The organism is Streptomyces sp. NPDC054783 (genome assembly GCF_053611725.1).
In genome coordinates this window covers 336,938-561,820 of record NZ_JBSHAY010000001.1, presented here as the reverse complement: position 1 = coordinate 561,820, position 224,883 = coordinate 336,938, and the positions used below count along the sequence as shown (strand labels likewise).

The window sequence follows — 224,883 nt, the reverse complement described above, 5'->3', positions numbered from 1 at the left end:
ACCACAACTACGACCTGACCGACTTCTCCGCCGCGCTCAAGGCGGGCAAGCTGCCGGCCGTCAGCTACGTCAAGGCCGGTGAGTACCAGGACGGCCACGCCGGCTACTCGGACCCGACCGACGAGCAGCACTTCCTGGTGGACCAGATCAACGCGATCCAGAGCTCGCCGCAGTGGAAGTCCACCGCGATCGTGGTCGCCTACGACGACTCCGACGGCTGGTACGACCACGCCTACGTCGCCCCGAAGAACGGCTCGACGGACACCTCGCTCGGCTCCAACGGCAAGGCCACCGACAGCCCGGCCTGCCAGAACGGCCCGAAGGCGTCCGGCGGTTACGCCGACCGCTGCGGCCCCGGCACCCGCCAGCCGCTGCTCGTCGTCTCGCCGTACAGCAAGGTCAACAAGGTCGACCACGCCCTGACGAACCAGGCGTCCATCACCCGGTTCATCGAGGACAACTGGTGCACCGGCCGTATCGGCGACCACTCCTTCGACGCCACGGCCGGCTCCCTCGCGGGCATGTTCGACTTCCGGCACCCGAACAACAGGCAGGTGCTGCTGAACTCCGACGGCTCGGTCAAGCGCGTCGGCCCGATCCAGCACGTCGCCCCGGTGTCCACGAGCATCACCCCGGGCCCGGCCATGCAGAACACGGCCGCCACGACGGACGCCTCCGGCTTCCCGACCCTCCCGGTCGGCCTCGGCGTGGGCGCCCTGCTGGCCGCGGGTGCGACCGGCACGTACCTGACGCTGCGCCGCAGGCAGCAGGCCTGATCCCGCAGCACCGCACACAGCGACGCGCCCCCGGTCGGTGACCGGGGGCGCGTTCGCGTCCGATGGAGCCGTGCGGCGCGCCACGGAAGGAAACGGGTGGCCGGCTCCCCGGCCGTGATGTTGGGATGGCGCGGTGCAGGGTGAGTTTTCGATCGTCGTGGACCGCAGCAAATACCAGTACGCGCCGACTCCGTGGGAGCAGGAGTCGTGGCGGGACTCGGCCCTCGCCTGGGTGGCGGAGCAGCTCGCCTCCCACGGCCTGCGGGCGGGCGGTGAGTTGCGTGTCCGGCTGCGGCCGTGGTCCGTGCTGGTGCGGGTGCCCGTCGAGGGGCGGGAGGCGGTCTGGTTCAAGGCGAATCCGCCGGCCAGCGCCTTCGAGGGCCCGTTGACCGCCGCGCTGGCCCACTGGGTGCCGGAGCATGTGCTCCGGCCGCTGGCCGTCGACGCCGAGCGTGCGTGGGTGTTGCTGCCCGACGGAGGAGAGCTGTTCCGCGACGTGCTCGCCCGGGAACCGGTCGAGCCGCGGACCTGGGAGGAGCTGCTGCGCCAGTACGCGAGCCTGCAGCGGACCCTCGCTCCGCACACGCGCGAGATCGAGCGGCTCGGGGTGCCCGCCACCCGGACCCCCGATCTGCCGGGGGTGTTCGACCAGCTGCTCACAACGAGCACCGCGCTGCTCCCGGAGGCACGCGGACGGCTGGATAGGCTGCGGCCCCGGCTCACGGACTGGTGCGCGGAACTAGCCTCCTTCGGCGTCGAGGACACCCTCGACCACGCGGATCTGCACGACGGCCAGCTGTTCCGTCCGGCGCCGGGCCGGTTCACCTTCTTCGACTGGGGCGACGCGGTGGTTTCCCACCCGTTCTGCAGCCTGCGGATCCCCGTCGAGAGGGCGCGCGCACGGTACGGGCCGCAGGTCCTGACCCGGCTGCTCGACGCCTACCTGGAGCCCTGGACGGGCGCCGGCCGCACGCCCGTGGACCTGCGCCGCGCGGCACACCTCGCCTGGCGCCTGAGCGTCCTGAGCCGCGCCGCGTCCTGGGGCCGCACGTTTCCCGGCTCGTCGGGCACCGGCCCGGGCGCCGAGCAGAGCTCCGCGTCCCTGCTGGAGATCCTCAACGACCCGCCGTTCTAGGCCGGTTGGGCCGCCGGCGTGGTTCCGGAGGCGTCGGTCACCACGGCCCGGCGGTGGCAACCGGTCGTTCCAGGTGCCGTGGCGGGGCGGCCGGCTGCTTGTCGGTGGGCCGACGCGTCGCAGCCGCATCGCGCGCCCCATCCGGTCCGCGCCCGTACCCGGCGGCACTCGCCGCCCCCTCACCGCACGGCGGACACTGGTCCGTATGACCCGCACTCGTACGCCCGCCGCTCCCCCGCCCGGCCGCCGTACCGTGCTGGCGGCCCTCGCCGGTGTCGCGCTCGGCGCGGCGGGCTGTTCCGGCCGTACGACCCCGGCTGCGCACCCGTCCCGGAAGGCCACGGCCGGCATCGGGTCGCCGTCTCCCTCTCCCGTGCTGCCGCGCACCACCCCCTGGCGGCCCACGTCGGCCGAAGTCCAGCCGGCCGCGAAGCTGCGCGCCGTGCGGCTGGTGGAGGCGATCGGCGCCTGGGCCGACGGTCACGGCGGCGCGGCGGCGGCACGGGCGAGGGTCGCGGCGCTCGGGCTGCCGGCGTCCCTCGTCGGCCAGGCCGGGCCGCTGCTGCCGACGGCCGACCAGGCGGCGCTGCAGGTCGTGGACGCGCAGTACGGCGGGATCCTGTCCCGGTCGGCCAGCGTGCTGGTGGTGTGCCGGCAGTGGACCCGGCGTGCCGGCACGGTGAGCGCCGGCGGGACGACGGTCGATGTCCGCCTCGCCCGGTCGGGTTCCGGCTGGACGGTCGACGCCCTGCATCCGGCACACCCGGGACCGGCTGCCCGGTCCTTGGCGCCGGACGTCCGGAGCGTGCTGTCCGACGAGCGGATCGTGCTGCCGCCCGCCGCCGTGGCGGACCTGCGCAGCGGTCAGGTGCACACCAGCGTGGCGAAGGCGATGCTCGCGCTGGCGCGTACGTACCGGCTGGAGGTGAGCGTCGTCCGCTCCGGGCATCCGCTGGACGTGTTCGGCACCAGCCGGCCCAGCGACCATCCGCGGGGCCGGGCCTTCGACGTGTGGCGGATCGACGGCCACGCGGTCGTCGATCCGGCGACCTCACGCGGTCTGGTCGAGCGGTTCATGCGGGACGCGGCGGCCGCCGGGTCGTACAACGTGGGCGGCCCCGTGCCGCTGTCCGGCGGCGGTGCCGGTCAGTTCTTCAGCGACGCCACCCATCACGACCACGTGCACATCGGCTTCCGCACCTGACCGCAGCCCACGGCGTCACCCGTTCGGCCGTATCGCCGCCGGCCCGGCCAGGCGCGCTCGCGCGGCCCGCCGACCGGTGTTCCCGTGACTCCCGCGGGTTGCGCGGGCCGGGCGGGCGTCGGAACGCTGGAGCCGACACACATCCGGGAGGTGCAGTGGCTCCGGCACACGACACCACGCCGTCGGACGGCCTCGGCCGCCGGCGCTTCCTCACCCTGTCCGCGGGCCTCGGCCTCGGCACGGCCGCCGCGTGCACGGCGGCACCGCCGCGCCCGCATGCCACCGCGGCCCCCGACGGGCGGCTGCGGCCCGAGGCGGAGCGGGACGCCCCTGGCACCGCCGACTGGCGCCTGGCCTCCACCGGCCCACCGGACGCGGTGGCCGGTTACCCGGACCGGGTGAGCGTGACCCCGGGCGAGCAGTTCGGGCTGCACGTGTCCACCACGGCCGCCGCGTTCCGGGTGTCCGCGTTCCGGGTCGGCTGGTACGGCGGCCGGCAGGCCCGCCGGATATGGACGTCCGGGCGCATACCCGGCCGCGCCCGGCCCGCGCCGCGCGTGCTGACCGCCACCCGCACGGTGCGCGCCGACTGGCCGGTGACGCTGCCGGTGGACACCTCGGGCTGGCCGGAGGGCGCCTATCTGCTGCGGCTGGAGGCGGACACCGGTCACCAGCGTTACGTTCCGCTGATCGTCCGGTCCACCGACGGCACGGGCCGTACGGTCCTGTTGCACGCCCCGGCCACCTGGCAGGCGTACAACCGCTGGGGCGGGAGCAGTCTCTACAACGGCGCGTCCGGGGCGTACGCCACCCGCTCGCTCGCGGTGAGCTTCGACCGCCCCTACGACGGCGACGGCGCCGAGAAGTTCCGGGTGTACGAGTGGGCGCTGGTGGTGCTGGCCGAGCGCCTCGGCATACCGCTCGCCTACACCACCGGGGTCGACGTCCACCGCGACCCCGGGGTCTTGCACGGCGCGCACGCCGTCGTCTGCCTGGGGCACGACGAGTACTGGACGCCGGAGCAGCGGGCCCATGTGACCGCCGCCCGGGACGCCGGTGCGAACATCGCCTTCCTCGGCGCGAACACCTGCTTCCGCCGGGTCCGGCTGGAGGCCGGGGAGGGCGCGGACGCCCGTACGGTGGTCTGCTACAAGACCGCCTACCGCGCCGACCCGTGCTACGACTCCCACCCCGCGCTGGTCACCACCGACTACCGTCTCCCGCCCGCCGCGGATCCCGAGTCCTCCCTGACCGGCGTGCTCTACGAGGGCTATCCGGTCGACGCACCCTATGTCGTCCGGGCCGCCGACCACTGGCTGTACGACGGCACCGGCGCACGCTCGGGCGACGCCTTCGCCCATCTCGTCGGCGTGGAGTACGACCGGATCACGCCCGGCGCTCCCACCCCCGGCCGGCTGGAGATCATCGCGCACTCCCCGCTGGTGTGCGGCGGGCGGGCCAGCCACAGCGACTCGGCGTACTACACGGCTCCCGGTGGCGCCGGCGTGTTCGCGACCGGCACCATGCGCTGGGTCGAGGGCCTGGTGGCCGGGACCGGCATGTTCGGGCGCGACCACGGCATGGACGCCCGCACCCGCTCCTTCGTCACGCGCACCACGGAGAACCTCCTGCGCACGTTCGCGAAGGGCCCCGCGGCCCGGCACGCCCCGCTGCCGCGCGCCAACGTCCGCACGGTGTACGGCGCCTGACCTCGGGGCAGCGCGGTGTTGCCGGTCGCGTTGAGGATCCGGCGGTGATGCAACCCACCTGAGGGGACGCCAAGTACACGTGGGCCGGGGCGAGTTCGGCGGGCGGGGCCGGGCGCGACCGCGTTGACCCGGATGCCGCAGCGCGAACTTGGTTCAGCCAGAACATGCCGTACAGACTGGTCCGCATGACCCGGTCGAACTGCTCGGTGCAGATCGCCTCGATGGACGGGCGGGACGGCGACCGGGTTGCCGGACCACGCGGGCCGCAAAGCCCGGTCAGTCCGTCGCGGCGGGCCGGCCGCCCGACCGCATGTGATCCCTGCGGGCGTTGTTGTAGATCCGCAGGAGATGCTTGGCCACGGCACAGGCCGCACCGTCCGCATGACACTGACGGCACGTCCGCACGTGCTGCTCATAGGTGAGGCGCGCGTTTTCCAACGCGTCGTTGAGAGAAGACATGGACATCTCCGGGCAGGGCGCGTCCTGGGACCGCACCAAGTTGACTGACTGGTAACCCGGAACCAAGGTGATCATATTACTGGCGGTAGTGGGAAGCCCGCGTCATCACCCTTGCGCCGAGGCGTGGTTGCCCCTCTCACCGGACGACTGCCCCCGCGTGACCGTCACCGTGCGTGACATCCACGCGGAGCCGGAGGCCGCCCGGCCGGCGGTGCTCGAACTGGCCGACCCCGGACCGTGCCTGGACCGGCACGCTCAGGGTTCGCGGGCCGAGTGGTGGCCGCCAATCCCACCTCGAAGGCGCGGTCGGCCCGGCCGTCGAGGGCGGAGCCCAGCACAGGTTCCGATCCTGCCCTCTCCGCTCGGCTGCTCGGCACCGCGGACCCGGAGGCCCACCCCGTCGGCCGCGAACGACACGGTCGGCCGAGCCCGGCGCGATGCCGCCGTCGGGCGTGACGTCGTCGACGCGCCGTGGCGTGCCCGGGCTAGGATCGTCGGCAGCATCGCGTGTCGGTCACCGGCCGGGTGAGGCATGGAGGTGCCAGGACATGCCCTGGAGGCATTCCTTGTCGGTCCAGTTCAACCACACCATCGTCCATGCCCGGGACAACCGGGAGTCCGCCGAGTTCTTCGCCGGACTGCTCGGTCTCGAGATCACCGGGGAGTGGGGCCCGTTCGTCGCGGTCGCCCTCGCGGGCGGAGTCACCCTGGACTTCGCCACCGTCCCCCAAGAACACATCACGCCCCAGCACTACGCCTTCCTGGTCTCGGAGGAGGAGTTCGACGCCGCGTACGCGCGGATCGTCGAGCGCGGCGTCGAGCACTACGCGGACCCGCACCGGCGACAGCCCGGCACGATCAACCACAACGACGGCGGCCGCGGCGTGTACTTCATGGATCCGGTGGGCCACGCCATGGAGCTGATCACCGTCCCCTACGGCGGTTGGCCTTCGTGACCGACGCGCTTCACCTGCCGAAGCCCTCCTTCTTGACGAGGTCGAGGAAGCGCGGGGTGCCCTCGGTGGTGCGCACGTCGAGAAAGGTGCGCACATGCCCCTCGGTGACGGCCTCGCGCACGAGCGCGTGCGCGAGGTCGGCCCGGGAGGTGAACCGCCCGGGCAGCCGGCCGGGGACCAGCCGGTAGTCGCTGACCTCGGTCGTGTCGAAGAGGCCGGCGGGCCGCAGCACCGTCCAGTCGTGGCCGCTCGCGCACACGATCTCCTCCATGCGGCGCATGTCGTCGTAGACCGTGCGCCCGACGACCCGCACGAAGAACGGCTCCAGCACCTTCCGGAAGAAGACGCCCTCGCCGGGGGCCGGCACGTCGAACAGGACGGTGGAGGTGACGCACACCAGGCGCCGGACGCCGTACCGGGTCATGGCCCGGGTGATGTGGGTGAGGCCGGCCGAGTACACCGTGACCGGAGCGCGGCCGTAGGGGACGCCGAGCGCGGAGATCACCGCGTCGTGGCCGGGAACGACGCGGTCGACCGCCGCCCCGTCCAGGACGTCGGCCTCCGCGACCCGCAGACGGGGGTGGTCGAGCGGGAAGTCGTCGGGGTGACGGGTCACGGCGGTGACGGTGTGTCCGGCGGCGGTCGCCTGCTCGGTGACCTGCCGTCCGGTCGGCCCGTTCGCGCCGAAGACGACGAGTCGCATGGGCTGCTCCTTCGCTGCGTGATGCTGCTGCCGTGGACCGAGATGGCCGGACGGGCGGCCGGTGTGACAGCGCGGGAGCAGGATGAGACCTACGGCACATATCCGGCCCCGATGTCACACTCCGGGGACCCGGCCCCTCTGGGTGGGCAGACGTCGTGAGGAGATGCCATGCCCGACAACCGGACGCCCGCGGGAGCGGACACCGCCACACAGGCGTTCCTCGACCACCGCGAGCTGCTGTTCGCGGTGGCGTACAACATGCTGGGCACTGTCACCGACGCCGAGGACGTGCTGCAGGAGACCTGGCTGTCCTGGGCGGGCCGTGCGGGTGCCGGGAACACGGGGCAGGCGGCGCAGATCGAGCATCCACGGGCCTATCTGGTGCGGATCGCCGTGCGGCACGCGCTCGCGCGGCGGGCACGGATCGCCCGGCGGCGCGAGACCTACGTCGGGCCGTGGCTGCCGGAACCCCTGCCCACGGACGGCGCTCCCGGTCCGGCGGCCGGCGAGGACGCGTCCGAGGGCGCGGTGCGCGCCGAATCGGTGTCGCTGGCCATGCTGGTCGTGCTGGAGACCCTGACCCCGCTGGAGCGGGCGGTGTTCGTCCTGCACGAGGTGTTCGGCTACGCACACACCGAGATCGCGGACGTCCTCGGCCGCAGCCCCGCGGCCGTGCGACAGCTCGCGCACCGTGCCCGGTCCCATGTGCGCGCCCGGCGCCCCCGCTACCGGGCCCATCCCCGCGTCCGGCGGCAGGCGACGGAACGGTTCGTGGCCGCCGCGCTCGGCGGGGATCTCGCGGCGCTGCTGGAGATCCTGGCGCCGGAGGCCACGCTGTGGACGGACGGCGGCGGCAAGGCGCAGGCGGCACCGCGGCCGATCCGCGGCCGGGACAAGGTGGCACGGGCGCTGACCGGCTATGCCGCGCGTACGGCGGCGGGACTGGAGTTCCAGCACCGGGACGTCAACGGCGACGCGGCCGTGGTGGTGTTCGAGGACGGCTCCCCGCACGCGGTGATGGTCATGGACCTCGACCCGGACGGCGAGCGGGTCCGCGAGGTGTACCTGGTCACGAACCCGGACAAGCTCTCGGCGCTGGAGTCGGACGAGCCGCGTCCGAAGGCCTGACGGCGCGCGTGAGCGGGACGCCGCAAGGCAGCGGCGTCCCGCCGGAAGACCGTCGTGCGCCGGGCCGCGGCTATGGCGTCACGACGGTGCCGCCGAAGGTCACCGCGAGGTGCCCGTCCGAGGCGAAGGACCAGCCGAGGGCTCCCGAGTACGAGGAGCAGCGGGAGCCGTTCGTACCGGTCCAGAACTGGTTGGAGCTGTCGGAGTTGCCGACGGTCCTGTCGTTCGAGCCGCTGACGGCGAAGCGGCACGAGGTGTCGGACCGGAACACCGAAGTACCCGCGTCGAAGGCGAAGTTGCGTTCGGCGTTGTCGATGCTCGCGTTGTCGGAGATGGTCATCGTGCCCGGGTTGCTGTTGTAGGTGAACCCGTGGTGGCCGTTCTTGTAGGCGATGTCGTGCCGCACGATGTGGTTGACCGCGATGTCGTCGCCGCCGAGCTTGTAGCCGTTGCGGTCGCCGTTGGCGTTCTGGGTGCCGTCCGTCAGCGTGCCGTTGCCGTACGACAGGGAGTACTCGATGGTCACGGGGCCGATGGCGCCCGTGTCGGTCTTGGTGTAGAGGTCCCAGCCGTCGTCGATGTTGTTGTGGGAGACGTCGTAGCGGAACACGTTCCCCGTGCCGGTGGTGAGCTTGGCGGCGAAGCCGTCGGCGTTCTCGCCTGTGGAGTCCTTGTTGTCGTGCGACTCCGAGCTGACGACGAGGTTGTTCGACGGCCACTGGCCGCTCGGCGTGCTGGAGGAGATCCGGCCCAGCTGCAGCCCCGTGTCACGGTTGTAGGCCGTCACCACACGCTCGATCACGTTGTTGCTGCCGCCGACGTAGATGCCGTTGTCCCCGGCGTGCTCGACGGTCAGACCGTACAGGTGCCAGTAGTTGGCGTTGAGCTGGATCCCGCGGTGTGCCGAACTCTCGCTCTGCCCCGAGTAGTTCAGGACGGGCTTCTCACCCGGGTAGGCCGAGAGGGTGGTGCGGGCACTGGACGTGCCGTTGCTGCCGGCCGGGATGGTGACCGTGGAGGAGTAGCTGTACGTCCCGCCGCGCAGGTAGATCGTCCCGCCCGGGGCGATACGGCTGATGGCCGAGGTGAGTGTGGTCGGCGCCGACTGTGTGCCGGCCGCGCTGTCGGTGCCGTTCGGCGACACGTACTGCACGGTGGCCGTCGCGGCCTGTGCCGTGGCGCCGGACAGCGCGACGAGCGTGCCGGCGAACAGACCGGCGCACGCGATGGCTGATCTCAGTTGCATCGGCTTGTCTCCAGTCGTGGCATGGTGAAGGAGGGAAGGGGGAAAGCGCTTTCCCCCTACGCGCTCCCCGACCGTATGGATATGCCATGCTCACGTCAATGGTCGTGTACATGATTCATGTTCAGATGAATGAACGCCGCGAGGGCTACTCCCCCGGCGCGAGGACTCGGACCACGATCCGTGCCGCCTCCGCGACCAGTGCGTCGTCCGCCGGCGCGTCCGGGGCGCTCTTGGTCGACAGCACGGTCAGCAGGAGCGGCGTCTTCCGGGTCGTCCAGGCCACGCCGATGTCATTGGCGCTCCCGTAGTCACCGGTGCCGGTTTTGTCCGCGAGAACCCAGTCGTCCGGAAGTCCGGCGCGGAACCGCGCGGCACTGGTGGTGTTGCCCTTCAACCACGTGACGAGCCGTTCCCGGTCGGCGCCGGCCAGGGCCCGGCCCAGGGTCAGCCGCTCGAAGCTGCGGCCGAGGGCCTCGGGGGTCGTGGTGTCGCGCAGGTCGCCGGGGATCGCGGTGTTCAGGTCCGTCTCCCAGCGGTCGAGCCGGCTCACCCGGTCGCCCAGCGACCGGAAGAAACGGGTGAGTCCGGTGGGGCCCCCGATCTGGCGCAGCAGCAGATTGCCCGCCGCGTTGTCGCTGTACTGGATCGCCGCCTCGCACAGGTCCGCCACCGTCATGCCGGTGTCCACGTGCTCCGCGGTGCGCGGCGAGTTCGACAGGATGTCGTGCGGCGGGTAGTGGATCACCTTGTCCAGCGGGGCGCAGCCGCCGTGGTCGCGCAGGACCGCCGCCGCGGCGAACGCCTTGAACGTCGAGCACATCGCGAACCGCTCGCCCGCCCGGTGGACCACGGTCCGTCCGGTGCGGGCGTTGCGCGCGTACACACCGAGCCGGGCGCCGTGCCGTCGCTCCAGTTCGGCCAACTCGGCTTCCGCACCGGACGGTTCCCCGTCCGGGGCCGCAGACGCGGCGGGCGCGGAGGCCGTGGCGGCCACGGCCGCGGTGGTGAGGGCGAGGCCCGCCTTGAACAGGCGGCGCCGGCCGAGCGAGTTGGCGTGGTCGGGGCTGGTCATGAGCACAGTCCTCCTGGTCGTCCGTCCGTGATCGGCTTCCCCGATCTTCGACGGGGACAGCGAAACAGCCGGACACCACTCATGTCCAAGAGTGAACTTTGAACACTTCATACCTTATTGATATGACTGCAGGATGGATCTCCTCGCGCATCTCGAGGCGTATGTCGCGACGGCCGACGAAGCGAGCTTCTCGCGGGCGGCGGACCGGCTCGGCATCGCCCAGCCGCTGCTCAGCCGCCGTATCAAGACACTGGAGGAGCACTTCGGCGGCCTGCTGTTCGACCGTTCCCGGCGGCAGATCACGATCACCGAGCTGGGCACGCTGCTCCTGCCGTACGCGCGTGACGTGCTGGACCGGGCCCAGCGGCTGCGGCAGGCCGCCGGTACGGCCGGGCGGGCACGGATGCGAGCCGTCGGCGTGCCCGCGCACTGCGCCCCGGCGGCGCTGGCACGTGCGATCCGCGCCGGCGCCGAGCACGGGATCACCCTCGGCGTGCGCGAACTGCCGCCCGCAGAAAGGGCTTCCGGGCTGGCCGACGGCTCGCTCTCCTACGCACTCGTGCGGGTTCCGCCGGAGAGGGGCGCGTTCCAGGTCCCGCTGGGCCTGGCGTCGGCGCCGGAGGCGTCCGGCGGAGGGTGGGGCCCGGAGTACGACGGGGTGCGGCGCGCCGTCCATCTGGAGGACCTGCGGCCGCGCCGCGGGCGTGACGCCGAACGCGCCGCTCTGCCACCGGTGTTGACCCTGCCGGAGGATCAGGTGCCGTTCTGCGAGGACCGGCTGGAGCGCGCGGTCGCCCGGGCCGGGCTGCCACCGGGCCGGTTCCGGCCGGCCGGGCCCGCGGCCACCGCACTCGCCGAGACGCTGGCCGGGCGGGCTCTGCTGCTGTGCGCCGAGCCCTTGGCCCGGCAGCACGGGGCCCGCTGGGCGCCGCTGGGCGACCGGTCACTGCACCGGGGGTACGACGTGAGCGGCGCCCCGGACCGGTCCGGCTCCGCGGAGGTGCCGCACTGGCTGGTCCCGCTGCTGGCGTCGGCCGCGGGAGCCGCTGCCCGAGGGCCCGGTGGACCACGTTCCGGGACCGGCGCCGAGGACGTACCCGCACGGCTGGCGGCACGCGGATGAGCACGGCACCGGTGTACGTCGCGGACGACGGCGCCCTCCTGGACGTCGCCGAGGCGATCGCCGCGGACTGGGCCGCCCTCGGCGTGCGCGGTTCCTTCCTCGCCCGGCACCTGGGCACCGGCGAACAACTGGGCTTCGATGCCGACGAGTTGATGCCGCTCGCGTCGGTGGTGAAGGTCCCGCTCGCCCTCGTCGTACTGGACCGGATCGCGTCCGGGGAGCTCGATCCGGCGCACCCGGTGACGGTCGATCCGGCGCAGAGCAGCGTGGGTCCCACCGGGCTCGCGGCGTTCCGGCACCCGGCGAGCGTGGCCGTCGGTGATCTCCTGCTGATGACGCTGTCCGTGAGCGACAACGCCGCGGCGGACACCCTGCTCGACCTGGTGCCGGTGGCGGACGTGGACGAGCGGCTGCGCGCCTGGGGGTGCGGGGAGATCCGGATGCGGCACCGTCTGAATCACATGTACGAGTGCGCCGCCGGTGCCGCCGGCAACGACTTCTCCCTCGCACTGGAACTGGCCCTCCGGGACGAGCGGGCCGGCCGGCACGCCATCAAGACGCTGGACCCGGCGTACGCCAACGCCGGGTCGGCCGCGACGCTGGTCGAACTGCTGCGGCGGGTGTGGTGCGACGAGGTCTCCACGCCGACGGCCACGGCGGAGCTGCGGCGGCTGATGGGCCTGCAGGTCTTCACGCACCGGCTGGCGAGCGAACTGCGGGCGGACTCACTGCGGTGGAGCGGCAAGACGGGGACGTTTCTGCACCTGCGGCACGAGATCGGGGTGGTCGAGGCGGAGTCGGGGGACCGGGTGGCCATGGCGGCGCTCACCCGCGCGGACCGCTGCGCGGGGCTTGCGCCGGATGTCGACCTGGCGATCGGGGTGGCCGGGCGGGCGGCGTTCGAGGCGCTGCGGAGGTGAAGTCGGCGCTCGCGTGAACGCCGTTGGGGCTGTTGTCGTCGGGCGTCCGCGGGTGCGATGTGGGCTGGTCGCGCAGTTCCCCGCGCCCCTTCGGGGCGCTCATGACAACAGGCGTTGTTCTCCCTCGGTCATTGAATCACCGGGGCCCTCTCGCGATGCCGTACCGGGCTTCCGCGCCTCGCCGCTGCTCGGCCGGGGGACGTGCGAGCCGCGCGGCAGGCGGGCGACCGCACCGGAGCTTGCCCGGAGCCGGCCGCCCGCCGGTCACGTGCCGGTTCAGGCCGGCTTCGCCGCCGAGACCGCGGTCGCGGTGACGGTGTTGTCGCACTCGGCGAACTCGCCGTCCGACAGGGCGACCTGGTGCGCGCCCGAGCGGGAGAGGCCGACCACGAGCGTCGGGTAGACGGCGGGCTTGGCGCCGGAGACGCAGTAGCCGTCGCCCTCGCCCTCGACCTGGACGAAGGTCAGCTTCACCCATGCCTTGCCGCCCGGCGCGAGGCGCACGGGCGAGGCGATGCCGGTGGGGGTCACCTTCAGAGGGCTGTTGTGTTCGGGGGAACCGTTGCCCGCACCGGCCACCGTGGGGTGGCCCTGCAGGACGCAGGTACGTCCCGAGACGTTGGTGAACTGGATGAGCGCCGTGCCGGTGCCGGTGCCGACCCGGTGGTCGGGTCCCTGCTGGGCCGTCGCCTGCACGGCCGAGACCGGGCATGCCGACGCCGTGCCCGCCGAGGTGTGGGACGCCGGGGAGACCGCGGCACTCGGGGCCGTCGAGGTGCCGCCGGAGGATCCCGAGGTCGACGGCGGCGTGGCGGCGGGGCTCGCGGGGGTGGAGGCGGTGCCGGAGGGAGTGGCGGCAGCCGGGGTCGGGGAGGACGACTTGCCGGCCCCGTCGCCGTCTCCCGGCCCGCACGCGGTCAGCGACAGCGCGGCGGCGATCACGGCCGTCGCCGATGCGGCGAGGCGGATGGTGTTGCGGTGGTGCATGAGGTCCCCCGATTCCGGTGGTTCGACCGGCTCCCTGCCGGTGTTCGCGGAGGGAGACAGAGCCGGGCGACCCGGGGTTTCCGCTGTAGATCGTCTGTGACAGTTGTGGATCTCCTGTGACGTTTCAGTGACGGAGGTCCGGTCCCCGTTCGGACGACGAGGGCGTCCGGCCCGGCCCCTGCGGGTCGGCCCGGACGCCCTCCAAGCCGTGCTCAGACCAGGTCGAACCGGTCCAGGTTCATGACCTTGTCCCACGCGGCGACGAAGTCCTCGACGAACTTCTCCTTCGCGTCGTCGCTGCCGTACACCTCGGCGACGGCGCGCAGCTCGGAGTTGGAACCGAAGACCAGGTCGGCACGGCTGCCGGCCCACTTCAGCTCGCCCGTGACGGCGTCACGGCCCTCGAACGTCGTCTGGTCCCCCGAGGTCGACTTCCAGGTCGTGCCCATGTCGAGCAGGTTGACGAAGAAGTCGTTGGTGAGGACGCCGGGCGTCTTGGTGAGGACGCCGAGCTGCGACTGCTGGTGGTTGGCGCCGAGGACCCGCAGACCACCGACGAGCACCGTCATCTCGGGGGCGCTCAGGTTCAGCAGGTTCGCCTTGTCGACCAGCAGGTACTCGGCCGGCAGACGGTTGCCCTTGCCGATGTAGTTGCGGAAGCCGTCCGCGGTCGGCTCCAGCGCCTCGAAGGACTCGGCGTCGGTGTGCTCCTCGGCCGCGTCCACGCGGCCCGGGGTGAAGGGCACCTGCACCTCGAAGCCGCCCTCCTTGGCGGCCTTCTCGACCGCGGCGACACCACCGAGGACGATGAGGTCGGCCAGGGAGACCCTCTTGGCGCCGGCGGAGGCGTTGAACTCCTGCTGGATGTTCTCGAGGGTGCGCAGCACCTGGGCCAGCTCGTCGGGCTCGTTGACCTCCCAGCCGCGCTGCGGCTGCAGGCGGATCCGGGCGCCGTTGGCACCGCCGCGCTTGTCGCTGCCGCGGAAGGTGGAGGCGGAGGCCCAGGCGGTACCGACCAACTGGGACACCGAAAGACCGGAGTCGAGCAGCTTGGTCTTCAGGGCCGTGACGTCGGCGTCGTCGATCAGCTCGCCCTCGCGCTGCGGCAGCGGGTCCTGCCAGATCAGGGTCTCCTCCGGGACCTCCGGGCCGAGGTACAGCGACTTCGGGCCCAGGTCACGGTGGGTGAGCTTGTACCAGGCGCGGGCGAAGGCGTCCGCGAACTCCTCCGGGTTCTCGTGGAACCGGCGGGAGATCGGCTCGTAGATCGGGTCGAAGCGCAGCGACAGGTCGGTCGTGAGCATCGTCGGCAGGCGCTTCTTCGACGGGTCCTGCGGGTCGGGGACGATCGCCTCGGCGTCCTTGGCCACCCACTGCTTGGCGCCGGCCGGGGACTCGGTCAGCTCCCACTCGTAGCCGAAGAGGATGTCGAAGAAGCCGTTGTCCCACTGGGTCGGGGTGGCGGTCCAGGTCACCTCCAGGCCGGAGGTGATGGCGTCCGCGCCCTTGCCGGTGCCGTAGGTGCTCCTCCAGCCGAGTCCCTGCTCCTCGAAGCCGGCGGCCTCGGGGTCGGCACCGACCGCGTCGGCGGGGCCGGCGCCGTGGGTCTTGCCGAAGGTGTGGCCACCCGCGATGAGGGCGACGGTCTCCTCGTCGTTCATGGCCATGCGGAGGAAGGTCTCACGGATGTCGCGGGCCGCGGCCAGCGGGTCCGGGGTGCCGTTCGGGCCCTCGGGGTTGACGTAGATGAGGCCCATCTGGACGGCGCCGAGCGGGTTCTCCAGCTCGCGGTCGCCGGTGTAGCGCCTGTCGTCCAGCCAGCTGGTCTCGGGACCCCAGTAGACGTCCTCCTCCGCCTCCCAGACGTCCTCGCGGCCGCCGCCGAAGCCGAAGGTCGTGAAACCCATGGACTCCAGGGCCACGTTGCCGGCGAGGATCATCAGGTCGGCCCAGGAGATCTTCTGGCCGTACTTCTTCTTCACGGGCCACAGCAGGCGGCGGGCCTTGTCCAGGTTGGCGTTGTCCGGCCAGCTGTTCAGCGGGGCGAAGCGCTGCTGGCCGGCGCCGGCGCCGCCGCGGCCGTCGCTGATGCGGTAGGTGCCGGCGCTGTGCCAAGCCATACGGATGATCAGCGGGCCGTAGTGGTCGAAGTCGGCGGGCCACCAGTCCTGCGAGGCGGACAGCACCTCGGCGATGTCCCGCTTCAGGGCCGGCAGGTCGAGGCTCTCGAAGGCCTCGCCGTAGTCGAAGTCCTCACCGAGCGGGTTCGTCACGGGCGGGTTCTTGGCAAGGATCTTCAGGTTGAGCCGCTCCGGCCACCACTGGCGGTTGCCACCGCCCTGGGTCGGGTGCAGGGCCCGGTCATGGGCGACGGGGCAGCCGCCGCTGGTCCCCTCCGCCTTCGCGTCTGTGACGATCGCATCGTGGTTCTCAGTCATGGCAATCCTTCCGAACTGTGCGGAACTCGGTGCTCAGGAACTGCGGCCGGTGGAACAGTCGGGGCACTTACCCCAATAGACGACTTCGGCCTCGTCGATGGCGAAGCCCCGGTCGTCGGAGGCGGTCAGACAGGGCGCGTCGCCGACCGCGCAGTCGACGTCGACGACGGCACCGCACGACCGGCACACGATGTGGTGGTGGTTGTCCCCCACGCGCCCCTCGTACCGGGCCGGGTGACCGGCCGGCTCGATACGGCGGACGAGACCCGCCGCGGTGAGGGCGTGAAGGGCCTCGTAGACGGCTTGCAGGGAGATGTGGCCGACGCGGTCGCGTACCCCGGAGGCGATCGCCTCGACGCCGAGGTGGTCGCCCGCCCGGACGGTCTCCAGCAGCGCGACGCGGGCTGCCGTCACGCGCAGGCCGGCACCGCGGAGCTCCTCGGCGGTGGTCGGGGGCGGGGAGGCGGTCATGAGGCCGAACCTACCGGCATAAACACGAGCGATTCAAGAAAACGAACGATGCAATTTTGGTTGCGCCCGGCCGGCCCCCGTCCGCCCGCGTGTCCGCCTCGACACCGCCTGAGCGTTTGCGTTCATGTTTGCCTGCGCATGGCTCCGCCCCAGGCGCCCGCGCGCACGGGTGGGCAGGCCCCGACGGGTCCGGCGGTACGGCGACCGGTCGCGGCGCGGGTCGGGGGACGGATCGGGGGCATGCCCGCATCATGTGGCCCCGGACCGGCGACGGCGGCGCGGCAAGCCGGACGGTCCTCCGAACGGGTGAGCCGGGCACCGGCGCCGGCCTGACCCGGCCGGCGGCCCGTTTGGTCGTGCCCGTGGCGGCGGGCCAGAGCATGGAAGGCCTGCTGGGGCTCCCAGCGCCAGCCGGCCGGAGTCGGGGGGCCTTGACGGTCCCCTGTGATGGCGTCTCCACCCGACCCACCGAAATCCGTCCCACCCCACCAGGACGAGTCGTCGCATAAAGCACATGAACGCCACAGAGTGAGAAACTCGGACCCCGTCAACCCAGGTGGCCTTCGAGAGGGGCGCTGGTGGACCTGGACGCCGTCGCCGACGAGCTGTACGGGTTGCGGCCGGAGGAGTTCGTCGCCGCCCGTGACCGCCGCGCCCGGGACGCCCGCAAGGCCGGTGATCAGGCTCTCGCCAAGGAGATCGGTGCGTTGCGGCGACCCGGCCTGGCCGCATGGGTCGGCAATCTGCTCGTCCGCCGGCAGCGGGAGGAGGTCCGGCCGCTGCTGGAACTCGGCGAGGAGCTGCGCCGGGCACACCGCGAACTGGACGGTCCGCAGCTGCGCAAGCTCGCCCGTCGGCAGAGCGAGATGATCGGCGCGCTCGGCCGGCAGGCGCGGCGGCTGGCGGCGGAGGCCGGTCGGCCGGTGGGTGAGGGGGTACAGCGAGAGGTCGAGGAGACCCTGCACGCCGTGCTCGCCGATCCGGAGGCCGCCCGGGAGTGGGCGGCGGGGCGACTCGTCAAGCCGCTCAGCTCCACGTTCGGGTTTCCCGAGGCGGGCGAGGGCGTCCTCGCCTCCCGTCCTGCTCTCCCCGCGGCGGCCAGGGCGAAAAAGCCCGCCGAGGGCGAGGAGCCCGGCGGACGTGGCGCGGAGAGGAAGAGGAAGCGGGGTGCGACGGAGACGCGCGAGGACGAACTGGCACACCGGCGCCGTCTCAACGAGGCCCGCAGAGCCGCCCGGGACGCGGAGCAGGACCTGGATGCCCGCGAGGCGGAGGCCGAGGCCGCCGGGCGGAAGGCGGAGGAGGCCCGTGACCGGGTGGCCGAGGCGGCGGAGCGCGTGCACGAGCTGCGCGCGCGGCTGCGTGAAGCGGAGGAGGAGCAACGGCGGTGCCGTACCGGCGAGCAGGACGCGCGGGAGCGGGCCCGGCGGGCGGACCGCGCCGTGCGGGAGGCCCGGCGCCACGCCGAGGCGGCCTCGGCCGAGGCCGAGCGGCTGGCCGGCGCCCGGGCCGAGCGCGCGTCCCCGGCACGAACGCGCCGGCGATGACCGGACAGCACCACGACGGACCACTGGGACACAACAGGCGCTGACCCACGCCGGACGACGCACCCACAACGCGCGGCTGACCGCACTACGGACGCCGCACGCACAACGCACGGCTGACCCCCCACGGACGACAGACCCCATGACGGAGGCGAGGAGCCATGGCGAGACCCATCTGGACCGGTGTCCTGACCTTCGGGCTGGTCACCCTGCCCGTGGGGCTGTACACCGCCACCGAGGACCACACGGTGCACTTCCACCAGCTTCAGCGCGGCACCTCGGACCGGATCCGCAACAAGCGGGTCAACGAGCGCACCGGCAAGGAGGTCGACACCGACAAGATCGTCAAGGGCTACGAGATGGACGAGGGCGAGTACGTCGTCGTGGAGCCGGAGGAACTGGAGGAGATCGCGCCAGGGCGGTCGAAGGTGATCGACCTGGCCGGGTTCGTCGACCTGCACCAGGTCGAGCCCGTGTACTTCGCCCGCACGTACTACGTCGGCCCGCGCGGCAAGGAGTACGTCAAGGTGTACGAGCTGATGCGGTCGGCGCTGGACCGCTCGGACAAGGCCGGGATCGCCACGTTCACCATGCGCGGCAAGGAGTATCTGACCGCATTGCGGGCGCAGCCGGGCGTTCTCGTCCTGCACACCCTGCACTGGGCCGACGAGGTGCGCGACCCCGCCGATGTGGTGCCCGAGTTGCCGGAGCGGCGCACGAAGAGCGACGGCAAGGAGCTGCGGACGGCCGAGCAGCTGATCGACGCCCTCACCGTCGACTGGGACCCCGCCGACTATCACGACACCTACGAGGAGCGCGTCAAGAAGCTCGTCGCCGCGAAGCGGAAGGGCGAGGAGGTCGTCGGCGAACCGGAGCCGCCGGAGGCGACCAATGTCATCGACCTGATGGACGTGCTCAGCCGGAGTGTCGAGCAGGGCCGGTCCAGGGGGCGCAAGGGCGGCGGAAAACCGGCAACGGGCAAGAAGCAAGCCGCCGGCAAGAAGGAGGACCTGGGGGCCCTGTCCAAGGCGGAACTGTACGAGCGGGCGAGCGCCGCGGGAGTACCGGGCCGGTCCAGGATGACGCGGGAACAGCTCGCCAAGGCCCTTGCCGAGAAGGCGGCTTGACCGTCGGGCCATCGGATTCAGGCCGGCGGCGAGCCACTTGTCCCTCGCACGACCGGCTTCGGATCCAACTCGGCCTCCCTGGGCTCCAGCTCCGGGTCCTCGAGGCGCTCGACGGCGAAGCGGACCGCGTGTTCGGCCATCAGCCGGGCGTCCTGGCGTACGGTCGTCAGGCCGATCGGCATCGGATGGGAGCCATGGCGCTGCGGTCGTTGCCGGCGAGGACGGCCGTCGGCAGTGGCGTTCCGGTGGCCCGTTCGGTGAGCAGGAGGCGGCGGCGAGGAGGGCCTGGTGCGGCTGCCGGATCCCGTCTCGGTCGCCGTGCGCACCGGCGGCCGGCACAGCACCGAGGTGCTGACGGACTGGGTGGGCCGCTTCGCGGACGCCTTCGACACCGAGTTCCGCGAGTGGATCGCGAACCTGGCCGCCGGCCAGGAGCCCACCGGGCCGTCGGCCTGGGACGGTTACGCCGCCACCGTCATCACCAGCGCGACGGTCGAGGCCCTGGAGTCGGGCCGGGTCGTCGCCCCGAACCTCGAGCCCCGGCCCGCGTTCTACGGAGGTGCCGCGTGAAGATCGCCCTCGACTCGTACATGTTCCGTACCCTGCCGATCGACGACATGGTGCGCACGGTGGCCGAACTCGACCATGAGTACATCGAGTTGTCGCCACGTGCCTGCTTTATGCCGTTCTTCCTGCACCCGCGGGCGGACGACGCGCGCATCGCGCAGCCGAAGAAGTCCCTGCGCACGCACGGAGTGCGACTCTCCTCGGTGCTGCCGCTGTACAAGTGGTCCTCGCCGGACGAGACCGAGCGGCAGGCGGCCGTCCGTTACTGGAAGCGGGTGACCGAGATCACCGCGGACCTTGAATGCCCGCTGATGAACTCGGAGTTCAACGGCCGTACCGAGCGGACGGAGCAGAGCGAGGCCGCGTTCTGGCGCTCGATCGAAGAACTGCTGCCGCTGTTCGAGCGGGAGGCATCGCGCTGAACCTGGAGGCGCATCCGGACGACTTCTGCGAGGAGAACACGCCCGCGGTCGACCTGGTCCGCGCGATCAACAAGCCGTGGGTGAACGACCTGTACTGCGCCCCGCGCTCCTTCCACCTGTCGGGCTCGGACCCGACGGCGGACATCGCGGCGATGATGCGCTACGCGGGCGACAAGCTGCGGCACGTGCACATCGCGGACTCCTTCAACCACAGGGGTTCCTCCGGCCCACGGTACATCCTCAACCCGCCCGCCACCACGGCCCGCGTTCACCAGCACATGGACATCGGGCAGGGCGAGATCGACTGGGGCGCGTTCTTCGGTAGGCTGCGGGAGTTGAAGTTCGACGGCGTGGCCACGGCTTGTGTGTTCGCCTGGGAGGAGCGGGCCCGCGAGTCCTCGGCGTTCATGCTGGAGCGGATCACGAAGGAACTGGCCGCGCGCTGATCAAGGCGGTGCGTGGGGCGTCACTCGTACGGGTGCACCCGGTCCGGCCTTCCGTGGCATACGGAGGGGTCTGTCGTTCGGCAGCGAGTGTGATGTTTGCCATGTGACGTGATGGACCAGGGGTGAACGGGCAAGGTACCCCTTCATGCCCCACGCCAACCCTCTGCGGCAGGTGATTCGATGACAACGGCGACGACCCGGACGTTCCGGACGACGCCGCCCACCCGTTCCGGCGACACGACCGCCAGGGACTCCCCAGCAGCCGCCATGTCCTCGCTGCCATCCCTGACGGGACTGCGGTGGATGGCGGCACTGCTGGTGTTCGGACTGCACGTGAACAACTTCGGCTATTTCGGAGGCACCGGTGGCCGCCTCGTGTCCTGGGCATTCGGGGCCGGCGCCACCGGTGTGTCGTTCTTCTTCGTGCTGTCCGGCTTCGTGCTGACCTGGTCGGCGCGACCCGATGACCGCGCGCTCGCCTTCTGGAGACGGCGCATCGCGCGCATCTACCCGGTGCACCTCGTCACCGCGGTCCTCGCCCTGGTCATGACGTACACGCTGGCGAACCAGCCGAGACCGACGCCGAAGCAGGCGCTGTCCAATGCGCTGCTGCTCCACTCCTGGTGGCGCCCCTGGTGGCAGACGCTGAACCCGGTCAGCTGGTCCCTCGCCTGCGAGGCGTTCTTCTACGCCTCCTTCCCCCTGCTGCTCCTGCTGCTGCGCCGGCTCGGTCCACGCTGTTCGGCCGCGCTGGGCGCCCTGTCGGTGGTGGCGGTCTTCGTGCTGGCCCGGGCGGACGCCCATCACTGGTGGACGTACGCGCTGTACTCGTTCCCGGCGGCGCGGCTGCCCGAGTTCGTCCTCGGCGCGGTCACCGCGCGGCTGGTGCTGCTCGGCCGGTGGCGGGGTCCCGGTCTGGAGGCCTCGCTCGCGCTGGCGGTCATCGGCTACTTCCTCGTCCCGCAGGTCGCGCCCGGCTACTCCGCCACCATGTGCACCATCGTCGGGTTCACGCTGCTCATCCCGGCCGCGGCCGTCGCGGACATCCAGAGCCTGCCCTCGCTGTGGCGGCGCCGGCGGCTGGTGCGGCTCGGCGAGCTGTCGTTCGCCTTCTACATGATCCATCTGCTGGTGCTGCGGTCCGCCACGCAGTTGCTCGGGACGAAGCCGCACTTCGGTCTGCTGGCGGGGATCGCCGTCACCACGACAGCGTTCGCGGTGTCGCTTGGGCTGTCCTGGCTCCTGTACGAGGCGGTGGAGCGCCCGGCGAGACGCCTGCTGCTGCGTCGGCGCCGCCCGGCCGCACAGCCGGATGCGACCGAGGCCCGCCGCGAGGAACCGGCTGCGGCACGCGACTGAGCCGCTGCCCGGCCGTGGGAGGCGGGCGCTCGGGTACGCGGCCGGAAATCTGCCCTCGGCTCGGTCGTGGAGGGCCGCGTGCCGGTGCGCCGTGGGGGTCCTGGAGGCCTGTCGGCCGACCTCCGGGGGAGGTGCCCCGCCTCTCCTCCCCCGTCCGCCCCGAAGCCCGCCGGTGCCTTCCGGCCGAGCCCTGCCGTCTGGCGTTCGGCCGCTCCCGTCCCTAGGTTCTGCACATCGGGAGCATCGGGCGTATCGGGGATGGGGGGCCGGATGGACCGGGACATCCGCACCGTGGAAGACGTGCTGCGACTCCTGGACGGGTTGTTCGCGCCGGAGGCCGATCGGTGGACGGAGGGCGCGGCCGCGTGGTGGGACGGCTTCTATACGGAGCGGGACAAACCGGTGCCGTTCTTCGCGGCGAAGCCGGACGAGAACCTGGCGTCCTACCTCGAGCGCGGTCTGATCGCGCCGGGGCGCGCCCTCGACCTGGGCTGCGGCCCCGGCCGTAACGCGCTGTACCTCGCCGCGCGCGGCTTCGACGTGGACGCCGTCGATCTCTCACCCGCCGCGATCGCCTGGGCCGAGGAGCGCGCGCGGGAGGCCGGGGACACCGGGGGCGCCGTGCGGTTCCACTGCGGTGACGCGTTCGCTCTGACCACCGGCACCGAGCCGGCGCTGGCGGGCCCGTACGACCTCGTCCACGACTCCGGCTGCTTCCACCACCTGCCACCGCACCGCCGCGTCAGCCACCTCGCGCTGCTGGACCGCGTCCTGGCGCCGGGCGGGCACTTCGCACTCACCTGCTTCGCCGCCGGCCGGATGGGCTCCGAACTCCCCGACGCGGCCTTCTACCGCGAGCCCGGCCTGCACGGCGGCCTCGCCTACACCCCCGAGTCACTGCGCCGGATCTTCTCCGGCCTGGAGGAGATCGAGCTGCGCGCCATGCGGCAGGAACCGGCGGACTCCGCGCTGTTCGGGGAGGACTTCCTGTGGACGGCCCTGTTCCGCCGGACGCGTTGACCCGGGTCGAGCGGGCTGCCGGCGAAGTGCCTTTCGCCGAGGCCTGCTCGGGCGTGGGCCGTCAGGCGGTGGCCGGGAAACGGTCCCGGACCCGGTGCGAGCCGAGCAGTCGGGTGAGCTGCTGCAGCACCGTCGTGGCGCCGTCACAGTTCTCGTACCGAGGTCCCCGGGCCGGGGCGTCCGAAACCGGGAATCGCGGCGGATTTCCGGTCGGGGTGAAGTCGGGCCGTCTCCCATCGAGTTGCCGGGGCGGCAGGCCCGTCGGACGTGTCGTCCGGACCCGGGGACCGTCGAGCAGGGCCAAGTGCCCTCTGCCGAGGATGTCTTCGTCAGGAGGGCCGCCTTCTTGACCCGGCAGGCAGGCACCCGTGCCGCCCGCACACGCCACCTTAGGCGCTGCCCCGGGCCCCCGCAGTGCGAACGGCCCGGTCACGGGCGCTTGGGCGGCCGGTCAGGCGACCGTGGAGCGGCCGGTCGGGGTACGGCGTGGCCGGCCCCCGGCGCACGGGCCGGACCGGTCACGGCCGGCCGTGACGCGCAGGCTGTCCAGCGACGGGTCGGCCGCGTCGGCGATGAGGAAGCCGTGCGCCGCTCCGCCGCGCAGGTAGTCCAGCACCTCCTTGGTGATCACCTCGCCGGGCGACGACGGGCGCCCGGGCGGACAGGGGCTGATCATCTCGGCGGAGATCCGGCCCGCGGCCCGCTCGGCGGGCACCTGTTCGGTGGGGCCGGAGAACGCCTCGCGCGGCAGGACCGCCTGTTCGAGTCGAGCGCCCGGGGCTCGGGCAGCCGGACGGCGGGCCGCCGGTGCGCCCGCAGCCATTCGACCGCCTGCATGCCGCTGATGCCGAGGTCCCGGACGTCCATGACGATCTCCATCGGGTCGAACTCGGCCGCCAGGCCCTCTTCGATCACCTCGCCCCGATCATCCGCAGCCCCGGCAGTTCCCGCAGCTCCGCCCGGATGCGCTCGGCCCGGTGGACGGCCGCCTCCAGCAGCTCGCGGCCCCGCTCGACCATCTGCCGCCGCCAGCCGTCCAGGGCGCCGTACACCAGGCAGGAGGCGCTGGTCGTGCCGAGCAGGTCCTCGCACTGCTTGAGCACCTCGGGCGCCACCCTCTTCAGAACCGCAGACCGTGTCCGCGTGCCAGGACGCGATGCGGGTCGAAGCGCCGTTTGGCGGCGGCGAAGGCCGGGTGCCGGCTGCCGTAGTGGTCCCGCCAGTCGGCATCCGACATGGGCAGGGCGTTCACGGGATAGGCGACCGCGCCCCTGGAGCGGGCCAGTTCGTACGCGGCGCGGTTGGCGGCCACCATCGCCGCGACCGTTTCGGGGCTGCCGGGCGGCGCCGTGCGCAACAGGGCGAACAGATAAAGGACTTCGCCGGCGGGGCGGCTGAGGAGGGGAGCCCGCAGTCGGCCGGAGAGCAGCGGGTACAGCAGGACCAGACCGGTGTCGCGCAGGTCCCGGAAAGCGGGGTCGGCGAGCACGGCACGGACGACCGGCTCGGCGCTGTCGTGCGGAAGCAGCAGATTGAGCCACGGGTGCGGACACAGCCACTGTCCCGTCTCCCGCAGGACTTCCTCATCGGTGTCCACGCGGTGGGCGAACTCGCCGTATCCCAGGTCCTCGGTCTCCAGTGCGCCGGGATCGTGCCCGAGACCGTCGAGAAGGGCGGCGGCGTCGGGTGGGCAGGGGCCGTCGTACGGGGCCACGGCCTCGATCATGTACTGCCAGCCCTCCTGGCCGACCGGCCGGGCCTGGCCCTCCAGATAGGTGAAGCGCTGCTCTTCGGCGAGCCGTCGCTGGTCGGAGAGGTAGCGGGTGAGGCCTGCGTAGTACAGGCAGTAGCGGCGGACCCGGGCGGGGGCGGGGACCAGGCGCAGCGTGGCGGTCACGATGACGGCGCACTGGCCGAGTCCGGCGAGCACGGCGTGGTACAGCTCGGGGTCCCGGTCGGGCGAGCAGACCCGGTGCTCCCCGGTTCCGGTCACCACCTCCAGTTCCAGCACCTGGTCCGCGACCAGGCCGTGCCGGTGGCCCGCTCCGCCGAGTCCGCCGGCCGACAGGACTCCGCCGACACCCGCGCCCAGGTAGTCGGTGAGGACGGGCGGGGTGCGGCCGTGCGGCAGGGTGGCAGCCAGCACCTCCCGCCACGACGCGCCCGCCTGGACGGTCACCCGGTCGTCCGCGACGGCACCGACCCGGTGCATCGCCCGCAGGTCCAGCACGATCCCGCCGCCCGCCTGCCCCTGGCCGTACATCGAGTGACCACCACCGCGCACGCTCACCGGGACGCCCCGGGGTCCGGCGAACTCCAGCAGGTCCTGGATCTCGGCGGCGGACCGTGGGCGCAGGACACCGAGCGGAGGCTCCTGCACGATGTGCCCGAAGTCCTGCGCGGCCTCGCGCAGGGTCTCCGGGCGGGTGTCCAGGGCCTGTTCGAAGCGGGTGGCGAGGTCGGCGGCCAAGGTCATACGGGCATCACACCAGACGCGCGGCACCTCCGTCGAGGAGGCGGGTCCACCACGTGACGCCGAAACACCCCAAGGCGTCTCGGCTAACTCCCCTCGCTCCTCTGGTTCTTGACGAGCTGCACCAGTGCGGCATGGGTCTGCGCGTCGGCCGCCGCGACGAGACCGCCCGCGCCGCCGAGCACGGGCTCGCCGTTCAGGCCGGTGACCGTGCAGCCGGCCGCCCGGCACAGCGCGATCCCCGCCGCGAAGTGCACGCTGTCGCGCAGATCGCCGTCGGTGACATAGGCGGCCCGGCGTCCTGCGGCCACCCATGCCACCGCGAGGGTGCTGGAGACTACCCGGGGCCGGAACCGCTCGGCGAAGCCCGGGTCGGCGAGGAGGTGGACCGCCCGGAAACCGGGGGCGTTGGGGAACGGCGGATCGAGGTTGACGTCCACCAGCGCGGACCCGGCCCAGGGCGTCAGCCGTTCGTCCGCGCCGTCCCTGCGGACCCAGGCCGCCGCGCCGTCGGTCCAGAAGACCTCGTCGCTGAACGGGTCGGCGGTCGCGGCGGCCGTGACCTCGGGCCCCTGGCGCAGGGCGACGTTCACGCCGACGAGCATGTTCCGCACCGCGTAGTTGAGGGTGCCGCACAGCGGGTCGACGAGCCAGCGGCGGTGGGCGTCGGCGGCGCCGGAGCGTCCGCTCTCCTCGCCGGTCACGGCGTCGTCCGGGCGGGCGGCGCGCAGCACGTCCAGGATGGCCCGCTCGGCGGCGAGGTCCGCCTCGGTCGCGAAGTCTCCGGCGGACTTGTCGTAGCGTTCGAGCCGGCTGCCGTAGAGGTCACGGACCACGGCGGCGCCCGCCTGGGCCGCGTCCACGGCCAGGCGGGCGTCGGAATCCCCGTTGATGATCGACATGGGCGCAGGATAGCCGGAGGTTCCCGACGTCCGAAGGGAGTTGAGCGCCCCCGACGGCCTGTCGCGGCACTCCCTCGGAGCGCTCAGGTCGCGGTGAGGGACAGGGTCTGTTCGGCGGCGCAGCGCCCCGCACCGACGGAGCTCCCGCTGCGGTCCGTCCAGGTGCGCACCGGTGTGGTCTCGGCACGCCGGCCGGAGGTGCCCGAGAGACCGAGCACGAGTCCGCTGTAGCGGTTGACCAGACGGTAGGTGCCGCCGGAGGCGTTCGGGATCACGAACCACTGCTGACCGACGGTGGGCCCGCTGCTCCGTGCGGCGGTGACGGTCGGCCTGGCGCCCCAGGCCCGGCCGGCGGCCGAGGACGAGTCGACGCCGAGCAGCCGGCCGCTCGCGGCGTTGGTGAGGGTGAAGGCGCCGTCGCCGGTCGGTGTGAAGACCCAGGTGTCGCGGCCGGACCCGGTGGGCCGCGCCAGCGAGGTGGTGGCGCTGCCGCCGGCCGCCTGGGCGAGGATCCGGCCCGCGCCGCTCGCGATGCGGTAGCCGCGGGTCGTGTCCATCGGCGCGGCCTCGGGAGCGGTGGAGTCGACGGTGGTGTCGACGTACTCGCCCGAGGCGTCGTGCGAGCAGCCGAAGGCGCAGTAGGAGCGGAAGGACCTGCCGACGATCGTGGAGCTGGTGCGGTTGGCGCTGTCGAGGAACCAGCGGTACCAGGAGGCATTGGTGTAGCTGCCGGTGTCACCGATCAGGTGCCACTTCTGGGTCGTCAGGTCGTCGGTGGCGTAGAGGTACTGCGGTGAGTTCCCGCTCTGGTCGACGGCCTGCGGTTCGCCGACGTACAGCCCGAGGTGGGCGTCGTAGGCGATGTTCATCACGAACAGCGGCGAGGTCGGCGGCATCTTTCCGGCCGCGATCTGCTGGGCGGCGGTGCCGGTGTTGGCCGGGTCGTACTCGGCGGAGGCGGGGGTGTAGCCGGTGGGGTGGTCGGCGTCGACGGGGACGATGTCGCTCTCCCTGCCGCCGGTGCCGGGCTGCGACCAGGCGCCGTCGTACCACTTGCGCCAGGATCCGGGGGCCATCTTGGCGGAGATCGGGGCGCGGGCCACGTGTTCGTAGAACGCCTTCCAGCCGCCGCTCTTGTCGATGATCCGGGAGCCGTAATACACGTAGAAGTAGCCGGAGGCGGTGTCGACGAAGAGGCGCTGGTCGCCGTCGCCGTAGGAGTACGTCTGGTTCGGGAAGGCCGTGGTGTCCCCGCGCTCGGTGCTGTACGGGGACGTGATCACGTGGTCCTCGACGGTCCAGGTGCGGCCCCGGTCGGTGGAGACGGCGTAGTCGATGGCGTCGTAGTGCAGTCCGTCGCCGAAGGGCTGCGGGGTGAACTCGTTGTGCACCAGGCCGTACCAGTCGCCGGTGTCGGGGTCGACCCACACCCCGGACAGGTCGCAGTAGTTCTTCTGGGCGTAGCCGGAGCCGCTCGGCGCGTACGTCGCCTCCCGGCCGGTGGGGCTGTTGTTGCAGCGCCAGGTGGTGTCGTCGTTGCGGTCGGCGGGGTTTGCCGGGTTCACGGCCCTGCTCAGGGTCTTGTCGAAGGTCGCGGTGTCGAAGTCCTTGCCGGTGTAGAAGTCCCAGGTGCGCGGGTCCTTGGCCCCGTACAGCGCGGCGGACTGCTGGTAGTGGAAGGTGCCGTCCCGGTCGAGGTAGGGGCTGGCGGGGGTGTCCGTGGGGTGGGTGAAGGGCACCGGGGTCCCGACGGTCACGGTGTAGCTGGCGTCGGCGGGTGTGGCGGCCGGTGCCGGGGACGCGATGCCACCGCCCAGGACCAGGGCGGCGGTCGCGGCCGCCGCGGCGCCCGCTCTGCTCAAGAGTCGCAACTGTGCTCCTTGTTGCCGAAGGGCCGGTTGCACGGAACGATCCGGCCCCGGCGTATCCCCGGCAATGGACTCCAGTGCTGCGCCTCTTGCACTTTCGCGAGCCCGCGCAGGGTCGGTGCTCCCGGTCAGTCCTCCTCGGGCTTGGGCGCGGACAGCGGGCTTTCCCAGGCCAGTTGGCGGACGAGCGCCTCGTCCGGCTCGGCGGGACGGACCACGACGGGACCCGGTCGGGAGGTGTTCCGGCTGCCGCGGGAGATACCGCCGCTGACGGTGATGTTGTGTTCCACCCGTGGGCGCCGGTGCCGTTCGTAGGCGGCGAAGGCGGCCGGTGCGCCGGGCAGGTCGCGCAGCGCCTTGGCGAGGACGACGGCGTCCTCCAGGGCCATCGAGGCTCCCTGGCCGGTCGCCGGGGAGGCCGCGTGGGCCGCGTCGCCGATGAGCACGGTCCGTCCCCGGTGCCATACGGCGCCGAGCGGCATCTCGGTGGCGTTGGTGACCATGACGGGCCCCTGGGAGGCGGCGACGATGTCCGCGGCGGGTGGGCAGTCCTTGCGCAGCAGCGGCAGCAGGTCCTCGCGCCACGGGGCGCGGCGCGCGGCGCCGCCGGCGGGCAGCGGCTGGGTGCTCACGCGGGCGAACCAGTACGTCTGCCCGGCCGGCGACACCGCGTATCCGAACGTGGTCCCGCCGCCCCGGACGAAGGTGATGACGCCGGTGCCGTCCGCGCCGGGAGCGGTGCCCGTGTAGCCGTAGAAGATCCGCTGGCCCGCGTACAGGGGCCGCACACCGGGGGTGAGGAGCCGGCGCACGGTGGAGTTCAGCCCGTCGGCGCCGACGAGGAGGCCCGCGTGGGCGGTGCCGCCGGCGGCGAACCGGGCGGTGACGCCGTGCGGGCCGTCCGTGACGGCGACCAGCCGGGCGCCGTGGCGTACGCGGATGCCGCGCCGGGCCGCCTCGCCCTGCAGGGCCGCGTTCAGCTCGCCGCGGCGCAGACAGCGGTACTGCAGCCCGGGTTCGGTGACCTCGCCGAGCGGGGCGTGCGTCAGCTCGGTGCCGTCACTGTCGAGCAGCCGCAGGGAAGTCAGCGGAAAACCGACGGCCGTGACGGCGTCCGTGGCGTCGAGCTGGGCGAGGGCGCGCATTCCGTTGCTCGCCAGGGTCAGGAACGCCCCGATGTCCTCGGCCGTGTCGGGGTGTGCCTCGTACACGGTGACGTCGTAGCCGGCCTTGTGCAGCCCGAGCGCGGCCGCGGTCCCCGCGATGCCGCCGCCGATCACCAGTACCCTCGTCGCGTCCGTCCCGCTCAAGTGCCGCTCCTCGCACCGACAGTGGTGGTGACCATCTAAGGGCAGGGACGGGCCGGTGCGGGGGCCGAGGGGCCGAGATCCGGACAGGACCAGGGCGGGGTGCCGAGCCGGACGCCGGTCCGTGCGCGGCTCGCGCCCGGTTCGCCTCCGACTGCCCCGCGAGCCGTGCCGGAGAGACCTGCCGATCGGTGCTGTGCACACGCGCGCCCCCTGAATGACGGGTTCCTGACGGGAAAGTGGGTACTCCCCGGCCATGCGGGTGAGCGTGCTGGATGCGGGGTCGAACACTGTTCGGTTGGTGGTCGCGGATGTGGCGGACGGTGTTCCGCTGCCGGTGCACACCGTCAAGTGGAAGCTGCGCCTGTCCGAACACGTCGGTCCGGACGGCTCCATCGGCGACGAGGCGGTGGAGGAGCTGGTGAAGGCGGTGGCCGCGGCGGGGGCCACCGCCCGGAGATGGCAGGCGTCGGTGCCGCTGGCGTTCGCGACCGCGGTGGTGCGCGCCGCCCCGAACCAGCTGGAGGTGCTGCACCGGGTGGCGGCCGGGACCGGGATCCGTATGTGCACCCTGCCGGGTGAGACCGAGGCCGAGCTGACCTTCCTGGCGGCCCGGCGCTGGCTGGGCTGGCACGCCGGCCCGCTCGCGGTGCTCGACATCGGCGGCGGCTCCCTGGAGGTGGCCTTCGGCCGGGGCCGGCTGCCCGACTTCTCCGCGTCCCTGCCGCTCGGCGCGCGGCGCCTCACACAGGAGTACTTCGCGGTCCAGGACCCCCCGGGGCCGGAGGAGCTGAAGGAGCTGCGCCGCCGGATCCGCCATGAGCTGCGGGACGTGGCCTCGCGGATCCGGTGGGAGCGGCCGCGCACCGCCGCGGTCAGCTCCCGTACCTTCCAGCAGCTCGGCCGGCTGTGCGGGGCGGCACCCGGACGCCACGGCCCGTTCGTGCTCCGGGAGATGCGCTGCCGGGACCTCCGCGAGGCGATCCGCACCCTCGCCGCGCTGCCCGCCGCCGAGCGGGCCCAGCTGCCCGGGATCTCCGCGCCGCGCGCCGAGCAGAGCCTGGCCGGAGCGGTCGTCGGGCACACGGCGCTCAAGCTCATGGGGCTGCACGGGGCCGTCGTCTGCCCCTGGGCGATCCGCGAGGGCGTGCTGCTGCGCTACATCGAGGACGGCGCCGACTGGTGGACGGACGCCACCGGCGCCACCGACAGCGCGGCGCCCCCCGCCGCGACACCCCTGCGCGTCGCCGGCCCACGGGCCTGAACCGGGCAGGGGCGCGGCGGGATCCGGCCCGGACAGGAAGTCCCGGCCTCTGCTGTATGCGGAGCCGTACCTGAGGTGGCAGGATCTGTGGGGTGTCCGTCATCAGCAAGCTGCAGATCAAGCCCGGTCAGAGTGTCGCGGTACTGGGCAGGCCCGTCGACGTCCAGCTGGAGGCCGGGACCGCGGGTGACGCGGCCTCGGCCGATGCGGTCATCGCCTTCGTGACCACCTCCGCCGACCTTCTCGGGGCGGGTGCGCAGGCGGCGCTCGCCGCGGCGCGGCGCGATGCCCTCGCCTGGGTGGCCTACCCGAAGGGCGGGAAGCTCGGGACGGATCTGAACCGCGACACCCTGGCCGCCGCGCTGTCCGAGCACGGGGTGCGGCCCGTGCGGCAGATCGCCGTCGACGACACCTGGTCGGCGCTCCGGTTCCGGCCCGCCGGCTGATCTCCGGCAGCACTTCCGCAGAGGGGCTGCCGCTTCGGCGGGCCGCCCTGCTCGGTTCGTAATTCTCCAAAGGCCCCGAAACCCGCCCCCTGATCTGTAGCGATCATGACAATCGCTGGGTAGGCATGCCGGTATGCCTTTACGTCGATCACGTTCGGGAACGAAACGCCTCGCCGCACTCGTCGCCGCGGCGGCGCTGGTCCTGGTGGGCTGTGACAGCGGCGGCAGCTCGCACTCCGGTGACGGGCGGCAGCAGCTGACCGTGGCGGCGCTCCCGCTCACCGACTCCGCCGCGCTCTATCTGGCCCGGGACCGCGGACTGTTCGCCAAGGAGGGCCTGGACGTGCGCATCCAGCCCGTGCAGCAGAGCATCCAGGCGCTGCCCGCGCTGCTCAAGGGACAGGTGGACGTGATCGCGAGCGCGAACTACGTCACCTACTTCCAGGCGTACGACAAGGGCACCCTGGACCTGCGCATCCTCGCCGAGGGGGTCAGGATCGCCCCGCACATGATGGACGTCCTCGTGCCCGAGCACTCGGCACTGAGGAAACCCGCCGACCTCGCGGGCAGGAAGGTCGCCGTCGCCGTCCTCAACAACATCCAGTCCCTGACCCTGAACGCGATCCTGGACGCCCAGGGCGCCGGACGGCCCGTCTACCGGCAGATCCTGTTCCCGCAGATGGGCCCCGCCCTGCAGCGCGGCCAGGTGGACGCCGCCCACGCGGTCGAGCCCTTCGACACCGCCATCCAGGACGAGTTGGGCGCGCGGGTGCTGCTGGACGCCGGGTCGGGTCCGGCGCGCGGCCTGCCCGCCAGCGGGTACGTCACCACCGCCGGCTTCGTGAAGAAGTACCCGAAGGCCGCGGCGGGTTTCCGGCGTGCCGTCGAGGCGGCCTCGAAGCTCGCCGCCGAGGATCCGGGAGCGGTGCGCACCGAGCTGCCCAAGTACGCCAAGGTGACCGCGGACCAGGCCAAGTCGATCCACCTGCCCGCCTACCCGGCGACCGCCGACCCGGCCCCCCTGCGCCGGCTCATCAGGCTCATGCGCGCCCAGGGGCTGTTGAAGAAGGACGTCGATCCGGCACCGCTGCTGGTGAAATGACGCAGCGCCAGGAACTGCTGCTCGGTCTGCTCGGCGCGGCGGGAGCATTCGGGATCTGCGAGGCGGTCGCCCGCGCCGGGATCGTACGGCGCAGCTACTTGCCGCCCGCCTCCGAAGTCCTCGCCCGTGCCGTCCGGTTGGCGGGTGACCCGGCCTTCCTCGACGGGATCGGGGTGACGCTGCGGGCGTGGGCGCTGGGCCTCGGGCTCGCCTGTGCGATCGCGGTGCCACTGGGGCTGCTGCTGGGCGCGGTGCCGGTGGCGGAGGCCGCCGTACGCGCGGTGATCGAGTTCCTGCGGCCGCTGCCGTCCGTCGCACTGATCCCGCTGGTGTCGCTGCTGCTCGGGTCGGGCACGCAGACAGAGGTCACGCTGATCGCGTACGCCTCGCTCTGGCCGGTGCTGTTCAACACCGTCTACGGCCTCGGCGAGACCGACCCGCTGGCCAAGGACACCCTGCGCGCCTTCGGGTTCGGTCGGCTCGCGGTGCTGCTGCGGGTGGAGTTGCCGGCCACCGCCCCGTTCATCGCCGCCGGCGTGCGGATCTCGGCCGCGGTCGCGCTGATCCTGGCCGTCGCGACGGAGATCCTCTCCGGCTTCGGCCAGGGCCTCGGCATCTTCATCGCCCAGGCCCAGACCGAGACGGACGGCACGCGGGACGTGCTGGCGGGGGTGGTGTGGGCGGGCGGTCTCGGGCTGGTGATCAACGGCGTACTGGTCGGCGCGGAGCGGCGGTTGTTCGCCTGGGCACAGGAACCCCGCCCGGAGGCGGAGAAGTTGCAGCGGAGCCGGCCATGACACAGACGCAGGACAGCGCACCGCCCGCATCCGCTCCCGGCCCGCCCCGGGCCACCGCCGTACCCTTCCTGCTGCGCTGGTCGGTGCTCCTCGTCGCCGTCGCCTGCTGGGAGCTGGCCGCCCGTGCCCAGGGCAGCGTGTACTTCCCGCCGCCCCTGCGGATCGCCCGGCACGCCCGCGACCTGTGGTTCTCCGGGCCGCCCGGCCATCTGTTCCTCACCCCCGCCGCCGTCGGCACCATCCTGCCGAGCCTGGGCCGGATGGCGGCCGGATTCGCACTCGCCGCCGTCGCCGGGATCACCCTGGGCATCGCGGTGGGCCGCTCGCGGCGGGCGTACGCGCTGTGCAACCCGGTGCTGCAGTTCGCACGGGCCGTGCCGCCGCCCGCGCTGGTGCCGGTGTTCGTCGTCGTCTTCGACTTCGGTACGCCCATGCAGGTGGCGTCGATCGTGTTCAGCGCCGTATGGCCGGTGCTGATCAACTCGGCCGAGGGTGCCCGGGCCACCGACCCGCTGCGGCTCCAGGTGGCGGCCGTGCTGCGGCTGACGACGCCCGAGCGGCTGTGGTTCCTGATCCTGCCCTCGGCGCTGCCCCGGATCTTCGCCGGGCTGAGGCTCAGCCTGTCGCTCTGTCTGATCCTGATGGTGTTCTCGGAGTTGCTGCCGGGCAGTGACAACGGTATCGGCTTCACGCTCACCGACGCCCAGACGCGCTCCGACCTGCTCACTGTGTGGTCGGCACTGCTGCTGCTCGGCGCGCTCGGGTATCTCCTCAACACCGGTCTGCTGGCGGTCGAGAAGCGGCTCGTCGGCCCCGGATCGTCCGCAGGGAGGACGGCATGACGACGGCCACGGTGCGTGAGGCGGTCGTACGGTTTCTGCGCGACACCGGCATGACCACCGTCTTCGGCAATCCGGGCTCCACGGAACTGCGGATGTTCCGCGACTGGCCGGACGACTTCACCTATGTGCTGGGCCTGCAGGAGTCCGTCGCCGTCGGCATGGCGGCCGGGCACGCGCTCGGCACCCGGCGGGCCGCGTTCGTCAGCCTGCACTCGGCCGGCGGGGTGGGGCACGCGCTCGGCGCGGTGTTCAACGCCTTCCGCGACCGGGTGCCGCTGGTGATCGTGGCGGGACAGCAGGCGCGCTCGCTGATCCAGCTGCGGCCGTTCCTCGGCGCCGACGAACCGGCCCTGTTCCCGCGCCCGTACGTGAAGTCGGCCCGCCAGCCGGAACGCGCGGAGGACGTACCGGCCGTGCTCGCCGAGGCGTACCGGATCGCGATGACGCATCCGCGCGGACCGGTGTTCGTGTCCGTGCCGGAGGACGACTGGGACCGGCCCGCCGAACCCGTCACACCCCGCACGGTGCACTCGGCGTTCACGGCCGCCCCGGACGCACTCGACGCACTCGCCGCCCGGCTGGCGGCCTGCGCGCGCCCCGCGCTCGTGGTGGGGCCGGGCGTGGACGACGAGGACGCGCTGGACGAGGTACGGACGCTGGCCGAGCGGATCCGGGCCGGGGTGTGGATCAGCCCGCTCTCCGGCCGCTCCGGCTTCCCGGAGTCGCATCCGCTGTTCCAGGGCTTCCTGCCGCCGATCGCCCGTCAACTGGCCGCGCACCTCGCGCCGTACGACGTGGTGGTCGCGCTCGGCACGCCGGTGTTCACCTATCACGTGGCGGACGACGGCCCGCTGCTCGCGCCCGGCACCGAGCTGTTCCACCTGGACTGCGACGCCGGCCAGGCCGCCTGGCTGCCCACCGGCACCAGCATCGTCACCACGCTGCGGCCCGCCCTGGAACGGCTGTCCGGCCTGCTGCGAAAGAAGCCCGACCGCGACCCGCCGCCACCGCGGCCGGCCCCCGCCCCGGCCCGCGCCGAAGGGCACATCACCCCGGAGGTGTTCTTCGCTCTGCTGCACGCCCGGCTGCCGCGCGACCGGGTCCTGGTCGAGGAGGCGCCGAGCCACCGCGACACGCTCCACGCGCGCGTGCCCGTCGAGTCGGGCGGAGGCTTCCTCACCACGGGCAGCGGGGCGCTCGGCTGGGGCCTGCCCCTCGCGGTGGGCCGGGCGCTCGCCGACCGGCGCCGGGTGGTGTGCGTGGTCGGCGACGGCTCGGCGCTGTACTCGGTGCAGGCCCTGTGGAGCGCGGCCCGGCATGCGGCTCCGGTCACCTACGTCCTGCTGGACAACGGCGGTTACGCGGCCGTCCGCGCGCTCGGCCGCCGGATCGGCATCGTGCCCGTCCCCGGCACGGACATCACCGGTATCGACTTCGCGGCCCTCGCCGAGTCCTTCGGCTGCCCCGCGGCCCGCGCCGAACACCCCGACGAGCTGCCGGCCGCGCTGGACCACGCCCTGGGCCGGGGCGACGGCTCGGGCCCCTTCCTGCTGCACCTGCGGGTCACCGGCAGCGCGGGCACCCTGTACGAGCCCTGGGCCGGGTGAGGGATGCTGCGCCTCGACTGCGTCGGCCGGCACTTCGGCGACACCAGCGTCCTGGACGGCATCAGCCTCACCGTGCCGGACGGCCAGCTCCTCAGCGTGGTCGGGCCCTCCGGGTGCGGCAAGTCCACGCTGCTGCGCACCATCGCCGGGCTGCTGCCCGCGCAGGAGGGCACGGTCACGATCGACGGGACAGCGGTGAGCGGCGTACCGGAGCGGCTCGCGGTCGTCTTCCAGGAGTACGGCCGCTCACTGCTGCCCTGGCTCACCGTCCGCGACAACGTGGCCCTGCCGCTGCGCCGCCGTGGCCTCACCCGTGCCGCCCGCCGGGCCGAGGCCGAGACGATCCTCGAACGGGTCGGCCTGCACGGGGCCGCCCGGCGCCGTCCCCGGGAGCTGTCCGGCGGCATGCAGCAGCGCGTCGCCATCGCCCGCGCCCTCGTCTGCCGGCCCGCCCTGCTGCTCATGGACGAGCCGTTCGGCTCGCTGGACGCGGGCACCCGCGAGGACCTGGAGGACCTGCTGCTGGAAGTCCACCGGACGAACGACACGACCATCGTGTTCGTCACCCACGACATCGACGAGAGCGTGTACGTCGGCGACCGCGTCGTCGTCCTCTCCCCCGGCCCCGGCTCCCGCGTCGTCCACGACCTGCCGGTGGATCTGCCACGCGAACGGGACCAGCTCAGCACCCGGAGCCTGCCGGAGTTCGTGAAGCTGCGCACGGAGGTCGGGCGGGCCGTGCGAGGCGCTCCGCCGGACGGGCCGGTATAGGAGGTGGCGCGCTGTGCAGTCCGTCGTCCGCGGCTGCGTCGTGGCCGGTCGAGCAGTTCCTCGCGCCCCTTCGGGGCGCGTGCCGTACGTGCAGGAGGGGTGACTCCCGGATGTTCGGGAGCCGCCCCTCCTGGTGGTGGTTGCGCGGTCGGTCAGCGCAGGTCGCAGAGCTTGACCGTGTAGATCCCGCGGCCGTGCGTGGCGGCGTACAGCGTGCCGCCGTCCGGGCTCGTCTTGAGCTGGAGCACGGCGACGGCCGGCAGGCTGCCGATCCGCTGCCAGGTGGTGCGGCCCGGCGCGCGGTAGAGGACGCCGAGGTCGGTGGCGACGGCGAGGCCGCCGTCCGCCGTCACCAGCGCGGAGTTGGTGGGCACGTCGGGCAGGTTGGCCGAGATGTCCTTCCAGGTCGTCCCGCCGTCGGTGGACTCGAAGACGTGGCCGACGCCCGCGCCGGGTCCCTCGGTCCAGTGCCGGGAGAAGCCGTTGACGGCGAGGAAGACGTGGTCGGCGTTCTTCGGGTCGACGGCGAAGCCGCTGAGGTAGCGGTTGGGCACGGTGCCGTCGACCGGCAGGTTGATGTCGTGCCAGCCGGTGCCGTCCGCGTTGCCGACGGCGATGCCGCGGGCGAAGCCCTGGTTGTTGCAGGGGCCGCACCAGGCGGCGTAGATCTTCCCGCCGGAGGCGGCGACGGCGGTCGCGGTGCGGCCGGCGCCGAAGTCGTGGACGCTGGTCCACTCCTTGCCGCTGCGGATGGCGTAACCGTGGGTCTGGACCCAGATGTGGCGGCCGCCGGCGACCCAGGTGTTGCCGTCCTTCATGTCCGCCGCGAGCGGGGCGATGAAGCGGGCCTCGCTGGTGGCGTTGTCGGGCGGGGCGACGGAGTACGAGGTGGCCTTGCTCGGGTCGGTGGCCCAGCTGCCGTCGTTCACGGCGCAGTTCTGGGTGACCTGGACGGCGAGGTAGACGTACTCCTGGGCGATGTCGCAGCCGTTGGCGGGGTCGGTGAGGGTGTCGCCGCCGTCGCCGCCGAAGTTGGAGCCCATGACCTTGTCGTTGCCGCGCAGGATGGACTGGCCGTTGTCCTGCAGGCCGCCGGTGACGGACAGGCCGCCGTGGTCGAGGTCCTTGCCTATGCCGACGGAGTAGTACTGCAGGGTGTCGATGGTGCCGTCGTTGAGGGACGTCCAGTCGGTGGCGTGGCCGGAGGCGTCCTGGCGGCCGTTCACCGGGCGCTTGTAGATGCCGCCGTCGTTGCCGACGTAGACGAAGCTCTTGCCGTGGTAGCGGCCGATCGCGACGCCGTGCTGGTCGGAGTGGGTGGTCGGGTTGCAGTCACCGGTCTGCTTGGTGGGGTCGAGGCTCCAGCAGGAGAAGGTGAAGTTCCAGTACGGGCCCACCGTCGACCAGTCGGCGCCGCCGTCCTTGGTCTCGTAGACCTCTTCGAGGCCGGCGTACACGTGCTGCGGGTCACTCGGGTCGACGGCGAGGAACTGGTTGTACCAGGCCTGGACGCCGGGCATGTAACCGGCTGTGGTGAGCGCCGAGTTGTCGGCCGCCAGCCCCTTGTAGTCGGCGATCTTCGTCCAGGGGCCTGCCGGTGAGCCCGACTTGGAGACGTAGATGCCTTCCAGGCCGCTGTCCGGGTTGGTGTTCAGCTGCTCCGGGGACTGGTCGATGGCGTAGTAGCGGGAACCGTCGGCGGAGCGGGCGAAGGTGACGTTGCCGACGTTGTCGGCGTCGGCCGGGAGGTCACCGAGGCCGCTGGTGATGCGGGTCCAGGTGCCGTTCACCTTCGTGTAGAAGCCGTTGTAGTCGTCACCGCTGCGCCAGCCGACGGCGAGGACCACCTTGGACGGGTCCTTGGGGTCGATGGCGATGTCGTTGGCGATGTTCTTGTACGGCGCGCTCGGGTCGTCGGCCTTCGAACCGCCGGGCAGGAAGTCGGGGTTGGGTGCGTACTCCAGTTTCCAGGGGCCGCCGAGGTTCTTCGTGGAGTGGCTCCACACCCCCTTGCTGGTGGCCGCCCACACCTTGCCGCCGCCGAAGCGCAGCTCGTGGATGGTGGTGCTCTCCAGCTCGTCGCCGCCGACCCGGCTGCGCGCGGAGAAGGTGCCGTGGTGCGGGTGCGTGAGGACGTAGACACCGCTGCCGAGGTAGGCGTCGGCGTTGGTGGTGGCCTCACCCGTGCCCAGCCACAGCCGGCCGGCGCCGTCGAGGGCGAGGGCGCCGGTGGACTGGGCGGACAGCCGGTCGCTGATGGGCTGCCAGTGGCCGCCCCCGCTGTGCGAGCGCCACACCCCGCCGCCGGCGCTGCCCGCGTAGACGTAGCCGTCGTCGTCGGCGGCGACCGCCGCCATCCGGCCGGTGACGTTCCCGCCGCCACCGCTGGAGTTGGAGTCGATGTCGCGGTAGCGCGGGTCGTCGGAGTCGTACGGCAGATCGGTGATGTTGCGCCAGCGGCCGCTCGTGGAGCTCAGGTTGCCGAGATCGCGCCAGGCGGCGCCGTACGCGCCCGGCGCGACGACACCGGGCGAGGTGCGGGCCTCGGCGTACTGGTCCGCGCCCTCGGCGATCTCGTCCGCCTCGTTGCCGCCGTCGTCGTCCGCCGCCACGTGCGGCGACATCGCTCCCACCGACTGCTCGCGTTCGTCGGCCAGCTGGGCCAGGGCCCGGACGCCGAAGGGCCTCACCGAGCGCCCGGAGGCGGCGGACGAGGGTATCGCGACGAGTGCGGCGGACGCGGTGAGCGCGCAGACGGTGAACCACCGTCTTCTGTGGGTTGGTACGGACACCTAGGGCCTCCCAGGGGGCAGCGACACTGCTGACCCAGGAGACCTGATCACGTTGGCGCGAAGACGTCCGCCGCTTGGCCAAATTTTGACGAGAACCTGCCAGTGCTACCGCTCCGGAAGGCGATTCTTCCCGGCGGCCGCCGTAGCCGCCACGCCCTGACTGCGCACCCTGCCCACCGTCTTCAGCAGACGGTCGGCCGGCTCGCGCAGCTGCGGATGGGCGTTGACCGTGTTCCGCAGCCCGCGCACCGGTCTGCGCCACAGCCGCAGGGCCAGCGCGACCGGGTGCGGACGGGCCGCGAAGCCCTCGGCCACCCGCAGTTCGCGGGTCTTGAGCCAGTCCTTGTACTCCTTGTCGCCACGCCCGAGGTCCACCAGGGTCACCCCGTGCCGGGCCGCCGCCTCGGCGGTCCGCAGATGCATCATCAACCCCGGTGAGTAGTAGTGCAGTTCGGGATCGTAGGCGGTGAACCAGGCCGCCAGTACGGTGCTCGACCGGGGGCCGAAGTGGGCGGCGACCGGCCGGTCGCCCGCGTACAGCACGGACAGCACTCCGGTGAAGTGCTCCTCGCGGACGCGGAAGAGATGGTCGACCAGGCCGACGATCCACGGCCGGGAGAACCGGTCCATGCGGCCGGTCCTGCGGTACTGCGCGGACTTCCAGCGCATGAGGGTGCGCAGCACCTCCGGGTCACGCTCGTCGAACTCGAACCGCACCTCGCCGATGTCCCGGCCGAGCCGGCGCTCCTTCTTCAGCGTGGTCTTGGCCAGGCCCGGGTAGGTGGCGCGCAGCCACTCCGGGTAGCCGCCGTCGCCGGGCTTCACATCGATCACCGGTGAGGAGAAGGTACCCGTGATGTGCGGCGCGAACGGCCGCTGCTCCTGGACGAGATGGTCGAACTCGAAGATGCTGAGCCCGCAGGCCCGCAGCAGTTCCCCGGCGTTCCAGGTGACCCCCGGCCGGTGCACGAGGGCCTGGCAGTCGGACAGTCCGAGCCCGATGGCCCGTCCTGCGCCGAACGGCCCCCGCTCGTACGGGAAGAACCCGGCGGGTTCCCCGTCCTCGCGCAGGACCGCCACCCGGGCCCCGCGCCGGTACCGGCCGACGCCGATCGCGAACTCCGGTGCGAGGAAGGGATTGGAGTACTCGGGCGACTCGTCCATCGCGCGGTGCCAGGCCCCGCGCAGCTCGGGCGTCAGCTCGCCGGGTCTGTGGATGGTGATCTCCACCTCAGTTCGACCGCCCTTCCGCAGGCTCCGCGAACGGTGTGCCCGAGGCGGCACAGGCCGGTGAGGCGTGTGAATCATGGCTCATGGATCGCATGGGCGACCGCTCCCCCCAAGACGCGCCGGGCGCGTCCTCCCACTGGTTCCGATGTGCGCCGCATCCCCTCCGCACGCGACTGCTCAAACGTCGCGAAACAGTACGCACACTGTCAAGGGTGCCTCAGGCGACGGACGATCCGCCACGGGTCCGGCGACATCGTGACAAGTCTGGTGCGCTCCCACGCCGGCCGGCTCGGCGGAGCCGACCCCGGCCCCTCCGACCTGGCGCTCAGGTCCTGGTTGCCGATCGCCGAGAGCAGCTCCAGCCGTGGCCCCCTCGGTACCGGGCGGGGCGCTGAACCGCAGCAGCCGCTGACGGCCGTCCTGGCTGAAGAGGCTGTGGCAGTCCAGCTCGATGACACCGAGCGAGGGGGGACGATCCGCTCGTGGCCGGTGCGGTGCAGGGCCACCTCCCACTCCTCCCGCAGCTCGGCGACCTCCGTGCTGCGCCGGCGCGGCGTGGCCACCTGGACCCCGTCGGTGACGGCAGCGAGGTCGTCTGCGCGGTCGCCGACCGCACCCGCGCCGACTTCTTCCGCCGCGCCGACTTCTTCCGCCGCGCCGGCCTCGACGTCCTGCTCACCACGGGCAGTTCGCTCTGACGTCCCCTTCGGTCAAGGAGACCGTGGTACGAGGAGGTGGCGGACGCCGGCTGCGGCGGCGCCGGTGTCCGGAAACCCGCCATGCTCCAGGAGCCTTCCGGGAACGGACTGGCACACTGCCTGATCACCGTTGCTCTCGCGAAAGGCGGTACACCATGTCGTCCCGTCCCCAGCCCGCCGAGTTGTTGGCCGCGATGCCGTTCGCGGCCGGCCTGGGCATCGAGCTGAAGGAGGCCACCGCCGAGCGCACCGTCGGCTCGCTGGCCTGGTCACCGGAGGCGTGTACGGCGGGCGGCGCGCTGCACGGCGGCGCCCTGATGGCGCTGGCGGACAGCGTCGGGGCGGTGTGCGCCTTCCTCAACCTGCCCGAGGGGGCGACGGGTACGTCGACGGTGGAGTCCAAGACCAACTTCCTGCGGGCGGTCACCGCCGGACACGTCGATGCCGTCGCCCGGCCGCTGCATCTCGGCGGCACGCTCATCGTCGTGCAGACGGATCTGCGCGACGGCCGGGGCCGGTTGGTCGGCCAGACCACGCAGACCCAGATCGTGCTCCGGAAGAACGCGGGCTGAACGACCCGCGTGCGAAGGCCGGCCCCGCTGTCGAGGGGGCCGGCCTTCGGCGTGCCAGGCCGGTTCGGGGCCCGTGTCCGGCCGGGTTCCGGGCTCTGCGGTCTTGACATGAACCTGCATCAGCCCCGAGTCTTCCTGCTTGAAGTTGCTCGATTGCAGCCTATTTCGAGCGCTTGTGAGCATCAGGAGCAAGAACAGTCAGTCCGCAGTGCTGCGAGGGGAGCTGTTCCGCCGTGCAAAGACCGCGAAGACTGCGCCACCGTGTGCCGTGGCCGGCCTGGGTACCACTGGGGCTCGCGACCGCCCTGGCGGGAACCCTGCTCGCCGCCCCGGTGCCCGCCCATGCCGCCGCCACCACTTCCGGCGCCCTGCTCGACCCCGCCCACAGCAGCGTCAGCTGGCAGAGCCCGCTCTACGCCAAGGGCACCGGCGGCGGCACCGAGAGCTGCCCGGATCCCGCCGCCGACCCGGACAACAAGGTCTGCGACCGCTTCGACCTGACCGTCTCGGTGCCGGCCGGCTACTGGGACGACAACCCCGAAGGCGGCGTCCCGCTGGCGGTGAAGTGGGAGAAGCCCTCCGACGACTTCGACCTGTACGTCTACGACGACCACGGCAAGCAGGTGGCGTCCAGCGCGGGCACCGCCGACCCGGAGGCCACGGTGATCCCGCGGGCGTCGGGGACGTACCACGTGGTGGTCGTGCCGTACGACGTGCACGACAACTCCTTCACGGGCACCGCGTACCTGCCCGCCACGACCGATGCCGGCGATCTCACGTCCTTCTCGGGCGGCGACGGCACCTACACCGTCAGGGCCGGGCGGCTCACCGCACGGGCGGACTTCCTGACGGGAGGCCAACTGCGGCTGCAGGCCGACCCGTCCGGCTCGCTCAGCGATCCGGCGGGCACCGCGATCGTGCGCAAGGAGCCCGCCGCCGAGCGGCACACCTCCTCCTTCGACGCCGGTGACTACTACGGCATCCGCTCCCCGCAGGCCGTGCTGCGCGTGTACAAGAAGCCGCTGCGCTTCGGGTTGTACAAGCCCGACAACCGGACCCGGATCTGGCAGGAGGACAAGCCGCTGCGCTGGTCGACCGGCGGGATGCGGCAGAGTCTGGTGCGGGGCGCGGACGAGCAGTTCTTCGGTGGCGGGGAGCAGAACGGCAGCTTCTCGCACCGCGGGCAGACGATGTACGTGGCCAACAGCTTCGACTGGAACGAGGGCGGCTACAACAACTCCCAGCCGTTCTACCTCTCCAGCGCGGGCTACGGCGTCTTCCGCAACACCTTCGCGCCGGGCGTGTACACCTTCGGCTCGCCCGTGACCACCGGTCAGCAGGAACGGCGCCTGGACGCCTACTACTTCCTCGGGGACGCCAGGCAAGTCATCGGAGGGTACACGGCGTTGGTGGGCAGACCCTTCATGCCCCCGGTGTACGGCCTCGAACCCGGCGACTCCGACTGCTACCTGCACAACGCCAACCGCGGTGAGCGGCACACCCTGGACGCGCTGAAGATCGCCGACGGGTACACCGAGCACCAGATGCCGCTCGGCTGGATGCTGGTCAACGACGGCTACGGCTGCGGCTACGAGAACCTGGCGCAGACCGCCCAGGGCCTGCAGGACCACCATGCCCAGCTCGGCCTGTGGACCCAGGACGGCATCGACAAGCTCGCCGACCAGGTCAAGGCGGGCCAGCGGGTGGCCAAGCTGGACGTGGCCTGGGTCGGCAACGGCTACAAGTTCGCACTGGACGCGTGCGACGCCGCCAAGAAGGGGATCGAGGACAACAGCGACGCGCGCGGCTTCGTGTGGCTGCCGGTGTCCTGGGCGGGCGCCCAGCGCTGCGGGGTGCTGTGGAGCGGCGACCAGAAACTGTCCTGGGACTACATCCGCTGGCAGATCCCGGCCTACGCCGGGGCGACCATGTCCGGCATCGCCTACAACACCGGTGACGTGGGCAGCATCTACCGCCACGACGCCAAGATGTACGCCCGGGACCTGCAGTGGAAGGCGTTCCTGCCGGCCATCATGACCATGGACGGCTGGGCGAGCGACCTCACCACCGGCAAGCCCGCCGACCAGCAGCCCTGGCTCGACGGCGAGCCGTACACCTCCGTCAACAGGAAGTACCTGCAACTGAAGGAGCGGCTGCTGCCGTACATGTACACACTCTCCGCCGAGGCCGCGAAGACCGGTGTCGGCGCGGTGCGCCCGCTGTGGCTGGAGTTCCCGGACGACCCCAATACCCTTTCGGATCAGGCGAAGTACGAGTTCCTGTCCGGCCCCGACTTCCTCGTCGCGCCGGTCTACCAGGACTCCGACACCCGCGACGGCATCTATCTGCCGAAGGGCACCTGGACCGACTACTGGACCGGCCGTACCTACCAGGGTCCGACCACGGTCAACGGCTACCACGCCCCGATCGACACGCTCCCGCTGTTCGTGCGTGAGGGCGCGGTCGTGCCGATGTGGCCGAAGGGGACGACGAGTTGGCAGAGCCGGGACCGGCATGAGCTGGACTGGGACCTGTATCCGGCGGCCCGCGGCACGAGCCACTACACGCTGTACGAGGACGACGGGGTGACCCGCGACTTCGCCCGGGGCGCCGCCGCCACCCAGCGGGTGTTCCTGCACTCCGACGGCGGCGGGACGACCGTCTCGGTGGGCGCGAGCAGGGGCGACTACGCCGGCAAGGTGGACGCCCGCACGTACCGGTTCACCGTGCACGGCGACTCGGCACCCGCCCGGGTCCTGCTGGACGGCCGCCAACTGCCCGCCTCCGCCTGGTCGTACGACACCGGCACACACGTCACGACCATCACCACGGCGGGCCTGTCGCTGGACCGGGGCTTCACGGTGCGACTGGTCGACGGGAGGCAAAGGCAAGCAAAGAGAGCGTATGGTCTAGTCCAAAGAGCGGGTTGGTCTAGTCCAACTTCTTGACGTGACCGCAACAGCTCCCGGAGGGTGGGGCTCCCCGCCCGGGGGACCTCCCCACCCCCACCCTCTGGAGGCACGCAGTGACACGTCTTCGGGCATGTCTGGGCGCGGCGGCGGCCGTCACCCTCGCCGCCGCCGGCACGACCGCGCTCGTCGCGAGCAACGCCTCGGGCGCGACCGACGCGCTGAGCAATCGCTGGTATGCCGCCGCCCCGTATCTGATGCCGCTGGACAACGACCCGCCGGACCCGGCCGCCATCATGGACGCCACCGGCCTGAAGGCGTTCCAGCTGGCCTTCGTCCTCGCCCCCAACGGCGGCGGCTGCTCGCCCACCTGGGGCGGGACGGCGCCCGTCTCCTCGGACACGGCCGTGCAGTCGGTGATCAACACGATCCGCGCCAAGGGCGGTGACGTGTCGGTCTCCATCGGCGGCTACGGCGGCACCAAGCTCGGCCAGACCTGCGCGGACGCCGCGTCCACGGCGGCGGCCTACCAGCAGGTCATCACCAAGTACGGCCTGCACGCCATCGACTTCGACCTGGAGGAGCCGGAGTACGAGAACACCGCGGCCATCAGGAACGAGATCGGCGCGGCGAAGATCCTCCAGCAGAACAACCCCGGACTCTACGTCTCCGTGACGACGGCCGGCACCGCGGACGGCACCGGCTGGTTCGGCAAGCAGATGCTGCTGGAGGCCAAGTCCCAGGGGTTCACCCCGAACAACTTCTCCATCATGCCGTTCGACGGAGGCTTCAACGGGGCGGCGAGCCAGACCGGCGCGCTGACCAACTTCAACTCGATCCTGCAGTCGACGTTCGGCTGGGACCAGGCGACCGCGTACGCCCACGAGGGCTTCTCCGGTATGAACGGCCGCAGCGACTCGGGCGAGTACTTCACCCAGGCCGACTTCCAGACCGTGCTGGACTACGCGACGAGCCACAACATGGACCGCTTCACCTTCTGGTCCCTGAACCGGGACCGGCAGTGCAGCCCGCCGGACAACGGCGGTCGTACGTCGGGCACTTGCTCCAGCGTGGCGCAGAACGACTGGGACTTCGCCAAGTACTCGGTGAAGTTCGCGGGCGCCACCCCGCCGAGCAGCACACCGACACCCACCCCCACCCCGACTCCGACCTCCTGCAAGAACGCGTGGAGTTCGTCGGCGGTGTACACGGCCGGGGACGAGGCCTCGTACAAGAACCACAACTGGAAGGCCAAGTGGTGGACCCAGAACGAGGTGCCGGGCGCCTCGGAATGGGGGCCGTGGCAGGACGAGGGCGCCTGCTGAGTCACTTGACGTGTCTGGTTCAGACCTCTAGCTTCTCGGGTCATCGCTGCGACCAAGGATGCGTTCAGCGTTCACCATGCTGAACGCATCCACCGGTCCGGCCTTCGGTTCGCCAGAAGGGACCCCCACATGACCCGATCCCGGCTCCTCGCGGTGTCGACCACCGCGGGCCTCGCCCTGGCCCTCGCCCTCCTCGGCAGCCCCAGCGCGATTGCCGCCGACCCGCGCGTCGCACCCGGCGGCAACTTCGACCTGTCGGTCTGGGAGCTGCAGGAGCCCGTCGGCTCCCCCGGCAGCCCCATCACCATCCCGTCGTCCCGGCTCCAGGGCGCGAACGGCTACCAGGACACGTACTTCTACACCGACACGCGCGACGGGGCGATGACCTTCTGGGCGCCCGAGAAGGGCGTGACGACCCCGAACTCCAACTACGCCCGCTCCGAACTGCGCGAGATGAACCGGGACGGCAGCGCCGCCGACTGGGCGCTGTCCGGCTCGCACCGGATGAGCGCGACGCTGCGGGTGGTGTCCGTGACGAAGAACGTGTGCGTCGGGCAGATCCACCTCGGCAGCGGCGGCTCCTCCACCAAGCCGCTGCTGGAGCTGTACTACCACGCCGACGGCGACATCGTCCTCGGCACGGAGAACTCGCCGTCCGGCGGGCAGACCTCGCACGCCGTGGGGCACGTGTCGGTCGGCAAGACGTGGAGCTACACCATCGCCGTGTCCGGCGGGAACACCATCGACCTGACCGTCAACGGCACCACCACCCGCTACGGGATCCCGTCGTCGTTCCAGCAGTACAAGCAGTACTTCAAGGCCGGCTCCTACAACCAGTCCTCCTCGGACAGCACCACCAACGGCGCCCGCGTCGCGTTCTACGGCCTGACCGTCGCCCACGGGTGACACGCCGCCCGACCTGCGCGACTGGTGCAATCGGCCGTACGGTCGTAGCGTCGAGTGAACGCGGTCGGACACAGCACGACGGGTGGGAGCGACCATGCGCGGATCAGTGTGGGCAACGGCGGTCACCCTCGCAGCGGGCGCCCTTCTGCCGGCGGCCATGACCCCGGCTTCGGCGAGTCCGCCGACAGCGGCCGTCAAGGCCGACACCTCACGCCCCGTCCTCGTCGACTGCATGTGGCAGCAGAACGTCCGTCCCACCGACTTCATCCTGGCCTGCGGCGACGGCAACAGCCGGCTCGTGGGGCTCCGCTGGTCGCAGTGGAGCCCGGACGGGGCGTCGGCCAGGGGTGTGAACATGGTCAACGACTGCAAGCCGTACTGCGCGGCCGGCCGCTTCCACGGCTACCGGGTGACCGTCCGGCTCGACGAACCCAAGCCCTGGCAGAAGCATCCGAGCGTGCAGCACTACACGCGGATGACCCTCACCTACGCCGATGAGCGGCCCGAAGGGTTCAAGCAGGTCATGACCTACCCGCTCTGGGACTGAGCGTCGTCGAGCGGGTAGGTGCCGAGCGCCGTGTCAGGCGAGCTCCACCAGTAGGTCGCCGCCCTCCACCTGCTGGATGCGGTTGATGGCCAGGCGGGACACCCGGCCCGCCTTGGGCGCGGTGATGGTGGCCTCCATCTTCATCGCCTCGATGGTGGCGACCGTGGCACCGGCGGCGACCTCGTCGCCCTCGGTCACCGCCAGGGTCACCACACCGGCGAACGGCGCTGCCACATGGCCGGGGTTGGCGCGGTCGGCCTTCTCCGTCACCGGCACGTCCGAGGCCGCGGCGCGGTCGCGGACCTGGATGGGCCGCAGCTGGCCGTTGAGCGTGGACATCACCGTGCGCATGCCCCGCTCGTCGGCCTCACCGATCGCCTGCAGCTCGATCAGCAGCCGGACGCCGGGCTCCAGGTCGACGGCGTACTCCTTGGCGGGCCGCAGTCCGTAGAAGAACGCCTTGCTGTCCAGCACGCTGGTGTCGCCGAAGCTCTGCCGGTGGGTGTCGAACTCCCGCGTCGGGGCGGGGAACAGCAGCCGGTTGAGGGTGGCGCGGCAGTCCTTGGCCAGGCCCTCGCGATCCTCGGCGGACAGCTCGGGCGCCTCCTTGGGCGCGGCCCGGCCCTGCAGGGCCTTGGTGCGGAACGGCTCGGGCCAGCCGCCGGGCGGGGTGCCCAGCTCGCCGCGCAGGAAGCCGATCACCGAGTCCGGGATGTCGAACCTGTCGGGCGTTTCCTCGAAGTCCTTCGGCGAGACACCGGCGCCGACCAGGTGCAGGGCGAGGTCGCCGACCACCTTGGAGGACGGGGTGACCTTGACCAGGCGGCCGAGGATGCGGTCGGCGGCGGCGTACATGGCCTCGATGTCCTCGAAGCGGTCACCGAGGCCGAGGGCGACGGCCTGGGTGCGCAGGTTGGACAGCTGGCCGCCGGGGATCTCGTGGTGGTAGACCCGGCCGGTCGGGGAGGCGAGGCCCGCCTCGAACGGCGCGTAGATCTTGCGGACACCCTCCCAGTACGGCTCCAGGTCGCCGACGGCCTGCAGGTCGAGCCCGGTGGGGCGGTCGGAGTGGTCGGTGGCGGCGACCAGCGCCGACAGCGAGGGCTGCGAGGTCGTACCGGCCATGGAGGCCACCGCGCCGTCCACGGCGTCGGCGCCCGCCTGGATCGCGGCGAGGTACGTGGCGAGCTGGCCGCCGGCCGTGTCGTGCGTGTGCAGATGCACGGGCAGGTCGAACTCGCGGCGCAGCGCCGAGACCAGCTTGGCGGCGGCCGGGGCGCGCAGCAGTCCGGCCATGTCCTTGACCGCGAGGACGTGAGCGCCCGCGTCGACGATCTGCTCGGCCAGCCGCAGGTAGTAGTCGAGGGTGTAGAGCCGCTCGCCCGGGTCGTTGAGGTCGGCGGTGTAGCAGAGGGCGACCTCGGCGATCGCCGTGCCGGTCTCGCGTACGGCGTCGATGGCGGGGCGCATCTGGCCGACGTCGTTGAGGGCGTCGAAGATGCGGAAGATGTCGATGCCGGTGGCGGCGGCCTCCTGCACGAAGGCGTCGGTCACCTCGGTCGGGTACGGCGTGTAGCCGACGGTGTTGCGGCCGCGCAGCAGCATCTGGAGGCAGATGTTGGGTACCGCCTCGCGCAGGGCGGCCAGCCGCTCCCAGGGGTCCTCGGCGAGGAAGCGCAGCGCGACGTCGTAGGTGGCGCCGCCCCAGCACTCCAGGGAGAGCAGCTGCGGCAGGGTGCGGGCGACGACCGGGGCGACGGCGAGGAGGTCCTTGGTGCGCACGCGGGTGGCGAGCAGGGACTGGTGGGCGTCGCGGAAGGTGGTGTCGGTGACGCCGATCGTCGGCGACTCGCGCAGCCGGCGGGCGAAGCCCTCGGGGCCGAGGTCGACCAGCAGCTGGCGGGAGCCGGCGGGCGGCTCGCCGGCCGGCAGCGGCGGGAGCTTGGTGACGGGGTCGAGCAGGTCGGGGCGTTCGCCGTGCGGCTTGTTGACCGTGACGTCGGCGAGGTAGGTGAGCAGCTTGGTGCCGCGGTCCGCGGAGGAGCGGGCCGTCAGCAGATGCGGGCGCTGCTCGATGAAGGAGGTGGTGACCCGGCCCGCCTGGAAGTCGGGGTCGTCCAGGACGGCCTGCAGGAACGGGATGTTGGTGGCCACGCCGCGGATGCGGAACTCGGCCACGGCACGCCGCGCGCGGCCGACGGCCGCCTTGAAGTCCCGGCCGCGGCAGGTGAGTTTGACCAGCATCGAGTCGAAGTGCGCGCTGATCTCCGTACCGGCGTGGGTGGTTCCGCCGTCGAGGCGGATGCCGGAGCCCCCCGGGGAGCGGTAGGCGCTGATCCGGCCGGTGTCCGGGCGGAAGCCGTTGGCGGGGTCCTCGGTGGTGATACGGCACTGCAGGGCGGCGCCGCGCAGGGTGATGGTGTCCTGGGCGAGGCCGAGGTCGGCGAGGGTCTCGCCGGAGGCGATCCGCAGCTGGGCCTGGACCAGGTCCACGTCCGTGACTTCCTCCGTCACGGTGTGCTCGACCTGGATGCGCGGGTTCATCTCGATGAAGACGTGGTTGCCCGCGGGGTCGAGGAGGAACTCGACGGTGCCCGCGTTGCGGTAGCCGATCTCCCGCGCGAAGCGCACCGCGTCGTCGCAGATCCGCGCCCGCACCTCGGGGTCGAGGTTGGGGGCGGGGGCCAGCTCGATGACCTTCTGGTGGCGGCGTTGGAGCGAGCAGTCGCGCTCGTAGAGGTGGATGACGTTGCCCTCGCCGTCGGCGAGGATCTGCACCTCGATGTGGCGCGGGTCGACGACGGCCTTCTCCAGGAAGACGGTCGGGTCGCCGAACGCGGCGTCGGCCTCGCGGGAGGCGGCCTCGATGGACTCGCGCAGCTGGGCGGGGTCCTCCACCCGGCGCATGCCGCGCCCGCCGCCGCCCGCGACGGCCTTGACGAAGACGGGGAAGCCGATCTCGTCGGCGGCGCGCACCAGTTCGTCCACGTCGGTGGAGGGCTGGGAGGAGCCGAGCACGGGCACGCCGGCGGCGCGGGCGGCGGCGACCGCGCGGGCCTTGTTGCCGGTCAGCTCCAGGGTGGCCGTGCTCGGGCCGACGAAGGTGATGCCGGCGTCCTCGCAGGCACGCGCGAGTTCGGGGTTCTCGGACAGGAAGCCGTAGCCCGGGTAGACGGCGTCGGCGCCGGCCCGGCGGGCGGCGCCCACGATCTCCTCGACGGAGAGGTAGGCCCGCACGGGGTGTCCCGGCTCCCCGATTTCGTACGCCTCGTCGGCCTTCAACCGGTGCAGCGAGTTGCGGTCCTCGTGCGGGAACACGGCGACGGTGCGCGCGCCGAGTTCGTAGCCCGCCCGGAACGCGCGGATCGCGATCTCTCCACGGTTGGCGACCAGCACCTTGCGGAACATCCTGGATTCCCTTCAGCTGCCTGTCGGCGACGAACACCATGGTGTCAGCCACGCCCTGCCGTACCTCGCGGGCCACCTTAGGGGGTGGCCGCGCGTGTCGACGTGCGAAAACCATCACATTGACGGGGTGGGCCGCGCCACAGGCACGCACCGGGGGGATCAGCACTCCAGGGAGGTCATTGCCGTGTCCTGGGACCGCTCCTGCGCCCCTGCCCGCGACCGTTCGGCGCTCGCCGGTACGGGCACGGTCCGGGACGGTGCGGAGGCGGGGGCCGGGAGGGGGACGGCGGGTGGTTCCGTGGGCGCGGGCCCGCGGTCGCGGACGGGCAGCAGGGACCGCGGAACGGCCCGCAGAAGGCCCCGCAGTCGGGCGCGACGGCCGTGCAGCAGGCCGAGGACGATCGCCGAGGCCACCGCGATCAGGTGCTCGCGGCCGGCCAGGTTGGGCACGGCGATGGACTCCCACACCATCGAGCCGCCGGTCAGGGTGAACACCACGGGGGCGCGCTTGACCACCGAGAGATAGGTGAACAGGCCGACGACGGCCGCGGACGGCCCGGTGTCGAGCACCTCGGCGTACTGGTGCGACAGCCCGAAGCCCCACCAGCCGGGACCCAGCGCGATCATGACGCGGGCGGTGAGCGTGCCGGCCAGGGTGGTGGCGTAGGAGATCGCCAGCGTCCGAGCCCGGCCCAGGGCCAGTTCGGCCCAGGCGAAGGCGAGGAACAGCTGGGTGATGCCCGCCCACACCGGCAGATCGAGCGCCGGGACGTACAGCGACACGGGCGTGCGCAGCAGCGACAGCCACAGCGGCAGGTCGGCCCTGACGCCGCCGAGCCGCGTCACCCACAGCGCGCCGAGCGGGTGCTGGGCGATCGCGTGGAAGAAGATGACGCCGAACGCGGCGACGCACGCCAGCAGCAGGCCGGACAGTCCGCGCCGCGTGAACCGCCGTACCGGTTCGACGACGATGGCGTGCCACTCGCCCCGCAGCGTGCGCCCGGTGAACCGGACCAGGCGTGCGAGCAGTGCGCGGGACCACTCGATGCGCGCTTCAGTCGTCATGAGGCACGGCAGCCCATCACCTTCGGCTCCCCCGTCATGTACATCGCCCCCTTCACCCCGATCCCGGCATTCCGGCCTCGGGGTGTTTTTTCGGTCATCCACCCATATCGGCCGCCATCGTATAGATGTACGGATCTCTCCCGGCGGGCCCACCCCCGCGTGCGGGCCGCGGCGCCCGCGCGTTCAGCCGCCGGTGCCTTCTTCGGTTCTGGTGAGTGCGATCACGGAATACGCCAACATCGCCTGCTGGTTGCGCTGCTGTCGTTCCGACATGCGCCCGGTCCCTCCCCCGGTGTGGGCCTCTGTGGTGGTGAGACCCGATCGGTGACAGTTCAGCGAGCCGGGAGGCCGTCGTCAAGATCCTTTGCGGATGCGTAGGGGTGTGGGAAGACCCACAGGTCCGCGGCGGCGGAATCCGGGCCTCAGAGGCAACCTCCACCCCCTCGCATCCGTCCTCCCAAGCAGGCCCCTCGAACGGCTCGGCGGGGTGTGCGGGTCCGCGGTGTCCGAGTCGTCCTCACGAACTCCTGTGTTGTGGCCGCCAGTTCACCACCGCTCGGCGAACACCTGACCACCGGCCGACGACAGCGGCTTCAGTGACGAGGAGATCGCCCAGGGCCTGATGGTGATGACGCGCGCTTCTCCTTCACGCCCGTACCAGCCTTCCGATCCCGCCGTACCCGCCCTCTGATCTCGCGTCACCTCGGCCGAAGGAGATCGCCTCCACCCTGCAGTTGATGGTCGCGGCCGTCGTGAACCTCTGCACCCGTCCGGAGCAGCGCGCCCTCGCTTCGGGCGGCCGGTGCGGCTGGTTTCCTGGCCGGGCTCGGAGCGTTGCTTGACTTGGAGAGCGCTCCAACTCGTAGCGTCGCAGACGTACGGCGCACAACGGCACCGGCCCGTGCGCCGTACGGAACGACCGTCGCATGTGCAGGAAAGGCTGGGACATCACATGCAGAAGCGCAGTCTGCGGGACCTCCAGGTATCGGCCATCGGCCTCGGATGCATGGGCATGTCCGCCTTCTACGGCTCCGCCGACCAGGAGGAGGGCGTCGCGACCATCCGGCGGGCCCTCGAACTGGGCATCAACTTCCTCGACACCGCGCAGGTGTACGGCCCACTCACCAACGAGTCGCTGGTCGGAGAGGCGATCCGGGGACACCGCGACGAGTATGTGATCGCGACCAAGTTCAACTACCGGATGGACGACGCCGTACCGGGCGACATGAGCACGATCGGCCGGCAGGACGGCTCCGCCGAGCACGTACGCAGCTCCGTCCACGGCTCGCTGACGCGGTTGGGCACCGACCACATCGACCTGTACTACCAGCACCGCGTCGACCCGAACGTGCCCATCGAGGAGACGGTCGGCGCGCTCGGCGAGCTGGTCGCCGAGGGCAAGGTGCGGCACATCGGGCTGAGCGAGGCGAGCGCGGAGACCATCCGGCGGGCGCACGCCGTACACCCGATCACCGCCGTGCAGAGCGAGTACTCGCTGTGGACGCGGGACGTGGAGGCCGAGGTGCTGCCCGCCTGCCGGGAGCTCGGCATCGGCTTCGTGCCGTACTCCCCGCTCGGCCGCGGCTTCCTCGCGGGCCGCTTCACCTCGCCGGACGAGCTGGACGCGAACGACTTCCGGCGCAACAACCCGCGCTTCACGGACGCCAACCTGGAGGCGAACCTGCGGCTGGCGGAGAAGGTGAAGGAGATCGCCGCCGAGAAGGACGTGACGCCGGCCCAGCTGGCCATCGCCTGGGTGCTGGCCCAGGGCGAGAACCTCGTGCCGATCCCCGGCACCAAGCGCCGCAGCTACCTGGAGCAGAACGCCGGTGCGGTCGGTATCGAGCTGGCCAAGGAGGATCTGGCCCGCATCGACGCGGAGCTGCCCGCGGTGGCCGGTGAGCGGTACGACGAGGCCGGGATGAGGGCCGTCAATCGCTGAGCACCGCCCCTCACGGGGCGCTGCACTTGCGGCGTCTGGCGTAGGCGACCGTCAGCGCGCCCAGCAACGGGCCCCACAGGAGCAGGGGCGTGTAGCAGACGTACAGGGACAGGGCCTGCCGGCCGCCCACCCGGGTCGGGAAGTCGGCGGGCAGGCGCTCGCCCGTGATCGTCCGGTCCATGACCTCGGTCATGAAGGTCAGCGCCGTCCACAGCACGGTCAGGGCGGTGGCCCCGAGCCCGGCCGGGACCACCGCCGCGCTCACCGGGACGCGTCGGCCGCGCAGATACGGCACCCACCTCGGGAACACCTCGCCCCAGCGGGCGATCAGACCGAACGCGGTGAACGCGAGGGCCTCGGAGAGACCCGACAGCCCGAGGATGTAGGCGCGTTCGCCGATGCCGATGCCGGGGCGGAGGGCGACCGGAAGCCGCCAGAGACTGGACGGCAGGACGGTCAGCGGTATGGCGCAGGCGATGAGGCGGGCCCTGCGGGAGACGCCCTCGACGGGTTCGTGTGCCGCCCGCCACGCGGCCGTCGGACGGCCGCCTGGGAGAAGCGCGGTGCGGGGCGGCATCGGGTCCATGCGCGGTCCTCGGTCTCGGTGGGCCCGGCGGGCCCGTCCGGTACCGAAGATCGCAGGGCCGACCGGTCCGGTGGATCGTCCCGCGGGCCGAACCGGCTCCGCCGGACGGCGGAGGAGCCGGTCGGACCGTGGGAGGAGCGCTCCGGACCGGGACTTCAGGCCTTAGGCTCCCGGGTCGTGCGGGCCGCCGTCGCGAGGTCCAGGTCGGTGGTCCCGGGGGCCAGGAGCCGGGAGACCAGAGCCCGTGCGGTAAGGACGGCGGCGCCGACGAGCAGTACGAACCGGGCGCCGAAGCGGTCGAGGCCCATCGGGAGCAGGAAGGTGCCGACGGCCGCGCCGACCCGGCTCATCGCGGTGGCGAAACCGACGCCGGTGGCGCGCAGCGAGGTCGGGAACACCTCCAGCGGGTAGACGGCGGTCAGTACGCTGAACGCGGCGTTGAGGAAGATGAATACGGGAGCTGTCCGGGGCGCTGGACGTCAAGCGGCCCCTGCGCGAGCTGGGCGCCGGCCGCGGCCTGCTCCCGGCGATGGCGGCGGGCACGGTCGCGGACGCGGTGACGAAGAACGCGCCCCGGCTGCCGGAGGGGCGGAGGTGCTGGAACTGCTGACGCGGGTGTATTGAGCGGGCGCGTCGGTGGAGTCCGGTCCGGCGGGGTGTCTGCGGGGGCTCGCTCAGCGTGGGTGCCGGAACTGCCCGACCGGGATGTACGGGGAATCGTCCGGGTCGCGCTCGACGGCGGTGGCCGGGCTCTGCGCGGCTGGCCGACCGGGGGGCGCACCGCTCGGCTGTCTTGTCGGCCGGGCGGCCCTCGCCATCGCCCTGGGCCGCCGGAAGACGCGACACATCAACCCCGGTCCACAGGGACACCCGCCGTCCGGCCGCCTCACCAACCCCGGGCTCACCCCTGTGTGTGTTCCTCGTGAGCCGGCAGGTTGTACACGTGGAAGGCCTGTCCTATGACCGGCTGGGCCACGTTTCGTACGCGGACGCCGCCGCTGGTCATGCCGTGCTCGGTGCCGGCGTGGGCGTGGCCGTGCACGGCGAGGTCGGCACCGGCGGTGTCGATGGCCTCCGCCAGCAGATAGCTGCCGAGGAAGGGGTAGATCTCCGGCGGCTCCCCGGCCAGGGTGTCCGGCACGGGCGAGAAATGCGTCAGGGCGATCCGCACGTCGCAGTTCCAGTCGGCCAGGTCCTTCAGGGCGCTGTGCAGTTCGTCGGCGCACCGGCGGCTGTACCGTACGAACTCCTTCATGAGGGGTTCGCCGAACTCCCCCGCGCAGCGCCCGACGAATCCTCCGCCGAAGCCCTTCGTCCCGGCGACCCCGATCCGGGCCTCGCCGGCGCTGACGACGGCGGCCTGGCCCTCCAGCACGTGGGCGCCGGCGTCCCGCAGGATCGCGGTGACCTCCTCGGGCCGCTCGTCGTGGTGGTCGTGGTTGCCCAGGACGGCGACGACCGGCACCCCGAGATCCTTGATCTCCCGTGCGACGACCGCGGCCTCCTCGGTCGTGCCGTGCCGGGTGAGGTCGCCGGCGAGCAGCAGGACGTCGGCGCACCCGGGCAGCGTCTCGAAGGAGGGACGCAGCGTGCCCTGGCTCTCGGGGGCCATGTGGATGTCCCCGACTGCCGCGACGCGGATCATGTCAGGTCCTCTCCGTGGTCGGGCGAGGAGGTCCCGGCGATGAGGATGTCGCAGTGGACGGGATGCCCGGCCAGTTCCTCTCGGGCCATGTTGCAGATGTCGTCCCGGCACTGGCCGGACGGCACGGTACCGGTCAGCAGGATGGCGTCACCGCGCAGCTCCAGCCGTACGCCGAGTTCTCCGAGGTCCCCGGTGGCCAGGCGCTCGGCAAGGTGGGCGACGCGGTAGTCCAGGTTGCCGGCCGCCGGCGGGGGCGGCGGGCTCGTGTCGGTCATGGCTGCCCCTCCTGGGGGTCGATCACGTTCAGCCGCTCGAGGAGGAAGAGAAAGGCGGCCGGCATGGGCTGGTCGCCGCAGGCCGCCCGGAGCTCGTCCCAGTCGACCTTCTCGCGGACGGCGCGAGCCACCGGCAGGACGGCGCCGAAATCGCAGTAGTGCTCAGAGAAGGCACTGATCAGGCTGTGGATCAGATCGGTCGGACAGAGAACGGGCATCAGTACCGAGTCGACCGGCAGGACATGGGCGCGTTCCAGCATCTTCTTGGTGACGGGCTGGTGCGCGAGGGAGAAGATGATGTCGACGTTCTGCCCGCGGCAGGTGGTCTTCAGCAGCCAGTCCTCCGGCGGGGTCCGGATGGGAAGGCCCGCCTCGCGCAGGGTGGTGACCACCGGCTCTGCGTCGTCGGCGAGCACGCAGAAGTCGGCGTCGTGCTGGAGGTACCGGCTGCCGCCGTGGGCGTAGACGGCCACGCTCCCGGCGAGCGCGAAGGGATGGCCGGCGCGTTTGAGCAGGGCGCCGATCTCCTTGGTGGCCTCGAGGATCGCCTGGCTGCGGTCCTGCGGCAGGTCCGGCTGTCCCGGCGGTCCCGGTGCCGGCGCGACGGGCTGGTCCGGTCCGCCCCCGGCGAGGCGGAGCTCGGTGACCTCCGGTCGCCGGAGTGGGGCGGTGCCCTCCCCGTTGTGCGTCATGGCATCTCCGTTCGCGGCTCCGGCACCGCCGGGTCGGCCGGTTCGGACCTGAGGCTCGTACGGGTACCCGGCGCGATCGCACCGACACGGCGTACGGCCCGGCGGATCGCGGCGGCCCGGTCCGCCCGACCTGCGACGCAGTGCCCAGGCCGGAACCTCACCGCGGCGGCAGGCGGTGCTGGGTGCCTGGGGCGGCGCGGCGCCGGCCTGATCGGCACTCCACGGGGCCCGTCCCCGTACCCCGGATGCCCCGTGCCGCTCGCCACCCGGATGCCGGTGTCGTCGGTCCCGCGGCCGTACTCACGTGCATCGCGTCCCGCACAGGCGCACCCTGTAGGAATGAGGCCTCGGCTCAGTTCGGGTCCGCGGCAGCCGTTGCAGTCGGCACACGCTCTGCTGCTGCTCCCGATCCTGCTCATCGTGGTGATCACGATGGTGGACATGCGTGCCCCCACCAACGTCCACCTCGGTCCGGCCCTGGTGATCGCGCCCGCGATCACCCCTTCCTTCGCCGGGCCCCGGACCACGGCGGCCATCGGGGGGCTGGCGCTGGCCGCGCAGGTCCTCATCGGCTTCACCCACGGCGGGATCGGCACCATGAACCACGTCGTGCAGATCATCACCCTCGCCCTGCTGACGGTGACGCTGGTGGTCTACAGCGCCCTGCGGGAGCGCCGGCAGGCCCAGCTGGCCCAGGTCCGCACGGTCGCCGAGGCCGCGCAGCACGTGCTGATGTGGCCGCTGCCCGAGCAGATCGGCCCGCTGCGGATAGCCTCGCTGTACCTGGCGGCGGAGGACGAGGCTCAGATCGGCGGCGACTTGTACGCGGCGACCCGGTGCGACGACTCGGTACGGGTCCTGATCGGCGATGTGCGCGGCAAGGGCCTGTCCGCGATCGGCGAGGCGGCGCTGCTGCTCGGCGCATTCCGGGAGAGCGCGCACCGGCACATGCCGCTCCCCGAGCTGGCCGCCCTGCTGGAGCAGAGTGTCACCCGATACGCGGAGGAACTGGATCCGCCGGAGGAGGCGGGCGAGCGGTTCGCCACCGCACTGCTCGTGGAGATTCCGGACCGGGATCCGGTGACCCGGATGACCAGCTGCGGCCATCCGCCGCCGCTGCTGCTGAGCCCCGGCCACGCGGTCACGGTCCCGAGCCTGCACCCGTCCCCGCCGCTCGGGGTGCACAACGACTCGGAGCGCACGCTGGACGTGTTCTCCTTCGAGCCCGGTGACACCCTGCTCCTGTACACCGACGGCGTGGTGGAGGCCCGGGACACCCGCGGCCGGTTCTATCCGCTCACCGAGCGGGTCGTGCGCTGGACCGACGACAGCCCCGAGGCGCTGATGCACCATGTGCGGCGCGATCTGCTCGCCCATGTGGGCGGCCGACTGGGCGACGACGCCGCACTCATCGCACTGCACCGCACGGCCGTCGACCGCCGCCGCCACCACCACGGCCGGGCCGCCGACACGGACAGCCTCCGGCCCCGGTGAGGTCGGGGCCATCGTGCACGGGCTGCGCCGGGTGTCACGGCAGGCGTGGGCCCCGCCCCGAGTGGGGCGGGGCGGGGCCGCACGCCCGCGGTCAGCGGACCGACTTGAGGTCGGTGATCTTCAGGGTCTTCAGGTCGGACTGGACGTCGATCCGGCTGACCTCGGCGTGCGGCCCGTCGCCCCAGGTCAGCGTGACCCTGCTGGTGGCGTGGCCGGCGCCGGAACCTGTGTAGGTCACCTTCCACCTCACCGGCACGTTCTGCGCGAAGAGGATGCCGTCGGCGTGCTCCTTCTTCTCGAAGGCGGCGACTTTCCTCTGCTCGGCGGCGGAGAGGTAGAAAGTACGCAGCGCCTTGGCGGCGGTGCCGGCGGAGTTGTCGTCGGTGGACCGGACGGCGTCGATGTAGGCACCGTAGAAGTCGGCCACGTGCTGGGTGACGTTGCGCGGGTCGCCCTGGGCGGAGGACACGGCGGCGGCACGGGTGGTGCGGCTCGCGCCGGCGCCTGCGAGGGCGGGCGTCACGGCGGCCAGGGAGAGGCCGCCGGTGAGGGCGACCGCGGTGATCAGCGTGTTGCGGCTACGGATGGACATAGGTCTCATTCCCCCGGTTTCGTTACGACCGGTCCGATCCCGGCCGTCGACGGCCTTTAAGACCTCATTTCCCTCGCGCCGGTTCCGCTTTCTCTCGGCTTTTTCCCACTCCGATCCCGGAACATGAGGCAGCCGGACGGTTGTGCCGAATTCCGGTCGCTTTTCCGCGCCCTTTCGGTCATTCCGCCTCGGGCGGCCGGCCGGCGTGCGGTCCTTCGACGAGCCGGGCGAGGTTGTCGAGGGCCATGCGGGTGCCCCGTTCGTTGTCCTCGCGGGGGATGTCGTCGGGGATGCCCTCGTGCAGGATCTCCACGTCCGTGCCTCCGTCGGCCGCGGTGAGCGTGGTGGTCATGGTCATCGTGCCGCGCACGGCGTCGTCCTCGGTCTCGAAGTCGAACACCTCCACCACCAGCGCGTCGGGCACGAGCCTGGCGAAACGGCCGTGGTAAGTGTCCGTGTGCCCGCCCGACTTGCCCGTGCCGGACGCGTCGTCGTAGGTCAGGGAGACCCGGAAGGTACCGCCCACGCGGGCCTCGAAGGTGTGGACGCGGGCGGTCATGCCGGCCGGGACCCGCCAGGCCGCGATCGCATCGGCGTCGGTCAGGGCCCGGTAGACGGCGTGTGGGGGCGCCTGCACGCGCCGGGAGACTCGGGTGGCGTACATGGGCCCACGCTATCGGGTGGGGAGCCGCCCGGCCCCCGTACGGAAGAGGGCGGGGCCGGGGTCCGGGAGGTGGGTGCGGACCCCGGCCCCTGGTCTGTCGGGGCCCGGCGGTGGCCGACCGGGCTCGCCGGCCGTGCTGTCAGGGCTTGCGGGCGACCGCGCCGTACATCGCGATGTCCTCGTCGCGGATGTTCCGCTCGCCGGTGCCGTCGGGATGCCACTTGTGGACCTGCACGATGCCCGGCTCGACCAACTCAAGGCCGTCGAAGAACTCATGGGCCTCGTCGAGGGTGCGCAGCCGCATCGGCATGTTGCGGGCCGCGTACTCGCGGGCGACCCGGCCCACCTCCTCGGGCGCGAACTCGGCGGTGCCGATGGACATCGCCAGATGGCTGCCGGACGGCAGCGGCTCCAACAGCCGGCGTACGACTCCGACCGCGTCGTCCTCGTCGAGCATGAAGTGGACGATGGCGATGACGGTGAGCGCGACCGGCTTGTCCAGGTCCAGGGTCTCGCGCAGTTCCGGGGCGTCCAGGATGGCCGCCGGGTCGCGGAAGTCGGCCTCGATGTACGAGGTACGGCCCTCGGGCGCGCTGGCCAGCAGACCCTGGGAGAGGGTGAGGACGATCGGGTCGTTGTCGACGTAGACCACCCGGGATCCGGGCGCCACGGCCTGGGCGATCTCGTGCAGGTTGGGCGAGGTGGGGATGCCGGTGCCGATGTCCAGGAACTGGCGCATGCCCGCCTCCTCGGCGAGCCACCGCACGGCGCGGTTCATCCAGTCGCGGTTGGCGCGCATGTGGACCGGGAGCGCGGGCCACTCCCGGGACATGGCGTCACCGGCCTCCTTGTCGGCGGGGTAGTAGTCCTTGCCGCCGAGGATGTAGTCGTAGATACGGGCGGAGTGGGCGTTCTCGGTGTCGATGCGGTCTGCCGGCCATCCGTTGTCGGGCAACGCCGTGTCTCCCATTCGGGTCGGGGGCGGGGGCTTGCGTACGGGCGGTTCGTCACAGCTCCTTGCGGATCGCGCCGAGCACGGATTCGGTCTTCTTCGCGGGCGCGGCCTGGGCACCGAGCCGGTCCAGGGCCTCCCGGTACACCACGACGTCGTCCGCCTTGTCCAGGTAGACGGCCCCGACCAGGCCGTTGAGGTACACGATGTCGGGCAGTTCGCGGGCCCGGAACCGGAAGAGGTGGTAGGCGCCGGCCCGCATCGCCGGGTGCGGGCCGTGGGCGAACGGCATGAGCTGCAGGGTCACATGGGCCAGCCGGTTCACCTCGACGAGGTGGTCGATCTGCGCCCGCATCACCTTGGGCCCGCCGACCGGCCAACGCAGCACCGTCTCGTCCATCACCACCCACACCCGCGGCGGCGCCTCGCGGGCCAGCAGCTCCTGGCGGCGCATGCGCAGGGCGACCCGGCGTTCGGTGGCCTCGGCGGAGGCGTGCGGGTTCTCGGCGCCGAGCAGCGCCCGGGCGTAGTCCTCCGTCTGCAGCAGGCCGTGCACGAACTGGTTCTCGTAGGCGCGGATCTGCAACGCGGCCTGTTCCAGGCTGAGATACGCGGCGAACCAGTCGGGCATCACATCGCGGTAGGTGTGCCACCAGCCGCGCTTGTTGGCCTCGCGCACGGACTTCAGGAAGGTGTCGATCTCGTCCTGGTCGGTGACGCCGTAGACCTGGAGCAGCTTCTCGGCGTCCGCGAGGCGCAGCCGGGCCACCTTGGCGGCCTCCATTCGGCGGATGGTGGAGTGGCTGACCCCGATGGCGGCGCCCGCCTCGGCGTAGCCGAGGCCGGCCCGGGTGCGCAGCTCCTCCAGTTGCCGGCCGAGGATCATGCGCAGGACGGAGGGGGCGCCTCCCCAGTCGGTCTCCGCGGTCACGCCCCACACCCCCCTCACCAGGTCACTCGGACACCCTCGCGCACGATCGCTCCCCGGGCCCATTCGATCACGTTCCGACCGAAGCAGCATGCACTTCGCCACTTGCAAATTTCAACTTGCCGGTTGCGAGGTGTCATTGGCGGGTGCCACAGTGGAACCACTGCTCCGGCCGACCCAAGGAGCAGGCGCCGCGGCCGGGTTGGGGGAGACCGGGCACCACGGCCTCGTGGGAGGCGTGTCGTCTGCTGCGCGCGGTCGGCCGGTACCCCCCACGCGAGGCCGGACGAAAGGCGCACGGCGATGGCTCCGCCCTCCCTCCCCCAGCCGCTCCACCACCCACCCGAGCGCCGGAGCCCCGCCCGACCACCCCTGCCTCCCACCCCGTCGCGTCTGCCGGCCGTGCCCCGCCGGCCCCGGTTCGAGAACTGCCCGGACCGGTCCCCCTCTTCCGTACAGCACCCGCACCGCTCCCCCACCGACACGGACCGCCCACACCCGACACCGGACAACGCGAGCCGGTCGCACCGGGCTCCGGGTAGCGCGGACCGCCCGCGCCCGGCGCCGGACAGCTCTGACCACCCGCACCCACCCCTGGACGGCGCAAATCAGCCAAACCGGAGCCTGAACGGCGCGGACCAGGCACGCCGGACCCCGGAGCGTACGAGCTGGTCAGACCGGGCTCAGAACTGGGCGGACCACCCGCACCACGCTTCGGAACGACGAGACGGGCCGGCGGACGCCGCGGAGGGACCGGGCCCCCGCACGGACACGGCGGACACCCCGCACCCAGCCTCGGCCGCCGCCGCGGAGCACCCACGCCCGGCCCAGGACGACACCGGGGACCACCCCCGCCCCGCACCGGACGCCCTGACTCCTGCACACCGACCGCCGGTCCCCGCCGGCGGCCCGAGACCACCCGGAGGCGGGCGTCTCGGTCGACTCCCTGGGCCCCTCGGCCCCGACCGGCTCGCCTCCGGGGACCCGCTCCCCCGCTCCGCCGCCGCGTTCGAGCTCGCCGCCCAGCCGGAGGCCGTCGGCACGGCCCGGCGTGTCGTACAGGACCTGCTGACCTCCGGGGGCGTGCCCGACGGCCCCCGGGACGAGGCGATCCTGGTGACCTCGGAGCTGGTCACGAACGCCCTCGTGCACGCGGCCGGTGAACGGATCGCCTGCCGGGTGCACGGTACTGCGGACCGAATACGGATCGAGGTCGAGGACCAGGACGGCGGCCCCGCGCTGCCGGCGGCGCGCCGCCCGGGACCCGACGACCAGCACGGACGCGGGCTCTTCCTGGTCGACGCGCTGAGCCGCGACTGGGGCGTGACGCCGGTGTCCGGCGGGGCCGCCCGGGTCGTCTGGGCGGAGCTGCCGTACGACGACGGCTGACGCCACGCCCGCCGCTCCCCACTCGACCACCAACGGATGATCCCCACTGGTCCGAAGGATGCCCATGCACCTCATCGCCACCGCTCCCGCCCCGGCCCCGGCCGCCGACCCGTCCTGGACCCGCACCCGCCCCAAGCCGGGCTCCCAGGAACAAGCCCACTGACCACGGCACCGGCACCGGCACTGGCACTGGCACTGGCACTGGCACTGGCACTGGCACTGGCACCAAGCCGACCCCACCACCCCGCCGCTCCACTCCCCACGACTCCCCGTCCGCACGTCCCGAAACCACCCCCACGCACACCCCACCCGCCCCCGAACCCCGGTACATTCGCCGCCGGTGCGGGTGTTCCGCATCCGCCGGGGCCCGGCGACCGTACGGTCCCGGGGTCGACGTGCGAGCCGTTCCCTCGGGGGTGTGCATGGTCTGGTCGGTGATCCGCCGGAGGCGGGCCGCCACGGCCGGGCTTCCGGTGCCCGGGCGGTGCGGGCCCGCGGCGGGTCGGCATGTCCTGGCCACCGAGCGGCTGTTGCTGTTCACGCCCCGCACCCGGCTGGACGTGGCGGCGGCCCTCGCCGCCTGCGCCGATGCCGAGGCGCAGCGCTGGCTCGGCACCCAGGCGGACCAGGTGCTGCCCGACCTCGGCACCCGCAGAGCCCTGCTCGCCTGGCGGCCGGCCGGCGACGACGGCCGCCGGGTGCCTCGGAAGCTGGCCCAGCCGTACGCACCCGGCCCGGACGATCCCTTGCTGCTCGTGTGTGTGCGCAGGTCGGACCTCGGCTATGCCGGCGCCCTCGAACTGGAGCACCGCACGGGCGAGATGGGCGGCTGGCTGGCACCGGCCTGCCGGGGCCAGGGCCTGGGCGCGGAGCTGTTCCGCGCGGGCGCCGCTCTCGCGCACACCCATGCCGGGCTGAGCACGGTCCGGGCGGGTGCGGAGCCCGGGAACACCGCGAGCCGGCGGGCCCTGGCCCGGGCCGGCTTCGTACCGGACGAGGGGCCGCCCCGGCACACCCTGCCCGACGGCCGCGTGGTCGAGGCCGTCTGGCACCGCCACGACAGCGCGGCGGCCTCCCGCTGCCGCTGACGACCACCCGATCACCCCCCACCCTTCACGGAGAGCCGACCGACGTGACAGACACCGGATTCAGCCCGGAGCGGATCGACACCGGCAAGCCGCACTCGGCGCGGATGTACGACTGGTTCCTGGACGGCAAGGACCACTACGCCGTCGACGCCGAGGCCGCGAGCAAGGTGCTGGAGCTCTTCCCGGGCGCCAAGGACGCGGCCTGGGCCAACCGCGAGTTCATGCACCGGGCCGCCCGGTTCGTCGCCCGCCAGGGAGTGGACCAGTTCCTGGACGTTGGCACCGGGATACCCACTGAGCCGAACCTGCACCAGGTCGTCCAGGAGGTCACCCCGAGCGCCCGGGTGGTGTACGTCGACAACGACCCGATCGTGCTGCGGCACGCCGAAGCCCTGCTCCAGGGCAGGCCCGAGGGCCGTACCGCCTATCTGCACGCCGATGTCCGCGATCCGGAACGGATCGTGGCGTACGCCCGGGAACATCTGGACCTCGGCCGGCCCGTGGGCCTGTCGCTGATCGCGCTGCTGCCGTTCGTCACCGACGAGCAGGATCCCCACGGTGTCGTCCGCACCCTGCTGGAGCCGCTGGCGTCCGGCAGTTTTCTGACGCTCTCCCACGCCGGCGCGGAGTTCGACCCGGAGGTCTGGGAGCGGATCGCGGCCGTCTACCGCGCCGGTGGCACACAGGTCCGGGCGCGCTCGCACGCCGAGGTGAGCCGGTTCTTCGACGGCCTGGACCTGTGCGAGCCGGGCGTCGTACCGGCCACGCGCTGGCACGCCGAGCCGGGGATGCGGGTCCTTCAGGAGCAGCCGGTGTATGCCGGGGTGGCACGCAAACCCTGAGGCCGCTCGCCGAGCGCCCCCGGTGGCGGCACCTCACCCGGACTGCGGGCACGCGGGTGGTTCCGCACTGAGGCGGACGCCGGGACCGGCCCCCCTGTGCGAGGTTCAGTCCCAGTCACCGGCTCGCGTATGCGTCTCCAACGCCCCGGCGGCGGAGCGCAGTTGCTCCGCCGCCGTGGTGCAGGCGGCGGCCTGCTGCTCCAGGGTGGACCGGCTCCAGCCTGGCGCCGCCGGGCAGCCGCTCAGGGTGGCCGCGGTGGCGAGCAGCTGACGGGCGTAGCCGTCCATGAGGTCGGCGTCGGCCCGCAAGCCGGCGACGTGCGCGAGGAGTTCGTCGGCCGAGGCCGCGGTCGCTCGGGGGGACTCGGTCACCATGGCGGCTCCCACTCGACTGGGGCAGGGACAGGGGGCTTCAGCGCGGGAGGACGGCGCCGGCGCTGCGGTGGAGCATGAACTGGGGGCAGGCCAGGACGAACAGGGGACGGGCCCGGTCGATGCCGAACCGGCGCAGCTGTCCGGCGAGGGGTTCGGCCGCCGCGGTGTCCAGCCGCAGCCGCACGCCGGTGCCGGGGTGCAGCCGCAGCCTGCCGTGGGCCCGGACCAGGGTGCGTAGGGTGCTGTCGGCCCGGCGGCCGTAGAGGGTCCAGTCGGCTTCCGGGCAGCGGAGGCCCGGTCCGAGCCGGCCCTCGACGGTGAGCCCGAGGTCCCCCGACCGGACGTCGATCTCCCGGCCCATCAGGTCGGCCTCGGCGGTCGTCCGCATCGCGGGCTGGCCCCAGATCTCCCTGGCGACCACGCGGGCCTCGTCGCTGGTGACGGCGAGGGAGAGGACGTAACGGCCGGTGCGGCGCAGGTCGGCCCGGCGCAGCAGGTCCGCGGCGATGTCGTACGGCCGGGGCCGCCACAGGTCGTCGACCAGGACGGACAGGGCGATCTCGGTGTAGGGACCGATCGTGGAGCAGCGGTGCTCGTAGAGCGACAGCACGGCGAGGGCCCGTCGGCCCAGCCGGCTCGGGGTCGGCCGGGTGCCGCCGGGCAGCAGGCGGCGCGCCGCGTCGGCGGGGACGGGGAAGCAGAGGTGGGCGGCGGAGGTGTCGTAGTAGCGGACCGGCACGTCGACCGGGCCGGCCGTCGTCGGGATCGAGGTGGTCGGCAGGGTGAGGAACGGGTAGCCCTCGGGCGGGTGGGCGCGGTCCTTGAGCTGGTAGGCCTGGGTGCGCACGATCGGCCCGCGGTACGGCGTGAGCGCCCCGTCGACGTGCTCGCGGGCGACGGGAATGACGGTGCGCAGATGCTCGATGTACTCGCGGAGCATGTGGCACAGCGGGAACTCGTGGGTGGGCCCGGTGTAGTCGACCGCGTGCCAGTGCGGGTGCGGGTGCGGGTCGAACGCGGAGCCCGCGTCCCGGCCGTCCAGGACGGCCACGATGTCGTGCTGGTTGGTGACGGCGGCGACCCAGGTGCGCGGGTCGGCGGGCTTCTTGCCGTCGACCGGCGAGCCGACGGCGACGACGTGCGTGACCCGGTAGGTGCGGCAGAACTCCTCGTCCTGGGCGAGGTTCATCAGTGCGAGCCCGCCCTCGCCGTGCCCGATCAGCGCGAGGTCGGCACCGCGCGGGATGCCGTAGTCCGCCAGGGCGAGCAGGACCGAGCGGATGTAGGGCGAGTCGGTCATGAACAGGTTGCGCCAGGCGCGGACGAAGTCCTGCGGGGCGTCGCTGCGCGGCCGGCCCGGCGCCATGCCGGGCACCTGGACGACATAGCGGACGACACCGTCGGGACCGCGCACGTTCTGCACGAGGATCCGCCCGCCGGCGGACAGCACCTCGATGTTGCGCAGAAACCCGAGGAAGGAGCCCTCGGTGGCGATGAACTGCCTCTCCTGGTCCGTGAGGTCGACCGCCTCGGCCGCGCCCTGCCCCTGGCCCGTGTCCCTCGACGGATCGTGCGGCGGGCCGGCGGACGGCTCGCGGCCCGCCGCGAGCGCCCAGCCGGTCGCGTCGTGCTTCGGGTTCTCGTCCAGCAGGGCGCGGATGGCGACCAGTTCGGCCATCAGCGGGGCCAGTCCGGACAGGGCCCGCTGGGCGCCCCGGTCCCGGAACAGCGCGCGCAGCGCCCGTACCGCCTCCAGGTCGCGGTCGGCGGTCACGGCCGCCATCAGCCGGCGCATGCCGGGATCGCGTTCGAACTCGGGGTGGTCGACCAGCACGGCGGCGATCCTCAGGCGCAGCGAGGTGACGGCGACCAGCGCGGCGAGGCCCTCCCGGCCCAGGACCGCACCGGCCGCGCCGAGCACCTGGCCCATGCCCTTCGGTGCGGTCGTCGCCGAACCGCCGAGGCCCCGTTTGTTCGTCAGGGCCCGCAGCAGCACCCACTGGGCGGCCAGGCCGGTACGGGGACGGCGGCGCGCGGAGGCGGTCAGGGGCGGCGCCGACAGCGCGGTGCCGGTGCGCGCGGACACCGCGCGGATGCCCTCGGCGACGTCCATCACGTCCCGTGCGCACCGGCGCAGCAGCTCTCCGGCATCCTGACCGTCCGGCGTGGGCGGTCCGGGTGCGTGGCCGTCCGCTCGCATCCGACGCTCCCTCGTTCTACGACGTACGACGACACATGGCAGGGTTCAGCCGCACCGGAGGGGCGCGATCCCGGTCCCATCGTCGGCCAGGGTCACCGGGCCCGCACCTTCATCCGTCCAGGCAGCGCAACCCACGCCGGTGACCGTGCGTGACCGCACGAAGATCGCTCCAGTGGCCGCGCCCACAGGCCTCCCGTACTGCCCCGGCGCTCACGCTCCGGGCATCAGCCCCGCCGCCACGGTGGCCCCGAGCTCCCAGCACGCCTCCGTGTCGGCCTTGCCGAGTTCGCCGGTGACCGTCACCGCGTCGGCCGCGCGGCGCCAGCCGAGGCCGGTGGTGACGGCCTCGATGGCACGGACGGCGCCGGTGACGTCGTTGCCGCCGTGGACGTAGTAGCCGAACGGCCGGCCCCGGGTCTCGTCCAGGCAGGGGTAGTAGATCTGGTCGAAGAAATGTTTCAGCGCGCCGGACATGTACCCGAGGTTCGCCGGTGTGCCGAGCAGATAGCCGTCGGCCTCGAGAACGTCGGAGGCGGTCGCCGACAGGGCGGCCCGGCGCACGACGCGGACGCCCTCGATCTCCGGTGTCGTGGCGCCGGAGACGACGGCCTCGAACAGCGCTTGGCAGTTGGGCGACGGGGTGTGATGGACGATCAGCAAGGTAGGCACACCCCGCACCCTGCCGTGCCCCCGTGGCGCCTCGCAAACGGCGGGCGTGGCGGGCGGCGCGGCGGGGTAGAGGCTGTGCACGGGGAGGACGGAGAGGCTGCCGTGACGAGCGCGGATGCACCAGATGCCGGCCCCCGCCCGGAGCGGCTGCCGGCCGGCTACCGGTGGCGGCCGGCGACCACCGCCGATGTGGACGCGATCCACGGCCTGGTCGCCGCGTACGAACACGCGCTCCACGGACATGCCGTGACCGGCGCCGACCGGATCACCGCCGAGCTCACCCTGCCCGGTCTGCGGGCGGAGGACGACACGTTGCTCGTGTGCGACGGCACGGGCGCGCCGGCCGGCTACGGCTGGGTGAACGGGCGGCGGGCCAGGGTGCATGTGCACCCTGGTCACCGGGGCCGGGGTCTCGGCGGCGCGCTGCTCGCCTGGACCGAGACCAGGGCCCGGCGAGCGGGCAGCGACCGGCTCGCGCAGACGGTCGCCGACGGCGACGGCGCCGCGACCGCGCTCCTGCGGGCCGGCGGGTACTCCCGGCTGGTCACGGAGTGGCTGCTGGAGATCGCGCTGCCGGGCGGACCCGAGGTGCCCGGTCCGCCGGCGGGCATCACCGTACGACCGTTCCGGCACGGTGACGAACAGGCCGCGTACCGGCTCACCGAGGACGCGTTCGACGAGTGGCAGCCGCGGCGGAAGAGCTACGCGGAATGGGCGCGGCACACCGTCGAGCGCGCCACGTTCCTGCCGGCGGCGTCACCGCTCGCCTTCGCCGGCGGCGAACTGGTCGGGGCCGTGCTGTCGCTGGACGTTCCGGGCCACGACGAGGGATACGTCGAGCGGGTCGCGGTACGGCGCGACCACCGCGACCGGGGCATCGCCCGCACGCTGCTGCGCGAGGCGTTCCACACCTTCCACCGCCGCGGCAGGCCGGTCTGCACCCTGTGGACGCACTCAGGTACCGGAGCGCTCTCGCTCTACGAGCGCCTGGGGATGACGGTCCGGCACAGCTCCACGGTCTACGGCAAGCCGCTCGTCACGGGCTGACCGGGGCCGGGGCCGGGCGCGGGGGAAAACGCGTTCGGTGTGTCAGTGCCCTCGGTTACAGTTGCGCCCCTGAACAGGGGGGAGCAGCACGTGCAGGTCAGGGTGGGGTCCGCGCGGGGTGCGGTGGTCGTGGCGGTGGCGCTCGCGACGATGCTCGGCGGGTGCGCGCAGTCGGCGGACGGTGGCGGGAAGAACGCGTCGAGCGCGTCACCGACCGCCGGGGGCGAAGGGGCCGAAGGGATGGCGGCGGCGAGCGGCGGTTCGATCGGCGCGGCCGGTTCGGACTGTGAACTGCCCGTCCGTTTCGACATCGCCAAGGACTGGAAGGCCAAGGCGACAAACGCCCAGGCGGAGCTGTCGAAGGCGTCGAAGGGTTCCGACGGCGACCTGAGCGGGTCGCTCGCCGACGCCTTGCTGCGCCAGGGGCCGGTCGCCGCGGCCTGCGAGATCGACGCCAAGCCGGCGGGCCACATCGGCTTCCTGCGCGTGTGGACCGGCAAGGCGGGGAAGACAGACGCGGGCAGCGTGCTGCGGGAGTTCGTCGCCGCGGAGGACAACGTCAGCAAGGAGAAGTACCACTCCTTCAGGACCGGCGGCGGCCTGACCGGCGTGGAGGTGGAGTACCTCTGCACCAGCAAGCTCCTGGACGAGACAAAGAAGGAGACCGCGCTCGCGGTCGGCACGCCCCACGGCCCGGTCGTCCTGCATCTCGGGGGGATGGACACCGAGGAGCACGAGGCGATGCGGCCCGCCTACGAACTCGCCAAGCGGACGCTCAAGTTGACCTGAGCGCCACCGCCCGGCAGCGCTCGGTTCGCAGAAGGCGCGGGCGGTGCTCATGGTGACCATGCCGAGATGGACGGCCTGGACGCCGTGTCCGCGCGGGGCGGTGCACGGCGCAGGGCGGTCTCCTCCATGGAGGGGACCGCCCTGCGGAAGACGGCCGGTTGTCGTCGGCCGGCCGCCGTCAGTAGCGGAGGCGCCTGGCCCTGAGCAGCATGACCAGGCCCGACATGGCGAGCAGGGTGCCGAGCGCCGCGGGCCACAGGTGCGCCCCGGTCTCCGCGAGTGCGCCCTGTGTGCCCTGCGGTTGGGGCTGTGCGGTGACGGGCGGGACGGACCCGGCGGGAGTAGCCTGCGCGGACGCGGACCGGCTGGGCTCGGGCCGGGCCGCCCCGGGTTGGGTGGGCGAGGACGTGAGCCCGGGGGCGGAGGTGGCCGTGGACGGCGTCGGTGCGGTGGACCCGTCCGGCTTGGCGGTGTGGTTCCGCTTGGTGCGGCGCTGCTGCTTGGCCGTGCCGTTGTCCGGTGTGGTCGTGTGGCGGTCCGGTGCGGTCGTGCGGGCAGGTGCGGTCGTGCGGTCCGGTGTGGTCGTGCGGTCCGGTGTGGTGGTCGCGTCGGTCCTCGGTTCCGTGCCGGGCTGTGTGGCCGGGGGCGCCGGGGCGGAGGTGGCGGGCGCGGTGGCGCCGGGCTGGTCCGTCGTGCCGGAGCCCGGGGCGGCCGTCGTACCCGAGCCGGAACTCGCCGTGGGCGACGCCGTCGTACCCGAGTTGTCGCCGCCGGGGCCACAGGTGCGGCCGGAGTTGATGCAGTCGACCATCTGGTGCATCAGGTCCTCGTCGAAGACGTTGATGAAGTCGCCGTGGTCGGTGACGGGCTTGTGCAGCTGCTCGGGGAAGGAGTCGACCGCGAAGAGCGGGACCGCACGGCCGCCGTCCTGGAGGCTCGGCGCCTTGACGTCGTAGACGATGCGCTCCACCAGCTGCGGGATGGGGCGGAAGCCGGCCGGGCAGGAGCCGTCCGGGGCGGTGAAGGCCACGTGGGTGCGGTGGTTGGCGCTGTCGATGTTGCGGCCGTCCCAGCAGCTCTGGAACCGGAAGCTGCGCACCACGTCGCTGCCCGGCGGACACAGCGGGTACTTGTCCTTCAGCTGCCGGTTCTCGTAACCGGTGCAGCTCCAGGACGCGTTGGCGTTGCCGGGCCCGTTGACGAAGGCCTTGGCGTCGCCGGTGATGATGCGCAGCAGACGGGGCATGGGGGTGACCTGGCCGAGCGGGTTGCCGGTGAAGGTCAGGGTGACCTGCTTGGGCGTGACGATCTGGCCCGCGTTGCCCTCCGTGCCGCCGCCCGGGGATCCGGCGTCCCGCTCCTGGGTGCCGTTCTGCAGGCGCAGCACCGGCCAGTAGTAAGAGGACTTGTCACCCTTGTCCACGCAGCTCGTGCCGGCGTTCGCCAGGTCGTCGTCGCTCGCGAAGGCGTTGTTGCCCTGGTTGCCGACGTAGTCGTGGAAGTGGTGGGCTCCGTTGGAGACACCGGGGGCGACGATGACGTTGTCGGAGTTGAAGAGGCCGTTCGCGTTGACCCCGCAGTCCGAGGTGAAGCTGCCGCGCGAGGCGTCGGCCTGCTGTGGCGGGTTCGGCGCGTCCGGCGGTACGGAGGTGATGTCCGCGTAGTCGGAGACGACGGGTCCGTTGCCGCCCTGCCCGGCGCCGCCCGGCTGGGCGGACGAAGTCGGGGTGGCGGTGGACTGGGGGGCGGTGGACTGGGTGCCGTCGCTCGCGCCGTCGGCGCCGGGGCGCAGGGTGCAGGCGGCCAGGGCGTCCAGGCCTTGCGGGCGCTCCCCCGCCTGGTCGATGGCGTCGGTGATCCGGCCGATCGCCGCGGCCCGCTGGTCCTTCAGCGGGTTCATGATGGTGCCGTCGACCGAGCCGGAGTCCTGCCCGCCGGCCTGCCCCGACTGCTGGAGCTGCCGGTACGCCTCGGCCGTCTGCCGGTCCAGCAGGGCGAGTTCGCGGTCCACCGCGGGACGGGCCGCGTCGGGCACGGCGGTCAGCCGGCTGCCGACGTCGGGGCAGTCGATGGTCGTCATACCCGCGGACAGCACGTGTCCGGTTCCGGTCGTGCCGGATCCGCCGCCCCAGCTCTCGGTCGCCGAGGCGTAGACGTTGGCCGCGACGAGGCCGCCTCCGCCCAGCATCAGGGCGACCGCTGCGAAGGTCGCGCGTCGTACGCGGGTCGGGCGTCTGCGCTTGTTGCGTGCCAAGGTCGTCCCCTGTGTGGTGTGTGCGCCGGTCGGGCATGGAGCTCCCCGGCCCCATACGGAGGGCGGCACCGATGTGTTCAACCGAATCGTGGATTCACCGGGACCTCACAGGAAAACGCGGAACTCGCCCCTTCCCCTTCGAACAACACCACGAACATCACAAATACGTATCGGACATTTCACGCCTCAACCTTCACACGAGGTACACACGTTGGCTAGGTTGACGCGAGGCCGCCCGGCCCTCGACCGGCCGGACGCAACGGCCAACTGCCCTGCGGGGCAAGGAAGGAGCGTGTCTTCCATGGCGCCGGAGAGCCGCGACGAGGTGGCGCAGGACGAGGTTCGGCAGCGGGTCGACTCCCTCTACGACCAGGCCGAGAACGTGACCGGGAACTACAACGCGACCCGGGCCATGGCCTCGGTGACGCGCTCTCGGGGCGTCCCGCCGGCCAAGCGCTCGGGGCGGCGACCGGATCCCGCTCTCGACGCGATCGCCCGGCAGTGGTTCGACGGGGCACGCGCCAAGCTCGGCCCGATCGTCCCCGCGGCGCTGCCCGCCGACCGGCTGCCCGACCGCCCGGCAGCGGCTCCTGGCCGAGCCTGGGACCGGATGGGCGGCGGCCTTCCGGGCGGATCGCCGGACGCCCTGGGCGTAGGCCCGTCCGCTCGACGGCCCGCCCTGGAGCGCGCCATCGAACGTACGGTGGCCGAGCTGACGGCCGGCCGGGCGACGGACCCGGAGAGTCTCGCCCTGGCGGCGCGCGAAAGCGGACGCGCCGCATTGCCCGGGCCGCGCCGTCCCGAACTGCCGAGTGGGGGCGTGGAGTTGCCGGCCCTCGACGGAACAGGTGCGCCCGGCGCGAGCGCGGCGGGCCTGACACTCCCCGGCGCGGCAGCCCTGGTGGGTCCGGATACGCGGGGGATACCGGCCGGCCTCGATCCGGTGGAACCGACCGGCCTCGGACCGGTGGAACCGACCGGCCTCGGTGCTGTGTCACCCGCCGGCCCCGGTCCCGTCGAGACCGCCGTCCTCCCGGTGACCGCGCTGTCCGCCGCGCAGGACACCCCGGTCCAGGAACCGTGGGCACTGCCCGGCCCCACCGCGCCGGGCCGCCCCTCCCCCGCCGCGTCCAAGTCGAACAACCAGCGCAAGCTGGCCGCGGCGAGCGATGTGATCACCCGGTACACCGCCCGACTCACCACGGCCGCCGCGGCCGCTCAAGCCGTGCCCATGACGGCGACACCACCGGAAGCCGTTGCGGCCGCGCCGTCGGGGTCCTTTGCGGCCATCCCGCCGGAATCCCTTACGGCCATGGCGCAGGCGTCGGTCACGGCCACGCCACCCACGCCTACGACGGCCGCACCAGCCGCGCCCGTCACGACCGCACCACCCATGCCGGTCACGACCGCACCACCCATGCCGATGACAGCCGCACCCTCGGCTCCCGCACCTTCGGCTCACGCACCCTTGGCTCACGCACCCTCGGCTCCCGTCACACCCCCCGCCCCCGTCACAGCCGTACCGCCCGCGACGCCCGTGCAGGCCCCCTCCCCGGACCCCGCGGCCGCCCAGTGGCAGCAGCCGTACGGGGCGTCACCCGGTGCGACGGCCACCGCGATGCCGACCTGGGACACCTCGCCCACCACCCTGGCGCCCGTGACCGACACCGCTTCCCTCGCTGCCGGCCCTGAGTCACCCCGCGCCGTGCGGGCCGCCAAGGCCATCGCGTTCGCGCGGGCGCAGATCGGGAAGCCGTGTGTGTGGGGTGCGACCGGGCCGGACTCGTACGACTGCTCCAGCCTCACCCAGGCCGCCTGGAAGGCCGCCGGCGTTCAGTTGCCGCGGGCCGCGTACGAGCAGGCGCTCGCCGGTGCGCCGGTCACCCTCGCCGGGGTCGAGCCCGGCGACCTCGTCCTCTTCTTCGACGACGACCGGCACGTGGGACTCCATGTCGGCGGCGGCATGATGGTGCACGCGCCGGGCCCGGGCTCGTCCATACGCGAGGAGTCGATCTACGGCGCCGGGGAGTCGGCGATCCACCGGATCGTGCGGCCCGCCTGAGCGGTCGGCGGACCGGGACGAACGGCACCACCGGGACGAACTGCACGACCAGGACGACCCGGACCGGGATCAGCCGCGGCGCCGGCGTGCGCGCCGGCTCTCGTAGTGGTCGCGCAGGGTCTCCTCCAACGGGCGGTAGGTCAGGCCCAGTTCGTGGACGCTGCGGCTGTTGTCGACGCGGAAGCGGATGCCGAGGTGCCTGCGGATGTAGTCCTGGGTGAGGCCGAAGGCGGGACCCAGGACGCGGACCGGCCAGTGCGGGAGCCTGGTGCGCGGGAGCCGGAGGTCGCGGGGGTGGTGGGCGAGGAGGATGCGGGCCATCTCGTGGAAGGACGCCATGGTCTCGGCGGCCACGATGTACCGCCCTTTCGCCGCCGGGTTCTCGGCGGCGGCGATGTGCGCGTCGGCCACGTCCCGGACGTCCGCCGTGGTGAAGCTGAAGTCCGGTGCTCCGTACCAGAAGGAGCCCTGGAACAGCTCGTCCAGCAGGAAGAGGCTGCCGGAGTCGGACGCGGGCGTGAAGGACGGCCCCAGGATCAGGCCCGGGTTGACCGACACCATGCGCCAGCGGTCCTGCGTCGCCTCGGCCTCCCACGCGGCACGTTCCGCCAGCGTCTTGGCGTAGTGGTAGGGGTTGTTCTCGGCGGTGCTGGTGGTGTTGAAGTACCGCTCGGAGAGGATCCGCCCGTCCATCGCGAGTACGTCGGCGTAGTCGCCGAAGATCGCTCCCACGGTGGACGTGAACACGAGCGTCCGCACGTCGGGGGTCCGCTGGATCGCCGCCAGTACGTTGCGGGTGCCCAGCAGCGCCGGGTCCACGACGTCCCGTCGGCCGTCCTTGATCTGCTCCGGCATCAGGAACGGTGAGGCCACATGGAAGACGACCGCGCACCGGCCGAACGCCGCGTCGAAGGTGCCACCGTTCAGCAAGTCGGCCTCGTAGAGCTCCAGTTGACCGGGAAACGTCTCCTGCATCTGCCACAGCGGCCGGACCTTCGCCGCGTCGGACCTGTCGCGTACGGTGGCGTGGACCCGGTAGCCCCGCTGCAGCAGGCGTCGCACCAGATGACTGCCGACGAAGCCACTGCCGCCCGTCACCGCCACGGTCGTCCCACGTCCGGCCACGCCCGCCCCCCTTCCTCCCGTCCCGTTCCTCCCGTCCGAGGACAGGGTCGGGCACCGGCCGCTCAAGGGGAACACCTCGGACCATAAGACGACGCTGGGTAAGTCATAAGATCCACTTATGGGGTCATAGACCGGACCCGCGTACCAACTTAGGGATGCCTTAGTTTAGGCTTCCTGATCAAGTCGCCCACTCAACCGCGAAGGGAACCTGATCATGCCGCGCCCCCTGCGGGTAGCCATCGTCGGAGCCGGCCCCGCCGGGATCTACGCCGCCGACGCCCTGCTCAAGTCCGAGGTGGCCGCCGACCCCGGCGTCTCCATCGACCTCTTCGAGCGGATGCCCGCCCCGTTCGGCCTGATCCGGTACGGCGTCGCCCCCGACCACCCGCGCATCAAGGGGATCGTCACCGCCCTGCACCAGGTGCTCGACAAGCCGCAGATCCGGCTGTTCGGCAACGTCGGCTACCCGACCGACATCAGCCTGGACGACCTGCGCGCCTTCTACGACGCGGTGATCTTCTCCACCGGCGCGACAGCCGACCGCGACCTGTCGATCCCCGGCATCGACCTGGACGGCTCCCACGGCGCCGCCGACTTCGTCTCCTGGTACGACGGCCACCCGGACGTGCCGCGCACCTGGCCGCTTCAGGCCGAGAAGGTCGCCGTCCTCGGCGTCGGCAACGTGGCCCTCGACGTCGCCCGCGTCCTCGCCAAGACGGCGGACGAGCTGCTGCCGACCGAGATCCCCCCGAACGTCCACGACGGCCTGAAGGCCAACAAGGCCGTGGAGATCCACGTCTTCGGCCGCCGCGGCCCGGCGCAGGCCAAGTTCAGCCCGATGGAGCTGCGCGAGCTGGACCACTCGCCGAACATCGAGGTCATCGTCGACCCCGAGGACATCGACTACGACGAGGGCTCGATCGAGACCCGGCGCGGCAACAAGCAGGCCGACATGGTCGCCAAGACCCTGGAGAACTGGGCGATCCGCGATGTCGGCGACCGCCCGCACAAGTTGTTCCTGCACTTCTTCGAGTCCCCCGCGGAGATCCTCGGCGAGGACGGCCGCGTCGTCGGCCTGCGCACCGAGCGCACCGCCCTCGACGGCACCGGAAACGTCAAGGGCACCGGTGAGTTCAAGGACTGGGACGTCACCGCGGTCTACCGCGCGGTCGGCTACCTCTCCGAGAAGCTGCCCAAGCTGCCCTGGGACATCGACTCGGGCACGATCCCGGACAAGGGCGGCCGGGTCGTCGAGGAGGGCGGCGCCCCTCTGCAGTCCACCTACGTCACCGGCTGGATCCGGCGCGGCCCCGTCGGCCTGATCGGCCACACCAAGGGCGACGCCAACGAGACCGTCGCCAACCTGCTGGACGACTACGCGAACGGCCGGCTGCACACCCCGGCCTCGCCCGACCCGGAGGCCGTGGACGCCTTCCTCGCCGAGCGCGAGGTCCGCTTCACCACCTGGGAGGGCTGGTACAAGCTGGACGCCGCCGAACGCGCCCTGGGCGAGCCGCAGGGCCGTGAGCGAGTGAAGATCGTCGAGCGCGAGGACATGCTGCGGGAGAGCGGGGCGTAAGTCCCGGACGCGAGGAGCGACGAGCGGGGCCGGCACGGATGTGCCGGCCCCTGTGCGCGCCCCGGGGAAAATCCCCGACTGCGGCCCGCTGAAACCCGGGTGAGGCCCCGGAAAGGCCCTGTTAGGGTCCTGCGGTGTTCTCCCTCCGTGAGCCCCTCTTCTTCACCCGTCTGCGCGAGGCCCGACGTGTGCTCGTCGCCGGTGCGGGCGGCGGCTTCGACGTCTACGCCGGGCTTCCCCTGGCGCTCGCGCTGCGGTCGGCCGGCAGCGAGGTCCACCTGGCGAGCCTGTCCTTCGCCGACCTGTACGGCCTCGGACTCGACCACTGGGTGGCACCGGATGTCGCCGCCGTACGCCCGGACACCCCGTTGCGCGGCGACTACTTCCCCGAGCGGTCGCTCGCCCAGTGGCTCCGGACTCAAGGCCTGCCGGACACCGTGTACGCCTTTCCCCGCACCGGTGTCGAGCCGCTCCGCGCCGCCTACCGGGCGCTGGCCGGGCACCTGGGCGGGGTGGACGCGGTGGTGCTCGTGGACGGCGGGACGGACATCCTGATGCGGGGGGACGAGCACGGGCTGGGCACGCCCGAGGAGGACATGGCCAGCCTGGCCGCCGTCGCGGGGCTCGACGAGGTTCCGCACCGGCTGGTGGCCTGCCTGGGTTTCGGGGTGGACGCCCATCACGGCGTCAACCACTCGCTGGTACTGGAGAATCTGGCCGCGCTGGACCGCGCGGGCGGCTACCTGGGCGCGTTCTCGCTGCCCAGGGAAAGCGCCGAGGGCGCCGCCTATCTCGACGCGGTCGCCCACGCCCAGCGCTGCCACACCAGTCACCCGAGCATCGTGAACGGGTCCGTCGCCGCCGCGGTGCGCGGTGACTTCGGCGATGTGCGGTTCACCGAACGCACCCGCAACAGCGAACTGTTCGTCAACCCGCTCATGAGCCTGTACTTCTGTGTGGACCTGCCCGCCCTGGCCCGCGCCAACCACTACCTCGACCGGCTGGCGGAGACCGTCCTGATGCGCCAGATCAGCTCGGTCATCGCCGGCTTCCGCGAGGAGCTGCCCCGCCAGCGGCCGCCCCGGGCGTTCCCGCACTAGCCGGGCTACGGGGCACCCCTCGGGGAACTCCCTTCAGCGGCGGGCGAGTTCCCGCACTCCGACGACTCCGAGGAGCACGGTCAGCAGCGCCAGTGCCGCCGTCTGAGCAAGGCCGCCGGCGATGTACGCGGCGGCGCCCGGGACGTGGAGCCACGGGTACACGGCGGCGACGCGCACCACCAGGAGCAGCAGACCGAGCGCGGCGAGGGCGAGCGCGCCGCCCGGTGCGCCGCTCGCCGCGCGACGGGCGCTCCACAGCAGCCGGCCGAGGGCAGCGGCGAGGAAGCAGTTGGCGGGCCCCCACACCAGGTCGTCGGCGATGGGCACGAGCACCAGGGACGCGCCCGTCACCACGCACGCCGCCATGAAAGCCGGACCGGGAGTGCCGGCGGGCAGCCGCGCCGGGGGTGCGTCGCGGTGGTGGGCGGCGCACAGCGCGAGGGCCGGCAGCCAGGCGAGCAGTGCCAGCGTCACGACGAACGCCGGCTCCGTGACGACCGTCGCCCCCGTCAGCTGGCGGAACAGCGGCCACAGGCTGGGCACCGCGGCGAGCAGGGCACCGATCCGGGCGAGGCGACGGCGGTCGTGCAGGAGGGCGAAATAGGCGACGGTCCAGCCGAGCGGCAGGATCCACTGGGCGACGGCGACCGCCCCGGCGAGGAGCCCGTGGCCGGTGAAGTCGGCGAGGAAGAGCCGCCGTTCCGCGTCGCCCCGGGTGAAGGACCAGGTCAGCCGCAGCACCGGCTCGACGACCGCGGAGGCCGCCAGGAGCAGGACGGCGGCCAGCGCGAAGAGCCGTGCGCCCGAGCCGAGCAGGACATAGCGCCGGGGCGCCCCGGCGGCGCCGAGGCGGCTGCGCACCGCCAGGGCGGCGATGCTCGTCACCTCGCCGAGCGTGGGCCGGCTCTGGTCCTGGGTGTCGCGGTCGAGGTCCTCCAGGTACGTCTCGACCATCTCCTCCTCCCGTTCCCGCCGGTAGTAGGCGGGGAGCAGGCGCAGGACGGTGCGGTAGCGGGTCTCCAGCAGCGTGGTCATGCGAAGCCTCCCGCGAGTCCGGGTGCGGTGGGGGGTTCGAGCCCGGCCGGGCCGGCGGCGGGGCGGGCGGGGGCGCCGGCGCGACGGCCCTCGGCGATGCGCCGCTTGGCCGCCCCGGCACCGGCGGCCATCCGCTCGGCCTCCGCGTCCAGGGCGGCCACTCCGTCGTCGGTGAGCCGGTAGTAGCGCCGCAGCCGGCCCTGCTGGACCTCTTCGCGGTCCAGCACGATCAGGCCGTCCGCGGTGAGCCGGTCCAGCACGCCGTACAGCGTGCCGACCCGCAGCTGCACCTCTCCGTCGGACAGTTCCGCCACCTCCCGCAGGATGCCGTAGCCGTGCCGGGGCTGGTCGGCGAGCGCGGTGAGGACGAAGAACGCCGCCCGGGTCATGCTCTTCGCTGTCATGCGGCCAGGATATATCGGCTGCCGATATATATCGAGCAGTTCCGCCGATCGCCGCGAGAACGGGGTCCGCCCCTGAGCGGATGGGCGGGCGGACCCCGTTCGCCGGACCATTGTGGGGACCGCACGGGTACGCGACCACGTGTGAACGACGGCCGCCCGACGCGTGCCGCGCGCGCCCCGGGTGCACGGCGCGCGTCCCGTGCGCGTGGGCGCACCCGTCGCCACACGCCGCCACCCGGCCCCTGACGACGTGGGCCCCGCCGAGCGGTGATACTGGGAGGCGCATCCGCCCCCATCAGCAGATTGGCTCATGTCGAACTCCAGCACCGACCGCGCCACCGTCCCGCAGACCCTCTGGGCGGCCCGTGGCCGCCACACCGGTCCCGCCCCCGAGGAGGTCGTCCGCAGCACCCTGCGCCGGCACAAGGAGAGCGGTGACATCGATGACTTCACCGAACCCCCCGTGCCCGAGGACTCGGCCCGGCGCGTGTTCGAGGCCCGCTGGCGGGTAGCCGGCACGGTGACCGTGCGGGCCCGGCTCACCCTCGTCGCGCAGGACGGCCGGCGGCCGGGCCGGGAGTGGCGGCTCGTCGCGGAGGCGGAGCGCCCGTGGGACGAGGCATGGCCCTCGCCTGCGACGCTGTTCTGGCCCGAGGGCGCGGCGGGAGAGGACGGCTCCTGGGACCACCACGCCACGGTGACCGGGCTGCGCCTCCGGCAGGTCAACGCGCTGCCCGCGGACGACAAGGAGATGCGGCGCAGGCTGCGCGAGGCGGCGCGCGAGGCGTGGTGCCTCAATGTCGTCGTGCACGAGGCGATGACCCCGGACGAGCAGGGCAGGCTGCCGCTGACCCGGCTGCTGCCGGCGGGCCTCAGGCACCGGGTGGTGGAGCACCGGGCCGCGCCGCACCAGTTCCGTGCCGTCAACTGGGCGCTGAAGGACCTCGGCGTCGAGGTGCCGCGCGGCGGCGCGGTGCTGCTTCCCCCGGACCCCGCTCCGCAGGGCTACGACAGCCGCGAGCACACCGTCCGCAGCGTCTTCCTGGACGGCTCCGAACCCGCCGAACTCTTCGCTGCCCTGCGGCACTTCGCCGCCCTGCCCCGGCCGCTGCCCGGGGAGGGCGAGGAGGCGCTGACCGACCTGCGGGAGAAGTGGACCCTGATGACCGTCCATGAGGAGCTGGAGCGGGAACGGCAGCGGGTCGCCCGCTACGCCGAGGCGCTGGAGGCGATGACCAAGTCCCGTGATCTGTACAAGGAGGCCGCCGAGCAGGCCCTGGAGGCCCTCGCCGCCTACCGTGACGTCCCGGCGCCCGGCCTGCCGCAGCAGCGGCCCGCGTCCCGGACGCCGGGTGCGCTGCAGCAGCTGACCCGGACGTTCGAGCGGCTGAGGTTCACCGCCAAGGCCCAGCGCCGGTCGACGCCCGCCTCGCAGGAACCGGCGGCGGGACCGGCGAACGGCGCACCGGAGGCAGCGGCGGCGGGCGGGCCCACGGCGGAGAACGGCGGCGCGGAGGCAGCCGACGGCACGGACCGGACGCCGTAGCCGTCCTGCCGGAACCCGGAGGGAAGCCGGATGGACGCCACCACCCTGGTGGTGATCGGCGCCGTCGTCGCGGCGGCGCTGCTCGCCGTCGCCCTCGGTGTGCTGGTACGGCTGGTGCGCGCCCGGCGCGCGCTGCGCCGGGCCGGGCTGCCGACGGGCCCGCGCTGGGTGTTCTGGGGCGCGGTCGCCTATCTGCTGCTGCCCACCGATCTGCTGCCCGACCCCGTCTACCTGGACGACATCGCCGTCCTGCTGCTCGCCCTGCGCAGCCTGCGCGCTGCCCGGCCGCTGCCGCCCGGCCCGGACGGGCCCTGAACGGCCGGTGCGTGCCTGATCATGGGGTGATGCAGACCGAGTTCACCGGTATACCCGGTACGCCGAAGGCCCCGGACGTGGCCGTGGTCGTCGATGTCATGCGGGCGTTCACCGTGGCGGCCTGGGCGTTCCGGCGCGGTGCCGAGCGGATCGTCTTCGCCGGTACGCAGCGCGAGGCCCTGGAGCTGAAGGCCCGTCACCCGGGCTGGCTCGCCTTCCAGGACGGCGAGCCGGTGCCGGGATTCGACCTGGCCAACTCGCCCGCGCGGTTGCGTTCGCTGGACGTGCGGGGCCGTACGGTCGTGCAGAAGACCACCGCCGGGACGGCCGGGGCGCTGGCCGTGGCGGACGCCGGGCTGCTGCTGTGCGCGAGCTTCGTGGTGGCCGGTGCGACCGCCGAGGTGCTGCGCCGCGCCCGGCCGGGGATGGTGACCTTCGTCGTCACCGGGGACGGCGGCCGGGCCGAGGAGGACCTCGCCTGCGCCGAGTACATCGCGGACCGCGTACGGGCCGCCGACGCGGACCCCGGCCCGTACCTGGAACGGGCGCGGCGCTCCGACGCCGCCGTGCGGCTCGCCGACGGCGTGCGGCGCGGCTGGACCGGTGTCCATCCCGAGGACGTGGCGATGTGCCTGGAGGCGGACACCTTCCCGTTCGCCATGGCGGCCACCCGGGTGGACGGTCATCTGGTGCTGCGTCCGCTGGACGCCGGGAGCCCGGAATCCCGCCCCGCGGGCCGTCCGGGACCGGCAGGACCGGTCGACTGAGAGGGGCCGCGCCCTCGTGGCGGGCGTTGCCCCCGGCCGGGGTGACGTCGGCCGAGGGCCGGTGCTCGGCGGCGGCGCGGATCGCCGCGCAGTGACTGGCGCCGCCCCGGGCCGGCCCGTTCGGCCGGACTCGCACACGGCCGCAGCATCACGCGCCGGAACACCGCCCTGCCCGCGCCGTCCCCGGCACTCTCCCTGTTTCCGGTTTCCCGCCCCTCCCAGGTGCGTCGCACGGTCTTCCTGACGCATTCTTGCTGTGTCATCCACCCGAAGGCGCACGGGACGAGGTAGGGGCGATGACTGTGAGCGGTGGCGAGCAGCCGGTCCGTACGCGGGCCCGGCTGGCCGCGCTGCTGGCCGAGACCTCGACCGGCGCGCTCGGTGCGGCCGGCGGCCGGGTGGCGGCCGTGTATCTGCGCTCCGGCACCCCGGGCCTGCTGCGCCTCGCGGTGCTCGCGGGGCTGCCCGGCCCGCTGTTCCGGCCCTGGTGGCGGGTGCACGTCGACCGGCCCTTCCCCGTCGCCGACGCCTACCGCCTCGGCGTACCCGTGATGCTGGCGAACGCCGCCGAGACGGTGCGCCGGTATCCGCAGTTCGCGGCGAGTCTGCCCTTCCCGTTCGGATCGGTGCACGTGCCGGTGCCGGGCGGCAGCGAGCCGCTGGGCGTGCTCATGGTGCTGCGCCCGGCGACGGCGGACACCGCGGACGAACTGCTGGACCGGGACCTGCTCGACAGGCTCGCCGAAGGCCTGGGCGCCGAACTGCTCGGGCTCGCCGACGGCGACCCGCGCGCGGTGGTCTGGGACGGTGAGCCGCTGTGCGTACGGCCGCCCGCGCGCCGGCCCGCGCAGCCCGTCGTGGCGCGGTTCCGCTGGGATCCCGTGACCCGCGCGGTGTACGCGGACGACCGGCTGCATGCCCTTCTCGGCCTGCCCCCCGACGACTGCGGGGGAACGGACACGGCGCTCGCGGACGCGCTGGCCCCGGACGACGCGCACCTGGTCCTTGCCGCGCTGCACGCCACCGCGGCCGGCAGACCGCCCGCCGCGCCGCTGAGGCTGCTGGCGCGGGACGGCACGCCGCGACTGCTGGACCTGTGGCCGGCCGCCGAGGGCGGGGCCGCGGAGCAGGTCGGCGGGGTGGTGGTCGCTCCGGGGCCCGCCGCCTGCGCGGACGGCGCGGCCGACCCGCTGCCGCAGGGCGTGTTCTGCCTGGACCGGCTGGGTCTGATCGTGTACGTCAACGAGGCCGCGGCCCGGCTCGTCGGCCGGGACCGGGAGTGGCTGCTCGGGCGCCCGCTGTGGGAGGGGATGCCGTGGCTGGTCGGTGCGCCGTACGACGACCATCTGCGCGGTGCGCTTCTGTCCCCGGGTCCGGTGCACTTCCATGTGCGCCGACCGGCCGGGAGACCTGGCGAGCCCGGTGCCGGCGAGTGGCTCGCCGTGTCGGTGCACTGCGGCGAGGACCTGCTGAGCTGCACGCTCGTCCCGGCCAGCCGCATGGACCCACCGGTCGGGCCGGCCGTGGAGGCGCAGGTCCCGGAGGACACGGTGGCGGCCGGCGGCTCGATGGCGCCGTTGTACCGGCCGATCACCCTGGCCATCGCGCTGACGGACGCCGTGACCGCCCGTCAGGTGTCGGCCGTGGTCGTACGGGAGCTGCTGCCCGCGTTCGGCGGCGGGTGCCTCGCCATCTATCTGCTCCAGGAACGGCATTTCTATCTCGCCTGGGAGACCGGCTTCCCACAGGGGTTCCTCGACCCGTTCGAGGGGGTCGGCCTCGACGCGCGGCTGCCGGGCGTGGAGTGCCTGACCACGGGCCGGCCGTTGTTCTTCGAGTCGATGCAGCAGCTGGCGGCCGCCTATCCGGGCATCCCGCTGGACGCGCCCGAGGGCGCCCGGGCCTTCCTGCCGCTGATCGCCTCCGGCCGGCCGGTCGGCTCGTGCATCCTCGGCTTCGACCGCACCCGCAGCTTCAGCACCGAGGAGCGCACGGTCCTCACCGCGCTCGCCGGGCTGATCGCACACGCCATGGAACGGGCCCAGCGCTACGACAGCGAGGCGGCCCTCGCCCGCGGCCTGCAGCAGGCGCTGCTGCCCCGCCGGCTGTCGGCGCACCCGCAGGTGGAGACGGCGGGCCGGTATCTGCCGGGCACGCAGGGCATGGACGTGGGCGGTGACTGGTACGACGTGGTCGAGGCGGGCGACGGGCTCGCCCTGGTGATCGGTGATGTACAGGGGCACGGGGTGCAGGCGGCGGCCACCATGGGGCAGCTGCGCAGTGCGGTGCGCGCGTTCGCGCTGGGCGACCGGCCACCGGACGAGGTGCTGAGCGGCACCAACCACCTGCTGATCGACCTCGACCCCGGCCAGTTCGCCAGCTGCTGCTATCTGCGGCTGGACCCCGCCACCGGCCGCGCCCGGATCGCCCGGGCGGGACATCCGCCGCCGCTGCTGCGCTCTCCCGACGGCCGGACCCGGCTGCTGGACGTTCCCGGCGGTGTGGTCCTCGGGGTGGATCCGCGGGCCCGGTACCCGGTGGCCGAGCTGCTGCTGGAGCCGGACGCGATCTTCGCCTTCTACACGGACGGTCTGGTGGAGCGGCCGGGCGCGGACATCGACGACGGCATCGAGGCGCTGCGGCTGGCGCTGGCGAGGGCGGGGGCCGCCGCCGGGCGCCGGGGCGGACGGTCGCTGGCCGGAGTCGCCGACCGGCTCACGGCCACCGCCCGGCACGCCACGGACCGCCCCGACGACGTGGCGCTGCTGCTCGCCGCCCGCCGTTCGCCCCCCGTACGCCACCGGTGAGTGAATCGCGCCACTCCGATCGGCTGCGGTCACCTCGGGTGACAGTCTCGCCGGACGGGGCCGGGCAGTGTAGACATGGGCACATGGTGCGACTGTCCGGCCGGAGCGCGACTCGGCCGCCCCGTCCTTCCGCGTCCCCGCGCGTCTCGGAGGGCCTGCAGCAGCAGGGCTCGGGCGGGAACGGCGGCGCGCCCGGGGCGCTGCGGTCGGCGGTGACCGGGCGCAGTGTCGCCGGACAGGTGTTCGTGCTCCAAGTGGTGATCGTGCTGCTGCTGATCGTCGCTGCGGTGGTGGCGCAGGTGCTCCAGGTGCGGCGCGACACCGACGTGGAGGCACAGAACCGTTCCCTCTCCGTCGCCCAGTCGTTCGCGAACGCGCCGGGCACGGCGGCCGCGCTGCGTTCCGCGCACCCGACGGCCATCCTCCAGCCGAGGGCCGAGGCCACGCGCAAGGCGACCGGCGTGGACTTCGTCGTCGTGATGAACACCGACGGCATCCGCTACACGCACCCCAAACCCGACCGCATCGGCAAGAAGTTCGTCGGCACCATCGCCCCGGCGGTGGCGGGCGGCACGGTCGTCGAGCACGTCAACGGCACCATAGGCCCACTGGTGCAGGTCGTGGTGCCGGTGAAGGACGTCTCCGGCAAGGTGGTGGGCCTGGTGTCGGCCGGGATCACCACCGCGCACGTGGGCGGGGCCGCCAACCAGCAGCTGCCCCTGCTGCTCGCGGCGGCAGCGGCGGCGCTCGCGCTGGCCACCGCGGGAACGGCCCTGGTCAGCAGACGGCTGCTGCGCCAGACCCACGGCCTGGGCCCGTACGAGATGACGCGGATGTACGAGCACCACGACGCGGTGCTGCACGCGGTCCGGGAGGGCGTGCTGATCGTCGGCGGCGGCGGCCGGCTGCTGCTCGCCAACGACGAGGCGCACCGGTTGCTGGACCTGCCCGAGGACGCCGAGCGGCGCAGCGTGCTGGAGCTGGGCCTGGACGACGAGACGGCGGCGCTGCTGGCCTCGGGCCGGGTGGCCACGGACGAGGTGCACCTGGTCAAGGACCGGCTGCTGGCCATCAACCAGCGCCCCACCGACGTCCGCGGCGGCCCGGCCGGCAGTGTCACCACGCTGCGCGACTCCACCGAGCTGCGCGCCCTGTCCGGCCGGGCCGAGGTGGCGCGCGAGCGGCTGAACATGCTCTACGACGCCGGAGTGGGGATCGGCACCAGCCTGGACGTGAGCCGAACCGCCGAGGAGCTGGCCGGGCTGGCGGTGCCCCGGTTCGCGGACTTCGCGACGGTCGATCTGTTCGACGCGGTCCTGCACGGCGAGGAGCCGAGGCCGGGCACGGCGTTGCGCCGCGCCGCCTGCGCCGGCATCCGCAAGGACGCACCCCTGTACCCGGTCGGTGAGCGGATCCGGTTCGTGGCCACCTCGCCGCAGGCGCGCAGCCTGACCTCGGGGCAGTCGGTCCTGGAGCCCGTGCTGCACGAGGCGCCCGGCTGGCGCGCGCAGAACCCGGAGCGCACCGGCCAGGTCCTGGCGTACGGCATCCACTCGCTGATCACCGTGCCGCTCAGGGCGGGCAGCCTGGTGCTGGGCGTGGCGAACTTCTGGCGTTCGGAGAAGCCGCAGCCGTTCGACTCCGAGGAGCTGGCGCTCGCCGAGGAGCTGGTGGCGCGGGCGGCGGTGTCCATCGACAACGCCCGCCGGTACACGCGCGAGCACAGCATGGCGGTGACGCTGCAGCGCAGTCTGCTGCCGCGTTCGCTGCCGGAGCAGGGCGCGCTGGAGATCGCCTACCGCTATCTGCCGGCGCAGTCCGGGGTGGGCGGCGACTGGTTCGACGTGCTGCCGTTGTCCGGTGCCCGGGTGGCACTGGTGGTGGGGGACGTGGTGGGGCACGGGCTGCACGCGGCGGCCACCATGGGCCGGCTGCGCACGGCGGTGCACAACTTCTCCGCGCTGGATCTGCCGCCCGACGAACTCCTCAGTCTGCTGGACGAGTTGGTGGGTCGGATCGACCAGGACGAGACCGCCGCGGACGGCTCCGCGGCGATCGCCGGGGCGACCTGTCTGTACGCGGTGTACGACCCGGTGTCGCGGCGCTGCAGCGTGGCCCGGGCCGGTCATCCGCCGCCCGCGCTGGTGGACGCCGACGGCCGGGTGGAGTTCCCGGAGGTGCCGGCCGGGCCGCCGCTGGGTCTGGGCGGGCTGCCGTTCGAGACGGCCGAGCTGGAGCTGACGGAAGGGAGCCGGCTGGTGCTGTACACGGACGGTCTCGTGGAGGACCGGGAACGGGACATCGACGTCGGTCTCGCCCTGCTGAGCGACGCGCTGCGCGGCACGCCGGGCGGCTCGCCGGAGGAGACCTGCCGTGCGGTGCTGGACCGGCTGCCGGCCCGGCCGAACGACGACGTGGCGCTGATCATCGCCCGGACCCGGGTGCTGGGCCCCGACCGGGTCGCCGAGTGGCAGGTGCCGTCCGACCCGGCGGCGGTGTCCGAGGTGCGCTCCGCGGTGACCCGGAAGCTCACCGACTGGGCCCTGGAGGACCTGGACTTCGCGACGGAGCTGATCCTGAGCGAACTGGTCACCAACGCCATCCGCTACGGACGCGGCCCGATCGGGGTACGGCTGCTGCGGGATCGCACACTGATCTGCGAGGTGTCCGACCGCAGCACGACCTCGCCGCATCTGCGGTACGCGGCGACCACCGACGAGGGCGGCCGGGGTCTGTTCCTCGTCGCGCAGCTCGCCGAGCGCTGGGGCACCCGGTACACCCACAACGGCAAGATCATCTGGGCGGAGCAGCCGCTGCCGTAGACCCCTGCGGCATTGCGCGGGAATTGTGTTGAGGACACGTCATCCGGCGGGTGATGATCTCCGGCATGTTCTCGCGCAGAAATCGCCGCCCGAAGTCCCCCGAGCTCCTCGAGGCCTGGGGGTGCCTGGATTCCGGGGATGTGCCCGGTGCGCTGCGGCAGTTGCGGGCGGCCGGCGACACCCAGCCGCTCGCAGAGGTGGCCCTGGTGGTACGGCGGGCCGCCGCGGCGGCGGGCTTCGACGACCTCACGCAGGCCGCCACGGCCCTGGCCGCCGACCCCGAACGCGCCAAGGTCCTCTACGACTTCGGGTACGCCTGCATCGAACGAGGCGTGTCCTACCTGGCGATTCCCGCGCTCCGCGAGGCGCTGCGGCGCAGCGACGGTTCACTGCACGCGCTGCGGGAGCTGGTGTCGGCGTACGAGGACGAGGGCCGGCACCGCGAGGCCGTAACCGAACTCGCCCGGCACGAGGGGTCGTTCAAGGACTGGCCGGACCGCTATCTGCTGGTGTTCAACGCCGTCCTGGCGGGCGACCTGGAACTGGCCCGGCGCCAGCACGCGCTGCTGTCCGACCCCGAGGACGCGCAGTGGCAGCCGGCGCGGGACCGGCAGAACCGGGCACTGGAGCGGGCGGCCGACGCCGAGCGGGTGTCCTCGCTCGACCTGACCGATCTGCGCGGCTGGCAGTACGTGATCGCCGGCACGGTCCTCGGCACCCTGTCGCCGTACGGCTTCGACGCGGGGATGCACGGCCGCTACGCCTGGCTGCAGGACACCCCCGGCGGCTGTCTGCGCGGGCTGCTGCGGCTGCGCGCCCTGCTGGAGGCCGCCGGGCTGCGGCCCGGGTCGGTGTCGCTGCTGCCCGACCGGGACTCGCGGATCCTCGGCCTCGCCGCGGCCGAAGTGCTGGACCTGCCCGCCGAGCCGTTCGCGCCCGGCCGCACGGACACGGTCGTCGTCGCCTACGATCTCGACGGCCTGGCGGCGCACGACGGCGGCCCGGAGATCGTCGGGCAGCTCTTCGAGCGCGTGCCCGGGCAGGTGCTGCACGCGCACGCGAGCTGCTGGACGGACCCGCCCGCGATCACCGCGGACAGCGTGGGGCTGCTGCACCAGTCGGTGGTGCCGCCCTGGGGCGAGCGACTGCGCCAGGGCGCGGACGGCAGTATCGGACGGGACCCGGCGGACGACCGCCCGGAGGCGGAGATCGCCGCCGAGGTGACCGCAGCGGACCCGGCCGCCGATCCTGGGGACGGCGAGGGCCCGGCGGACGACGACACCCGGTTCGCCGCGTTCGCCGGCGCCGTGCAGGGCACCTGGCTGCGCGGCGACCGGGCGCGCGTACGCTCCGCCGGGCCCGTCCCGAGTTCCCGGTTCGCCTGAGCGGAGGAGGCGATCAGGCGCTCAGCCGATCGCGCAGCAGCTGCTTGCCCATCTCGGCGCCCTTGCGGCTGTCGGACTGAGCCTTGTGGAACAGGTCCATGAGCTCGCGGTCGTTGTCGCGTTCGGCGTCCTGGATGTACGTCTCCAGGCGCAGGGCGTTGTCCAGGCACGCCTCGACGTACCAGATGAGGTCGTAGTTCTTGTCGCGGGTACCGGTGATGCCACCTGTCTCACTGGAGCTGGTCATACGGGGTCTCCTCCTTCTGTCGCCCCTGCGTCGTTCTCCTTTCGGAAACTCCCGGGTACCCGTACGACCTGGGGACACACCGCCCCGGTGGTCAGCCGAGGGCGCGGTCGAGGTTGAACGCGGCGCTGATCAGGGACAGGTGTGTGAACGCCTGCGGGAAGTTCCCCTGTTGCTCCCCGGTACGGCCGATCTCCTCCGCGTACAGGCCGAGGTGGTTGGCGTAGGTGAGCATCTTCTCGAAGGCCAGCCGGGCCTCGTCGAGCCGGCCGGCCCGCACCAGCGCCTCGACGTACCAGAAGGAGCAGATGGAGAAGGTGCCCTCGTCGCCGCGCAGTCCGTCGGGGCTGGCCTGCGGGTCGTAGCGGTAGACGAGGGAGTCGGACACCAGGTCCTCGGTGAGGGCGTCCAGGGTGGACAGCCACTTGGGATCGGTGGGGGCGACGAACTTGGCGAGCGGCATCATCAGCAGCGAGGCGTCCAGCACGTCGCCGCCCTCGTACTGCACGAAGGCGCCGCGCCGCTCGGACCAGCCGCGGTCCATGATCCGCCGGTAGATCGTGTCGCGGGCCTGCCGCCAGCGGGGCAGTTCGGCGGGCAGTCCACGGTGGTTGGCGAGGCGGATGGCCCGCTCGATCGCGACCCAGCACATCAGCCGCGAGTACAGGAAGTTCTTGCGGCCGCCACGGGTCTCCCACACGCCCTCGTCCGGCTGGTCCCAGTGGGCACACACCCAGTCGACCAGATGGCACACGTCGTCCCACTGGCGGCTGGAGATCGGCTGCGCCCACTTGTCGTACAGGTAGATCGAGTCGATCAGGGCGCCGTAGATGTCCAGCTGGAGCTGGCCGGCGGCGGCGTTGCCGACCCGGACCGGGGCGGAGCCCTGATGGCCCTCCAGGTGGAGCAGCTCGCGCTCGGGCAGGTCGGGGCGGCCGTCGATGCCGTACATGATCTGCAGCGGCGGTGCGGAGCCGCCCGTGTCGCAGGGGCTGACGTGCGTGGTCAGGAAGCGCATGAACGCCTCCGCCTCCCCGGCGAAGCCGAGCCGCAGCAGCGCGTACACGGCGAAGGCGGCGTCGCGCACCCACACGTACCGGTAGTCCCAGTTGCGCTCGCCGCCGAGCTGCTCGGGCAGGCTGGTCGTGGGGGCGGCGACGATGGCGCCGGTGGGCGCGTAGGTGAGCAGCTTCAGGGTCAGTGCGGAGCGGTGCACCATCTCGCGCCAGCGGCCTCGGTAGCGGGACTGGTGCAGCCAGCGCCGCCAGTAGGCGACCGTGGCGTTGAACTGGTGCTCGGCCTCGGCGTGGGCGCAGCCGCGGGGGATCACCTCGTCGCCGACCTGGTCGAGGGCGAACACCGCCGACTCGCCCTCGCCGAGTTTGAAGTCGGCGCGCGCGTCCCGGTCGTCGCACTCCAGGTCGACCGTGGAGATCAGCGCCAGGGACCGCTCTGCGGACTCGAAGACGACGGTGCCGCCCATGGTGCTCAGGGTGTGCGGGGCCGCGCCGTAGTCGAACCGGGGGGCCACCAGCACCCGGAAGGGGACGGTGCCGCGGACGCAGACCACGCGCCGGATCAGCCGGTGCCGGCCCGCCTCGCCCGTGCCGGCCGCGCTGTCCGAGGTGACCGGCATGAAGTCCTGCACCTCGCCGACGCCGTCGTCGGTGAAGAACCGGGTGATCAGTACGTTGGTGTCGGGGAAGTAGAACTGCTTGGCACGCGCGGGTACGGCGGCGGCCAGCTCGAAACGGCCGCCGCGCTCGGCGTCGAGGAGGGCCGCGAAGACACTGGGGGCGTCGAAGGACGGCGTGCAGTACCAGTCGATCGTGCCGTTCGTGCCGACCAGGGCCACGCTGCGCAGGTCGCCGATGAGTCCGTGATCGGCGATGGGCAGATAGCGCGGGCGGGGGTGGACGTCCTCGGGAAACGGGGTCTCGGCCATCTGCGGCCTCCCGGTGAGCGGTGCGAGATGTTTTCCAGCTTAGGAGCGAGTGCTCTCCGGTGGCGTGGGAAGGCGCTGCGAGGAATGGTGAGAGTGTGCCCCGTTCGGCGGCACCGGCACGGATGCGGTCATCCGGACCGAGGAGGAGGCATCATGTCGACGATCACACCCGACGAATCCCGGTCGTCCGACGACCACTGCACCCCGGACGCCCTGCTCCACTCCGCACCCTCCAGGGACGTCACCCCGGAGGACCTGGTGATGGCGGCGGGCAGGGACGTCACACCGAAGAACCTCGAGTGGGCACGCCGCAAGATGGAGAAGGAGGGCCCGACAGCCATCGAGAGGCTGATGCCGTAGGGCAGTCCGGGGAAACAGCAGGCTCATTGTCAACGGGGGCACGTCAGCCGACCTCAAGGGGCGCGGGGCCGTGTCCGGCATGCGGCTCCGCCGCGGGCGCGAGCAACCACGCACGACTCGCGCCCGCAGGAACCCCTACGGCGCAGAGGCGTCGTCGGCCACACACACCACCCGCACCCAGCGCACGGCGTTGTTGGCAAGGCCGGCTCGGTTCCAGTACTGCTCAAGGGGCTGGGTGAAACCGTCGGCGTCGGTCGCACGCGCACCCACCGCATGCTCCCCAGGCGTGGCGGACCAGGCGTGATGCCAGGACCGCCAGGCCCACCGGTGCCCGTCCACGACCGGGTCGAGAACAGCCGGCTCCCAGCTCGCACCGCGGTCGGCGCTGACCTCCACCGAGGAGACGGGCGCCCGCCCGGACCAGGCACGGCCGAAGAGCCTCACCGGGCCCGGCCGCACCACCCGGGTCCGGGACATGAAGTCGGGAAACCCCGGCGGGACCAGCAGCGCCCGCGGCGCGATCCGCGTGACCGGCTCGCCCGGTTCGTCGGCGCTGTGCCGGATCCGATAGGCGACCGACTGCTGGAAGCCTGTGAACGGCACGTCGCTCACCGTGACCGAGCGCAGCCACTTCACCTGGGCCATGCCGTACCAGCCGGGCACGATCAGCCGCAGCGGCCGGCCGTGCTGCGGCGGCAGCGGCGCGCCGTTCATGGCGGTGGCGACCAGCACCTCGGGGTCGTCGCCGGTGGCCACGGCCAGGGGCAGGGCGCGCTGGTAGTCCTGCTCGACACCGCGCTCGACCCCGTGATCGGCGCCGGTGAAGACGACGTCGGCGGCCGCCGGGTCCGCGCCCGCCTCCGCGAGCAGCAGCCTGAGCGGCGCTCCGGTCCAGTCGGCGGTGCCGACCGCCTCCACCAGCCAGGGCTGGCTGACCGGCCGGGGCGTGAGCAGGGCCCGGCCGTTGCCCGCGCACTCCAGGGTCACCCGGGTGGTGACCTGCGCGAACGACAGCAGATCGGCGAGCGACAGGTCGAGCGGGGTACGCACCCGACCGTCGACGGTCAGCCTCCAGGCACCGACGTCCGGCACGTACGGAATGTCGTAGTGCGTGAGGACGTAGTGCAGTCCGGGCGGGGTGACGTCGTGCCGCAGTGCCTCCAGGGGCAGACCGTGGTTGCGGGTGGCGAGCGCGAGTTCGTCGGCGCCGATGCCCTCGCCGGGACCGGCCAGCCGGGCGGGGGCGCTGACGTCGCCGGGTCGCTGGCCCATGGCGTCATTGTCCTCCAGGGAGTCCGGCACGGCGACAAAAGCGGGCACTGGCGGTAACTCCCGCGCCGTTCCGGGGATTTCGGAGCCGACGCGCCCCGGTCCAGGCGTACGCGTTCACCCATGCCGCTGCGTGCGGCCGCGGCGAACGGATCGGGCCATCGCCTCAGGTCTTCGGCCGTCCGAGGAAAATGCGCTCATCGGATTGGGTGACTACCTGCGACGCCTCCGTCCCTCGCGCATATGCCCCGTCTGAAATGAGTCCCGTCACGACGAGGCGGGCAGGCGGCCGTCCAGGCCGGCGGCACGCCGCTCACACGGCGCCCGGTTGGCGCCAGAAGAGAAGGGACCTCGAATGCGCGTACCGCGCGCCTTCGTGAGGAGCGCCCTCGCATCGCTCCTCCTGCTGATCGGCACCTCCCCGGCCACGGCGCACGCCGACAACCCCCGTGCGGGGAACAAGGCTCCCTGCCCGACCACGCACCGCACCCGCGTGCCCGGCTTCGAACCGCCGACGCAGTTCACGCCCTACTACCGCAACGACTGGCGGCTGGGGCCCAAGTACCTGCCCCAGTCAGGGCCTCTCGGCAAGATGCTGAAGGGCTATCACCGCACGGACCACACCTCCGCCGGCCAGTTCCTCGCGTGCTACTGGCAAACTGACCCCACCACGAAGAAGCAGGGCTGGTGGTTCCCCGACAACGACGGCTTCGTGCTGAAGAACGGCAAGCCGGTCGAGCGCCCTGTGACGCTCCGCAAGGGCCAGCTGGTCGACCTCTTCGGCAGCGGTCTCGGCAGCTTCCTCGCCCCCGCGGGCACGCCCTACGCCAAGCGCGCGATCCCGCCGAGCAATCTCGACCAGTACGTCGAGTACTGTCCGTTCAGCTACCACCTGTACCGGGTCGTCATGCCGTTCACCGTCGATGCCGGCCCGATCCGTCCCTGGTTCGGCCAGCCCGGCCTGGGCCTCCAGTACATGACGCGCGAGAAGATCCCCCAGCTCGCCACCGAACACAAGCTGGAGGAAATCCCCACCTGACGAGACGACGCCCGGGGTGGCCCCGGCCCCATCCGGCCGGGCCACCTCTGCGGCAGGCGGAAGGACGGATCTCATGGACAGCGCGGAACTCGTCGAAAGACTCCGCGAGGCGGGCGTTCCCGAGGCGTTCTACGAGATCGCCGGTGTCCACGATGTGCCCGTCCAACTGGACGCCTACTACTTCCTGCGCCGCGCGGCGGATACCTGGACCGTCGGCCTGCGCCAACGCTCCAAGGACAGCGACATACGGCGTTTCGACACAGAGGCCGAAGCCTGTGAGTACCTCTACGACACGCTCGTGCGGGTGTCCTCCCGGCCTTCGGGGGCCGCAGAACCCCTGGCGGAGCTCCTGGCGGACGCCGACGAGATCCAGCGGCAGGCATGGGCGGACTTCCATCGGCACCGTGGAACGGCTGACGATGCCTGACCTGGCGCAACCCGGTCAGCGGCATGGTGATCCCTCGAAGACGGCGCAACGGCCCCGCCGTGCCCTCAGACCGGGTCGACCGCAGTCGCGTCGCTCACCGTGTCGTGCACCTTGAGGTCATGGGTGGGGTTTGCGATGCGCAGGACTCTGCGCACGCGCCCCGGCGGGACGACCAGACGCACCGTGCCGCCGCGCCGGGCGGCCGTGTGGTGGGCGCCGATGAGCGCACTCAGCCCCCGTGCGTCACAGAAGGTGACGCCGCCGAGGTCGATGATCACTTGGGGCAGCCCACCGTGGTCTGCCACGAGGTCTTCGAGATGCGCGCGCAGTCGCGGCGCGGTCAGGATGTCGATCGGGCCTGCCAGGCTGGCGACCGTCCAGCCGTCGCGGAGCCCCAGCGACACCCTCAGCTCCGCCTCTCCCTGCCCCCAACGGTCCTCGCTGCCCATGGCGCACCTCCAATCACGCCTTTACGGGCAGCGTCATCCGCCCGTAAGGGCATGGATAGGGGCACTCGGCCCCCATGGGGACGCCACATGTCCCTTCACGGCCTGGGCCGGTCGGCCCACGTCCGCCATACCGCTCGACGCCGCCGTTTCCTTCAGGAGGACAGCGGCACCGACGATGCCTGTCGGCCGGCAGACTCAGGTCTCCTCCTCCACCACGTGCACCGCTGCCTCCTCCGCGCCCGCCGCTCCCCCGTCCACGCCCACGTCCCGCGCGACCTCCTCCTTGGTGGTGACCGTGTGCGCGCCCTCGTCCGGAGCGACCAGGCGGCCGGCTCGGGGCCCGCCCGCCTCGGGGTCGAGGGGCTCGCCCTCGCCGCCGGGCAGGTCGCCGACGTCGTCGCCCGGTGGTGCGGTCACGTCCGCCGCCTCCTGGCCGAGCCGCTCGTCCAGGGTCTCCCCGGCGTGCTGCTCGGCGGCGGTGGTGCCCTGCCTGGTGACGGCGAGGGGGCGTTCGGGCGGGGAGTAGCCCTCGTCGAGGACGTCGTCGTAGGTACGCTCGTCGACCGCGTCCTGGAGGTCCAGGGGGCCGGCGTCCGCTTGTTCCTCGTTGGTTCCGGTGGGCTGGTAGGCGTCGTCCGCCATCGGGGTCTGCTCGGACTGCGGGTCGCTCATGGTCGCCTCCCTCTGGGCTCGCGGGCGGTCCCGGTCCGCGTTTCCCGCCGAGGGGTCGGCTAACCCCGGTCAGGACCCCGACTGCTCCGCCGGGGCGAGGCTCTGCGTCCACTTCTCCTCGATGCGGCCCGCCTTCCACACCAGCAGGGCGATCGCCCAGGTGGCGAAGAACAGGCCGACGATCACGAAGCCGACGGTGTTCAGGTCGAGGCCGGAGATCCAGTCCCAGAAGGCGCCGTGCAGACCGAGCTTGTCGGCCAGGAGACCGAGGAGTTCGACGGTGCCGATGATGAGGGCGACGGCGACGGACAGGCCGGTGATGGTGAGGTTGTAGTAGACCTTGCGGACCGGCTTGGAGAACGCCCACTCGTAGGCGAAGTTCATGAACGAGCCGTCGATGGTGTCCAGCAGGGACATGCCGGCCGCGAAGAGGACGGGCAGGCAGAGGATCGCGTACCAGGGCAGGCCGGAGGCGGCGCCGGAGCCGGCGAGGACCAGCAGGGCGATCTCCGTCGCGGTGTCGAAGCCGAGGCCGAACAGCAGGCCCAGCGGGTACATCTGCCACGGCTTGCTGATCGAGCCGGTGACCCGGCCCAGCAGGCGGTTCATGAAGCCGCGGTTGTTCAGCTGCGTCTCCAGCGCGGCCTCGTCGTAGGCGCCGGAGCGCATCTGCCGGAAGACCTTCCAGATGCCGGCGAGGATGACGAGGTTGATGCCGGCGATGAGGTAGAGGAAGGTGCCGGAGACCGTCGTACCGATCAGGCCGGTCACCTCGTGAAGGTGTGAGTTGTCGTCGCGGACCGGTCCGGCGAGGGTCTTCATGCCGAGCGAGAGCAGCAGGGAGAGGCCGAAGACGATGCTGGAGTGGCCGAGGGAGAACCAGAAGCCCACTGACAGCGGGCGCTGTCCCTGCCCCATGAGCTTGCGGGTGGTGCTGTCGATCGCCGCGATGTGGTCGGCGTCGAAGGCGTGCCGCATGCCGAGGGTGTAGGCGGTGACGCCGATGCCGATGCCGAAGGACTGAGTGCCGACGCTGAAGTGCTGCGGCGCGATGATCCCGACCAGGGTGCCCCAGCCGATGATGTGCAGGGCGAGCACGAAGGCGGCCATCGAACCGACCCTGATCCACTCCTGCCGCGTCATGGAGCGGCGGACACGCTGCCAGGCCGAGCGCTTGGCGTCGGCCTGGACGGGGAGGGACGGAGCGGAACCAGGGGCGGCCGTCATCGGGAGGGTCTTTCCTATCGCTGTGCGGGAATGGCTGCGCTGCGCAACCGTGCGCCATCATTCCGCACCTGCAACTGATGTGCAATAGAGATCGCAGGGCCTGCTACGCCGACAGCATGCCCCGGCCCAGCCAGTCCGTGGCGTCCCGTACGCCGGGCAGGGCGAAGAAGTAGCCGCCGCCCGTCGGGGAGATGTAGTCCACCAGGGGCTCGTCGATCAGCCGGGTCTGCACGGCCTCGAACTGGCGCTTGACGTCCTGGTTGTAGCAGCAGAAGACCAGGCCCATGTCGAGGTTGCCGACGTTGTCCACACCCCGGTCGTAGTTGTAGCCGCGGCGCAGGATGCGGGAGCTGTCGGTCGAGGCCTTGCGCGGGTTGGCGAGGCGGATGTGGGCGTCGAGCGGGATCGCGGTGCCGTGCGGGTCCTTGGCGTACTGGGGGATGTCGGTCTCCTTCGCGCCGTCGAGCGGGGCGCCGGTGTCCTTGCGCCGGCCGAACATCTTCTCCTGCTCGGTGAGCGAGACCCGGTCCCAGAACTCGACCAGCATCCGGATGATCCGGACGACCTGGTAGCTGCCGCCCGTGGTCCAGGCGGGCTCGCCCTGGCCGTCGCCGACCCAGATCAGCTTGTTCGTCTCGCGCGCGGAGGTGACGTCCGGGTTGGCGATGCCGTCCTTGAAGCCGAGCAGGTTGCGCTGGGCGCCGGTGGGTCGCGGGGCGCTCTGGAAGCCGTCGATGCGCCACTTGATCTGCATGGCGCCGCGGGTGTGCCGGGCTATGTCGCGCAGGGCGTGGAGCACGGTGTCCGTGCTCTGGGCGCAGATCTGCAGGGACAGGTCGCCGTGGCACTCGGCCGCGTTCAGGTTGTCGTTGGGGAAGGTCCGCATCGGGGTGAGCCTGGCGGGCCTGGCCTTGGCGAGGCCGTAGCGCTCGTCGAAGAGGGAGGCGCCGACGCCGACGGTGACGGTGAGGCCGTCGGAGGGGACCTCGGGGCCGAGGATGCCGTTGTCCGAGGGCGGGGCGCCGACGCCCAGGTCGGTGGGGGTGCCGCCGGAGGTGAGGAAGCGGGCCCGCTCGGTGATGGTCTTCAGCAGGTCGGTCAGGCCCTTGCGGTCGTCCGCGATGACGTCCAGGGAGACGAAGGTGGCGGCGGCCGGTGCCGGGGTGACGATGCCTGCCTGGTGGGCGCCGTGGAAGGGGACCTCGGCGGTGCCGTCGGCGTTCGCCGACCGGGCCTGTGCGGTGCCGCCGCTCTCGCCGAGGGCGAAGCCGCCGCCGGCCAGGACCGCTCCGGCGGCACCGGCGCCCAGCGCGGTCCGCACGAAGGAGCGGCGGGCGGGGCCGACCGGGCAGGCCGACGGTTCGGCAGTGGACATCGCAGGGTTCCCTTCGGGGTGCGGGTGCGCGGACATCATCGGGCAGGCTTCGGTCATCAGGCGGACTTCCGGATCTCGAGCAGGTCCGGGATCGGGGCGAGGTCTTCCAGCAGCTGCCCTGTGGCGCCGTTCAGCCGCTGCCGGTCGGTCGCCGCGAGCTGGTCGACGGGGGTCCAGTGGGTGCCGTCGTGGGCCGCGTCCAGGAGTTTCTGCACGCGGGCGATGTCGGCGTCGACCGTCGGCAGCAGCTTCGGGGCGCGGCTGGTGAGCAGCGGCCTGAGGACGGTGAGCAGCTCGCGGGTGCCGGCGAGGTTGGCGTCGGCGGTGGCGAGGCATGTGCCGCTGCCCTCGTCGGTGTCGCCGGTCAGCTCGAACTGGAGGGTGTTCTCCAGGATCTCGTGGGCGCGCAGCGGCAGGTCGCCGGGGTCGAAGTCCTGGCTCGGGAAGGCCGTCCGCAGCCCGGCGGCGTCGGCGGCGAGCTGTCGGGCGGGGCCGGTCAGGTCCTTGGCGGACCGACCGTGCCACAGGCCGTACTCGAGGCGGAGGAAGCCGGTGAAGCCCTTGTCCCGCTCGCCGTCCGGAAGTCCGTCGGCGCGGCCGTCGATCTTCTTGTCGTAGTCCTCGAAGGTGCCGTAGGCGGCGCCGAGGGAGGCGTAGGTGCGGTGGGCGGTGAGCCAGTCGGTGCGGGCCTTGTCGAGGTGGCCGTGCTCGATGTCGTCGTCCACGGTGCGGGTCTGGGTGACGAGGGTGTCCAGCCCCTGCTCGACGTACGTCTTGTACGCCTTCAGGGGCGCGGCGAGGTCCTGTTCGGAGACGGGGACGACCGGCTTCGCCGCGCCGCCGCCGCTGACGGTGACCGGCTTGGAGGTGACGGCCTTGCCGCCGGTGGGGACGCAGCGCCAGGCGTAGGTGCCGCCGGCGACGGTGGCGACGAGGTCGCGGGTGGTGCCGGGGGCCAGGCCCTCGATCTCGCCGTAGACCGCGCTGGTCGACGGGTCGATGAGGTACACCTCGGAGGTCTTGCCGCCGGTGTTCTGCATCTGGAAGGTCTGCCGGCCCGGCTTGGGCGCGGTGAAGCCCTTGCCGCACTCGGTCTCGGAGACGGCGACGGTCTGGTCACCGGCGGGCTTGGGCCGGGAGAGGGCGACGACGAGTCCGGCGATCACGGCGGGTACGGCGACGACGGCGGCGGGCACCACCCAGACCGGCCGGCGCCGCTCGGGCCGGCCGGCCTTCGGCTCGTGCTCGGGGCGTTCCTTCGCCGGCTTGGGGCCCGTGGTCCGCACGCCGCGCACGAACAGGGTCATCACGACGGCCAGGTAGCCGACGTAGGCCACCGCCTGGAGCCAGGTCATGGTCGGGGTGAGGTTGAGGACGCCCTGGATCAGGGTGCTGTACCAGGAACCGGCGTCGACGCTGCTCGCCAGGTCGACCGCGTAGGCCGTCTTCCCGGGCAGCACTCCGCCCTCCTGGAGGTCGCGCAGGCCGTAGCCGAGGACACCGGCCGCGATGACGATCAGGACGGCGCCGGTGGCGGTGAAGAACTTCGTCAGGTTGATCTTCAGCACGCGCCGGTACAGGCCCCAGCACAGGCCCGCCGCGAGGACGAGACCGATGGCGGCGCCGGTCAGCGGTCCGGCCGACTCGCCGGCCGCCTGCGCGGTGGTCCACAGGAACAGGGCCGTCTCCAGGCCCTCCCGACCGACCGCGAGGAAGGAGGTGAGGACCAGCACGCCGGAACCCATGGCGAGGGCGCCGGTCACCTTCTCCTTCAGCTCACCGGAGAGGCTGCGGGCCGACCGGCGCATCCAGAAGACCATGGCGGTGACGAAGGCGACGGCGATCACGCTGAGGGTGCCGCCGAACGCCTCCTGGGCGGTCTGCGGCATGGACGCGGCGGTGAAGGTGAGCACCGCGCCGAAGCTCATCGCCACGGCGACGGCGGCCAGGACGCCGGTCCACACCTGGGGCAGCCGCGAGCGCGCCTCGGCCCGCACCAGGGTGGCCACCAGGATGGAGACGATGAGTCCGGCTTCGAGTCCTTCCCTGAGTCCGATCAGGAAACTCGGAAACGCGTCGTCCCACATGCCCTGCTGCCCTCCCTGTTAGTTAGTGAAGGCATGCCTTACCTTCGCGGACCATCATGACCATGTCCAAGTATTCGACCGGTCACGAAGCAGTAATAGGCAGGCAAAGTCCGGGAACGATCGCCACTCTCCGTTCGTCTTCCGTCCGCTGGACCGTCTACAAATGTGTAGTCGGATCTTTGTCGCAGTCGAAGACGAGCCGAAGTCCAAGTCGAAGTCGTAGTCGAAGGAAAGGGCGTACGGCGATGGCCACTCCCCCACACCTGGCGTCGCAGCTCGCGGTCAACGTGCTCGACGCCCATTCGCTGCTCGCCACCTTCGGCGTGCTCGGCGTCGGCGTGGTGCTCTTCGCGGAGACGGGCCTGCTGATCGGATTCTTCCTGCCCGGAGACTCCCTGCTGTTCACGGCGGGGCTGCTGTGCACGGGCAGGTCCGACAGCGGGGTACACCTCTCGCTCGGGCCGCTGCTCGTCGCGGCGGCCGTCGGCGCGCTGGCCGGTTCGCAGTGCGGGTTCCTGATCGGCCGGAAGGCGGGCGGCGCGCTGCTGGCCCGCAGCCGCTCGGCCAAGCTGCGCGAGGGCGCCCAGCGTGCCGAGGAACTCCTGGATCGGTACGGACACGCGAAGGCGATCGTGCTGGCCCGCTTCATTCCCGTGGTGCGCACGGTGCTTAACCCGCTGGCAGGCGCCCTCGAGGTCCCGCCCCGGACCTTCACCCTCTGGCAGGTGGCCGGCGGGCTCGTGTGGAGCCTCGGTCTCACGCTCGGCGGATACGCGCTGGGCTCCTCGATCCCGAACGTCGACAAGTACCTGCTGCCGGTGATCGCGCTGATCGTCGCCGTGTCCCTCCTCCCGCTCGCGGCCGAGGTGCTGCGCTCCCGCAAAGCGGCCAAGGAAGCCCGCTGATGCCGTCCCCCCTGCCGGGCTCGTCGGCGGACGGTCCGCCCCACCCCGACTTGGTGTACCTCGCCCGCCGCTCACCGGGCCGGGCGGACGACGCCGTCGCCGCGTGGACGGCGTACGACGCGGGGGTGTGCCCGCCGATCAGGGGGGTGGGCCGGTGGCGGGGCCGCCGGGACGGAGCGACCGGGGCGACCGTGCCGGTGGCGGTGCCGGCGCTGTTCACGGTGAACAGCGCTGTGCAGCCGCTGGTCGTAGAGGGCCGGCCCGGCGGGGGCCTGGTCTTCCGCACTCCGGCGGCGTGTCCCGCAGGGGACGGTGAGGACGATCCGCACGGCATCGGCGCGCTCGTCGGCCTCCTGACCCGGGTCGCCCCGCCCCGCCGGCCGGCCCGGCTCCCGGGGCGGCTGTCGGGGACCCGGCCGCGCCCACTGCCGGTGGCGGGAACCGCATGAAGCCCAAGAACGTCGCGGAGCGGGCGGGCACGGTGGCCCTGGGCGCCTGGATGGCGTTCGCTGCGCTGGCCGCCGTGCTGGTGAGCGACCAGGGCAGCCCGCTCGACCTGGACCAGGGCCTGCTGTCCTGGTCCGTCGGGCACCGACCGCCGGTCGCGGTGGCGGTGGCCCGCGGCCTGACCGCCACGGGCACGGGGGTCGTGCCGTACGTCCTGGTGGTCCTGGCCGGGCTGATCGCCGGACGCACCGGGCGGCAGCGGCTGGAGGCCGTGCTGCTCTGCGCGGTCTGCCTGGGCACGGGCCAGGCGGTGCGGTACGGCGTGATGGAGCTGGTCGCCAGGGCCCGGCCGTCGCCGTACGACTGGCAGACCCAGGCCTCCGGCTGGTCCTTCCCCTCCGGGCACACCACCACCGCCGCGCTGACGGCGGGCCTGCTGACGGTGGCCCTGTGCCTGCGTGCCCCGCGCGGCAGGACCGTGCTGTGTCTGCTGGTCGCGTGCTGGGGGGCCGGGGTCGGGCTGACCCGTGTGTTCCTGGGCGTGCACTGGTTCACCGACGTGGTCGGCGGCTGGCTGCTCGCCGTCGGCTGGCTCGGTGTCTTCGTCTGCGCTGTGGCCCGGTGGCTGCCCGGGCGATACGTCCCCCGTGCCCCCGAGCCGGGCACACCCCACCCGAACGACGCGGCCGACGGGCCGGTGGAGAGACATGCACCCCAGGATCCTCATCGTCGAAGACGATCACGCCCTGCGTGACGTGCTGCGGCGTGGTCTGCAGGACGAGGAGTTCGACACGGTGTGCGCCGGCGACGGCGCCACCGCCCTGCGGCTGGCGACACCGGACGTGTCCGCCGTCGTACTGGACGTCGGCCTGCCCGATGCCGACGGCCGCGACGTCTGCCAGGCGATGCGGGCCAACGGCTTCCTCGCCCCGGTCCTGTTCCTGACCGCCCGGCAGGGGCTCACGGACCGCCTGTCCGGCTTCTCGGCCGGCGGGGACGACTACCTGCCCAAGCCGTTCCACCTCGCCGAGCTGGCCGCCCGGCTGCGCGCCGCCCTGCGCCGGACCGCGCCTGCGGCCCCGGCCGCCGCCGCGGGCGGACTCGTGCTGGACGCCGTCCGGCACAGCGCCACCGTGCACGGCAGGCGCGTCGACCTCACGCCGACGGAGTTCCGGCTGCTGGCGGCGCTCACCGCGGCCGGCGGGGAGCTGGTGCGCCGCCGCGATCTGGTCCGCGCGGGCTGGCCGGAGGGGGCGCAGGTCAGCGACAACACGCTGGACCAGTACCTGACGCGGCTGCGCCGCAAGCTGCGCGCGGCGGGCAGCGAGCGGACCATCGCCACCGCGCGCGGTATCGGCCACCGCCTGACCTGAGGCCGCACCACCACGCCCTCGCCTCTCGGCCGCATGACGGCATTCCCCGCCCCGGCGCCGTCGGGCCCGGTCCGGCTCGCGCCCCGCTCCACAGCCGTCAGGGCGCGGCGTGTGGGCCGTCCGGGCGGGCCGTGCGCTGGCGTACCGTCTCGCGGCTGAGCTCCTCGGTCTCCGGCTCCGGCAGCCGCTCGAAGCCGTCCGCCGTGATCACGCAGACGACGGGGAAGATACGGCGGTGCACATCGGGACCGCCGGTCGCCGAGTCCTCGTCCGCCGCGTCGTACAGCGCCTGGAGGGCGGCGAGGACGGCCTCGCGCCGGCCGAGGCCAGGCCGGTACAGCTTCTTCAGGGCGCCCCGGGCGTACGGCGAGCCGGAGCCCTCGGCGTGGAAGTCGCACTTCTCGTAGAGGCCGCCGGCCGCGTCGAAGGCGAAGATGCGGCCGCGCCCGCCGTCGGGCGCGGTGAGGTCGTACCCGGCGAGCAGTGGGACGACGGCGAGGCCCTGCATGGCCTGGGCGAGGTTCTGCCGGATCATGGCCGCGAGCCGGGTCGACTTGCCGGCCAGGGTCATGGGGGTGCCCTCGATCTTCTCGAAGTGCGTGAGCTCGACCTGGTAGAGCCGCACCATGTCGACGGCGAGGCCGACGGTGCCGGCGAAGGCGACGGCCGTGTAGTCGTCGGCGGGGTGCACCTTCTCCAGGTCGCGCTGGGCGATCAGGTTGCCCATGGTGGCCCGGCGGTCGCCGGCTATCAGCACGCCCTCGCGGTAGGTGAGGGCGAGCACGGTGGTGCCGTGCGGGAACCGGTCGGCGGGCGTCCGCGCCGCGGCGGGCAGCACGGGCGCCGTGGGCAGCAGCCCGGGGCGGTGCGCGGCCAGGAACTCGGTGAAGGACGAGGTCCCCGGTGTGAAGAACGCCTCGCTCGGCAGCCCCGCCGTGTCGCTCCCCGCCATGACGCTCCCCCTCGTGTGACGGCACCCGGACATCCGACACCTACCTGCGGCGGGCGCTCGGGAAACTCCCGGTCCGTCACAGGGCTTTGCGCCGCACCAGCACCCCGAGCACCAGCAGCCCCGGAAGCAGGGGCAGCCACACGGTCAGCAGCCGGTACCCGAGCACGGCCGAGGCGGCGGCCGCGCCGGGGGCACCGGAGACGGTGAGGGCGAGGACGAGCGCCGCGTCCAGGGAACCGAGGCCGCCCGGGGTGGGCAGCAGGGCGGCGGCGCTGCTGGCAGCGAGGTAGAGCAGGGCCACCTGGAGCGGGGGCAGCGGCAGTTCCACCGCCTGGGTGACGGCGATGAGGACGAGCGAGTGCAGCGCGGCGAAGGCGAGGGAGCCGCCCCACAGGGCCACCGCTCGCGCGGGACAGGCGTGCAGGGCACGGATGTCGGCCAGGACGGCCGACAGACCCCGGCGGCAGCGCGCCCACCAGGGGGTGACCGGCAGGGCCGTGAGCAGCACGAGTACGCCGAGGGCGACGGCGAGGGCCGTCGGGGTGGGGTGCGGCGGGCGCAGCAGTCCGGGGCAGGCCGGGGCGAGCAGCGCGATCAGTGCCAGGCGGACCGTCGCACCGGCGGTGGCCTTGACGGCGAGCGCACTGGCCGAGCGGCCGGCGGGTAGTCCGCAGCGCATCAGGAACCTGAGGTTCACCGCGCCCGCGCCGAGTCCGGCGGGCAGCAGATGGTTGGCTGCGGAGGCGGCGAACTGGGCGGCGACCAGCCGGGATCCTGGCAGTCGTCGTAGCACCGCGCCCTGCTGGGCGAGCGCCGAGGCCGCCCAGGTGCCGAGGGCCGCCGTCGCGCCGACCAGCAGCCAGCCCTGGTCGGCGCCGGCCAGCCGCCCGGCGCCGCTCTCGAGGGCGGGCCAGTGCCGGCGGGCCAGGTAGAGCCCGCCGAGCAGGACGGCGAGCAGGACGCCGGCGTGCCAGCAGGCGTGCCGGCGGCCCAGGGACGGGGCGGGTTCCGGCGGGGACTGAAGTGGCCGTCCCTGGGTTCGGGGCGGGGACGTCATCGGCCGCCCCCGGGCACGGAGTAGTACAACCGCTGTCCGTCGAGCGGTTCGGACGGCCAGTCGCGGGCGTATCCGGGCGGCCGGGTGCCGTCGGGAACCAGCGCGGCGACCGGGATCCGCCGGGCGGTCCCGATGATGGCCTCCTCGGTGCTGTTGGCGTTGTGCCCGGTCGTCTCGGCCGAGGAGCATCCGGTGTAGAAGGCGACGGGGATGGCCCCGTCCCCGGTGAGCAGGCAGGGCGGGCGGACGCCGACCCGGTGCAGGGCGCCGGCCGTGCGGGACCAGCCGCGGTGGGCCTCGACGGCGCCGTCTACGGTGTTCACGAGCACGGCCAGTTGCACCGCGAGGTGGCCGGCCAGCCCGAGGCAGAGCAGGGTGGCGACGATCGGGCGCCAGGGCCGGCGCCCCGCCGTGACCAGGTACGTCAGTGCGTCGGCGACCGGGAGGGCGAGCAGGGCGTAGGCCGGCAGCAGGAAGCGCGGGGCGGCGTAGCCGATCATGAACAGGTACGGGAAGGCGGCGGTGGCCGCGCAGGCCAGCGGCAGCAGCGTGGCCGTCGTACGCCGGGCGCGGACGGCGACGACGAGCCCGAGCACGGCGAGCAGCGGCAGGACGAACCACCAGACGGTGACCAGCGGGTTGGGGAGGGCGCCGGTGCACGGTCGGCACAGCGCCCGGCCGCTGAGACTGCGCAGCTGGTCGACGACGGCGAGGTGCCAGCCGAGGCCGCCCTGGATCGCCGAGCCCTCGGACAGCCGGCGCACCGGGCCGCCGTAGTCGGCGTACGCCTCGACCACCCAGTCGGCGGCACCGGCCGCGAGCCCGGCGAGCAGCACCGCGAGTGCCCGCCGGTGGCGGCGCGCGAGGCCGAGGGCGAGAAGCGGCAGCACCGCCCAGACGGCGTCCATGGGCCGCATCAGGGCCATGAGCGCGGCACTCGCCGCCAGGCCCCACAGGGCACTCCGGTCGGCTCGGCCGGCGCGGACGCGCAGGAAACATCCGACGGCGGCCAGGGCGCCGACGGCGACCCAGTAATTGGGCATGGCCTGTGGGCCGTAGAACAGGGTGACCCACAGGGAGGCGAGGAGGGCGCCGGAGAGGGCGAGGACGCGTACCGGGAACAGGCCGCGCCAGGCGCGCAGGGCCAGGTACAGGGCGAGGCCGGACAGGACGGCGAGGTATGTCCGCAGCAGGGCCGTGGAGGTGGACCAGGAAGCGACGGGCGCGACGAGCAGGGAGACACCCCGGGCCCGGGGTGCGCTGAAGAAGGCGGCGGGGGCCTGGGGGCTGACCTGGCTGACGTACACCGCCTCGTCCCAGCCGAGGCCCATGCCGGGCCGGACCAGGAGCAGTTGGGCCAGGGTGAAGGCGGCGGCGACGGCCGCGAGCGGGGCGGTGGCGGGGACCGGCCGGGTGCCGTCGGACGTGCGCGGTGAGCGTGAGCGCCGGAGTCCGGCGAGTGTGGCGTGCGCGCTGCCGGCCATCATCACCCCTCTGTCCCCGCGGCGTGTGGAGACCCTCGCCACCCTACAACCCGTAGGGTCCAGGACGGGAGTCGGGGAAAACACCGTCAAACTACCGCGAACACCTGCCTGATGCCGGGCGGACGGGGCCATCCGGCCGACGGCACTACGCGCTGTAAGGTTGGGGCATGGCTGGCACAGGGTCCCGCGGCAGGACGGAGCGGCGCAGCGCCGGTGAGCTGGAGAGCGAGGTGCTGGCCACGCTCTGGGCCACCGAGCGGCCACTGACCCCGGCGGAGATCCAGGCCGAGATCGACGGGGCGCTCGCCTACAACACGGTGCACACCATCCTCAAACGCCTGTACGACAAAGGGCTGGTACTCCGGGACGCCGCCGGGCGGCGCGGCGCGTACCGGCCGGCCAAGAACGCGGCCGAGCTGACCGCCGAGGCGATGCACGAGGCCCTGGACCGCGGCCCGGACCCGATCGCCGCGCTCCAGCAGTTCGTGACCGGGCTGAGCCCCGAGGAGGAGCGGGCGCTGCGCGAGCTGCTCGCCGGAGGCGGCGCATGAGGTTCGACGTCTACACCCCTCTGGTGCTGTCCCTGCTGCTGTCGGTGGTCGGCCCGCTGCTCGCCCGCCGGGTCGCTCCGGCACTCGCCGCCCGCGTGCTCACCTCGGCGGCCGTACTGACGGCCGCGGCCACCACCTGGTCACTGGTCCTGCTGGCCGCCGCGCTCCTCGGCCACGCGCCACCGCTGATCCGCGAGGCCCGCGAGGACGGGCATCCGGTGACGAATCCGGTGCCCGAGACGATCGGCCTCGCAGCCTGCCTGGCCCTGGTGGCGATCGCCGTTCGGGTGTACCGGGCCGTACGCGCCGAACGCCGCACCCGCCGCGCCCTGCGCCGGCTGTGCGCGGGGCACCCGGCGGACACCGAGCTGATCGTCGCGGCCTCCGAGGTGCCGCAGGCGTTCGCGATCCCGGGACGGCCGGGCCGGATCCTGGTCACCTCGGCGATGCTGCGCGCGCTGGAGCCCGCCGAGCGGCGGGTGCTCCTCGCGCACGAGCGCGCCCATCTCGCCCACCGGCACGGGCCGCTGGTCACGGCGGCGACGCTCGCGGCGGCGGCCGACCCGCTGCTCGGGCCGGTGCGCAAGGCCGTCGGCTTCCTCGTGGAACGGTGGGCCGACGAGCAGGCCGCGGCCACGGTCGGCGACCGGCGGACCACCGCCCGGGCGCTGGCCCGGGCCGCGCTCACCGCCGGCCGGGCCCGCACCGCCTGCGCCCTGCACTTCACCGACCGGGCCGTCACCCGCCGGATCGCGGCCCTGCAGACCAGCCCGCCCCCACGACTGTGGTCCGCCGCGGCGGCCGTCCTCCTCCTGGGCACCGTGTCCGCGCTGCTCGCGGCCGACGCCACGGGCGATCTGCTGCGGCAACTGTCCGGCGTGCTGAACTGAAAGCGCCCGCAAGGGGCGCGGGGCCGTATCGATACGCGGCTCCGCCGTGTGGGCGCGACCAGCCACAGCGGTGCGGCAGACGCCCCACGACAGATCCCGGCACGCGCAGCGGCGCGCCTGTCTCAGCTGCCGTTCGGGGCGCGATGCAGCGGCTGCTCCGGGGTAGGTCGGCGGAATACAGCCGGCACCGCCCGCACCGCCGGCTCGTCGGTGCTCACGATGAGCCGCTCACCATGGTGCCGCACGGTCAGCGGCGGCCCGTCCAGCAGCGTGTACGTCGCCTTGTCCGCGCCGATGTCCACGCGCAGCCGCCGGCCGCGGAACTCCACGTTGAAGGCGAGCCGGCTCAACCGCTCGGGCAGGCGCGGCGCGAACCGCAGGCGCTCGCCGTCGCGGCGCATCCCGCCGAAGCCCGCCACCAGCGCCATCCAGGTACCGGCCAGCGAGGCGATGTGCAGCCCGTCGCGGGTGTTGTGCTCCAGGTCCTGCAGGTCCATCAGGGCCGCCTCGGTGGTGTAGGCCCAGGCGAGGTCCAGATGGCCCGCCTGGGCGGCGATCACGGCCTGGCAGCACGCCGACAGGGAGGAGTCCCGCACGGTCAGCGGCTCGTAGTAGGCGAAGTTCCGGGCGATCTGCTCCGCGCCGTCCGCGCCCTCGTCGTCGTACCCCTTTTCGAAGAAGTCACCGCAGGTGTACATGGCCAGCACCAGGTCGGCCTGTTTGACGACCTGCTTGCGGTAGAGGTCGAAGTAGGGGAAGTGCAGCAGCAGCGGGTACTGGTCGGGACGGGTGCCGGTGAAGTCCCAGCGCTGGTAGCGGGTGAACCCGGCGTGCTGCTCGTGGACGCGGAGTTCGTGGTTGTAGGGGAAGTGCATGGCCTCGGCGGCGTCCCGCCAGGCCGCGCTCTCCTCCTCGTCCACGCCCAGTCGTGCCGCCTCGCGCGGATGGCGTTCGGCGGCGTCGGCCGCGCGCAGCAGGTTCTGCCGGGCCATGAGGTTGGTGTAGGTGTTGTCGTCGGCGACCGCGCTGTACTCGTCGGGGCCGGTGACTCCGTCGATGTGAAAGACGCCGTGGGCGTCGTGGTGGCCCAGCGAGCGCCACAACCGGGCCGTCTCCACCAGCAGTTCCACGCCGATCTCGCGCTCGAACGCGGTGTCGCCGGTGGCCTCGACGTACCGGACCACCGCGTCGGCTATGCCGGCGTTCACGTGGAAGGCGGCGGTGCCGGCCGGCCAGTACGCCGAGCCCTCCGGTCCCGCGATGGTCCGCCAGGGGAACGCGGCGCCGCCGAGCCCGAGTTGGGCCGCGCGTTCGCGGGCCTCGTCCAGGGTGTTGTACCGCCAGCGCAGCGCCTCCGCGACCGCCGCGGGGGCGGTGTGGGTGAGCACGGGCAGCACGAACATCTCGGTGTCCCAGAAGGCGTGCCCGTCGTAGCCGGAGCCGGTCAGGCCCTTCGCGGGGATGGCGCGCTGCTCGGCGCGGGCCCCGGCCTGCAGGACGTGGAACAGGGCGAAGCGGACGGCCTGCTGGACCTGCTCGTCGCCGTCCGTCTCGACGTCGGCGCGGGCCCAGAAGTCGTCCAGGCAGGCCCGCTGGTCCGCCAGCAGGCCCTGCCAGCTGTCGTGCGCGGCGGCGGCGAGCGCGGCGTCGACCTGGTCGGCCATCGCGGGCAGTGAGCGGGTGCCGGACCAGCCGTGGGCGACCAGCTTCTCCACCCGCAGGGTCTGTCCGGGCTCCAGAACGGAGGTGACCGTGAGCCGGGCCACGTCGGTGCCGCTCTCGCTGCGGGTGGTGGTGCGCTCGGGGCCGCTGACGGTGTGGTCGGCGGCGACGGCCACCCTGAGGCCGCTGCGCCGGGTGCGGTGCACCAGCCGCAGCCGGCCGCCGGAGGCGAAGTGGTCCTCCTGCTCCAGCGGCGACTGCAGTGCCATGGCCGCGCGCGGGTCGCCGTTCGCCTCGGGCAGGGTCTCGTTGGCGACCAGCTCGGACTGGATCACCACCCGGCTGCGGCCGCCGACGGCCTCCACCTCGTACGCCACCGCTGCCACCGCCCGCTGGGTCAGCGACACCAGCCGGGTCGAGCGCACCCGGACCGTGGAGCCCGCCGGGGAGGTCCACTCGCAGGTCCGCTCCAGCACACCGCGGCGCAGGTCCAGAACCCGCTCGTGGGCCACGAGCCGCCCGTACCGCAGGTCGAACGGCTCGTCGTCGACCAGCAGCCTGAGGATCTTGCCGTTGGTGACGTTGATGACCGTCTGGCCCGACTCCGGGTAGCCGTACCCGGCCTCCGCGTACGGCAGCGGGTGCACCTCGTGCACGCCGTTGAGGTAGCTGCCGGGCAGGCCGTGCGGTTCGCCCTCGTCGAGGTTGCCGCGCCAGCCGACGTGCCCGTTGGACAGCGCGAACACCGACTCGCTCTGGGCGAGCACGTCGAGGTCGAGGGCGGTCTCCCGTACGGCCCACGGTTCCACGCCGTACGACCGGTCGGTGATCACTGCTTGCCTCCCAGTTCGGCGAGATCCTGCACCACGACGGTCGCGCCGTGCGCGTACAGGGCGTCGGCCTGGCCCACGCGGTCCACGCCGACGACGTACCCGAAGCCGCCCGCGCGGCCCGCGTCCATGCCGGCCAGCGCGTCCTCGAACACGGCGGCCCGGGACGGTTCGACGCCCAGGTCGTGGGCGGCGGCAAGGAAGGTGTCGGGGTGCGGCTTGCCCGGCAGGTGCCGTTCGGCGGCGACCACACCGTCGATCCGTACGTCGAAGAAGTGCTCGGCGCCGACGGAGCGCAGCACGTCTCGGCAGTTGGCGCTGGAGGAGACGATCGCCGTGCGCAGCCCCTCGGCGCGGACCGCCTCCAGATAGCGCAGGGTGCCCTCGTAGGCCTCCACGCCGCCGGTGCGGATCCGCTCCAGCAGCAGGACGTTCTTGCGGTTGCCCAGGCCGTGCACGGTACGGGCGTCCGGCGGATCCTCCGGGGCGCCCTCGGGCAGGTGGATGCCGCGCGAGTCGAGGAAGGCGCGGACCCCGTCGGCGCGGGGACGGCCGTCGACGTACTCGTCGTAGTCGGCGACCGCGTCGAACGGCCGCCCCTGCTCCCCCGCGTAGTCCCGCAGGAACGCGTCGAACGTCTCCTTCCAGGCGGCCGCGTGCACGACGGCCGTCCTGGTGACGACCCCGTCGAGATCGAAGAGACAGGCCTGGATGGTGTCGGGCAGACCGAGCTGAGTCATACCCAGCACTGTTCCCCATGGGGCGCCGTCCAGTGAGTGGCACACGCCACACACCGCGCGAACTCCTGGTGACACACTCTGCAGTGTGCCGCTGACCTTCGACGACCTCCTCGACCGTGCCCGTGGCCTCGTCCGGGACGGCCGGCGTGCCGTGCTCGGCATCGCGGGCGGCCCCGGGGCGGGCAAGACCACGCTCGCCGAGCACCTCGTGCGCGCCCTGAACGCCGACGGGCCGCCCTGGGCCGCGCACGTGCCCATGGACGGCTTCCACCTCGCCGACGTGGAGCTGGACCGGCTGGGCCGCCGGGACCGCAAGGGGGCACCGGACACCTTCGACGCGGCCGGGTACGCGGCGCTGCTGCGGCGGCTGCGCGAGGACACCGAGGACGTGGTGTACGCGCCCGGGTTCGAACGGGTGCTGGAGCAGCCGATCGCGGGCGCGATCCCGGTGCCGCCGACTGCCCGGCTGGTGGTGACCGAGGGCAACTACCTGCTGGTGGCGGAGGGTTCGTGGGCGCGGGTGCGGCCGTGCCTGGACGAGGTGTGGTTCTGCGAGACGGACGAGGACGAGCGGATCCGCCGGCTGGTCGCCCGGCACGAGGAGTTCGGCAAGGACCACGAGGCGGCCGTGACCTGGGTGCTGGGCACCGACCAGCGCAACGCCGACCTGGTGGCGGCGACGCGGGGGCGGGCGGACCTGGTGGTGCCGGTCGGCGCGCTGCCGGCACCGGTGCTCCCCGAGCGCTGACGATGCTCAGCGGTGGAGGGTCAGGGACGGCTCCCCGCGGCTGTCACCCGCCACCGCGCCCACGACCGCCGTGAACGCCTCCGTGCGTACGACGAACCCGTCCGCGCCCTCCTTCGACTCCGGCTCGGTCACCGGCGCGAACGCCTCTCCCGGGCCGTACCGCACGGCGAACACGTGCAGGCCCTCCGGGGCGCCCGGCGCCGGCTCGGCCTCCAGGGCGCTGGAGGAGACCAGGTGGTGCCAGCCCTCGTCGGGGTTGCCGTAGCCGCGCGGGTCGGCGGCGAGCGCGAACGCGGCCTGCTCCTGGGTGAGTTCGCTTCGGGCGTCGAAGTGGTCGGGGCCGGGGTCCGTGGGGTGCGTGAGGCGCAGGCCGCCCGCCGAGGTGACCTGGCCCGCGGCTGTGCGGCGCACCCGGTCGCCGTCGTCGGCGGCGTACGGCATCCCGGACAGCAGGTACGGCGCCCCGTCGAGCCGCTCCACGGCGACCGTCACCCACAGGCTGGTGCCGTCGGTGACGTACAGCGAGCGCACATGGCGCAGGACGTGGTCGCGGCCGACGACCGGCTTGGTGACCAGCTTGGCCGCGAGCCCGTCGGCGCGGACGTCCGCGACCCGGACCGCGCCCATGGGGCGGCACAGCAGGAAGCCGTCCGTGACCGGCCCGAACCCGTGCCGGCGGCGCACGGCCGCGGGCAGGTAGTAGGCGCCGCCCGCCTCGATGAGCGAGGGGGTCATCCGGCTGTCGAAGGCCACGGACACGGTACCGGAGCGCAGTTGGTGACGGGCGGCTGCGGTGGACGGGGTGCGGTGCCAGCGGGTGGGGTCCTGGATCTGCCAGACCAGCATGAAGGCGAAGTGCCCGTCGATCCGGCCGTCCCGCTGGACCGCGTGGCGGCCCCAGCGGGTGTCGCCCCGGTAGCGGCCGAGGTCGGCGCCGATGCGGGAGCCGAAGTACCGCAGCCCGAGGACGGATTCGAAGCCGGAGTGCTGTTCGCTGTAGCGGGGGCCGCCGTTGTCGTAACCGCCGGACGTCAGCCGGGCGTCGATGTACCGGGCGAGGGTGTCGCCGTCCTCGGCGAAGATCCGCTCCGCGCTGACCCGGTGGGCCTGGGCCAGGAAGGACAGGGAGATCGGGCCGTAGTTGTTGTCGTAGGCGCCGCCGTGCTCGGGGGGCAGGAGGGCGCCCCGGTCGCGGACGCGGTGGGCGCGGATCTCGTCGGCGTACAGGCTCAGGGCGTGTGCCCGGACCGACGCGCCCTGTCCGCCCGGGAGATGGCGGGCGAGCATCAGGCCGCCGACCACGCAGCCGATGGCCTGGTTGCCGGCGTCCTGCGGGTTGAAGAAGGTGGCCTCGGTGAGCCGGCGCCAGTAGCCGTGCGCCATGTCGCGCAGTTCCCCGCGCTGTTCGTCGTCCAGCAGGCCGTCGGCCGCGTCGAGGACGTTGACCGCCTGGAGCAGCGCCCAGACCGTGCTGGGCCAGTCGCCGATGGGGTGGTCGCCCGCTTGGAGTACGTAACGGGCGTACGGCAGACCGGAGTCGGTGACCCTGAGGTTCGGGTATCCGGGGTTGTCCTCGCTGTACACGCGCTCCCGCAGATGGAACGCGAGGCTGCGGCGGACCGCCTCCGGCAGCCGGGGGTCCTTGCCGCGCTGCCAGGCGAGGGCGAGCAGCGAGGTGATGCCGAGTGAGGTGTCGCCGATGTCGTGGTGGGCGTCGGGGTGTTCGAGGCTGCCCTCGGGGGTCATCCGGGCGAGGGCCTGCTCGGTGACGTCGGCGAGGACGGCGTCGTAGGCGCCGGGGGTGTCCGGCAGGTCGTGCAGCGGTCCGCGCTGGTAGGGCAGATGCACGCTGTTCAGCCCTTCATTCCGGTGGTGGCCAGGCCTTGCACCAGTGTCGCCCTGAAGGCGACGAAGCAGATGAGCGTCGAGGCCAGGGCGAGTGTCGGCATGGCGAACATCGCGCCGTGAAAGGCGTCGGCGGCGAGGCGACCGACGCACCGACGCACCGACGCACCGACGCACCGACGCACCGACGCACCGACGCACCGACGCACCGACGGCAGCACTCCCAGACGTGCGCTCCTGTGCGGCCAAGGGCGTTTCTGTGCGTCGTGCGCCCCGCGTTCACCCGTCGACCACGCGGAGATCACCGGGGGCTCTCCGACCAGACACACCACACCCCTAGATATTCACCCGTTCAACTTCTTCCCCCTGCTTCTCCACGGGATCGCACAAGTCGGCACATCCGGACGGGCGCCCCGTGGACGACTCCTGAGAGGCACAGGCATGCCGTCACCTGCCGGGCACCCCTCCTCCGTGCCGAACCGGCGCGGGTTCCTCAAGACCTCGCTGGCCGCGTCGGCGGGCGTGCTCGCCGTCCCGGCCGTCGCCGCCTGGCTGCCGGCGGCCGACGCCAAGGCCGCCACCGCACCGGCCGCGTTCGTGGACGACTACAAGACGAACGTCATCGCCAACCTCACGCCCGAGACCAACGCGGTCGTCCGGATCCTCGGCGGCTTCGCCCAGGTGTGGAAGACCGGATCCGCCTGGAACACCGGCACCCCCATGCGCCCCGAGGTGCTCCGCGCCGACCTGGACCACTGCGCGCGCGTCACGCAGACGCGCACCGACGCGCAGGCGAAGGAGGCGTTCGTCTACGACCGCCAGCACCAGAGCTACGCGATGATCGCCGGTCTCGGCCCGCTCGCCGGCTTCTACGAGGCGGGCGCGAAGGCGGTCACGTCGATCACGAGAGCGCCCGACTCCACACCCGCGACCACCGTCAGCGACTCCGTGCCCGCCGACGCCCCGGCCGGCTCGGCACTCGGCGCCGGCGCCCACGACTCGGCCCTCGGCAAGGTCGCCGAACTCGTCGACACCGTGCGCGGCCCCTACGCCTCCGGCAACCCCGCCAAGTACGCCTACCAGTACCCGCGTCCGTGGCGCCTGACCGACGACAGCGAGGTCGTCGACACCGGGAGGACGGACACGTTCGGCTTCCCGGTGTACGACTCGCCGGTGGTCGTGGCCCCACAGCTGCTGCGCCAGCGCGGCACCTCCCCGGCCGACGACGGCGGCTTCCCGAGCGGCCACACCAACGCCTTCCACCTGGCCGCGCTCGCCTACGCCTACGCCGTACCCGAGCGCTTCCAGGAGCTGGTGGCCCGCGCGTTCGAGCTGAGCCACACCCGGATCGTGGCCGGTATGCACCACCCCGTGGACGTCATCGGCGGCCGGATCATGGCCACCGCTCTCGCCGCGGCCACTCTCGCCGACCCGGCCAACGCGGGACTGAAGGCCGCCGCCCGTGCCCAGGCCCTCGCCTACTTCACCGCGCAGACCGGCACCACCGCCGACACGCTGTACGCCTACGCCCACACCGGCGCCGACCCGTACGCCGACCGGGATGCCAACTCCCGCGCGGTCCGGCCCCGGCTGACGTACGTCCTGACCCGGCAGGGCCGCGATCTGCCGCTGACCGTGCCGAAGGGTGCGGAGGTGCTGCTGGAGACCCGGCTGCCGTATCTGACGGCCGATCAGCGCCGCGAGGTGCTGCGCACCACCGGCCTGCCCTCCGGGTACGTCCTCCTCGACGGCTTCGAGCAGTGGGGGCGGCTGAACCTGTTCGCCGCGGCGGACGGTTACGGCGCCTTCGACTCGGACGTCTCGGTCACGATGGACGCGGCGGCGGGCGGTTTCTCGGCGGCCGACGCCTGGCACAACGACATCGACGGGCGCGGCGGGCTGACCAAGCGCGGCACCGGCTCGTTGGCGCTGACCGGCCGCAACCGCTACACCGGCGGGACGGTGCTGGCCGAGGGCACGCTGGCCGCCGGCTCCGAGGACGCCCTCGGCCACGGGGACGTGCGGATCGCGGGCGGCGTGCTGCGGGTGGCCGGGCGACTGCGGGTGCGCGGCGCGTACGCGCAGGACGCGGGCACGCTGGAGGTCACCCTGCGCGCCGGCCGCAAAACGCCCCTGACGGTCAAGCACCTCGCCGTGCTGGGCGGCTCGGCGGTGCTGTCGCTGCGACTGGACACCGAGCGGCCGCCGGCCGAGGGCAGCACCCTGCCGGTCGTCGACGTTCCCCGGCTGCGCGGACGGTTCATCCGGATCGAGGTGAACTCCGACCGGCTGCGGGCCGTACCCGTGTACACGGCAGAAGGTCTGTCGGTACGACTCGTGAAGCGGTGACGCCTCCGGCGGCGGGAGCGGTGCGACAGTAGGGCCATGATCCGGCCCACGATCGTTCCCGCCGCCCCCCGGCCGGTGCCACCGCGGGGCGGATGATGGCGCGCGAACAGCACCTGCTCCTCACCCGTGCGGCTGCCACCGAGGGGTCGCCGCGGCCGGCCCCCGGCCGTCCGTACGCCTGGCTGCGCCGCCACCGGCGGTGGCTGGTGCCGCTGCTCGCCGCGCTGTTGCTCGCCCAGATGGCCACGGTGATGGTCACCACGGCCGTCCAGCAGACCCCGACCATCGACGAGCCGGTGTACGTCGCGACCGCCACCGACTATCTGCACGAGCACCGGATCCGCTACAACCCCGAGCATCCGCCGCTCGGCAAGCTGCTCATCGCGCTGGGTGTGGCGGTGACCGACCCGCACTACGACCCCTCGTACACCGGCACGCAAGGGGATGTCGGCCGGCATCTGCTGTACGAGTCGGGCAACGACCCCTGGCGGGTGATGCTGTGGGCGCGGCTTCCGGTGATCGTGCTGACGCTGCTCTTCGGGCTGGTCGCCTTCGCGTTCGCCCGTGAGCTGACGGGCACGGCGGGCGGTCTGGTGGCGCTCGCGCTGTACGCCTTCTCCCCCGATCTGATCGCCCACGGCTCGCTGGCCACCCTGGACGTGCCGGCGGCCGGGTTCGTGCTGACGTCGGCCTGGCTGCTGTGGCGGGCGCGGCGTCGGCCCGGACTGCACCTGCCGCTCGCCGGAGCGGCTCTCGGCGCGGCCGTGGCGACCAAGATGAGCGCGTTGCCGGCGGTGCCGGTGCTGACGGTGCTGGCAGCGGTGTCCGTCCTGGCGGCGCGCCGGGGACCGGGGCTGCCACGGGGGGACCGGCCGGACGCGGGCCCGGGCCGGGCACGGGGGGCACATCCAAGGGGCGGACAGCACACGGACATCGGCCCGGAACGGGACATGCGCCCGACCGGCCCGCGCCGAGACACGAGCCTCCGCCGGGAGCGGGAGGCGCCGGGATCCGGCGGGCCGGACACAGGCGACGGCCGAAAACGGCAGACGCCGCACACCGACGGCCCGGGCACCAGCGACGACGGCCGGGAACGGGACACCCTTCCGACCGGCGGGCCGCTCACGCGCACGGGCCGGGCCCGGCGGGTCCTGTCCGCCCTCGCGTCCCCGGCGGGTCCTCACCGGCGTACGGCCCGCTCCGCCCTCGCGGGCCCCGCCGGCGCTCGCCCGCACGAGGCCCCGCCCCTGTCCACGCCGTCCGGCGCGGCCGGCACGCGCCTGCGCACGGCTCTGTCCGTCCTCGCGGGCGTCCCCGGTGACCGGCGGCGGGAGGCGCTGTCGGCGCTGGCCGGTGCGGTCGTCGTGGGGCTGGTGGCGCTCGCCGTCGTCTGGGCCGCGTATCTCGCCGTCGACCCCGCGCTGCGGTTCTCCCCCGCCGAACCGGTGCCGCCCCTGCACGGGCTGCGTGGCCGGCTGGTGGACCTGCTGCCGGTGCCCGGCGCCTACCGCGCGGGCATGCGGGTGCAGTTCGGGATGGAGGACTACCCATGGCAGGGCTATCTGTTCGGGCACCTGTACACCGGCTCGCTCTGGTACTACCTGCCGGCCGCGCTGCTGGTGAAGACGCCGATCGGGCTGCTGGCGCTGGGCGCGGCCGGTGCGGTGGCGGTCGTGGCGGTACGGCGGCTGCGGCCCGCGGCGCCGTATGTGCTGCTGCCGCCCGGGGTGCTGCTCGCGGCGGCCATGACGGGGTCGCGGGACTTCGGGACGCGGTACGCGCTGTTCGTGCCGATGTCCCTCGCGGTGGCAGCGGCCTGTGTGCCCCGGCCCGGCCGCCGGTGGACGCGCGCCACGGCGGCCGCACTCGTGCTGTTCACGGCCGTGAGCTCGCTGCGGACCTTCCCCTGCTACCTGCCGTACTCCAACGAGGCCTTCGGCGGCCCCGCCCGCACCCACCTGCTGCTGCACGACTCCAACGTGGACTGGGGACAGGACCTGGGCCGGCTCGCCGACCGGCTCCGGCGGCGGTATCCGGGCGAGCGGGTGTGGCTGGTGTACAAGGGCAGCGGTGTGCCGTCGTACTACGGCATCCACGCCGCCGATCCGCGCACGGTGCCGCCGCAGCGGGTGCGCGGGCTGCTGGTGGTCTCGGACTCCGTGCTCGCCAAGGCGCGCGGACGGCTCGCCGAGCTGGTCGGCAGCAGCCGGCCGGCCGGTGACGTGGGCCATTCCATCAGCCTCTTCCAGCGCTGAAACCTGCTGCTCAACCCGCTGTTCCTGACGGTGGGTGAGCTATGTTGAGTGCTTGTGGCAGACAATGGAGGCGGACCGGTGCCCTCGCCGCAGCAGGCACGCGCACAGGCATCAGCGATCACGTCCGGCAAGACCGTGCCCGCGGCCGAGGCCGCCCCGACCTCCCGGCTCAGGGAACTCTTCGACGGCCCCCGTCTGTCGCCGGGGCAGCGGCGCATCGCCCAGTACCTGATCGAGCACATCACCGAGGCCGCGTTCCTGTCCATCACCGAGCTGGCCGACCGGGTCGGGGTCAGCCAGCCCTCGGTCACCCGTTTCGCCGCCGCCGTCGGCTTCAGCGGCTACCCCGCGCTGCGCGAGAGGCTGCAGTCGATCGCGCTGAGCACGCTGGCCGGCGGACCGGGCGAGGAGAACCGGGCCAACGAGCTGCAGGCGGCCGTCGACGCCGAGATCGAGAACCTGGAGAACCTGCGGCGCGACTTCGCCGACCCGGACCAGATCATCCGCGTCGGCCGCGAGCTGTCCCGCTCCACCCCGCTGACGGTGCTGGGCCTGCGCATCTCGGAGTCGCTCGCCGAGTACTTCGGCTACGCCGCCCGCCGCATCCACCCCGACGTGCGGCTGGTCACCCGGGGCGGCAGCGTGGCCTACGACGCGCTGCTGCAGTGCCGTGAGGCCGGTGGCACCTGGGTGCTGGCCTTCGCCATGCCCAGGCACTCCCAGGAAACGCTGCAGGCCGTCCGGGTGGCCCGCGGCGCCGGCCTGAAGGTCGCCCTGGTGACCGACCTGGCGCTCGGGCCGGTGGCCGACGAGGCCGACGTCACCTTCGCCACCGGCACCGGCTCACGGCTGGTGTTCGACTCCTACGCCGCGCCGGGCGTGATGGCCGCCGCGCTGCTGCAGGCCATGACCGACGCCGATCCGGAGCGCACCCAGGCCCGGCTGGAGAAGTACGAACAGCTCTCCGACCAGCACCAGTTCTTCATGAAGGACTGAATCCCGCACGTTCCTGCGCCCGCGGCGCCGGTTGCGGTGAAGATCTTGCGGTCTCCCATGCCGTGGACGGGGATCATCCACGACAAATCACGCATGAATGTTTTCATACGTCTTGCAAACCGGACGGCATATATAAATACTGCTCACGGATCGCCCCGGCCCACTCCGGGCACGATCCGCACCTGCGGACTCACCGCTCGCACACCGCCCCGAGAAAGCCGACGGACCGCCCATGCGTATGCAAGTCACCGCGCAGCGCCGGTTGCCGACGCCCGGGGCCCCCGCACGGACACCCCAAGCCGCCGTCCCCTACCCACGTCGGCGCCCGGGGTGTACCGGGGCGCGCCGTCTGCGCGACGCGCCCGTGGCGGCCCCGGCCATCCCCTAGGCCGGGGCCGCCCCGCACCCGTCGGACCACCCTCACGACGCCGTACACCGGAAGCGATGACCATGCCCCTGACCAGCACGCGTATCAGCCCCGACTGGCCCTGCCAGGTCAAGACGCCGGGCTCGTACGACTGGGAGCGCTCGGCGGCCAAGTGGCTGCGCGAGCTGATCCCCGCGCGCTACGCCAGCTATCCGGCCCTGATCCGCCATCCCGTCCTGCTCGCCCGGCACGCCCAGTTGCAGGTCCAGCAGGAGATACGGGTGGCCAGGACGGCGCTGCAGACCGCACGGGCCGAGCTGCCGATGCTCGGCCTGCCCGAGTCGGTCATCGAACACACGATCAAGCTGTACGCCGCCGAGGTCCTGCAGCTGCAGCACATCGCCCGCAGCGTCCGCGCGGTCAGCGAGGCCCTGGCCGGACGCGGCACGGTCCGCTGATCCACCGGCCCCAGCCCACCGGCCGCCACCTGCCACCACTGGCCCACCGGCCGCCACCAGCGAACTTGCGGCGACCGGCGCCACCTGCCGCCACCGGCTCCGCCGGTCAGGCGCGCCCGCTGTTCGCCCCTGCCGCGCGAGGCTCGTGCGGACTTCCCGCGCCCACCTTCGGGCGTTTGTACGAAGGTCGCGTGAAGCTCCTATGAAACCGGATCCGGCACAGGAGTGATCGAACGGACCCGGATGTGCCATGCTCGTCGCGTGACGAGCGAGCCCGTGCACCCGGTGGATCCCACCGGTGCCGATCTGGCGGCGTTGGCCAAGGTCGTGGCCCGTCAGCGCGCGGAGATGGAACGGCTTCGGGACCTGGCCGCCTCCTCGGCGGTCCTGGAGCGGGCCAAGGGCGTGCTCATGGCCGTCACCGGATGCGCCCCGGAAGCCGCGCACGAGCAGTTGGTGCAGCGCGCCGCGGACGGCAACCGCACGCTCCTCGAACAGTGCTGGCTGACCCTGGGCACCCTGCCGCCGCGGGAGCAGCCCGCCGGCACACCGCCGTCCCCCGCGGGACGGCCGGCCGCCGGCTCCTGGCAGGTCGCGCCCACCGGCACGGTGGAGCTCGCGAAGATACTCGGGCACATCGGCCGGGACCTGGTCCGGGTCGGTACCCCGCACGAGCTGGCCCACTGCCTGCTGAACCACCTCGCGCCCGAGACGGACGCCGACGCCGTGATGCTGTACGAGCGGCTGCCCGAGGGCGGGCTCGAACTGATCGGGCACGCCGGAGTGGAGGCGACCCTTGCCGCACAATGGCGGTACGTGCCCCCGGTGACCGGCGTGGGCGCGCTCGAGGCCCTGCGGTCCGGCGAACCGCAGTGGCTGGAGGACCCCGTCGGCAGCCGCGACCGGTATCTGCTGATCGGGGATTCGAACGAATGCTGGCCCAGCCGGGCCTGGCTGCCCATGCCGGCCGGGGACACCGCGTATGTCACCCTCGGCGTGCTGCGCCGGCGGGGCGGGACGTTCCAGCCGCGCGAGCGGGAGCTGCTGCGGGCCGTGGCCCGGCTGTGCGCGGGCCGGCTGCGCGCCTTCGACCCCACCCAGGAACGCACCGGCGACGGCGGTGCCCAGGCCGTACAGGCGGTGTTCGACGCGCTGCCGGGCGCGGCGATCCTGCTGACTCCACTGCGCTCCGCCTCCGGCGCCGTGGAGGACTACCGCATCGAGGCCGCCACCTCGCAAGCGGTCGACATCTTCGGCCGGACCGGCCGGGAGATGGTGGGCAGGCAGGTCCTGGAGAGCTATCCGTCCGTCGCGGGCGAGCCGCTGTGGCACGGCTATCTGGAAGCCCTGGAGACGGGGGTGCCGTTCGAGAGCGAGCCGTTCGTCTACCCGGACGTGGTCGGCGAGGTGCCCGTGACCGCCACCTACTCGGTGCGGGCCGCCCCACTGGGCGCGGGCCTGCTGGTCACCTGGCTGCGGCACGACGCCGCGGAGCTGCAGGAGCAGCGCCTGGCCGATGTGCAGCGGCTCGGCAACCTCGGCTGGGCCAACTGGAACCTGATCACCCGCGAGACCGCCTGGTCCGAGCAGACGTACGCCGTGCTCGGGCGGACCCCCGCGCAGCCGCCGCTCGCCCTGGAACGGCTCACGGACCTCGCCCTGCCGGAGGACGCGGGCCCGCTCACCCACGCGATCGCCGAACTGGTCCGCCACGCCCGGCCGTTCGACGTGCCGTTCCGCATCGGCACGACCGAGGGAGTGCGGCATCTGCGGCTGGTCGCGGAGGCCGTCACGGCGCCGGACGGCACCACCGTGGAGGTGCACGGCTTCGTCCAGGACCTCACCCGGCAGCGGAGCGCGGAACTGGCGCTGGTGGAGAGCGAGCGGGCGATACTGCTGCAGCGCGGGATCCTCCAGGCCGAACGGGCCCTGGCCGCCCGGCTGCAGCAGGCCCTGCTGCCGCTGCCGAGCAAGCCGGTCCGGCTGGCCGGGCTGCGCGTCGAGGTCGCGTATCTGCCCGCCCAGTCCGGCATCCATGTGGGCGGCGACTGGTTCAGCGCCATCGAACTGCCCGACGGGGACGCGCTGTTCGTGGTCGGTGACGTGGGGGGCCACGGCATCGACGCCGTGGCCACGATGGCCCAGCTCAGGTTCACCGCCAAGGGCATGGTCACCACCGGCTCCTCGCTGACCGGGGCGCTGGCGCGGCTCAACTACCTGCTGCTGCACTCCCGCGACACCCAGACCACCGCCACCATGGTGATCGCCCGCTACGACCCCCGCCGGCGTGTCCTCTCCTGGGCGCAGGCCGGGCATCTGCCGCCGCTGCTCGTGCGCGACGGCGAGGTGCGCTGTCTCGACCGGCCCGGCGGCATGCTGCTCGGCGCGAGCCTGGCCCCCGTCTTCGAGGCGGCGGAACTCCGTCTGGAGCCCGGGGACCGGCTGCTGCTGTACACCGACGGCCTGGTCGAACGCCCGGGCGAGAGCCTCGACGCGGGCCTGGACCGGCTGGCCGACGCGGTGCGCGCCCATGGCTGCGGCGTGTCCGGCTCCCTGGAGACGTTGCTCGCCACGATGCTCGCGGACGAGGGGCGGGACGATGTCTGCGTGCTCGACATCAGGCTGCCGCTTGGGGACGTGATGAACGGGGAGGACGTGCCGGGCACGGACGACTAGGGTCCGGCGGCGCCGGGACTCGGTGACGGTCCGCCGGGGGCGAGGCCGGGATCGGTCGTCGTAGGCCGGGATCAGTCGTCGTCCCGGTGCCGCCAGTACCAGAACACCCCGACGATCAGGGCCAGCAGGAAGACGGCGGGCACAAGCAGGCCCGGGATGCGGGAGCCGGTCATCGGGCTGGCCTTCGGTCGTGGTGCGGTGGAACGCGCGGCCGTCGGCCGCGGGCTGCCCATGATGAGGCCGGGCCACCGCTGTGGCAATGCCCTCGCCGGGATGTCGCCCGGTGTTCGAAATCCGCTCATTCCAACGGGTGACCCGCCTCGATGCCGGCCGCGTGGGACAAGCGCAGCAGCGGCCCGGCGCGCCCCTCGCCCCACTGCACCGGGTCCAGGACGAAACCGACGTGGTCGCCGCCGTCGGTGCGGTGGACGATGGCGCCGACGAACCAGGCCGCCGTGTTCCGCAGCACCACCGCGCCGCCGTACGCCTCCGTCCACTCCAGGCGCGCGAACTTGTCGATCTTGTCGCCGGTCTCGCCGCCGAGCAGTTCCGCGAGGTCCCGTTGGTCGCGGGTGAGCAGGTGCACGGCGAGGTGCTGTGCGGCCCGGGCGACGCGATAGGTGTGGTTGGCCTTGGACAACCAGACGGTGAACCGGGGCGGCCGGATGGAGCACTGCGAGGCGAAGCCGACCAGACACCCGGCCCGCTCACCGTCGGCCGCTGCCGTGACCACGCACATGTCGGGGTCCAGCCGGCCGAAGAAACCGCCCATGAAACCATGCGCGAGGCCGTGCACGGACCCGCCCACGCCACCCGCCGCACCGCCCACGCGAGCCGCGCCACTCGCGCCCGCGGCACCGCCCACGCCCGCCGTCCCAGCCGCACCGCCCGGGCCCGCTGCACCCCCCACGCCCGCCGTCCTGGCCGCGCCACCCATGTCCGCCATCCCGGCCGCGCCACCCACGCCCGCCGCACCGCCCACGCCCGCCGTGCCGCGCACACCCGCCATCCCGGCCGCGCCACCCCCGGCCGCCGCGCCCACCGCACCACCCGGGCCCGCCGCACCGCCCACGCCCGCCGTCCCAGCAGCTCCGCCCGCGCCCGGCGTGCTGCGCGTTCCTTCCGCGTCCGTCATGGCACCGCGCTCCCGTCCGCCGCTACGGCCCGGTCTCGGTGTGCGCAGGGAGGCCCGGGCGCGGCCCGCGCCGCTCTCCCGGGGTTCCCCGCGGGCCTCTCATGAATCGTCGCCCAGGCTGGTCCGCGACTCCAGCGCGCGCCGCGTGTCGTCGCCGTAGACACCCGTCTCGTCGCCGCTGATGCCGTACCACAGCTGGAACCGGGCCACGGCCGCCGTGAGGACGGAGTCGTAGGTGCCGCTGGTGGAGCCGTCGCGGTAGACGTCCGGGATGCGCAGCAGCCGTTTCTGCAGGTCGGTGACCTCGGGGCCGGAGTCGCCCTGCCGGAGGGTGCCGGGGCCGTCGGGGTCGGTGGCGGCGGTGGGCGCGGCGGATGCGGTGGCGGGCGGTACGGCCGTCGCGGGCCGGTGGGCGGGCGCGGTCGCCGCGGCCTGCTGGTGGCCGGTGAGGAGCAGGGCACAGCCGAAACCGAGGAGCGCGGCGGCGGCCACGGCCCCGGCGACGGCGACGGCGACGGCGCCGGCCCAGCGCAGCACGGGAGTGGTGCGGGGCGGCGCCGGTACGCGCGGCAGTTCCTGTGTCTGCGCCTCGTCGGTCTCCGCTGCCTGCGCCGCCGCGCTGTCCATCTCGCGCATCAGCTCCGCGAGGCCGTCGAGACGGCGGGGCCGCAGGACCCGGACGGGTTCCAGGACCGGTCGGGGTTGCGGTCGTTCGGAATCGGGCGGTGTCGGCACCTGACTCTCCTTCCGTCGTCCCCGTGCTGAGATACGACGACAGGGATGCCGCCGTTCAGCCGTGTCCGGCCTCCCCTCAAACGCTCAGACACTCAACTCGGCAAGAAGTGTTGAGCATTTCAGAAAGCGCATGCTAGAAAGCGCCGTCATGACGACTCCTTGGTCACGCCGTGGTTTTCTGACCGTCTGTTCGGGAACCGCTGTCACCCTGGGTCTCGGGCCCCGGGCGTTCGCGGCGTCGGACGAGTTCGCGACGCTCCGGGCGAGGTGGCGCACCCTGATCCTCGGCGAGGGGTTCGACCCCACCGCCGAACCGTTCAAGAGCCGGCTCGCCGATCTGGGCACGACGGCGGGCCAGTACCGGGCCACGATGACCCCCGCCGCGGGCTCCCTGTGGCCCGACCTGGTCTACGCCGACCCGGATCCGGACACCGACCAGGAGTCGTACGGCTACTCGGGCAACATGAACACCAGCTGCACCCGGCTGAGCACACTCGCGCAGGCCTACTGCCAGGCCGGCACCGGCCTGACCGGCGACGCGGACCTGCGGGACGCGATCATCACGGGCCTGGACCACCTCCACGACGACGTCTACAACGCGAACCAGACCCGCTACGGCAACTGGTACAGCTGGCAGATCGGCGCCCCGCAGGCGCTGTTGGACGTGTGCGTGCTGATGTACGACGCCCTGTCGGCCGACCGGTTGTCCGGCTACCTCGCCGCCGTCGACCACTTCGTGCCCGATTCGGCGGTGGCGAGCTACAGCGGGACGAGCACGGGCGCGAACCGGGTCGACCTGTGCCGGGTGCTGGCACTGCGCGGCGTCGTCGGGGCGAGCGCGGCCAAGGTGGCGCTGGCCCGCGCCGCCCTCTCCCCCGTGTTCCCGTACGTCACCTCCGGCGACGGCCTGTACGCCGACGGCTCGTTCGTCCAGCACACCACCGTGCCGTACACCGGCTCGTACGGCTCGGTCCTGCTCGGCGGTCTCGGGCTGCTGTTCGCGCTGCTGGCGGGCTCGAGCTGGGAGGTGACGGATGCGAACCGGCAGATCGTGTTCGACGCGGTGGAGCACGCCTGGGCGCCGTTCCTCCACAACGGCCTGGTGATGGACGGCGTCGCGGGCCGGGCGATCAGCCGGGGGCTCTCGGCGACGGACCCCAAACGGATCCAGCAGGACGACCATCTGCGCGGCCATCCGGTCCTGGCGTCGATCGTGCTGCTCGGACAGGGTGCGAGCGCGGCGGAGAACGCCCGCTGGCGTGCTCTGGTGAAGGGCTGGATGCAGCGCGACTACTACAGCCCGCCGCTCGCCGACCCGGTGCTGAGCCTGCCGCATCTGGCCCGGCTCAAGGGAGTTCAGGACGACGGCTCGGTGACGGCGGCCGCCGAGCCGGCCGGGCACCGGCTGTTCCCGTCCATGGCGCGGGCCACACACCGCAGCGCCGGCTGGGCGGCATCGCTGAGCATGGCGAACAAGAGGATCACGTACTACGAGACCGGCAACGGTGAGAACCTGCGTGGCTGGCACACCGGGTCCGGGATGCTCTACTGGTGGGGCGACTCCTTCGCCAACGGCCAGTACAGCGACGCCTTCTGGCCCACCGTCGACCCCTACCGCCTGCCCGGTACGACCGTCTCGCGCAAGGTGCTGGCGGACGGGGCCGGCGGGGACTGGGGCGCGCCGATGCCGGACGTGAACTGGGTGGGCGGGGCGACGGACGGACGGCGGGCGGCCGTCGGGCAGTACCTCAAGGGCCTGCAGTCGACGCTCGTGGCGAAGAAGTCGTGGTTCTTCCTGGACGACACGGTCGTCTGTCTCGGCGCGGGCATCACCTGCACCGACGGCACGGCCGTGGAGACCACGGTGGAGAACCGCAACCTCGGCCCCGCCGGCGGCGCCCCCTTCACCGTCGACGGCACGGTCGAGCCCGCCTCCTCTCCCTGGTCGGCGACGCTCACCGGGGCGAAGTGGGCTCACATCGGCGGGCACGGCGGCTATGTGTTCCCCGGCGGGACGACCGTGCAGGCCCTGCGCGCCGCCCGCGACGGCAGCTGGAGCGCGATCAACAGGGGCGGCTCGACGACGGTCCTGAACCGCAAGTACCTGACGATGTACGTCGACCACGGCACCGACCCGGCGAACGCGTCGTACGCCTACCTCCTGCTGCCGGGCGCCACCGCCGCCCGCACGCAGGCGCGGGCCGCGGACGCCGGCTGGCTGACCGTGCTCGCCAACACCGACAGCCGGCAGGGCGTTTCGGTGCGCTCGCTCGGCTTCACCGGGGTGAACTTCTGGTTCGGCGGAACGGTCGGAGCGCTCACCGCGAGCGATCCGTGCTCCGTGATGATCAGCGAGAACGACGACGGCACCGCCGTGATCGCGGTGAGCGATCCGATGCTCATGCGCTCGAGCCTCACCCTGACGTGGCGGCGGGCGGTCGCCGCGGTGACGTCCGCGCCGGGCACGCTCGCCTCGGCGGCCACCGGCTCCGCGCTCACGCTGACCTTCGGCGACCTCACGGGCACGGCCGGGGCCACCCAGCGGGTCACCGTCAGGCTCGGCTGAGCACCCCCTGCACGTACCGGCCCAGGGACGCCGTGAACGCGGCGACGAAGGCGTCCCTGGCCTCCTCCGGCAGGGCGTGGAGGGAGAGGTAGGGGTTCAGGTCCTCCAGTTCGACCAGCAGCAGGCCGCCGTCGCGGGTGCGGCAGGCGTCGACGCGCTGGATGCCGTGGCCGAGGTCGTTCCAGTCGATGAAACGCCGGGCGAACTCCAGGTCGGCGGCGGTGGCCGCATAGGGCTTCAGCTCCCAGCGGCTCTCCGGGTCGGGGGCGTGGAGGGCGTACTGGAAGTCGTCGTCGACGAAGTAGAAGGACACCTCGTGGACGAAGTCGACACAGGGCTGTATCAGGACCTGGCCGGTGGCGAGCGCGGCGACCTGGCCTGCGGGCACGATCCTGAGGCCGAGGGAGTCGGCGCCGAGCACGGGTTTGACGACGTACCGCTCGGCGGGCGGCAGCAGGTGCAGTTCCTCGGCGCGGCCGACCGTCGGTATGACGGGGAAACCCGCGGCGCTCAGGTCGAGCAGGTACTGCTTGCCGGCCATGTCCGCCTTGCCGGTGAGCGGGTTGTACACGCGGGCGCCGGTGGCGAGGGCATGTGCACGGAAGGCCTCGTACGCGCGCTGGTAGCCGAGGACGGGCCCGCTGTTGCGGACGACCACGGCGTCGAAGCCGTCCATCAGTGCGGCAGCGTCCAGCGGATGGCACAGGGCGATGTCGAAGCGGGCGCGCAGCCGGGAGGTGAGGAAGACGTCCTCGTCGCAGTAGCGTCGCCCGCGGGCCTCGTACGCCAGGTCGGTGACGTAGAGCAGGCGGGGGCGGGCGGCGGGCATACGGGGTCTCCTCGGGCGGGTCCGGCCGTGCCGACTGCGGGCGCGGCAACGTGCCGTGTCGGCGGTGGATGCAGAAAGGTTACGTCGGGGTGCGGCCGCTGCCGTCCCCCGGCCCGGTGACGACGGTCGCCCAGCAGGTCCGGACAGGGGGAGGCGGCCTCGTCCACCTCGGATCCTCACAGCACTCGGTTCCCCCACTCGGCCACTCGCACTGCACTGAGTGTCACGAGACTCGTCCGGGTGCTACGTTCCCCTCCATGAGCTCCAGCAGCGCGGCGCCGGCCGCGAAGCCGCCGATGCGCGACGCCCTCGTCGCGGCGGCCTTCCAGCTCTTCCTGGAACGCGGGTACGAGCAGACCACGGTGGACGACATCGTGGCCCTGGCCGGGGTCGGCCGGCGTTCGTTCTTCCGCTACTTCCCTTCCAAGGAGGACGTGGTCTTCCCCGACCACGAGCGCTGCCTGGCCGACATGACCGCTTTCCTCGCCGCGAGCGACGCGGAACACGAACCGGTGCGCAGGGTGTGCGACGCGGCCCGGCTGGTGCTGGGGATGTACGCGGAGAACCCGACGTTCTCCGTGCAGCGCTACCGCCTCACGAAGCAGGTGCCGGGCCTTCGGGCGTACGAGCTGTCGGTGGTGTGGCGCTACGAGCGTGCGCTCGCCGAGTACCTGCGCGGGCGGTTCGCGGGCCGGCCCGACGGGACGCTGCAGGCGGATGTCATCGCGGCCGCGGTGGTCGCCGCGCACAACAACGCCCTGCGCTCCTGGCTGCGTTCGGACGGTCTCGGCGACGCGGGCGCGGCCGTGGACCACGCGCTCGGGTATGTGCTGCGGACGTTCGGGCACGCGACCGAGCGAGCCGCGACACCGGCTCCGATCGGTCCGCTGCCGGCCGGCGAGCCGGCGGGCGGTCCCGACGACGTGGTGGTGCTGGTCTCGCGCCGGGACGCCCCCCTGTGGCGGGTGGTGCAGGAGCTGGAGGCCGCGCTCGGACGCGCCTGACAGACCGCCTCCGCCACATTGGGGGTACGCAGTGCCTTTACGGGTGACACTGAGTGCCATACTCTGTCGGCGTGCACGGCGGCACGGCCACCGCGCACGCGTGTGCCCGGTGCGCGCCGGACACGCGGGATTCCGGCCGAGCGCAGGGAGTTGACCAGCGTGTACCACCACTCAGCAAGCGCCTCGCATCCGGCGGCCGGTTCCGCGGCGGGTGTTCTCGACCCCGTCTCCGCGGACCCCAGGGACGCCATCCTCTTCCAGCGCTGCACCTGGTGCGGCACCGCCATGTACCACCGGCTGCTGTGTCCGGTGTGCCAGGGCAGCGAGCTGCGCACCGAGCGCAGCGAGGGTGTCGGGACGGTCCGGCACTCCACCGTCGTGCACCGCAACACGCCCGCCGCGCGCAATGTCTCGCTGATCGAGATGGCCGAGGGGTTCGTCGTGCGGGGCCGGGTCATGGGCCCGCCGGTCGGCATTCACAGCGGCGACCGGGTCCGGCTGTCCACCGCCAAGGACCCGGTGCGGGGCGAGCCGGTCTTCCAGCTCCTGGACGAGCCGTACCGGGGCGCCTGGACCTGACGGCGCGCGCAGGGTGATCCGTACGCCGCCCGCGTACCGGGCCGGGGCAGGGCTCGTTCCGGTCGGCCCTCACTCCGTGAGGGTGACCCGGATCCCGACCGTTCCGTCCAGCCCGCGCCGCAGCCGGCTGCCCAGCAGGGTGAGGCGGCCGACGACGCCGTACTTGCGGGCGATGAGGTCGCGGTAGCGGGCGGTGGTGGCGGCGTCGGTGATCTCCGCGGTGGCCGGCAACTGGTCGCCGGTGGGGTTGCCGCGCAGGTCGCAGGGGCCGACGAGGACATCGGCGCGACGGCGGATCCGCTTGACCTTGAAGCTGTCGGCGGCCGTCCAGACACCGAGGGTGTCGCCGTCCCGTACCACCCACACCGGCGTGGCGACCGGCGTTCCGTTCCTGCGGTGACTGGTCACCAGCAGGTACTTGCCGGAGCCGAGCCGGTCCAGCCTCGTTTCGTCCATGCACGGCAGTGTAGGAGGCCGCCGGTTCCTGCGACCCGCGCGGTCATGCCAGGGCGGCGGCCATGCGCCGTACTCCCTCGGTGAGGATGTCGGGGGAGGTCGCCAGGTTCAGCCGTACGTGTCCCGCGCCGCCGGTGCCGAAGGGCAGACCCGAGCTGAGGGCGACCCGGCCGCGGTCGAGGAAGACCTGTGCGGGGTCGTCGCCGAGGCCGAGGGCGCGGCCGTCGAGCCAGGCGAGACAGGTGGCCTCGGCGGGGTGCAGGCGGATCGCGGGCAGGTGCTCGGCGAGCAGGCCGGCGAGCAGGCTCCGGTTGGCCTCCAGCCCGGCCAGCAGGGCGTCCAGCCAGCCGGTGGCAGCGCGCAGGGCGGCCGTGTGGGCGATGACGCCGAGGTGGCTCGGGCCGTGGCTGACCTCCTCGGGCAGCCGGTCGAGGTCGGTGCCGGCCTTGGGTCCGGCGAGGGCGAGGGCGGCTTTGAGGCCGGCCAGGTTCCAGCCCTTGGAGGCCGACATCAGGGACAGGCCGCGTTCGGCGCCGGGCACGCTCAGGTACGGCACGAAGGTGGCGCCGGGGGCGACGAGCGGGGCGTGGATCTCGTCCGCGACGACCCGGACGCCGTACCGCTCGGCGAGGGCGGCGACGGTGGCCAGTTCGTCGGCGGTGTGCACGGTGCCGGTGGGGTTGTGCGGGCTGCACAGCAGGAAGGCGGCGCGGCCGGTCCCGGCGGTCGCCGCCCGGAACGCCTCCTCCAGGCCGGCCGGGTCGATGCGCAGGCCGGCCCCGAGCGGGGCCTCGACCACCCGGCGGTCCATGTGCGTGACGAACTGGAAGAACGGCGGATACACCGGCGGGTTGACGATCACCGGGTCGCCGGGCCCGGTGACCAGTTTGATCATCTCGACCACGCCGAGCATCACGTCCGGAACGATCGCGGTGCGCTCGACGGCGATCCCGTCCCAGTTCCAGCGTTCGGCGGCGAACGCGGCCAGCGCCTCGGCGTAGGCGGTGCCGGCGGGGTAGCCGGTGTCGCCGAGGGCGAGCGCGTCGGTCACGGCGCGGACGACGGGTCCGGCGAGGGGTACGTCCATCTCGGCCACCCACAGGGGCAGCACGTCCTCGGGGTAGGTGCGCCACTTCATGCTCGTACGGCGGCGCAGCTGCTCCAGGCCGAGGGCCTGCAGTGGGTCGGGTTCGCCGGGAGTGGCGTGCGGGATGCTGGTCATGGCGCTCACGATAGGAGCCCGTGCGGGGCGCGGGAACGACCGGAACACCCGGGACGCGAGCGGAGATCAACTCGGGCGTCTAGATTGCGTCTTGAACGGTGTACCCCTCGTCCGGCAACTCACCCGTACCCAGGAGCTGACCCACGTGACCGACAACCCGGCAGCCACCGACGACGTGGCCGTGTCGCTGCGTGCCCGCATCAACACCAGCCAGCCGCACACCGCCCGGATCTGGAACTACTGGCTCGGCGGCAAGGACAACTACGAGGTCGACCGTGCGGCCGGCGACCAGATACGCCAACTGCACCCCGGCATCGGGGAGTACGCGCGCGCCGACCGGCTGTTCCTCGGCCGTGCGGTGCGGCACCTGGTCGGCGAGGTGGGCATCCGGCAGTTCCTGGACATCGGCACCGGGCTGCCCACCGCGGACAACACGCACGAGGTCGCCCAGCGGATCGCGCCGGAGTCGCGGATCGTGTACGTCGACAACGACCCGCTGGTCCTCGCGCACGCGCGTGCCCTGCTCACGAGTACCCCCGAGGGCCGTACCGACTATCTGGACGAGGACCTGCGCAATGTCGACGCGATCCTCGAACACGCGGCGAAGACACTGGACTTCAGCGAGCCGGTGGCGCTGATGCTGCTCGGCGTGGTCATCTTCATCGGCGAGGACGAGGACCCGTACGGCCTGGTGCGGCGGTTGACGGACCGGTTGCCGGCCGGCAGCCACCTGGTGCTCTCGCACACCGTCACCCACCCGGCGATGCCGGACGTGGACGAGGCGGTGAAGTTCTGGAACGAGCACGGCACCCCGAAGCTGACCCAGCGCACTCCCGAGGACGTGACCCGGTTCTTCGACGGCCTGGATCTGCTGGAGCCCGGGGTGGTGTCCTGCTCGCGCTGGCGCCCGGAGGACGATCACGGCGGCGAGCCGGAGGATGTCGCGATGTTCGGCGGGGTGGCCCGCAAGGGCTGAGCCCGGGTGGGGGCTCTGCAAGATCCCTGCGGCCTCTGCGTGGCTTTGGTGGGATCGCTCTGACCTGTGGGACTTTCGGGGGGGCGTTCCTGCCCGTGCTCGGCTCTCGCCGGGTCCCTTCCGCCATGATCCGCTCTCGCGGAACCCCGCCCACCACGCTCCGCTCTCGCGGGACCCCTCCCGCGGCGCCCGGCTCACGCGGGCCTGGTGGCGGGGATCCCGCTGCCGCTGAACGCCGGGGCCGTGGGCCGCGTATGGAGGTGCGGGCCCTCGACGACCCGAGGGCTCCGCGCCGCCGGCACGGCGGCGCGCGTCCGGTTCGGTTTCGGGAGCCCTGCATGCGGCACGCACGACGACGGATCGTCAGGCGGGTGACACGCCTGGCGGCGGTCGGCGGACTCCTCCTGGGCGGCGCGATGGTCGCCCAGGCGGCCATGGCGAGCGAGACACCCCCCGCCGCCAGACCGCTCGCCTCCCCATCCGGCGCGTCCGGTGCCGGGGACACCGGAGCGGCACTGGTGGCGCGGCTCGGCACGGCACGGACGGCGGGCGACTGGATCGGCGCCGACGGGCGGCCGGTCGTGGCGGTGACCGACGAGGCGGCGGCGCGGCAGGTGCGGCGCGCGGGCGCCGAGGCGAAGGTCGTGTCGCACAGCATGAACGAGCTCAAGTCGGCGACGGCCACGCTGCGTTCGGCGCCGCGTGTGGCGGGCACCGCGTGGGCGGTGGACTACCGGACCAACCGGGTCGTGGTCAGCGCGGACAGCACGGTGTCCGCGGGCGACTGGTCCAGGATGAGCCAAGTGGCCGCGAAGGCGGGGAGCTTCGTGCGGATGGAGCGCGCGAAGGGCACGTTCACCACGCGGCTGAACGGCGCCCAGCCGATCCTGTCGACCGGCGGCCGCTGCTCGGCCGGGTTCAACGTGACCAACGGGCAGAGCGACTTCATTCTCACGGCCGGTCACTGCGGTCCTGCGGGATCCACCTGGTTCGCCGACAACCAGGGGAATCAGCAGCTCGGCCGGACGGTGGCCAGTACCTTCCCCGGCAACGACTTCTCGCTCGTGCAGTACGCCTCCGGCAGGGCCGGGGACGGCGCCGACGTCGTCGCGATCGGCGGTGGCAACGGGGTGCGGATCACGGGGCTCGCGGATGCGGCGGTGGGTCAGCGGGTGTTCCGCAGCGGCAGCACCAGCGGACTGCACGACGGAACCGTCACCGCGCTCAACGCGACCGTCAACTACCCCGAGGGGACGGTCACCGGGCTGATTCAGACCAATGTGTGTGCCGAACCGGGGGACAGTGGCGGGCCGCTGTTCTCCGACGGGATCGCGCTCGGGGTGACCTCGGGCGGCAGCGGTGACTGCACGACGGGCGGGACGACGTTCTTCCAACCGTTGACGCGGGCGCTGGCGGCGCTGAACGTGAAGCTGATCGTGTCGGCGCAGAACGCCGGTGGTACGGCCCGGAGCGCGGCCCCCTCCCCCGCGCCGTCCGCCTCGGCGGCGCAGGGCGCGGTGGCGCCGAGCGCGGCCTCGCCGGGTTCCGCGGCGCCGGTGACGGGTACGCAGGGCCAGACGCTGCTGGCACGGCTGACGGACACCCGGAACGTCGGTCCCGGGCTGCTGGTCATCGCGGGCAGCCTGATCGCGCTGGTCGCGACCCGCTACATCCGGGCCGAACAGGACCGCAAGGCCTATCAGCGGTACTACTCGGCGACCTGGGGCTGACGCGGTCGACCCGCTGACGGCAGTCGACGAGCTGACGCGGGCGACGAGCCGGCGCCGGCGAAATTCTAAGGGCACCCGTGCGCTCACGGGTGCCCTGGAGGTTCGGCGCGGTCCGCGCGAGGTGGGTCAGGCCGCTCGCCGCAAGCGCGGGGTCGCGGCGGCCCACTCCATCACGAGGCGCTGGTACTCCGCGCGCTGCTCGGTGGTCAGTGTCCCGCCCGATCGGCGCCACAGGGCCCTGATCTCCTCGTTGACCTCCGCGGCCGAGCGCTCGGGGGCGGCTTCAACAGTGGTGGACATGTTGTGAAGCATATGCCGATCGAGGTGAAGGCGCTGTGAGTAAGTACACTCGATACGGACATTACGGACGTGGTACTCATCACGTCGATGTGTCAAGCGTGGGGCGGGAGTTCACACCGGGCCCTCACCCAGTACCAGCACCTGGATCGCCAGTACCGCGGCACCCCGCGCCCAGTCGTGGAAGTCGGACACCTTCGTCTCCACATCGACCGGGTCGGCCTGCGGATGCCGGTGGGCGTCGATCGCCTCGCGGACCGTGTTCCCGGCCACATCCATCAGGCCGACGCCCTCTCCGGCGAGCAGGATCTTCTGCGGCATCGCGAAGTTGGAGATCTGCGCGAGCAGGGCGCCGAGGGCCCGGGCGGCCTCGTCGATCACCCGGGAGGCCATGGGCTCGCCCGCTCCGGCGCCGGCGAGGATCTCCTCGTAGGTGGTGTCACGGCCCGTGGCGGCGCGGATCTGGTACTCGATGCTGGGGATGGTGAGCAGCGACACGGCACTGCCGCGTGCGCCGTCCGGGGTGAGCGGGCCGTTCGGGCCGATGATCCAGTGACGCCCGAAGCCGCGGCCGTCCTCCGCGAACGGCACGCGCCTGCCGCCGAGCACCAGCCCGTAGCCGATGCCGGCGCCGATGGTGAGAACGGCGAAGCGGTCGAGTCCGCGGCCCGCACCGAACCAGGTCTCGGCCTCGACCAGGGCGGCCACGTCGTTCTCCACGACCACCGGCAGCCCGGTGCGCTCCCGGACCAGCGCGGCGAGCGGCACGTCCCGCCAGCCGAGGAACGGCGACTCGGCGACCACCGCGCGCTCGCGCACCAGACCGCCGGCGCCGATGCCGATGCCCGCGGGGGCGGGGCACCCCTCGGCCAGGGCGGCCGCCATCTCCGAGACCAGTGCGGCGACGGCGTCCGGGTCGCGCGTGGTGAGCGGCCGGTCGAGTCTTCCGGTCACCTCGCTGCGCAGGGTGGTCACGACGCCGTAGACCATGTCCCCGGTGATCTTGAAGCCGAGGAAGGAGCGGGCGTCGGCCACGACGTCGAGCGGCCGTGACGGACGGCCCTGACGCGCCTGGGCCGGGCCGGCCGCCTCGGGGGCCTCGGCCAGCAGCCCGGACTCCAGCAGCGGCTTGGTCAGCCGGGTGAGACTGCCCTGGGAGAGCCCGAGGCGTCGGGCCAGCTCGGTGCGGGACAGCGGCCCGTGCACAAGCACCTCGATCGCCACGGAGCGCTCCGCGGGGCTCAGCGGCAGCCAGCCGGTCATGCGACCCGACCCTTCATTTTCTTCCGACACAGAAGCAAGCAGCCTCACCTTACTGCGTGCACAGCACCCAGGAGAAGCGACGGACCGCCTCTTGACGGCCATATTCTTCCGTGTCAAAAGTAATCGACATGACTTTCTCCCTCGGTATCGTCGGCGCAGGACAGTTCTCCGGTCAGTTCGCCACCCTGTTCCAGGCCCACCCCGGCGTCCGTGACGTCTACGTCACCGACCTGCTGCCCGAACGGGCGGAGCGGCTCGTGGCCGCCCAGGGTCTCGCCGGCACCTTCCCGTCGTACGCGGCCATGCTGGAATCGCGGGAGGTCGACGCGGTCGCGATCTTCACCCAGCGCTGGACGCACGGCCCGCTGGTCCTGGAGGGCCTCGGTGCGGGCAAGCACGTCTACTCCGCGGTCCCCATGGCGGTCACCACGGCCGAGATATCCGCGATCATCGATGCGGTACGGGCGACCGGGCTGACGTACATGATGGGTGAGACCAGCCAGTACAACCCGGCGACCGTGCACGCCCGCAACCAGATCGCCCAGGGCGCGTTCGGCCGGCTGTTCTACGCCGAGGGCGACTACGTCCACGACATGGACCTCGGCTTCTACGAGGCCTACCAGTACAGCGGCGGCGAGGGCTGGAAGGCGACGGCCAGCTATCCACCGCTGCTGTACCCGACGCACTCGGTGGGCGGGGTGCTCGGGGCCTGGCGGACGCATGCGGTGAGCGTGTCGGCGATCGGGGTGCGGGACGAGCGCGGCGACGGCGTTTTCGATCGTTCGGTGAGCCAGTTCGACAACGACGTGTCCAACGCGACCGCGTTGTTCGAGGTGGCGGGCGGCGGATCGTTCCGTACGAACGAGTTCCGGCGGGTCGGCTACCCCTCGCACATCCGCGAGTCGCGGTTCCGGTTCTTCGGCACGGAGGCCAGCATGGAGCAGCTGGCGACGGTGGCGCTGTGGCAGGACAAGAACGGGGTGAAGGACATCAGCGAGCTGCTGGAGCCCAAGCCGACCCTGGCCCCCGACGATCCGTCCCTGGCGCACATCGCGCCGGAGCTGCGGGCCGCCTTCACCTCGGGTTCGGCGCCGGTGCACGACCGGTCCAGGCTGCCGCGCCAGTTCGACCGGCTGCACAACGGCCACGAGGGCAGCCACCACTTCCTCGTGGACGACTTCGTCACCGCCGTCAACACCCGTTCGCTTCCGTCCGTGAACGCATGGGTGGCCGCCCGCTACACCCTGCCGGGCGTCATCGCGCACGAGTCCGCGCGGCAGGGCGGCGTCCGGCTGGCCATCCCCGACCTCGGGGACGCGCCGGAGGTGTGACGGTACGGGCGGCGACGGCTCAGGGCCGGTCACGTCCCGGTCAAGTGCCGGTCATGTGCCCGGCTTGCGGCCGTAGACGAAGACGTCGTCGCCCGTCTTCAGCAGGGACCAGTACGCCTTGGCGTCCTTGGTCGTCATGTTGACGCAGCCGTGCGAGCCCGGCGGGTTCCACATGCTCAGGTTGACCGAGTGGAAGGCCTGGCCGCCGTCGAAGAACTGGCTGTAGGGCATGGGCACGTTGTAGACGGTCGAGACGTGGTGGAGGTCCCGCCAGTAGATCTTCTTCAGGCCGGTGCGGGTGGCGTAGCCCTTGCGCCCGGTGCGCACGGGGACCGGTCCGTGGACGAGCTTCCTGCCGTCCTGGATCCAGCTCAGCTGGAGTGTGAGGTTCACGCAGGCGATCCGGCCCTTGTTCACCGGGCACGCGCCGTCCTTGTTCGGGTTGTTCCCGACGGCCCTCTGCTTGTTCATCAGGTCCATCACACCCCAGGTGACGGGTCCGGCGTAGCCGATGGCGGGCGTGATGCCGTGCTTGTTCTGGAAGGCCTGGATGGCCTGGCAGTCGGCGGCGGACTGCTTGCCGTCGACCGGCCGGCCGAGGAACTTCTCGACCTGTTTCTGGTACGGCCCGGTCTGCGTGGTGCAGCTCGCGGCCTGGGCCGGTGCCGCGGTGAAGGCGAGCGTGAGCGGCGCCACGAGTCCCGTGACGCCCAGCGCGACGATGCCCCGTCTGCGTGTGTCCCCCATGTGCAACCCTCTTCTCCCCTGTTCACCCGGGGTCTGCCCCGGGTTCTCCCCTGGCGATTCCCGCGATCTCGGACTGCTAGACCTGTGCGGGGGTCAAAGGGTTGTGGTTCCGGTCAGGCTGTGACGAAACGGTGAACCTCCTCACCGCGCAGCCGGCCGGCGGGGAGCCTGCGGCCGTACGCGACCAGCAGGAGGTCCTGGCCGCGGCCGTACAGGGCGGCGCCGGAGCCGAAGGACCAGTCGAGGTCGTCCGCGCACAGCCGCACACCGGTCAGGTCGGTGCCGAACACCCGGAAGGCGCGCGGGTCGACGGCGTCCAGCAGGATCCGCAGCCGGCCCTCGGGCACCTCGCGGTCCAGTCCGAGGGCGACGGTGACGTCCAGACCGTGCACGACGTCGTGGCCGAGGGCCGCGGCGAGCCCGCCGACGGGTGGCTTCCAGGGGTGGTGGGCATGGGTGCGCAGGAACCCGGCGAGCACGGCGTCCGGGTGGGCTGCCGCGTCGCGTCGGGCGAGCCGGTCGGTCATGCGGTGCAGGCTGCCGCGCGCCTTGACGAGTTCCACCAGCACCTGCGCGGTCGGGTGGCGGAACCCCATCGACATGTGTGCCACGACCTCCCGTACCCGCCACCCCGCGCACAGGCTGGGCGCGCTCCACTGCGCGGGCGTCAACACCTCGAAGAGATCGGCCAGTTCCCGACGTTCGGCGGCGATGGCGGCGGCCGTGGCGGCCCTGTCTGCTGCGGTTCGTGCTGTTTTCCCCATGCCTCCAGGGTTGTCGACGTCGTTGCCGGAAGTCCAAGACATGATCCGTCTGACATCTAGCATGATCCGTTATGGAGTTGAGGCAGCTGCGGTACTTCGTGACGGTGGTGGAGGAGGCCGGATTCACCCGGGCCGCCGAACGGCTGCATCTGGCCCAGCCCGGGCTGAGCGCGCAAGTCCGACAGCTGGAGCGCGAGTTGGGGCAGCCGCTGCTGGACCGCTCGGGACGCTCGGTGCGGCCGACGGAGGTGGGTGAGGCCGTACTGCCGTATGCGCGGGCCGCGCTCGCGGCCGTCGAGGGGGTGCGGCAGACGGTGGAGGAGTACACCGGACTGCTGCGCGGGCGAGTCGCCGTCGGTCTGGTCCCCGGCACCCTCGCGCACCCCTTCGACATGGCCGGGCAGCTGGCGGACTTCCATGAGGCACACCCGCAGGTGGAGGTCACGCTCACCGAGGACACCTCGGAGCGGATGCTGGCCGCGCTGCGCCGGGGCGAGCTGGACCTCGCGGTGGCCGGGGTCGCGCAGGAGGCGCCGCCGCCGGGCATCGCCCACCATGTGGTGATCGACGAGCCGCTGGTCGTGGCGGCGGTGCCCGGGCACCCCCTGTTCGCCGAGTACGACGGCTGCGCTGCCGTTCCGCCGGCGGCGCTGCGCGGGCACCGGGTGATCGGCCTGCCGCGCGGAACCGGGATGCGCGGTGTGGTGGAACGGCTGTGCGCCGAGGCGGGTTTCCGGCCGCGGATCGCGTTCGAGGCGGCGACGCCGGACGCGTTGGGCCGGCTGGCGGCTCGCGGGCTCGGGGTCGCCGTCCTGCCTGGTCTCGGCCCCCGGCCGGGCCTCACCGTCCTGCCTCTGCAGGACCCGCGGGCACGCGGCAGGGTGGCCCTGGCTTGGCGGGCGGAGGGGCCGATGCTGCCGGCGGCGCGAGTCCTTCTGGGGCGGCTGCGGGAGGGGACGGGCGGGGGCGGGTGAGCGCCATGGCAGGTTCGGTCGTTGTCGTGTGCGGGTGCGTGGTGGCTGGTCGCACGGTTCCCCGCGCCCCTTCGGGGCGCTCATCGCCACCACCGTCCAGTCCAGTTCCCCGGAATTGGACCGGGCCCACGGCTTCCCCGCCCCTCTACGCTGCGGCACATGCACCCCACCCTCGCCGACGACCTCTCCCGGCTCCCCGAACTGCTCCAGTCCGCGCGTGACTTCGCCACCCGTGAAGCGGTGGGAGTCACGGAGCGACCGGTTGCCGCTCCTGGAAAGGCCCCCACACGTACTCCGCTTCCGGAGGAGGGCGCGGGCGCAGAAGCGGCTCTGGCGCAGTTCGCCGAGCGGTGGGCGCCCGGCTTCTCCGGCTCCGCCGGTCCCCGCTACCTGGGCTTCGTCACCGGTGGCGCGACCCCGGCGTCGGTCGCCGGTGACTGGCTGACGTCGGCGTTCGACCAGAACCTGTCCGGGGCGGGCGGTTCGTGGGCCCAGGAGCTGGAGCGGGAGACGCTGGCCTGGCTGCGCGGGATGTTCGGGCTGGGCGAGGCGCACAGCGGCGCGTTCGTGACGGGGGCGACCGCGTCCAACACGGTCGGGCTGGCGATCGGCCGGGAGTGGCTCGGCGAGCGGCTCGGCGTGGACGTCTCGCGCAAGGGCGCGGCGGCGCTCGGCCCGGTCGAGGTGCTCTCCGGCAGCCCGCACTCCAGCGTGGCCAAGGCGATGTCGGTGCTGGGACTCGGCCGGGACCGGCTGCGGCGGGTGCCGTTGCTGCCCGGCAACCGGGAGGCGGTGGACGTGGCCGCGCTGGAGGCGGAGCTGGCCCGGCTGGAAGGCCCGGCGGTCGTCGTGGCGAACGCGGGCACCGTGAACACCGTCGACTTCGACGATCTACGCGCGATCGCCGCGCTGAAGGAGGGTTACGACTTCTGGCTGCACGTCGATGCCGCGTTCGGCGGTTTCGCGGCGCTCTCCCCCGAGTACGCCGCGCTGGTCGACGGTCTCGACGCGGCCGACTCGGTCTGTGTGGACCTGCACAAGTGGCTCAACGTCCCCTACGACGCGGCCGTGCAGTTCACGCGTCGGCGTGACCTTCAGGTGAGGGTGTTCCACAACGCCTCCCCCTATCTGGGGCTGCCCGTCGGCGAGCCCGACTTCGTGCATCTGACCCCGGAGAACTCCCGGCGGCTGCGCGCGCTGCCCGCGTGGTTCTCGCTGGTGGCCTACGGACGCGCCGGGCACCGGGAGATCGTCGAGCGGAACGTGGCCCTGGCGCGCCGGCTCGGCGCGGGCATCGACGCGCTGCCGGGCCTGCGCCTGCTGGCACCGGTCCGGCTGAACGTCGTCTGCTTCACCCTCGCCGAGGACCCCACGCAGGAGCGGGTGGACGCGCTGGCCCGGGCGGTCGCCGCATCCGGGGAGGCGTATGTGACACCGACCGTGTACGGCGGGGTGCCCGGGCTGCGGGCCGCGTTCAGCAACTGGCGCACCACCGAGGCCGACACCGAGCGGGTGCTTCAGGCGCTGGCTGCGGCCTCGGGCTGAGGGCTCAGGGCGCCGGCTCCCCGGAGGGCTCGGCCCGGCCGGCCCCGGGGCGCCGTACGACCGTGTGGAAGCCGGTGTTCACCGCGGTGAGCCCGCCGTCGACCACCAGCGTGGTGCCGGTGATCCACGCGGCGTCGCGGGAGGCGAGGAAGGCGACCGCGGCGGCGACGTCCTCCGGCTCGCCGACCCGGCCGAGCGGATAGAACGGGCGGAGCGCGTCGAGTTCGTCCTCGCGCCCCTGCCACGCCGAGGTGCGGACCGTGCCCGGCACCACGAGGTTGGCCCGCACGCCCCGGGCCCCCGCATGCCCGGCGAGGGTGCGGGTGAGCGAGCCGAGGCCGGCCTTGGCGGCGCTGTAGGCGTGGTTGCCGAAGTCCTGCATCCCGTTGACGGAACCGATGCTGACGATCGCCCCGCGTCCGGAGGCGGCGAGATGCGGCAGGGCGGCGCGGCAGCAGCGGTAGGCGCCGGTGAGGGTGACGTCGAGGTCGAGCGCCCACGTCTCGTCGGACTCGTCCTCGAAGAAGGGGGCGTCCGGGGTGCAGTGGGCGGCGCAGTTGACCAGCACGTCGAGCGAGCCGAACGCGGCAACGGCGTGGCCGACGGCCGCCTCCACCGAGGCGCGGTCGCCGATGTCGCACGCCAACGCCTCGACTGCAAGGCCCTGTCGGCGCATGGAGGCGGCGGTACGCTCGGCCTCGGGCAGGTCCCGGTCGGTGACCAGGATCCGTCCGCCCTCCTCGGCGAGCCTCCTGGCGACGGCGGCGCCGATACCGCGGGCCGCGCCCGTGACGAGAACTCCGTGTCCTGCGAAGCGGGTGTGATCGGTCATGCGGTGACCGTACGGCCCAGCGGGGGCGCGGTCACCGGTATCCGGTGACGTCGGCCGGCTTGCCCGCGTCCTGCACCTCGACCAGGTACCGCCAGGCGTCGGGGCGGCTGCCGTCGAGGTCGGTGAAGCCGTACTCCCGGGCGAGTCCGCCGCTGGAGAGCGACTGCCCGTTGAAGCGGGCCACGTCGGGGTCGGCGGCCAGGGCGGCGACGGCGCGGCCGACATAGCGCGGGGTCTCGGAGATGGCGAAGTGCGGTTCGCGGTCGAGGGCTTCGCGCCAGTTGTCCTCGCGGATGCCGTACGCGTCGAGCATCAGCTCCGAGCGCAGCCAGCCCGGGGTCAGGGCGAGCGCGGTGGCGCCGCGCGGGCCGAGTTCGTGGCCCAGCGCGAAGGCCATCCGCAGCACGGAGGCCTTGGCGAGGTCGTAGAAGAAGTTCACGCGGTAGGTGTCGCGGTTGTAGTCGGCGGTGCCGTCGGTCATCTCCACGACGAGGCCGCCGGGGTGCCGCAGCAGGAGCGGCAGCGCGAAGTGGCTGGTGACCGCGTGTGTCTCGACCGCGAGCCGGAGCAGTTTGAGCCCGCCCGCAAGGTCGTGCTCCCAGACCGGGGTGTCCCACTCGAAGAGCTTCTCGCCGCCCCAGATGTCGTTGACGAGGATGTCGAGGCGGCCCTGTTCGCGGTCGATGCGCTCCGCCAGGGCGCGTACGGCGGACTGTTCCAGATGGTCGGCGGTGACGGCGATGCCGTGTCCGCCGGCCGCGGTGACGAGGTCGGCGGTGTCCTCGATGGTCTCGGGGCGGTCGTACTCCGAGCGGTGCTCACGGGTGCTGCGGCCGGTCACGTAGACGGTGGCGCCGGCCGCGCCGAGTTCCACGGCGGTGCCCCGCCCGGCGCCCCGGGTCGCCCCCGCGACCAGCGCCACCTTGTCCTGCAGCGGTCCTGACATGTCCGGCCTCCCGTGCGCTTGCGACTGCGGTGCGACTGCTGTCGCCGTCCACTGTCACGGGAAAGCCGGACATCTTCTGTCGGGGTTGCCGGCGCGGGCTCAGTGTCCGCGCCTGATCCACTCCTCCAGGTGCGGTGCCTCGGCGCCGATGGTGGTGGGGTCGCCGTGGCCGGTGAGGACCTTGGTCTCCGGCGGGAGGGTGAGGAGCTTGTCGCGGATGGAGTCGATGATCGTCGGGAAGTGCGAGTACGTGCGTCCGGTGGCGCCCGGGCCGCCCCGGAACAGGGTGTCCCCGGTGAAGACGGTGCCGAGCGCGGGGTCGTACAAGCAGACGGCGCCGGGGGCGTGGCCCGGGGTGTGGATCACGGTCAGGTCGGCGCCGGCGGCCTCGATGACCTGGCCGTCCAGGAGGTGCCGGTCGGGGTCGCGATGCGGGTGGGTCGTCTTCCACAGCGGCAGGTCGTCGGGGTGCAGCCAGATGGTGGCGCCGGTGCGGTCGGCGAGTGCCGGTGCGGCGTTGACGTGGTCGTTGTGGGCGTGCGTGCACACGATGGCGATCAGGCGCCGGTCGTCGACGGCGCGGGCGATGGCCTCGGCGTCGTGGGCTGCGTCGATGACGATCACCTCCCGCTCGTCGCCGACGATCCACACGTTGTTCTCGACGTCCCAGGTGCCGCCGTCGAGCGTGAACTGCCCGGTGGTGACGAGGCGTTCGATGCGTACGGTCATCGGAACACCACCACGGACCGCAGCACGTCGCCGTGGTGCATCCGCTCGAACGCCTTCTCCACCTCGTCGAGCTGGATGGTCTCCGTGACGAACGCGTCGAGCGGCAGCCGCCCCTGCAGGTGCAGGTCGATGAGCATCGGGAAGTCACGGGAGGGCAGGCAGTCGCCGTACCAGGACGACTTCAGGGCGCCGCCGCGGCCGAAGACGTCCAGCAGGGGCAGTTCGAGCTTCATCTCGGGGGTGGGGACGCCGACGAGGACGACGGTGCCGGCGAGGTCGCGGGCGTAGAAGGCCTGCTGGTACGTCTCCGGGCGGCCGACCGCCTCGATGACGACGTCGGCGCCGAAGCCGCCGGTCAGCTCGCGGATCGCCGCGACCGGGTCGGTCTCCTTGGAGTTGACGGTGTGGGTGGCGCCCAGGGTGCGGGCCTTGTCCAGCTTGCGGCCGTCGATGTCCACGGCGATGATCTTCGCCGCGCCTGCGAGGTTCGCCCCGGCGACGGCCGCGTCGCCGACCCCGCCGCACCCGATGACGGCGACCGAGTCGCCCCGCCCGACGCCGCCCGTGTTGATCGCGGCGCCGATACCGGCCATGACCCCGCAGCCCAGCAGGCCGGCGACCGCCGGGGAGACGGCCGGGTCGACCTTGGTGCACTGGCCGGCGGCGACGAGCGTCTTCTCGGCGAAGGCGCCGATGCCCAGCGCCGGCGAGAGCTCCGTACCGTCGGTCAGGGTCATCTTCTGCTTCGCGTTGTGCGTGTCGAAGCAGTACCAGGGCCTGCCGCGCAGACAGGCCCGGCAGTTGCCGCACACGGCACGCCAGTTGAGGACGACGAAGTCGCCGGGCGCGACATCGCTCACGCCCTCGCCGACCGACTCCACGACACCGGCGGCCTCATGGCCGAGGAGGAAGGGGAAGCCGTCCGAGATGCCGCCCTGCTTGTAGTGCAGGTCGGTATGGCAGACGCCGCAGGCCTGGACGCGCACCACGGCCTCGCCGGGCCCCGGGTCCGGCACCACGATCGTCTCGATCCGTACGGGCTCGTCCTTCCCCGGTGCAATCACGCCGCGCACTTCCTGCGCCATGGTCTGGCCCCTTCCTCGAATGCCTTCGCCGCCGACCCTATGCGCGACCGGCCGGTAGCGGGCGGACCACGGCCGTGATCGTGGATCTTTCCGGCCGCCGGGCGAATCGGTCCGCGCCGGACGCCCCCATTCGGCAGCGCCGGGCGCTCATGCCGAGAACAGCGGGCTCATTCGTTGGAAACGATCCGCTCTTCGGTAAGAATTTGACCGAATAACATCATTCCATGATGACAATCTTTTTGCAGGGTGCATGAGTTCGCCTGGTGTGTGCATCGATCCGGGCGTGCCTCAATGGGGGCATGCCCGTCGAAGCCCGCAATGGACGCATCGCATTCCTTTTCTCGGCCGGCGCCGCGCCGCGGCCCGGAACAGGACGCGAACTCCGTGACGCCTTCCCGGAGTTCGCCGATGCGCTGGACGACATCTGCGGGCGCCTCGATCCGTATCTCGAACTCCCGCTGAAATCCGTGATGTTCGCGCACGACGGCACGCGTACGGCTGCGCTGCTGGAGCGGGAGTCGTTCGCCGGGCCCGCGGTGTTCGCGCTCCAGGCGGCACAGTACCGGTTGCTGCGCGGCTGGGGTGTCCTGCCGGACGTGGTGTTCGGGCAGGCGGCCGGGCGGATGGCCGCCGCGTATGCCGCGGGCGTCTTCTCGCTGGCGGACGCCTGCCACGCGGTCGGCACCCTGGCCCGGCTCCTGGACGGCCGGGCGGACTCCGAGCCGCACTCCGCGCGCCTGGACGACGTCCTCGACGCCTACGGCCGTACCCTCGCCACGCTCCACCCGTGCGCGCCGCGCCTGCCCCTGGTGTCGGACGTCACCGCCCGTCCCGTGGGCGCGGAGACCGCCGAGCCGGAGTTCTGGCTGCAGCGCGCACCGCTGCGGTTCGCCGAGGCGGTCGGCCTGCTGCACCGCGACGGAGTGCGCACCTGGCTGGAACTGGGTCCGGGCGACCGGCTCACCCGCCTGCTCCCGGACTGTCTCCCGGACTGCCTCCCGGGCGGTACGGCCTCGGCTTTCGCGCTGTCCCGCGACTGGGCGGTGCTGCGGTCGGGGCCGGGCGCCGGCTCCGGGGCCGTACGGCGCTGAGGGCCGGGACACGGACGGCGGCCCGCGCTCACCCGTTGGCGGAGCCCGCCGTCTGCGCTTGCCGTGGCCGCCGGGCCGGGGGAGTCTCGAAGGGTGGGCGTCCGGGCGGTCCGCGCCCCGCCGGGCCGCGGGCGCCCGAAGGAGGTCACCCATGGGCACCGCGACAGGTTCCGCCTTCGACATCGAGACACTGCGCCGGGGAATAGAAGGGAACACGGGGAACACCCTTCTGTCGCTCTACGCCGACGACGCGGAGATCCGTATCGTCGACCGCAACAACCAGCCCAGCCACCCCACGGTCCTGCGCGGCCGGGGTCAGATCGCCGAGCTGCTGGACGACATCTACAGCCGCGACATGACACACAAGCTGGACCGGTGCGTCGTGCAGGGCGATCATGCCGCGTTCAGTGAGTCCTGCCAGTACGGGGACGGCACCCGCGTCCTCGCCGAGTCGATGGTCACGTTGCGCGACGGCAAGATAGCCGACCAACTGATCATCCAGGCCTGGGACGAGTAGGCACACCCCGGCATGGCGGGCGCCGGAAGGAGCTACGCGAGGGTCCGGGTCACCTCTCGGCTGACCTGGACCTTCTCGGCGCGGGCAAGCCTGGGGCGGATGCCCCGGGCTCGCCCTCGACGGCCAGGACCAGCTTGCGCAGCAGGTCCGCCAGTGTGCGTCGTTCTGCTTCGGTCAGCGCTGAGAGCAGCGCACCTTCGCCCGAGTCCTCCGCTGCCGCGTGTGCTTCGAACGCGGCATGGCCGGCCTCGGTGAGCCGGACCCGCACGCGCCGGCGGTCACCCTTCTCCTGCGTACGCGTGATCAGCCCGGCGTCCTCGATCGGCCCCAGCCGGGCCGAGAGCGCGCCCCGGGTCAGGCCCAGCCGCTCGGCCAGCCCCGAGGGACTGCACTCGTACGGCGGCCCGGACCTGCGCAGCATCAACAGCACCTTGTACTGCCAGTACTTCAGGCCGTCGGCGTCCAGCACCGCCCGGCGGGCCTGGGAGGTGTGCCGGGCCAGGAGCGTCAGCCGGGCGGCGATGGCCTCCCGCACCGGGTCCAGCCACTCCAGCTCGCGTGCCCAGACGGCCACGTGGCGGTCCACCGAATCCTGCACCGTCTGCCTCCCGCAGTAGTTTTCTTGTGGATCATTTTTCACCTGACTAATTTGCCGCGCATGACACATGCCGCACACGCTTTCGTCGAAGTCGAGCAACTCCTGTGCGCTGCAAAGGAGTTGAGCACCGCCGGCCGCTGGGAGCGCGCCGCTTCGCTGCTCGACTCGGTGACCGCAGGGGATCCCGCCGACTGCGCGCGGATCGCCCGGGCGCATGCCGAAGTCGCCCTGGAGCGGGACTGGTTCGCCGGGACGGACACCGCGGCCGCGCGGATCGAGGCCGCCGAACGGGAGTTCCCGGACGGCGACTGGGACACCGGCTTCCTCCGCCTCAGACACGCCTACGCCCAGCTGCTCCACGTGGCCGGCACCCCGCGCCAGGGCCCGGAGGGCAAGGACCCCGAGGCGCTCGCCACCCTGCGCGACCGGGCGCGGGACCTCTACGACGACGCGCCCGACGAGGTGCGCCGGGGCTGGGCGGCGATGTACCGCGGGCTGATCGCGGACAACCACTTCGCCGACGCCGCGACCGCCGCCGGGCACTACGCCCAGGCACTGCGGGCCGGGGAGGGCGGCGCGGACGATCTGCTGGCCCGCGAGGCGCTGCGGCACCTCGGGGGGCACGACCACGACCACGGCGCGCTCGAGCGGGCCCTGGAGCGCTGGCGCCGGGCCGCCGCGCTGGGGGCCCGGGCCGGTGCGGTGCCCGGCACCCTCTCCCAGCACCTGCTGCTGGCGACGCTGGCCCGGGACACGGGCGACGAGGCGGGCGCCACGGCGCTGGCCACGGAGCTGGCCCGCTGGGCACGGTCCATCGGCGCCGAGCGGCTGCATGCGGGGGCGACCGCGTTTCTCGCCGGGGCCGACCCCGTGCCGACTGCCTCCGCGGACGGTGACTGAGGGTCGTACGCGTGCCCGGTTACCCTGTAACCGGGCCGTGACCGGCGCTGAGGTGGAGTACCACCGGGGAGCGGTCCGTGGTGGATGCCGCGCGCCTGGGCGAGAGAGTCGACCGAGCCCAGGAGTGTGCAGCATGACCCAGGCCCGTCTCATGGACGGCACCGCCCTCGCCCGCCGTATCGCCGAGGACACCGCGAAGAAGGCCGCGGACCTCACCGGGCGGACCGGCACCGCACCGTGTCTCGCGACCGTCCTGGTCGGCGAGGACCCGGCGTCCGTGACCTACGTCCGCATGAAGCAGAACCGCTGCCGCAAGGCCGGCATCGCCTCCCGGCACGTGGCCCTGCCCGCCACGACGACCGCCGCTGAACTGGTGGGCGTGTTGCGGGAGTTGTCGGCCGACCCGGCGGTGCACGGCATCCTGCTCCAGCACCCGGTCGGCGACCACATCGACGAGCGCGCCGCGTTCGAGGCGATCGCGCCGGAGAAGGACGTCGACGGCGTCACCTCCGCCTCCTTCGCCACGATGAGCTTCGGCCTGCCGGGCTTCGTGTCCTGCACGCCCGGCGGCATCCTGCGGCTGCTGGACGAGTACGGCGTGGACCCGGCAGGCAAGCGGGCCGTGGTCGTGGGCCGCAGCGCGATCCTCGGTAAGCCGGTGGGCATGCTGCTGCTGGCCCAGGACGCGACCGTGACGTACTGCCACTCGCGCACGGCGGATCTGCCGGCGGCGGTCCGAGAGGCGGACGTCGTGATCGCTGCCGTGGGCCGGCCGCGGCTGATCCGCGGGCAGGACATCAAGCCCGGCGCGGTCGTGATCGACGCCGGCTACAACCCGGGGAACGCCGGCGACGTCGACTTCGACTCCGCCGTGGAGCGGGCCTCGCTGATCACGCCGGTGCCGGGCGGTGTCGGCCCCATGACGATCGCCACGCTGCTGGAGCAGACCGTCGAGGCCGCCGCCCGGCAGCTCGGCGCCTAAGGCGCACCGGCGCGGTCCACAGGCGTCAGCGCATCCAGGCGCTGTACTCCATCACGTCCCCGGTCTTCACCCCGTACCGGGGGTCGTCCCGGGTGTAGGTGGTCTCGAGGCCGAGGACTGCGGCGGTGCGCGGTTCGAGGATCAGCAAGCGCCGGACGCCGGGGGTGTCGTACGTGTACGCCTCCCCCGGCCGCCCGAGCCGGTCCGTCACCTGCCCGGCCGGTCGCAGGCCCTTGGCATCCGCGAGGATCCGGACCAGCGCGGCGGACTCCCGGGCACCGAGCGTCCAGTGGTCCAGCAACTCCTGTACTGCGTCGAGGAGTTCGGGCGTGGTCAGGGAACCGGTGCCGGTGCGGGCCGTCTCGGCGAGGTAGGCCCGCAGGGCGGCCGGCGCGTGCGGGGGGCGCGCCTCGGGCGGGGCGTCGCTCCAGCTGGGCGGGTAGGTGGTCCGGCTGAGCACCTGTCCGTCCGCCACCGTGCGCGGCGCGCCGCCCTCGTCGCTGACGACCGGGCGGCCCGGGTGGCGCGGGTCGGTCGCCACGACGAGCTCGGTGTGGCTGTCGTCGGCGTTCCACCGCACCACGCGCTCCTCGGGAAGGGTCACCGGCGGCCCTTCGTCGCTCATGCCGAGGCTCCAGGCCTGCACATGGGTCCCCCTGCGCAGGCCGGGCGAACCGCCCGCGGCGGCCGCGGCGGCCAGTTCGGCCATCCGGTCCAGCGGTACGGCCGTGGAGTGGGCGCGGACGGCCAGCGGGCGGGGCGCGGCCACGGCGGGCGGAGTGCCCGGGCCGCCGAGCAGCGCGGTGAGCGTGGTGGCCAGCACGACGGCGGTGGTGGCGAGGCCCCACCACAGCCGGGGGCGCGGAGTGCGGAGCCGGACGGGCCGGCGTTCGTCCTCGCCGAGCAGCAGCTCCAGCCGCCGCTCGGCTCCGTGGTCGAGCGGACCGTCGCCGAAGTAAGGGCCGTGGGCCGGCACCGGGTTGGCACGGCGCAGGAGGTCGAGTTCGTCAGTCATGGCGGGGGTCCTTGCGCGGGGGTACGCCGACGGGGGTGGCGGAGGCGGAACAGGACGAGCCCCGACCGGGTGCGCGCTGCCCGGCGGGTGTGTCATCGCCGGCACCGGACGTAAAGGCCGACGGCGCGTCTTCCCCGCCCGCCTCCGTCGACGCCGAGGCGGTCGTCGGCGTCACGGGGGGCGTCCTTTGCGTCGGACGGTGTGACGCGTCCGCCGGTGCGCCAGGGCCCGGCCGACGCCCGGCGAGCGACCCACCGTCCGACGCCTCGAAAGCCACGGCGCGATCGGGGAGCGGCACGTCCTCCGGCGCCGCGGGACACACGCACTGCTCGGGATGCGACTCACCGTCCGGGGCCCCAGGACACGCACGCTGCTCGGCACGCCGCACGTCCTCCGACGCCGCGGAACACGCGTACCGCTCAGGATCCGAGCCACCCTCCGGGGCACCCGGACGCGCGCACCGCTGGAGATGCGACTCGCCCTCCGACACCCCGGAACGCACGGGGTGATCAGGAAACGCCACGCCCTCCGACGCCGGGCGACACGCGCGCTGTTCGGGCAGTGCCGGCCTCGGCGGCGGTGCCTGGCGCAGCCGGTCGATCTCGGCACGCAGTCGGCGGCGGGCGCGGTGCAGGCGCATCGTCGCCGCGCGTCTGCCGCAGCCGAGGGCGACCGCGATCTGCGCGGCGTCGAGTTCCTCCCAGGCCGCGAGGCGCAGCACCTCCTGGTCGGCCGGGGAGAGCCGGTCCAGGGCTTCGTGCACCCATGCACCCGGCGTCTCCGCGTCCGGGCTGTCCACGATGTGCCGGCCGTGCGCGGCCTCGTCGTTGCCCAGCCGGTCCACCAGCCGGCGCCGGCGCCCGTAGCCGCGTACCGCGTTGGCCAGGCAGTTGCGGGCCACCCCGTACAGCCAGGGCAGCGGCGCTTCCGGCAGATCGCGCCGGCGCCGCCAGGCGACCGTGAACACCTCCGCCACCACTTCCTCCACCTCGTCGGCCCGTCCGGGCAGTCGCCGCGCGACATAGCGGCTGACCGCCCAGTAGTGCTCGCGATAGGCAGCGGCGAAGATCTCGTCGTTGCTCATGTTCCGTTCGTGTCCGGCACCGCCCGGATCGTCACACCCTTCCTCCGTGATGCTTCTCGCGTCGTCCGAGTGTGACCGGTGGGGCGGCTGCGGACACAGGCGGGGCGTGAAGAGCATCAGAGATTTCAGGGGCATCCGCGCCGTACGGTGGCTGACGACGACCGATCACAAGACGATCGGAACGCTCTATTTGGTCACAGCGTTCGCGTTCTTCCTGATCGGTGGCGTGATGGCGCTGCTCATGCGCGCCGAGCTGGCCCGTCCGGGCCTGCAGATCATGTCGAACGAGCAGTTCAACCAGGCGTTCACGATGCACGGCACGATCATGCTGCTGATGTTCGCGACGCCGCTGTTCGCCGGCTTCACGAACTGGATCATGCCGCTGCAGATCGGCGCGCCCGACGTGGCGTTCCCCCGGCTGAACATGTTCGCCTACTGGCTCTACCTGTTCGGCTCGCTCGTCGCGGTGGGCGGCTTCATCACCCCGCAGGGCGCGGCCGACTTCGGCTGGTTCGCCTACTCCCCGCTGTCGGACGCCGTCCGCAGCCCGGGTGTCGGCGCCGACATGTGGATCATGGGTCTGGCCTTCTCCGGCTTCGGCACCATCCTCGGCTCGGTCAACTTCATCACCACGATCATCTGCATGCGTGCCCCGGGCATGACCATGTTCCGCATGCCGATCTTCGTGTGGAACGTGCTGCTCACCGCGGTCCTGGTCCTGCTGGCCTTCCCGGTCCTGGCGGCCGCGCTGTTCGCCCTGGAGGCGGACCGCAAGTTCGGTGCCCATGTCTTCGACGCCACCAACGGCGGCGCACTACTGTGGCAACACCTCTTCTGGTTCTTCGGCCATCCAGAGGTGTACATCATCGCGCTACCGTTCTTCGGCATCATCTCCGAAGTGATCCCGGTGTTCTCCCGCAAGCCGATGTTCGGCTACATGGGTCTGGTCGCCGCGACCATCGCGATCGCCGGTCTGTCCGTGACCGTGTGGGCCCACCACATGTACGTCACCGGTGGTGTGCTGCTGCCGTTCTTCTCCTTCATGACGTTCCTGATCGCCGTACCGACCGGCGTGAAGTTCTTCAACTGGATCGGCACGATGTGGAAGGGCAGTCTGTCCTTCGAGACCCCGATGCTCTGGGTGATGGGATTCCTCGTCACGTTCGTCTTCGGCGGCCTGACCGGCGTCATGCTCGCCTCGCCGCCGATCGACTTCGCCACCTCCGACTCCTATTTCGTGGTGGCCCACTTCCACTACGTCATCTTCGGCACGGTCGTCTTCGCGATGTTCTCCGGCTTCCACTTCTGGTGGCCGAAGTGGACCGGCAAGATGCTGGACGAACGCCTCGGAAAGATCACCTTCTGGACGCTGTTCATCGGTTTCCACGGCACCTTCCTGGTCCAGCACTGGCTGGGCACGAACGGAATGCAACGCCGGATTCCCGACTATCTCGCGGCCGAGGGGCTCACCACCCTCAACACGGTGTCGACGATCTTCTCGTTCCTGCTCGGCTCCTCCGTGCTCCCGTTCTTCTACAACGTCTGGAAGACGGCCAAGTACGGCGAGCGGGTCGAGAGCGACGACCCGTGGGGCTACGGCCGTTCGCTGGAGTGGGCGACCTCCTGCCCGCCGCCCCGGCACAACTTCCTCACCTTGCCCCGCATCCGCAGCGAGTCCCCCGCCTTCGATCTGCACCACCCCGAAATATCAGACGCGCAAAGGGAGTTGAGCGCGCGATGACGGCACGGGAGGAGCGGGCCCTCGTCCGGGAGATCGAGGGCCATCTGCTGCTCGCCGCCGCACGGCAGGAGGGCCGCACGGCGGCCGAGCGCACCGCGTCCCGGCTGGGCTGGCTCACCGATGCCCAACGGGAGGAGCTGGAGCGGGAGTTCGAGGCGGAGTACCTGACACTGTCCCGCCGTTCGTGGCAGCGCACCGCCGACCGCGCCGAGGAACTGCGGCAGACGTACGAGGGACGCTACCGGGTGCTGCGGCAGCGCCTGCTGGCATGCGCGCTGCTGGGGGGTGCGGTGCTCGCGGCGGCGGGCCTGCTGGCGGTGTCCGCCGCCGCGTAGGGCCGCCGCGGATCAGGTCCGCAACCACTTCTGGTTGTCGCCGGCGTTGCAGCTCCACAGCACCAGCGACGTGCCGTTGCCGGTACCGGCGTTGTACGCGTCCAGGCACAGGCCGGCGTGGACGTTGGTGATCGTGCCGTCGGCGTTCACCGTCCACTTCTGGTTGTCCTGGCCGTTGCAGTCCCAGATCACGGCCTTGGTGCCGTTGGTGGTGCCCAGGTTGTAGGCGTCGAGACACTTCTCGCCGTACACGACGAGTTCCTTGCGGGAGGTGTACGTCCAGGCCTGGTTGGCGCCGCCGTTGCAGTCCCACAGTTCGGCCTGGGTGCCGTTGGTGAGGGTGTTGTCGTAGACGTCGGCGCACCGGCCGGACTGTCTGCCGACGAGGAGGGTGCCGTCGGTGCCGGGTACCGGGTGGACCGTGATGCCGCCCAGGGCCGGACCGCCGCTGAAGGTGAGGGAGTTGGCGGCTCCCTTGGTGAGGTGCACCTGGACCGAGACCGTGCCCTGGGTGGAGCCGGCGGGCGGGAAGGAGACCGTCGTCGGGGTCTGGCCGTCCACCCGGAGGGTCGCGGTGACGGGCGTGGCGGCCGTGTTGGTGTAGGCGATGTCGACGACGCCCAGGCCGGTGCTCGCGGCGCTGACGCCGGTGTACGTGCCGGTGGACGTGGCGCTGTAGCCGCTGCTCGGCGCCTCCGTGCCGCTGACCTTGAGCAGCACCGAGCCGCCCGCGGGAACGCCGGTGGTGTAGCTCGTGGCGTACGACCCCACGTCCTTCCGCGCCCACAGGTCCCGCACGCCGGCCGTGGCCCCGGTGAGGCCCAGGTCGGGCCAGCGGACGGTGACGTTCTGCGCGGCGGAGGTGCGGTTGAGCAGGACCACGGCCCGGTTGCCGGTGCCGGCGAGCACCTTGCCGTAGACCTGGAGGCCGGTGGTGTCCTCGGCGACCTTGACGCCCTGCAGGCCGCGCGGGTCCTGGTCGACGGCGACGACCTCGGGGTTCTTCAGGATCGCGGCGGTCTCGCCGGACATTGCGGTGAGGTCGTTGCCGGCCAGCAGGGGGGCGCCGGAGATCGCCCACAGGGCCATGTGGGTGCGGTTCTGCGCGGCGGTGAAGCCGGGCATGCCGACCATCAGCATGTCGGGGTCGTTGTAGTAACCGGTGTGCTGGGAGGCCGGATGCAGGGCCTGGTCGAAGTTGGACAACATGTTCGTCTGCGAGGGCGAGTTGCCGTAGTAGATGATGTCCGTGCTGGTGCGCCACATCGGGGCGAGGCCCGGCGCCCAGTTCCACGGGTTCTGCTTGCCCCAGTTGCACACGGAGAGGGTGAGCGGGCGACCGGTGGCCCGGGCGGCCTTGGCGACGGCCGAGCTGATCGCCTTGTATGTCGTCGCCGCGTCCAGTCCTTCGGCGTCGCCGCCGCACCAGTCGACCTTGACGAAGTCGAAGCCCCACTTGGAGAACTGCAGCATGTCCTGGTCGTAGTGGCCCTCGCTGCCGGTGTTCGGGGCGGCCGGTCGGCCCGTCGGGTAGTAGTAGCCGCAGCCGTTCCTGCCTGCGTCGGTGTAGATGCCGGCCTTGAGGCCCTTGCTGTGGATGTAGTCGGCGATGGCGCTCATTCCGCCGGGCCATTCACCGGTGTCGACGGTGATGTTGCCGTCGCTGTCGCGGGTGCCCTGCCACCAGCCCTCGTCGATGTTGACGTACCGGTATCCGGCGTCGGGGAGTCCGGCGGCGACGAACGCGTCGGTCTGCTGCTTGATGACGTCGTAGTCGATCTTCGCGGCGAAGCTGTTCCAGGAGGCCCAGCCCATCGGCGCGGCCGGGACGGCCACTTGGCGGGGCGTCGCCGCATGGGCCGGGACCGGCTCGGCGAACAGGAGCGCGGCGGCCGCGGTGAGGGCGAGGACGAGGGCGCGTACGGCGACGGCTCTGCAGCGTCTGACAAGACCGGGTGGGGGGTACATCGGCTCCTCCGCGTGCGGGACGGACAACCACTGGTCGATATTTCGAATGAGGATCGGTTTATCGAACATCTGCGGGCCGACCGTAGAGCCGCCCGGGGGTGAAGTCAACGGATCCGGCAGGGGTGAAGTCGCCCGAAAATGCGGGGCGTTGGAGCTCAGACCGGCGTTGCCCCGCCATACTGGCCGTCGTGCGTGTTGCGATCATGTCGGCGGGCTCCCGGGGCGACGTGGCCCCCTACACCGGACTGGGGCACCGGCTCGCCCGGGCCGGACACGAGGTCACCCTGGTCACCCACGCCTGCTTCGAGCCGCTGGTGGCGGGCTCCGGCGTTCGGTTCCACGCGTTGCCGGTCGATCCCCGGGCGGAGCTGGAGTCCCCGCGCGGCCGGGGCCTGCACCGCAGTGCCAGTGGTGCCGGGAAGCTGCTGCGGGTGGTGGACCTGGCGCGGCGGCTGGTGGGGCGGATGACCGAGGATCTGCTGACGGCGGCCCAGGACGCCGAGGTGCTGCTGCTGTCCGCCTCGCTGGCTCCGCTCGGGCACGCGATCGCCGAGGGGCTGCGGGTACCGAGCATGGGCGTCTATCTGCAACCCCTCGCCGCCACAGGCGAGTTCGCGCCTCCCGCGCTCGGGGGCGGCCGCTGGGGCCCTGCGGCCAACCGGCTCGCCGGACACGGTGTGAGCGTGGCCGTGGAACACGTCTTCGCGGCCACCGTTCCCGGGGTGCGCGCCCGGCTCGGGCTGCCCCCGGTGCGCACCGGCACGGCGCGGCGGGCCCGCGAGCGGCGGCAGTGGCCGGTGTACCACGGCTTCAGCCCCCTGGTGGTGCCCAGGCCCCGGGACTGGCGGGCCGGCCTCACCGTGAGCGGCTACTGGTGGCCGTACGCCACGGAGGAACGACTCCCCGACAAAGTAGGGAGGTTCCTCGACGCGGGCCCGGCGCCGGTCTTCGTCGGGCTGGGCAGCGCCACCGTGCCGGACGCGGCCCGGCTCAGCGCCCAGGTGGTCGCGGCGCTGCGGCGGGCCGGGCTGCGCGGGGTGATCCAGCGCGGCTGGGGCGGGCTCGCGGCCGCGGGGGACGACATGCTGACCATCGACGAGGTGCCGCACGCGCTGCTGTTCCCGAGGATGGCCGCGGTGGTCCATCACGCGGGCGCGGGGACGACCGCGGCAGGGCTGCACGCCGGGGTGCCGGCCGTGCCGGTGCCGGTCCAGTTCGACGCGGGGTTCTGGTCCGCCCGGCTGGTCGCGCTGGGGGTCGCCCCGGACGTCGTACCGCTGCGCCGTCTCACCGTGGACGCGCTGGCCTCGGCCCTGGTGCGGGCCACCCGGGAGCCGGGGTACCGGGCGCGGGCGCGCTGTCTGGGCGCCCGCATCCGCGACGAGGACGGCGCCGCGCCGGTGCTCGCGGCACTCGACCGGCTGGGCGGCTGACAAGCCGGCCGGAGCCGGCCCGCAGGGATCAGGCGTTGGTGAGGACCATCCGGAAGCGCGCCTTGCCGGAGAGCATCTTCTGGTAGGCCGCGCCCACGTCGTCCAGCGGCACGGTCTCGGTCGTGGGGCGGATGCCGTTCAGGGCGCTGAACTCCATGGTGTCCTGCACGTCCTGCGAGGTGCCGGACGGGTGGCCGCGCACGATCCGGGCGCCCATGATCAGCTGGAGTGGGCTGATGCCCATCGCCTCGGGGTCCGCACCGATGGCCACGAGTTCACCGCGCGGTGCGAGGCCGTCCACGGTGGCCGTGATGGCCTCGGAGCTCCCGGCGGTGGCCAGTACGACGCTCGCGCCGCCGAGGGACTGCAGGGCCTCGGCGACCGGGGTGCCGGAGGTGCTGTCGACGTAGTGGTGGGCGCCCAGCCGCTTGGCGAAGTCGGCCTTCTCGGCGCCCCGGGCGATCGCCACGGTCTCGAAGCCCATCGCCGCCGCGTACTGCACCCCGAGGTGCCCGAGGCCGCCCAGGCCCAGCACCGCGACCAGGTCCCCGGGCCGGGCGGAGCTGCGCCGCAGCCCGTTGTACGTGGTCACACCGGCGCAGGCCATGGGCCCGGCGTCGCTCGCCGCCAGCGCGTCCGGGATCCGGGCCAGGGCGTCGACGGGCGCGATCACCTGCTCCGCGAAGCCTCCGTCGTAGGCCCAGCCGGGGACCTTCAGGCTGGCGCACACGATGAAGTCGCCCCGCCGGCAGGACGGGCAGTGGCCGCAAGAGCCGCCGAACCAGCCGACCGCGACCCGGTCGCCGGCCTGGTAGCCCCAGTCCTGCGTGCCCTCGCCGAGCGCCTCGACACGGCCGGCGATCTCGTGCCCGGCGACGACCGGGAACGTCAGGCCCGGCACGGCGGCGTTCACGAACATGGTGTCGCTGTGGCAGATGCCGCACGCCTCGACGGCGATCCGCACCTGGCCGGGCCCCGGCTCGGGCACCTCCCGTTCGGCCAGTTGGAACGGGCCGCCCGCACTCGTCACCTGCGCGACTCGATAGGTACTCATCACACTCTCCTGGGTCCGGCGGTGTGTCCTGCCGTCCGGGCACGGCTTCGCCCCCCGGCACCAGCAGACCAGTTCCCGGCCGATACCGCGCGCCGAACCGATCGGATCCGTGCCGACCTGGGCCGACAATCCGGGCAGCGCCCGTGTCACGCGGGCCGGGGCCGCCAGCCCTCCGGGCGCAGGATGCAGAGCAGCAGCCGGACCAGCTCGTCCACCACCTCGTCCAGCGTGGCGTCCACCCAGCCGGCGCTCCAGTCGTGCAGGAGGCCGTTGACGCTGCCGACGAAGGCCGTCGCGGCGAGGCGGTAGTCGCGGGGCGCCGCCTCCCCGCGCGCCACGGCCGCGTCCGCCTCCGCGCGGATGAGGTCGATCCAGCGGGCCCGGCGGGCCAGCCGCTGCTCCTCCAGGCGGGGGCTGACGCCGACGATCTCCACGAAGGTGATGCGGATGCGGCGCGGGTCGGAGGTGACGTCGCGGGCGTAGGCCCGGAAGAGCACGCCGGCGCGCTCGGCCAGCGGCACCCCGTCCGCCGTGGCGAGGGCGTCCAGCACCGCCTGCTCGGCCCAGTCGTTGACCTGGAGGTGCAGCGCGGCCAGGACGTCCTCCAGGGTGCGGAACCCCTCGTAGAACTGACGGGTCGACAGGCCGGCGGCCTGGCTCAGCGCGGCGACCGTCGCGCCCCGGTAGCCGGGTGCGCCGCCGAACAGCTCCAGGGCCGCGTCCAGGAAACGTCGTCGCCGCTCGGCCTGCCGTTCCTCGGCGGACCTGCCGCCGTAGCGGCCCGTCGGCGCCCTGAGCCTGCCCGTCACCTTTCCCCCTCCGTCCGCCCACCGGCCACCCAATCTTGTCGTGCACACATCTTGTCGCGAAGGCCGTTCGTTCCTTACTTTTCAGTAAGTTCACTGTGAATGCGCCCGTGTTCAGATTCTCCGCACATCCCCCCGAGGAAAGAGAGCAGTCATGCCTGCCTCCAGAACCAGGCACCTGTGCTCCGTGGTCGCCGCCCTCGTCCTGACCGTCGCCGGCCCGGCGACCGCCGCCTCCGCCGCGAGCGGCACCTCCGACGGTCTGCGCGAGGTGCTGTTCGTCGGCAACAACTGGGACGGCACCGCCGATGTCATCAAGTCCTCCGGCGACTTCGCGAAGATCGGCCGGATCAACGTCGTCCCCGACAAGGCGGAGCGACTGGCCGAGATCAACGCCGACCCGATCAAGTGGATCTACTACACGTCCATCCGCAACGAGGTCGGCGAGGGACACGACCAGTACGCGGACGACATGTACTCCACGCCCGACGGAAAGTCCGTGGTCGTCTCCCGGCCCAGCTTCGCCGACGTCGTCTCCGTCGACCTGGCCACCGACAGGATCAACTGGCGCTTCCCGGTCGCCGGTTACCGCGCCGACCACATGGCGGTCTCACCCGACGGCACCCGCGTCGCCGTCTCGGCGTCCACCGCGAACAAGGTGCAGGTGCTCGACATCGACACCGGTAGGGAACTGGGCGAGTTCGGCACCGGCGACAAGCCGCACGAGAACTTCTTCACGAACGGCGGCAAGTACATCTGGAACATGTCCATCGGCGAGGTGACCACCTCCCTCGACGCCCCGGGCTGGGACTGGACCAAGGGCGACCGGCACATCACCGTCGTCGACGCGACCACGTTCAAGCAGGTCAGGACGATCGACATGCGGCAGCGGCTGGACGCGATCGGCCTGAAGGACTTCTCCGACGCCGTCCGGCCCGCCGCCTTCACCCCCGACTGGTCCAAGCTGTACTTCCAGGTGTCGTTCTTCAACGGCTTCCTGGAGTACGACGTCGCCGCCGACAGGATCACCCGGGTGAAGACGCTGCCGGAGAACCCCGCGACCAACCCGGACCGCACCACCTGGCTGCTGGACTCGCGCCACCACGGCATCTCGATGAACCCCGAGGGCACCAAGCTGTGCGTCGCCGGGACGATGGACAACTACGCCACCGTGGTCGACCGGGCCTCGTTCGACGTCGGCCCGCTGATCACCGCCTCCACGCCCTACTGGGCGACCGTGAGCGGCGACGGCAAGGACTGCGTCATCTCCGAGGCCGGCGCCGACCAGGTCACGGCCATCGACTTCGCCACCGGCCAGAAGGTGCTGTCCGTGCCGGTGGGCGACCATCCGCAACGCGTCCGGCTGGGACACGTCCAGGCAGACTGGACCGGTCCGTCCGGGAGTTGAGCGCCGTACGGCCCCCGGGGTGACCCCACTCCTCCCGGGGGCCGTACGGCTCCTGCCCGGCAGCTCAGAAGTGCGCCGCCGCCCACGCGGCCAGCTCGGACTTCGCCGCGGCCAGCAGGCCCGCCGAGGGCGCCGTGGCCCCGTTGGTCACCAGCGCGTAGTGCAGGGCGCCGGAGTCCGTGTCGCTGAGCAGCAGGCGCCGGCTGCCGGTGCCGCCCGGCTCGGGGGCGACGGCGACCGGGGTGGCGGCGCCGGTGTAGGCGGGCGGCGCGTACGCCGTGCCCAGGTCGGAGACGACGGTGGTGGACGCGGTGGAAAAGGATGCCGGCAGATGCAGTTCGGTGGGTGCGCCGCCGTCGCCGGAGCGCCACACCAGCAGCCCGTACCGGCCGGAGCCCACCAGCTTCGCCACGTTGGGCAGTGCGGACGGCACCGGGTTCCAGGTGAGGGTGGTGGAGCCGTCGCGGGAACGGTCCTCGTAGGTGAACGCGAGGGCCGTGCCGGCCGTGGCACTCGGGTAGAGGCGGTCCAGCAGGCGGGCGTCCTGACGCAGGGTGACGTTCCCGGAGTCGTCCAGGCGTACGGCGGAGAGGTCCTCGTCGTTCCAGGCGTCGCCGGAGGTGAGCACCTTGCCGGGGTTGCCGTTCATCAGCTCGTGGTGCCGGCCGTTGTAGAGGTCCCACTGCCACTGGGTGCCGGAGAGCACCGGGCCGGACGCGGCCGGCTTCGTCCACCAACTCGCGCCCGGGACACGGGAGTCGAGGGCCTGGTACATGGCCTTCAGGACGGTCGGCGCCTTGTCGGAGACCGTCCCGGACAGCGGGTGGCCGAACTCGCCGACCACGGCCGCGGTCCCGGCGGCCGCGGCGCGGTCGCGCACGGTGGCGAAGTCGGAGGCGTACTGGCCGTCGGCTGCCTTTCCCCACATGAGGATGCCGGAGATGGCCTTCTGGTCGTAGAAGTGGGTGTTGAAGACATAACCCGGGCCGAGTGTGCCCGCGTCCAGCAGGCCGCCCTCCTGCTTCTGGGTGGAGATGTTGGCGTTCCAGAAGAGGTTGGGCTCCACGAAGGCGGGCTTGTCCTGCCAGCCGGCGGCGTCCATGCGGGCGCGGAACCTCTCGTAGAAGGGCCACAGCAGGTCCTTCTCCCAGGTGCGGGAGGTCTTCCCGGAGTCGTAACGGCCCGCGTAGGGCTCGTTGTACGGGTCGAGTCCCGCGACGCCCGCGAACTCGTCGGCGTTCAGGTGCTGCCGGAGGTAGGCCATGGTGGTCTGCGCGGTGGCGAGGAAGGCGTCCTGGAGGCCGTAGGCGTTGTGCCAGAAGTCGTACTGAGCTTGCTGCACGGCGGCGTTCTGGGTGATGTTCTGACCCCAGAAGAGGCAGATGCCACAGGACTCGGCCGGGTAACTCCCCGCCTGCACCGCCCACTTGGGGGCACCGTCGCCCGTGTACCAGCTGCCGCCGTCGAACAGGTGGCGGGAGTACAGGTCCTGGTGGAAGTCGGGGAAGACGCGGATGCCCGCGTCCAGGAAGGCGCGCATCTGCTCGGTGACCGCGGCCAGGTAGCCGGTGTCGGCCTGACCGCGCACGGGTTCGGCGTGGGCCCAGGAGAGCAGGAACCGTACGGTGTTCGCGCCGCCGAGGGCGCGCAGCGCCGTCGCGGACTTCCCGGCGTCGGCCACCGAGGCGAAGGGCAGCCCGCCGTTCTCCTCCAGCTTGGTCTCGCCGGAGACGTTGTAGCCGCGCAGGACGATCTCGCGCCCCTGGCCGTCGGTGAAGCGGCCGCCCTGCACCGTGAGCGGGGCGCCGTCGAACCAGAGGGAGTCGGCGGGGAGGGCTGGGGTGGCGGCGGTGGCGGGCGGGCGGCCCGCCACCGTCAGGAATCCGCAGAGGACGACCAGAACAACCAGCAGACGCACCCGGATATTCGGCATGCCCACCACAGTCCGGTCGGGTCCGGGCGGCGTCAATACCTTCTGACTCTCCAGTAAGTTGACTATCAGTCAGCCAGGTTGATCAGCCCCCCGACCGCCGTGTCAGGTTGCACAGGCACTCCTTCCGGTTCAGCGGGCCGTGGTCGGTGCGCGGCCGCTCCGGGACCGGGCCGCGGGTGACCGGCGCGTAGTGGCCGAAGGCCGTCCCCAGCCCCCCCTCGCCCCGGTGAGCCCGGGCAGCCGCTGCTCCAGCTCGTGCACCCGCACGGCCGGCACGGCGCCCCGCCCCGGATGCCGGCCCGGCGCAGCGCCTCCGCCTGGGCCGTCGGGGTCAGGCCCTGGAAGCCGTAACCCGTGCTCGACATGCTCTTGTCGAGCCCCTGGTGGGCGTGGCTCTGGCGGGACGAGTAGCCGGAGTGGGTCATGATGATCGAGCGGCCCGGGACCTGCCGGCCGTGCAGCCCCTGGCCAGGGGTCTCGCGGACGGTGCCCTCGACGGCCTTGAAGAAGGCGTACGGCATCGAGCCCAGCTCCGCCTCCAGGCGGAACTCCACACCGGAGCCGGGCGGCCCGGGCTCGACGCGCAGACCGACGGTGGCCAGGAACAGGCTGGGGTCCTTCTTGTCGGACTCCACCGCGTGACCGGTGCCGACCGGCCGCTCGATGCACAGGATCGTCGTCTCGCGGAAGCAGACGTCCAGGCCGCACCCCTCGGCGAGGGTCGCCTGGATCACCTTCTTCTGCGCCCCGCCGCAGAGGGACACGGAGGTCCCCGCCCCCACGGCCGTGGGTCACCACGCCCGTAACCCGGACACCGGAGGCCCGCCCCTCCGCGCAGTCCCCCGCGCCCGGACCGCGTACCCGGCCATCGGTGGCCGGACCGCGCGCACGACCGTCCGCAGCCGGCCCCGCGGCCGACCACCGGCAGCCGGGCCCGCCGCACCAGTATCGGCACCTCGCCCCACACCCGGCGTCGGCGGATCCGGCCCGCCGACCGACCGCTGCCCCGGCGGCAATGGATTAACGCTCAACAAATGCCCGTCGCAGCACTCGCCGTGACCAGGGTGCGGTCGTAGGGTGACGTACATCACGTCCGGCGGCCCAAAATCCCTGGCTGAAAACCCTCTCCCGCACGGTCTGGAGGGCCCATGACCCACATCTCGGTGAACGTGGACGGCACGACGTACGAGGACGAAGTGGAACCCCGTCTCCTCCTGGCCCACTACCTGCGCGACCGTCTCGGCCTCACCGGCACCCCGATCGGCTGCGACACCTCCAACTGCGGCGCCTGCACGGTCGACCTGGACGGAACCAGCGTGAAGAGCTGCTCGGTGCTCGCCGTCCAGGCGGACGGCTGCGCGGTGACGACGGTCCAGGGGCTGGCGAAGGACGGCGAGTGGACGGCGCTGCAGCGCGCCTTCCACGAACAGCACGGTCTCCAGTGCGGCTACTGCACCCCGGGCATGATCATGGCGGCGCGCGACCTGCTGCGCGAGAACCCCCACCCCGAGGCGGACGAGGTCCGGCAGGCCCTGGAGGGCAACCTCTGCCGCTGCACCGGTTACCAGAACATCGTCCGCGCGGTGCTCGCCGCGTCCGGGCAACCGGCCCATCAGCCTGCCGAGGAGGTCACGGCATGACCGACCAGGCCGTCGAACGCGAGGTCGGGCGCCGCCGGCTGCGCAAGGAGGACGCCCGGCTGATCACCGGCCAGACCAACTGGACCGACAACATCCAGGTGGCCGGACTGCTGCACCTGGCGATCCTGCGCAGCCCGATGGCCCACGCCCGCGTCACCCGCGTCGACGTCTCCCCCGCCCTCGAATACCCCAATGTCGTCGCGGCGTTCAGCGGCGCCGACCTCGCCGAGGGGCTGGGCTCGCTGCCCTGCGCCTGGCCGGTGACCGAGGACATCGTGCTGCCCGACCACCCGCCGGTCGCCGTCGACGAGGTCCGCTACGCGGGCGACCCGGTGGCGGTCGTGGTGGCCCGCGACCGGTACGCGGCCGCCGACGCCCTGGAGGCGATCGAGGTCGACTACGACCCGCTGCCCCCGGTCCTCGACCTGGAGGCCGCGCTGGCGGAGGGCGCCCCGTTGGTCCACACCGACAAGGGCACCAACCGCTGCTACACCTGGCCGCTCGCCACCGGCGAGAGCTTCGCGGCGGTGCGGGACCGCGCCGAGGTGACGCTCAAGCGCCGCTACCACCAGCAGCGGCTGATCCCCAACGCCATGGAGCCGCGCGCGGTCGTCGTCACCCCGATCGCCGCCTCCGGCGAGTACACCGTCCATTCGGCGACCCAGATCCCGCACATCCTGCGGATCATGCTGTCCACGGTCACCGGCATCCCCGAACACAAGCTGCGGGTGATCGCCCCGGACGTCGGCGGCGGCTTCGGCTCCAAACTCCAGGTGTACGGCGAGGAGGCCCTCGCGCTCGCGCTCGCCCGCAAGCTCGGCCGGCCGGTGAAGTGGACCGAGTCCCGCTCCGAGGGCGCGCTCGCCACCCACCACGGCCGCGGCATGATCCAGGACGTCGAGATCGCCGCCACCCGCGAGGGCGTCCTGCTCGGCCTGAAGGTCGACCTGCTCGCCGACATGGGCGCCTACCTGATGCTCGTCACCCCCGGCATCCCGATCCTCGGCGCCTTCATGTACCCGGGGATCTACAAGATGGACGCCTACGAGTTCACCTGCACCGGGGTGTTCACCACCCGCACGCCCACCGACGCCTACCGCGGTGCCGGGCGCCCCGAGGCGACCTTCGCCATCGAGCGGATCATGGACGAGCTGGCCGCCGAACTCGGCCTGGATCCGGTGCAGTTGCGACGCCGGAACTGGATCCGGCACGAGGAGTTCCCGTACACCTCGATCGCCGGACTGACCTACGACAGCGGCAACTACGAGGCGGCCACCGACAAGGCGCTCGCCCTGTTCGGCTACGACGACCTGCGCGCCGAACAGCACAAGCGCAACGAGCGCGGCGACCCGGTACGGCTCGGCATCGGCGTGTCGACGTACACCGAGATGTGCGGGCTCGCGCCGAGCCGGGTGCTCCGCGACCTCAGGTACGGCGCCGGCGGCTGGGAGGCGGCGAGCATCCGCATGCTGCCCACCGGCAAGGTCGAGGTCGTCACCGGCACCAGCCCGCACGGGCAGGGCCACGAGACCTGCTGGAGCCAGATCGCGGCCGACGTGCTCGGCGTGCCCTTCGAGGACGTCGAGGTGGTGCACGGCGACACCAGGGCGGCCCCGCAGGGCATGGACACCTACGGCTCGCGGTCGCTGGCCGTCGGCGGCGAGGCCGTGCACCGGGCCGCGAAGACGGTCGTCGAGAAGGCGCGGAAGGTCGCCGCCCATCTGCTGGAGGCGAGCGAGCAGGACCTGGAGTTCAGCGACGGGGTCTTCTCCGTGAAGGGCTCGCCGGAAGCACGTAGGACCATCCAGGAGATCGCCTTCGAGACGTTCACCAACCACGACCTGCCCGACGGCGTCGAGCCCACGATCAACGCCGAGCACGTCGTGGACCCGGAGAACTTCTCCTACCCGCACGGCACCCACCTGTGCGCGGTCGAGGTGGACACGGAGACCGGGCGGACGCGCATCAGGTCGTACGTCTGCGTCGACGACGTCGGCCGGGTCGTCAACCCGATGATCGTCGAGGGCCAGGTGCACGGCGGGCTCGCGCAGGGCATCGCGCAGGCGCTGTACGAGGAGGCCGTGTACGACGACGACGGCAACCTCCTGTCCGGCACCCTGGCCGACTACCTCGTGCCGTCGGCGGCCGATCTGCCCGACTTCGTGACCGACCGGACGGAGACACCGGCGGCCTCGAACGCCCTCGGTGTCAAGGGCGTGGGCGAGGCGGGGACGATCGCGTCGACACCCGCCGTGGTCAACGCCGTCGTGGACGCGCTCAGGCCGCTCGGGGTGCGGGACGTGCGGATGCCGTGTTCGCCGCACCGGGTGTGGCAGGCGATCCAGGAGGCGCGGTCCGGCGCGGCCGGCGGGACCGGCGGGACGGGTCCGGCCCGGTCCGGGCAGTCCGGCCAGGCGGCCCGGTCGGGCGAGCTCGGTCAGTACGGCCAGCCGGGTGAGGAGGGTCCGGCATGATTCCCCCCGCGTTCGAGTACACCCGTCCGGACAGCGTCGACGAGGCGGTACGCGCGCTCGCCGACGCGGGCGACGAGGCCAAGGTGCTGGCCGGCGGGCAGAGCCTGCTACCGCTGCTGCGGCTGCGACTGGCCTTCCCGGAACTGCTCGTGGACGTCGGCCGGATCCCCGAGCTGCGCGGGGTCCGCGAGGACGGTGACACGCTCGTCATCGGCGCGATGACCACGCACCACCAGGTGGTGCACGACCCGCTGGTGCGCCGGCACGCCGGGCTGCTGGCGGAGGCGACGGCCACGGTGGCCGACCCGGCCGTCCGGCACCGGGGCACCCTCGGCGGCTCGCTCGCCCACGCCGACCCGGCCGGAGACCTGCCCGCCGTGGCCCTCGCCCTGGACGCCGAACTGGTCGTGGCCGGTCCCGCCGGGCGCCGTGCCGTCGCCGCGCGCGAGTTCTTCGTGGACTACCTGCAGTCGGCGCTCGCGGACGACGAACTGCTGCTGGAGGTGCGGATCCCGAAGTCGGACGGCTGGGACTTCCACTACGAGAAGTTCCACCCGGTCGCCCAGTCCTGGGCCATCGTCGGCGTCGCGGCGCTGGTACGGCGCGACGACGGGCGGATCGCCGAGGCACGCGTCGGGCTGACCAACATGGGGGCGACGCCGCTCAGGGCGACCGCGGCCGAGGAGGCGCTGGCCGGTGCCGACGGCCCGGAGGCCGTGGCCCGGGCCACCGAGGCGGCCGCGGAGGGGACCCGGCCGGCACAGGATCTGTCCGCCTCGCCCGAGTACCGGCAGCACCTGGCACGGGTGCTGACCAGGCGGGCGGTGCTGACCGCCACCGGAATGGGGTGAGCGCCGATCACCCGGATGGACGACCCGGAGCAGGTGCGGGCCCGCCTGGAGGAGACGGGGTACCTCGTCGACGAAGGGCTGGCCGTCACCTGTTTCCTGGCCTTGAGGCTGCACCGGCCGCTGTTCTGCGAGGGCGACGCGGGCGTGGGCAAGACCGCGCTCGCCTCCGCCCTCGCCGGGGCGCTCGGCGCGCCGCTGATCCGACTGCAGTGCCACGAGGGCATCGACGCATCACAGGCCCTGTACGACTGGGACTTCCCGCGCCAGCTGCTGCACCTGCGGGCCGCCGAGGCGGCCGGGATCACGGACGCGGACCGGCTGGAGGGCGAGCTGTACGACCGCCGGTTCCTCATCGCCCGGCCGCTGCTGCAGGCCCTCCAGACCCAGCCGTCGGTGCTGCTGGTGGACGAGATCGACCGGGCCGACGACGAGTTCGAGGCGTTCCTGCTGGAGCTGTTGTCCGAGTACTCGGTGACCATCCCGGAGCTGGGCACGCTGCGCGCCGAGCACCCTCCGGTCGCCGTGCTGACCTCGAACCGCACCCGCGAGGTGCACGACGCGCTGAAACGCCGGTGCCTGTACCACTGGTTCGACCATCCCTCCTTCGCCCGCGAACTCGCCATCGTGCGCCGTCGGCTGCCTCGGGTGTCGGCACGGCTGGCCGAGCAGGTCACGGCTCTGGTGCAGGCACTGCGGGGCGCCGACCTCCTCAAACCGCCCGGGGTGGCCGAGACCCTCGACTGGGCCGAGGCCCTGGACGCGCTGGGGGCGAGCGAGGTGGACGCCGAGCTGGCGGTGGCGACGCTGGGCTCGGTGCTGAAGTACCGGGAGGACACGGACCGGGCACGGGGGCTCGATCTCGCGGCGGTCCTCGCGGCCCGGGGCGGGTGACGGCCGTGGGCACGACCGGTAACGGGACAGGCCGTCCGCGGGGAGCGGACGCCGTACGGCACGAAAGCGACGCCGAACGGCCGGGGACGCAAACCGAACGGCCCAGGACGGGCCCGGAATCCCGCGGGCCGGACAGCGCACGGCTCGCGGCGAGCGGCGACGAGCGCCCGGCAGACGCCGAACGCCCAGGAGCGGACGCCGAACGCCTCGCGGCGAGCGCCGAACACCTCGGAACAAGCGCCGAGCCCCTCGGGACGGATACCGAACATTCCGGCACCCACCCCGGACACCGCAGCCCGGACGCCGAGAGGCTCGGGACAGACGCCGAACATCCGAGGACCGGACCGGGCCACCTCGGGACAGACGCCGGACGCCTCGGTGCGGACGCCGTGCTGGTCGGTTTTGTGCGGGCGTTGCGGGCGGCCGGTGTCGGGGCGAGTACCGAGCGGCTGCACGCCTTCCTGCGGGCCGTGGCCGCCCTGCGGCCGGGGGTGCGGGCGGACGTGTACTGGGCGGGGCGGGCGACGCTGTGCGGCGGGCACGACGACCTGGAGCGGTACGAGCGGGTCTTCGCCGCGTACTTCGGCGGCGCCGGCGAGCAGCCCCGTCGGCCGGTGCGTGCCGCTCCCCCGCCCCGGCTGCGGCTCGTCGCCCGGGAGGCGCCCACCGGCCCTCGTACGCCGGGCGAGGGGGAGCCGCCGGGTCCACCGGTCGCCGCGCTCGCCAGCTCGGCCGAGGTGCTGCGGCACCGCGACTTCGCCGCGCTGGGCCCGGCCGATCGGGCCCAACTGCGCCGTCTGCTCGCCGCGTTCGCCCTGGAGGGGCAGGCGCGTCGCTCGGCGCGGCGCAGGCCCGCCCGGCGCGGCGAGGTCGACCCGCGGCGCACCGTACGGGAGTTGCTGCGGCAGGGCGGGGAACCGGCCCGGCTGCGCCGGCACGCGCGCGTGGAGCGGCCCCGCCGAGTGGTGCTGCTCGTCGACGTGAGCGGCTCGATGGCGCCGTACGCCGACGCGCTGCTGCGGTTCGCGCACGCGGCGGTGCGCGCGGGCCGCACGGAGGTGTTCACCGTCGGCACCCGGCTGACCCGGGTGACCCGCGAACTCTCGCACCGGGACCCCGACCTGGCGATGGCGGCCGTCGCGGCGGCCGTGCCCGACTGGCGCGGCGGCACCCGGCTCGGCGAGCTGGTGCGCGAGTTCCTGAACCGCTGGGGGCAGCGCGGGATGGCGCGCGGCGCGATCGTCGTGCTGCTCTCGGACGGCTGGGAGCGCGGCGATCCGCAGCTGCTCGGGCAGCAGATGCGGCGGCTGCACGCCCTGGCCCACCAGGTGGTCTGGGCCAACCCCCGCAAGGCCCGCCCCGGTTACGCGCCGCTGGCGGCGGGGATGGCGGCGGCGCTGCCCAGCGTGGACGCCTTCGTCGCGGGGCACAGCCTGGCGGCGCTGGAGCGGCTGGCGGCGGTGGTGCGCGGTGCGCAGAGCGCCGCGGCCCCGGTGAGAGGAGCGGATGGTGCGTGACATCCTGCCGGCGCTGGCGCACTGGCACGCGGCCGGGATCCCGTTCGGGCTGGCCACGGTCGTCGCGGTCAGCCGCAGCGCGCCGCGCGGCCCCGGTGCCGCCATGGCGGTGGGCCCGGAGGACGAGGTCGTGGGGAGCGTGTCCGGGGGCTGTGTGGAGGGCGCGGTGTTCGAGCTCGCCCAGGAGGTCGTGGCGAGCGGCGAGGCGCGCCTCGCGACCTTCGGCTACAGCGACGAGGACGCGTTCGCGGTCGGGCTGACCTGCGGCGGCGAGATCACCCTGCTGGTGCGGCCGGTGACCCCGGAGTCGGACCCGGCGTTCGGCGCGGTCGCCGCGTCGGTCGCCGGGGGCGAGCCGGTGACCGTGGCCACGGTGGTGGACGGACCGGCGCCGCGCGGCGCCACGCTCGTGGTCTGGCCGGACCGGGCGGCGGGCACGCTCGGCACGAGCGGCCTCGACGTCGCCGTCACCGCCGACGCGCGCGGCGAACTCGCGCTCGGCGCCTCGGCCCTGCGGCACTACGGGCCGCACGGCGAGCGCCGCGAGGACGCCGTCACCGTGTTCCTCCAGTCGTTCGCCCCGCCGCCGCGCATGCTGGTCTTCGGCGCGATCGACTACGCGGCGGCCGTGGCGCGGATCGGCGACTTCCTCGGCTACCGGGTCACCGTGTGCGACGCCCGCCCGGTCTTCGCCACACCCAAACGGTTCCCGGCGGCCGTCGAGGTCGTGGTCGACTGGCCGCACCGCTATCTCGCCGGCACGGACACCGACGACCGCACCGTGCTCTGCGTCCTCACCCACGACCCGAAGTTCGACGTGCCGCTGCTGCAGGAGGCCCTGCGCCGCCCGGCCGCCTACGTCGGCGCGATGGGCAGCCGGAAGACCCACGAGGAGCGACTCGAACGCCTCGAGGAGGCCGGCCTGACGCAGGCCGAGCTGTCCAGGCTGCGTTCACCGCTCGGGCTCGACCTGGGGGCCCGTACGCCCGAGGAGGTCGCCGTGTCCGTCGCCGCCGAGATCGTCGCGCTGCGCTGGGGCGGCAGCGGCGCGCCCCTGACCACCACCGCCGGAGCCATCCACCCGCCCGCCGCCTGACGATTCCGGAAGGAGCCTGTCATGGAACTGCACCACGAGTTCACCGTCCCCGTCCCGGTGGACGACGCCTGGCACGTACTCCTCGACATCGAACGGGTCGCGCCCTGTCTGCCGGGCGCGGTGGTGGAGGACTACGACGGCAAGACCGTGACCGGCTCGGTGAAGGTCAGGGTCGGCCCGGTCACCGTGACCTATCGGGGCACGGCGGTCTTCGAGGAGCAGGACGGGTCGGCGCACCGGATGGTGCTCACGGCGAGCGGCCGGGAGACCCGGGGGCAGGGTACGGCCAGGGCGACGGTCACCGGCACCCTGACCGAACGCGACGGCGGCACGGCGGTGTCGGTGCGGACCGACCTCACGGTGACCGGCCGCCCCGCGCAGTTCGGCCGGGGCGTGCTGGCGGAGGTCGGCGACCGCCTGGTGGGCCAGTTCGCGTCCTGCCTGGCGGACCGCCTGTCAGAGCCGACGCCGGCCACCGAGGAGCCACCGCAGCCGTGGGACGAGCCGGAGCCGCTCGACCTCCTGCGCACGGCCGGCCTGCCGGTGGCCGAGCGAGCGGCGATGGTGGCCGCGGTGGCCGTACTGGCATGGGCGGCGGCAAGGCTGCTGCGACGCGGGCGAAGGAGGCTCACTGCCCGGCGCCGGTGAGGGGCAACTCCCCGAGAGGCTCGGGGCTGTGCCGATTTACGGCTGCGCATCCGGCGGTTCGGACGTCACCCTGGACGCGCGCGTGCAGATGCTGGTCGTGCCATCCGTCGGCGTGCAGCAGAGCGCTGCGCTGGGTGCCCTCCAGCGCGTACCCGGCCCTCATAGCCACCCGGCACGACGCCGGGTTGGCCGTGGCGTGGCACAGCCGCAGCCGGTGCAGGCCGAGGTCGTCCAGGGCCCACCGGCCCAGCCGCCGCACCGCCGCCACGGCGACCCCGCCGCCTCGGGCCTCGGGCAGCAGCCAGTAGACGAGTTCGGCAGTGCCGCCCGCGAGGTCGACGTCGTTCAGCCCGATGAGCCCGACGGCCGGGCCGCCGGGCCGGGCCACGGCCCACACGGCGCCGGTCTCCGCCCGCCACCGCTCGTGCATGCGCGCGATCCGCTGCCGGGCCTCGTCGAGGCCGCCGACGGTGAACAGGTTCCACTGCCGGATGGCCGGATCCTGCCCGGCGGCGAGCAGCGTGCCGGCGTCGCCGGCGCTCCAGGGCCGCAGTTCGAGGCCACCGGTTGTCAGTGGCAGGACGGGCTGCGTCTGCCCGGCCATGCGGCCTGCCGGTACGACGGCGGGTGTGCCGGAGCTGTCGATCATCCAGGGATGATGGCAGACGCTCCCCGACGCTGTGGCAGACGGTGCAGGGTCACGTCGGTGAGCGTGCCGTCGGCGAGGGTGGCGGTCATGTACGTGCAGTGGGGCTGGCGGCGGCGGTCGGTCGGTGAGCCGGGGTTGAGCAGGCGCAGGCCGGTCGCGGCGGTGGTGTCCCAGGGGACGTGGCTGTGGCCGAAGACCAGGACGTCGAGGTCGGGGAAGCGGGCGGCGCAGCGGGCCTCGCGGCCCTGGGCGGGGCCGGTCTCGTGGACGACGCCGAAGCGCAGGCCGTCCAGTTCGGCGTACGCCACCTCGGGGAGCCGGGCCCGCAGCCGGGGGCCGTCGTTGTTGCCGTAGACCCCGACGAGCCGGCCGCTGCGGCTCTCCAGCAGGTCCAGGGTGGCGGTGTCGACCCAGTCCCCGGCGTGGAACACGACGTCCGCGCACGGGAGTTCGGCCAGCAGCGGCTCGGGGAGCCGTTTGGCGCGCTTGGGCAGATGGGTGTCGGACATGAGCAGGAGGCGCACGCGGTCAGCCTAGGCGGCTCGGGAGATCAGACGGCGCAGCCCGCGTACGGCGCCCAGTGCCGCGGCGCCGGTGCCGAGGGCCGTGGCGGCGGGGTGCCGGGCGAGGGTCTGCTGCCAGGAGCGGGGGTGGGCGCTGTCGTCGAAGGCGCCGTGGGCACCCTGGTCCTCGGCGGGGTCCCGGTCCACGGGTGCGAAGAGGTTGTCCAGGCCGGCGGGCGGGATGCGGTCGGTCTGCTGGGAGTCGTAGCCGGTGCGGGCGAGGTAGCGGTCGAGCAGGGCCGGGGCGAGCCGGTTGGCCCAGATGGTGGCCACGGTGCCGGCGCCGACGTAGTACTGCTTGCGGCGCGGGTGGTCGGCCGCGTACAGCACGCCCCGGGCGGCGACCTCGGGCTGGTAGATCGGCGGCACCGGCATGGGGTGCCGAGAGAGACGGGAGCGGACCCAGTCGAACTGGGGGGTGTTGACCGCGGGCAGCTGGACGACGGTGACGCGGACGTGGCTGCCGCGGTGCAGCAGTTCGGTGCGCAGCGAGGAGGTGAAGCCGTTGATGGCGTGCTTGGCACCGCAGTACGCGGACTGCAGCGGGATCGACCGCTCCCCGAGAGCCGAGCCGACCTGCACGATCGTGCCCCGGTCGCGGGGCAGCATGCGCCGCAGGGCCGCGCGGGTGCCGTTGACGAAGCCGAGGTAGGTGACGTCGGTGACCCGCCGGAACTCCTCGGAGGTGATCTCGTCGAACGGCGCGAACACGGTCGCGAAGGCGCAGTTGATCCATACGTCGAGCGGGCCGAACTCCTTCTCCGCGGTGTCGGCGACGGCCTCCACCTGGGTCTGGTCCGTCATGTCTGCCGCTCGGACGAGGGGGCGTCCGCCGAGGGCCGCGACCTCGTCCGCCGCCGCCTGCAGGCCGCCCTCGCCGCGCGCGACCAGGACGACGTTCGCGCCGCGCCGGCCGTACAGTCGGGCGGTGGCGCGCCCGATCCCGGCGCTGGCGCCGGTGATGACGACGGTCGAAGGCATGGTCATCTCCCTTTCTCGCACGGTGGTTTCACACGGTGGCCTCACTCCACGCGGTACGGCGCGGCACGTTCCTCCACGAGGGTCAGCCCCAGTCCGGGTGCCCCGTCGGCGCCCGGCGTGATGCTGCCGCCGGCGGGGTCGAGGGTGCCGTCGAAGAGGAGCCGCTCGATGCGGACGTGGTCGTGGAACCACTCGAGGTGGCGCAGATTGGGCACGGCAGCGGCGGCGTGCGCGTGGGCGTGCGGTGCGCAGTGGCCGGAGACGTCGATCCCGCGTGCGTGGGCGAGCGCGGCGACGCGCAGCCAGACGGTGATGCCGCCGCACCGGGTGACGTCCGACTGGAGGCAGTCGACGGCCCCGGCGGCCAGCATGTGCTCGAAGTAGGGCAGGGTGTAGCCGTACTCGCCGGCGGTGACGTCCATCGGGAGGCGGCCGCGGAGGTCCGCGAGCAGGGTCAGGTGGTCGGAGGAGACCGGTTCCTCGAACCAGGTGACGCCCCGGTCCGCGAGCGCCGCGCCGATGCGTCCGGCCTGTCCGCCGGTGTACCCGCCGTTGGCGTCGACGTACAGCTCGGCCGTGTCGCCGACGCTCGCCCGTGCGCGGGCGACCCGTTCGAGGTCACGGGCCTCGCGGCTGCCCCACGACTCGCCGATCTTGATCTTGACGCGGGGGATGCCCTCCTCCTCGGTCCAGCCGCGCAGTTGGCGGTCCTGGCGCTCGGCGCCGTAGGTGGTGAAGCCGCCGCTGCCGTAGACGGGCACGTCGTCGCGGGCGGCGCCGAGCAGGGCGACGAGGGGGAGGTCCAGCAGGCGGGCCTTGAGGTCCCACAGGGCGATGTCGACGGCGGCGACCGCCTGGGCGGCCACGCCGGGCAGTCCGGCGTTGCGCACCGCCCGGCACATGCGCTCGTTGGCGCGCGGCACGTCGAGGGCCGGCAGGCCGGTGACGGTGCCGGCGAGGAGTTCGCGGACGACGTGGGCACCGGCGGCGGGGGCGTAGGTGTGGCCGAGGCCGGTGGTGGTGCCGGAGCGGACGGTGACCAGGACGAGGGTGGTCCTGTCCCAGGCGAGGGTGCCGTCCGCCTCGGGGGCGTCGGTGGGCACGGTGTAGACGGCGGTGTCGACGTCGTCGACGGTCGGCCGGTCGCTCACGTTTCGCCTCCTCACGCCCGCCGCCGCGCCCCGAGCACGGCGCCGCCCGTGGCGAGTGCGGCGAGGGTCGCCGTCGTCGCCCAGCGGGCCGTGCGCGAAGGTTCGGGTGGGCGGTCGGCCAGGCGTTCCGGGTGGTCGCCGGGCAGGTTGCCGTCGAGAGCGAGCGCCAGGGCCTCAGCGAGGTGCAGGGCGCGGCGGCCGGTGCCGCCGTCCTCGATCTGGGTGCGGCAGCTGAAGCCGTCGGCGAGGACCAGGCTGTCCGGTGCGGCGGCGCGCACGGACGGCAGCACGCCCAGTTCGGCGACGGCCATGGAGACCCCGTGGTGGCCGCGTTCGAAGCCGAAGTTGCCGGCGAGTCCGCAGCAGCCCTCGTCGAGGACGTCGGCGTCCAGGTGGGCACGGCGCATCAGTTCGCGGTCGGCGTCGAACTTCATGACGGCGTGCTGGTGGCAGTGGGTCTGCACGGTGGCCTCCCGGGCGAGCTGCGGTGGCCGCCAGGCCTCGGGGCCGTGGTGGACGAGTTGTTCGGCGAAGGTGCGGACCTGTCCGGCCAGTCGCCGCACGTCCTGGTCGGCGGGCATCAGCTCGGGGGCGTCGGCACGGAAGACGGCCGTGCACGAGGGTTCGAGGCCGATGACCGGGGTGCCCGCCTCCAGGTAGGGGCGCAGCACCGCGAGGGTGTGGCTCAACACCTTCTTGGCGACGGCGAGTTGGCCGGTGGAGATCCAGGTCAGGCCGCAGCACACCGGCTCGGTGGGGACGGCGACCCGGAAGCCCGCGTCCTCGAGGACCCGTACGGCCGACTTCGCGATCGCGGGGTGGAAGTAGGTGCTGAAGGTGTCGGGCCACAGAACGACGGTGCGCGGGTCGGCCGGGTCCGGCTGTTCCCGTCCTCGGGCCCGCCACCACTGGACGAAGGACTCCTCGGCGAACACCGGTGCCGGGCGGGCGCCGTCGACGCCGGCCAGCCGCTTGCCCGCGCGGGCGAGGCCGGGCGCGTGCAGTGCGGAGTTGACCAGGGAAGGGGCGATGCGGGAGAGCCGGGCCCAGAGCGGGAGCCAGCCCATGGAGTAGTGGGCGGCGGGACGCATGCGGCCCTCGTAGTGGTGGGCGAGGAACTCGGCCTTGAGGGTGGCCATGTCGACGCCGGTCGGGCAGTCGGACCTGCAGCCCTTGCAGGCCAGGCACAGGTCGAGCGCGTCGCGTACGGCGGTGGAGCGCCAGCCGTCCTCGATCGCGGAGTCGGCGTGTCCGCCGAGCATCTCGAACAGCAGCCGGGCCCGGCCGCGGGTGGAGTGCTCCTCCTCCATGGTGGCCCGGTAGGAGGGGCACATCACGCCGCCGGAGTGGCTGCGGCAGTTGCCGATGCCGACGCAGCGCATCACCGCGCGGTTGAAGGAGTGCTCGTCCTCGGGGAAGCCGAAGTGGGTCGAGGGGGTCGCGGGGCGCCAGCCGGGGCCGAGGCGCAGTTGCCCGTCGACGGGGTTGGGGCGGACGACCTTGCCGGGGTTCATCCGGTCGCGGGGGTCGAAGAGGGCCTTCAGCTCGCCGAAGGCGGTCACGAGCCGCTCGCCGAACATGCGGGTGAGCAGTTCGCCGCGGGACTGGCCGTCGCCGTGCTCGCCGGACAGGGAGCCGCCGTAGGAGGCGACGAGGTCGGCGGCGCGTTCCACGAAACGGCGGAAGCGCGCCACGCCGTCGGCGGTCCGGAGGCCGAAGGGGATGCGGGTGTGGACGCAGCCCTGCCCGAAGTGGCCGTACAGGGACGGGTGGTCGTATCCGAACTCCTCGAACAGCCCCTTCAGGTCGCGCAGATAGTCGCCGAGCCGCTCGGGCGGTACGGCGGAGTCCTCCCAGCCCTCCCAGGTCTCCCGGTCGTCCGGCGGCCGGGCGGTGACGCCGAGTCCGGCCTCGCGGGCCTTGAGCATCTTCTCCTCGCGCCGGGGGTCGTCGGAGAAGGCGACGCTGCTCTCCTTCTCGTCGCGGCCGATGGCCCGGAGCAGGGCGTGGGCCTGCTCGTCCACGTCCTCCTGGCTGTCGCCGCTGTACTGCACCATCAGCCAGCTGGCGCCCTCGGGGAGGGCGTCGAGCGAGTCGAGGTAGGCACCCTCCTCGCGCATCAGCTGCGCCATGCGGTCGTCCAGCGCCTCCAGTTGGGAGGGCGAGCAGTGCGCGAGCAGGTGCGGCACGTCGTCGGCGGCGGAACAGATGTCGTCGTAGCCGAGGACCAGCAGCGACTGGTACGGCGGCACCGGGACGAGGTCGAGTTCGGCGCGCAGGACGGTGACCAGGGTGCCCTCGCTGCCGACGAGCGCCTTGGCCACGTCGAAACCGTTCTCGGGCAGCAGCGAGTCGAGGTTGTAGCCGGACACCCGGCGCGGGATCTTCGGGTAGCCGCGGCGGATGTCGGCGAGGTACTCGCCGGCGATGCGGTCGAGGCCGCCGTAGAGCTCGGCGAGCCGGCCGCCGCCGCTGACGATCCGGGCCCGTTCCTCGGGCGGGGTGGGGCCGGTCCAGGCGCGCTGTCCGTCGTAGGTGAGGATCTCCAGGCGCCGGACGTTGTCGACGGTCTTGCCGTAGGCCTGCGCGGAGGCGCCGCAGGAGTTGTTGCCGATCATGCCGCCGAGCGCACAGTGGGTGTGGGTGGCGGGTTTGGGCCCGAACTGCAGCTTGTGCGAGGCGAGTTGGCCGTTGAGTTCGTCGAGGACGATCCCGGGCTCCACCACGCAGGTGCGCCGCTCGGGGTCCACGGAGATCAGCCGGGTGCAGTACTTGCTCCAGTCGATCACCACGGCGGTGTTGGTCGACTGACCGGCCAGACTGGTGCCGCCGCCCCTTGAGAGGACGGGGGCGTCGAAGCGTGCGCACACCGACAGCGCCCGGGCGCCCGCCTCGACGGTGCGGGGGACGACGAGGCCCAGGGGGAGCTGCCGGTAGTTGGAGCCGTCCGTGGCGTAGGCACCGCGGCTGCCGGCGTCGAAGCGGACCTCGCCGTCCACCTCGGCGTGAAGAGCCGCCTCCAGGCCGGACGTGTCCGGTGGGGTCATCTGTGCTCCTTGCGTTCACCGTCGTGCTGCCCTGTCCGAGGACGGGCGAGTACCCGGCAAGCAGTCAGGCAAAACTGAACAGCCCAGGCTGGACAGTTTCGGCTGTCGGTCCTAGGGTGGGCGGCATGGCTGACATCTCCGACTCCGCCGCCCACGCCGCGCGCGATCTGCGCGTGGTGTTCAGCCGGTTGCGGCGCCGTATCCGCGAGGTCGCGCAGGACACCGACCTCAGCCCGTCCCAGGAGTCGGCGCTCACCCTGGTCGGCAAGCACGGCGCCGCCACGGCCAGCGCGCTCGCCGCCGCCGAGGGCGTACGGCCGCAGTCGATGGCGACCACACTGGCCGCGCTGGACCAGCACGGTCTGATCCGGCGTGCCCCCGACCCCGAGGACGGCCGCCGCCAGCTGGTCACCCTGACCGACGCCGGGCGGGCCCGCATCGAGGGCAACCGCCAGGTCCGCGAGGAGTGGCTGGCGCGCGCCTTCCAGGACCGCTACACGGAGGAGGAACGGCAGACCGTCCTTGCGGCACTGGAGCTGATGGAACGGCTGTCCCGGCCGTGACACCGAGGCTCACCGCACGCACCGACAGGGCCGTCCGGCCCGCCCCCGCCGGGTTCGACCGCCGGCTGATCCCGCCGATGCTGTTCGGCTCGGTCCTCAACCCGGTCAACTCCTCGATGATCGCCGTGGCCCTGGTGCCGATCGGCGTCGCCTTCGGGGCCCCGCCCGCCGAGACCGCCTGGCTGGTCTCGGCGCTCTATCTGGCCACGGCCGTCGGACAGCCCGTCATCGGCCGCCTCGTCGACATGTACGGTCCGCGCCGGCTCTACCTCGCCGGTACGGCCCTGGTCGGCGTCGCCGGTCTGCTCGGCGCGCTCGCGCCGACGCTGGGCGCGTTGATCGCGGCGCGGGTTCTCCTGGGCTTCGGGACCTCGGCGGCGTACCCGGCGGCCATGCGGCTGACCCGCCGCGAGGCCGAACGCACCGGACAGGACAGCCCCGCGGGGGTGCTGGCCGCGCTGGCCGTCGCCAACCAGACGGTGGCCGTCGTCGGGCCCGCGCTCGGCGGCCTGCTGATCGGCCTGGGCGGCTGGCGCGCCGTGTTCACCGTCAACGTGCCGCTCTCGGCGGTCTGCCTGGTGCTCGGCACACTGCGACTGCCCCGGTCCGATACCCGGCGGCGGGCCGTCGACGTGCCCGGCATGGCGTTGTTCGCGCTGCTGCTGGTCGCGCTCATGCTGTTCCTGATGGAGCCGCGCACCGGCCGCTGGTATCTGCCGGTGCTGTCGGCCGTCGCCGCCGCCGGATTCGCGGTGCGCGAGCTGCGGGTGCCGGACCCGTTCATCGACCTGCGCGTCCTCGGCGGCAACGGCCCGCTGCTCGCCACCTACCTGCGCCAACTGCTCGCCTACACCACCTCCTACGCCTTCATGTACGGCTACACCCAGTGGCTGGAACAGGGGCGCGGGCTCGGCGCCTCCACCGCCGGGCTCGTCCTGCTGCCGCTGCCGGTGTCCGCGCTGATCGTGTCCACGCTCACCGGCCGCCGGGAGGCGGTGCGAGCCAAGCTGCTCGTCGGCTCCGCGCTCCAGGTCGCGGGCTGCGCCCTGCTGCTGCTCGTGCGCGCCGACAGCGCGCTGTGGCTGCTGCTCGCGGTCGGCGCGCTGCTCGGCATCCCGCAGGGCCTGATCGGCCTGGCCGCGCAGAACGCCCTGTACCGGCAGGCCGATCCGGAGCGGATCGCCTCCGCTGCCGGGCTGCTGCGGACCTTCATGTACCTCGGCGCGCTGGGCGCGTCCGCCGCCACCGCGGCGTTCTACCCGCACCGCGCCGACACGGCCGGGCTGCACGGCCTGGCCCTGTTCATGCTCGCCGGCTCCGCACTGCTGCTGGCGACGACCCTGCCGGACCGCTCCCTCGGCCGGCCGGGCACCTCCACCCCCCGAACCACCGGAAAGGCCTGACCGACTCATGTCGCTCACCACGCTCGACCCCCGTACCGCCCTCGTCGCGATCGACCTGCAGAACGGCATCGTGGGCATGCCGGTCCAGCCGCACGCGGCCTCGGACGTCGTCTCCCGCACGGCCGAGCTCGCCGACGCGTTCCGCGCGCAGGGACTGCCCGTGGTCCTGGTCCGGGTCTCCTTCGCACCCGACTGGGCCGACGCCGTGCCCGGCCGCACCGAGCACCAGGCGCGCGGGCTCGCCTTCCCTGAGGGCTGGGACGTCCTCGTCGACGAGCTGTCCGGCCACCCCGGCGACCTCCGCGTCACCAAGCACAACTGGAGCGCCTTCCACGGCACCGACCTGGACGTCCAGCTGCGCCGCCGCGGCATCACCCAGATCGTGCTGACCGGCATCGCCACCAGCATCGGCGTGGAGTCCACCGCCCGCGACGCCTACGCCCACGGCTACCACGTCACCCTGGCCACCGACGCGATGTCCGACTCCGTCCCCGAGGCGCACGCGAACAGCGTCGAGCGGATCTTCCCGCGGCTCGGCGAGAGCGGCACGACCGCCGAGATCCTGGAACTGCTCGCCAAGACCCACGCCTGACCGCCCGGCCCGGCCCCTCGCGGCGGGAGCGGGGTGCCCGCACGCCCGCGCGAGGGACCGGGTCGGCATTCGGCCACGCCCACCCGTGCCACAGGGCAACGGCAGGCGGACAAAGGCGCTTGGGACTGCTTCGCCTCGCTGCTGCGCGAGCTGCGGAACGCCCTGTGGCGCACGGACTTCGTCCTTCCCGCGGACGAACCCTGAAACTGCCCCGGCACCACCCGGTATGCTGCGCCGGCTGCTGCGCAGGGCACGGCGCCTGCCCGGTGGCGTACGGGGAACGCGGACGACCACGACGACGACCACGACGACACGGAAGGCATGACGGCGTGCGGCAACTGGGGATAGGTGACGCCTGGGTGCTGGAACCCCAGGCGTTCCCGGACGACCGGGGCAGCTTCCACGAGTGGTACCGGGGAACGGAGTTCCGTGAGGCCACCGGCTACGACCTCGGCCTCGCCCAGGCCAACTGCTCGGTGTCCCGGCGGGGCGTGCTGCGCGGCATCCACTTCGCCGACGTGCCGCCCGGCCAGGCCAAGTACGTCACCTGTGCGCGCGGAGCCGTCCTCGACGTGGTCGTGGACATCCGCATCGGCTCCCCGACCTACGCGCAGTGGGAGGCCGTACGACTGGACGAGGACACCCGGCGGGCGGTGTTCCTCGCCGAGGGCCTCGGGCACGCCTTCATGGCGCTCACCGACGACGCCACGGTGGTGTACCTGTGCTCGGCCGGGTACGCCCCGAAGCGCGAGCACGGCCTGCACCCGCTCGACCCGGCGCTGGGCATCGCCTGGCCGCAGGGCATCGAGCCGGTGCTGTCGCCCAAGGACGCCGAGGCGCCCTCGCTGGCCGAGGCGGAGCGGTCCGGGCTGCTGCCCACGTACGCGGACTGCTCAGCCCACTACCAGCGGCTGCGCTCAGGGGAGTTCAGCGGCTGACGGCGTGCGGGCCAGTGGGCCGCGCGGCGGCGAGTGACCCACCGGGCCCTGCTGCGGGTCCGGGACCTCGAACCCCACGATGGGGCGGCGTAGTTGCTCAGTCCTCGCCCCGCACGATGTTCTCCTCCGAGCCGGTGCCCAGCCGTCGCGCGGAGCCACGGTCCACGACGGCCGGGAGACAGGTCCGCACTCCCCGGTTCCGCCGCCTGCGAGCCTTCGCCCAGCCGGTCTCGGCGTAGGGCACGGACGGTTTCTCAGTGGGATGCGCGATCACGTCGTCCATCTTCCTTCTGCGTCGTGCGCCGGCCGGGACCGGTCGGTCGGCCCCGTGTGGGCCGTGTGCGATCTGTGCGTCACCGGGTCCCCGTGCCCCCACTCCCGTAAACGCCGCGCCCGCTCAGGTCCGGCCGCCGCCCCCGCCGCCGAACGATCCGCTGGAACCGGGCGACCAGCGCGGGCGCCGCTGGTCAGCGGCGCGCCGGCTGCGGATGTTGCCGACCTGGTAGGGGGTGAGCCGCTCGCTGTCGTCAGCGGCCCGGGGCACCTCGTCGGGTTCGCGCATCTCGCGGGTCTCGTGGACGGGTCCGGTCGGTGGCAGGCGGGGCTGCTCGTCGGGTCGCGGCGGAGCCGGTTCGCGCCGGCGCACCTCGAAGCCGAGCCGGAAGGCCCAGAGCAGTCCCGCGACGCAGACGACCCCGGCGAGCAGGATGAGCACGTACCCGAACACCTGGGGGCCCGTGGCGGCTGTGTGCATGGCGGAGTTCATGGCCGTCGGGTACCCGGCCGAGCGGCGGATACGACCCCGGCCGTGAGGGCGTGGCGCACGGGAGGCCGAAGGTCACGCGGAGTAGCGTCATCCGGGATGACAGAACTACCGGAAATGTCGGACACTCACGAGGTCGTCGCGCGGTACACGGCGCCCGCCCCGCGTCCCGGCCGGGCCCTGCTGCGCTGGGTCTCCACCGCCGACCACAAGGTGATCGGCCGGCTCTACATGGTCACGGCGTTCTGCTTCTTCCTGCTCGCGGGGCTGCTCGCCCTCGGAATGCGCGCGGAACTCGCCCGGCCGGGTCTGCAGTTCCTGAGCGAGCACGGCTACAACCAGTTCTTCACGGTCCACGGCACGATCATGATGCTGCTGTTCGCGACCCCGATGTTCGCCGGGTTCGCCAACGCCATCATGCCGCTGCAGATCGGCTCGCCGGACCTGGCCTTCCCGCGGCTGAACGCGCTGTCGTACTGGATGTTCCTGTTCGGCGGCCTGATGGTGGTCTCCGGCTTTCTGGTGCCCGGCGGGGCGGCGGCGTTCGGCTGGTTCGCCTACGCACCGCTGAACAGCGCCTACTTCTCCCCGGGCGCGGGCGGCGACCTGTGGGCGATGGGCCTGGTGGTCTCGGGTGTGTCGACGACGCTGACCGCGGTGAACTTCATCGCCACGATCCTGTCCCTGCGGGCGCCGGGCATGACGATGTTCCGGATGCCGATCTTCACCTGGAACGTGCTGTTCACCTCGATCCTGATCCTGCCGGCGTTCCCGGTGCTCACGGCGGCGTTGCTGGCGCTGGAGGCGGACCGCAAGTTCGGGGCGCAGGTCTTCGACGCGGCCGACGGGGGCGCGCTGTTGTGGCAGCACCTGTTCTGGTTCTTCGGGCATCCGGAGGTCTACATCGTGGCGCTGCCGTTCTTCGGGATCGTCTCGGAGATCATCCCGGTGTTCTCCCGCAAGCCGCTGTTCGGCTATCTGCCGATGATCGGGGCCACGATCGCGATCACCATGCTGTCGGCGGTGGTGTGGGCGCACCACATGTTCGCCACCGGCGCGGTGCTGCTGCCGTTCTTCTCCATCATGTCGTTCCTGATCGCGGTGCCCACGGGCATCAAGTTCTTCGCGTGGATCGGCACGATGACGCACGGCTCGCTGTCGTTCGAGACCCCGATGCTGTGGTCGATGGGCTTTCTGGTGTCGTTCCTGCTCGGCGGGCTGAGCGGGGTGCTGATCGCCTCCCCGCCGCTCGACTTCCATCTGACCGACAGCTACTTCATCGTGGCGCATCTGCACTATGTGCTGTTCGGCACGGTGGTGTTCGCGATGTTCGCCGGCTTCTACTTCTGGTGGCCGAAGTTCACGGGCAGGATGCTGGACGAGCGGCTGGGCAAGGTGCACTTCTGGCTGCTGTTCCCGGCGTTCCAGCTCACCTTCCTGGTGCAGCACTGGCTCGGCGAGGCCGGCATGCCCCGCCGGTACGCGGACTATCTGCCCGAGGACGGCTTCACACTGCTCAACACCCTGTCGTCGGCGGGCGCGTTCCTGCTGGGCGTCTCCACCCTGCCGTTCCTCTACAACGTGTGGCGCACCGCCACCAAGGGCCGGAAGGTGACCGTGGACGACCCGTGGGGATGGGGGCGCGGCCTGGAGTGGGCGACATCCTGCCCGCCGCCCCGGCACAACTTCGTGGCGCTGCCCCGGATCCGCTCCGAGTCCCCGGCCTTCGACCTGCACCACCCGGAGATCGAGAGCCCGGCCGGAGAGGAGCCGGCCCGGTGAAGGCGGAGGCGATGCTGTTCGGCGGGGTCGCGGCGTTCTTCGGCGGGTCCGCGGCGCTGTACGGGATCTGGTCGCAGGACGAGACGGGCACGGTCGCGCTGGTCGTCGCGTGCGCGATGGCGGGACTGGTCGCGTTCTTCTGCCTGATCCAGTACCGGCGCCGGGGGACGCGGGCCCAGGACCGCACCGAGGCGGAAGTGGCGGACGCGACCGGGCCGGTGGCCTTCTTCCCCGACGAGTCCCTGTGGCCGATCGTCACCGCGCTGGGCTTCGCGCTGACGGCGACCGGCGTGGTCTACGGACTGTGGCTGTTCCTCATCGGCCTGGGCGTTCTGGCGCGCGGGGTGTTCGGGATGGTGTTCCAGTACGCGCACCGGTGAGCGGTCTGCGCGGGGCGCCGGGCCGGAACGTCTCCGCGGGCTCGTGATCGGTCTCGTAACCGCCGGTGACACTCTGCCGGATCTCGCCCGTGGGCACGCCCTCGGCCAGCCGCTCGTTCTCGGCTGCCGTCAGCGCCCGGCACAGCCACCGGGCGACCAGGAAGGCGAGGACCGGGGCCACGACGAAGGCGACGCGCAGCACCCAGGTGATGGCGTTGACGGAGACGTGGAAGGTCTGGGCGATGACGTCGTTGCCGCCGGCCAGCAGCAGCACGCCGTACCAGACCGTGCCCGCCACGCCGAGGCCGGTGCGCACCGGCCGCTCGCGGGGCCGGTCGCACAGGTGCCGCTCGGCCCACCACTCCCCTGTCAGCCGCTGCTCGACGAACGGATAGGCGTACAGCACGGCGAACAGCAGGCCGGGCAGGACGACCGCCGGGAGGAGGACGTTCCACATGAGGGTGTGCCCGGCGAAGTCGGTCTCCCACGCCGGGACCAGCCGCAGCGCACCCTCCAGGAAGCCGACGTACCAGTCGGGCTGGGAGGCGGTGGAGACCTGGTCGGGGCGGTAGGGGCCGTAGTTCCAGACCGGGTTGATCTGGGCGATGCCCGCCAGCAGCACCAGGACGCCGGCGACGATGACGGCCAGGCCGCCGGAGGAGCCGGTGAACTGCGGGAAGAACGGCTTGCCGACGGCGTTGCCCTGGGTGCGGCCCGGTCCGCGCCACTGCGTGTGCTTGAGGTGGACGACGAGGATCAGGTGCGCGGCGACCAGGGCGACGAGCAGGCCCGGCAGCAGCAGGATGTGCAGCGGATACAGGCGGGTGATGATGTCGTGGCCCGGGTACTGTCCGCCGAAGACGAAGAACGCCACGTACGTTCCCACGACGGGGATCGAGAGCATGATGCCCTGCGCGATGCGCAGTCCGGTGCCGGAGAGCAGGTCGTCGGGGAGCGAGTAGCCGGCGAAGCCCTCGGCGAGGGAGACCGCGAACAGGGTCACCCCGATCGTCCAGTTCAGCTCGCGCGGTCGGCGGAAGGCGCCGGTGAAGAAGATCCGCAGCAGGTGCGCGCCGATCGCGGCGACGAAGACCAGCGCGGCCCAGTGGTGGGTCTGCCTCATCAGCAGTCCGCCGCGCACGTCGAAGCTGATGTACAGGGTGGAGTCGAAGGCGGCGGACATGCGCACTCCCTGCAGCGGCACAAAGGAGCCCGCGTAGACGACCTCGCGCATCTCCGGCTGGAAGAACAGGGTGAGCCAGACCCCGGTCACGATCAGCACCAGCAGGCTGTACAGGGCGAGTTCACCGAGCAGGAACGACCAGTGGTCGGGGAACGCCTTGCGCAGCAGCGGGCCGCCCTCCAGGACGGGCAGCCGGGAGTCCGCTGCGTCGACGAGCCGCTCGGCGCGGCGGCCGGCACGGCTCATGCGTCCTCGGACTCCGCCGCCGCACGGGCCACCTCGGCCTCCACGTCGGGCCGCGGCCGGCCCGTCTCCCTCGCGAACTCGCTCAGCGCGGTCTGGAGGTCCCGGGCCAGGTCACGCCAGGCACGCAGGGCGGTTTCGTACGTGCCCGACTGGGCGCCGGTCATCCGCCGCTCGGCCGGCGGGCCGTAGGCGTCCCGCAGTTCCTCGACCGTGGCGTGGGCCGCGTCGGCCGCGCGCTGCTTCTGCACGAGTTCGTCGAAGGTGTGTGCCACACCAATCGACCCTAGGCACCCCTCCCCCGATGCGCCTCCCCAAGCCTCACCGACCGGCACGAAACGCACCCGTGTGGCCGTCAGACGCGGGCACGCCGGTGAGCTGAGGGTGCGGCACCGACGAGGCACTGAGCCAGGGGTGCGGTGCTGACGGGGGCTGCCGGCCGCGGGTACGGCACTGACGGGCGGTGAGCCGCGGTACGGCACCGACGGGGGCGGCGAGCCGCGGGTCCGGCACTGACCGGGGGCGGTGCGGCGGAGGTGCGTCAGCTGCTGCAGGCGGGGCCAGCTGTGGTCGTCGGGCGGCGCGGGCGGGGGCTGATCGGTCCTGGCGGTCAGCCCCCGCGACGCGGCCGGTCACGGCCGTCGGCCACCGCAGACGCGGGCAGCCCAGGACGTCAGGCGCCTTGGGCACGGCCGGCGCAAACCGTCAGGCGCCGCACGCGGGAGCCGGTCCGACACCATCGGGCGCCGCACACCGGGCCGCTCCCGGCCGTCAGGCGCCGCGGGTGGGAGCCGGTCCGACACCATCGGGCGCCGCACACCGGGCCGCTCCCGGCCGTCAGGCGCCGCGGGTGGGAGCCGGTCCTGGCGTCATCAGGGGCCGCGGGTGGGAGCCGGTCCTGGCGTCATCAGGCGCCGCAAGCCGGGCCGGTCCAGGCCGTCAGCCGCCGGGGACGAGGTCCGCCCACACCTGTTTGCCGCCGCTGACCGGGACCGTACCCCAGGCCACCGACACCGCCTCCACCAGGAGGATGCCGCGACCGCCGGTGGCCTCCCAGCCGATGCTGGTGGGCTTGACGGGGCTGCGCGGGGAGGCGTCGGCAACGGCGAGTCGCAGGCGGTGGTTGACCAGGCTGAGGTCGAGACGGACCTGGCCGTCGGTGTGCACGAGCGCGTTGGTGACGAGTTCGGAGACCACCAGCAGGGCCGCGTCCAGGGTGTCCTGCGAGACGCCCCACACCCGCAGGGTGCGCCGGGTGAAACGGCGGGCGTGCCGGACCGCCTCCGGCACCCGCCACACCGTCCAGCTCTCCCGCAGCGGGCGTACGGCCATGCCGTCGTAGCGCATCAGCAGCAGGGCGACGTCGTCGCCGCGGTGGGCGCCGGTGAGCAGGGCGTCGGCGACCAGGCCGAGGTGGGTGGGGTCGGCTGCGGCCAGCTGGACGGCGAGCCGGTCCATGCCGGCGTCGATGTCGGCGCCCGGCGACTCCACCAGGCCGTCGGTGGTCAGCGCGATCACCGTGCCGGGCTGCAGCCGCAGCGGGGTCATCGGGAAGTCGGCCTGGCCGAGCACGCCGAGCGGGGGCCCGCCCTCGGCCCGGAGGATCTCGGCGGTGCCGTCCGGGTGGCGCAGCACGGGCTGGAGGTGACCGGCGCGCACGCACCACCCGGTGCCCTCCTCCATGTCGACGTCGACGTAGGCACAGGTGGCGAAGAGGTCGGTCTCCATGTCCAGGAGGAGTCGGTTGGCGTGCGCGACGACCACGTCGGGCGTGTGTCCCTCGGCGGCGTAGGCACGCAGCGCCGTGCGCATCTGGCCCATCAGGGTGGCGGCGCCCGCGTTGTGGCCCTGGACGTCCCCGATGACGAGGGCGACGTGGTTGTCCGCCAGCGGGATCACGTCGTACCAGTCGCCGCCGACCTCCAGTCCGGCGGTGGTGGGCAGGTACCGGGCGACGGCGACCGCGCCGGGCAGCCGGGGCAGCCTGCGCGGCAACAGGGTGCGCTGGAGCATGCCGACGAGTTCGTGCTCGGCGTCGAAGGCGTGGGCGCGCAGCAGGGCCTGCCCGGCGAGGCCCGCGCAGGCGGTGAGCAGGGCCCGTTCGTCGGGGCTGAAGCGGTGCGGCCGGTCCCAGCCGATCAGGCAGGCACCGGCCATGCGGCCGCCGGCGGGCAGGGGCAGTACCGCGAGGCCCCCGGGGCCGACCTCGGCGAGGGCGGGTTCGAGCGGACTGCCGGCGGGCCAGATCCGGGAGCGGCCCTCGCGCAGCGCGGCGGCCAGGGTGGGCATGGCGCGCACCGGTGCGTCGGGCCACTCGGTGCGCCATTCGCTGCGCCACACCTCGGGCCAGGCCTCGGGTTCGGGCGGGTCCAGGACGGTGACGACGAGCCGGTCGTTCTCCAGTTCGGCGAGCGCGATCCGGTCGGCCCGCAGCGGCCCGCGCAGGGCGGCGACGACGGCCTCGCCGACGTCCTTGACGGTGGTGGCGGTGGCGAGGGAGGCGGCCAGGCGCTGCACCCGGGCCACGTCGGTGACGTCGGAGCGCAGGGTGGAGGCGTCGGCGACGGTGCCGACGAGCCGGGCGGAGCGGCCCTCGTCGCCGGGCAGCAGCCGGCCGCGCAGCCGCAGCCACTTGGGCGGGCCGGAGGGCTGCAGGATGCGGAACTCCAGCTCGCGGTCGCCGATGGACATGTGGTCGGCCTCGACCACGGACATCAGCGCGGGCAGGTCCTCGGGCACGGTGAGCGCCAGCAGGGTCTCGACCCGGCCGTCGAAGGCGTCCCGGGCGAGTCCGAACAGCTGCAGGATCTCGTCGCCGACCTCGACCCGGCCGCTGTCCATGGCCAGGCTGAAGGCGTCCGCCGCAAGCTCGCCGCCGTCACCGGGGGGCGCGTGCGGACGCGGTACGGCGATGGCGCGGGCGACCAGCTCCAGGCAGGCACGGTCGTCGGTGCCGAAGCCGCCGGGATGCTCGCTGATCGCCAGCAGACAGCCGCCGCCCGCCGGGCCGAGCGGCAGGACGGCCATGGAGAAGTCCGGGGAGGGGGTGCGCCGCGCCTCGGACCAGCCGGCGAGCTGCTCGGGCCCGAGCCAGAGCGGGTTTCCGCTGCGATGGGCCTCGGCGACCGGGGAACCGCCGGCGGCCGGATAGCCGTCGCGGAGCCCGTACAGGGTGCGCGGCAGGCCCGCCGACTCGGCGAGGCGCAGCTGGGCCGGGTCGTCACCGGGCGTGTAGACCCCGGCGAAGGCGGCCGCGGCGAACACCAGCGCCTGTTCGAGGACCCGGCGGAGGCGGTCGGGCGTGGCGGGCGTCGCGGTGAGCGTGTCCAGGGCGGCTTCGGCACGCTCCGTTCTCGTTCTGCTGACCGCAGCGCCCTCGCTCCTCACCACGTTCGCCATTACAGCGCGTGTGAGGCTCCCGCGCAGCCCCTGTGGAGAGTCGGCGCGCGATGGCGGTGCCCGGTTCGCTCGAAAGTTCGCCGAACACATCTTGACCCGTGCGTTCCGCACGGTGACCTCGTGACAGCTGTGACTGTCCGCGACCGTCCGGCTCCTGCGAGTGTCGTCTGGCGGCCACAGGACGAGGGACGGGAGGCGCATGGACAAGCGGTACGAGGTGTACGCGCTCGCCGACGGACACTTCTACGACACGCCCGACCGGCTCGCGGGGGCGGCCGGTGAACCGGCGCCGCTGTTCGCGACGGCGCGTCGCACCGTCCCGGAGGGCTGGCACGCGGCACGCTCCGGCGACTGGCTGACGCTGACCCCGGTCGGCGCGGACGGCGCGCCGCTGCCGTCGCCGGCGCAGGGCTGGAAGATCCATTCCTCGGCGACGGCCGCGAACGCGGAACGGATCGCGGAGATCGTGTGGGACTACTGCGTGCCGCGCCGCATCCCGTTCAAGTTCGTGCCGGGTCCGCACCTGCTGCACCTGCGCAACGCCAAGTACGCGGGCCGCGACACCAGCGGCAAGTTCGTCACCGTGTATCCCGCGGACGAGGAGCAGCTGCACCGGAGTCTGCGGGAACTGGGCGCGCTGCTGGAGGGTTTCGAGGGGCCGTACATCCTCACCGACCTGCGCTGGTACGACGGTCCGCTCTACGTCCGCTACGGCGCGTTCGCCCGCCGCTACGTCGTCGACGAGCGCGGCTCGCTGGTCCCGGCGGTGGCCGACGGCGCCGGCCGTCTCGTGCCGGACCGGCGGGCGCCGTCCTTCCAGGTGCCCGAGTGGGTGGGCCTGCCGGAGTTCCTGCGGCCGCATCTCGACGCCCGCAACACCACCACGGTCGGCGAGTTGCCGTACCGCATCGAGAAGGCGCTGCACTTCTCCAACGGCGGCGGGGTGTACGCAGGCACCGACACACGGGACGGGCGCAGGGTGGTGCTGAAGGAGGCCCGGCCGCACGCGGGGCTCGCCGCCGACGGAGCGGACGCGGTGGCCCGGCTGGAGCGGGAGAGGGCGGCGCTGGAACGGGTCGCCGGGACCGGTGTGGTGCCCGAGGTGCGGGACTGGTTCACGCTCGGCGAGCACCGGTTCCTCGTCATGGACCACCTGGCGGGCCGCCCGCTCAACTCCTTCTTCGCCGAGCGGCATCCGCTGCTCACTCCCGACCCCGACCCGGCCGCGATCGCCGCGTACACGGCGTGGGCGCTGCGGATCAACGCGGCGGTGGAGCGGGCGGTGGCGGCCGTGCACGCGCGCGGGCTGGTCTTCAACGACCTGCACGTCTTCAACATCATGGTGTCCGAGGACGAACGGTCGGTGTATCTCATCGACTTCGAGGCCGCCGCCCCCGCCGAGGAGAACGCCCGGCAGACCGTCGCCCACCCCGGCTTCTTCGCCCCGCCGGACCGCCGCGGCACGGACGTCGACCGCTATGCACTGGCCTGTCTGCGGCTCGCCCTGTTCCTGCCGGTGACCACGCTGTTCGTGGTGGACCGCGGCAAGGCGGCGCATCTCGCGGAGGTGATCGCCGAGCAGTTCCCCAACGTGCCGCGCGTCTTCCTGGACGAGGCGGTCGCGGAGATCACCCGGGATCCGGCGGGCGGACGGCGCACCCGGCCCGCCCCGCCGGTGGTGCCCGGCGACTGGCCCTACAGCCGGGACTCGATGGTGAAGGCGATCCTCGCCTCCGCCACCCCGGAACGCGACGACCGGCTCTTCCCCGGTGACATCGCCCAGTTCGCAGACGGCGGCGGCCTCGGCCTCGCGCACGGCGCGGCCGGGGTGCTGTACGCGCTGCAGGCATCCGGGGCCGGCCGGTACGACGAGGGCGAGCGCTGGCTGCTGGACCACACGGCCCCGCCGCCGCCCGGCACCCCGCTCGGCCTGTACGACGGCCTCGCGGGCGTCGCCCTCGTCCTCGACCGACTCGGCCACCGGCAGCGGGCGTTGGACCTGCTGGACGGCATCCTGCGGGAGAACTGGCGCAGCCTCGCCTCCGACCTGCACGGCGGACTCGCCGGGCTCGGCCTGGTCCTCGGCCGCCTCGCGGACACGACGGGCGAGCCGGCCCTGCGGCAACACGCCGCAGAGGCCGCCGACATCCTCGTACGACGACTCGCCGAACCGGTCCCGGACGGCCCGCGCCGGCGCGCCGGGCTGTTGCGCGGCGCGAGCGGACCCGCGCTGTTCCTGCTCAGGCGGTACGAGGAGACCGGCGAGGAGGGTTGCCTGGGCGCGGCGGGCGAGGCGCTCCGCCGCGACCTGGACTGCTGTGTGACCCAGGAGGCGGGCGGCGGCCTGGAGGTGGACGAGGGCTGGCGGACGCTGCCCTACCTCGGCGACGGCAGCGCGGGCATCGGCCTGGTCCTCGACGACTTCCTGGCCCACGCGGACAACGCGGAGTTCGAGCGCGCCCGGTCCGGCATCCTCACCGCCGCCACCTCCCGCTTCTACGCCCAGCCCGGCCTCTTCCAGGGCCGCGCCGGAATGATCCTGCACCTCGCCCGCAGCACCGGGCCCGGCGCCGGCCGTGACCGGCTGGAGCAGCAGATCGCGGGGCTGGGCTGGTTCGCGATGGACTACCAGGGCCAACTGGCCTTCCCCGGGCACCAGATGATGCGACTCTCCATGGACCTCGCCACCGGTACGGCAGGCTGCCTGCTCGCGCTTGCCGCGGCCCGCGACGACGCCCGCACCGCGCACCTGCCCTTCCTTCCGCCGCCACCGGCGGCCCGCACACGCGGCTCCGCACCGACGGAGCCGTGACGCACAACCCCGTCCCCAACGAGGAAAGGACAATGCCATGGCACTTCTCGACCTTCAGACCCTCGAGTCCGACGAGTACACCCACAACGGCGCGAGCACCGCGAGCCTGCTCTCCTGTGTCTCCGCGGCGAGCGTTCTCCTCTGCCTCTGACCGGGCCGGTGAGTCCGCGGCTCCGGACGGCTCTCTCCCCCGTGGGAGGGGCCGTCCGGAGCCTCTCCGGCCGGCGGGACGGCCGAGGCCCCGGCGAGAGGAACCACCAGAAACCTCGGCAGTCACAGCGAGTGACCCGCCGCCCCAGGCACTGGGCAGCTCCCACGGGCGAGCAGCCGTCCAAAGCGCCGGCGACCGCCACCGCGAGCAGCCACCCGGAACCCGGACACCCCTGCCCGCGAAGCACCATCCGAACCCCGGCGACCACCGTCAGGGAGCCACCCCCAGAAGAACCGACACCACCGCCCGCGGGCAGCCGTCCGACAACCCCGGCAGCCTCCGCCGGCGAACCGCCATCGACAGCGCCGGCAGCCTCCGCCGCCGCGCCACTGTCCAGAACCCCGGCTGCCGCCGTCGGCGAGCCGCCCTGCCGGGACCGGCAACCGCCGCGAGCCGAGACCGTCCGAGGCCTCCCCCAGGCGGCGGTCGTCCGTCCGGGAGCCCTCCCGTACCGTCCGATCCCAGCGAGGCCTCAGCCCATGAACTCCCGTTCCGGCAGCGCCACTTCCGCGGCCGGCCGTGCGCTGTCACGTGCGGTGCTGCGGCAGGGCGGCGCCCGCTGTGCCGTGCTCTGTGCCGTGAGCACGACCGCCACCGCGGCGGGCCTGCTGCTGCCCGCCCTGCTCGGTCACACCCTGGACCTGCTGCTGGCCCACGCCCCGGCCGCCCGCTGGCTCGGCTGCTGTGCCGGTGTCGTCCTGCTGCTCGCCGTGCTGGACGGCTGCGCGGGGGTGCTCACCGGCACCGCCGACGCGCACGCCACCGCGTGGCTGCGCCGCCGGCTCACCGGGCACGTCCTGGCGCTCGGCCCGCGCGCGACGGCCCGGTTCGGCGCCGGGGATCTGGTGGCGCGGCTGGTCGGCAACGCCGCGCAGGCCGGCACCGCGCCGGGCGCGCTGGCCGCGCTGCTCGCCGCGGTCGCCGGGCCCGTAGGGGGCGTGGTGGCGCTCGGCCTCATCGACCCCTGGCTGGCCGCCGTGTTCCTCGCCGGGGCGCCGGTCCTGGCCCTGCTGCTGCGCGCCTTCGCCCGGGACACATCGGCATGCGTGGCCGAGTACCAGCGGGTGCAGGGCCGGATCGCCGGCGCGCTGGCGGAGGCGGTCGGCGGTGTCCGCACGATCCGGGCCGCGGGCGCCGAGGCGCGCGAGACGGCCCGGATCCTGGCGCCCCTGCCCGAACTGTCCCGCGCCGGACAGCTCATGTGGCGGGTACAGGGGCGGGCCGCCGCCCGGGCGGTCACCGTGGCCCCGCTGCTGAACCTGGGCGTACTGGCGGTGGCCGGGCTGCTGCTGGCCCGGCACCGTCTGTCCGTGGGCGAGATGCTGGCCGCCTCCCGGTACGCGGTGCTCGCCACGGGCGTCGGCGCCCTGGTCGGTCAACTGGCCTCGCTCGCGCGGGCCCGCGCGGCGACCGGCCGGCTCGCCGAGGTGCGCGCCGAGCCCGCCCCCGGACACGGCACCCGCCGCCTCCCGCCGGGCAACGGGCGGCTGGAGCTGCGGGCGGTGACCGCGCGCCGGGGCGGACGAACCGTCCTGGACGGCGTCGACCTGACCGTCCCGGGCGGCACCACCCTGGCGGTCGTCGGCCGCTCCGGCGCCGGCAAGTCCCTGCTCGCCGAGGTGGCCGGCCGGCTCGCCGACCCCGACACGGGCGAGGTCCTCCTCGACGGCGTCCCGCTGTCCGACCTCGCCCACGGCGAGCTGCGCGGCGCCGTCGCCTACGCCTTCGAGCGCCCCGCCCTGCTGGGCACCACCGTCGAGGACACGGTCGCCTTCGGACTCACGGCCGTCACCCCGGCCGCCGTCCGCTCGGCCGCCCGGCGCGCCCACGCCGACGACTTCGTACGGCGCCTCCCCGACGGCTACGCCACCCGCATCGCCGACGCGCCCCGCTCGGGCGGCGAGTCCCAACGCCTCGGCCTCGCCCGTGCGTTCGCCCACGGCGGCCGCCTGCTCGTCCTCGACGACGCCCTGTCCAGCCTCGACACGGTCACCGAACACCACATCACCCGGACACTGCTGGCCCCCGACCCGGACCGCACCCGCCTCCTGATCGCCCACCGTGCCTCGACGGCGGCCCGCGCGGACCGCGTCGCCTGGCTGGAAGCCGGCCGGGTCAGGGCCGTCGGGACACACCGGGAGCTGTGGCAGGAGGCCGAGTACCGGGCGGTGTTCGGGGACGGCGAGGAGGAGATCCGGGGCGAGCCCGGGACGGGGGCGCGAGGCTGATGGCGGTGCCGGTGCGGGGCCGCCGGGCTTGCCGTACCTGGACGGTGCCCGGGACCGAGCCGGGGCCGATGGCCGTTCGGAGTGAGCGACGGCCCGTGCCGGACCGCCGCCGGAAGTCGAGGTGACAGGCGTGCGTGACGAGGACCGCCCCGCCGGGGTGGACGGAAACCCGATGCGCGGGCCGGTCCACGGGCACCCGCAGCGTGTGCGCAGCCGGGCGTACCGGTTTCTGCGGGCGCGATGGCCCTTGCTGGTCCGGCTCGGCGCGTGGTCGGTGCTGGAGGCCGGGCAGACCTTCGTCGTCGGATACGCCCTCGCTCGCGCGCTGGACGCAGGGTTCCTGGCCGGGAACGCACGGGCCGGCCTGCTGTGGCTGGGTGCCGCGGGACTCGCCGTGGGTGCCGGGGCGTACGGGACCGGACGGGTGTACGGCGTGGTCGCGGCGCTGGTCGAGCCCGCCCGGGACCGGCTGGTCACGGCGGTGGTGGCGCGCGGGGTGCGGGAGGCGGACCCGGGTGCGCTGTCCGGGCTCACCCAGCAGGTGGAGATCGCCCGGGACACACTCGCCGGGGTGGTGATGGTGTCGCGTTCGTTCCTGTTCACGGCCGCCGGCGCCTTGATCGGCCTGTTCTCGCTGGCCCCGCTGCTGCTGGCGGTCGTCCTGCCGCCGCTGCTCGCCGGGGTGGCCCTGTTCGCCGCGAATCTCGGCCCGCTGGCCCGCCGTCAGGAGGCGTTCCTCGCCGCCGACGAGGCACTGGCGCAGTCGCTGGGCGAGGTCTGCCCGGGACTGCGGGACGTCACGGCGGCCGGAGCGGAGGAACGGGTCGCCGGCACCGTCGGCGAGCGCACGGCAGCGGAACTGCGGGCCGCCCGCGCCCTGGCCCACTGGAGCGTGGCCCGCGTGGCCGCCCTGACGGTGGGCGGCGAGCTCCCCGCTTTACTGCTGCTGCTCACGGCCCCCTGGCTGCTCGACCAGGGCGTCACCCCCGGCGCCCTGGTGGGCGCGCTCGCCTACGTCACCCAGTCCCTGCTCCCCGCGCTCAACAACCTGGTCCACGGCCTGGGCACGAGCGGTTCCCGGCTCACTGTGGTTCTCCGCCGGCTGACCGTCCCAGACCCCGAGGGGCGCGGGGCCGTGTTCATCAGCGGCTCCGCCGCGGGGCTCGACCGGCCACGGACAACCCGCAGCCGCCCGGCGACCGCACTTCACCCTTCCTCATGCGCCCTCTCCGTCACCTCCCTCACCTTCGCCTACGGCCCCGCGAGCGAACCCGTGCTCAACGACCTCGACCTCACCCTCCCCACCGGCGCCCACCTGGCCGTCGTAGGCCCCAGCGGCATCGGCAAATCAACGCTCACCGCGCTGATCGCCGGCCTGCTCACCCCTGCGCACGGCACCATCCGCGCCTGTGCGACCGTCCTCATCCCGCAGGAGGCCTACGTCCACACCGGCACCCTGTCCGAGAACCTGACCCTCCACCGCTCCGACCCGGTTCCCGAACAGGAACTCCTTGCCGCCGCCGACGCCGTCGGGCTCACCCCCCTGCTGAGAAGACTGGGCGGGCCCGACACCCCCGTCGAGCCGGCGGAGCTCTCCGCCGGTGAGCGGCAGCTCGTGGCACTGACCCGCGCCTACCTCTCCCCCGCCCCGCTGGCCCTGCTGGACGAGGCGACCTGCCATCTCGACCCGGCGGCCGAGGCGCGCGCCGAGCGGGCCTTCGCGGCACGCCCGGGCGGCACGCTGGTCGTCGTCGCCCACCGGATGAGCTCCGCGCGGCGCGCCGACCGGATCCTCGTCATGGACGGGGCGCGCGCCGCCTGCGGCACCCACGAGGAGTTGCTGCGCACCTCGGCGCTGTACCGGGACCTGGCCGGCCGCTGGACGGGCCCGGCGCCACTCCCCCGCCGGTCACCGCTCACACCCAGCCCTCCCCGCGCGATATCCGAATCGCGTCGATCCGGTTCCGCGCCCCGGTCTTGCGGGTGATCGACGCCATGTAGTTGCGGACCGTGCCGTGGGACAGATGCAGGTTGCCGGCGATCTCCGCGATGGACGCGCCACCGGCCGCCAGGGACAGCACGCTCAGTTCGCGTCTGGTCAGCGGCATCTCGGCCGCCTTGAGGAAACCGAAGCCCAGCGAGTCGTCGACGAAACGTTCCATCTGGGCGACGGACCGGATGGCGCGCAGCAGCCGGTCCGGTGAGCCCGCCTTGTCCACGAAGCCGAGGGCGCCCGCCTCGGCGGCCCGCTTCAGCAGGCCCGGCCGGTTCGCCTGGGCCAGCACCACGAGCGCCGGCGGCCTGCCGCCGGCGCCGGGCGGGCACAGCTCGCCGAGCGGCGGCACCCCATGGCCTTCGGCGCAGTCGAGGTCCGCCGCGCAGACGTCCGGCCCTAAGGACCGTACCCGCGCGGCGGCTCCCCGCCACGGCGTGTCGTGCACGTCCAGCCCGGGTTCCCCTCGCAGCCATTCGGCCAGAACCGATCGCACCAGACACGCGTCCTGCACCAGAAGCACCCGGATCACTGCCCCGCCCCCTCGGATGGTCGTCGTACGCCCGTTCTTTCCGTTCCTCGTCGTCGCGCCGCCCGTGCCGTCGTGGTCCGCTCCTCCGGCCCCTCGCGGTCCGCCACGGTCCGCGCCGTGGCCCGGGCACGGCAGGCGCGTGCCCATTCTTGGGTGCCGGTACCGTTCGCGGGCGCGGAGATCTGGCCATCAGGGTGCGCGGGGGCGCACGCGAGGCGCCCGTACGCCGCCCGCGCTTCCGCTGGTCGGGCATGGGTAGGGCCGGACGGGGTACCGCGAGCCGTCTGCGCACGGGGCCCGGCGGGCGGCCGGGGTGCTCGCCGTGCGCGGTGCGCGCCCGCGAGGGAATCTTGTGCCCAGGATGCGCGACGCGGCCGGGCGAGGAGGTGGTCGCCGTGTCCGACGAGCCGGGACCGGCACCGGTGGCCGACGGGGCACCGACCGCCCATACCGTGATGTCGCTTGCGCTGGTCTCGATGATGCAGGAGGTGCACGCGCACTCCGGCGCCGTCTACCTGCTCAGGTCCGACCAGCCGGTCCTGGAGATGGCGGTGCACGCGGGCATGCCCCGGGCGTTCGCGGCGCCGTGGGAGCGGGTCGGGCTGTCCGCGCCGATCCCGGTCGCCGACGCGGTGCGCGATCGGCGGCTGGTGTGGGTGGGCGGCGAGGAGCAGATGGCCCGCTGCTATCCGCGTATCGCGGTGGTGCTCCCGTACCCGTTCGCGCTGGCCGCGCTGCCCGTGGCGACCGAGCGGCAGGTGTACGGCGCGGTGTTCGTGACCTGGCCCGGGGCGCATCCGCCGGAGCTGTCCGACTGGGAGCGGGACCATCTGTGGGCGGCCTGCGAACGGCTGGCGCTGCGGCTGGAGCGGGCCGCGTCGGAGGACCGGCCGCCCGACGACGAGGCCGACATGCTGACGGAGCCGGTGTCGGCCGTGGCGGACACGCTGGGCTCGGTGGAGGCGACGCGGATGGTGTCCCGGCTGCCGTACGGGCTGGTGTCGCTGGACCTGCACGGCCGGATCGGGTTCGTCAACACGGCCGCCGCCGAGCTGCTCGGCAGACCGGCCGGGGAACTGCTGGGCACGCCGCTGTGGGGATCGGTGCCCTGGCTGAACGACCCGATGTACGAGGACCGTTACCGCGGGGCGCTGCTCAGCCAGCAGCCGATGTCGTTCGTGGCGCTGCGTCCGCCGGGCGAGTGGCTGTCGTTCCGGATGTATCCGAGCACGACCGGGCTGAGCGTGCGGATCAGCCGGGCCAGGGCGGTGGCGGAGATGGCGCGGGGCCCGGCGCGAAAGGACGCACCGCCCCGGCTGGTGACGATCTCGCAGGTGCTGAGCTTCGCGGGCGCGCTGACCGAGGCGGTCGGAGTGCAGGACGTGGTCCAGCTGGTCTGGGACGAGGTGGCTCCGGCGGTCGGCAGCCAGGCGATGGTGGTCCTCGGTTCGCAGGGCGGGCGGCTGGACGTGCTGGGACATCGCGGGTACCCGGACCCGCGCACCGTGGAGCGGTTCCACGGGCTGCCGCTGACCGAGCGGACCCCGGGCACCCAGGTGCTGAACAGCGGGGTGCCCGCGTTCTTCGCCTCCCAGCAGGAGCTGGAACGGCTGTATCCGGGCCGGCTCGACACCCCGGACGGCTTCGCGGCGTGGGCGTATCTGCCGCTGATCGCGTCCGGGCGGCCGGTGGGCACGTGTGTGCTGGCGTATGCCGAGCCGCATGTCTTCCCGGCCGACGAGCGGGCCGTACTGACGTCCCTGGGCGGCCTGATCGCGCAGGCGCTGGAGCGGGCCCGGCTCTACGACGCCAAGCACCGGCTCGCGCACGGGCTCCAGCAGGCCCTGCTGCCGAACTCGCTGGCACCGCCGCCCGGCATCGAGGCGGCCGCGCGCTATCTGCCGGCCACCCACGGCATGGAGATCGGCGGAGACTTCTACGACCTGGTGCCGACGCCGCCGCTCACGGCCGCGGTGATCGGGGACGTGCAGGGGCACAACGTGACCGCGGCGGGCCTGATGGGGCAGATCCGCACCGGGGTGCGGGCGTACACCACGGTCGGGCAGGCCCCGCACGAGGTCATGAGCAGCACGAACCGGCTGCTGATCGACCTCGGCACCGAGCTGTTCGCCAGCTGCCTGTATCTGCGGCTGGACCCGGCGCACGGGCGGGCCGTCATGGCGCGGGCGGGGCATCCGCCGCCGCTGCTGAGACGGCCGGACGGGCAGGTGCGGGTGCTGGACCTGGCAGGGGGCCCGCTGCTGGGGATCGACGCGTGCGCGGTGTATCCGACGACGGAGGTGTCCCTCGCGTCCGGCTCGGTGCTCGTCCTGTACACCGACGGCCTGGTGGAGGCGCCCGGTGTCGACATCGAGGAGGCGCTGGTCGACCTCGGCGCGCTGCTGTCGGAGGCCGGTGACCAGCCGCTGGAGAGGCTGGCGGACGAGGTGGTCCGGCACACCGCGGCGACGCGGGCGCGGGTGGACGACGTGGCGGTGCTGTTGCTGCGCGCGTCCGACGACGCGTGACGGTCCGGCCCTCCCGCCGGAGGGCCGGACCGTTCCCCGCCGACCGGAACCGCGGGTGAGGCCGGCGGGGCGCTGGGGGTGTCGGACAGGCAGGGGTAGTGCGGTGTGCCCCTTCGGGGCGCTGCTCAGCGGGTGCTGGTCAGGGACGACCCGTCGTTCGCGGAGCCGCTGCCGGACTGGTCGCCGGAGCCGGCGCCGTTCCCGGACTGGTCGCCGGCCGAGGCGGACGGGTCGGCCGAGCCGCCGCTCTGGTCGCCGGCCGCGCCGGCCGGGTCACTCGCCGAGGCCGACGGGTCCGCGGACCCGGACTGGTCACCGGCCCCGGACTGGTCGCCCGCCGAGGCCGACGGGGCGGCGGAACCGGACTGGTCACCCGCGCCGCCCGCGGCGTTGCCGCCGCCGAGGGTCGCGCCGGTGGCCTGCAGCGCGGCCGTGACCGGCTGGAAGAAGGTCTCACCGCCGCTGGTGCAGTCGCCGCTGCCGCCGGAGGTGAGGCCGACGGCCCCGCCGTCCTGGGTGAACAGCGAGCCGCCGCTGTCGCCGGGCTCGGCGCAGACGTTGGTCTGGATGAGGCCGTTGACGGTGTCGGTGCCGCCCGGGACGGTCTCGCTCGCGAAGTTCACGGTGGCGTTGAGGCCGGTGACCTGGCCGTCGTGCAGACCGGTGGTGGAGCCCATGCGGAACACGGTCTCGCCGACGGTGGCGTCGGCGGCCTGGGTGATCTGGACGGTCTGGCCGTTGCCGGTGTTGACCTCGCTGGGTGCCTGGGTGCTCGGGTCGTTGTACTTGACGAGCGAGAAGTCGTTGCCGGGGAACTTGGCCTGGTCCACGGTGGCGACGGGCTGGCCGTTCTGCGAGTCGGACCAGTCCTTGGCGGCGACTCCGCAGTGACCGGCCGTCAGGAAGGCGGGACTGCCGTCGGAGGCGGTGACGTTGAAGCCGAGGGAGCAGCGGACGCCGCCCTGCTGGGTCTGGGAGAAGATGGCGTCGCCGCCCGAGACGAAGGTCTTGAAGGTGCCGGCTGACTTCTTCAGCGTCGCCATGCCGGAGCCGAGGCTCTGCACGGTCGACTGCAGTCTGTTCCACTTGGCGCCGGTGACGGTGGAGTCGGCGGTGACGAGGACCTTGTCGGTACGCGGGTCCACGGCCCAGGAGGTGCCGGGTATCGTCGCCTTGGTCTTCAGCGTCGTGGCGGCGGCCTTGAGCTCGCTGGTGCTGTTGTTCACCTGGCGCGCGACCGCGCCCGCCTTCTTCACCTGCGCGATCACGTTGTTGTCGCCGCTGACCACGTTGACGACGAGTTGCTGCTTGCCGCTGTCGTAGTACGACCCGGCGGCGGCGTCGCCGAGGACCTTCTGCAACTGGGCGGCGAGGCCGGAGGCCTGCGTGGCCTTCAGGGTCCTCGCGGTGCCGGTGGTCCCCGATGCCTGGTTCTTGTCCTGGGACGCGTTGGCGTTGGGCAGCAGGATGGCTGCCGCTCCGAGCGCCGCGACGCCGCCCACCGCTATCGCTGCCTTGCGCTTGGGCATTCGCTTGTGACTCAAACTTCTCGACCTCCTGGGGACGGGGTCTGCCGCTTGCGGGCAGTTCGTATCGGGGCGCCTGGATGGCCGTACGTACGCACCGGCCGTGCGGTGTGTTCAATTCCGTTTCCCAACGGCCGTGCCGGGCGGGCGAATCGGCCACCCCCCGCGTGTCACGGCGGGCGGCCGGGAACAATCCCCCATATGACGATGACCCCCGCCGAAGCCGACAAGATCCTCTCCGCCAACTTCGCCCCCTGGGTGCTCGATCTCGCGTTGACCGTCGAGGCGGTGGGCGAGGACCGGGCCGTGCTGCGACTGCCCTGGTCCGAGCGGCTGGCCCGGGAGGGCGGCGGGCTGTCGGGGCAGGCGCTGATGGCGGCCGCCGACACGGCGACGGTGATCGCGGTGTCCGCCGCGCGGGGCGGCTTCGTGCCGATGACGACGGTTCAGCAGTCGACGTCGTTCCAGCGGGCGGTGACCGGTTCGGATGTCCGGATCGAAGCGGTCCTGACGAAGCTGGGCCGCCGGATGGCGTTCGCGGACATCACCCTGAGCGACGCGGATTCGGGCGCGCTCGCGGCCCGGGCGAGCACGGTCTACGCCATTCTGGGCTGACACGCTCCGCTACCGATCAGTAACGGTCCGTTCCGTGCTCGATACGGAATCCCTGCTTCAGGGAATCTACACATTGAATACTCAACCAAGTCACTGACGGCCGGGGATCTGCACATTCGCGCGCCCCCCGTCACTCCTTTGGCGCGGAGTGCCGGATTCGCGACCCGGCGCGCAAGCCTTCGTACGCGACGATGCCGTGCGGCATGTGAAGGAGTGGCCGACATGGCGTGCACACGCCTGCACGGATGGTGCCCGTCCCGAGTCAAGTGCCCTGGTGAGAGCCCTGGTTGATTGGAAGCGCGTGCCGCCTGCGTGCTTTGATCCATCGCACCGCGGGGGTCGCGGCGGGCTCCCGGAGACGGGGGTCCGGCGCCCGCGGTCGCGGCCGTCCGTCTGTCCCCAGAGGGGGCCGCTCCCCCTTGTGAAATATTTATAGGAAGGGAAGTTCCATCATGAACTCCACCCCCCAGGTCGAGACCGTCGAGATCTCGGACGCCGAGCTGGACAACGTCTCCGGCGGTCTGTCCCTGAACACCCTGAACACCGTCACCGGTGCCGTGAACGGCGTTGCTCCGGTCTCCGGCGCGGTGGACACGGCCATCGGCACCGTCGAGGGTGTCACCGGCCTGAACGTCCAGCCGGTCACCAACCTGGTCACCGGTCTCTGATCGCACCTCGTTGCATCGAAGGTCCCGGAGCCGTCCCTCGGCTCCGGGGCTCATCGATGTCCTGAAACACCAGCGTCTCTCCCCCAGGTGAGGGAAGTTCCGTGCAATTCCGCCAACAGGCCCTCGCCAAGCTCCAGTCGCCCGAAGAACTGGACCTTCCGGTGCGGCTGGCCCGCCCCCAGGGCTGGCTCGCCCTGGGCGTCACCGTCGTCGTCATGGCCGCGGCCTCCGTGTGGGCCATGACCGGTTCGGTCGCCTCCACCGTGAGCGCACCGGCCGTCCTCACACACGGGCAGGGCAGCTATCTGCTGCAGAGCCCGGTCTCCGGCCAGGTCACCGCCGTCCTCGCGCAGCAGGGCGAGCGGCTGCCCGCGAACGCACCGGTCCTTAAGGTCCGTACCAGCCAAGGTGATTCGGTGGTCCGCACGGTCGCCGCGGGCCGGGTCACCACGCTCGCCGCCACCATCGGGCAGATCATCCAGACCGGCACCAACGTCGCCGCCGTGGAGAAGGTCGCCCACGCCTCCGACCCGCTGTACGCCACCGTGTACGTGCCCGCCGAGAACGCCGCCGCCATCCCGGCGCACGCCTCCGTCGACCTCACCGTGTCCTCGGTGCCGACGCAGACCTACGGCGTGCTGCGCGGCCAGGTGAAGTCGGTGGACCGCACCGCGCAGTCCGCCCAGTCGATCTCCGCGTTCCTCGGCGACAGCCAGCTCGGGCAGCAGTTCACCGGCAAGGGGCGCCCGGTCGCCGTACTGGTAGCACTCGCCAAGTCGACGGACACCGTGAGCGGTTACCGCTGGTCCACGACCGACGGGCCCCCCTTCCGGCTCGACTCCATGACGCTCGCCTCCGGCTCGATCAAGCTGGCCGACCAGCACCCCGTTGATTGGCTGCTCCCGTGACCGCCACCCAGGAACGCGGCCGCAGACGCGCCGCACCGGCCAAGCGGCCGGTCCCCAAGCCCCGTGGCGGCACGGTCCGTACGCCCACCGTGCTCCAGATGGAGGCCGTCGAGTGCGGCGCCGCCTCCCTCGCCATGGTCCTCGGTCACTACGGCCGGCACGTCCCGCTGGAGGAGCTGCGCATCGCCTGCGGTGTCTCCCGCGACGGCTCGCGCGCCTCCAACCTGCTGAAGGCGGCCCGCAGTTACGGCCTGACGGCCAAGGGCATGCAGATGGACCTGGCCGCCCTCGCCGAGGTGCGGGCGCCGGCCATCCTCTTCTGGGAGTTCAACCACTACGTCGTCTTCGACGGCATGGGCCGGCGCTTCGGCCGGCGCGGCGTGTACATCAACGACCCCGCCAAGGGCCGCCGTTTCGTGCCCATGGAGGAGTTCGACGGCAGCTTCACCGGTGTGGTGCTCGTGCTGGAGCCGGGCGACGGCTTCACCAAGGGCGGGCGCAGGCCCGGCGTGCTCGGCGCGATGCCGGCCCGGCTGCGCGGCACCGCGGGTACCCTGCCCGCCGCCGTCCTGGCGAGCCTCCTGCTGGTCGCGGTCGGCGCCGCGGTGCCCGCGCTCAGCCGCACCTACATCGACACGTTCCTCATCGGCGGCCAGACCTCCCTGCTGGGCGTGCTGTTCGCCTCGATGGGCACCTGTGTCCTGCTCACCCTGGTGCTGACCTGGCTCCAGCAGGCCAATCTGCTGCACGGCCGGATCATCTCCTCCACCCTCTCCAGCGCCCGCTTCCTGCGCCATCTGCTGCGGCTGCCGGTGACGTTCTTCGCTCAGCGCTCCCCCGCCGACCTGGTACAGCGTCTGCAGTCCAACGACCAGGTCGCCGAGACCCTGGCACGCGACCTCGCGGCGGCCGGCGTGGACGCGATCGTCGTCGTGCTCTACGCCGTCCTGCTCTACACCTACGACCCGCAGCTGACGTTCGTCGGCATCGGCGTGGCCCTGTTCAACGTGGTCGCCATGCGGCTGGTCGTACGGCTGCGCGCGACGCGTACGGCCAAGCTGCGCGCGGACACGGCACGGCTCACCAACACCTCGTACACCGGTCTTCAGCTGATCGAGACGATGAAGGCGACCGGCGGCGAGGACGGCTACTTCCGCAAGTGGGCCGGGCAGCACGCGACCACCCTGGAGGAGCAGCAGCGGCTCGGGGTGCCGAGCGCCTGGCTCGGGGTGGTCGCGCCGACGCTCGCCACCTTCAACAGCGCGCTGATCCTGTGGATCGGCGGCCTGCGCGCGGTCGAGGGGCACATCTCGGTGGGTCTGCTGGTCGCCTTCCAGGCGCTGGTCACCCGGTTCACCGCTCCCCTGACCCGGCTCAACGGTGTCGCGGGCCGCATCCAGGACTTCGCCGCCGACGTGGCCCGGCTGAAGGACGTGGAGAGCTTCCAGGCCGACCCGCTCTACGCCCGCCCCGGCGGCGCCGACTCCACGCGCCGGCTGCACGGGCACGTCGAGCTGCAGAACGTCACCTTCGGCTACAGCCCCCTGGACAAGCCCCTGCTGAGCGGCTTCGACCTGGCCGTGGGGCCGGGTGAGCAGGTGGCGCTGGTCGGCGGCTCCGGCAGCGGCAAGTCGACGGTGTCCCGGCTCATCTCCGGCCTCTACGCCCCGTGGGACGGGGTGATCCGCATCGACGGCCGCCGGCTCGAGGACATCCCGCGCGGCGCGCTCGCGGCCTCCGTCTCCTTCGTCGACCAGGACGTGTTCCTCTTCGAGGGCTCGGTCCGCGACAACGTGGCGCTGTGGGACCCGTCGATCCCGGACGAGGCCGTGGTCGAGGCGCTGAAGGACGCGGCGCTGTACGAGGTGGTGATGCGCCGGCCCGGCGGCATCCACAGCAAGGTCGAGCAGGACGGCCACAACTTCTCCGGCGGCCAGCGGCAACGGCTCGAGATCGCCCGGGCCCTGGTCCGTGGGCCGAGCATTCTCGTCCTGGACGAGGTGACCAGCGCGCTGGACGCGGAGACGGAGCTGGTCGTGATGGACAACCTGCGCCGGCGCGGCTGTGCCTGCGTGGTCATCGCGCACCGGCTGAGCACGGTCCGCGACAGCGACGAGATCGTGGTGCTGCAGCACGGCACGGTCGTGGAGCGCGGCCGGCACGAGGAGTTGGTGGCGCACGGTGGCGCGTACGCCGCGCTGGTCAGGGAGCGATGAGATGACGACCGTCGGCGAAGGCGACCTCGTTCTCGGTGCGCTGGGCTCCATGGGCACCCGCATCGACTGCGCGGGCTTCAACCGCCTGGACCTGGCAGGCCCGCAGGTGCTGTGGCTGGTCACGGCCGGCGCCCTGGACCTGTTCGCGGTGGACGCCGTCCAGCAGGGCCACTGGCACCACCTGGGCCGGCTGGAGCCGGGCGCGCTGCTGCTCGGCCCGGTCGCCGGGCCCCAGCACACCCTGGTGGCCCGCCCGGTCCGGGACTGCGTGGTGCACCGGATCAACCTGCGCGAGCTGTACCAGCCGGCGAACACCCAGACCTGGTCGTACGACGAGTACGGCAACCCCCAGTACGTGCCGCCCGCCACCAGCCCGCTGGAGTACGCGGTCGCGCTCGGCGTCGGCCGCGGCCTGTCCGTCCTCTTCCAGGCGCCGATGGCGGAGGAACGCGCCGCGACGCCCACCGACGACGACGTGTTCTGGATGCAGGTGCCGCCCGGCAGTGTCCAGTACGGCGCGCTGTACGGCGCGGAGGCCGCCGCCGACCTGCTGATGGACCCGGCACTGTGGCAGTCCATGGTCGACCAGCAGTACCGGCTGCTGACCGCGCTGGACCGGTGGATAGAGCAGCTGGAACGCACCCACGAGACCCGCACGGCCGCCGGGATCAAGGCCGGTGAGGCGGTGCGCGCCCAGGCCGACCAGACCCTGCTGGCCTCCATCGGCAAGCGCTCGGCCCACCGGACGACCGCGGCCGACGCCGACGCCGGCTACGCCGCGTGCAAGCTGGTGGCCGAGGCCGCCGGGATCAAGCTCGCCGAGCCCGCGCAGAGCGGCACCGAGAGCGAACGCCTCGACCCCGTCGAACGGGTGGCCCTCGCCTCCCGGGTGCGCACCAGAGGCGTACGGCTGCAGGGGCGCTGGTGGCGGGAGAACGTGGGCCCGCTGGTCGGGCACCGGGCGCTGTCGGGCGCGCCGGTCGCGCTGCTGTGGCGGCGCGGCGGGTATGTGGCCGTGCACCCCGGCACCGGACGCGAGACACCGATCGAGAAGGCGAACGCGGAGGAGTTCGAGCCGCACGCGGTGATGTTCTACCGGCCGCTGCCCGACAAGGCGCTGACGCCGTTCGGTCTGCTGCGGTTCAGCCTGCAGGGCACCCGCGGCGACCTGGCCGGTCTGCTCCTCGCGGGCCTGGTGACGGTGGCGATCGGCGCGCTGGTGCCGGTCGCGACCGGCAAGGTGCTCGGCGAGTACGTGCCGAGGGCGCAGACGGGCCTGATCGTCCAGGTGTGCCTGGCCGTGATGGTGAGCGGGGTGGTCGCGGCGGCGTTCACGCTGCTGGAGAACCTGTCCATCCTGCGCCTGGAAGGCCGGATGGAGGCGGCGCTCCAGCCGGCCGTCTGGGACCGGCTGCTGCGCCTGCCCACCCGGTTCTTCACCCAGCGCTCCACCGGTGAACTCGCCAGCGCCGCCATGGGCATCAGCGCGATGCGGCGGCTGCTGGCGGGCGTCGGCCCGGTGGTCGCGCAGTCGGTGACCGTCGGCGCGATGAACCTGGGCCTGCTGTTCTGGTACAGCCCGTCGATGGCACTGGCCGCCCTCGGCATGCTCGTCGCCATCGCGGCCGTGTTCCTGGGGCTCGGGCTGTGGCAGGTGCGCTGGCAGCGGAAGCTGACGGTGCTGGGCAACAAGCTCAACAACCAGGCCTTCCAGACCCTGCGCGGTCTGCCCAAGCTGCGGGTGGCGGCGGCGGAGAACTACGCGTACGCGGCCTGGGCGAGGGAGTTCGCGCGCAGCCGGGAGCTGCAGCAGAAGGTCGGCCGGATCAAGAACCTCACCACGGTGCTCGGCGGGATCTATCTGCCGGTGTGCACGCTGCTGATGTTCATGCTGCTGGCGGGCCCGGCGAGGGGCGCGATGTCGGCGGCCGACTTCCTGACCTTCAACACCGCGGTGACGATGGTGCTGACCTCGGTCACCCAGCTGACCGGCTCCTTCGTCTCGGCGGTGGCCGCGCTGCCGCTGTTCGAGGAGATCAGGCCGGTCTTCGAGGCGACCCCCGAGGTGCGGACGTCGAGCACCCGGCCGGGGCCGCTGTCGGGTGCGATCGAGGCCCGCCGGCTGTCCTTCCGGTACGCCGACGACGGCCCGCTCGTCCTGGACGACGTCTCCTTCGCCGTACGGCCGGGCGACTTCGTGGCGATCGTCGGCCCGAGCGGCTGCGGCAAGTCCACCCTGCTCCGGCTCCTCATCGGCTTCGACAAGCCGGTCTCCGGCAGCATCCTGTACGACGGCCAGGACCTCGCGGCGCTCGACCAGTCGGCGGTGCGCCGCCAGTGCGGGGTCGTGCTCCAGCACGCGCAGCCGTTCACCGGCTCCATCCTGGACGTCATCTGCGGCACCGAGCCGTACACGCCGGAGGAGGCGATGGCGGCGGCCGAGATGGCGGGGCTCGCGGAGGACATCAAGCGGATGCCGATGGGCCTGCACACGATCGTGGCCGGCAACGGAGCGATCTCCGGAGGTCAGCGGCAGCGCCTGATGATCGCGCAGGCCCTGATCCGGCGCCCGCGCATCCTGTTCTTCGACGAGGCCACCAGCGCCCTGGACAACGACACGCAGCGCATCGTCATCGACAGCACCCGCAAGCTGAACGCCACCCGCGTCGTGATCGCGCACCGGCTGTCGACGGTCCTGGACGCCGACCGGGTGATCGTGATGGAGGAGGGCAAGGTCGTCCAGCAGGGCACTCCGGGCGAACTGCTCGCGGACACCACCGGGCGGCTGCACGAGCTGGTGCGCCGCCAGCTGACGTAGCGTCCGCCGGCGGCCGGGAGCGTTCAGTACTTGCCCCGGCGCGGGCCCCCCTCCTCGTCGCCCCGGTCGTCGTGGGTCGGCCTCCAGTGGTGTTCGCAGAACCAGCGGCCGAACAGGGCACCGCCGTAGATGACGAACCCGACGCCGATCAGCCAGGACTCGACCACGAGCACGGTACCGACCGCGCCGTAGCTGAGCGCGTTGGTGACGATGAGCGGAGTGAAGACGAGGTAGGAGAAGGCGCGCAGGCCGGCCAGGCCGACGACGGTGGCGAGCGCGCCCGGCAGCAGGGTGCGCCACGGGACCTGGCCGCCCAGCAGGAAGCGCTGCCCCCACCAGAAGAAGACGATGCCGCTCACCGCGGACAGCGTGATCCGCTGGCCCCCGTGCAACGCGTCCTTGGTCGCCACCTCCTGGTAGAGGTAGGCGGTGAGTACCACCAGCCAGGTCGCCTGCCGCCAGACCCGGTGCCAGGGGCCGGAAGGCACGCCCCAGATCCGTTCGTAGGCGTTCTGCACGCTGCCGCCGAAGGACACGCCGAAGACGGCCAACAGGACACCACCCCAGACGCTGGTCGTGCCGATGACGTTGCGCGGCGGACTGATGACGTCGGTGATCACATGGGCGGACCGGCCGGACAGGCCCATGCCGTCGGTGAGCCACGAGGCGAAGCCGCCCCGCACCAGGGGATCGGCGGCGGCGACCACGATCAGCAGCGGCGCCAGCGTCACCAGCGCCAGGGTGGCGAACCCCATGGCCCGGTGCATCAGTTCCAGCTCACGGCCGCGTTCGAGCAGGGCCCCGGCCCTGAGCCACTCCCAAGCGCGGTGCAGGCCGCGCCGCCACCACCTCACGACTCCTCCCGTGCTCGCCACCCACACGCTCTGCTGAAGCCGATTCATCCACCCCGGCGCGCTCCGGGCAACTCGCGTCGCTGCCGTGCCGTGTCTTCGAGGTACGACGACACGGCGGCGGAGTGACCGGTTTGCGGGCGGCGTCCACCGGAGAATCGGACCCCGTGCGTACTCCTGCGGAGGTGACCTCCCCCCAGCCGACGGGCGGTCGGCGGCGGCCGCTGATCCTGAGCGCGAGCATGGGCGCGGGTCACGACACCGTGGCCGCCGAGCTGGCGCGCCGAGCCGCGGCGCGTGGACACGAGCCCCATGTGGCCGACGTCCTGCGCCTGCTGCCGTACGGCCTGGGCGACGGTCTGCGCCGCTCCTACCAGGCCTCGGTACGGCACTTCCCGTGGGCGTACGCCGGCGTCTACGGCGCGTTCCTGCGCGGCGGCAGGGGGCCGCGCCCCAGCGGGGTGCCGCTGGCCCGGCTCGCCGCCGCCGGTCTGACGGAACTCGTGGAGCGGACGGACGCCGACGTGGTCGTGCCCGTCTTCCATCTGGCCGCGCAGCTCACCGGTCATCTGCGGGTCCGGGGCCGGTTGCGGGTGCCGAGCACGGTCTTCCTCCTGGACTTCGCCGTGCACCGGCAGTGGCTGCACCCCGGCAACGACCGGTACCTGTGCCTCACGGACGGGGCGGCGGCCGAGGTGCGCCGGGCCCTGGGCACGCCCGCCGTGACGACCGGCCCGGCGGTCGCGCCCGGGTTTCGCGCGCCGGCGCCCGGGGCTGCGCGGTGGCGGGGACGCTTCGCCGGGCGGGCGCCCGGCCGGCCGGCGGTCCTGCTCTCCGCGGGCGCCTGGGGTGCGGCGTACCGCCCGGACGCCACCGCCCGGCTGCTGGCGGCGGCCGGCTGGCTCCCGGTGGTGCTGTGCGGGCGCAACGCGCGGCTGCGGGCGCGGGTGGCGCGGGTGCCCGGGGTGCTCGCCCTGGACTGGGTGGACGACATGCCCGGGCTGCTGGCCGCCGCGTACGCCCTGGTGGACAACGCGGCCGGCCAGACCGCCGTACAGGCCCTGGCCGCCGGACTGCCCGTGATCGGCTACCGGCCGCTGCCCGGCCACGGGACGGACGGGGTCCGCCGGATGGCCGACCTCGGCGTGTCCGATCTCGCCCCGGACGGGCCGGCGTTGCTGACCGCTCTGGACAGGCTCACGGACGGCAGCCCACAGCGGGCGGAACGGGTGGCACGGGGGCGGGCGCTGTTCCGGGGTGACCCGATGGCTTACGTGACCGGGTTGTGAGGCGGGGCGACGGGGACGCGGAGCCCCTGCGGGCACCGGCCCGGCACGCCCGGCGACCTGGGGCCGACGCCACGGGACCCAGCACGTCCGGCGGCTCCTCGGCCTGTGCGTCGGGGGGCTGGTCGCCCCATCCTGCCGCGTGGCGGGGAACGGGTCGCCCTGGGCTCCGGGACGCGGAGCCCGGCGCTTCGGCGGCTCCTCGCCCTGTACTCAGCCGACACGCCAGACTCCCGTGTCACCAGCAGACCCGGCGCGTCGGGTGGCCGGTCGCCCTGTGCTCCGGGACGCGGAGTCGCACGCTTCGGCGGCTCCACTCGTACGCGGCGTGGGGACACGAGGCGCCGACGACCGCCGGAAACCGGCCCGGCGCGTCGGTCGGCCCGCCTGAGCTCCACGACTCGGGGCCGGTGCGGCGGGCGGCTGCTCGCCCTCTGCACCGGGACGCGCACTCCCACGCCGTGGCCGCTCCTCGGCCTTGGTTCAGCCGCCGTGTCGGCCGCCCGTGTCACCGCCAAGTCCGGCGCGTCGGGTGGCTGGTGGCCGGTCCAGCCGCGTGGCGGGCAACCGTTCGGCCTGCTCAGCAGCGTGTCCCATGGTCGCGCAAGGGGCCGACCGATAGGCCGGCCTCGTGGCAGTCCCGCACCAGGGCGGGCAGTGCGCCGAGGGCCGAGCGCCAGGAGCCGGGGGCGCCCAGCCGGTCGGAGTCGTGCAGCAGGACCGTGCCGCCGCCGCGCAGGTCGGCCGCGACCAGGGCCCGCACGGACGCCGGGGTGGCCTCGGCCGTCCAGTCCCTGCCCCACGCCGACCACAGCACCGGCTGCAGCCCGGCGCGCCGTGCGGCCAGCCAGCGCCCGCAGGTGAGGATCCCGTACGGCGGCCGGTACCACTGCGGCCGGTGGCCGCAGACGTCGTGCAGCGCGCGGACGGTCCGGGCGACCTGCCTGGCGTCCCGGGAGGGGGCGGGGCGCCAGGGACGGTCGTGCGTCCAGCCGTGCACGGCCAGTTCGTGGCCGCGCCCGGCGGTCTCCCGGGCCAGCGCGGGATGGCGCACCACGTGCTCGCCGAGTACGAAGAACGTCGCCCGCACGCCGAGGTCGTCCAGCGCGTCGAGAAAGTGTGGCGTCGACCGCGGGTCCGGGCCGTCGTCGAAGGTCAGCGCGACGTGCCGGCGGCGGCCGGTGCCGGCGAGCCCCGGGAACAGCAGCAGCCGTACCCCGGGGAGCCAGGTGGCCGCCGGTCCGATGTGCGCGGCGGCGACGGCGGCCGGCAGCAGGACGGCCGCGGTCCGCCATGAACGGCCGGACAGGGGGGACATCGCTCACCCTTCTTCCGTACGTGTCCTCAACCGTGCGTCCGGTGCAGACGCCTCCCGGTGTCCTTCCCGCCCCGCGACCGCGCATCCCACTCCCGTCCGACGGCCGGCGCCCGGGCCAGTCCGATGCTGCCCGCCCCGATCAGCACGATGCCGATCACTTCCGGCAGGATCCGCCACCCGAGGTGGATCGCCTCGGCGAACAGCACCCAGCCGAGGACGACGCTGGTGAGCGCGTCGCCGAGAGTGAGGGCGGGCTGGGAGGCGGTGAGCGACCCGGCGCCCAGCGCGCTCTGCAGCAGCAGGAAGGCGACGAGTCCGGCGGCGGCCGTGGCGTACGGCGACCAGTGGGTGAACATCGCCGCCGGCCCGTGCCCGAGCCGCCCCACGGCTTCCTTGAGCAGCGCGGCGGTGGTGGCGAAGCACACGGCGGAGGCGAGGCCGAACAGCGCCGCCCGGGGCGCGCCCTTCGTCGGGCGGGCGGCGGTCACGAGGAGTACGACCAGGCCGAGCGCCCCGCCGCCGCCCAGCAGCCAGGCCCTGGGCGGCGCGGTCGGCCGGCCCGCGCCCGGGGCGGCCGCCAGCAGGAACACGGCCAGTCCGGCGGCGAGGGCGCCGAAGGCCAGCCAGGTCCGCAGACCGGGGCGGCGCCGGAAGACGACCCCACCCACCAGCAGGGTGAACAACAGCTCGGTGGCGAGCAGCGGCTGGACCAGGGAAAGGCTGCCCATGGCCAGCGCCCCGGCCTGCAGCAGCCCCGAGACCGCCAGCAGCGCGGCGCCCGCGAGCCAGTACGGGCGCCGCAGCAGCCGGGCGAGCCGGCGCACGGCCGGCCCCGCCCCGCCGGCGCCCCCCTCGTCGTGCGGCTCCTGTACGGCGGCCCGGCGCTGCAGCACGGACGCGGACGCGTTGCTCAGAGCAGCGAGCAGCGCGAGCAGCACGGTGACGCCGATCACGGCAGGTCACCCCAAGCGGGCGGCGAGCCACCGGTAGAGCCCGGGCGCGACGCCGCGCACCAGGGCGGGATACCGCAGCCAGCCGGGGACGTACACCTCGTCCTTGCCGTGCCGGACCGCGGCCCAGACGGCGTCCGCCACCCGCTCGGCCGGCACCGGGCGCGGCCATGCCCTCGTGTAGGGGGCGCCGCGTCGCTCGAAGAACGGCGTGTCGACCGCGCCGGGGATCACAGTGGACACGCCCACCCCGGTGCGGCGCACCTCGTAGCGCAGCGCGTCGGCGAAGGCGGCCAGGGCGGCCTTAGCGGCGGAGTACACGGCCTCGCCGCGCACGCCGACGCTGCCCGCGACGGACCCGATGAGCACGATGCGTCCCGAGCCGGCCGCGACCATGTGGGGCAGCAGGGCGCGCACGAGGTGCAGGGTGGCCAGCAGGTCGACGCCGACGATCTCGTCGATGCGCGCGTGCGGCATGCCGGCGAAGTCGCCGGCCCAGCCCACGCCTGCGCACGCCACCAGCAGGTCGAGGCGGCCCGCGTGGTCCAGGACCAGATCGGTGAGCAGACGGTCGGCGCCCGGCCGGGTCAGGTCCGCCGGCACGGCGAGGGCGTCGAGCGGGGCGGCCACCTGCTCCAGTCGGGTGGCGTCCCGCCCGTTGAGCACCAGCTGCCAGCCTCCTTCGGCGGCGAGCCGGCGGGCGACGACGGCACCGATGCCCGAGGAGGCACCTGTCACCAGGGCGGTGCCGCCCGGGACGGTCCGGTTCCCGGCGGACCCGAGTACCGGGCCCGCCTCCGGGACGGAGGTCGCGACCGGCCCGGCGCGTTTCGACGGTCCTGCGGGGGGCGGGGCGTGGGACATGGCGACGACCTCACTGCGACGTGTGGGCACGGACTCGCGAACTCCGGGGCCGAACCTTCGCGGTGTATCCAGGGCGCCACACACTGAAACACCGCGCACGGCGGAGCCCCGCCGAACGCCTGCCACAGGTGAACGGAGGGGGCTCGGGTCGCCGAGTGGTGCGCCCGGACGACCATGGGTTTCGGGGAGCGAGGCGACGGACCGGCGCGCGCGGGGCCGGCGCCTGCATCACGACCGTACGCCGGGGCATCTGGCGGCAGAAGGGCATGCCGCGCAGAAGGGCATGCCGCACGCCGAGGTACTCCGGCTGACCGACCGGCTGCCGTACGCCGAGGCGGTCGGTGTCCGGCCGCGGTCGCGGAGGCGGCGACTCGGCCCGCCCGCGCCCCGGGCCGTCCGGGCGCACGGGTGTCCTTGGCCCGTACCGGCGCGCCGGACGGGGTCCTGGCCCGGGTCGTCGCGAGCCGACCGGTGCGGCCGTTCAGTCCAGGCCCGGCACGGGCGCGCCGGAGGGCACACCGGCGCCGATGTAGGCGTCGTAGAACTCCTTCCAGGGTGCGCTCACCCCGGCGTGCGCGCCCTCGAAGCCTTCGCCGCGTGCCTTTGCGTCCAGGGCGGCGAGGCACACCTCCCAGCCGGCGCCGTTGCGGGCGGCGGTGTCCGACGCGCCGAGGACGTTGGTGAGTGTGAACAGGGTGCGCCGTTCGCCGACGGCTTCGAGGTCGAAGCGGAGCTCGTCGCCGCCCCAGGCGAAGGACAGGTGCCGGGGCGGGTCGACGGCGAGCACCCGGCCGGTGGACTCGGGCATGTTCGGGTCGCCGCTGAAACGGATGGTGCCGCCGGGGCGCAGCTCCATCTCGGCGCGGGAGGGGAACCACTGGGCCAGTTCGTCGGGATCGGTGACGAACCGCCAGACGCGGTCCACCGGGTGGTCGTAGGTGCGGCTGAACCGGACGGCGGGGCGGCCGTCGTCCAGGGTGAGATAGGTGCCGGTGAGGTCGACGGGCATGGTGTTCCGGTCCTTCGCTGTGGGGGGGGTCAGGTGTCGTCCGACGTCTCGTCGAGGCGCCGGCCCAGTGCGTCCAGGCTGCGGTTCCACAGCCGGCGGTAGGGCTCGAGCCAGGCGTCGAAGGCGGCGATCGGCGCCGGGTCGAGGGCGTAGACGCGGCGCTGCGCGTCCTGCCGGACCCGGACCAGGCCCGCTTCCCGGAGCACCTTCAGATGCTTGGAGGTGCTCGGCTGGCTCAGTCCACAGGCCTCGACGATCTCGCCGACGGGCCGGGGGCGCTCCAGCAGGAACGCGACGATGGCACGCCGGTGGGGGTCGGCGAGGGCGGACCAGAGCGCTGCGTCGGACATGCGATTCAATATGCCTCGGCAGTTATATTCCAGTAAAGGAATACAAGAAAAGAAACGTTGCCGTTTCGCTAGCCGTGCCGTAAGGTCGTACGTGTACGAAACAGTTTCGTTTACGAGCTGTTCGCTCGCCCGTACCCGAACGACTTGCCCTGGAGTGGTTCCCCATGCCCCAGAAGACCCTGGCCGAGGGCTCCCGAGCAGGAGCCGCCGCCATCGAGCACGGTGAAGCGGCCTCGCCGAAGCGGTGGTGGATCCTCGCGGTCATCGCCATCGCCCAGCTGATGGTCGTCCTCGACGCCACGATCGTGAACATCGCCCTGCCGTCCGCCCAGACCGACCTCGGCTTCTCCGACGGCAACCGGCAGTGGATCGTGACGGCGTACGCCCTCGCCTTCGCCTCCCTGCTGCTGCTCGGCGGCCGGATCGCCGACCTGTTCGGCCGCAAGCCCGCCTTCCTCGTCGGCGTCGTCGGCTTCGCCGCGGCCTCCGCGCTCGGCGGCGCCGCGAACGGCTTCACCATGCTGGTCGTCGCCCGGGCCCTGCAGGGCGCCTTCGGCGCGCTCCTCGCGCCCGCCGCGCTGTCGCTGCTCAACACCACGTTCACCAACGCCAGGGAACGGGCCCGCGCCTTCAGCGTGTACGGCGCGATCGCCGGCGCCGGCGGCGCCGTGGGCCTGCTGCTCGGCGGTGTGCTGACCGACGCGTTCGACTGGCGCTGGACCCTGTACGTGAACGTGGCCATCGCGGTCGTCGCCTTCGCGGGCGGCTGGATCCTGCTGGACAACCACCGCGACGCGGACAACGCCAAGCTGGACGTGCCGGGCACGGTCCTCGTGGCCGCCGGTCTGTTCTCCCTCGTCTACGGCTTCTCCAACGCCGAGACCCACGACTGGAGCTCGCCGCTGACCTGGGGCTTCCTGAGCGCGGGTGGTGTGCTGCTCGCGGCGTTCGCCGGGTGGCAGACCCGGGCCGCGCACCCGCTGCTGCCGCTGCGCATCCTGCTCGACCGCGACCGCGCGGCCTCCTTCCTCGCGGTGCTGATCACCGGCGCGGGCATGTTCGGCGTGTTCCTCTTCCTGACCTACTACCTCCAGCTCAACCAGGGCTTCAGCCCGACGAAGACCGGTGTGGCGTTCCTGCCGATGGTCGGCGCACTGATGGTGACCGCGCAGGTCGGCACCACCGTCCTGGTGCCCCGCCTCGGCCCCAGGACGGTCATCCCGCTGGGCTTCGCCATCGCCACGGCCGGCATGGCCTGGCTGACCGGCATCGGCCTCGGTTCGCACTACCTGAGCGCCGTGCTGCCCCAGCTGATCGTGATCGGCGTGGGCCTCGGCCTGGTCATGCCGCCGGCCATGCAGCTGGCCACCGGCGGGGTCGCGGCCGAGGACGCGGGCGTGGCCTCCGCGACCGTCAACGCCATGCAGCAGGTGGGCGGTTCGATCGGCACGGCACTGCTGAACACCCTCGCCGCGAGCGCCGCCACCGACTACCTCTCCGGCCGGGACGCCACCAGCAAGCTGGTGCGGGCACAGGCGACGATCGAGAGCTACGCGACCGCCTTCTCGTGGTCCGCGGGCCTCTTCGCGGCCGGCGCCGTGCTCGCCTTCGCGCTCTACCGGCGCGGGGTGCCGCAGCAGGACGCGGGAGCGGCACCGGTCGTCCACATGTGACGGCCCCGCGCCATCCAGCCCGAGGGGCCGCCGTCAGCAGGGAGACGGCGGCCCCTCGCCCTGTCATGGTGGGGGGTATGCGCAAGGCGTCGGCGGCGCTCGGCAGCGCCCTGTTCCTCGTCTTCGTCTCGGGCGGCGCGGCCGTGCTGGTGCCGTGGTGGCTGACCGATGGCTGGCGGGCCGGTCACTGGTGGCTGCCGCTGCGGCTGCTCGGCCTGCTGCCCCTGGCGGCCGGTGCCGCCGTCGTACTGGAGGCCTTCACCCGGTTCGCCCTGGAGGGGCTCGGCACGCCGGCGCCGGTCGCGCCGCCTGCGCGACTGGTGGTGAGCGGCCCCTACCGGTACGTTCGCAATCCCATCTACGTCGCGGTGGTCGCCGTACTCCTCGGGCAGGGCCTGCTCCTCGCCCGGCCGGTGCTCTTCGGTTACGCCGCCGGCGCCTGGGTTCTGACCTGGGCGTTCGTCCGCTTGTACGAGGAGCCGGGACTGGAGCGGCGCTTCGGCACCGAGTACGAGCGCTATCGGCGGGCGGTGCCGGCCTGGTGTCCCCGGCGCACTCCCCGGCAGGGCGCTTGAGACGGCCGTCGGCGGGTAACTCAGCTGATCAGGGGCACGACGGCAGAAGGAGAGGCCATGACCAGCGAGCAGGACGAGAAGGACCGCAAGGAACAGTTCGACACCGCCCTGGAGGAAGTGCTCCGGGAGGTCGAGGAGGCCGAGAAGCGCGAGGAGGACAAGTCCGCCAGCGGCGAGGCCGGAGACGCCAGCACGCCGGACACCGAGGCACAGGAGCAGGCGGAACAGCCGGAGGAGGACTGAGAAGCCCGCACGCGGGACCAGCCGCGCCCTCCGGGCCGGCGACCACCCATGCGCTCCGGGCGCAAACCGACCATGGGTACCGGCCCTCCCTGGGAGGACCAAGCCCCGGCGACCTCCCGTGCCGGAAGCAGCCCCGGCGGCCCTCCCGGCCAGGAACAAGCCCCGGCGGCCCTCCCGAGACGGCACCACCGGCCACGCCCTCCCGAGCCCGAACCGCCACCTGCGGGCCCACCCGAGGCGGTACGACCAGGCACGCCCTCCCCATGCCGAGCGACCACCAGTGATCCTCCCGAGCGGCACCAAGCCATGTCCTCCCACGGCTCAGCCACCACCAGCGGCCCCCAAGACGGCACCACAACCCATCTCCTTCCGAGTCGGGGCAATCGCCGCCGGACCCACCCGAGACCGCCCTCGTGACCTGCGCGGACGGCACACAGCCGTGCCCACCCGACGCGCGGCCGCCACCAGCGGCCCCCCAAAACAGCCCCGACCCCATGCCCTCCCGAGGCCAAGCGACCACCGCCGGACCACCCGAGACCGCCCCACCAGCCACGCCCTCCCCAGACCCAACAACCACCAGTGACCCTCGCGAACGGCAGCACAGCCATGCCCACCCGAGCCTGAGCCACCACCGGCAGCCCCTCCCGGGGGCCCAGCCACCGCCCATCCCCCGAGGTGGCCCCACCAGCCGTGTCCCGCCGGGGCGGGGTACCCGGTTCTCATGAACAGCCACGAGCGCGGGCCCGGGCTGCCTCCGCCCCGAGGGCCCCTCTCCGCCGCGGTCGCCGCTCGTCTGCGCGGGACGGGAACGCTCCCCCCGCCCGTCGAGGCGGAGGGGGCGGATCCCTATGGCGACGATCCGCAACTCGCCCTGTACCTCTGCTACGAACTGCACTACCGGGGCTTCGCCGGCGTCGGCCCGGAGCTCGAGTGGGATCCCGGCCTGCTGCGTGTCCGCGCCGCGCTGGAGCGCCGCTTCCTGTCCGCGCTGCGCGCCGACACGCCCGGCCATGACAGCCTCGACGAAGCGCTCGCCGTGCTGCTGGTCGAACCCGTCGAGGGCAGCGGGGTCACCCATTTCCTCGGCGCCGAGGGCGAGTTGTGGCAGCTGCGCGAGTACGCCGCCCAGCGCTCGCTGTACCACCTGAAGGAGGCCGACCCGCACGCCTGGGTGCTGCCGCGGCTGTGGGGCCGGGCCAAGGCGGGAATGGCGGCGGTGGAGTTCGACGAGTTCGGCGGCGGCCGGGCCGACCGTATCCACGCCCGCCTGTTCGCCGCGCTGATGACGGACCTGGGCCTGGACAGCACCTACGGCCGCTATCTGGACGCGGCCCGCGCGGAGATGCTCGCCGTCGTCAACCTGATGTCCCTGTTCGGCCTGCACCGCGAGCTGCGCGGCGCTCTGGTCGGCCACTTCGCCGATGTGGAGATCACCTCCTCGCCGGGCTCGCACCGGCTCGCCGAGGCCATGCGCCGCACCGGTGCCGGACCCGCGGCGGAGTTCTTCTACGACGAGCACGTCGAGGCGGACGCGGTCCACGAACAGGTCGTACGCCACGAGGTGATCGGCGGACTGCTCGCCGAGGAGCCGGAACTCGCGGCGGACGTGACCTTCGGGATCGACGCGACCGAATATCTGGAGGACCGGCTGGCGCGCCAGCTGCTCGCCGACTGGCGCGCCGGGCGCTCGTCGCTGCGTACACCCCTGGCGCCTCAGATATCCCATACATCCTGAATGCCGGGGTACTCGCGCGCTGTGATCGCTGTGGTGCTTCCGGGCGTGTACGCCCCGCAGGACGACACGGAGTTGCTGGCCGAGTCCCTCCGCGAGGAGGCCCTGCCGCCCGGCGCCCGGGTGCTCGACGTCGGCACCGGCTGCGGGGCGCTGGCCCTGGAGGCCGCCCGGGCCGGCGCCGAGGTGACCGCGGTGGACGTGTCCCGGCTGGCGGTGTGGACGGCCCGGATGAACGCCTGGCTGACCCGGCTGCCCGTGCGGATCCGGCGCGGCAACCTCTTCGGACCGGTCCGGGGCAGCACGTACGACCTCATCCTCGCGAACCCGCCGTACGTTCCCGCACCCGATGCCGGACGCGGGCCGCGGGGCCGGGCTCGCGCCTGGGACGCGGGCCGGGACGGCCGACTGCTGCTGGACCGGATCTGCCGGGACGCGCCCGTACTGCTGCGGCCCGGAGGCGTGCTGCTGATCGTGCACTCCGCGCTCAGCGATCCCGACCGCACCCTGCGGTTGCTGCGCGCCGCACGCCTGCAGGCCTCGGTGGTCCGGCGCCGCTGGATCCCCTTCGGCCCGGTGCTGCGCTCGCGGGAGGACTGGCTGCGCCGGCGCGGTCTGCTCGCGCCGGCCGCACAGGAGGAGGAGCTGGTGGTCGTCCGTGCCGAACGAACACGCTGACCGGACCCGCCGGATCACCGTCCAGCGGCAGGGGCCGCTGCTCGTGGAGGGGCCGGTCGAGGTCGAGCTGGAGGACGGCACCACGGTGTCCTCGGACCGTTTCCGTGTCGCTCTGTGTACCTGCCGACGCAGTCGCCGCTATCCCTGGTGCGACACGAGTCACCGGCGCAAGACCAAGGACAGCGGTTGAAACCGGCTGTTTTTCGCCGCTCCCCGGGCAAGGCCCCCCACAGGCCTGCCCAGGAAGCGGCTGTGTGCCCGGAAGCCGGCGGGCGGCCCCACTCCGCCCGTCGGCTCCGGTGCGAGATCGCAGGTTCCCCGCTGCTGGGGCCGCACTCCCCGGTTGCGGACCTGTTCCGGCGTATGCGGGGTCCGCTGCGATCCCGGTCCTGGAGACGCCCCCTAGAAGGCGAAGACGCCGCCACCCACGGAGTCGCGCACGCACGAGTTGCCGAAGGTGCGCTCGTAGGAGACGCGCTTGCCCTGCCAGACACCCTGGACGGTGACGACGACCGGGTCGTACAGCTTGTTGCACCACACGTCGCCGGCGGGCTTCAGGGCGTCGAAGTCGCCGCCGGTGCCGCGCAGTTCGGCGCAGGCCGCCGCCGCTGCCGGGTGGGTGCCGGAGGCCGTGGGAGCGCAGGTCAGGGTGACGGCGCGCTCCGGGGTGGCCGTGGCCGCGTCGTTGCCGTGGCCGGTGGTGAGGACCAGCGCCGAGGGGGCGTAGAGCGACGACGGGGCGGCGCCCGGTGCAGCGACGGCGGCCCCGGTCAGGGGTCCGCAAACGGCAGCGGCCGTGAGACCGAAGGCCGCTGCCCAGCGCGCGGTGTTCCGCATTGTGTGCATCCTTCCGCTTGGATAGACGGGTGCCGGTTCCGGGCCCGGTCGGCGCCGGAGCGGCGAGCGCCACTCTGCCGAGTCCGCCGCCGAAACACACATCGAACCCGCTGGTTTCAGTAACCTTGCGTGTTGAAACAGTGGCGTGAAGTTACGGAAATGCAAGAGCCTGACCGCGTAACTGAGCGGTTCTTGATCGCTGAAAGCGGTCACATGGCTGAAAATCACCGGCTCGTTAATCGGCCTGAAACATTCCGGGTTCACTGCGAGTGAAAGCTTTCACGATGCCTTCACGTCTCCTTGCGTTCATGAAGGCGGGCGCGTAAGCATGATTACATGATTACAGAAGACCAAAAGGAACAGCTGCGCGGCTGGTTCGCCGGCCGCCTGCCGGACGATCTCTTCGAGGAGCTGGTCGAGATCACCGCCGACCGCGAGGAGATCACGGTGATCGGCCGCGTCCCCGAACCCCGGCTCACCGAGGGCGCCTCGGACGCCGAGCGGGAGACCGCCCTGCGCGCCCGGATCCAGGAGTTCCGGGAGCGGACCCGTGAGCAGCGGATGGAAGTGGCCCGGGAGGCCGAGCACCTCTTCCGCCGAAAGGTCTCGTGGGGCGTGGTGTGCGGCCCGGAGCGTGCCCTGTTCACGCATGTGGCCGCGCCGGTCATGACCCGGCTGCGCCAGCCGGAGCGCCAGGTGCTGGACACCCTCATCGCCGGAGGCGTCGCCCGCAGCCGAAGTGACGCCCTCGCCTGGTGCGTGCGCCTGGTCCAGCGCCACACCGAGGACTGGCTGACCGAGCTGCGCGAGTCGCTGGAACACGTCCAGCGGGTGCGGGCGCAGGGACCTGACGCGGAGGAGGTGGCCGATTCATCCACTGCCGACGGCGAAGGTGGATGAATCGTCCCCTGGCAGGGGTCCGCGCCGGAGCCGTACCGTCGGCAGACCGCTCCGGACGGCCCCGGCCCCGCCGCGACACCCCTGCGGCACCGGCGGCCGTCCGCCACCGCCACGCCGCCAGGCGCTCCATCGCCGCGACCTCGCTGGAGCCCTCCGTGCCCCCTCAGTCCCCGACTCGGACCGCACCGCGACCCCGTTGGACCTGTTCCGGCTCGCCTTCGGCGGCGCCAACACCATCTCCACCTGTGTGCTCGGCGCCTTCCCGATCCTGTTTCGTCCCGGGTCAGTTCGTCGGCCCGCTGGGCGACCTGGCGAACGGCGTCGACATCAGCCGCCGCTGTCGCTCGCGGTGGCCGCGGTCCTGTTCCCGACGCTGCTGAGGCTGTTCCCCGAACCCCGGGCGGCGCACGGCCCCGGGGGCGCCCGGCTGGTGCCGACGGTCGAGGTCCCGGTGCCTGCGATCACCGGCCCCGGCGCCTCAACGACCCCTCTGGGAGAGGTGGTTGACACACCCGTGCACTAGGTTGTCCGCCATGACTCACTTCGTACTGGTGGCGGGCGCGTGGCTGGGGGCATGGGCGTGGGACGAGGTGGCGCCCGGACTGCGCGCCGCCGGACACGACGTCCACGCCCTGACGTTGTCCGGACTCGCCGAGAGGAACGATGCGCCCGCGGGGCAGGAGACGCACGTCCAGGACATCGTGCAGGAGGTCGAGGGGCTGGATCTCCGGGACGTCGTCCTGGTCGGGCACAGTTACTCGGGCGTCCCCGTCGGGCAGGCGGCCGAGCGGATCGGTGACCGGCTGCGCCGCGTCGTGTACGTCGACTCCAACGTGCCCGCGGACGGCGTGTCGTTCCTCGACGGGTTCGACAGCGACCACATCCGGCGGTCGCTCACCGAGCACGGCGGCGTGTGGCCGCCCCTGCCCGCGGCCGCCTACGCGGACCAGGGCCTCACCGACGAGCAGATCGACCGTATCCGCACCGAGGGCACTCCGCACCCCGGTGCCACGCTCGACGAACCGGCCGCGCTCAAGCGGCCGTTGGGCGACCTGCCGGCGACGTACATCAAGTGCGTGCTCAACGGCACCACGCTGCTGCCCGCCGTGGCCGAGGCCCTGGAGGGCGGGCGCTGGGAACTCGTGGAGCTGAACACCGGGCACTGGCCGATGTTCTCCACGCCGACGGACCTGGTGCGCATTCTGAACGAGGCGGCCACCCGCCGCTGAGGCCCCCGGCTACCCGCCAGTATCGTCGGGCTGCACGCGGACTCAGCGACGAGAGGCGGGACGGCCGGATGGCGAAGCACTGGGCTGATTTCCAGTACGAGATCTATCTGAACGGGACGACGGGGGCCGTGCCCCGCCTCCCCACGGACCTGACCCGGCTGGAGGAGCTGGCCGAACACCGGCTCGGTCCGGGCCCGGTGGGGTATGTGGCGGGAAGCGCGGGCGACGGCAGCACGGCCCGCGCGAACCGGGCCGCGCTCGGCCGGCGCCGGATCGTGCCGCGCATGCTGCGTGACGTGGCCGAGCGCGATCTGTCGTGCCAGGTGCTCGGCCGGGCGCTGCCGGCGCCGCTGGCGCTGGCGCCCGTCGGCGTGCTGTCGATCATGCATCCGGACGCCGAATCCGCCGCCGCCCGGGCCGCCGCCGCGCAGGGCGTGCCCTATGTCCTCTCCTCGGCGTCGAGCACACCGATGGAGCAGGTAGCGGAGACGATGGGGGACGCCGAGCGGTGGTTCCAGCTGTACTGGGGCAAGGACCGTGAGGTGACGCGCAGTTTCCTGAGCCGGGCGAAGGCCGCCGGGTTCTCGGTGCTCGTGGTCACCCTGGACACCCCGTTGCTGGCCTGGCGGCCGCGCGACCTGGACCAGGCGTACCTGCCGTTCCTGCACGGGGTGGGCACGGCGAACTACTTCACCGACCCGGCGTTCCAGGCGGGGCTCGCCAAGCCCGTGCACGAGGACCCCGACGCGGCGGTGCTGCACTTCCTCGGCCTGTTCGGGGACGCCGGCCACACCTGGCCGGACCTGGCGTTCCTGCGGGAGCACTGGGACGGTCCGATCGTACTCAAGGGCATCCTGCACCCGGACGACGCCCGGCTCGCCGCCGACGCCGGGGTGGACGGCGTGGTGGTCTCCAACCACGGCGGCCGGCAGGTGGCCGGTTCGGTCGCCGCGGCCGATGCGCTGCCCCGGGTCGCGGACGCGGTCGGCGACCGGCTGACGGTGCTGTTCGACAGCGGGGTGCGCACCGGCGACGACGCGTTCAAGGCGCTGGCCCTCGGCGCGCGGGCGGTGCTCCTGGGCCGGCCGTACGTCTACGGGCTCGGGCTGGACGGACAGGCCGGCGTGGAACATGTCATCCGGTGCGTGCTGGCGGAGCTGGATCTGACGCTGGCTCTGTCCGGGCACACCGGTCCGGGGACGGTGTCCGGGGCGGACCTGGTCGAGGACCCGTCCTGACTCGTGCCGAGCGCCCCGCGGGGTGCCACGACAGGCCGTCACGCGTACGCGGCGCCGTCGTGGCCGCTCGCGCCCGGCCGGCGGTGGCCACACGTCAGACGAGGCCCGCGCCCCTTCGGGGCGCCGGACCTCCCGTACCGGCGATGGAGAGCGAGCCCGGGCTCGCCGTGGCCGGGTCGGTCGTCCAGCGCTGCCCGGCCGAGCCGTCGCGGACCTTGACGACGAGGTCGGCGCCCGCGTTCCCGGCGGTGGTGGCGAGGGCCAGCGTCCGGTCCCAGCGGGGCAGCAACTCGCCCTGCCCGGTGAGGTCGTAGCGCACGTCGTCGCCCCGCCGGTCGCCGGCGTCGGCGCAGGTGCCGAGGATGACCACGCCGGCGTCGGCGTGCGAGTCCAGGCACAGCCCCGCGGCGGCCGCGCTGCGCAGGCGCCCGTCGGCCTCGTACGTCCACTGCTGGGTCGGTGCCGGGGAGCAGACGGCGAGGACCGCGACCGCACCGGCCTTCGGTGCGCCCTTGATGTCCAGGCACAGGCCGGCGGCGGCGTTGCGCAGCCGGGCGGGGCGGCCGGCGGCGGGCAGTGCCGTGGTGCCGGGCGCGGTGGCGGAGGCGTTCGGGGACCGGCCGGCGGCGCTGCCGGGGACGGCGCTGGTGGAGGCGACCGGGTCGGTGCCGTCGCCGCCGGCCGGCCACGCGCTGATCGCCAGGACGGTCACGAGCAGCCCCGCCGAGGCCACGCCGACTCCGGTGAGCAGCGTCCTGGACGACCAGGCGGTGCCCGGGATCCGGGCGAGCGGTCCGGGTTCGTCGTTTGCGCGCCGCCGGGTGCCGGGCGGGGCGACGCGGGTGAACAGACGGGGTTTGTCGCGCTTGTCGCGGCCGCGCCGACGTCCGCCGGAGCGCCGGGAGCCACCGCGGGTGCGGCCGGGACCGGGGCGGCGGCCAGGACGCGAGTCGAGATAGCGGCGGGCGCCCCAGCCGAGCACGGCCTCGGCGAGCAGCACGCCCAATGCGGCGTCGGCGTGGCCCAGTTGCTCGGCGGCGTGGCGGCAGTAGGAGCAGGCGGACAGGTGCTCCTGGACGTCGGGCAGCAGGGCGCCGGCGCCGCCGCGGCGGATCGGCGCGTCGAGCAGGCGGTTGTAGTAGCGGCATTCCTTGCCGGGCGCGAGTTCCCGGTGGGCGCGTACCAGACCCTCGCGGAATTTCTCGCGCGCCTGTTCCAGCGCGCCCGCCGCGCTCTCGACGTCCATGCCGAGCAGTGCGGCGGGAACGGTTATCGGCTCGGCCTCGACCTCGATGTGCCACAGCAGCGCCTGCTCCGGCCGGGGAAGGGCGTGGAACGAGCGGTCGGAGAGGGCGCGGTTTTCCGGTATCAGGGTCTTCGCGGCGCGCATACCGCGGCCCCCGGCGGGTTTCCCGAGTCCGGGCAGTACGGCGGTGATCCGGTCGGTGCCGGACCAGTTGACGACCGTGTCCCGGACCGCCACGAGCAGCCGGGGACGCAGCGCCTCCGCGGGTTCGCCGAGCGCCAGCCGGCCGAGGACCTGATGGAAGGCGGTGGCGGTGACCATATGGGCGAGCTGCCCGGAAAGGGCCAGGCAGACGACCGCGTAGTCCTGCGCGGGCTGCCAGTGCCGGGCCATCAGCAGGGCGGCGGACCGGGAGGCCTCCGCGTCGGAGCCGGCCCGCAGCGGACCGGCGAGCGACTCGTCGGACTCCCCGAGGTCACCGCCCGGCGGTGGATAGGGAGGACGAGGGGGGTGGGGGGTTGGCACTGAGCGGATTCCTTTGGTGCGACGTGCGTTGATGCGTACCTCGGCGACGCGCGGGGAAGGAATTGGCCGGCCCTCGGCCGGTGAAGCTCCGCAACTGCTGGAAGAACCTCTGTTTTTATCCCCCACACGGTCCTTTCAACCCTTGCACAACTTCCACACGAGCAACAAGGCGCCCGCAGGACATCGGCAGTTTTGAAGGAAAGTCAGAATACGGCCCGCTGCCTGCTCCCCTGCCTTGGCTTTCGGTATTTCATGCGCCCCGTGTGAA

At 73.0% G+C, this 224,883-nt stretch carries 191 protein-coding genes, 7 pseudogenes and 1 riboswitch (1 of these 199 running past the window's edge); of the genes and pseudogenes, 108 read left to right on the top strand and 90 right to left on the bottom strand.

What is annotated here, in order from left to right:
* From ACWGJ5_RS02570 to ACWGJ5_RS02555, 4 genes are all read left to right on the top strand, one after another.
* On the top strand, positions 1 to 776 hold the 3' end of the coding sequence (locus ACWGJ5_RS02570) for a phospholipase C (protein WP_453307942.1). 1,039 nt of this gene lie to the left of the window's left edge; only the last 776 of its 1,815 coding nucleotides appear in the window; its start codon lies beyond the left edge, outside the window; it ends in the stop codon at positions 774 to 776.
* A 151-nt stretch (positions 777 to 927) separates the two neighbouring features.
* Positions 928 to 1,911 (top strand): phosphotransferase, encoded by a 984-nt coding sequence (locus tag ACWGJ5_RS02565; protein ID WP_453308267.1) that lies wholly within the window; start codon positions 928 to 930, stop codon positions 1,909 to 1,911.
* Positions 1,912 to 2,116: 205 nt separating this feature from the next.
* Positions 2,117 to 3,115: a hypothetical protein gene (locus ACWGJ5_RS02560; protein WP_453307941.1), complete on the top strand. Its 999-nt coding sequence runs from the start codon at positions 2,117 to 2,119 to the stop codon at positions 3,113 to 3,115.
* Between the two features lie 155 nt (positions 3,116 to 3,270).
* The gene (locus tag ACWGJ5_RS02555; RefSeq protein WP_453307940.1) at positions 3,271 to 4,824 is read left to right on the top strand and encodes a N,N-dimethylformamidase beta subunit family domain-containing protein; all 1,554 of its coding nucleotides are present in this window, start codon (positions 3,271 to 3,273) and stop codon (positions 4,822 to 4,824) included.
* A 5-nt stretch (positions 4,825 to 4,829) separates the two neighbouring features.
* Here the strand turns inward: ACWGJ5_RS02555 and ACWGJ5_RS02550 are convergent.
* Together ACWGJ5_RS02550 and ACWGJ5_RS02545 are read right to left on the bottom strand one after the other, a co-directional pair.
* Positions 4,830 to 5,047: pseudogene (locus ACWGJ5_RS02550) on the bottom strand (hypothetical protein); the annotation flags it as partial.
* Positions 5,048 to 5,100: 53 nt separating this feature from the next.
* Positions 5,101 to 5,358: a hypothetical protein gene (locus tag ACWGJ5_RS02545; RefSeq protein ID WP_453307939.1), complete on the bottom strand. Its 258-nt coding sequence runs from the start codon at positions 5,356 to 5,358 to the stop codon at positions 5,101 to 5,103.
* 491 nt (positions 5,359 to 5,849) lie between these two features.
* Between ACWGJ5_RS02545 and ACWGJ5_RS02540 the strand changes: the two genes are divergently transcribed.
* Positions 5,850 to 6,239 (top strand): VOC family protein, encoded by a 390-nt coding sequence (locus ACWGJ5_RS02540; RefSeq protein WP_453308266.1) that lies wholly within the window; start codon positions 5,850 to 5,852, stop codon positions 6,237 to 6,239.
* Positions 6,240 to 6,249: 10 nt separating this feature from the next.
* On the opposite strand, the gene ACWGJ5_RS02535 is transcribed toward ACWGJ5_RS02540, so the two are convergent.
* A complete protein-coding gene (locus tag ACWGJ5_RS02535; protein ID WP_453307938.1) occupies positions 6,250 to 6,942 on the bottom strand; it encodes an NAD(P)-dependent oxidoreductase in 693 nt (230 codons plus the stop codon).
* 168 nt (positions 6,943 to 7,110) lie between these two features.
* On the opposite strand from ACWGJ5_RS02535, the gene sigJ reads away from it, so the two are divergent.
* Positions 7,111 to 8,070 (top strand): RNA polymerase sigma factor SigJ, encoded by a 960-nt coding sequence (gene sigJ, locus ACWGJ5_RS02530; protein ID WP_453307937.1) that lies wholly within the window; start codon positions 7,111 to 7,113, stop codon positions 8,068 to 8,070.
* Between the two features lie 70 nt (positions 8,071 to 8,140).
* Here sigJ and ACWGJ5_RS02525 read toward each other — a convergent pair whose 3' ends face one another.
* Positions 8,141 to 9,316 (bottom strand): right-handed parallel beta-helix repeat-containing protein, encoded by a 1,176-nt coding sequence (locus ACWGJ5_RS02525; protein WP_453307936.1) that lies wholly within the window; start codon positions 9,314 to 9,316, stop codon positions 8,141 to 8,143.
* 145 nt (positions 9,317 to 9,461) lie between these two features.
* Positions 9,462 to 10,388, bottom strand: coding sequence for a class A beta-lactamase (gene bla, locus ACWGJ5_RS02520; RefSeq protein ID WP_453307935.1), 927 nt, complete (start codon positions 10,386 to 10,388; stop codon positions 9,462 to 9,464).
* Positions 10,389 to 10,521: 133 nt separating this feature from the next.
* Here bla and ACWGJ5_RS02515 point away from each other — a divergent pair, with 133 nt between their 5' ends.
* Both ACWGJ5_RS02515 and ACWGJ5_RS02510 read left to right on the top strand, forming a co-directional pair.
* Positions 10,522 to 11,511, top strand: a complete 990-nt coding sequence (locus tag ACWGJ5_RS02515; RefSeq protein WP_453307934.1) for a LysR family transcriptional regulator — start codon at positions 10,522 to 10,524, stop codon at positions 11,509 to 11,511.
* Positions 11,508 to 12,431, top strand: a complete 924-nt coding sequence (locus ACWGJ5_RS02510; protein ID WP_453307933.1) for a serine hydrolase — start codon at positions 11,508 to 11,510, stop codon at positions 12,429 to 12,431. Before ACWGJ5_RS02515 ends, ACWGJ5_RS02510 begins: the two co-directional genes overlap by 4 nt.
* A gap of 276 nt (positions 12,432 to 12,707) precedes the next feature.
* Here the strand turns inward: ACWGJ5_RS02510 and ACWGJ5_RS02505 are convergent, their stop codons facing one another.
* From ACWGJ5_RS02505 to ACWGJ5_RS02495, 3 genes are all read right to left on the bottom strand, one after another.
* A complete protein-coding gene (locus tag ACWGJ5_RS02505) occupies positions 12,708 to 13,418 on the bottom strand; it encodes a DUF4232 domain-containing protein (RefSeq protein ID WP_453307932.1) in 711 nt (236 codons plus the stop codon).
* A 212-nt stretch (positions 13,419 to 13,630) separates the two neighbouring features.
* Entirely contained in the window at positions 13,631 to 15,856 is a 2,226-nt protein-coding gene (katG, locus tag ACWGJ5_RS02500; RefSeq protein WP_453307931.1) for a catalase/peroxidase HPI, read from the bottom strand.
* A 33-nt stretch (positions 15,857 to 15,889) separates the two neighbouring features.
* Positions 15,890 to 16,327 carry a Fur family transcriptional regulator gene (locus ACWGJ5_RS02495; RefSeq protein ID WP_453307930.1) on the bottom strand — a complete coding sequence of 146 codons (438 nt, stop codon included), beginning with the start codon at positions 16,325 to 16,327 and terminating at the stop codon, positions 15,890 to 15,892.
* A 578-nt stretch (positions 16,328 to 16,905) separates the two neighbouring features.
* Between ACWGJ5_RS02495 and ACWGJ5_RS02490 the strand changes: the two genes are divergently transcribed.
* Together ACWGJ5_RS02490 and ku are read left to right on the top strand one after the other, a co-directional pair.
* Complete coding sequence (locus tag ACWGJ5_RS02490) at positions 16,906 to 17,874, top strand: hypothetical protein (protein WP_453307929.1); 969 nt, start codon at positions 16,906 to 16,908, stop codon at positions 17,872 to 17,874.
* Between the two features lie 158 nt (positions 17,875 to 18,032).
* On the top strand, positions 18,033 to 18,998 hold the full coding sequence (gene ku, locus ACWGJ5_RS02485; RefSeq protein ID WP_453307928.1) for a non-homologous end joining protein Ku: 966 nt from the start codon (positions 18,033 to 18,035) through the stop codon (positions 18,996 to 18,998).
* 17 nt (positions 18,999 to 19,015) lie between these two features.
* Here the strand turns inward: ku and ACWGJ5_RS02480 are convergent.
* Positions 19,016 to 19,269, bottom strand: a pseudogene (locus tag ACWGJ5_RS02480) (substrate-binding domain-containing protein); the annotation flags it as partial.
* A gap of 2 nt (positions 19,270 to 19,271) precedes the next feature.
* On the opposite strand from ACWGJ5_RS02480, the pseudogene ACWGJ5_RS02475 reads away from it, so the two are divergent.
* From ACWGJ5_RS02475 to ACWGJ5_RS02460, 4 genes and pseudogenes are all read left to right on the top strand, one after another.
* Positions 19,272 to 19,568, top strand: a pseudogene (locus tag ACWGJ5_RS02475) (Gfo/Idh/MocA family oxidoreductase); the annotation flags it as partial.
* Positions 19,565 to 20,433: pseudogene (locus ACWGJ5_RS02470) on the top strand (sugar phosphate isomerase/epimerase family protein). The pseudogenes ACWGJ5_RS02475 and ACWGJ5_RS02470, both read left to right, overlap by 4 nt.
* Before the next feature lie 180 nt (positions 20,434 to 20,613).
* On the top strand, positions 20,614 to 21,792 hold the full coding sequence (locus ACWGJ5_RS02465; RefSeq protein WP_453307927.1) for an acyltransferase family protein: 1,179 nt from the start codon (positions 20,614 to 20,616) through the stop codon (positions 21,790 to 21,792).
* Between the two features lie 270 nt (positions 21,793 to 22,062).
* On the top strand, positions 22,063 to 22,812 hold the full coding sequence (locus tag ACWGJ5_RS02460; protein WP_453307926.1) for a class I SAM-dependent methyltransferase: 750 nt from the start codon (positions 22,063 to 22,065) through the stop codon (positions 22,810 to 22,812).
* A 451-nt stretch (positions 22,813 to 23,263) separates the two neighbouring features.
* On the opposite strand, the gene ACWGJ5_RS02455 is transcribed toward ACWGJ5_RS02460, so the two are convergent.
* The 6 genes from ACWGJ5_RS02455 to ACWGJ5_RS02430 all read right to left on the bottom strand — a co-directional run bounded on the left by ACWGJ5_RS02455 (position 23,264) and on the right by ACWGJ5_RS02430 (position 29,365).
* The gene (locus ACWGJ5_RS02455) at positions 23,264 to 23,635 is read right to left on the bottom strand and encodes an Orn/Lys/Arg family decarboxylase (protein ID WP_453307925.1); all 372 of its coding nucleotides are present in this window, start codon (positions 23,633 to 23,635) and stop codon (positions 23,264 to 23,266) included.
* A gap of 88 nt (positions 23,636 to 23,723) precedes the next feature.
* Entirely contained in the window at positions 23,724 to 23,915 is a 192-nt protein-coding gene (locus tag ACWGJ5_RS02450; protein WP_453307924.1) for a hypothetical protein, read from the bottom strand.
* A 17-nt stretch (positions 23,916 to 23,932) separates the two neighbouring features.
* Complete coding sequence (locus ACWGJ5_RS02445; RefSeq protein ID WP_453307923.1) at positions 23,933 to 25,288, bottom strand: FAD-binding protein; 1,356 nt, start codon at positions 25,286 to 25,288, stop codon at positions 23,933 to 23,935.
* A gap of 83 nt (positions 25,289 to 25,371) precedes the next feature.
* Entirely contained in the window at positions 25,372 to 26,187 is an 816-nt protein-coding gene (locus ACWGJ5_RS02440) for an inositol monophosphatase family protein (protein ID WP_453307922.1), read from the bottom strand.
* A gap of 83 nt (positions 26,188 to 26,270) precedes the next feature.
* The gene (locus ACWGJ5_RS02435; RefSeq protein WP_453307921.1) at positions 26,271 to 28,049 is read right to left on the bottom strand and encodes an RICIN domain-containing protein; all 1,779 of its coding nucleotides are present in this window, start codon (positions 28,047 to 28,049) and stop codon (positions 26,271 to 26,273) included.
* A gap of 134 nt (positions 28,050 to 28,183) precedes the next feature.
* Complete coding sequence (locus ACWGJ5_RS02430; RefSeq protein WP_453307920.1) at positions 28,184 to 29,365, bottom strand: FAD-dependent oxidoreductase; 1,182 nt, start codon at positions 29,363 to 29,365, stop codon at positions 28,184 to 28,186.
* A gap of 253 nt (positions 29,366 to 29,618) precedes the next feature.
* Between ACWGJ5_RS02430 and ACWGJ5_RS02425 the strand changes: the two genes are divergently transcribed.
* The 7 genes from ACWGJ5_RS02425 to ACWGJ5_RS02395 all read left to right on the top strand — a co-directional run bounded on the left by ACWGJ5_RS02425 (position 29,619) and on the right by ACWGJ5_RS02395 (position 36,191).
* The gene (locus ACWGJ5_RS02425) at positions 29,619 to 30,626 is read left to right on the top strand and encodes a Ppx/GppA phosphatase family protein (RefSeq protein ID WP_453307919.1); all 1,008 of its coding nucleotides are present in this window, start codon (positions 29,619 to 29,621) and stop codon (positions 30,624 to 30,626) included.
* 92 nt (positions 30,627 to 30,718) lie between these two features.
* Complete coding sequence (locus ACWGJ5_RS02420) at positions 30,719 to 31,072, top strand: hypothetical protein (RefSeq protein WP_453307918.1); 354 nt, start codon at positions 30,719 to 30,721, stop codon at positions 31,070 to 31,072.
* Between the two features lie 133 nt (positions 31,073 to 31,205).
* Positions 31,206 to 32,174, top strand: a complete 969-nt coding sequence (locus tag ACWGJ5_RS02415) for an ABC transporter substrate-binding protein (RefSeq protein ID WP_453307917.1) — start codon at positions 31,206 to 31,208, stop codon at positions 32,172 to 32,174.
* Positions 32,171 to 32,971 carry an ABC transporter permease gene (locus tag ACWGJ5_RS02410; protein WP_453307916.1) on the top strand — a complete coding sequence of 267 codons (801 nt, stop codon included), beginning with the start codon at positions 32,171 to 32,173 and terminating at the stop codon, positions 32,969 to 32,971. The genes ACWGJ5_RS02415 and ACWGJ5_RS02410 overlap by 4 nt, the downstream gene beginning before the upstream one ends.
* Positions 32,968 to 33,813, top strand: coding sequence for an ABC transporter permease (locus ACWGJ5_RS02405; RefSeq protein WP_453307915.1), 846 nt, complete (start codon positions 32,968 to 32,970; stop codon positions 33,811 to 33,813). The genes ACWGJ5_RS02410 and ACWGJ5_RS02405 overlap by 4 nt, the downstream gene beginning before the upstream one ends.
* Complete coding sequence (gene mdlC / locus ACWGJ5_RS02400) at positions 33,810 to 35,420, top strand: benzoylformate decarboxylase (protein ID WP_453307914.1); 1,611 nt, start codon at positions 33,810 to 33,812, stop codon at positions 35,418 to 35,420. Before ACWGJ5_RS02405 ends, mdlC begins: the two co-directional genes overlap by 4 nt.
* Before the next feature lie 3 nt (positions 35,421 to 35,423).
* Complete coding sequence (locus tag ACWGJ5_RS02395; protein ID WP_453307913.1) at positions 35,424 to 36,191, top strand: ABC transporter ATP-binding protein; 768 nt, start codon at positions 35,424 to 35,426, stop codon at positions 36,189 to 36,191.
* 152 nt (positions 36,192 to 36,343) lie between these two features.
* Here ACWGJ5_RS02395 and ACWGJ5_RS02390 read toward each other — a convergent pair whose 3' ends face one another.
* A complete protein-coding gene (locus tag ACWGJ5_RS02390) occupies positions 36,344 to 38,983 on the bottom strand; it encodes a glycosyl hydrolase (RefSeq protein ID WP_453307912.1) in 2,640 nt (879 codons plus the stop codon).
* 105 nt (positions 38,984 to 39,088) lie between these two features.
* Positions 39,089 to 40,213, bottom strand: a complete 1,125-nt coding sequence (locus ACWGJ5_RS02385; protein WP_453307911.1) for a GNAT family N-acetyltransferase — start codon at positions 40,211 to 40,213, stop codon at positions 39,089 to 39,091.
* A gap of 482 nt (positions 40,214 to 40,695) precedes the next feature.
* Between ACWGJ5_RS02385 and ACWGJ5_RS02380 the strand changes: the two genes are divergently transcribed.
* From ACWGJ5_RS02380 to ACWGJ5_RS02355, 6 genes are all read left to right on the top strand, one after another.
* The gene (locus ACWGJ5_RS02380; RefSeq protein WP_453307910.1) at positions 40,696 to 40,911 is read left to right on the top strand and encodes a hypothetical protein; all 216 of its coding nucleotides are present in this window, start codon (positions 40,696 to 40,698) and stop codon (positions 40,909 to 40,911) included.
* A gap of 155 nt (positions 40,912 to 41,066) precedes the next feature.
* Complete coding sequence (locus ACWGJ5_RS02375) at positions 41,067 to 41,483, top strand: PaaI family thioesterase (RefSeq protein ID WP_453307909.1); 417 nt, start codon at positions 41,067 to 41,069, stop codon at positions 41,481 to 41,483.
* A gap of 713 nt (positions 41,484 to 42,196) precedes the next feature.
* Entirely contained in the window at positions 42,197 to 44,431 is a 2,235-nt protein-coding gene (locus tag ACWGJ5_RS02370) for a TIM-barrel domain-containing protein (protein WP_453308265.1), read from the top strand.
* A 77-nt stretch (positions 44,432 to 44,508) separates the two neighbouring features.
* Positions 44,509 to 45,717: a carbohydrate-binding protein gene (locus ACWGJ5_RS02365; RefSeq protein WP_453307908.1), complete on the top strand. Its 1,209-nt coding sequence runs from the start codon at positions 44,509 to 44,511 to the stop codon at positions 45,715 to 45,717.
* 129 nt (positions 45,718 to 45,846) lie between these two features.
* Positions 45,847 to 46,623 (top strand): polysaccharide lyase family 7 protein, encoded by a 777-nt coding sequence (locus ACWGJ5_RS02360; RefSeq protein WP_453307907.1) that lies wholly within the window; start codon positions 45,847 to 45,849, stop codon positions 46,621 to 46,623.
* Between the two features lie 94 nt (positions 46,624 to 46,717).
* Positions 46,718 to 47,170 carry a hypothetical protein gene (locus ACWGJ5_RS02355; RefSeq protein WP_453307906.1) on the top strand — a complete coding sequence of 151 codons (453 nt, stop codon included), beginning with the start codon at positions 46,718 to 46,720 and terminating at the stop codon, positions 47,168 to 47,170.
* A 33-nt stretch (positions 47,171 to 47,203) separates the two neighbouring features.
* Here the strand turns inward: ACWGJ5_RS02355 and ACWGJ5_RS02350 are convergent, their stop codons facing one another.
* Both ACWGJ5_RS02350 and ACWGJ5_RS02345 read right to left on the bottom strand, forming a co-directional pair.
* Positions 47,204 to 50,578, bottom strand: coding sequence for a pyruvate carboxylase (locus ACWGJ5_RS02350; protein WP_453307905.1), 3,375 nt, complete (start codon positions 50,576 to 50,578; stop codon positions 47,204 to 47,206).
* 159 nt (positions 50,579 to 50,737) lie between these two features.
* Complete coding sequence (locus ACWGJ5_RS02345; RefSeq protein ID WP_453307904.1) at positions 50,738 to 51,643, bottom strand: hypothetical protein; 906 nt, start codon at positions 51,641 to 51,643, stop codon at positions 50,738 to 50,740.
* A 952-nt stretch (positions 51,644 to 52,595) separates the two neighbouring features.
* On the opposite strand from ACWGJ5_RS02345, the gene ACWGJ5_RS02340 reads away from it, so the two are divergent.
* A complete protein-coding gene (locus tag ACWGJ5_RS02340; protein ID WP_453307903.1) occupies positions 52,596 to 53,585 on the top strand; it encodes an aldo/keto reductase in 990 nt (329 codons plus the stop codon).
* A gap of 10 nt (positions 53,586 to 53,595) precedes the next feature.
* Here ACWGJ5_RS02340 and ACWGJ5_RS02335 read toward each other — a convergent pair whose 3' ends face one another.
* The 5 genes from ACWGJ5_RS02335 to ACWGJ5_RS02315 all read right to left on the bottom strand — a co-directional run bounded on the left by ACWGJ5_RS02335 (position 53,596) and on the right by ACWGJ5_RS02315 (position 56,783).
* Positions 53,596 to 54,171, bottom strand: coding sequence for a hypothetical protein (locus ACWGJ5_RS02335; RefSeq protein WP_453307902.1), 576 nt, complete (start codon positions 54,169 to 54,171; stop codon positions 53,596 to 53,598).
* A 155-nt stretch (positions 54,172 to 54,326) separates the two neighbouring features.
* The gene (locus ACWGJ5_RS02330) at positions 54,327 to 54,620 is read right to left on the bottom strand and encodes an MFS transporter (RefSeq protein ID WP_453308264.1); all 294 of its coding nucleotides are present in this window, start codon (positions 54,618 to 54,620) and stop codon (positions 54,327 to 54,329) included.
* Between the two features lie 452 nt (positions 54,621 to 55,072).
* Positions 55,073 to 55,816 carry a metallophosphoesterase family protein gene (locus ACWGJ5_RS02325; protein WP_453307901.1) on the bottom strand — a complete coding sequence of 248 codons (744 nt, stop codon included), beginning with the start codon at positions 55,814 to 55,816 and terminating at the stop codon, positions 55,073 to 55,075.
* Complete coding sequence (locus tag ACWGJ5_RS02320; protein ID WP_453307900.1) at positions 55,813 to 56,091, bottom strand: hypothetical protein; 279 nt, start codon at positions 56,089 to 56,091, stop codon at positions 55,813 to 55,815. The genes ACWGJ5_RS02325 and ACWGJ5_RS02320 overlap by 4 nt, the downstream gene beginning before the upstream one ends.
* Positions 56,088 to 56,783 (bottom strand): hypothetical protein, encoded by a 696-nt coding sequence (locus tag ACWGJ5_RS02315; RefSeq protein WP_453307899.1) that lies wholly within the window; start codon positions 56,781 to 56,783, stop codon positions 56,088 to 56,090. Before ACWGJ5_RS02315 ends, ACWGJ5_RS02320 begins: the two co-directional genes overlap by 4 nt.
* Before the next feature lie 339 nt (positions 56,784 to 57,122).
* Here ACWGJ5_RS02315 and ACWGJ5_RS02310 point away from each other — a divergent pair, with 339 nt between their 5' ends.
* Positions 57,123 to 58,277, top strand: coding sequence for a PP2C family protein-serine/threonine phosphatase (locus tag ACWGJ5_RS02310; RefSeq protein ID WP_453307898.1), 1,155 nt, complete (start codon positions 57,123 to 57,125; stop codon positions 58,275 to 58,277).
* A 91-nt stretch (positions 58,278 to 58,368) separates the two neighbouring features.
* Here the strand turns inward: ACWGJ5_RS02310 and ACWGJ5_RS02305 are convergent, their stop codons facing one another.
* From ACWGJ5_RS02305 to ACWGJ5_RS02290, 4 genes are all read right to left on the bottom strand, one after another.
* Entirely contained in the window at positions 58,369 to 58,869 is a 501-nt protein-coding gene (locus tag ACWGJ5_RS02305; RefSeq protein WP_453307897.1) for a hypothetical protein, read from the bottom strand.
* 178 nt (positions 58,870 to 59,047) lie between these two features.
* Positions 59,048 to 59,533: an SRPBCC domain-containing protein gene (locus tag ACWGJ5_RS02300; protein WP_453307896.1), complete on the bottom strand. Its 486-nt coding sequence runs from the start codon at positions 59,531 to 59,533 to the stop codon at positions 59,048 to 59,050.
* Between the two features lie 139 nt (positions 59,534 to 59,672).
* On the bottom strand, positions 59,673 to 60,488 hold the full coding sequence (locus tag ACWGJ5_RS02295; protein WP_453307895.1) for an SAM-dependent methyltransferase: 816 nt from the start codon (positions 60,486 to 60,488) through the stop codon (positions 59,673 to 59,675).
* A gap of 52 nt (positions 60,489 to 60,540) precedes the next feature.
* Positions 60,541 to 61,416: a helix-turn-helix domain-containing protein gene (locus ACWGJ5_RS02290; RefSeq protein ID WP_453307894.1), complete on the bottom strand. Its 876-nt coding sequence runs from the start codon at positions 61,414 to 61,416 to the stop codon at positions 60,541 to 60,543.
* A gap of 300 nt (positions 61,417 to 61,716) precedes the next feature.
* On the opposite strand from ACWGJ5_RS02290, the gene ACWGJ5_RS02285 reads away from it, so the two are divergent.
* From ACWGJ5_RS02285 to ACWGJ5_RS02275, 3 genes are all read left to right on the top strand, one after another.
* A complete protein-coding gene (locus ACWGJ5_RS02285) occupies positions 61,717 to 62,802 on the top strand; it encodes an ATP-binding protein (protein WP_453307893.1) in 1,086 nt (361 codons plus the stop codon).
* Positions 62,803 to 63,236: 434 nt separating this feature from the next.
* Positions 63,237 to 63,890, top strand: a complete 654-nt coding sequence (locus ACWGJ5_RS02280; protein WP_453307892.1) for a GNAT family N-acetyltransferase — start codon at positions 63,237 to 63,239, stop codon at positions 63,888 to 63,890.
* Between the two features lie 44 nt (positions 63,891 to 63,934).
* Complete coding sequence (locus ACWGJ5_RS02275; RefSeq protein WP_453307891.1) at positions 63,935 to 64,732, top strand: SAM-dependent methyltransferase; 798 nt, start codon at positions 63,935 to 63,937, stop codon at positions 64,730 to 64,732.
* Between the two features lie 105 nt (positions 64,733 to 64,837).
* Here the strand turns inward: ACWGJ5_RS02275 and ACWGJ5_RS02270 are convergent, their stop codons facing one another.
* From ACWGJ5_RS02270 to ACWGJ5_RS02260, 3 genes are all read right to left on the bottom strand, one after another.
* Positions 64,838 to 65,107, bottom strand: coding sequence for a hypothetical protein (locus ACWGJ5_RS02270; protein WP_453307890.1), 270 nt, complete (start codon positions 65,105 to 65,107; stop codon positions 64,838 to 64,840).
* Positions 65,108 to 65,144: 37 nt separating this feature from the next.
* Complete coding sequence (locus ACWGJ5_RS02265) at positions 65,145 to 67,307, bottom strand: acetoacetate decarboxylase family protein (protein WP_453307889.1); 2,163 nt, start codon at positions 67,305 to 67,307, stop codon at positions 65,145 to 65,147.
* Positions 67,308 to 67,517: 210 nt separating this feature from the next.
* Entirely contained in the window at positions 67,518 to 67,976 is a 459-nt protein-coding gene (locus ACWGJ5_RS02260; protein WP_228618217.1) for a flavodoxin family protein, read from the bottom strand.
* A gap of 102 nt (positions 67,977 to 68,078) precedes the next feature.
* Between ACWGJ5_RS02260 and ACWGJ5_RS02255 the strand changes: the two genes are divergently transcribed.
* Both ACWGJ5_RS02255 and ACWGJ5_RS02250 read left to right on the top strand, forming a co-directional pair.
* Positions 68,079 to 69,023: a GNAT family N-acetyltransferase gene (locus tag ACWGJ5_RS02255; RefSeq protein WP_453307888.1), complete on the top strand. Its 945-nt coding sequence runs from the start codon at positions 68,079 to 68,081 to the stop codon at positions 69,021 to 69,023.
* A 90-nt stretch (positions 69,024 to 69,113) separates the two neighbouring features.
* A complete protein-coding gene (locus tag ACWGJ5_RS02250) occupies positions 69,114 to 69,812 on the top strand; it encodes a lipoprotein (RefSeq protein ID WP_453307887.1) in 699 nt (232 codons plus the stop codon).
* A gap of 178 nt (positions 69,813 to 69,990) precedes the next feature.
* On the opposite strand, the gene ACWGJ5_RS02245 is transcribed toward ACWGJ5_RS02250, so the two are convergent.
* Entirely contained in the window at positions 69,991 to 72,000 is a 2,010-nt protein-coding gene (locus ACWGJ5_RS02245) for a DUF1996 domain-containing protein (RefSeq protein WP_453308263.1), read from the bottom strand.
* A 367-nt stretch (positions 72,001 to 72,367) separates the two neighbouring features.
* Between ACWGJ5_RS02245 and ACWGJ5_RS02240 the strand changes: the two genes are divergently transcribed.
* The gene (locus ACWGJ5_RS02240) at positions 72,368 to 74,128 is read left to right on the top strand and encodes an NlpC/P60 family protein (RefSeq protein ID WP_453307886.1); all 1,761 of its coding nucleotides are present in this window, start codon (positions 72,368 to 72,370) and stop codon (positions 74,126 to 74,128) included.
* Between the two features lie 69 nt (positions 74,129 to 74,197).
* Here the strand turns inward: ACWGJ5_RS02240 and ACWGJ5_RS02235 are convergent, their stop codons facing one another.
* Positions 74,198 to 75,253: an NAD-dependent epimerase/dehydratase family protein gene (locus tag ACWGJ5_RS02235; protein WP_453307885.1), complete on the bottom strand. Its 1,056-nt coding sequence runs from the start codon at positions 75,251 to 75,253 to the stop codon at positions 74,198 to 74,200.
* Positions 75,254 to 75,467: 214 nt separating this feature from the next.
* On the opposite strand from ACWGJ5_RS02235, the gene ACWGJ5_RS02230 reads away from it, so the two are divergent.
* Positions 75,468 to 76,832, top strand: a complete 1,365-nt coding sequence (locus ACWGJ5_RS02230) for an FAD-dependent oxidoreductase (RefSeq protein WP_453307884.1) — start codon at positions 75,468 to 75,470, stop codon at positions 76,830 to 76,832.
* Between the two features lie 134 nt (positions 76,833 to 76,966).
* Positions 76,967 to 77,932 carry a DUF1152 domain-containing protein gene (locus tag ACWGJ5_RS02225; protein WP_453307883.1) on the top strand — a complete coding sequence of 322 codons (966 nt, stop codon included), beginning with the start codon at positions 76,967 to 76,969 and terminating at the stop codon, positions 77,930 to 77,932.
* Positions 77,933 to 77,965: 33 nt separating this feature from the next.
* Here the strand turns inward: ACWGJ5_RS02225 and ACWGJ5_RS02220 are convergent, their stop codons facing one another.
* Entirely contained in the window at positions 77,966 to 78,967 is a 1,002-nt protein-coding gene (locus tag ACWGJ5_RS02220; RefSeq protein ID WP_453307882.1) for a hypothetical protein, read from the bottom strand.
* Positions 78,964 to 79,356: a PadR family transcriptional regulator gene (locus ACWGJ5_RS02215; RefSeq protein WP_453308262.1), complete on the bottom strand. Its 393-nt coding sequence runs from the start codon at positions 79,354 to 79,356 to the stop codon at positions 78,964 to 78,966. Before ACWGJ5_RS02215 ends, ACWGJ5_RS02220 begins: the two co-directional genes overlap by 4 nt.
* Positions 79,357 to 79,681: 325 nt before the next feature.
* Here ACWGJ5_RS02215 and ACWGJ5_RS02210 point away from each other — a divergent pair, with 325 nt between their 5' ends.
* The 6 genes from ACWGJ5_RS02210 (at position 79,682) to ACWGJ5_RS02185 (ending at position 89,013) form a co-directional block, all read left to right on the top strand.
* Positions 79,682 to 80,917 (top strand): hypothetical protein, encoded by a 1,236-nt coding sequence (locus ACWGJ5_RS02210; RefSeq protein ID WP_453307881.1) that lies wholly within the window; start codon positions 79,682 to 79,684, stop codon positions 80,915 to 80,917.
* A 30-nt stretch (positions 80,918 to 80,947) separates the two neighbouring features.
* The gene (locus tag ACWGJ5_RS02205; RefSeq protein WP_453307880.1) at positions 80,948 to 81,232 is read left to right on the top strand and encodes a DUF1232 domain-containing protein; all 285 of its coding nucleotides are present in this window, start codon (positions 80,948 to 80,950) and stop codon (positions 81,230 to 81,232) included.
* A gap of 29 nt (positions 81,233 to 81,261) precedes the next feature.
* Positions 81,262 to 81,999: a 2-phosphosulfolactate phosphatase gene (locus tag ACWGJ5_RS02200; RefSeq protein ID WP_453307879.1), complete on the top strand. Its 738-nt coding sequence runs from the start codon at positions 81,262 to 81,264 to the stop codon at positions 81,997 to 81,999.
* 296 nt (positions 82,000 to 82,295) lie between these two features.
* Entirely contained in the window at positions 82,296 to 84,806 is a 2,511-nt protein-coding gene (locus ACWGJ5_RS02195) for a SpoIIE family protein phosphatase (RefSeq protein WP_453307878.1), read from the top strand.
* An 83-nt stretch (positions 84,807 to 84,889) separates the two neighbouring features.
* Positions 84,890 to 87,628 (top strand): SpoIIE family protein phosphatase, encoded by a 2,739-nt coding sequence (locus ACWGJ5_RS02190; RefSeq protein WP_453307877.1) that lies wholly within the window; start codon positions 84,890 to 84,892, stop codon positions 87,626 to 87,628.
* Between the two features lie 65 nt (positions 87,629 to 87,693).
* A complete protein-coding gene (locus tag ACWGJ5_RS02185) occupies positions 87,694 to 89,013 on the top strand; it encodes a tetratricopeptide repeat protein (RefSeq protein WP_453307876.1) in 1,320 nt (439 codons plus the stop codon).
* A gap of 13 nt (positions 89,014 to 89,026) precedes the next feature.
* Here the strand turns inward: ACWGJ5_RS02185 and ACWGJ5_RS02180 are convergent, their stop codons facing one another.
* A complete protein-coding gene (locus ACWGJ5_RS02180; protein ID WP_228618240.1) occupies positions 89,027 to 89,260 on the bottom strand; it encodes a hypothetical protein in 234 nt (77 codons plus the stop codon).
* A 91-nt stretch (positions 89,261 to 89,351) separates the two neighbouring features.
* On the bottom strand, positions 89,352 to 91,202 hold the full coding sequence (locus ACWGJ5_RS02175) for a glycoside hydrolase family 15 protein (protein ID WP_453307875.1): 1,851 nt from the start codon (positions 91,200 to 91,202) through the stop codon (positions 89,352 to 89,354).
* Between the two features lie 153 nt (positions 91,203 to 91,355).
* On the opposite strand from ACWGJ5_RS02175, the gene ACWGJ5_RS02170 reads away from it, so the two are divergent.
* The gene (locus tag ACWGJ5_RS02170; protein ID WP_228618244.1) at positions 91,356 to 91,562 is read left to right on the top strand and encodes a hypothetical protein; all 207 of its coding nucleotides are present in this window, start codon (positions 91,356 to 91,358) and stop codon (positions 91,560 to 91,562) included.
* 135 nt (positions 91,563 to 91,697) lie between these two features.
* Here the strand turns inward: ACWGJ5_RS02170 and ACWGJ5_RS02165 are convergent, their stop codons facing one another.
* Positions 91,698 to 92,834: a molybdopterin-dependent oxidoreductase gene (locus ACWGJ5_RS02165; protein ID WP_453307874.1), complete on the bottom strand. Its 1,137-nt coding sequence runs from the start codon at positions 92,832 to 92,834 to the stop codon at positions 91,698 to 91,700.
* Between the two features lie 352 nt (positions 92,835 to 93,186).
* On the opposite strand from ACWGJ5_RS02165, the gene ACWGJ5_RS02160 reads away from it, so the two are divergent.
* On the top strand, positions 93,187 to 93,870 hold the full coding sequence (locus ACWGJ5_RS02160; RefSeq protein WP_453307873.1) for a TNT domain-containing protein: 684 nt from the start codon (positions 93,187 to 93,189) through the stop codon (positions 93,868 to 93,870).
* 73 nt (positions 93,871 to 93,943) lie between these two features.
* Complete coding sequence (locus ACWGJ5_RS02155) at positions 93,944 to 94,297, top strand: hypothetical protein (protein ID WP_453307872.1); 354 nt, start codon at positions 93,944 to 93,946, stop codon at positions 94,295 to 94,297.
* A 65-nt stretch (positions 94,298 to 94,362) separates the two neighbouring features.
* Here the strand turns inward: ACWGJ5_RS02155 and ACWGJ5_RS02150 are convergent, their stop codons facing one another.
* From ACWGJ5_RS02150 to efeU, 5 genes are all read right to left on the bottom strand, one after another.
* Positions 94,363 to 94,746, bottom strand: coding sequence for an STAS domain-containing protein (locus ACWGJ5_RS02150; protein WP_453307871.1), 384 nt, complete (start codon positions 94,744 to 94,746; stop codon positions 94,363 to 94,365).
* Positions 94,747 to 94,941: 195 nt separating this feature from the next.
* Positions 94,942 to 95,418, bottom strand: a complete 477-nt coding sequence (locus ACWGJ5_RS02145; protein ID WP_453307870.1) for a DUF5709 domain-containing protein — start codon at positions 95,416 to 95,418, stop codon at positions 94,942 to 94,944.
* Positions 95,419 to 95,487: 69 nt separating this feature from the next.
* Positions 95,488 to 96,645, bottom strand: coding sequence for a HoxN/HupN/NixA family nickel/cobalt transporter (locus ACWGJ5_RS02140; RefSeq protein ID WP_453307869.1), 1,158 nt, complete (start codon positions 96,643 to 96,645; stop codon positions 95,488 to 95,490).
* Between the two features lie 103 nt (positions 96,646 to 96,748).
* The gene (gene efeB / locus ACWGJ5_RS02135) at positions 96,749 to 98,020 is read right to left on the bottom strand and encodes an iron uptake transporter deferrochelatase/peroxidase subunit (RefSeq protein ID WP_453307868.1); all 1,272 of its coding nucleotides are present in this window, start codon (positions 98,018 to 98,020) and stop codon (positions 96,749 to 96,751) included.
* 56 nt (positions 98,021 to 98,076) lie between these two features.
* On the bottom strand, positions 98,077 to 100,107 hold the full coding sequence (gene efeU, locus ACWGJ5_RS02130; protein ID WP_453307867.1) for an iron uptake transporter permease EfeU: 2,031 nt from the start codon (positions 100,105 to 100,107) through the stop codon (positions 98,077 to 98,079).
* A 245-nt stretch (positions 100,108 to 100,352) separates the two neighbouring features.
* Here efeU and ACWGJ5_RS02125 point away from each other — a divergent pair, with 245 nt between their 5' ends.
* Genes ACWGJ5_RS02125 through ACWGJ5_RS02110 form a run of 4 tightly spaced genes read left to right on the top strand, consistent with a single transcriptional unit; the run spans position 100,353 to position 102,832 of the window.
* The gene (locus ACWGJ5_RS02125; RefSeq protein WP_453307866.1) at positions 100,353 to 101,012 is read left to right on the top strand and encodes a DedA family protein; all 660 of its coding nucleotides are present in this window, start codon (positions 100,353 to 100,355) and stop codon (positions 101,010 to 101,012) included.
* On the top strand, positions 101,012 to 101,461 hold the full coding sequence (locus ACWGJ5_RS02120; RefSeq protein WP_453307865.1) for a hypothetical protein: 450 nt from the start codon (positions 101,012 to 101,014) through the stop codon (positions 101,459 to 101,461). Before ACWGJ5_RS02125 ends, ACWGJ5_RS02120 begins: the two co-directional genes overlap by 1 nt.
* Positions 101,458 to 102,213 (top strand): phosphatase PAP2 family protein, encoded by a 756-nt coding sequence (locus tag ACWGJ5_RS02115; RefSeq protein WP_453307864.1) that lies wholly within the window; start codon positions 101,458 to 101,460, stop codon positions 102,211 to 102,213. Before ACWGJ5_RS02120 ends, ACWGJ5_RS02115 begins: the two co-directional genes overlap by 4 nt.
* Positions 102,167 to 102,832: a response regulator transcription factor gene (locus ACWGJ5_RS02110; protein WP_228618266.1), complete on the top strand. Its 666-nt coding sequence runs from the start codon at positions 102,167 to 102,169 to the stop codon at positions 102,830 to 102,832. Before ACWGJ5_RS02115 ends, ACWGJ5_RS02110 begins: the two co-directional genes overlap by 47 nt.
* Before the next feature lie 97 nt (positions 102,833 to 102,929).
* On the opposite strand, the gene prcB is transcribed toward ACWGJ5_RS02110, so the two are convergent.
* The 3 genes from prcB to ACWGJ5_RS02095 form a co-directional block, all read right to left on the bottom strand.
* Positions 102,930 to 103,784 carry a proteasome subunit beta gene (prcB, locus tag ACWGJ5_RS02105; protein ID WP_453307863.1) on the bottom strand — a complete coding sequence of 285 codons (855 nt, stop codon included), beginning with the start codon at positions 103,782 to 103,784 and terminating at the stop codon, positions 102,930 to 102,932.
* A 76-nt stretch (positions 103,785 to 103,860) separates the two neighbouring features.
* Positions 103,861 to 104,841, bottom strand: a complete 981-nt coding sequence (locus tag ACWGJ5_RS02100; RefSeq protein WP_453307862.1) for a lysylphosphatidylglycerol synthase transmembrane domain-containing protein — start codon at positions 104,839 to 104,841, stop codon at positions 103,861 to 103,863.
* A complete protein-coding gene (locus ACWGJ5_RS02095; RefSeq protein ID WP_453308261.1) occupies positions 104,838 to 106,325 on the bottom strand; it encodes a hypothetical protein in 1,488 nt (495 codons plus the stop codon). Before ACWGJ5_RS02095 ends, ACWGJ5_RS02100 begins: the two co-directional genes overlap by 4 nt.
* 167 nt (positions 106,326 to 106,492) lie before the next feature.
* Here ACWGJ5_RS02095 and ACWGJ5_RS02090 point away from each other — a divergent pair, with 167 nt between their 5' ends.
* Positions 106,493 to 106,876 (top strand): BlaI/MecI/CopY family transcriptional regulator, encoded by a 384-nt coding sequence (locus ACWGJ5_RS02090; RefSeq protein ID WP_453307861.1) that lies wholly within the window; start codon positions 106,493 to 106,495, stop codon positions 106,874 to 106,876.
* A complete protein-coding gene (locus ACWGJ5_RS02085) occupies positions 106,873 to 107,766 on the top strand; it encodes a M48 family metalloprotease (RefSeq protein WP_453307860.1) in 894 nt (297 codons plus the stop codon). Before ACWGJ5_RS02090 ends, ACWGJ5_RS02085 begins: the two co-directional genes overlap by 4 nt.
* A gap of 122 nt (positions 107,767 to 107,888) precedes the next feature.
* Here ACWGJ5_RS02085 and ACWGJ5_RS02080 read toward each other — a convergent pair whose 3' ends face one another.
* Together ACWGJ5_RS02080 and ACWGJ5_RS02075 are read right to left on the bottom strand one after the other, a co-directional pair.
* Entirely contained in the window at positions 107,889 to 110,261 is a 2,373-nt protein-coding gene (locus ACWGJ5_RS02080) for a glycoside hydrolase family 65 protein (RefSeq protein ID WP_453307859.1), read from the bottom strand.
* The gene (locus tag ACWGJ5_RS02075; protein ID WP_453307858.1) at positions 110,258 to 110,998 is read right to left on the bottom strand and encodes an HAD family hydrolase; all 741 of its coding nucleotides are present in this window, start codon (positions 110,996 to 110,998) and stop codon (positions 110,258 to 110,260) included. The genes ACWGJ5_RS02080 and ACWGJ5_RS02075 overlap by 4 nt, the downstream gene beginning before the upstream one ends.
* Positions 110,999 to 111,083: 85 nt before the next feature.
* On the opposite strand from ACWGJ5_RS02075, the gene ACWGJ5_RS02070 reads away from it, so the two are divergent.
* Positions 111,084 to 111,746 carry a nucleoside/nucleotide kinase family protein gene (locus ACWGJ5_RS02070; RefSeq protein WP_453307857.1) on the top strand — a complete coding sequence of 221 codons (663 nt, stop codon included), beginning with the start codon at positions 111,084 to 111,086 and terminating at the stop codon, positions 111,744 to 111,746.
* A 6-nt stretch (positions 111,747 to 111,752) separates the two neighbouring features.
* Here the strand turns inward: ACWGJ5_RS02070 and ACWGJ5_RS02065 are convergent, their stop codons facing one another.
* A complete protein-coding gene (locus ACWGJ5_RS02065; RefSeq protein ID WP_453307856.1) occupies positions 111,753 to 113,594 on the bottom strand; it encodes a hypothetical protein in 1,842 nt (613 codons plus the stop codon).
* 438 nt (positions 113,595 to 114,032) lie between these two features.
* On the opposite strand from ACWGJ5_RS02065, the gene ACWGJ5_RS02060 reads away from it, so the two are divergent.
* From ACWGJ5_RS02060 to ACWGJ5_RS02040, 5 genes are all read left to right on the top strand, one after another.
* Positions 114,033 to 115,940: a phosphatase PAP2 family protein gene (locus ACWGJ5_RS02060; protein WP_453307855.1), complete on the top strand. Its 1,908-nt coding sequence runs from the start codon at positions 114,033 to 114,035 to the stop codon at positions 115,938 to 115,940.
* 92 nt (positions 115,941 to 116,032) lie between these two features.
* The gene (locus ACWGJ5_RS02055; RefSeq protein ID WP_453307854.1) at positions 116,033 to 118,195 is read left to right on the top strand and encodes a phospholipid carrier-dependent glycosyltransferase; all 2,163 of its coding nucleotides are present in this window, start codon (positions 116,033 to 116,035) and stop codon (positions 118,193 to 118,195) included.
* A gap of 78 nt (positions 118,196 to 118,273) precedes the next feature.
* Complete coding sequence (locus ACWGJ5_RS02050; RefSeq protein WP_351618538.1) at positions 118,274 to 119,191, top strand: MurR/RpiR family transcriptional regulator; 918 nt, start codon at positions 118,274 to 118,276, stop codon at positions 119,189 to 119,191.
* A 444-nt stretch (positions 119,192 to 119,635) separates the two neighbouring features.
* Positions 119,636 to 120,016, top strand: a complete 381-nt coding sequence (locus ACWGJ5_RS02045) for a hypothetical protein (protein ID WP_453307853.1) — start codon at positions 119,636 to 119,638, stop codon at positions 120,014 to 120,016.
* Positions 120,017 to 120,259: 243 nt separating this feature from the next.
* On the top strand, positions 120,260 to 122,692 hold the full coding sequence (locus ACWGJ5_RS02040) for a SpoIIE family protein phosphatase (protein ID WP_453307852.1): 2,433 nt from the start codon (positions 120,260 to 120,262) through the stop codon (positions 122,690 to 122,692).
* Positions 122,693 to 122,990: 298 nt separating this feature from the next.
* Here the strand turns inward: ACWGJ5_RS02040 and ACWGJ5_RS02035 are convergent, their stop codons facing one another.
* Positions 122,991 to 123,464 (bottom strand): flavin reductase family protein, encoded by a 474-nt coding sequence (locus tag ACWGJ5_RS02035; protein WP_453308260.1) that lies wholly within the window; start codon positions 123,462 to 123,464, stop codon positions 122,991 to 122,993.
* A gap of 462 nt (positions 123,465 to 123,926) precedes the next feature.
* Positions 123,927 to 124,562 (bottom strand): peptidoglycan-binding domain-containing protein, encoded by a 636-nt coding sequence (locus ACWGJ5_RS02030; protein WP_453307851.1) that lies wholly within the window; start codon positions 124,560 to 124,562, stop codon positions 123,927 to 123,929.
* Positions 124,563 to 124,710: 148 nt separating this feature from the next.
* On the opposite strand from ACWGJ5_RS02030, the gene ACWGJ5_RS02025 reads away from it, so the two are divergent.
* Positions 124,711 to 127,128 carry a polysaccharide lyase 8 family protein gene (locus ACWGJ5_RS02025; protein ID WP_453307850.1) on the top strand — a complete coding sequence of 806 codons (2,418 nt, stop codon included), beginning with the start codon at positions 124,711 to 124,713 and terminating at the stop codon, positions 127,126 to 127,128.
* Here ACWGJ5_RS02025 and ACWGJ5_RS02020 read toward each other — a convergent pair.
* A complete protein-coding gene (locus ACWGJ5_RS02020) occupies positions 127,115 to 127,957 on the bottom strand; it encodes a hypothetical protein (protein WP_453307849.1) in 843 nt (280 codons plus the stop codon). The genes ACWGJ5_RS02025 and ACWGJ5_RS02020 overlap by 14 nt on opposite strands.
* 257 nt (positions 127,958 to 128,214) lie before the next feature.
* Between ACWGJ5_RS02020 and ACWGJ5_RS02015 the strand changes: the two genes are divergently transcribed.
* Both ACWGJ5_RS02015 and ACWGJ5_RS02010 read left to right on the top strand, forming a co-directional pair.
* The gene (locus tag ACWGJ5_RS02015) at positions 128,215 to 128,961 is read left to right on the top strand and encodes a TetR family transcriptional regulator (RefSeq protein ID WP_453307848.1); all 747 of its coding nucleotides are present in this window, start codon (positions 128,215 to 128,217) and stop codon (positions 128,959 to 128,961) included.
* 159 nt (positions 128,962 to 129,120) lie between these two features.
* Complete coding sequence (locus ACWGJ5_RS02010; protein WP_453307847.1) at positions 129,121 to 129,540, top strand: Zn-ribbon domain-containing OB-fold protein; 420 nt, start codon at positions 129,121 to 129,123, stop codon at positions 129,538 to 129,540.
* Between the two features lie 69 nt (positions 129,541 to 129,609).
* Here the strand turns inward: ACWGJ5_RS02010 and ACWGJ5_RS02005 are convergent, their stop codons facing one another.
* Positions 129,610 to 129,996, bottom strand: a complete 387-nt coding sequence (locus tag ACWGJ5_RS02005; RefSeq protein ID WP_453307846.1) for a PPOX class F420-dependent oxidoreductase — start codon at positions 129,994 to 129,996, stop codon at positions 129,610 to 129,612.
* Positions 129,997 to 130,039: 43 nt separating this feature from the next.
* On the bottom strand, positions 130,040 to 131,218 hold the full coding sequence (locus ACWGJ5_RS02000; protein WP_453307845.1) for a MalY/PatB family protein: 1,179 nt from the start codon (positions 131,216 to 131,218) through the stop codon (positions 130,040 to 130,042).
* A gap of 145 nt (positions 131,219 to 131,363) precedes the next feature.
* Here ACWGJ5_RS02000 and ACWGJ5_RS01995 point away from each other — a divergent pair, with 145 nt between their 5' ends.
* Positions 131,364 to 132,194: an SAM-dependent methyltransferase gene (locus tag ACWGJ5_RS01995; protein ID WP_453308259.1), complete on the top strand. Its 831-nt coding sequence runs from the start codon at positions 131,364 to 131,366 to the stop codon at positions 132,192 to 132,194.
* A gap of 338 nt (positions 132,195 to 132,532) precedes the next feature.
* On the top strand, positions 132,533 to 133,924 hold the full coding sequence (locus ACWGJ5_RS01990; protein ID WP_453307844.1) for a S1 family peptidase: 1,392 nt from the start codon (positions 132,533 to 132,535) through the stop codon (positions 133,922 to 133,924).
* Positions 133,925 to 134,050: 126 nt separating this feature from the next.
* Here ACWGJ5_RS01990 and ACWGJ5_RS01985 read toward each other — a convergent pair whose 3' ends face one another.
* Both ACWGJ5_RS01985 and ACWGJ5_RS01980 read right to left on the bottom strand, forming a co-directional pair.
* Entirely contained in the window at positions 134,051 to 134,236 is a 186-nt protein-coding gene (locus ACWGJ5_RS01985; RefSeq protein WP_453307843.1) for a hypothetical protein, read from the bottom strand.
* 99 nt (positions 134,237 to 134,335) lie between these two features.
* On the bottom strand, positions 134,336 to 135,484 hold the full coding sequence (locus tag ACWGJ5_RS01980) for an ROK family protein (RefSeq protein WP_453307842.1): 1,149 nt from the start codon (positions 135,482 to 135,484) through the stop codon (positions 134,336 to 134,338).
* 128 nt (positions 135,485 to 135,612) lie between these two features.
* On the opposite strand from ACWGJ5_RS01980, the gene ACWGJ5_RS01975 reads away from it, so the two are divergent.
* Complete coding sequence (locus ACWGJ5_RS01975; protein ID WP_453307841.1) at positions 135,613 to 136,815, top strand: Gfo/Idh/MocA family protein; 1,203 nt, start codon at positions 135,613 to 135,615, stop codon at positions 136,813 to 136,815.
* Positions 136,816 to 136,866: 51 nt separating this feature from the next.
* Here the strand turns inward: ACWGJ5_RS01975 and ACWGJ5_RS01970 are convergent, their stop codons facing one another.
* Both ACWGJ5_RS01970 and ACWGJ5_RS01965 read right to left on the bottom strand, forming a co-directional pair.
* Positions 136,867 to 137,562 (bottom strand): L,D-transpeptidase family protein, encoded by a 696-nt coding sequence (locus tag ACWGJ5_RS01970; protein ID WP_453307840.1) that lies wholly within the window; start codon positions 137,560 to 137,562, stop codon positions 136,867 to 136,869.
* 113 nt (positions 137,563 to 137,675) lie between these two features.
* On the bottom strand, positions 137,676 to 138,326 hold the full coding sequence (locus ACWGJ5_RS01965) for a maleylpyruvate isomerase family mycothiol-dependent enzyme (RefSeq protein ID WP_453307839.1): 651 nt from the start codon (positions 138,324 to 138,326) through the stop codon (positions 137,676 to 137,678).
* 71 nt (positions 138,327 to 138,397) lie between these two features.
* Between ACWGJ5_RS01965 and ACWGJ5_RS01960 the strand changes: the two genes are divergently transcribed.
* Together ACWGJ5_RS01960 and ACWGJ5_RS01955 are read left to right on the top strand one after the other, a co-directional pair.
* Positions 138,398 to 139,300 carry a LysR family transcriptional regulator gene (locus ACWGJ5_RS01960; RefSeq protein ID WP_453307838.1) on the top strand — a complete coding sequence of 301 codons (903 nt, stop codon included), beginning with the start codon at positions 138,398 to 138,400 and terminating at the stop codon, positions 139,298 to 139,300.
* 159 nt (positions 139,301 to 139,459) lie between these two features.
* On the top strand, positions 139,460 to 140,845 hold the full coding sequence (locus ACWGJ5_RS01955; RefSeq protein ID WP_453307837.1) for a pyridoxal phosphate-dependent decarboxylase family protein: 1,386 nt from the start codon (positions 139,460 to 139,462) through the stop codon (positions 140,843 to 140,845).
* 4 nt (positions 140,846 to 140,849) lie between these two features.
* On the opposite strand, the gene ACWGJ5_RS01950 is transcribed toward ACWGJ5_RS01955, so the two are convergent.
* From ACWGJ5_RS01950 to ACWGJ5_RS01935, 4 genes are all read right to left on the bottom strand, one after another.
* Positions 140,850 to 141,677: an SDR family NAD(P)-dependent oxidoreductase gene (locus tag ACWGJ5_RS01950; RefSeq protein WP_453307836.1), complete on the bottom strand. Its 828-nt coding sequence runs from the start codon at positions 141,675 to 141,677 to the stop codon at positions 140,850 to 140,852.
* A gap of 31 nt (positions 141,678 to 141,708) precedes the next feature.
* A complete protein-coding gene (locus ACWGJ5_RS01945; protein ID WP_453307835.1) occupies positions 141,709 to 142,623 on the bottom strand; it encodes an SDR family oxidoreductase in 915 nt (304 codons plus the stop codon).
* 99 nt (positions 142,624 to 142,722) lie between these two features.
* The gene (locus ACWGJ5_RS01940) at positions 142,723 to 143,352 is read right to left on the bottom strand and encodes an MBL fold metallo-hydrolase (RefSeq protein ID WP_228618322.1); all 630 of its coding nucleotides are present in this window, start codon (positions 143,350 to 143,352) and stop codon (positions 142,723 to 142,725) included.
* Positions 143,349 to 144,437 (bottom strand): S-(hydroxymethyl)mycothiol dehydrogenase, encoded by a 1,089-nt coding sequence (locus ACWGJ5_RS01935; RefSeq protein ID WP_453307834.1) that lies wholly within the window; start codon positions 144,435 to 144,437, stop codon positions 143,349 to 143,351. The genes ACWGJ5_RS01940 and ACWGJ5_RS01935 overlap by 4 nt, the downstream gene beginning before the upstream one ends.
* 299 nt (positions 144,438 to 144,736) lie before the next feature.
* Between ACWGJ5_RS01935 and ACWGJ5_RS01930 the strand changes: the two genes are divergently transcribed.
* Both ACWGJ5_RS01930 and ACWGJ5_RS01925 read left to right on the top strand, forming a co-directional pair.
* Entirely contained in the window at positions 144,737 to 145,528 is a 792-nt protein-coding gene (locus tag ACWGJ5_RS01930; protein WP_453307833.1) for an acyltransferase domain-containing protein, read from the top strand.
* Positions 145,529 to 145,679: 151 nt separating this feature from the next.
* Positions 145,680 to 146,045: a nuclear transport factor 2 family protein gene (locus ACWGJ5_RS01925; protein WP_228618327.1), complete on the top strand. Its 366-nt coding sequence runs from the start codon at positions 145,680 to 145,682 to the stop codon at positions 146,043 to 146,045.
* Positions 146,046 to 146,094: 49 nt separating this feature from the next.
* On the opposite strand, the gene ACWGJ5_RS01920 is transcribed toward ACWGJ5_RS01925, so the two are convergent.
* Positions 146,095 to 146,643, bottom strand: coding sequence for a MarR family winged helix-turn-helix transcriptional regulator (locus ACWGJ5_RS01920; RefSeq protein ID WP_453307832.1), 549 nt, complete (start codon positions 146,641 to 146,643; stop codon positions 146,095 to 146,097).
* Between the two features lie 60 nt (positions 146,644 to 146,703).
* Between ACWGJ5_RS01920 and ACWGJ5_RS01915 the strand changes: the two genes are divergently transcribed.
* Complete coding sequence (locus ACWGJ5_RS01915) at positions 146,704 to 147,543, top strand: hypothetical protein (RefSeq protein ID WP_453307831.1); 840 nt, start codon at positions 146,704 to 146,706, stop codon at positions 147,541 to 147,543.
* 27 nt (positions 147,544 to 147,570) lie between these two features.
* A riboswitch (ZMP/ZTP riboswitch) is annotated at positions 147,571 to 147,651 on the top strand.
* A gap of 25 nt (positions 147,652 to 147,676) precedes the next feature.
* Entirely contained in the window at positions 147,677 to 148,525 is an 849-nt protein-coding gene (locus ACWGJ5_RS01910) for a bifunctional 5,10-methylenetetrahydrofolate dehydrogenase/5,10-methenyltetrahydrofolate cyclohydrolase (RefSeq protein ID WP_453307830.1), read from the top strand.
* A gap of 25 nt (positions 148,526 to 148,550) precedes the next feature.
* On the opposite strand, the gene ACWGJ5_RS01905 is transcribed toward ACWGJ5_RS01910, so the two are convergent.
* Together ACWGJ5_RS01905 and ACWGJ5_RS01900 are read right to left on the bottom strand one after the other, a co-directional pair.
* A complete protein-coding gene (locus tag ACWGJ5_RS01905) occupies positions 148,551 to 149,540 on the bottom strand; it encodes a CU044_5270 family protein (protein ID WP_453307829.1) in 990 nt (329 codons plus the stop codon).
* Between the two features lie 589 nt (positions 149,541 to 150,129).
* Positions 150,130 to 150,624, bottom strand: a pseudogene (locus ACWGJ5_RS01900) (RNA polymerase sigma factor); the annotation flags it as partial.
* Between the two features lie 106 nt (positions 150,625 to 150,730).
* Between ACWGJ5_RS01900 and ctaD (ACWGJ5_RS01895) the strand changes: the two are divergent.
* Positions 150,731 to 152,365, top strand: a complete 1,635-nt coding sequence (gene ctaD, locus ACWGJ5_RS01895) for an aa3-type cytochrome oxidase subunit I (protein WP_453307828.1) — start codon at positions 150,731 to 150,733, stop codon at positions 152,363 to 152,365.
* Positions 152,362 to 152,700 carry a hypothetical protein gene (locus ACWGJ5_RS01890; RefSeq protein ID WP_453307827.1) on the top strand — a complete coding sequence of 113 codons (339 nt, stop codon included), beginning with the start codon at positions 152,362 to 152,364 and terminating at the stop codon, positions 152,698 to 152,700. The genes ctaD (ACWGJ5_RS01895) and ACWGJ5_RS01890 overlap by 4 nt, the downstream gene beginning before the upstream one ends.
* Before the next feature lie 12 nt (positions 152,701 to 152,712).
* Here the strand turns inward: ACWGJ5_RS01890 and ACWGJ5_RS01885 are convergent, their stop codons facing one another.
* Complete coding sequence (locus ACWGJ5_RS01885; RefSeq protein ID WP_453307826.1) at positions 152,713 to 154,668, bottom strand: ricin-type beta-trefoil lectin domain protein; 1,956 nt, start codon at positions 154,666 to 154,668, stop codon at positions 152,713 to 152,715.
* A 203-nt stretch (positions 154,669 to 154,871) separates the two neighbouring features.
* On the opposite strand from ACWGJ5_RS01885, the gene ACWGJ5_RS01880 reads away from it, so the two are divergent.
* Positions 154,872 to 156,101: a glycosyltransferase gene (locus tag ACWGJ5_RS01880; RefSeq protein ID WP_453308258.1), complete on the top strand. Its 1,230-nt coding sequence runs from the start codon at positions 154,872 to 154,874 to the stop codon at positions 156,099 to 156,101.
* A gap of 28 nt (positions 156,102 to 156,129) precedes the next feature.
* Here the strand turns inward: ACWGJ5_RS01880 and ACWGJ5_RS01875 are convergent, their stop codons facing one another.
* Together ACWGJ5_RS01875 and ACWGJ5_RS01870 are read right to left on the bottom strand one after the other, a co-directional pair.
* Positions 156,130 to 157,155 carry an alcohol dehydrogenase catalytic domain-containing protein gene (locus ACWGJ5_RS01875; RefSeq protein ID WP_453307825.1) on the bottom strand — a complete coding sequence of 342 codons (1,026 nt, stop codon included), beginning with the start codon at positions 157,153 to 157,155 and terminating at the stop codon, positions 156,130 to 156,132.
* 146 nt (positions 157,156 to 157,301) lie between these two features.
* Complete coding sequence (locus tag ACWGJ5_RS01870) at positions 157,302 to 157,964, bottom strand: TetR/AcrR family transcriptional regulator (RefSeq protein WP_453307824.1); 663 nt, start codon at positions 157,962 to 157,964, stop codon at positions 157,302 to 157,304.
* A gap of 151 nt (positions 157,965 to 158,115) precedes the next feature.
* On the opposite strand from ACWGJ5_RS01870, the gene ACWGJ5_RS01865 reads away from it, so the two are divergent.
* The gene (locus tag ACWGJ5_RS01865) at positions 158,116 to 159,369 is read left to right on the top strand and encodes a YncE family protein (protein WP_453307823.1); all 1,254 of its coding nucleotides are present in this window, start codon (positions 158,116 to 158,118) and stop codon (positions 159,367 to 159,369) included.
* 64 nt (positions 159,370 to 159,433) lie between these two features.
* On the opposite strand, the gene ACWGJ5_RS01860 is transcribed toward ACWGJ5_RS01865, so the two are convergent.
* Entirely contained in the window at positions 159,434 to 161,302 is a 1,869-nt protein-coding gene (locus tag ACWGJ5_RS01860) for a cellulase family glycosylhydrolase (RefSeq protein WP_453307822.1), read from the bottom strand.
* Between the two features lie 82 nt (positions 161,303 to 161,384).
* A pseudogene (locus ACWGJ5_RS01855) lies at positions 161,385 to 162,072 on the bottom strand (GTP-binding protein); the annotation flags it as partial.
* Between the two features lie 378 nt (positions 162,073 to 162,450).
* Here ACWGJ5_RS01855 and ACWGJ5_RS01850 point away from each other — a divergent pair.
* The 7 genes from ACWGJ5_RS01850 to ACWGJ5_RS01820 all read left to right on the top strand — a co-directional run bounded on the left by ACWGJ5_RS01850 (position 162,451) and on the right by ACWGJ5_RS01820 (position 170,419).
* Entirely contained in the window at positions 162,451 to 162,942 is a 492-nt protein-coding gene (locus ACWGJ5_RS01850) for a (2Fe-2S)-binding protein (RefSeq protein ID WP_453307821.1), read from the top strand.
* Positions 162,939 to 165,416, top strand: a complete 2,478-nt coding sequence (locus ACWGJ5_RS01845; RefSeq protein WP_453307820.1) for a xanthine dehydrogenase family protein molybdopterin-binding subunit — start codon at positions 162,939 to 162,941, stop codon at positions 165,414 to 165,416. Before ACWGJ5_RS01850 ends, ACWGJ5_RS01845 begins: the two co-directional genes overlap by 4 nt.
* Complete coding sequence (locus tag ACWGJ5_RS01840) at positions 165,413 to 166,267, top strand: FAD binding domain-containing protein (RefSeq protein WP_453307819.1); 855 nt, start codon at positions 165,413 to 165,415, stop codon at positions 166,265 to 166,267. Before ACWGJ5_RS01845 ends, ACWGJ5_RS01840 begins: the two co-directional genes overlap by 4 nt.
* 15 nt (positions 166,268 to 166,282) lie before the next feature.
* On the top strand, positions 166,283 to 167,158 hold the full coding sequence (locus ACWGJ5_RS01835; protein WP_453307818.1) for an AAA family ATPase: 876 nt from the start codon (positions 166,283 to 166,285) through the stop codon (positions 167,156 to 167,158).
* Between the two features lie 389 nt (positions 167,159 to 167,547).
* Positions 167,548 to 168,675, top strand: coding sequence for a vWA domain-containing protein (locus tag ACWGJ5_RS01830; RefSeq protein WP_453308257.1), 1,128 nt, complete (start codon positions 167,548 to 167,550; stop codon positions 168,673 to 168,675).
* On the top strand, positions 168,668 to 169,771 hold the full coding sequence (locus ACWGJ5_RS01825) for an XdhC family protein (protein WP_453308256.1): 1,104 nt from the start codon (positions 168,668 to 168,670) through the stop codon (positions 169,769 to 169,771). The genes ACWGJ5_RS01830 and ACWGJ5_RS01825 overlap by 8 nt, the downstream gene beginning before the upstream one ends.
* A 21-nt stretch (positions 169,772 to 169,792) precedes the next feature.
* Complete coding sequence (locus ACWGJ5_RS01820) at positions 169,793 to 170,419, top strand: SRPBCC family protein (RefSeq protein WP_453307817.1); 627 nt, start codon at positions 169,793 to 169,795, stop codon at positions 170,417 to 170,419.
* On the opposite strand, the gene ACWGJ5_RS01815 is transcribed toward ACWGJ5_RS01820, so the two are convergent.
* The 5 genes from ACWGJ5_RS01815 to ACWGJ5_RS01795 are packed head-to-tail and all read right to left on the bottom strand — an operon-like array spanning position 170,400 to position 176,810.
* Entirely contained in the window at positions 170,400 to 171,068 is a 669-nt protein-coding gene (locus ACWGJ5_RS01815; RefSeq protein ID WP_453307816.1) for a GNAT family N-acetyltransferase, read from the bottom strand. The two genes, ACWGJ5_RS01820 and ACWGJ5_RS01815, sit on opposite strands and share 20 nt — an antisense overlap.
* Positions 171,065 to 171,592, bottom strand: coding sequence for a metallophosphoesterase family protein (locus ACWGJ5_RS01810; protein WP_453307815.1), 528 nt, complete (start codon positions 171,590 to 171,592; stop codon positions 171,065 to 171,067). Before ACWGJ5_RS01810 ends, ACWGJ5_RS01815 begins: the two co-directional genes overlap by 4 nt.
* Positions 171,593 to 171,601: 9 nt before the next feature.
* Positions 171,602 to 172,612 (bottom strand): SDR family oxidoreductase, encoded by a 1,011-nt coding sequence (locus tag ACWGJ5_RS01805; RefSeq protein ID WP_453307814.1) that lies wholly within the window; start codon positions 172,610 to 172,612, stop codon positions 171,602 to 171,604.
* Positions 172,613 to 172,653: 41 nt separating this feature from the next.
* Positions 172,654 to 173,763 (bottom strand): enolase C-terminal domain-like protein, encoded by a 1,110-nt coding sequence (locus ACWGJ5_RS01800; RefSeq protein WP_453307813.1) that lies wholly within the window; start codon positions 173,761 to 173,763, stop codon positions 172,654 to 172,656.
* An 11-nt stretch (positions 173,764 to 173,774) separates the two neighbouring features.
* The gene (locus ACWGJ5_RS01795; RefSeq protein ID WP_453307812.1) at positions 173,775 to 176,810 is read right to left on the bottom strand and encodes an FAD-binding and (Fe-S)-binding domain-containing protein; all 3,036 of its coding nucleotides are present in this window, start codon (positions 176,808 to 176,810) and stop codon (positions 173,775 to 173,777) included.
* 125 nt (positions 176,811 to 176,935) lie between these two features.
* Here ACWGJ5_RS01795 and ACWGJ5_RS01790 point away from each other — a divergent pair, with 125 nt between their 5' ends.
* The 4 genes from ACWGJ5_RS01790 to rfbC all read left to right on the top strand — a co-directional run bounded on the left by ACWGJ5_RS01790 (position 176,936) and on the right by rfbC (position 180,306).
* The gene (locus tag ACWGJ5_RS01790; RefSeq protein WP_453307811.1) at positions 176,936 to 177,373 is read left to right on the top strand and encodes a MarR family winged helix-turn-helix transcriptional regulator; all 438 of its coding nucleotides are present in this window, start codon (positions 176,936 to 176,938) and stop codon (positions 177,371 to 177,373) included.
* Positions 177,370 to 178,776 (top strand): MFS transporter, encoded by a 1,407-nt coding sequence (locus tag ACWGJ5_RS01785; RefSeq protein WP_453307810.1) that lies wholly within the window; start codon positions 177,370 to 177,372, stop codon positions 178,774 to 178,776. The genes ACWGJ5_RS01790 and ACWGJ5_RS01785 overlap by 4 nt, the downstream gene beginning before the upstream one ends.
* Before the next feature lie 7 nt (positions 178,777 to 178,783).
* Positions 178,784 to 179,368 (top strand): hydrolase, encoded by a 585-nt coding sequence (locus tag ACWGJ5_RS01780; RefSeq protein ID WP_453307809.1) that lies wholly within the window; start codon positions 178,784 to 178,786, stop codon positions 179,366 to 179,368.
* 329 nt (positions 179,369 to 179,697) lie between these two features.
* Positions 179,698 to 180,306 carry a dTDP-4-dehydrorhamnose 3,5-epimerase gene (gene rfbC, locus ACWGJ5_RS01775; RefSeq protein ID WP_453307808.1) on the top strand — a complete coding sequence of 203 codons (609 nt, stop codon included), beginning with the start codon at positions 179,698 to 179,700 and terminating at the stop codon, positions 180,304 to 180,306.
* 97 nt (positions 180,307 to 180,403) lie between these two features.
* Here rfbC and ACWGJ5_RS01770 read toward each other — a convergent pair whose 3' ends face one another.
* Together ACWGJ5_RS01770 and ACWGJ5_RS01765 are read right to left on the bottom strand one after the other, a co-directional pair.
* Positions 180,404 to 180,589 carry a hypothetical protein gene (locus ACWGJ5_RS01770; RefSeq protein ID WP_453307807.1) on the bottom strand — a complete coding sequence of 62 codons (186 nt, stop codon included), beginning with the start codon at positions 180,587 to 180,589 and terminating at the stop codon, positions 180,404 to 180,406.
* Between the two features lie 114 nt (positions 180,590 to 180,703).
* Positions 180,704 to 181,072 carry a DUF6479 family protein gene (locus tag ACWGJ5_RS01765; protein WP_453307806.1) on the bottom strand — a complete coding sequence of 123 codons (369 nt, stop codon included), beginning with the start codon at positions 181,070 to 181,072 and terminating at the stop codon, positions 180,704 to 180,706.
* A 114-nt stretch (positions 181,073 to 181,186) separates the two neighbouring features.
* Here ACWGJ5_RS01765 and ctaD (ACWGJ5_RS01760) point away from each other — a divergent pair, with 114 nt between their 5' ends.
* Both ctaD (ACWGJ5_RS01760) and ctaF read left to right on the top strand, forming a co-directional pair.
* Positions 181,187 to 182,851 (top strand): aa3-type cytochrome oxidase subunit I, encoded by a 1,665-nt coding sequence (gene ctaD, locus ACWGJ5_RS01760; RefSeq protein WP_453307805.1) that lies wholly within the window; start codon positions 181,187 to 181,189, stop codon positions 182,849 to 182,851.
* A complete protein-coding gene (gene ctaF, locus ACWGJ5_RS01755) occupies positions 182,848 to 183,231 on the top strand; it encodes an aa3-type cytochrome oxidase subunit IV (RefSeq protein WP_453307804.1) in 384 nt (127 codons plus the stop codon). The genes ctaD (ACWGJ5_RS01760) and ctaF overlap by 4 nt, the downstream gene beginning before the upstream one ends.
* Here the strand turns inward: ctaF and qcrB are convergent.
* From qcrB to ACWGJ5_RS01740, 3 genes are all read right to left on the bottom strand, one after another.
* Positions 183,167 to 184,660, bottom strand: a complete 1,494-nt coding sequence (qcrB, locus tag ACWGJ5_RS01750; protein ID WP_453307803.1) for a cytochrome bc1 complex cytochrome b subunit — start codon at positions 184,658 to 184,660, stop codon at positions 183,167 to 183,169. The genes ctaF and qcrB overlap by 65 nt on opposite strands.
* On the bottom strand, positions 184,657 to 184,932 hold the full coding sequence (locus ACWGJ5_RS01745; protein ID WP_453307802.1) for a hypothetical protein: 276 nt from the start codon (positions 184,930 to 184,932) through the stop codon (positions 184,657 to 184,659). The genes qcrB and ACWGJ5_RS01745 overlap by 4 nt, the downstream gene beginning before the upstream one ends.
* A gap of 664 nt (positions 184,933 to 185,596) precedes the next feature.
* Positions 185,597 to 188,056, bottom strand: a complete 2,460-nt coding sequence (locus ACWGJ5_RS01740) for a SpoIIE family protein phosphatase (RefSeq protein WP_453307801.1) — start codon at positions 188,054 to 188,056, stop codon at positions 185,597 to 185,599.
* Positions 188,057 to 188,255: 199 nt separating this feature from the next.
* Here ACWGJ5_RS01740 and lanKC point away from each other — a divergent pair, with 199 nt between their 5' ends.
* From lanKC to ACWGJ5_RS01720, 4 genes are all read left to right on the top strand, one after another.
* Positions 188,256 to 190,868, top strand: a complete 2,613-nt coding sequence (gene lanKC, locus ACWGJ5_RS01735) for a class III lanthionine synthetase LanKC (protein WP_453307800.1) — start codon at positions 188,256 to 188,258, stop codon at positions 190,866 to 190,868.
* Between the two features lie 37 nt (positions 190,869 to 190,905).
* Positions 190,906 to 191,019: a SapB/AmfS family lanthipeptide gene (locus tag ACWGJ5_RS01730; RefSeq protein ID WP_069776935.1), complete on the top strand. Its 114-nt coding sequence runs from the start codon at positions 190,906 to 190,908 to the stop codon at positions 191,017 to 191,019.
* Positions 191,020 to 191,558: 539 nt separating this feature from the next.
* The gene (locus ACWGJ5_RS01725) at positions 191,559 to 193,307 is read left to right on the top strand and encodes an ABC transporter ATP-binding protein (protein WP_453307799.1); all 1,749 of its coding nucleotides are present in this window, start codon (positions 191,559 to 191,561) and stop codon (positions 193,305 to 193,307) included.
* 172 nt (positions 193,308 to 193,479) lie between these two features.
* Positions 193,480 to 195,294: an ATP-binding cassette domain-containing protein gene (locus tag ACWGJ5_RS01720; protein WP_453308255.1), complete on the top strand. Its 1,815-nt coding sequence runs from the start codon at positions 193,480 to 193,482 to the stop codon at positions 195,292 to 195,294.
* Here the strand turns inward: ACWGJ5_RS01720 and ACWGJ5_RS01715 are convergent.
* Positions 195,224 to 195,832, bottom strand: a complete 609-nt coding sequence (locus tag ACWGJ5_RS01715; protein ID WP_453307798.1) for a LuxR C-terminal-related transcriptional regulator — start codon at positions 195,830 to 195,832, stop codon at positions 195,224 to 195,226. The genes ACWGJ5_RS01720 and ACWGJ5_RS01715 overlap by 71 nt on opposite strands.
* Before the next feature lie 386 nt (positions 195,833 to 196,218).
* On the opposite strand from ACWGJ5_RS01715, the gene ACWGJ5_RS01710 reads away from it, so the two are divergent.
* Positions 196,219 to 198,360 carry a SpoIIE family protein phosphatase gene (locus ACWGJ5_RS01710; RefSeq protein ID WP_453307797.1) on the top strand — a complete coding sequence of 714 codons (2,142 nt, stop codon included), beginning with the start codon at positions 196,219 to 196,221 and terminating at the stop codon, positions 198,358 to 198,360.
* A 125-nt stretch (positions 198,361 to 198,485) separates the two neighbouring features.
* On the opposite strand, the gene ACWGJ5_RS01705 is transcribed toward ACWGJ5_RS01710, so the two are convergent.
* Positions 198,486 to 199,889 (bottom strand): S1 family peptidase, encoded by a 1,404-nt coding sequence (locus ACWGJ5_RS01705; RefSeq protein WP_453308254.1) that lies wholly within the window; start codon positions 199,887 to 199,889, stop codon positions 198,486 to 198,488.
* 198 nt (positions 199,890 to 200,087) lie between these two features.
* Between ACWGJ5_RS01705 and ACWGJ5_RS01700 the strand changes: the two genes are divergently transcribed.
* From ACWGJ5_RS01700 to ACWGJ5_RS01680, 5 genes are all read left to right on the top strand, one after another.
* A complete protein-coding gene (locus ACWGJ5_RS01700) occupies positions 200,088 to 200,501 on the top strand; it encodes a PaaI family thioesterase (RefSeq protein WP_453307796.1) in 414 nt (137 codons plus the stop codon).
* Positions 200,502 to 200,953: 452 nt separating this feature from the next.
* Positions 200,954 to 201,169 (top strand): type A2 lantipeptide, encoded by a 216-nt coding sequence (locus ACWGJ5_RS01695; protein WP_453307795.1) that lies wholly within the window; start codon positions 200,954 to 200,956, stop codon positions 201,167 to 201,169.
* 101 nt (positions 201,170 to 201,270) lie between these two features.
* A complete protein-coding gene (locus tag ACWGJ5_RS01690) occupies positions 201,271 to 202,077 on the top strand; it encodes an HlyD family efflux transporter periplasmic adaptor subunit (RefSeq protein ID WP_453307794.1) in 807 nt (268 codons plus the stop codon).
* A gap of 98 nt (positions 202,078 to 202,175) precedes the next feature.
* Positions 202,176 to 204,293: an NHLP family bacteriocin export ABC transporter peptidase/permease/ATPase subunit gene (locus ACWGJ5_RS01685; RefSeq protein ID WP_453308253.1), complete on the top strand. Its 2,118-nt coding sequence runs from the start codon at positions 202,176 to 202,178 to the stop codon at positions 204,291 to 204,293.
* A gap of 1 nt (position 204,294) precedes the next feature.
* On the top strand, positions 204,295 to 207,111 hold the full coding sequence (locus ACWGJ5_RS01680) for an NHLP bacteriocin export ABC transporter permease/ATPase subunit (protein ID WP_453307793.1): 2,817 nt from the start codon (positions 204,295 to 204,297) through the stop codon (positions 207,109 to 207,111).
* A 23-nt stretch (positions 207,112 to 207,134) separates the two neighbouring features.
* On the opposite strand, the gene ACWGJ5_RS01675 is transcribed toward ACWGJ5_RS01680, so the two are convergent.
* The gene (locus ACWGJ5_RS01675) at positions 207,135 to 207,965 is read right to left on the bottom strand and encodes a ribonuclease BN (protein ID WP_453307792.1); all 831 of its coding nucleotides are present in this window, start codon (positions 207,963 to 207,965) and stop codon (positions 207,135 to 207,137) included.
* Positions 207,966 to 208,204: 239 nt separating this feature from the next.
* On the opposite strand from ACWGJ5_RS01675, the gene ACWGJ5_RS01670 reads away from it, so the two are divergent.
* Complete coding sequence (locus ACWGJ5_RS01670) at positions 208,205 to 209,251, top strand: MGDG synthase family glycosyltransferase (RefSeq protein WP_453308252.1); 1,047 nt, start codon at positions 208,205 to 208,207, stop codon at positions 209,249 to 209,251.
* 577 nt (positions 209,252 to 209,828) lie between these two features.
* Here the strand turns inward: ACWGJ5_RS01670 and ACWGJ5_RS01665 are convergent.
* The 5 genes from ACWGJ5_RS01665 to ACWGJ5_RS01645 form a co-directional block, all read right to left on the bottom strand.
* Positions 209,829 to 210,566 carry a polysaccharide deacetylase family protein gene (locus ACWGJ5_RS01665; protein WP_453307791.1) on the bottom strand — a complete coding sequence of 246 codons (738 nt, stop codon included), beginning with the start codon at positions 210,564 to 210,566 and terminating at the stop codon, positions 209,829 to 209,831.
* Positions 210,567 to 210,592: 26 nt separating this feature from the next.
* Positions 210,593 to 211,519, bottom strand: a complete 927-nt coding sequence (locus ACWGJ5_RS01660) for a DMT family transporter (RefSeq protein ID WP_453307790.1) — start codon at positions 211,517 to 211,519, stop codon at positions 210,593 to 210,595.
* Positions 211,520 to 211,525: 6 nt separating this feature from the next.
* Positions 211,526 to 212,380, bottom strand: coding sequence for an SDR family NAD(P)-dependent oxidoreductase (locus ACWGJ5_RS01655; RefSeq protein ID WP_453308251.1), 855 nt, complete (start codon positions 212,378 to 212,380; stop codon positions 211,526 to 211,528).
* A gap of 481 nt (positions 212,381 to 212,861) precedes the next feature.
* On the bottom strand, positions 212,862 to 213,389 hold the full coding sequence (locus ACWGJ5_RS01650) for an SRPBCC family protein (protein ID WP_453307789.1): 528 nt from the start codon (positions 213,387 to 213,389) through the stop codon (positions 212,862 to 212,864).
* Positions 213,390 to 213,418: 29 nt separating this feature from the next.
* Positions 213,419 to 213,739, bottom strand: coding sequence for an ArsR/SmtB family transcription factor (locus tag ACWGJ5_RS01645; protein ID WP_453307788.1), 321 nt, complete (start codon positions 213,737 to 213,739; stop codon positions 213,419 to 213,421).
* 164 nt (positions 213,740 to 213,903) lie between these two features.
* Here ACWGJ5_RS01645 and ACWGJ5_RS01640 point away from each other — a divergent pair, with 164 nt between their 5' ends.
* The 6 genes from ACWGJ5_RS01640 to ACWGJ5_RS01615 all read left to right on the top strand — a co-directional run bounded on the left by ACWGJ5_RS01640 (position 213,904) and on the right by ACWGJ5_RS01615 (position 218,830).
* Positions 213,904 to 215,412 (top strand): MFS transporter, encoded by a 1,509-nt coding sequence (locus tag ACWGJ5_RS01640; protein ID WP_453307787.1) that lies wholly within the window; start codon positions 213,904 to 213,906, stop codon positions 215,410 to 215,412.
* A 77-nt stretch (positions 215,413 to 215,489) separates the two neighbouring features.
* Complete coding sequence (locus tag ACWGJ5_RS01635) at positions 215,490 to 215,987, top strand: methyltransferase family protein (protein ID WP_453307786.1); 498 nt, start codon at positions 215,490 to 215,492, stop codon at positions 215,985 to 215,987.
* Positions 215,988 to 216,044: 57 nt separating this feature from the next.
* A complete protein-coding gene (locus tag ACWGJ5_RS01630; protein WP_453307785.1) occupies positions 216,045 to 216,230 on the top strand; it encodes a hypothetical protein in 186 nt (61 codons plus the stop codon).
* Positions 216,231 to 216,951: 721 nt separating this feature from the next.
* A complete protein-coding gene (locus tag ACWGJ5_RS01625; protein ID WP_453307784.1) occupies positions 216,952 to 217,965 on the top strand; it encodes an iron-containing redox enzyme family protein in 1,014 nt (337 codons plus the stop codon).
* Positions 217,966 to 218,640 (top strand): HemK2/MTQ2 family protein methyltransferase, encoded by a 675-nt coding sequence (locus ACWGJ5_RS01620; protein WP_453307783.1) that lies wholly within the window; start codon positions 217,966 to 217,968, stop codon positions 218,638 to 218,640.
* Positions 218,621 to 218,830: a CDGSH iron-sulfur domain-containing protein gene (locus tag ACWGJ5_RS01615; RefSeq protein WP_453307782.1), complete on the top strand. Its 210-nt coding sequence runs from the start codon at positions 218,621 to 218,623 to the stop codon at positions 218,828 to 218,830. The genes ACWGJ5_RS01620 and ACWGJ5_RS01615 overlap by 20 nt, the downstream gene beginning before the upstream one ends.
* A 212-nt stretch (positions 218,831 to 219,042) precedes the next feature.
* Here ACWGJ5_RS01615 and ACWGJ5_RS01610 read toward each other — a convergent pair whose 3' ends face one another.
* A complete protein-coding gene (locus ACWGJ5_RS01610; RefSeq protein ID WP_453307781.1) occupies positions 219,043 to 219,477 on the bottom strand; it encodes a protease inhibitor in 435 nt (144 codons plus the stop codon).
* Positions 219,478 to 219,813: 336 nt separating this feature from the next.
* Between ACWGJ5_RS01610 and ACWGJ5_RS01605 the strand changes: the two genes are divergently transcribed.
* From ACWGJ5_RS01605 to ACWGJ5_RS01590, 4 genes and pseudogenes are all read left to right on the top strand, one after another.
* Positions 219,814 to 220,377, top strand: a complete 564-nt coding sequence (locus ACWGJ5_RS01605) for a hypothetical protein (RefSeq protein ID WP_453307780.1) — start codon at positions 219,814 to 219,816, stop codon at positions 220,375 to 220,377.
* A gap of 275 nt (positions 220,378 to 220,652) precedes the next feature.
* Positions 220,653 to 220,900 (top strand): annotated as a pseudogene (locus tag ACWGJ5_RS01600) (cytosine permease); the annotation flags it as partial.
* A gap of 10 nt (positions 220,901 to 220,910) precedes the next feature.
* Positions 220,911 to 221,606 (top strand): alpha/beta fold hydrolase, encoded by a 696-nt coding sequence (locus ACWGJ5_RS01595; RefSeq protein WP_453307779.1) that lies wholly within the window; start codon positions 220,911 to 220,913, stop codon positions 221,604 to 221,606.
* Positions 221,607 to 221,674: 68 nt separating this feature from the next.
* On the top strand, positions 221,675 to 222,844 hold the full coding sequence (locus ACWGJ5_RS01590) for a lactate 2-monooxygenase (protein ID WP_453307778.1): 1,170 nt from the start codon (positions 221,675 to 221,677) through the stop codon (positions 222,842 to 222,844).
* A gap of 94 nt (positions 222,845 to 222,938) precedes the next feature.
* Here ACWGJ5_RS01590 and ACWGJ5_RS01585 read toward each other — a convergent pair whose 3' ends face one another.
* Positions 222,939 to 224,615 (bottom strand): RICIN domain-containing protein, encoded by a 1,677-nt coding sequence (locus tag ACWGJ5_RS01585; protein ID WP_453307777.1) that lies wholly within the window; start codon positions 224,613 to 224,615, stop codon positions 222,939 to 222,941.
* Positions 224,616 to 224,883: the final 268 nt, after the last annotated feature.

What these genes read in the sequence shown, in the direction of transcription:
- ACWGJ5_RS02560 (WP_453307941.1), top strand. Translation starts at nt 2,117, where the DNA reads ATGACCCGCACTCGTACGCCCGCCGCTCCCCCGCCCGGCCGCCGTACC.
- ACWGJ5_RS02545 (WP_453307939.1), bottom strand. Translation starts at nt 5,358, where the DNA reads ATGATCACCTTGGTTCCGGGTTACCAGTCAGTCAACTTGGTGCGGTCC.
- ACWGJ5_RS02535 (WP_453307938.1), bottom strand. Translation starts at nt 6,942, where the DNA reads ATGCGACTCGTCGTCTTCGGCGCGAACGGGCCGACCGGACGGCAGGTC.
- sigJ (WP_453307937.1), top strand. Translation starts at nt 7,111, where the DNA reads ATGCCCGACAACCGGACGCCCGCGGGAGCGGACACCGCCACACAGGCG.
- ACWGJ5_RS02525 (WP_453307936.1), bottom strand. Translation starts at nt 9,316, where the DNA reads ATGCAACTGAGATCAGCCATCGCGTGCGCCGGTCTGTTCGCCGGCACG.
- bla (WP_453307935.1), bottom strand. Translation starts at nt 10,388, where the DNA reads ATGACCAGCCCCGACCACGCCAACTCGCTCGGCCGGCGCCGCCTGTTC.
- ACWGJ5_RS02515 (WP_453307934.1), top strand. Translation starts at nt 10,522, where the DNA reads ATGGATCTCCTCGCGCATCTCGAGGCGTATGTCGCGACGGCCGACGAA.
- ACWGJ5_RS02510 (WP_453307933.1), top strand. Translation starts at nt 11,508, where the DNA reads ATGAGCACGGCACCGGTGTACGTCGCGGACGACGGCGCCCTCCTGGAC.
- ACWGJ5_RS02505 (WP_453307932.1), bottom strand. Translation starts at nt 13,418, where the DNA reads ATGCACCACCGCAACACCATCCGCCTCGCCGCATCGGCGACGGCCGTG.
- katG (WP_453307931.1), bottom strand. Translation starts at nt 15,856, where the DNA reads ATGACTGAGAACCACGATGCGATCGTCACAGACGCGAAGGCGGAGGGG.
- ACWGJ5_RS02495 (WP_453307930.1), bottom strand. Translation starts at nt 16,327, where the DNA reads ATGACCGCCTCCCCGCCCCCGACCACCGCCGAGGAGCTCCGCGGTGCC.
- ku (WP_453307928.1), top strand. Translation starts at nt 18,033, where the DNA reads ATGGCGAGACCCATCTGGACCGGTGTCCTGACCTTCGGGCTGGTCACC.
- ACWGJ5_RS02465 (WP_453307927.1), top strand. Translation starts at nt 20,614, where the DNA reads ATGACAACGGCGACGACCCGGACGTTCCGGACGACGCCGCCCACCCGT.
- ACWGJ5_RS02460 (WP_453307926.1), top strand. Translation starts at nt 22,063, where the DNA reads ATGGACCGGGACATCCGCACCGTGGAAGACGTGCTGCGACTCCTGGAC.
- ACWGJ5_RS02455 (WP_453307925.1), bottom strand. Translation starts at nt 23,635, where the DNA reads ATGGCTGCGGGCGCACCGGCGGCCCGCCGTCCGGCTGCCCGAGCCCCG.
- ACWGJ5_RS02445 (WP_453307923.1), bottom strand. Translation starts at nt 25,288, where the DNA reads ATGACCTTGGCCGCCGACCTCGCCACCCGCTTCGAACAGGCCCTGGAC.
- ACWGJ5_RS02440 (WP_453307922.1), bottom strand. Translation starts at nt 26,187, where the DNA reads ATGTCGATCATCAACGGGGATTCCGACGCCCGCCTGGCCGTGGACGCG.
- ACWGJ5_RS02425 (WP_453307919.1), top strand. Translation starts at nt 29,619, where the DNA reads ATGCGGGTGAGCGTGCTGGATGCGGGGTCGAACACTGTTCGGTTGGTG.
- ACWGJ5_RS02415 (WP_453307917.1), top strand. Translation starts at nt 31,206, where the DNA reads ATGCCTTTACGTCGATCACGTTCGGGAACGAAACGCCTCGCCGCACTC.
- ACWGJ5_RS02410 (WP_453307916.1), top strand. Translation starts at nt 32,171, where the DNA reads ATGACGCAGCGCCAGGAACTGCTGCTCGGTCTGCTCGGCGCGGCGGGA.
- ACWGJ5_RS02405 (WP_453307915.1), top strand. Translation starts at nt 32,968, where the DNA reads ATGACACAGACGCAGGACAGCGCACCGCCCGCATCCGCTCCCGGCCCG.
- mdlC (WP_453307914.1), top strand. Translation starts at nt 33,810, where the DNA reads ATGACGACGGCCACGGTGCGTGAGGCGGTCGTACGGTTTCTGCGCGAC.
- ACWGJ5_RS02395 (WP_453307913.1), top strand. Translation starts at nt 35,424, where the DNA reads ATGCTGCGCCTCGACTGCGTCGGCCGGCACTTCGGCGACACCAGCGTC.
- ACWGJ5_RS02375 (WP_453307909.1), top strand. Translation starts at nt 41,067, where the DNA reads ATGTCGTCCCGTCCCCAGCCCGCCGAGTTGTTGGCCGCGATGCCGTTC.
- ACWGJ5_RS02360 (WP_453307907.1), top strand. Translation starts at nt 45,847, where the DNA reads ATGACCCGATCCCGGCTCCTCGCGGTGTCGACCACCGCGGGCCTCGCC.
- ACWGJ5_RS02355 (WP_453307906.1), top strand. Translation starts at nt 46,718, where the DNA reads ATGCGCGGATCAGTGTGGGCAACGGCGGTCACCCTCGCAGCGGGCGCC.
- ACWGJ5_RS02350 (WP_453307905.1), bottom strand. Translation starts at nt 50,578, where the DNA reads ATGTTCCGCAAGGTGCTGGTCGCCAACCGTGGAGAGATCGCGATCCGC.
- ACWGJ5_RS02345 (WP_453307904.1), bottom strand. Translation starts at nt 51,643, where the DNA reads ATGACGACTGAAGCGCGCATCGAGTGGTCCCGCGCACTGCTCGCACGC.
- ACWGJ5_RS02340 (WP_453307903.1), top strand. Translation starts at nt 52,596, where the DNA reads ATGCAGAAGCGCAGTCTGCGGGACCTCCAGGTATCGGCCATCGGCCTC.
- ACWGJ5_RS02335 (WP_453307902.1), bottom strand. Translation starts at nt 54,171, where the DNA reads ATGGACCCGATGCCGCCCCGCACCGCGCTTCTCCCAGGCGGCCGTCCG.
- ACWGJ5_RS02325 (WP_453307901.1), bottom strand. Translation starts at nt 55,816, where the DNA reads ATGATCCGCGTCGCGGCAGTCGGGGACATCCACATGGCCCCCGAGAGC.
- ACWGJ5_RS02320 (WP_453307900.1), bottom strand. Translation starts at nt 56,091, where the DNA reads ATGACCGACACGAGCCCGCCGCCCCCGCCGGCGGCCGGCAACCTGGAC.
- ACWGJ5_RS02315 (WP_453307899.1), bottom strand. Translation starts at nt 56,783, where the DNA reads ATGACGCACAACGGGGAGGGCACCGCCCCACTCCGGCGACCGGAGGTC.
- ACWGJ5_RS02310 (WP_453307898.1), top strand. Translation starts at nt 57,123, where the DNA reads ATGAGGCCTCGGCTCAGTTCGGGTCCGCGGCAGCCGTTGCAGTCGGCA.
- ACWGJ5_RS02305 (WP_453307897.1), bottom strand. Translation starts at nt 58,869, where the DNA reads ATGTCCATCCGTAGCCGCAACACGCTGATCACCGCGGTCGCCCTCACC.
- ACWGJ5_RS02300 (WP_453307896.1), bottom strand. Translation starts at nt 59,533, where the DNA reads ATGTACGCCACCCGAGTCTCCCGGCGCGTGCAGGCGCCCCCACACGCC.
- ACWGJ5_RS02285 (WP_453307893.1), top strand. Translation starts at nt 61,717, where the DNA reads ATGGCTCCGCCCTCCCTCCCCCAGCCGCTCCACCACCCACCCGAGCGC.
- ACWGJ5_RS02270 (WP_453307890.1), bottom strand. Translation starts at nt 65,107, where the DNA reads ATGGTGACCGAGTCCCCCCGAGCGACCGCGGCCTCGGCCGACGAACTC.
- ACWGJ5_RS02265 (WP_453307889.1), bottom strand. Translation starts at nt 67,307, where the DNA reads ATGCGAGCGGACGGCCACGCACCCGGACCGCCCACGCCGGACGGTCAG.
- ACWGJ5_RS02245 (WP_453308263.1), bottom strand. Translation starts at nt 72,000, where the DNA reads ATGCTGGGCGGAGGCGGCCTCGTCGCGGCCAACGTCTACGCCTCGGCG.
- ACWGJ5_RS02240 (WP_453307886.1), top strand. Translation starts at nt 72,368, where the DNA reads ATGGCGCCGGAGAGCCGCGACGAGGTGGCGCAGGACGAGGTTCGGCAG.
- ACWGJ5_RS02230 (WP_453307884.1), top strand. Translation starts at nt 75,468, where the DNA reads ATGCCGCGCCCCCTGCGGGTAGCCATCGTCGGAGCCGGCCCCGCCGGG.
- ACWGJ5_RS02220 (WP_453307882.1), bottom strand. Translation starts at nt 78,967, where the DNA reads ATGACCACGCTGCTGGAGACCCGCTACCGCACCGTCCTGCGCCTGCTC.
- ACWGJ5_RS02215 (WP_453308262.1), bottom strand. Translation starts at nt 79,356, where the DNA reads ATGACCCGGGCGGCGTTCTTCGTCCTCACCGCGCTCGCCGACCAGCCC.
- ACWGJ5_RS02210 (WP_453307881.1), top strand. Translation starts at nt 79,682, where the DNA reads ATGTCGAACTCCAGCACCGACCGCGCCACCGTCCCGCAGACCCTCTGG.
- ACWGJ5_RS02205 (WP_453307880.1), top strand. Translation starts at nt 80,948, where the DNA reads ATGGACGCCACCACCCTGGTGGTGATCGGCGCCGTCGTCGCGGCGGCG.
- ACWGJ5_RS02200 (WP_453307879.1), top strand. Translation starts at nt 81,262, where the DNA reads ATGCAGACCGAGTTCACCGGTATACCCGGTACGCCGAAGGCCCCGGAC.
- ACWGJ5_RS02195 (WP_453307878.1), top strand. Translation starts at nt 82,296, where the DNA reads ATGACTGTGAGCGGTGGCGAGCAGCCGGTCCGTACGCGGGCCCGGCTG.
- ACWGJ5_RS02190 (WP_453307877.1), top strand. Translation starts at nt 84,890, where the DNA reads ATGGTGCGACTGTCCGGCCGGAGCGCGACTCGGCCGCCCCGTCCTTCC.
- ACWGJ5_RS02185 (WP_453307876.1), top strand. Translation starts at nt 87,694, where the DNA reads ATGTTCTCGCGCAGAAATCGCCGCCCGAAGTCCCCCGAGCTCCTCGAG.
- ACWGJ5_RS02180 (WP_228618240.1), bottom strand. Translation starts at nt 89,260, where the DNA reads ATGACCAGCTCCAGTGAGACAGGTGGCATCACCGGTACCCGCGACAAG.
- ACWGJ5_RS02175 (WP_453307875.1), bottom strand. Translation starts at nt 91,202, where the DNA reads ATGGCCGAGACCCCGTTTCCCGAGGACGTCCACCCCCGCCCGCGCTAT.
- ACWGJ5_RS02170 (WP_228618244.1), top strand. Translation starts at nt 91,356, where the DNA reads ATGTCGACGATCACACCCGACGAATCCCGGTCGTCCGACGACCACTGC.
- ACWGJ5_RS02165 (WP_453307874.1), bottom strand. Translation starts at nt 92,834, where the DNA reads ATGGGCCAGCGACCCGGCGACGTCAGCGCCCCCGCCCGGCTGGCCGGT.
- ACWGJ5_RS02160 (WP_453307873.1), top strand. Translation starts at nt 93,187, where the DNA reads ATGCGCGTACCGCGCGCCTTCGTGAGGAGCGCCCTCGCATCGCTCCTC.
- ACWGJ5_RS02155 (WP_453307872.1), top strand. Translation starts at nt 93,944, where the DNA reads ATGGACAGCGCGGAACTCGTCGAAAGACTCCGCGAGGCGGGCGTTCCC.
- ACWGJ5_RS02150 (WP_453307871.1), bottom strand. Translation starts at nt 94,746, where the DNA reads ATGGGCAGCGAGGACCGTTGGGGGCAGGGAGAGGCGGAGCTGAGGGTG.
- ACWGJ5_RS02145 (WP_453307870.1), bottom strand. Translation starts at nt 95,418, where the DNA reads ATGAGCGACCCGCAGTCCGAGCAGACCCCGATGGCGGACGACGCCTAC.
- ACWGJ5_RS02140 (WP_453307869.1), bottom strand. Translation starts at nt 96,645, where the DNA reads ATGACGGCCGCCCCTGGTTCCGCTCCGTCCCTCCCCGTCCAGGCCGAC.
- efeB (WP_453307868.1), bottom strand. Translation starts at nt 98,020, where the DNA reads ATGTCCACTGCCGAACCGTCGGCCTGCCCGGTCGGCCCCGCCCGCCGC.
- efeU (WP_453307867.1), bottom strand. Translation starts at nt 100,107, where the DNA reads ATGTGGGACGACGCGTTTCCGAGTTTCCTGATCGGACTCAGGGAAGGA.
- ACWGJ5_RS02125 (WP_453307866.1), top strand. Translation starts at nt 100,353, where the DNA reads ATGGCCACTCCCCCACACCTGGCGTCGCAGCTCGCGGTCAACGTGCTC.
- ACWGJ5_RS02120 (WP_453307865.1), top strand. Translation starts at nt 101,012, where the DNA reads ATGCCGTCCCCCCTGCCGGGCTCGTCGGCGGACGGTCCGCCCCACCCC.
- ACWGJ5_RS02115 (WP_453307864.1), top strand. Translation starts at nt 101,458, where the DNA reads ATGAAGCCCAAGAACGTCGCGGAGCGGGCGGGCACGGTGGCCCTGGGC.
- ACWGJ5_RS02110 (WP_228618266.1), top strand. Translation starts at nt 102,167, where the DNA reads ATGCACCCCAGGATCCTCATCGTCGAAGACGATCACGCCCTGCGTGAC.
- prcB (WP_453307863.1), bottom strand. Translation starts at nt 103,784, where the DNA reads ATGGCGGGGAGCGACACGGCGGGGCTGCCGAGCGAGGCGTTCTTCACA.
- ACWGJ5_RS02100 (WP_453307862.1), bottom strand. Translation starts at nt 104,841, where the DNA reads ATGACGTCCCCGCCCCGAACCCAGGGACGGCCACTTCAGTCCCCGCCG.
- ACWGJ5_RS02095 (WP_453308261.1), bottom strand. Translation starts at nt 106,325, where the DNA reads ATGGCCGGCAGCGCGCACGCCACACTCGCCGGACTCCGGCGCTCACGC.
- ACWGJ5_RS02090 (WP_453307861.1), top strand. Translation starts at nt 106,493, where the DNA reads ATGGCTGGCACAGGGTCCCGCGGCAGGACGGAGCGGCGCAGCGCCGGT.
- ACWGJ5_RS02085 (WP_453307860.1), top strand. Translation starts at nt 106,873, where the DNA reads ATGAGGTTCGACGTCTACACCCCTCTGGTGCTGTCCCTGCTGCTGTCG.
- ACWGJ5_RS02075 (WP_453307858.1), bottom strand. Translation starts at nt 110,998, where the DNA reads ATGACTCAGCTCGGTCTGCCCGACACCATCCAGGCCTGTCTCTTCGAT.
- ACWGJ5_RS02060 (WP_453307855.1), top strand. Translation starts at nt 114,033, where the DNA reads ATGCCGTCACCTGCCGGGCACCCCTCCTCCGTGCCGAACCGGCGCGGG.
- ACWGJ5_RS02055 (WP_453307854.1), top strand. Translation starts at nt 116,033, where the DNA reads ATGATGGCGCGCGAACAGCACCTGCTCCTCACCCGTGCGGCTGCCACC.
- ACWGJ5_RS02045 (WP_453307853.1), top strand. Translation starts at nt 119,636, where the DNA reads ATGACCATGCCCCTGACCAGCACGCGTATCAGCCCCGACTGGCCCTGC.
- ACWGJ5_RS02040 (WP_453307852.1), top strand. Translation starts at nt 120,260, where the DNA reads ATGTGCCATGCTCGTCGCGTGACGAGCGAGCCCGTGCACCCGGTGGAT.
- ACWGJ5_RS02035 (WP_453308260.1), bottom strand. Translation starts at nt 123,464, where the DNA reads ATGGGCGGTTTCTTCGGCCGGCTGGACCCCGACATGTGCGTGGTCACG.
- ACWGJ5_RS02025 (WP_453307850.1), top strand. Translation starts at nt 124,711, where the DNA reads ATGACGACTCCTTGGTCACGCCGTGGTTTTCTGACCGTCTGTTCGGGA.
- ACWGJ5_RS02020 (WP_453307849.1), bottom strand. Translation starts at nt 127,957, where the DNA reads ATGCCCGCCGCCCGCCCCCGCCTGCTCTACGTCACCGACCTGGCGTAC.
- ACWGJ5_RS02015 (WP_453307848.1), top strand. Translation starts at nt 128,215, where the DNA reads ATGAGCTCCAGCAGCGCGGCGCCGGCCGCGAAGCCGCCGATGCGCGAC.
- ACWGJ5_RS02005 (WP_453307846.1), bottom strand. Translation starts at nt 129,996, where the DNA reads ATGGACGAAACGAGGCTGGACCGGCTCGGCTCCGGCAAGTACCTGCTG.
- ACWGJ5_RS02000 (WP_453307845.1), bottom strand. Translation starts at nt 131,218, where the DNA reads ATGACCAGCATCCCGCACGCCACTCCCGGCGAACCCGACCCACTGCAG.
- ACWGJ5_RS01990 (WP_453307844.1), top strand. Translation starts at nt 132,533, where the DNA reads ATGCGGCACGCACGACGACGGATCGTCAGGCGGGTGACACGCCTGGCG.
- ACWGJ5_RS01985 (WP_453307843.1), bottom strand. Translation starts at nt 134,236, where the DNA reads ATGCTTCACAACATGTCCACCACTGTTGAAGCCGCCCCCGAGCGCTCG.
- ACWGJ5_RS01980 (WP_453307842.1), bottom strand. Translation starts at nt 135,484, where the DNA reads ATGACCGGCTGGCTGCCGCTGAGCCCCGCGGAGCGCTCCGTGGCGATC.
- ACWGJ5_RS01975 (WP_453307841.1), top strand. Translation starts at nt 135,613, where the DNA reads ATGACTTTCTCCCTCGGTATCGTCGGCGCAGGACAGTTCTCCGGTCAG.
- ACWGJ5_RS01970 (WP_453307840.1), bottom strand. Translation starts at nt 137,562, where the DNA reads ATGGGGGACACACGCAGACGGGGCATCGTCGCGCTGGGCGTCACGGGA.
- ACWGJ5_RS01965 (WP_453307839.1), bottom strand. Translation starts at nt 138,326, where the DNA reads ATGGGGAAAACAGCACGAACCGCAGCAGACAGGGCCGCCACGGCCGCC.
- ACWGJ5_RS01960 (WP_453307838.1), top strand. Translation starts at nt 138,398, where the DNA reads ATGGAGTTGAGGCAGCTGCGGTACTTCGTGACGGTGGTGGAGGAGGCC.
- ACWGJ5_RS01955 (WP_453307837.1), top strand. Translation starts at nt 139,460, where the DNA reads ATGCACCCCACCCTCGCCGACGACCTCTCCCGGCTCCCCGAACTGCTC.
- ACWGJ5_RS01950 (WP_453307836.1), bottom strand. Translation starts at nt 141,677, where the DNA reads ATGACCGATCACACCCGCTTCGCAGGACACGGAGTTCTCGTCACGGGC.
- ACWGJ5_RS01945 (WP_453307835.1), bottom strand. Translation starts at nt 142,623, where the DNA reads ATGTCAGGACCGCTGCAGGACAAGGTGGCGCTGGTCGCGGGGGCGACC.
- ACWGJ5_RS01940 (WP_228618322.1), bottom strand. Translation starts at nt 143,352, where the DNA reads ATGACCGTACGCATCGAACGCCTCGTCACCACCGGGCAGTTCACGCTC.
- ACWGJ5_RS01935 (WP_453307834.1), bottom strand. Translation starts at nt 144,437, where the DNA reads ATGGCGCAGGAAGTGCGCGGCGTGATTGCACCGGGGAAGGACGAGCCC.
- ACWGJ5_RS01930 (WP_453307833.1), top strand. Translation starts at nt 144,737, where the DNA reads ATGCCCGTCGAAGCCCGCAATGGACGCATCGCATTCCTTTTCTCGGCC.
- ACWGJ5_RS01925 (WP_228618327.1), top strand. Translation starts at nt 145,680, where the DNA reads ATGGGCACCGCGACAGGTTCCGCCTTCGACATCGAGACACTGCGCCGG.
- ACWGJ5_RS01915 (WP_453307831.1), top strand. Translation starts at nt 146,704, where the DNA reads ATGACACATGCCGCACACGCTTTCGTCGAAGTCGAGCAACTCCTGTGC.
- ACWGJ5_RS01910 (WP_453307830.1), top strand. Translation starts at nt 147,677, where the DNA reads ATGACCCAGGCCCGTCTCATGGACGGCACCGCCCTCGCCCGCCGTATC.
- ACWGJ5_RS01905 (WP_453307829.1), bottom strand. Translation starts at nt 149,540, where the DNA reads ATGACTGACGAACTCGACCTCCTGCGCCGTGCCAACCCGGTGCCGGCC.
- ACWGJ5_RS01890 (WP_453307827.1), top strand. Translation starts at nt 152,362, where the DNA reads ATGACGGCACGGGAGGAGCGGGCCCTCGTCCGGGAGATCGAGGGCCAT.
- ACWGJ5_RS01885 (WP_453307826.1), bottom strand. Translation starts at nt 154,668, where the DNA reads ATGTACCCCCCACCCGGTCTTGTCAGACGCTGCAGAGCCGTCGCCGTA.
- ACWGJ5_RS01880 (WP_453308258.1), top strand. Translation starts at nt 154,872, where the DNA reads ATGTCGGCGGGCTCCCGGGGCGACGTGGCCCCCTACACCGGACTGGGG.
- ACWGJ5_RS01875 (WP_453307825.1), bottom strand. Translation starts at nt 157,155, where the DNA reads ATGAGTACCTATCGAGTCGCGCAGGTGACGAGTGCGGGCGGCCCGTTC.
- ACWGJ5_RS01865 (WP_453307823.1), top strand. Translation starts at nt 158,116, where the DNA reads ATGCCTGCCTCCAGAACCAGGCACCTGTGCTCCGTGGTCGCCGCCCTC.
- ACWGJ5_RS01860 (WP_453307822.1), bottom strand. Translation starts at nt 161,302, where the DNA reads ATGCCGAATATCCGGGTGCGTCTGCTGGTTGTTCTGGTCGTCCTCTGC.
- ACWGJ5_RS01850 (WP_453307821.1), top strand. Translation starts at nt 162,451, where the DNA reads ATGACCCACATCTCGGTGAACGTGGACGGCACGACGTACGAGGACGAA.
- ACWGJ5_RS01845 (WP_453307820.1), top strand. Translation starts at nt 162,939, where the DNA reads ATGACCGACCAGGCCGTCGAACGCGAGGTCGGGCGCCGCCGGCTGCGC.
- ACWGJ5_RS01840 (WP_453307819.1), top strand. Translation starts at nt 165,413, where the DNA reads ATGATTCCCCCCGCGTTCGAGTACACCCGTCCGGACAGCGTCGACGAG.
- ACWGJ5_RS01835 (WP_453307818.1), top strand. Translation starts at nt 166,283, where the DNA reads ATGGACGACCCGGAGCAGGTGCGGGCCCGCCTGGAGGAGACGGGGTAC.
- ACWGJ5_RS01820 (WP_453307817.1), top strand. Translation starts at nt 169,793, where the DNA reads ATGGAACTGCACCACGAGTTCACCGTCCCCGTCCCGGTGGACGACGCC.
- ACWGJ5_RS01815 (WP_453307816.1), bottom strand. Translation starts at nt 171,068, where the DNA reads ATGATCGACAGCTCCGGCACACCCGCCGTCGTACCGGCAGGCCGCATG.
- ACWGJ5_RS01805 (WP_453307814.1), bottom strand. Translation starts at nt 172,612, where the DNA reads ATGCCTTCGACCGTCGTCATCACCGGCGCCAGCGCCGGGATCGGGCGC.
- ACWGJ5_RS01795 (WP_453307812.1), bottom strand. Translation starts at nt 176,810, where the DNA reads ATGACCCCACCGGACACGTCCGGCCTGGAGGCGGCTCTTCACGCCGAG.
- ACWGJ5_RS01790 (WP_453307811.1), top strand. Translation starts at nt 176,936, where the DNA reads ATGGCTGACATCTCCGACTCCGCCGCCCACGCCGCGCGCGATCTGCGC.
- ACWGJ5_RS01780 (WP_453307809.1), top strand. Translation starts at nt 178,784, where the DNA reads ATGTCGCTCACCACGCTCGACCCCCGTACCGCCCTCGTCGCGATCGAC.
- ACWGJ5_RS01770 (WP_453307807.1), bottom strand. Translation starts at nt 180,589, where the DNA reads ATGGACGACGTGATCGCGCATCCCACTGAGAAACCGTCCGTGCCCTAC.
- ACWGJ5_RS01765 (WP_453307806.1), bottom strand. Translation starts at nt 181,072, where the DNA reads ATGAACTCCGCCATGCACACAGCCGCCACGGGCCCCCAGGTGTTCGGG.
- ctaD (WP_453307805.1), top strand. Translation starts at nt 181,187, where the DNA reads ATGTCGGACACTCACGAGGTCGTCGCGCGGTACACGGCGCCCGCCCCG.
- qcrB (WP_453307803.1), bottom strand. Translation starts at nt 184,660, where the DNA reads ATGAGCCGTGCCGGCCGCCGCGCCGAGCGGCTCGTCGACGCAGCGGAC.
- ACWGJ5_RS01740 (WP_453307801.1), bottom strand. Translation starts at nt 188,056, where the DNA reads ATGGCGAACGTGGTGAGGAGCGAGGGCGCTGCGGTCAGCAGAACGAGA.
- lanKC (WP_453307800.1), top strand. Translation starts at nt 188,256, where the DNA reads ATGGACAAGCGGTACGAGGTGTACGCGCTCGCCGACGGACACTTCTAC.
- ACWGJ5_RS01730 (WP_069776935.1), top strand. Translation starts at nt 190,906, where the DNA reads ATGGCACTTCTCGACCTTCAGACCCTCGAGTCCGACGAGTACACCCAC.
- ACWGJ5_RS01725 (WP_453307799.1), top strand. Translation starts at nt 191,559, where the DNA reads ATGAACTCCCGTTCCGGCAGCGCCACTTCCGCGGCCGGCCGTGCGCTG.
- ACWGJ5_RS01720 (WP_453308255.1), top strand. Translation starts at nt 193,480, where the DNA reads ATGCGCGGGCCGGTCCACGGGCACCCGCAGCGTGTGCGCAGCCGGGCG.
- ACWGJ5_RS01705 (WP_453308254.1), bottom strand. Translation starts at nt 199,889, where the DNA reads ATGCCCAAGCGCAAGGCAGCGATAGCGGTGGGCGGCGTCGCGGCGCTC.
- ACWGJ5_RS01700 (WP_453307796.1), top strand. Translation starts at nt 200,088, where the DNA reads ATGACGATGACCCCCGCCGAAGCCGACAAGATCCTCTCCGCCAACTTC.
- ACWGJ5_RS01695 (WP_453307795.1), top strand. Translation starts at nt 200,954, where the DNA reads ATGAACTCCACCCCCCAGGTCGAGACCGTCGAGATCTCGGACGCCGAG.
- ACWGJ5_RS01685 (WP_453308253.1), top strand. Translation starts at nt 202,176, where the DNA reads ATGGAGGCCGTCGAGTGCGGCGCCGCCTCCCTCGCCATGGTCCTCGGT.
- ACWGJ5_RS01680 (WP_453307793.1), top strand. Translation starts at nt 204,295, where the DNA reads ATGACGACCGTCGGCGAAGGCGACCTCGTTCTCGGTGCGCTGGGCTCC.
- ACWGJ5_RS01670 (WP_453308252.1), top strand. Translation starts at nt 208,205, where the DNA reads ATGGGCGCGGGTCACGACACCGTGGCCGCCGAGCTGGCGCGCCGAGCC.
- ACWGJ5_RS01665 (WP_453307791.1), bottom strand. Translation starts at nt 210,566, where the DNA reads ATGTCCCCCCTGTCCGGCCGTTCATGGCGGACCGCGGCCGTCCTGCTG.
- ACWGJ5_RS01655 (WP_453308251.1), bottom strand. Translation starts at nt 212,380, where the DNA reads ATGTCCCACGCCCCGCCCCCCGCAGGACCGTCGAAACGCGCCGGGCCG.
- ACWGJ5_RS01650 (WP_453307789.1), bottom strand. Translation starts at nt 213,389, where the DNA reads ATGCCCGTCGACCTCACCGGCACCTATCTCACCCTGGACGACGGCCGC.
- ACWGJ5_RS01645 (WP_453307788.1), bottom strand. Translation starts at nt 213,739, where the DNA reads ATGTCCGACGCAGCGCTCTGGTCCGCCCTCGCCGACCCCCACCGGCGT.
- ACWGJ5_RS01640 (WP_453307787.1), top strand. Translation starts at nt 213,904, where the DNA reads ATGCCCCAGAAGACCCTGGCCGAGGGCTCCCGAGCAGGAGCCGCCGCC.
- ACWGJ5_RS01635 (WP_453307786.1), top strand. Translation starts at nt 215,490, where the DNA reads ATGCGCAAGGCGTCGGCGGCGCTCGGCAGCGCCCTGTTCCTCGTCTTC.
- ACWGJ5_RS01630 (WP_453307785.1), top strand. Translation starts at nt 216,045, where the DNA reads ATGACCAGCGAGCAGGACGAGAAGGACCGCAAGGAACAGTTCGACACC.
- ACWGJ5_RS01625 (WP_453307784.1), top strand. Translation starts at nt 216,952, where the DNA reads ATGAACAGCCACGAGCGCGGGCCCGGGCTGCCTCCGCCCCGAGGGCCC.
- ACWGJ5_RS01620 (WP_453307783.1), top strand. Translation starts at nt 217,966, where the DNA reads ATGCCGGGGTACTCGCGCGCTGTGATCGCTGTGGTGCTTCCGGGCGTG.
- ACWGJ5_RS01610 (WP_453307781.1), bottom strand. Translation starts at nt 219,477, where the DNA reads ATGCGGAACACCGCGCGCTGGGCAGCGGCCTTCGGTCTCACGGCCGCT.
- ACWGJ5_RS01605 (WP_453307780.1), top strand. Translation starts at nt 219,814, where the DNA reads ATGATTACAGAAGACCAAAAGGAACAGCTGCGCGGCTGGTTCGCCGGC.
- ACWGJ5_RS01595 (WP_453307779.1), top strand. Translation starts at nt 220,911, where the DNA reads ATGACTCACTTCGTACTGGTGGCGGGCGCGTGGCTGGGGGCATGGGCG.
- ACWGJ5_RS01590 (WP_453307778.1), top strand. Translation starts at nt 221,675, where the DNA reads ATGGCGAAGCACTGGGCTGATTTCCAGTACGAGATCTATCTGAACGGG.